Raw genomic sequence first — 223,182 nt, forward strand, 5'->3', positions numbered from 1 at the left:
AGCCGCCTTCGATCTGGAAGCGGTAGAGGGGGACGTGTTAAAGACCTGAACAACTTCTTACGGATCGGGGGCTTTAGATCATGGCGCTGTTGTTCAAGTCGAATTCGGATTCCGCGGCACGCTGGGAAAAGGAGCTGCGGGCCCATATCCCCGATCTCGACTTCAGGGTCTGGCCGGATTACGGCGATCCCGCCGATATCGACTTCGCGCTGGTCTGGGGCATGCCCGCCGGCGAGTTCCACAAATTCCCGAATCTGCGCTGCATCGCCTCGCTGGGCGCCGGTGTCGATCACATCTTCCGCGATCCCGACCTGCCGGAGGGAGTGGCGATCACCCGCCTGGTCGATCCCTGGATGGCGCAGGCGATGAGCGAGTATGTGCTGCTGCAGGTGCTGCGCTTCCACCGCCAGGGCGACATCTATGCCCGTCAGCAGGCAGAGAAGAAGTGGGACACGCTGCCCTTCCCGGATACCGCCAAGCGCCGCGTCGGCATTCTGGGTCTCGGCTCGCTGGGCGAGGATGCGGCGAAGAAGATCGCCGCGCTGGGCTTCCCGACCGCCGGCTGGAGCCGCACGCCGAAGCAGATTGCGGGTGTGGAATGCCATAGCGGCCAGGACGGGCTGGAGCCGTTCCTGAAGCGCACCGACATTCTGTGCTGCCTGCTGCCGCTGACGCCGCAGACCGAGAACATCATCGATGCGAAACTGCTGGCGACCCTGCCGGAAGGCGCCTTCATCGTGAATTCCGCGCGCGGCAAGCATGTGGTGGATGAGGACCTGATCGCCGCCCTCGATTCCGGCCATATCGCCGGGGCGGCGCTGGATGTGTTCCGCGAGGAGCCGCTGCCTTCCAGCCACCCCTACTGGACGCATCCGAAGGTGCTGGTCACGCCGCACGCGGCGGCGCTGACCAATCCGCGCACCGGCGCCAAGCAGGTTGCCGACAATATCCTGCGCACCCGCGCCGGCCAGCCGCCGGCCTATGTGGTGGACCGCAGCGCCGGCTACTGATCCTCTTCTTCCTCCCGCGCCGCCGCCGCCAGTGCGCTCTGCCGCGCCAGGCGGCGGATGCGGATCGCGGCATTCAGTTCCGCGCCAAGGATCAGCGTCGCCGCCGACAGATAGAAGAACAGCAGGGTGATGACGATTCCGCCCAGGCTGCCATAGACCACGGCGAAACGCCCGAAGCTGGACAGGTACCAGGAAAAGCCGAACAGCAGGGCGAACCACAAGAGCCCCGCCAGCAGCATGCCCGGCACCACATCGGCCAGACGCTGCGGCACGTTGGGCAGGAAGCGGTACAGCAGCGTCACGCCGGTCAGCACCAGCAGGATGGCGACAACACCCTGCACCGTGCCGACGGCGAACAGGCTGACATCACGCAGGTCGAGCCAGCTGGTCAGCGGCTCCCACAGCAGCGGCAGGAAGACCACGCCGCTCATGGTGAACAGGATGACCAGCGCCGCCGCGATCACGATAATCGCCCCCTGCAACCGCCGCAGCAGGAAGGAGCGCGGCGCCTCCACGTCATAGGCGCTGTTCAGCGCGTCACGCAGCGCCTCGACGCCCGACCCTGCCGTCCACAGCGTTGCCAGCATGGACAGCGTCAGGATGCCGCCCTTGTTGCCCCCCACCACCTCGGTGATCACCGGGCGCAGCGTATCGGCCACCTCGGATGGCAAATTGGCGAGGCTCAGCGAGACGAAATTTAGCGCCTCGGCATTGTTGCCCAGCGCACCGGCTACGGCGGTCAGGAAGATCAGGAAGGGAAACAGGGCGAACAGGCTGCTGAAGGAGATGGCGCTCGCGCGGACCATGCCATCATGCTGCAGGAAGCGGCGCGCGGTATCGATCGGCAGGGCGGAGATAGACTGAAGGCGCCGGAACAGGGGACGGTCGCGCCAGGTTTTGGGCTGGGCGGACTGCTCTTTCACGCGCTAATGCGGCAGGCTCGCCGCTGCCTGGCCCAGGCCGGCCGCGGTGACGGGCGGCTCCATGCCGCCGCTGGCGGCCTGCTGGGCCGCCTCCATCACCTGCCCGGCGAAGTCCGACAGGAAGACCGAGCCCTTCACCGTGCGCTGCACCAGCACGCTGCGCCGGTCGGTCTCGTCGGGCCGCCGCTTCAGCAGGCCAAGCTCGCCCAGCCGGTCCAGCGCGCGCGTCACCGCCGGCTTGGAGATGTTCAGGGTCTGGGCAAGGCCGCGCACCGTGTGCGGCGGCGGCGTCAGATAGACGGTCAGCAGGATGGCCATCTGGCGCGACGACAGGTCAGGCGCGTCCGCCCGCACGCTCTCCAGGAGAGCGCGGCGCCAGAGGTCGAGAGCCTGTGTCTGCGTGATCGTCATGTCGGCGCGGAGACCGTCCTATCGTTACGATAACGTACCGAAGGATAGCCTCTCTTGGCCGAACCGCAAAATGAAATCTTGGCGATATACCCTATGCCGCGCCGTACCTGCCGGCCAGATAGGCGAAAACTGCCCGGATCGTCTGCGCTTCGCCGCCTTCAGGCCGGCCCGGCCTGTCGGACGGGTTCCAGGCATAGACGTCGAAATGCACCCAGGGGGTCGTGTCGGATACGAAATGCTGAAGGAACAGCGCCGCCGTGATCGAGCCGGCGAAACCGCCGCTGCCGGTCGAGGACAGGTCGGCGATCTTGTTCTTCAGCATGCGCTTGTAGGGCTGGTACAGCGGCAGGCGCCAGAACGGATCGGCCTCCTCCTCCGACGCTTCCAGCAATCCCTTCGCCGTCGCCTCGTCATTGCAATAGAAGGCCGGCAGGTCCGGTCCCAGCGCCACCCGGGCGGCGCCGGTCAGGGTGGCGAAGTCGATCAGCAGTTCGGGCTTCTCCGAATCCGCCTCGGCCAGCGCGTCGGCCAGGATCAGACGGCCTTCCGCATCGGTGTTGCCAACCTCGACGCTGAGACCGTTGCGCATCCGGATTATATCCATCGGATGAAAGGCGTTACCGGAGACCGCGTTCTCCACCGCCGGGATCAGCACGCGTAGCCGCACCTTCAGTCCGGCCGCCATGATCATGCGTGCCAGCCCCAGCGCCTGCGCCGCACCGCCCATATCCTTCTTCATCATCAGCATGCCGCTGGACGGCTTCAGGTCGAGCCCGCCGGTATCGAAGCAGACGCCCTTGCCGACCAGCGTGATCTTCGGGTCGCCCTTGGCGCCCCAGCTGAAATCGATCAGCCTTGGCTCCTGCGCGGCGGCCCGCCCCACGGTGTGGATGGCCGGGTAATTATGCTTCAGCAGGGCCTCGCCAACCGTCACCTTCGCCTTGGCCTTGAAGCTGCCGGCGAGAGCAAGCGCCGCCTCGGCCAGCTGCTCCGGCCCCAGATCGCCGGCCGGCGTGTTCACCAGATCGCGCACTTCCGATATGGCGGCGGCCGCGCTCTCGACCCGCTTGCGGTCGGCCCCCGCCGGCCAGACCAGCTCCGGCACCGCGCGGTCATTCTTGCGGTAGCGCGCAAAACGATAGCAGCCGAGCGCCCAGCCGAGCGCCAGGCGGGTCGCCTCGTCCGGCGCCAAGTCGGCCTCCAGCCGGTAGCGCCCGGCGGGTAGGCTGGAGGGCAGCCCCGCCAGTGACCAGACCGTCCAGGGCGCCTCGACGGCGATCACGACTTGCGCCGCGCGGCCTTCTTGCCCATTTATGGCGTGCCCATCAATGGGGGGGAGGAAACCGACCTCGCCGGCTTCGCCCTTGAAGCCGGTTGCCGCCAGCCAGTCCTGCCACCCGGCGGGCTGCTTCTTGAGCCACGCCTTGTAGTCCTTGGTGAAGACCGGCAGCAGGATGCGGGTATCGGCATTGGCACGGTTGGCAAAACAGCTCGGCACGTCGGTTCTCCCGGCTTGAGAAAAATCGGCCGCAAGGATGGCGCGAACCGCGCCGCCTGCAAAGCGTTAAGGATGCGGCGGCGCCATGCCCGGCGCAGGGCCGTGCGGGATGAAGATTGCCTTGGCCGCCATATGACGGCACGGTTAGTGGAAAAGCCTGGCCGCAAGGCCGGGGAGCGAGAGGGGAGCAGAGGAATGAGCAACAGCACGGAGCTTGGCGGCGATATCACGCTCGTCATCGGCAACAAGAATTATTCCTCCTGGTCGCTGCGCGCCTGGCTGGCGCTGAAAATGACCGGTGAGGATTTCACCGAGGAGCTGATTCCCCTCGACCAGGCGAACAGCAAGGAACAGATCCTGCGCCATTCGCCCTCCGGCCAGGTGCCGGTGCTGAAGCGCGGCGATCTCGCCATCTGGGACAGCCTGGCGATCTGCGAATATCTGGCGGAAACCTATCCTGACGCGAAGCTGTGGCCGACCGATCCGGCGGCCCGCGCGGTGGCGCGCGCTGTCTCGACGGAAATGCATTCCGGCTTTGCGGCGCTGCGCCGGAACATGCCGATGGATGCGCGCGAAACCATGCCGGACCGCGGCATGGCGCCGGGCGTGCGGGAGGATATCAACCGCATCAGCGCAATCTGGCGCGATTGCCGCCGTCGTTTCGGAAGCGATACCGGCTTTCTTTTCAGCCATTTCACGATTGCCGATGCGATGTACGCGCCGGTCGTGCTGCGTTTCAATACCTACCGGCCGGAAATCGGCGAGGATGCCCAGGCCTATTGCCAGACCATTCTGGACATGCCGGAGATGCAGGCCTGGATCGCAGCCGCGAAGAAAGAACCCTGGATGATCGAGCAGGAAGTCGCCTGACGGGGACTGAGGCCGCTCGGTTTGATGGAACGATTTGCTGACGGTGCATCACATCCATCCGTCACCCCCGGTCTTGTACCGGGGGTCCATGGTTCAGCCTTCTCAGGCCGGGCCATTGCAAGCCGAAGCCTGGATTCCCGCAACAAGTGCGGGAATGACGGACGGGGAAATCCGAAAGGCTGCACTCAAACCGAAATAGTGCCGAATTTCACGATCAGAGTGCGCTGAACAGGAGATATCTTCGGCCGCTTACTGGGTGCGGGGGGCGGCTTCCGCATCCGCCGGCAGGCGGCCCGCCTCGCGGTAGAAGCGCTCCGCACCCGGATGCAAAGGCACCGGCACGCCCTCCAGCGCGCTTTCAAGCCGGATGAGTTTCCCGGCCGCATGGCCGCGATCCAGCGTGGCCCGCGAATTCTCGTGCCACAGCGCGCGGGTGATCTGATAGACGAGGTCCGCCTCGACCTCCGCCGAGACCAGCCACAGCGCGGCAACGGTCAGCGTCTCCGTGGCCGGCAGCCCCTCATAGGCCTCCGCCGGGATCGTGCCGGCCTTGAAGAACGGGTAGTCCTTCAGCACCTTCTCCACCGCCGGGCCGGCCAGCGGCACGAGGCGCACCGGAATCCGGCCCGCCAGCTCGGCAATCGCCGCGGCAGGGGCCCCGGCAATCAGGAACAGCGCATCGATCTCGCCCTCGACCAGCCGGTCAACCGAGGCACCCGGCTGCAGATAGACCGGTTTCACGCTCTTTTCGGTCAGCCCATGCGCCTTCAGCAGGATCAGGCTGTCCACCAGCGTGCCCGAGCCTTTCTCGCCCAGCGAGACGCGCTTGCCGCGCAGATCCTTGATCGTTTCGATACCGGAATCGGCGCGCACCACCAGATGCACCGTCTCGTGATACAGGCTGGCGATGGCGCGCAGCTTGTCGCCGCCCTTCTCGCCCTTGAAGATGCCGGTGCCGTTCAGCGCGGCATAGGCGATATCGGCCTGGCTGAGGCCGGATTCGACCTCGCCCCTGGCGATCTGCCGGACATTCTCCACCGAGCCGCCGGTCGTCTTGGCCAGCGCGATCAGGCCGGGCACGCCACAGCTGCCGCCCCGGTCGCAGGGCCGCGCGCCGGGTGGGCTGCTGATCACATTGGCGATCGAGGTCCCGATCGGGAAATAGGAGCCGCCGGTCGAGCCAGTGGCGATGCGGAAGAACTTGGCCTCCTGCGCCCGCACGGAATCGCCGGCACCGAACAGGAAGGCGCTGACCGCCAGTGTCACCAGACCGACGGCGAGCAGGCCGAGCAGTCCGAACCCGGTCAGCCGGAACACACGCGTCGAGACCCACCCGCGCGCGCTGCGGGGGCTGGCAATCGTCCGGTCGGTCTCTGGCATGCGGTCCATAACGGGGGTTCTCCGTATCCTCGCCCCGGTGAAATGCCTCAACTGGCACAGCACGGGCTATGCCATTACACTTCCACTCCTTGACGAGGATATGGCGGGCTTCGATAAAAAAGGCTTAACAGAGAGACCAATTGTCAGGAATGCTGACAAAAGCCAGCCCGCTATCCGCGACAAAACGCCGCATCTTCTCTAAGCCTGTGTAATCGCTCGTTCGACGCGCGGGTAATAGAGCGCCATCGTCACCCCCCGCGCCACCTGGAAGCCCATGAAGGCGACCCACAGGCCGGTATTGCCCCAGAGCGGGATCAGCGCCTCCCCCAGCGCCACACACAGCGCCAGACAGGCGATCATCGCATTGCGCACTTCCACGGTGCGCGTGGCGCCCAGGAAGATACCGTCGAAGGTATAGCCCCAGACCGACAGCAGCGGCGCCGCAATGGCCCAGGGCAGCAGGGCATAGGCGGCCAGCCGGACCGCCTCGATACCGGTCAGCACACGCACCAGCGCCGGCCCCACGGCCAGCCAGGCCAGCGCGAACAGCACGGCGAAGATCAGCGCCCACAGGAAACAGGTGCGCACCGCGCGGCGCACCTCCGCCCGGTCGCGGCTGCCGACGGCGCGACCGACCAGCACTTCGGCGGCATGGGCGAAGGCATCCAGCGCATAGGCCATGATCGACTGGAACTGCAGCATGATGGCGTTGGCGGCGAGCGTGATGTCGCCCATCGACGCGCCCTTGGCGGTGAAATAGCCGAAGGCGGTCAGCAGGCACAGCGTGCGGATGAAAATATCACGGTTCACCTTCACCATCTGCCTGAGCCGCACGGCATCGAGGATGAGGGCGCGGCGGAAACTGCCGCCCATTTCCGCCAGCAGCCGGCGCATGACGAGAAGGCCGAGCGCCAGCCCGGCATATTCGGCAATCACGCTGGCCGCCGCGACGCCCTCCACGCCCCAGCCGAAGCCCAGCACGAACAGCAGGTCGAGCACCAGGTTCACGAGGTTCATCGCGACCTGCATGAGCAGCGTCACCCGCGCCTTCTGCAGCGCCAGGAACCAGCCGATCAGCGCGAATTTGGCCAGCGCCGCCGGCGCCGACCAGATGCGGATCTCGAAATAGGCGGCGGCCTCGGCGCTGACATCGGCGCTGGCGTCGATCGCCCACAGGGCCAGCGACAGGATCGGCACCTGCAGGGCGATGGCCGCCAGCCCCAGCGATCCTGCCAGCAGAAGCGCGCGCGCCAGGGTGGAACGCACCTCGTCGGTATCGCCGGCCCCGGCTGCCTGCGCCGCCAGGCCGGTCGTGCCCATGCGCAGGAAGCCGAAGCTCCAGAACAGATAGTTGAACACCAGCGCGCCGACCGCGACCGCACCGATATAGTGCGGCGAGGACAGATGCCCGACCACCGCCGTATCGACCACGCCGATCAGCGGCACGGTGATGTTGGACAGGATGATCGGCCCGGCCAGCGCCCAGACGCGGCGGTTCATGTCGGTCGGGGCACCCGCGGGTTCTGGGTCTGGCTGGCGCATGCTGGCTGGGTCGCTGGCTGGCATCGGAAAGGGCCGTGATCCTACGCCGGGGGAGACCGGTCCGCCTAGCGCCGACATCAGCATCGCCCCGGTACGACTGCGCTACAGGCTTGCAATCTCCAGCGGACAGGCGGATGCTCCCGCCGCTTCGGGATCACTGCCGGGTCTGGACTCTTGTCCCCTGCTCTCAATCTGCGTCCCATCCTGTTCGTGCTGGGCTGGCTGCTGACGGTTCTGGGCGCCGCCATGCTGATTCCCGTTATCGTCGATCTGGCGGACGGCAACAGGGACTGGACCAGCTTCCTCGCCTCCGCCGTCATCACCGGCTTCGTCGGGGTCAGCCTCGTGCTGACCACGCGCGGCATGCCGCTGGTGCTACGTCGGCAGCAGGCCTTCCTGCTGACCACACTGGCCTGGGTGACCAGCGCCTTCTTCTCGGCGCTGCCCTTCATGCTGTCGGACTACCGCCTGGACCTGGCCGACGCGCTGTTCGAGACGGTATCCGGCCTGACCACCACCGGCTCCACGGTGATGACCGGGCTGGACGAGGCACCGCCGGGCCTGTTGCTTTGGCGCTCCCTGCTGCAATGGATGGGCGGCATCGGGATCATCGGCATGAGCATGGTGATCTTCCCGTTCCTGCGCATCGGCGGCATGCAGCTGTTCAAAACCGAATCCTCCGATACCTCCTCGGAGAAGATCCTGCCCTCGGTCGGACGTCTTGGCATCGCCATCGGCCTGGTCTATCTGGGCCTGACGGTCCTGTGCCTGCTGGCCTACTGGGCCGCCGGGATGAGCGGCTTCGATGCGGTGAACCACGCCATGACGACGCTGTCCACCGGCGGCTATTCCACCCATGACAGCTCCTTCGGTTATTTCGAGGAAGTGTCGATCCACTGGATCGCCGTGATCTTCATGGCCGCCGGCGCGCTGCCCTTCGCGCTCTATATCGGCGCCATCATGGGCAAGCCGACGCTGCTGCTGCGCGACCGGCAGGTCCGTGCCTTTCTGCTGTTCCTGGTGTTGGTCTGCCTGTCCATCGCGCTGTGGCTGACAGCGACCCAGGACATACCCTTCGACGAGGCGCTGACCCTGGCCAGCTTCAACGTCACCTCGGTCGTCACCACCACCGGCTTCGCGTCCGACGATTATTCGCTGTGGGGCGGCTATGTCGTGGTGTTCATGTTCCTGCTGATGACCGTGGGCGGCTGCACCGGCTCCACCACCGGCGGCATCAAGATGTTCCGCCTCGACATTGCGGTGAAGCTGTTCGGCAGCTATGTGCGCAGCCTGATCCTGCCGCACAGCGTGAATGTGCCGTTCTATCGCGGCACGCCGATCACCGACGATCTGGCGCGCGCCGTGCTGCTGTACATCTTCATGTTCGCGGCCAGCTGCGTGGCCCTGTCGGTGGCGCTGACCTTGTTCGGGCTGGATGCGCTGACCGCCTCCACCGCCGCCATCCAGGCCATCGGCAATGTCGGCCCCGGCCTCGGCCCGGTGGTCGGCCCGGCGGGCAATTTCGCCACCATCCCGGATGGCGCGAAATGGCTGCTGTCCTTCGGCATGCTGCTGGGGCGGCTGGAGTTCTTCACCGTGCTGGTGCTGTTCAGCCGGCGTTTCTGGGTCGCCTGACGGCAACCGACCGCCCGCCTTCTTCGTTTCACTCATTCCCGCGCCCATTGCGCCCGCGACCGCGAGGCCGCACCATGATTGCTGTACAACCCGGAAGGACGCACGCCTCATGACCTTCGACGTCACGAGCATCTTCATCCTGCTGACCGTGGTGATGGCGCTGTTCATCTGGGGCCGCTGGCGCTTCGATATCGTCGCCTTCGCGGCGCTGATGGTGGCGACGGTGCTGGGGCTGGTACCGGCGGACGAGGCCTTCATGGGCTTCGGCCATCCGGCCACCGTGACCGTGGCTGCCGTGCTGATCATTAGCCGTGCTCTGTCCAATTCCGGCGTGGTGGACATGCTGACCAATGCGATCCAGCCGGCGACGCGCACCAACGTCACCCATATCTCCGCCTTCTCCGGGCTGGCGGCGCTGCTGTCGGCAATGATGAACAATGTCGGCGCGCTGGCCCTGATGATGCCGGCGGCCATCCAGTCGGCCCTAAACGCCAAGCGATCCCCGGCGACGATCCTGATGCCACTCTCCTTCGCCTCGATCCTGGGCGGGCTGGTGACGCTGATCGGCACGCCGCCCAACATCATCATCGCCACCTACAGAGCTGACAGCGGCGACGGTCCCTTCACCATGTTCGACTTCACGCCGGTGGGCGGGCTGGTGGCATTGGCCGGCATTGCCTTTGTCGCCACAATCGGCTGGCGGCTGATCCCGAAGGAAAGGCGGTCCGCAGCCAGTTCGATGGACCTGTTTGACATTGAAAATTACGTTGCCGAAATGAATGTCGGCGAGAAGTCGAAAGTGGTTGGCCGCAGCTTCCAGGAGCTGGAAAAGGATATCGAGGAGATCGACGCCATCCTGATCGGGCTGGCGCGCGGCAACCGGTTCGTGCTGGCCGCCCGGCGCGACGAGGTGCTGCATGCCGGCGACGTGCTGCTGGTCGAGGCCGCGCCCGACGCCATCGGCAAGGTCGCTGACGCCCTGAAGCTGACCCTGCCGGGCACGCCGGAAGATGAAGAGGAAAAGGAAGAGGTTGAGGGCGAGAAGGCACCACGCGAAGATCGGCTGCGCCGCCAGGACATGACGCTGGTGGAGGCGGTTGTGGCGCAGGATTCACCGCTGATCGGCCAGACCCCCGCCTCCATGCGCATGCGCCGCCGGTTCAGCGTCAATCTGCTGGCGGTCTCCCGGCAGGGCCGACCCTATCGCGGGCGGCTGCGCTCCTTCCGGTTCCAGGTCGGCGACGTGCTGCTGCTGCAGGGCGAAAGCGACCGGCTGCCCGACATTGTGCAGCAGCTGGGCGGTCTGCCGCTGGCGCCACGCAAGCTGCAAGGCGGCAGCCGGCGGCTGGCGCTGCTGACGGTCGGCCTGTTCGCCGGTGCCGTTGCTGCCGCCGCTGTCGGGCTGATCGGCTTGCCCGTCGCCTTCGGCATTGCAGCGCTGGCTATGGTGGCCTTCGGCGCGGTCCGGCCGCGGGAGATCTATGAGAGCGTGGACTGGCCGATCATCGTGCTGCTGGGCGCGATGATCCCCATCGGCACCGCGATGGAAACAAGCGGCGCGGCGGAATTGCTGGCGGAATGGCTGATCCATGCCACTTTCGGCGCGCCCGCGGTGGTGACCCTGACGCTGTTGATGGTGCTGACCATGTGCCTCAGCGACATCATGAACAATGCCGCGACCGCGCTGGTGATGGCGCCGATCAGCGTCAGCGTCGCGCAGGCGCTGGACGTCAATCCCGACCCGTTCCTGATGGCGGTGGCGATTGCCGCTTCCTGCGCCTTCCTGACTCCCATCGGCCATCAGAACAACGCGCTGATCCTGGGCCCCGGCGGATACAAGTTCAGCGATTACTGGCGCATGGGCCTGCCGCTGGAAGTGCTGATCCTTATCGTGTCGATTCCGGCGCTGCTGTTCTTCTGGCCGCTGTGAGGGGGAAGTTCTCTTTCGCCCTGAGAAACCCGCTTCAGCAGGCGTCAGCAAAGGACAAAGAAAAACCCTCTCCCCTTGCGGGAGAGGGTGCGAGCGTCAGCGAGCGGGTGAGGGGGCGGCTCCGCCCATGCAATCACCCCTCACCCAGCATCGCCTAATCTCGCCGCTGGCTCGATAAGGCGGATGCATCCCTCTCCCGCAAGGGGAGAGGGTTCTATGCTCAGATGTGGATGGGTCGGCCGTGGACCGCCAGCGCCGCTTCCTTCACCGCCTCGTTTAGCGTCGGGTGGCCGTGGCAGGTCATGGCGATGTCCTCGGCGGAAGCGCCGAAGGCCATGGCGGTGGCGACCTCATGGATCAGCGTGCCGGCCTCGGCGCCCAGTATGTGGCAGCCCAGCACCCGGTCGGTCTTCGCGTCGGCCAGGATCTTCACCAGACCGTCGGTCATGTTCATGGCGCGCGCGCGGCCATTGGCCGTGAAGGGGAACTTGCCGACCTTGTAGTCGATTTTGGCCGCCTTCAGCTCCTCCTCGGTCTTGCCGATGGAGGCGACTTCCGGCCAGGTATAGACGATGCCCGGTACGAGGTCGTAATCCACATGGGCGGCCTCGCCGGCCATGATCTCGACGGCGGCGATGCCGTCCTCCTCCGCCTTGTGCGCCAGCATCGGCCCCGGAATCGCATCGCCGATGGCGTAGATGCCGTTCACGCTGGTCTGGTAATCCTCATCGACCTGGATGAAGCCGCGCTTGTCCATCGCCACGCCGAGCTTGTCGAGGCCGAGGCCCTGGGTGTAGGGGCGGCGGCCGATGGCGACCAGGACCACATCGGCCTTCAGTTCCTCGGCCTTGCCGCCGGCAGCGGGCTCGACCGTCAGGGTGACGCCGGTCTTCGCCTTCTTGGCGCCGGTAACCTTGCTGCCCAGCATGAACTTGAAGCCCTGCTTGGTCAGCACGCGCTGGAACTGCTTGCCGATATCGCCATCCATGGTGGGGACGATGCGGTCGAGGAATTCGACAACGGTCACCTCGGCACCGAGACGGCGCCAGACCGAGCCCATCTCCAGCCCGATCACGCCGCCGCCGATGACCACCAGGTGCTTCGGCACGCTGGTGAGGTCCAGCGCCCCGGTGGAGGTGACGATCTGCTTTTCGTCGATCTCCACACCCGGCAGCGGGGTCGATTCCGAACCGGTGGCGATCAGGATCTTGCCGGCCTTCAGCGTGCGGGTCTTGCCGTCGTCCGCCGTCACCAGCACCTCGCCGGCCTTCGGGATGGAACCGGTACCGACGACCTGCTCGATCTTGTTCTTCTTGAACAGGAAGGCGACGCCATTGACGTTGGAGGCAACGACACCGTCCTTGTGCGCCATCATCTGCGTCATGTTCAGCTTCGGCTTGCCGACATCGACGCCGAAGGCAGCAAGCCCGTCTACCGCCTCGTGATACTTCTCCGAGGCGGCCAGCAGGGCCTTGGACGGGATACAGCCGATATTCAGGCAGGTGCCGCCCAGCGTGGCGCGCTTCTCCACGCAGGCGACCTTCATGCCGAGCTGTGCGGCGCGGATTGCCGCCACATAGCCGCCGGGGCCGCTGCCGATCACCACAAGGTCGAAGCTGTCAGCCATGATGGTTCCTTAAGAGTTCCGTAAGCCGATTACATGTCCAGCAGCAGGCGCTGCGGGTCTTCCACGGCATCCTTCAGGCGCACCAGGAAGGTGACCGCCTCGCGGCCGTCGATGATGCGGTGGTCATAGCTGAGCGCCACATACATCATCGGCCGGATCTCGACCTTGTCGCCGATCGCCATCGGGCGCTTCTGGATCTTGTGCATGCCCAGGATGCCAGACTGCGGCGGGTTCAGGATCGGCGTGGACATCAGCGAGCCATAGACGCCGCCATTGGAGATGGTGAAGGTGCCGCCCGACATGTCCTCCAGCGACAGCTTGCCGTCGCGGGCCTTCACGCCCAGCTCGTTGATCGCCTTCTCGACACCGGCGAAGGACAGGTGATCCGCCCCGCGCAGCACCGGCACCACCAGACCCTGCGGCGTGCCGACGGCAACGCCGATGTCGTAGTAGTTCTTGTAGATGATGTCGTCGCCGTCGATCTCGGCATTCACCGCCGGCAGCTCCTTCAGCGCGGCGATGGCGGCCTTCACGAAGAAGGACATGAAGCCCAGCTTCACGCCGTGCTTCTTCTCGAACTCGTCCTTGAACTGGTTGCGCAGCGCCATGACGTTCGTCATGTCGATCTCGTTGAAGGTGGTCAGCATCGCCGCCGTGTTCTGCGCCTCCTTCAGGCGCTGGGCGATACGCTGGCGCAGGCGCGTCATGCGCACCCGCTCCTCATCCTCACGGTCGGTGCGCGGGGCCTTCGGGGCCGCCGGGGCAGCGCCGCTGGCAGCCGGGGCGCCATAGGTCACCTTGGCGGTGCCGGCCTCGATGGCCTTCTGCACATCTTCCTTCACCAGGCGGCCATCTTTGCCGGAGGCTTGAATCTTGCGCGGATCGAGATTGTGCTCGTCGATCAGCTTCTTCACCGCAGGCGACAGCACCTTGTCGTAGGTGGCAGACGCCGGAGCGGCAGCAGCCGGGGCCGGGGCAGGTGCCGGCTTCGGCGCGGCGGGAGCCGCCGCAGGCGCGGGAGCTGCCTTGGCCTCTTCCTTCTTCGGCTCTTCCTTGGCAGCCGGCTTGCCGGCGGCAGGAGCGGCGGTCGCCTTCTCGTCGATGGTGCCGAGCAGGGCGCCGACCTCGACATTGGCGCCTTCTTTCACGGCGATTTCGGCCAGCACGCCGGCGGCGGAGGCGTTCACCTCCAGCGTCACCTTGTCGGTCTCAAGCTCGACCAGCGGCTCGTCCATGGCGACGGCGTCGCCCACCTTCTTCATCCATTTGGCGACAGTCGCCTCGGTGACCGATTCGCCCAGCGTCGGAACCTTGATTTCGGTGGCCATGCCTTCTCCGCTTCGTTGGCCGGCCCCTCCATGTGGGAGAGGGCCGGTTTGCCTGTCCTGCGGCGCCTATCTGACGCCGATACCCGTTGCGCCGGTCAGAGCTTGCCCGTCAGGGCCTCTTCCACCAGCTTCGCCTGCTCCATATTGTGCCGCTTCAGCAGACCGGTCGCGGTCGCCGCCGCCGCCGGCCGGCCGACATAGACCGGGCGCTTGTGCTTGGCACCGATCTCGGTCAGCACCGCCTCGATCTTGCGGTCCACGAAGGTCCAGGAACCCATGTTCTCCGGCTCTTCCTGGCACCAGACCACCTCGGCCTTCGGGAAGCGCTTCAGCTCCGCCGCCAGCGCCTTGTGCGGGAACGGATAGAGCTGCTCAAGGCGCAGGAAGAACACGTCCTTGATGCCGCGCTTCGCCCGCTCCTCATACAGGTCGTAATAGACCTTGCCGGAGCACAGCACGACGCGCTTCACATCCTTGTCGTCGCACAATACCTCGTTGTCGTAGAGCACCCGGTGGAAGGTTGTGCCCTCAGCCATGTCGGCCAGGGTGGAGACCGCCAGCTTGTGCCGCAGCAGCGACTTCGGCGTCATGATGATCAGCGGCTTGCGGAACTTCCGGTGCAGCTGACGGCGCAGGGCGTGGAAGTAGTTCGCCGGGGTGGTGATGTTCACCACCTGCATGTTGTCTTCCGCGCACTGCTGGAGATAGCGCTCCAGCCGGGCCGAGGAATGTTCCGGCCCCTGGCCCTCATAGCCGTGCGGCAACAGCATGACCAGACCCGACATGCGCAGCCACTTGTTCTCGCCGGAGCTGATGAACTGGTCGATGACGACCTGCGCGCCGTTGGCGAAATCGCCGAACTGCGCTTCCCACAGCACCAGGGCCCGCGGCTCCGACAGGGTGTAGCCGTACTCGAAGCCCAGCACCGACATTTCGGCCAGCGGGCTGTCGATCACCTCGAACTGCGCCTGGTTTTCCGACAGGTTCGCCAGCGGGATGTAGCGCTCCTCGGTCTTCTGGTCGATGACCACGGCATGGCGCTGCGAGAAGGTGCCACGGCCGCTGTCCTGGCCGGACAGGCGCACCGGATAGCCCTCAGTCAGCAGCGTGCCGAAGGCCAGAGCCTCGCCGGTCGCCCAGTCGAGATTCTCGCCAGCTTCCAGGCGCTTCTTGCGGTCTTCCATCTGGCGGACCAGCTTGCGGTTCGCCTCGACGCCCTCAGGAATCTCGCACAGCTTCAGGCCGATCTCGCGCAGCTTTTCCAGCGGCACCGCCGTCTCGCCACGCCGGTCATCGCCCGATGCCGTCTCCATGCCGGCCCACGCGCCTTCCAGCCAGTCCGCCTTGTTCGGCTTGTAGCTGTTGGCCGCCTGGAATTCCTCCTCCAGATGGGCCATGAAGTCCTTCTCGACCTGATCGGCCTCGTCCTGCGTCAGCAGCTTTTCCTCGACCAGGCGCTGGGCATAGAGCTTGCGCACCGAGGTGTGCTGGCCGATGGCGTCGTACATCAGCGGCTGGGTGTAGGCCGGCTCGTCGCCTTCGTTATGGCCGAAGCGGCGGTAGCAGAACATGTCGATGACCACGTCGCTGCCGAATTCCTGGCGGAACTCGGTGGCGATGCGGGCGACATGGACGACCGATTCCGGGTCGTCGCCATTCACATGGAAGATCGGCGCCTCGACCATCTTCGCCACATCGCTCGGATAGGGCGAGGAGCGCGAATAGGCCGGGCTGGTGGTGAAGCCGATCTGGTTGTTGATGATCAGGTGAAGGGTGCCGCCGGTGCGGTAGCCCTTCAGCTCCGACATGCCGAAACATTCGGCCACGATGCCCTGGCCGGCGAAGGCGGCATCGCCGTGGATCAGCAGGCCCAGCACCTTGCGGCGCTCGGTGTCCTTCAGCTGCGTCTGCTTGGCGCGCACCTTGCCCAGCACCACCGCATCGACGACTTCCAGATGCGAGGGGTTGGCGGTCAGCGACAGATGCACCGACTTGCCGTCGAACTCGCGGTCGGTCGAGGTGCCGAGATGGTACTTCACGTCGCCCGAGCCCTGCACATCCGACGGGTTCGCCGGGTTGCCCTGGAACTCCGAGAAGACCGCGCGGAACGGCTTGCCCATGAAATTGGTCAGCACGTTCAGGCGGCCGCGATGGGCCATTCCGACGACGATCTCCTGCACGCCGAGCTGACCGCCGCGCTTGACGATCTGCTCCAGCGCCGGAATCGCCGCCTCGCCGCCATCCAGGCCGAAGCGCTTGGTGCCGGTGTACTTCACATGCAGGAAGCGCTCGAAGGATTCGGCCGCGGTCAGCCGCTCCAGGATCGCCTTCTTGCCGTTCTCGGTGAATTCGGTGTGGTTGCGGATGCCCTCGATGCGCTCCTGCAGCCAGGCCTTCTTCGCCGGGTCGGAAATATGGGTGTATTCGACGCCGATATTGCCGCAATAGGTGTCGCGCAGGATCGACATGATCTCGCGCAGCGACGCCTTTTCCCGGCCCAGCACATTGGCCAGGAAGATCGGCCGGTCCATGTCGGCCTCGGTGAAGCCGAAATGCGCGGGGTCGAGCTCCGGATGCGGGAAGCGCGTGCCGGCAAGGCCCAGCGGGTCGAGATTGGACACCAGATGGCCGCGCGCCCGGTAGGCGCGGATGATCATCAGCGCCCGGATCGAATCCATGGCCGCGGCCTTGACCTCCGCCTCGGACATTGCCGGGGCGGCGCCATTCGCCTTCCCCTTGACCGGCTTTGCCGCTTCGGGGTCTGGCACGCCGATAATGCGGGTGCGGTCCTTTGACCAGCTCGGCTGTTCGACCGCGACGCCATTGGCCTCGGTCAGTTCGCCGAACACGGCCTGCCAGCTGGCATCCACCGAGCCGGGATTGTCCAGGTACCGGGCGTACAGCTCGGCGATGAATGGCGCGTTCGCGCCGGAGAAAACGGAATCGATATCGATGCTATTTGCCATGGCGCCTTGTGGCGCGGCGCGTCCGCCGCGCTCCCTTGTCAATTGACGACGCTAGCCCTTCATCAGGGACAGCATGCTGCTGCCGAGGCTGGCCGGGGAATCCGCGACCGTGATGCCGGCCGAACGCATGGCCTCCATCTTGTCCCCGGCACCGCCCTTGCCGCCGGCGATGATCGCGCCGGCATGCCCCATGCGCCGGCCCGGCGGGGCCGTGACGCCGGCGATGAAGCCGACCACCGGCTTCTTCACCTTGCTCTGCTTCAGGAATTCGGCTGCCTCTTCCTCGGCGGAACCGCCGATTTCGCCGATCATGATGATGCCCTGGGTATCGGGATCGCCCAGGAACATGTCGAGGCAGTCGATGAAATTGGTGCCGTTCACCGGATCGCCGCCGATGCCGATGCAGGTGGACTGGCCGAGGCCGGCCGCCGTGGTCTGCGCGACGGCCTCATAGGTCAGCGTGCCCGACCGGCTGACGATGCCGATCTTGCCCGGCCGGTGGATATGGCCCGGCATGATGCCGATCTTGCACTGGTCCGGCGTGATGACACCCGGGCAGTTCGGTCCGACCAGGCGGGTCTTCGAGCCGGCCAGCGCGCGCTTCACCGCCACCATGTCGATTACCGGGATACCTTCGGTGATGCACACGACCAGCGGGATTTCCGCGTCCACCGCTTCCAGGATGGCGTCCGCCGCGAAGGGCGGCGGGACGTAGATCACCGAGGCATCGGCGCCGGTCTTGGCGACCGCGTCGGCGACGGTGTCGAACACCGGCAGGTCGAGATGGGTGGTGCCGCCCTTACCGGGGGTCACGCCGCCGACCATCTTGGTGCCGTAGGCAATCGCCTGCTCGGAATGGAAGGTGCCCTGCGCGCCGGTGAAGCCCTGGCAGATGACCTTGGTGTTGCGATCGACCAGAACAGCCATTACTGGGCCTCCTTCACGGCCTTGACGACCTTTTCGGCCGCGTCGGCCAGGTTATCGGCGGAAATGATCGGCAGCCCGGATTCGGACAGGATCTTCTTGCCAAGCTCGACATTGGTGCCTTCCAGGCGCACCACAAGAGGCACATGCAGGCTGACCTCGCGGGCCGCCGCCACCACGCCTTCCGCGATCACGTCGCAGCGCATGATGCCGCCGAAGATGTTCACCAGGATGCCTTCGACATTCGGGTCGGACAGGATGATCTTGAAGGCGGTGGTCACACGCTCCTTGGTGGCGCCGCCGCCGACATCCAGGAAGTTGGCCGGCTCGCCGCCATAGAGCTTGATAATGTCCATGGTCGCCATGGCAAGGCCGGCGCCGTTCACCATGCAGCCGATATTGCCGTCCAGCTTCACATAGTTGAGGCCATGCTTGGTGGCCTCCAGCTCCATCGGATTCTCTTCGTCCTCGTCGCGCAGCTCCTCGATGTCCGCATGGCGGAACAGCGCGTTGTCGTCGAAGTTAACCTTGGCGTCGAGCGCGATCACCGCGCCGTCGCCGGTGACGACCAGCGGGTTAATCTCGACGATCGAGCAATCCAGCTCGGTAAAGGCCTTGTACATGGCCAGCATGAACTTCACCGCCGCGTTCACCTGCTTGCCCTCAAGCCCGAGGCCGAAGGCGATCTGGCGGGCGTGGAAGGCCTGCATGCCGGTGGCCGGGTCGATGGCGACCTTCAGGATCTTCTCCGGATGCTCGGCCGCAACCTCCTCGATCTCCATGCCGCCCTCGGTCGAGGCCATCACTGTGATGCGGCTGGTGGCGCGGTCGATCAGCATGCCGAGATACAGCTCACGCTTGATGTCGCAGCCTTCCTCGACATAGACCCGCGTCACTTCCTTGCCTTCGGCGCCGGTCTGCTTGGTGACCAGCACCTTGCCGATCATCGCCTGGGCATTCGACTTGACGTCATCGACCGACTTCACGACGCGCACGCCGCCCTTGCCGTTCGGATCGTCCTTGAAGCGCCCGGCGCCGCGGCCGCCCGCATGGATCTGCGATTTCACGACATAGACGGGGCCGCCAAGGCCCTTGGCCACCTCGGCCGCCTGCTGGGCGGTATAGGCAACGCCGCCCTTGGGCACGGCGACGCCGTATTTCGCCATGAGCTGCTTGGCCTGGTATTCGTGGATATTCATGCGGTCAGCCTTCCCGGCAATTGCATCGATGTGGGGGGAAGCGGATGCGCCATCGACCGGCGGTGCAACGCAGGCCCCACTCCTGCGCCTCTCCGCCGGCCCTCCGGTACTCTAACACCCAATGGCCCGGGTTCAACCGGGCCAAGGGCGCTCCTTCATGGTCAGCCCGCCGAGGCGTCCATGTTCTTCACCACCTCGACCAGCGCCTTCACGGCGCCGACCGAATGGTCGAACATCTTCTTCTCGTCGGCATTCAGTTCGATCTCGACAATGCGCTCGACACCCTTCGCGCCGATCACCACCGGCACGCCGACATAAAGACCGTCGAGGCCGTAGGCGCCCTTCACATAGGCGGCGCAGGGCAGCACGCGCTTCTTGTCGCGCAGGTAGCTCTCGGCCATCTGGATCGCCGAGGAGGCCGGCGCGTAGAAGGCCGAACCGGTCTTCAGCAGACCGACGATCTCGGCGCCGCCATCACGGGTGCGCTGCACGATCTGGTCGATCTTCTCCTGCGTGGACCAGCCCATCTTGATCAGGTCCGGCACCGGGATGCCGGCGACGGCGGAGTAGCGCACCAGCGGCACCATCGTGTCGCCATGGCCGCCCAGCACGAAGGCGTTCACATCCTCGACCGAGACCTTGAATTCCTCGGCCAGGAAATAGCGGAAGCGCGCCGAGTCCAGCACGCCGGCCATGCCGACGACCTTCTCGTGCGGCAGGCCGCAGGCCTCGCGCAGCACGCCGACCATCACGTCCAGCGGGTTGGTGATGCAGATCACGAAGGCATCGGGGCAGTGCGCCTTGATGCCGGCGCCGACCGAGCGCATGACCTTGGTGTTGATACCGACCAGGTCGTCGCGGCTCATGCCCGGCTTGCGCGGCACGCCGGCGGTGACGATGACGACATCGGCACCCTTCAGATCGGCATAGTCGTTGGTGCCGGAAACCGCCGCGTCGAAATCCTCGACCGGGGAGGCCTGCGCGATGTCCAGCGCCTTGCCCTGCGGCATGCCCTCGGCAATGTCGAACAGGACGATGTCGCCCAGCTCCTTCAGGCCTGCCAGAAGGGCGAGGGTGCCGCCGATATTGCCGGCGCCGACGAGTGCGATCTTGTTCCGTGCCATGAATCCGCTCCGCTTGCGATGGTAAGGGCCGTCTATTGACAAAACCTTACGGCCTGCGCCGCGTCAGACTCTGTTACCGGCTGCCCGGTGGCCGGCCGCCAAAGGCCGGTCATCGCGCGTGCCGCCATGGCCTGCCGCGCCGCGAAAAAGTGTCGGGTTACTAGCGCGATTTCGAGGAGGGGGCAAGGGAAAGCGGTCGCTGAAACAATCCCTTCTCCAGAATCGCTCATTGTGCTGCCGCCACGGCTTCGGGCTCGGACGATTCCGCCGCCCGGCCCAGATGCGGGGCAGCGATGTAATCGGCCGACTGCATCTCCATCAGGCGGCTGACCGTGCGCTGAAACTCGAAGGCGCCATCGCCCTCCCGGTACAGCGTCTCCGGCGCCGATTCGGCGGAGCAGACGAAGTTCGCCTTGCGCTCGTACAGCGCATCAACCAGGTGGATGAAGCGCCGCGCCTCGTTGCGGTTCTCCTTGCCGAGGCGCGGTATGCCCTCGACGATCACCGTATGGTAGCGGTCGGCAATGGCGAGATAATCGGAAGCGCCCAGCGCCTTGCGGCACAGATCGTCGAAGGTGAACCAGGCAACGCCGCGCGCCGCCTTCGGCACCGGCACGAGGCGGCCCAGCACGCTGACATTGTCCGGCGCGCCGGACGCGCCATCAGTCAGCTCGCGGAAGATATTCTCCAGCGCTGCGGCCGCCTTCTCGTCCAGCGGCGCGTGATAGACCGGCATGCCGCGCAGCCGGTCGAGCCGGTAATCGGTGTCGCCGCTGACCGACAGCACGTCCAGCTTCTGCTTTACGAGGTCGATGAAGGGCAGGAAGCGCTCGCGCTGCAGCCCGCCCTTATAAAGATCGTCCGGCGCCTTGTTGGAGGTGGCGACCACGACGACGCCCAGCGCGAACAGCGCCTCGAACAGCCGGCCCAGGATCATCGCATCGGCGATGTCGTTCACGTCGAACTCGTCGAAGCAGAGCAGCCAGGCCTCGGCGGCGATCTCCTTCGCGGTCGGCGGGATCGGGTCGCCGCCTTCCTTCTTCGCCTGCTGGCGCAGCCGGTGCAGGCGGCCATGTACCTCGGCCATGAATTCGTGGAAATGCACGCGGCGCTTCTTCTCGACCGGCGCGCCGGCGAAGAACAAATCCATCACCATGGATTTGCCGCGCCCGACCGGGCCGTAGAAATAAATGCCCTGCGGCGGCGGCGTGACATCCTTGTGCCGACGCCCGAAGCCGAAGCGCGCGAACCAGCCTTCCTCGCCACCGCCATTCGGGCGGTGGTTCTTCAAGGCATTATGCAGGCTCTGCAGCTTCTCGACCGCCAGCTCCTGATGCTGGTCGGGCTTCAGCGCGCCCTCGGCCTTCTGCTGCCGGTAGAGATGAAGCGGTCCGTCGGACATGCCCTGCCATGTGGGTCTGGATGATCGGTCCGCCAAGGATTTAACCGACAGCGGTTAACAAAGAAAGAATCTCTAGCGCATCCATTCGTCGGGATAGACGCCCCAGGTCTCGATCGGCTGCACCCAGCCGGTGAGGCCCGCCGCCTTGACCCGGCACCAGGCGGGGCGACATTCCTGCAGCTCGCCGATCACGCCGGGTTCCACCTTTGCCACCAGCGGCGCGCTTTCCGTCGGCTCGCGCCGCAAACTGGCGAGCGGCGCGGTGAAGACGATGGTGCGCTTGCCCGACAAAAGGCTCTGATGCACCCAGCCCTCGGTGCCCTCGACATCGCGGATGCGCCGCCAGGTATCGAATTCGGCGACGATCTCCACCGGCATGTCCTTGCGCAGGAACACCCAGTCGATGGGGTAGCGCACGCCGGGGCCGGTGCGGATGTTCACCTCGCCGGAGCGCAGCGAGACGAAGCGCGGGATCGGCAGGCCGGAAGGGCTCTGCTGTGCCTGGACCAGCGCCGGCAGCAGCGCCACCAGCATCGCAAGGCAGGCCAGCGCAGGCAGGAGGATTCGGCGGGGCAATGTGGCTGATGTCATCGATTCGGTGGCGGATGCGTATCGGAAAGCTGGACCCTAGCAGACGGCGTATTATAACGGTGCAGCTTTCACCCGGTACAGGTCAAGCGGGCGGGATGCGCGCCTGCGCTACATCATGCTAGGGTCTGTCGCAAGGGCAGGGCTGGAAACAGGGTCAAGAGGAAGGCCCAAGAGGAAGGCAGGGACGGGACAATGCCGAACAGCGCCAAGAAACCGACCATCGTGGTCACCCGCAAGCTGCCGGACGCGGTCGAGACCCGCATGATGGAGCTGTTCGACGCGCGCCTGAACCTCGACGACCGGCCGATGACCCCGGCGGAGCTGATTGAGGCGGTGAAGGTGGCCGATGTGCTGGTGCCGACCGTTACCGACCGCGTGGATGCCCGCATCCTGGCGCAGGCCGGCCCGCAGCTGCGGCTCATCGCCTCCTTCGGTACCGGCGTCGATCACATCGACCTGGCGACCGCGCGGCAGAAGGGCATCACCGTCACCAACACGCCGGGCGTGCTGACCGAAGACACCGCCGATATGACGATGGCGCTGGTGCTTGCCGTGTCGCGCCGGCTGACCGAGGGCGAGCGGCTTGTGCGCTCCGGCACCTGGGAAGGCTGGGGTCCGACGCTGATGCTGGGCCACCGCATCGGCGGCAAGCGGCTGGGCATCATCGGCATGGGACGGATCGGCCAGGCGGTGGCGAAGCGCGCGCGGGGCTTCGGCCTGTCGATCCACTACCACAACCGGCGGCGCGTCCATCCCGACATCGAGGCAGAGCTGGAGGCCACATACTGGGAGAGCCTGGACCAGATGCTGGCTCGCATGGATGTGATCTCGATCAACTGCCCGCACACGCCGGCGACCTATCACCTGCTCTCCGCCCGGCGGCTGAAACTGCTGCGCCCGACCAGCATCGTGGTGAACACCTCGCGCGGCGAGGTGATCGACGAGAATGCACTGGCACGCGCACTGGCCGGGCGCGAGATCGCCGGCGCCGGCCTAGATGTCTTCGAGCACGAGCCGGCAATCAACCCGAAGCTGTTGGAACTCGACAATGTGGTGCTGATGCCGCATATGGGCTCGGCCACCATCGAGGGCCGCATCGATATGGGCGAGAAGGTCATCATCAACATCAAGACCTTCATCGACGGCCACACCCCGCCCGACCGCGTGCTGGAGCAGATGTTCTAAACATCCGCGCAAGAAGCGGGTGGCGGCAGCCCTTCCAATCCCGTTCATTGCCCCTTCCGGCAACGACCAAGGAACACCGCGATGCGTCCGACCGTGCCCGCCCCGCTGATGGGGCCAACGGAATGGCTGCTGCTGATCGTCCTGTCGGTGCTGTGGGGCGGCTCCTTCCTGTTCGCCAAGATCGCCGTCACCCATGTGCCGCCGCTGGTCGTGGTCTGGCTGCGCGTCTGCATTGCCGCCGCCATCCTGCTGGCGCTGCTGCCGGCCTTCGGCGTCCGGCTGCCGCGCGACGGGCGATTCTGGCGCGAGGTCGCGGTGATGGGGATGCTGAACAATGTCGCCCCCTTCGCGCTGATCTTCTGGGGCCAGCAGGAGATCGGCGCCAGCCTGGCCGGCATCCTGAACGCGACGACGCCCTTCTTCACCGTACTGCTGGCGCATCTGCTGACGCGGGACGAGCGCATCACCGGGGCGAAGCTGGCCGGGCTGCTGATAGGGCTTGCCGGTGTGGTGGCGATGATCGGGCCGGACGCGCTGGCCAGCCTCGGCGGGGCGGGGCTAGGCACGACGCTGGCGCAGCTTGCCATTGTCGGGGCCGCCTTCTCCTATGGCTGCGCCAATATCTTCGGCCGGCGCTTCCGCGATCGCCCGCCGATGGCGCTGGCCTGCGGGCAGCTTTCCATGTCGGCGCTGATCCTCACGCCAATTATCCTGACATTCCAGGCGCCCTGGAGCCTGCCGGTGCCGCCGGCCGAGGCCATCGCCGCCATCGTAGCACTGGCGGTTGCAAGCACGGCGCTCGCCTATGTGATCTTCTTCCGCATCCTGGCGAAGGCAGGCGCAACCAATGTCGCGCTGGTTACCTTCCTGGTGCCGGCGAGCGCCATCCTGCTGGGCGCGCTGGTACTGGGCGAACGGCTGGCGCCGATGCAGATGCTGGGCCTTGCCGGCATCCTGTGCGGGCTGGCCGCCATCGACGGGCGGCTGTGGCGCCGGATAACCCTCAGGCGACCTGCCGGATCTCCGTGATGCTGGGGGCTGTCCCGCAGAGCGGGCAGTCCGGGTCCTTGGGAATCTTCACCGTCTGGAACCGGCTGGACAGCGCGTCATAGAGCATCAGCCGGCCGGCGAGACTGTCGCCGAGGCCAAGGATTTCCTTCAGGATTTCGGTTGCCTGCAGCGTGCCGATGACACCGGCCACCGCCCCCAGGATACCCGCCTGGGAACAGCGCGGGATCAGGTCGGCCGGCGGCTTTTCCGGGAACAGGCAGCGATAGCAGGGGCAGCCCGCCTCATGCGCCTTGAACACGGAAATCTGCCCCTCAAAGCGCAGCAGCGCCCCGGACACGAGCGTCTTGCGCGCGAAATAACAGGCATCGTTCAGCAAATAGCGGCAGTCGAAATTGTCTGACCCGTCGGCGACGATGTCGTAGCCGGCGACCAGCGCCGCCACATTGTCCTGCGTCAGCTTCTCGCGGTGGGCGATGATGTCGATGCCTGGATTGAGCGCCCGCACCGTGTCGATGGCGCTATCCACCTTCAGCCGGCCCAGATCGGCGGTGCCGTGGATGATCTGGCGCTGCAGGTTCGACAGCTCGACCTCGTCATAATCGACAACGCCCAGCGTGCCGACACCGGCGGCGGCCAGATACATCAGCAGCGGCGCGCCGAGGCCGCCGGCGCCGATGACCAGCACCCGCGCCCCCAGCAGCTTCTCCTGCCCCTCCTCCCCGACCTCGTCGAGGATGAGATGGCGGGCATAGCGATGGAATTGCTCGTCGTTCAGTTCCATGGGCCACTCCCCCAGGGTAATGGGGTCAGCGGGACGGTCAGGCCTCTTCCGGCGCCTGCTCCCGGCCGGGCTGCGGTATCGCCGTCACGTTGAAGCCGGAATCCACATACAGCACCTCGCCGGTCACACCCGCCGACAGGTCGCTCAGCAGATAGAGGCCGGCGCCGCCGATCTCGTCCAGCGTGACGTTGCGGCGCAGCGGCGAATGGGTCTGGGTGAAGCGGTACACATAGCGGGCATCGCTGATCGCCGAGCCCGCCAGCGTGCGCATCGGCCCGGCGGAGATCGCGTTCACCCGGATGTTGTTCTCGCCCAGATCGACGGCGAGATAGCGCACGCTCGCCTCCAGCGCCGCCTTGGCCACGCCCATGACATTGTAGTTCGGCGTCACCCGCTCCGCGCCCAGATAGGACAGCGTCACCAGACTGCCGCCCTCGCTCATCAGCGGGGCTGCGCGCTTGGCGATGTTGGTGAAGGAGAAGCAGGAGATATCCAGCGTGCGGCGGAAATTGTTGCGCGTGGTATCGAGATAGCGCCCCTTCAGCTCCGTCTTGTCGGAATAGGCGATGGCGTGGACCACGAAATCCAGCCGGTCCCAGCGTTTCGACAGCCCGTCGAAGGCGGAATCGATGCTGGCTTCCGACACCACGTCACAGGACAGGGTGATGTCGGAGCCGACGGATTCCGCCAGCGGACCGACCCGCCGGGCGAAGGAGTCCGACTGGTAGGTGAAGGCTAGTTCCGCGCCATGCGCGGCCAGCGCCCTGGCAATGCCCCAGGCGATCGAATGATCGTTGGCGACGCCCATGATCAGCCCGCGCTTGCCGGCCATCAGCAGCTGCGGCGCGGCACCGTCCGCTGCCGGAGCGGCGGAATCGGTCAGCGGTTTGTCGATGCTTGCCATGTATGTCAGCCGTTATAGCGCCGAAGGGCCAGGACAGCATTGGTGCCGCCGAAGCCGAAACTGTTGGAAAGGGCGAGGTCGATCTGCTTGTCCATGGCCGTGCGGGCGATGGGCAGGTCGGCGAACGCCTCGTCGATGGTCTCGATATTGGCGGACGCGGCGATGAACCCGTCACGCATCATCAGCAGCGTGTAGATCGCCTCATGCACGCCGGCCGCCCCCAGGGAATGGCCGGTCAGCGACTTTGTGGAGGCGATGACGGGCATATCCTCGGCGAACACCTGGCGCAGCGCATCGGTCTCGCGCTGGTCGCCCACCGGCGTCGCGGTGCCGTGGGTGTTCACGTAATCGACTTTCCCCTCGACTCCGTGCAGCGCCATCTGCATGCAGCGCACCGCACCCTCGCCCGAGGGCTGCACCATGTCATGGCCGTCGGAGGTGGCGCCATAGCCGACCACCTCGGCATAGATCTTGGCGCCGCGCGCCTTCGCATGCTCCAACTCTTCCAACACCAGCACGCCGCCGCCGCCGGAGATCACGAAGCCGTCGCGCCCGGCATCGTAGGGCCGGGACGCCTTTTCCGGCGTATCATTGTACTTGGAGGACATGGCGCCCATGGCGTCGAACAGCACCGACATGGTCCAGTGCAGCTCCTCGCCGCCGCCGGCGAAGACGATGTCCTGCTTGCCGAGCTGGATCAGTTCCGCCGCATTGCCGATGCAATGCGCCGAGGTCGAGCAGGCGGAGCTGATCGAATAGTTCACGCCCTTGATCTGGTAGAAGGTGGACAGGCAGGCGGAGTTGGTGCTCGACATGCAGCGCGGCACCTGGTACGGGCCGACCCGCTTCGGCCCCTTCTCGCGCGCCGTGTCGAAGGCCAGCATCATGTTGCTGGTGGACGGCCCGCCCGAGCCCATGATCAGGCCGGTGCGCGGATTGACGACGTCCTTCTCCTCCAGCCCGGAATCGGCGATGGCCTGTTCCATGGCGAGGTAGTTGTACGCCGCACCCGGCCCCATGAAGCGGAGCAGCTTGCGGTCAATCGTCTCTTCCAGGTCGATCTTCAGGGAACCGTGCACCTGGCAGCGGAACCCCATTTCCTTGTAGTCCTCGGCCGGGACGATCCCCGATGTGCCGGCGCGCAGCGCGCTGGAGACCTCATCGGCGCTGTTGCCGATGGAGGAGATGACGCCGAGACCGGTAACGACAACACGACGCATGGCTCAGCTCCCTGCCGCCATTGCCGCCGCCGGGGCGGTTTCCGGCTGGAACAGCCCGACACGGATGTCCTTCGCCTCGTAGATCGTCTCGCCGTCGCAGATCACCCGGCCATCGGCGATGCCCAGCACCAGCTTGCGGCGAATGACGCGCTTGATGTCCAGCGCATAGACCACCTTCTTCGCAGTCGGCAGCACCTGGCCCATGAACTTCACCTCGCCCACGGCCAGCGCGCGCCCGGCGCCTGGCGAGCCGCCCCAGCCCAGGAAGAAGCCCAGCAGCTGCCACAGCGCATCCATGCCGAGGCAGCCCGGCATCACCGGGTCATTCTCGAAATGGCATTTGAAGAACCAGAGGTCCGGATTGATGTCGAATTCAGCGGTCACGATGCCCTTGCCGTGCTCGCCGCCTTCCTCGCGGATTTCCGTGATTCGGTCGAACATCAGCATGGGCGGCAGCGGCAGCTGCGCGTTACCGGGTCCGAACAGATCGCCATGCGCACAGGCCAGCAGATCCTGATAATCGTATGTTTGCTTACGGTCGGCCATGTTGGCTGAGGCTTCTTTCCTGTTTGCTTGCGGCCATATCTGGCAATGCACGCCGTAACGCGCCCGCCAGCCCTCCATGGCCAGCGATTCTAGCCGAACAGCGCGTTCCAGCGAAACCACAAATGGCAGGCCCGGCGGCACGACGCAACCCCCGCCGGTTTATTGAAACGGCGTCGAAGTGTAACAGAACCGAAAGCCGGGCCTTGCGCAGCGGCATGGACATCTTTTAGAACGACTATATATAAATATATCAGATTACCCGCAGGCACGGCGCCGCAGGCAGGCAAAGAAGCATGGACAGACTCCGTACCCACACCCACAACATCGAGCGGCTGAAGGCGGCCGGGCTGCGCCCGACCCGTCAGCGCCTGGCGCTGGCACAGCTGCTGTTCGGCACTGGCGACCGCCATGTGACCGCCGAACAGCTGCATGGCGAGGCGCTGGAAGCCAGGGTGCCGGTCTCGCTGGCCACGGTTTACAACACGCTGCACCAGTTCACCGAATCCGGGCTGCTGCGCGAAGTGGTGGTGGAGGCCAGCCGATCCTATTTCGACACCAACACCGGCAGGCACCATCATTTCTTCGTCACCGACAGCGGCGACCTGATGGACATCCCGGCCGGCGATATCGCGCTGGGCGAGCTGCCGCTGCCGCCCGAGGGTACGGAGATCGACAGCGTCGAGGTTATCATCCGCGTACGGCGCGAACCGCGGGCGGCCGGCTGAAGGGGACGGCCCGCTGAGGGTTGCAATTAGCGGTATTTAATTACCCCGCGCGGTGGTGGTGACGGGGCCGTGTGAGAATGAGTTTCATTCAAAATATTATTTTGTAACAAGCGGTTAAAATTCCGTTTGGAACAATTCAAATCTATTGACTTGCCTCCGGCTTCGCTCCATATCCACTCACGTTGAAGTGATCGACAGCCCGGCGCCGAACCCCAGCCATCGATCCGCAATCGGACATCACGGCATCGGCTCCGGCTTCATACATGCGAGAGCAGGAAGGAGAGAGTCATGGCCAATCTGAAGGGTTCCAAGACCTTCGACAATCTGAAGGAAGCGTTCGCCGGCGAGAGCCAGGCGAACCGCCGCTACCTCTATTTCGCCCAGAAGGCCGACGTCGAGGGCTATAACGACGTTGCCGCCGTGTTCCGCTCGACCGCCGAGGGCGAGACCGGCCACGCGCACGGCCATCTGGAGTTCATGGAAAGCGTCGGCGACCCGGCCACCGGCGAGCCGATCGGCGCCACCGACCTGAACCTGAAGGCCGCCATCGCCGGCGAGACGCACGAGTACACCGACATGTACCCGGGCATGGCGCGCACCGCCCGCGAGGAAGGCTTCGACGAGATCGCCGACTGGTTCGAGACCCTGGCGAAGGCCGAGAAGAGCCACGCCGGCCGCTTCCAGAAGGCCCTCGACAGCCTGAACAGCTAAGCTGTCCGGATGAGGCTCCCCGCCAGGCAACCGGCGGGGAGCTTCGCCTTTTCCAAATTATTCTTTCAAGGCATTCCTTAAATCATTGCCGCGCCGGAACGATCCAGGCGCGCCTTAGGGGAGAAGCAGCATGAAGGAAGGCAGTCTCGAGGCGCCGACCCGCCACCCGCTGGCCTGGACCGACCCGGATTTCTATGATGAGGCGAAGCTCGACGAGGAGCTGCGCCGGGTATTCGACATCTGCCATGGCTGCCGCCGCTGCTTCAATCTGTGCGACAGCTTCCCCCGCCTGTTCGACCTGATCGACGAATCGGAATCGGGCGAGCTGGATTCCGTCAGCTCGGCGGACTTCAAGCCGGTCGTGGACGCCTGCACGCTGTGTGACATGTGCTTCCTGACCAAGTGTCCCTATGTGCCGCCGCACGAGTTCAACCTGGACTTCCCGCACCTGATGCTGCGCTACCGCGCCGTCGAGCGGAAGAAGCAGGGCACGCCCTTCGTCGAGAAGCAGGTCACCGAGACCGACCGCAATGGCAAGCTGGCCGCTCCCGTCGCCGGCATCGCCAACTGGGCGACCGATCTGAAGAACGGCACGACCCGAGGCCTGATGGAGAAGGCCGGCGGCATCGACAAGCGCGCCGCGCTGCCGAAGTTCCATTCCAAGACCTTCACCCGCGCCGCCAAGAGCGACGTGCCGGAGGTCAATACGGCCGCCCCGGCCTACGGCCGCAAGGCGGCGCTCTACGCCACCTGCTTCGTGAACTACAACAATCCCGACACCGGCATGGCCGCGCGCCGGGTGCTGGCGAAGAACGGTGTCGAGACCGAGGTGGTCTACCCGTCCTGCTGCGGCATGCCGCAGCTGGAACAGGGCGACATCGAATCGGTGGCGAAGAAGGCGCGATCCGTCGCCCAGGAAATGAAGCCCTGGATCGACAAGGGCTACGACATCGTGGCGCTGACGCCGTCCTGCGCACTGATGCTGAAATTCGAATGGCCGCTGATCGTGCCGGATGATGAGGATGTGAAGCGGCTGTCAGCGGCGACGAAGGATATCAGCGAGTACGTCGTCGATATCGCCAAGAAGGAAGGGCTGGCTGAGGGCATCCAGGCGCTGGATGGCGGTGTCACCGTCCATATCGCCTGCCATGCCCGCGCCCAGAATATCGGCCAGAAGGCAGCCGAGATGCTGCGCCTGATCCCGGACACCAAGGTCTCGGTGATCGAGCGCTGCTCCGGCCATGGCGGCTCCTGGGGTATCTTCAAGGAGAATTTCGACATCGCCCTGAAGGTCGGAAAGCCGGTTGCCCGGCAGGCGCTGAAGGAGGCGAACAAATATGTCGTCTCCGAATGCCCGCTGGCCGGCCTGCACATTCTGCAGGGGATGGAGGAGATCGAGAAGGACGCCGCCATTCCCAGCCAGTCCGAACACCCCATCGAGCTGGTCGCCAAGGCCTACGGGCTGTGAGCGGCGACCGCTCATAACGACGCAAACGGAGGTCCCATGATGCCTGCTACGGCAAAGCAGATCACGCACGCGGATATCCTGCCGCTGCCTGACTACATGAAGATCCGCAAGGAGCGCCGCAGCGCCGTCGTGGCGCTGAAGAAGAACCGGCGCCTGGCGGTCGGCCCGCACGCTACCTTCTATTTCGAGAATTTCGAGACTATGCTGAGCCAGGTTCAGGAGATGCTCTACATCGAGAAGGGCGGCGATGAGCAGGTCGAGGACGAGCTGAGCGCCTACAACCCGCTGATCCCGCAGGGGCGCGAGCTGGTCGCCACGGTGATGTTCGAGATCGATGACGAGGTGCGCCGTCGCCGTGTGCTGGCCACCCTCGGTGGCATCGAACACCAGATGTTCATCAAGGTCGGTGGCGAGACCGTGAAGGGTGTCGCCGAGGACGATCTCGACCGCACCACGGCGGACGGCAAGGCATCCTCCGTGCAGTTCGTGCATTTCCCCTTCACCGAGGCGCAGATCGCGGCCTTCCGCAAGCCGGGCGCCGAGGTGGTGCTGGGCTTCAGCCACGAGAATTACCCGCACATGACGGTGATGCCCGAAGCGGTGCGCGAGGCGCTGGCGAAGGATTTCGACTGAGCCTTCCGCATTACTGGAAATAATACAGGCCCCCGCGCGCTGCACAGCCGCGGGGGTTTCTGTTTGTCCTTGCCATTCGCCCACCGCATGCTCAAATACGTGACGAATTCGTATATTCTATAATTTCACTGATTTGAGGTGTGTTATGTCAGGGCAGCAGGCAGACTTTCGCGGCAAGATCTATGACAGCATCCTGGACACCATCGGCGCGACGCCGCTGGTCCGGGTGAACCGGCTGGCCGAGGCGCATGGCGTGCAGGCCGAGATCATCGGCAAGCTGGAATTCTTCAACCCGCTGGCCTCGGTGAAGGACCGCATCGGCTTCGCCATGATCGATGCCGCCGAGAAGGCGGGCGCGCTGAAGCCGGGCGCGGTCATTGTCGAGCCGACCTCCGGCAATACCGGCATCGCGCTGGCCTTCGTGGCGGCCGCCAAGGGCTACCGGCTGATCCTGACCATGCCGGAGAGCATGTCGGTCGAGCGCCGCAAGATGCTGAAGTTGCTGGGCGCCGAGCTTGAGCTGACCCCCGCCGACAAGGGCATGAAGGGCGCCATCGCCAAGGCGGAGGAGATTGTCGCCGCCACGCCGGGTGCCTTCATGCCGCAACAGTTCAAGAATGCCGCCAACCCGGCGATCCATCGTGTCACCACAGCGGAGGAAATCTGGACCGATACCGCCGGCACGGCGGATGTGCTGATCAGCGGTGTGGGCACCGGCGGCACGCTGACCGGCGTGTCCGAGGTGCTGAAGCAGCGTAAGCCCGGCTTCCTGACCGTTGCGGTGGAGCCGGAGGACAGCCCGGTGCTGTCCGGCGGCCAGCCGGGCCCGCACAAGATTCAGGGCATTGGTGCGGGCTTCGTGCCGGACATCCTGCAGACCGGCCTGATCGACGAGATCGTCCGCATCGGCAACGAGACGGCGATGAAGACGGCGCGCGAGGCGGCCCGGCTGGAAGGGCTGCCGGTCGGCATCTCCTCGGGTGCCGCTCTGGCCGCCGCCATTGAGGTCGGCAAGCGGCCGGAGATGGCGGGCAAGCGCATCGTCGCCATCATCCCGTCTTTCGCCGAGCGCTACCTCTCGACCGCCCTGTTCGACGGGCTGTAAGGGCTACAGCGCCAGCAGCTTGTCCGGGCAGTCGGTGACCAGGATATCCATGCCGTCCGCCAGCAGGCGGGCGGCATCCGCCGGCTCGTTGACCGTATAGGCCAGCGCCTTCATGCCGACGGCATGGACCGCGTCGATCCGTTCCTTCGTGTAGCGGCGGAAATTGCCGTTCACACTGACCGACTTCAGCCGCGCCGCATCCTCCAGCCAGCCTTCCTTGAAATCGTCCGTCAGATAGCCGCGCGACAGGTCCGACGCCTCGGCCAGTGCCACTTCCAGCGCCGCCGGCTTGAAGCTGGAGAACTGGAAGGGGGCATCACTCTTCCAGTTCTCCTGTACGATCTTTACCGTGGCGGCGGCGGTCTCGCGTTCGCGGCCGGGGCAGGGCTTGATCTCGACATTCACGCCCATGCCGAGCTCGGCGATCAGTTCCAGCGCTTCGGCCAGGGTCGGGATGCGCTCGCCCGCGAAATCCGGGCCGAACCAGCCGCCGGCATCCAGCGCGCGCAGCGCGGCGAAGCTCTGCTCCGCCACTGGCCCCTCGCCATTGTTGGTTCGCCCCAGCACATTGTCGTGGTGGCAGATGACAATGCCGTCGGCGCTCAGCTTGGCATCCAGCTCCACCATTTTGGCACCGGCCTCGGCGGCCTTGCGGAAGCCGGCCAGCGTGTTCTCCGGCGCCAGCGCGGCGGCCCCGCGATGGCCGACAATCCTCGGAAATTCCATATCTAAACTCTCCACACGAAAGAGGCGGCACCCGAAGGTGCCGCCCCAATGCCGTTCAGACAAGCGCCGGTTTTACTCGGCCGCATCGTCCTTCTTCGACAGGTCCTCGCCGGTCTCCTGATCGATCTTCTTCATCGACAGCTTGACCTTGCCGCGGTCATCGAAGCCCAGCACCTTCACCTTCACGGTGGCGCCGACATCGACCACATCCGTCACCTTGCCGACCCGGCCCTCGGCCAGCTCGGAGATGTGGACGAGGCCATCCTTCGGGCCCAGGAAGTTCACGAAGGCGCCGAAATCCATGACCTTCACGACCTTGCCGGTGTAGATCACGCCGACCTCCGGCTCCGCCACGATCTCGCGGATCCAGTTGATCGCCTTCTGGCTCGACTCGTCGCTGACGGCGGCAACCTTCACCACACCATCATCGTCGATGTCGATCTTGGCGCCGGTCACTTCGCAGATCTCGCGGATCACCTTGCCGCCCGGGCCGATGATGTCGCGGATCTTGTCCTTCGGGATGTTGATGGTGGTGATGCGCGGCGCATTCTCGGACACGCCTTCGCGCGCACCGGTCAGTGCCTTCGCCATCTCGCCCAGGATGTGCAGCCGGCCACCCTTCGCCTGATCCAGGGCGATCTTCATGATCTCCTTGGTGATCGAGGTGATCTTGATGTCCATCTGCAGCGAGGTCACACCCTGCTCGGTGCCGGCCACCTTGAAGTCCATGTCACCGAGGTGATCCTCGTCGCCCAGGATGTCCGACAGGACGGCGAAACGGTCGCCTTCCTTGATCAGGCCCATGGCGATACCAGCCACCGGGCGCTTCAGCGGCACGCCCGCATCCATCATCGACAGCGAGCTGCCACACACCGTCGCCATCGAGGAGGAACCGTTGGATTCGGTGATCTCCGAGACGATGCGGATGGTGTAGGGGAAGTCTTCCTTCGCCGGCAGCAGCGGGCGCAGGGCGCGCCAGGCCAGCTTGCCATGACCGATCTCACGGCGGCCCGGCGACCCCATGCGGCCAGCCTCACCGACCGAATAGGGCGGGAAGTTGTAGTGCAGCATGAAGTTTTCGCGGTATTCGCCTTCCAGCGCGTCGATGATCTGCTCGTCCTGGCCGGTGCCCAGCGTCGTCACGACGATGGCCTGGGTCTCGCCACGGGTAAACAGCGCCGAGCCGTGGGTGCGCGGCAGCACGCCCACTTCCGACACGATCGGACGGACGGTCTTGGTGTCGCGGCCATCGATGCGCAGGCCGGTGTCGAGGATGGCGCCGCGCACAACGTCGGCCTCCAGCTCCTTCAGCACCGAGCCGAGCTTGTCCAGCGGCAGGCCTTCCTCGCCCGCCAGCACGGCCTTCACCTCGTCCTTCACCGCGCCGACCTTGGCGTAGCGCTCGGCCTTCTGGGTCTCCTTGTAAGCCTCGACCAGCTTGGCGCGGCCCAGCTCGGCCACGCGGGCCTGCAGCTTGTCCAGCCCCTCGGCCGGCGGGGTAAGGTCCCACGGCTCCTTCGCGGCCTGCTCGGCCAGCTCGATGATCGCATCGATCACCGCCTGCATGGCGTCATGGCCGAAGGTGACAGCGCCCAGCATGATCTCCTCGGACAGCTCATGGGCTTCCGATTCGACCATCAGCACGCCTTCCTGCGTGCCGGCCAGCACCAGATCCAGCTGCGAGGTCGAAACCTCTTCCTGCAGCGGGTTCAGGATGTATTCGCCATCCTTGTAGCCGACGCGCGCGGCACCGATCGGGCCCATGAAGGGCATGCCCGACAGGGTCAGCGCAGCAGACGCGCCAACCATCGCGACGATGTCCGGATCATTTTCCAGATCGTGGCTGAGGACGGTGCAGACGACCTGCGTCTCGTTGCGGTAGGAGGGGTGGAACAGCGGGCGGATCGGGCGGTCGATCAGGCGGGAGGTCAGCACCTCCTTCTCGGTCGGCCGGCCTTCGCGCTTGAAGAAGCCGCCGGGGATCTTGCCCGCGGCGAAGGTCTTCTCCTGGTAATTCACGGTGAGCGGGAAGAAGTCCTGCCCTTCCTTGGGGGCCTTGGCGCCAACAGCGGTGCACAGCACCGTGGTCTCGCCATAGGTGGCCATCACGGCGCCATGCGCCTGACGCGCGATCTTGCCGGTCTCCAGGACCAGCGTACGGCCGCCCCACTCGATTTCTTTACGGTAAACGGTAAACATACGGATATATCCTCGTCGTGCGGAACCCGCGCGTCCGGTCAGAAGAGCTGATGATCTATGGGAGGCGGTGGGGCCGGCTCGTCCTCGCCGACCCTTGTCGGCGGCGATGCCCAGCTTATCGACGACCCATATGGTCGGGTTCCAGTTCTTGCTTTCTCTTCTTTGCGCGCCCGTTCTATGTCACGGAACGCATGCAAGGTCAATCGAAAGCGGCGTTCAGCCCCCGGCTGCGACCCCCCAACGAAAAACGCCGCCGGTTTCCCGGCGGCGTTTCCGTACATCCGAAGATGCGGCGATCAGCGGCGCAGGCCGAGGCGACCGATCAGCCCCTCGTAGCGCGACTGGTCCTTGCGCTTCAGATAGTCCAGCAGACGACGGCGCTGACCGACCAGAACCAGAAGGCCACGACGCGAATGGTGGTCCTTCTTGTGGTCGTTCAGATGGTCGGTCAGGTTGCGGATGCGCTCGCTCATGATCGCGACCTGCACTTCCGGCGAACCGGTGTCGCCCTCGCCCTGGGCGTATTCCTTGATGAGCTCCTGCTTGCGCTCGGCGGTAATCGACATCGTCAACTCCTCATAGTCAGAGGTTGAATACGCGCACCGGGTGAAGCCTGCCCTCGGCGAACCGTGTCAGCGCGACCGGCTTTCCTTCAGCCATGGCGCAGACGATGTCCGCCTTGTCCAGATCGCCGAGCCTGCCGATATCGGCCGCCCGGAACATCGGGATGGCCTGACCGGACCTTAGCTGGCTCGCTTCACTGCCGTTCAGGGCCAGGGCCGGGATGTCGTCCAGCGCGGTCTCGATCGGCAACAGGTGCGATTGAAGGCCGGGACCATGCGCGGATTCCTCCAGCGAATCAAGCGAAATCGCGTGGTCCAGCGTGAAGGGGCCGCTGCGCGTGCGGCGCAGCGCCGTGACATGGCCGACCGTGCCCAGCGCCAGCGCCAGATCGCGGGCGAGGCTGCGCACATAGGTACCCTTGCCGCAATCCACCTCGAATTCCGCATGATCGGTATCGATGATGCGCGAGAGAGCCAGCCGCGTGATCGTGACGATGCGGGATTTCATCTCGACCGCCACATTGGCGCGCGCCAGATCATAGGCGCGCTCACCCTCGATCTTGATCGCGGAGTAGCGCGGCGGCACCTGCTCGACCTCGCCCAGGAAGCCCGGCAGCGCCGCGATGATATCGGCCTCAGCAGGGCGCATAGGGCTGGTATCGCACACGTCCCCCTCGCCATCGTCGGTGGTGCGCGCCTCGCCCCAGCGCACGGTGAAGCGGTAGGCCTTGCGGCCATCCATCACGAAGGGAACGGTCTTGGTGGCTTCGCCCAGCGCAATCGGCAGGACGCCGGTCGCCAGCGGATCGAGTGTGCCGGCATGGCCGGCCTTGGCGGCGTCGAACAGGCGGCGAACGATGGAAACGGCACGGGTCGAATTCAGCCCTATCGGCTTGTCGAGAACGACCCAGCCATCGACCTTTTCGCCACGGCGCTTACGCGCCATCGCCGCTATCCTCGTCCTCGTCGCTATCGCGTCTTTGATTGTCGAGGTCGCGCCGCACATCGGGGCGCAGCAGTACCGTGTCGATGCGCGCCGAGGATTCGAAGGCCGAATCATAGACGAAGCGGATCGCCGGCACATGGCGCAGCGTGATCTCGCGGGCGATCTGGCCGCGCAGATAGGCGGCCGAGCGGTTCAGCGCGGCCAGCACCTCCGGCGCGTGCGGCGCGTCGCTGGTCAGTTCGCCCAGCGGCATCACATAGGCGGTGGCATTGCGCAGATCCGGGCTGATGCGCACCTCGGTCACGGTGATCGAGACGCCCTCCAGGGCCGGATCGCGCAGATGTCCGCGCAGCAGGACGCTGGACAGCACATGACGCAGTTCCTCGCCAACGCGCAACTGGCGCTGGCTGGGACCGGCAAGGCTCCCGCCGCTATGAGGCTTTCGCTTCACCATGACGATTTCGGACCGCGCGCGCATGCGGGACCGGCCAGAGGCCGGCCCGGCCTAAAGGGCGCGGGCCACCTCCTCAACCTCGAAACACTCGATGACGTCGCCGTTGCGGATGTCGTCGTAATTCTCGAAGGCCATGCCGCATTCGTAGCCGTTGTTGACTTCGCGGACCTCGTCCTTGAAGCGGCGCAGCGTCTTCAGCGTGCCCTCGTGGATCACCACATTGTCGCGCAGCAGGCGGACCTTGGCGCCACGCTTCACCATGCCCTCGGTGACCATACAGCCGGCGACCTTGCCGACCTTGGTGATGTTGAAGACCTCGCGGATCTCGGCATTGCCGATATGGGTCTCGCGCACGACCGGCGAGAGCATGCCGCTGAGCAGCGCCTTCACGTCATCCACGACATTGTAGATGATCGAGTAATAGCGCATCTCGACACCGTCCCGGCGGGCCAGGTCACGGGCCTGCGGGTTGGCACGGACGTTGAAGCCGATCATCAGGGCGTTCGACGCCTTGGCCAGCGTCACGTCGCTTTCGTTGAAGGCACCGACACCAGCCTGCAGCACACGCACCGCGACCTCGTCATTCTCCAGCTTTTCCAGGCTGGCGCGGATGGCCTCGGTCGAGCCCTGCACGTCGGACTTGATGATGACCGACAGCTCCTTCTTCGCACCCTCGGCCAGCTGGGTGAACATCTGTTCCAGCGTGCCGCGGCCGGAGGTGGCGGCGGTCTGCTGGCGCAGCTTCGCCTGACGGTATTCGGCAATGTCGCGAGCCTGATTCTCGTTATCCACGACGATGAACTCGTCGCCGGCCTGCGGCGTGCCGTTCAGGCCCAGAACCTCGACCGGCGCGGACGGGCCGGCCTCTTCGATCTGGTTGCCCTTGTCGTCGAGCAGGGCGCGCACGCGGCCCCACTCGGCGCCGGCCACGAACACGTCGCCAACCTTCAGCGTGCCGCGCTGGATCAGCACGGTTGCCACGGAACCCCGGCCACGCTCGACCTTGGCTTCGACGATAGCGCCCTCGGCCTGACGGTCCGCATTGGCCTTCAGGTCCAGGATTTCCGCCTGCAGGAGGATAGCCTCCTCCAGCTTGTCCAGGTTGGTGCCTTCCTTGGCAGACACATTCACGCACAGCACGTCGCCGCCCAGATCCTCGACCACCAGCTCGTGCTGCAGCAGTTCCTGGTGCACGCGCTGCGGGTTGGCGCCCGGCTTGTCGATCTTGTTCACCGCCACGATGATCGGCACCTTCGCCGCCTTCGCATGGGTGATGGCCTCGACCGTCTGCGCCATGATGCCGTCATCGGCTGCGACCACCAGCACGACCAGGTCGGTCACGTTGGCGCCACGGGCACGCATCGAGGTGAAGGCCTCATGGCCCGGCGTATCCAGGAAGGTGATTTTCTGGCCCGAAGGCAGGTTCACCTGATAGGCGCCGATATGCTGGGTGATGCCGCCAGCCTCGCGGGCCGCGACGTCAGTCTTGCGCAGCGCGTCCAGCAGCGAGGTCTTGCCGTGATCGACATGGCCCATGATGGTGACGACCGGCGGACGCGGCTGCGTCGCTTCCGGCGCATCAGCCTCGCGGCGAATGCTGAACTCGACGTCGGACTCGGCGACACGGCGCATATTATGGCCGAACTCGCTGACCACCAGCTCCGCCGTATCGGCGTCGATCGGCTGGTTGATCGTGGCCATGACGCCCATGCGCATCAGCGCCTTGATGACGTCGGTGCCACGCTCGGCCATACGGTTGGCGAGTTCCTGCACGGTGATGGTCTCGGGGATGACGACGTCTCGCACGACCTTGTGGCGCTCCTGGTTGGCGCCCATCTGGCGCTGCTTCTCGCGTTCGCGCTGACGCCGGACCGAGGCCAGCGACCGCTGCCGCTCGCTGTCGTTCAGCGCATCGTTGATCGACAGCTTGCCGCTGCGGCGACGCTGTTCGCCGCGGCGCGGGGCAGGCGCCGGACGGCGGGCATCCGCCTTGCCGGCCCCACCGCCTGCGCGGCGGCGGCGGCCTTCCTCATCATCCTCGGCGGGCACCGCCTCGACGATCTTGGCAGCGGCACGCGCACCGGCCCGTTCAGCCGTGCGGTCCTCGTCCGCCACGGCGGGGCGGGCGGCTTCCTCTGCGGCCTTACGCGCCTCTTCCTCGGCCTTCAGACGCGCATCTTCCTCGGCACGCTTCTTCGCCTCGGCTTCGGCGATCTGGCGCAGCTCCTCCATCTCGGCCGTGCGGCGGTCGACGATGACGGGTTCGGGCTCGGCCTCAGGCTCAGGCTCCGCGGCATGCGCTGCCTGCTCGGCCTCGACGTCAGGCCGTTCGTCCTCGCTGCGCTTGGCACCGGCGAGCGCGCGGATGCGGGCAGCGCGCTCCTTCTCGGTCAGCTGGCGCGGCGCGGCAGCCGCCGGCTTGGCGGCAGCCGGGGCCTCAGGCTCGCTCGGTGCCGGCGTCGGTGCGGCAGCGGGCGCCTCGGCGGGAGCCGCCTCGGGCGTTGCCGTCTCTTCGGCCTCGTCGGAACGGCCGATGGCGCGCTTGCGCTTCACCTCGACGGTGACCGTCTTGCTGCGGCCATGGGAGAAGCTCTGCCGGACCTGGCCCGCCTCGACGGTCTTGGTCAGCGACATGCGGCCGCGGCCGGAAAGGCTCAGCACCTTCTTGCCTTCCTGCTCGGTCTCCTTGGTCATATCCGTATCGGTCCGTTCTTTATCGCTCATGTTCCATTCCTGCCCGCCGATTGAGCCGTACCAGGGGCCGTCCCCATGGTCGTGCCCGGCGAAGGCTTAGCCAGTTCGAACCGCCGCAGCCCCACCAGCCGCGCCGATTCCGTCAAAATACGCTCCGCGAGGCCGCCGCGCGCGATGGCGATATGCACCGCCCGGTCGCGCCCGAAAGCCTCGCCCATTTCATCGGCCCGCAGAACCTCCAAAACCGGAAGCCTGCCAGCCAGGGCGCGCAGCTTGCCGCGCCCCTCATCCGCGCCGTCCATGGCGGCCAGCAACACGCAAGCCGTGCCGTTCTGCAGCCAGCTGCGTACCTTCTCGTAGCCGCCGACCGCCTTGCCGGCGCGCCGCGCCAGCCCGACCTGCCGGACCAGCCGCTGCGCCAGCAGCGCCTCCACCCGGTCTGCCAGACCTTCGGGGACGCGCACTGTCGCGCGGGCGGCACGAGAGAACAACCCCTTCGCCACCGCCCTGTCAAGCGCGGCCCTGTCGGCGCTGATCCACAGGCCCCGGCCCGGAAGCCGTTCCTCCAGATCGGGGACCAGCATGTTGTCCGGCCCGACGACGAAGCGGATCAGCCGCGGCTTCGGAAGGACCTCACCGGTGGCGATGCAGCGCCGGCTGGTTGCCTTGCGCTCCTCGCGTTCCGACTCGGAGTCCTCCGGCAGTCCGGCGGGCAGCTGTTCGGCGGGCGCGGTCAGTCCTTGGCCCCCGCGTCTTCATCCTCGAACCAGTGCGCGCGCGCCGCCATGATGATGGCGTTGGCCTCTTCCTCGCCCATGGCGAGGGAGCCCAGATGCTCGCGCAGCTCGTCGCCGGCCAGATCGCCCAGATCGTCCAGCGTCTTCACGCCGGCCTCGCCAAGCTTCACCAGCATCGCCGGGGTCAGGCTTTCCAGCGCCGCCAGCTCGTCGGTGACGCCCAGTTCCTTGCGGCGCGCCTCGAACTGCTCGTTCTGCTGCTCCAGATAGGTCTGGGCGCGGGCCTGCAGCTCGGCTGCGACATCCTCGTCGAAGCCCTCGATCTCGGCGATCTCCTCGATCGGCACCAGCGCAACTTCTTCAATGGAGGAGAAGCCTTCGCCAACCAGCAGATGGGCGATCACGTCATCGACATCCAGCGCCTCCATGAACAGCGCGGAGCGGGTCTTCACCTCATCCTGACGGCGCTCGGATTCCTCGCTCTCGGTCAGGATGTCGATATCCCAGCCGGTCAGCATCGAGGCCAGGCGCACATTCTGGCCGCGGCGACCGATGGCGAGGCTGAGCTGGTCGTCCGGCACGATCACCTCGATGCGATGCAGATCCTCGTCCAGCACCACCTTGGCGACTTCGGCCGGGGCCAGCGCATTCACCACGAAGGTGGCGGGGTCCGGCGACCAGGGGATGATGTCGATCTTCTCGCCCTGCAGTTCCTGCACCACCGCCTGGACGCGGCTGCCGCGCATGCCGACGCAGGCGCCGACCGGGTCGATGGAACTGTCCTTGCTGATCACGCCGATCTTGGCGCGGCTGCCCGGATCGCGGGCGACCGCCTTGATCTCGATGATGCCGTCATAGATTTCCGGCACTTCCTGGCTGAACAGCTTGGCCATGAACTGCGGATGGCTGCGCGACATGAAGATCTGCGGGCCGCGCGGCTCCTCGCGGACATCGTAGATATAGGCGCGCACGCGGTCGCCCTGCCGGAAGCTTTCGCGCGGCAGCAGTTCGTCGCGGCGCAGCACCGCCTCGGCGCGGCCCAAATCGATGGTCACATTGCCGAACTCGACGCGCTTCACCAGGCCGTTCACGACCTCGCCGACGCGGTCCTTATATTCCTCGTACTGGCGCTTGCGCTCAGCCTCGCGCACCTTCTGCACGATGACCTGCTTGGCGGTCTGCGCGGCGATGCGGCCGAAATCGATCGGCGGCAGCTCATCGACGATGAACTGGCCGACCTCGACAGCCGGCTGGATCGCGCGCGCTGCGTCGAGCGTCAGCTGCGTCGCCTCGTTCTCCACCTCCTCGACCACCTCGCGGTGGCGGGTGAGGGCGATCTCGCCGCTCTTCCGGTCGATATGGGCGCGGATATCGTGCTCATGCCCGTATTTCGAGCGACCCGCCTTCTGGATCGCCATTTCCATCGCGAGAATCACTTCCTCGCGGTCGATATTCTTCTCCCGGGCGACGATGTCGGCCACCTGGAGAAGTTCGGTACGGGGCAGAATTGCAGCGGTTTCCATCTTTTCAGCGTCTCACCTGGCTGTCACGCGGTCAGTCATGCGACCTTCGAGCCGTCCTGCGCCGCCTGGGTGGCGGCGATCAGCTCGTCGGTCAAAATCAGTTTCGCCCTGGCGATATCGGCAACGGCGATATGCAGTTCGCCAGCATCGGTATCCATCACCACGGCACCATCGGAATCCAGTCCCAGAAGCTTGCCGCGGAATCGCTTGCGGCCCTCGACCGGCACCTTCGCATCCAGCTTCGCCTCGAAGCCGGCATAGCGCTCGAAGTCGCGCGCCCGGACCAGCGGCCGGTCGATGCCCGGCGAGCTGACCTCCAGCGTATAGGCGGCCTTGATCGGGTCCTCGACATCGAGAAGCGCCGAAACCGAGCGGCTGATGTCGGCGCAATCCTCGACCGTCATCGGCGCCTCGTCCAGCCGGTCCGCCATGATCTGCAGCACGGCCCGGCTGCCCCCCATGAGCTGGACCCGCACCAGATCGTAGCCCATCGCCTGCAGCGAAGGCTCCAGCATCTCGGCAATGCGGTCGGTCAGCTCCATAAACCCTGTATCCGTCGATATAACGGCGGCACGGCCAACTGGGGTTCAGGAAATAAAAAAGTGGGCCAGCGCCCACTTCCAACCAACTCAGCCATGCAACCTGATTAACGTGAGCGGTGATATATACCGATTCGCTTCAACACTCAAGATTTATCCGACAGCCGGCCCGCGCGGGCGGCGCCGGAAGCGCAGATAGACCGGCCGGCGGCCCTGGGCCAGCGCCTTGCCCTCATAACGGGTCTGCACCCAGTCGGCCGGCGGGTCGCGCCAGTCAGCCGGGCCGCGGGCCAGCCATTCGAAATCGGGATGTTCGGTGACATGCGCCAGCATCCAGCGCGCCACGCCCATATCGTCGCTGGCGATGCGCAGCTCCGCCCCGTCCTTCAGCAAGCGCGACAGCAGGGCCACCGTTTCCGGCTGGATGAAGCGGCGGAAATGGTGGCGCTTCTTCGGCCAGGGATCGGGGAACAGCAGGAAGAACCGGTCAACCGACGCCTCCGGCAGCCGTTCCAGCACCGGCCTTGCATCGTCGGCATGCACGCGGACATTGCCGAGCCGGCCTTCCTCCAGATAGCGCAGCAGGCTGGCCACGCCGTTCACGAAGGGCTCGAACCCGATGAAGACTGTTCCGGGATGGGCCTTGGCCTGGGCCGCCAGATGCTCGCCGCCGCCGAAGCCGACCTCGATCCACAGCGCCTCCACCGGCGCGCCGAACAGCGCTGCGGGATCAAGTACGTCTGTATCGTCCGCCGGCAGGGAAAGCGCATAGTTCGGCAGCGCCTCATCGAAGAGCTGCTCGCGCCAGGGGCGCAAACGCCGGCCTCGCCGCCGCCCGTAGAATTTACGGGCGCGACCGTCCTCTTCGGAACTCATGTCGGGGAAACCTGTCAGAAAGCGCGCTTCAGCGCATCCGCCAGATCGGTCCGCTCCCACGAGAAGCCACCATCCGCCTCCGGCGCCCGGCCGAAATGGCCATAAGCGGCAGAACGGGCATAGATCGGGCGGTTCAGCTTCAGATGCTCGCGGATGCCGCGCGGGCTGAGATTCACCATCTCCTGCAGCACGGCGGACAGCTTGTCCTCATCCACCTGGCCGGTGCCGTGGGTCTCGACATAGACCGACAGCGGCTTGGAGATGCCGATGGCGTAGGACACCTGGATGGTGCACTTCTCGGCCAGGCCGGCGGCCACGACATTCTTCGCCAGATAGCGGCAGGCATAGGCGGCCGAGCGGTCAACCTTCGTCGGATCCTTGCCGGAGAAGGCGCCGCCACCATGCGGTGCTGCACCGCCATAGGTATCGACGATGATCTTGCGACCGGTGAGGCCGGCATCGCCGTCCGGGCCGCCGATGACGAAACGGCCGGTCGGGTTTACGTAGAACTCGTCCTCCGGGCACATCCAGCCCTCGGGCAGCACCTTCAGCACATGCGGGCGCACCAGCTCGCGCACTTCCTTCTGGTCGAGATGCCCGGCATGCTGCGTCGAGACAACGACCGAGGTGGCGCGCACCGGACGGCCATTCTCATACTGTAGCGTCACCTGGCTCTTGGCGTCCGGGCCGAACGGGCTGTTGGCCTCGGCATGGCGCGCATCGGCCATCGACTTCAGGATGGCGTGGGAGAAATGGATCGGCGCCGGCATCAGCACGTCGGTCTCGCGGCAGGCATAGCCGAACATGATGCCCTGGTCGCCGGCACCTTCGTCCTTGTTACCCGCGGCGTCCACGCCCATGGCGATGTCGGCCGACTGCTCGTGCACATAGCAGTCGATATTCACGGTCTTCCAGCTGAAGCCGTCCTGCTCGTAGCCAATGGCGCGCACCGCCTCGCGGGCGGCTTCGACCATGGCGTCATGGGTGACGGGGCCGCGCACTTCGCCGGCGAGGACCAAGCGGTTGGTGGTGGCAAGCGTTTCCACCGCGACGCGGGACTGCGGGTCGCCGGCCATGAACAGATCGACGATGCTGTCGGACACGCGGTCGCAGACCTTGTCCGGATGCCCTTCGGAAACCGATTCGCTGGTGAAAAGATAGTTCTTACGCGCCACCGTTGCCCCCGCTTGTGAACCTTTAACGCCTGAATCCTGGTCGCCCCGGTACCTGCCGAGGCCACCGTCTTCCGCTTGCGCCCACCGTGGTCACACCGGCGCGCATCCTGCCAAGCAAGGCCGTGCGGAAGCTGGAAAGCGGCAACTAGTTGCAATCTTTCCTGGCAGGGTCAAGGAAAATTAGCGTGTGGAAAATCGCGGCAGTGCGGATGAAACGCGCGGCACTTCAGCTCTTTTCGCCATCGCTGCTGGCCAGCGCCTTGGCCAGCTCGAACAGCCGCTTGCGCACCGCCGGATTGCCGACCTTGTAGTATGCGCGCACCAGTTCCAGCGTTTCACGCTTGGCCATCGGGTCGGCCTCGTAGCTCGGGCCGGCGCTTTCGGCCAGTGCCGCCGCCCGCGCGCCCTGACCGGAGTCGGTCGCCATGTCATCAAAGAAGAAGGAAACCGGCACATCCAGCACGCGGCTCAGATCGTAGAGCCTGCTGGCGCCAATGCGGTTGGCGCCACGTTCGTATTTCTGCACCTGCTGAAAGGTGAGGCCGAGCGCCTCGCCGAGCTTTTCCTGGCTCAGGCCCAGCAGAGTCCGCCGCAGGCGCACCCTGCCGCCAACATGAACATCCACCGGATTCGGTTTCCCGGTCCTGCCCGCGCCCCCGGCCTTACGCCCCCGTCCTGTCAGTGCCATTTTGTTTGATCTTTTTTTGCTGCCGCAAAGGATATGTATGACTAATTAACCATACGTAAGTATGCCGTCAACCAGGAGATGGCTGTTTCATGAACCATATCATCTAGTCGAACGTCTTCCGAAGCCTAATGTTGCGGCCCACCCGCAACCGCACCGCCAACAGGCCGGCCAGCAGCAGGACAAGGCCGGCGAGCGGCGCATCGCCCCAGCGCGCATAGGGCGTGGGCGGCAGGGCGGTCGGCAGGGCGACATCGAGGAAGCCCGTCTCCTCCAGCCCCAGCCGGGCGGTGACCCGCCCATAGGAATCGACCACGCCGGAGATGCCGGTATTGGCGACGCGCACCAGCGGCAGCCCCTCCTCGATGGCGCGCAGCCGGGCAATCTGGAAATGCTGGAACGGCCCGGTGCTGAAGCCGTACCAGCCATCGTTTGTCACATTCAGCAGCCAGCCTGGCCGATCGTCCGGATCGGCGACGGCGCCGGGGAAGATCGCCTCATAGCAGATCAGCGGGCTGACCGGCGGCAGGCCCGGCACCTGGATGCTGCGCGGCCCCGGACCACGCTGGAAATCCAGGCTGGTGGCAACCGCCGGCAGGAAGCCGAAGATATCGCGCATCGGTACATATTCGCCGAACGGCACCAGATGCGCCTTGTCATAGGTCGCCTGGATCAGGCCGCCGGGACCGACGGCGTGCAGGCTGTTCCAGTAGCGCGGTAGCTCTCCTGCAGGACGCTCGACGCGGACCGCGCCGGTCAGCACGGCGCCGCCATCCGGCGCCACCCGGCCGACCACCGCACGCGCCTGGATATCCTCGCTCAGCAGATAGGGTACCGCCGTCTCCGGCCACAGCACATGCGTCGGGCGAGGCCCGGGCGCCGGCCGCGCCGACAGCTCCAGATGGCGGATCAGATGCTCGCGCGGATTGAGCCCGGCCCATTTCTCATATTGCGGGATGGTGGCCTGCACCAGACGCAGCACCACCCCCTCGACCCGCATCGCCGGATCGTCCGCCGCCGGCGCACCGGCCAGCCGGACAGCGCCGCCGCCCCAGACCAGCACCAGCAGCGCCACCGCTGCCGCCATTGCACCGCGCGACCGCGCCGCCGGCAGGCAGGCTGCTAGCACAGTGACGAAGCTGAGGCCGTAGATTCCCGTCAGCGCCGCCAGTTGCAGCATGGCGCCAGAGGGCGCCCAGGCATAGCCGAGCAGGTTCCACGGGAAGCCGGTCAGGATATGGCCGCGCAGATATTCCGCGATCAGCCAGAAAAGCGCGAAGCCCAGTACCAGCGCCAGGCCGCGCAACCGCAGCAGATGCACCGCCAGCACCACAAGGGCGGTGAAGAAGGCCAGCAGCGCCGGCAACCCGACGGCGGCCAGCGGCATCAGCCACCAGAAGCGCGCCGTATCGACGGTGAGTGCATTGGCGATCCAGTACAGCCCGGCGACGAAGAAGCCAAGCCCAAAGCACCAGCCTAGCGCGAAGGCCTGCCGCCTTGTCGCGCAGCCCTCGATCTGCCAGAGCAGCACGGGAAAGGCGACCCAGAGCAGCGGCAAGATATGGAAGGGCGGCAGGGCCAGCGCGGCACCAGCCCCCAGCAGCACCGCCAGCCCGTAGCGCCGCCAGCCGGTGAGCGCGGCACTGCGGGCTGCGAGCCGGTCCAGAAAGGCCGGCAGGCCGGACAGGTTCATTTGCCGCTGGCGTCGGCCGGCATGGCCTGCGGCGTCTGCGGCAGATTGCGGATGCGTAGCCGCTTGATGCGGCGCGGATCGACGTCGGTTACCTCGAACTCGATGCCGCTGTCATGGCGCAGCACCTCGCCGCGCGCCGGCACCCGGCCGGCCAGCATAAAGACAAGGCCGCCCAGCGTGTCGGTCTCCTCACGCTCCTCCTCGTCCAGCACCTCGCCGACGATCTCCTCGAACTCCTCCACCGTGGCGCGCGCATCGGCCAGCAGCCAGCGCGTGCCATCGGCGTCGCGGTGTTCGATCAGCTTCGGCGCCTCGATGACATCATGCTCGTCATCGATCTCGCCGACGATCTGTTCCACCAGATCCTCGATGGTGATGAGCCCGTCGATGCCGCCGAACTCGTCCACCACCAGCGCCAGATGGATGCGCGCCGCGCGCATCTGCAGTAGCAGGTCAAGGGCACGCATGGAGGGCGAGACGAACAGTACCTTGCGGAGCAGGTTCTTCAGCGTGACCGGCTTCTGCGCGCCCCAGTACTGCAGCACGTCCTTGATGTGGACCATGCCGACAACATCGTCGAGCGTCTCGCGATAGACCGGCATGCGCGAATGCGCGGCCTTGGTCATCTCCTTCACCAGATCGGCGAGGCTGATATCCTCCGGCACGGCGACGATGTCGGCGCGCGGCACCATCACATCGACGGCCGTGATCTCCCGGAGTCCCAGGATATTGGCGATCAGCTGCTGTTCGTCGGGCCCGATGGCGTGCTGTTCGCCGCCATTGCCCTCAATCAGCCCCTCGATGGTGTCGCGCATGCCGCTATCGGCAGGGCGCCGGCGTTTCAGCCGCAACAGGCCGCCAAGGCGGCTCCATATCGAAGGGTCTTCGGATGCCCCGTCCACACGGGGCTGGGTACTGGATGCCTCACTCATCGCAGCGCGGCGCTATGCCTCCTTCAAGAACCCGGCTCCCGCCTCCAGGGCGGGACCAGGCAAATAGGGGTCGGCGATGCCGAACCCGCTCAGGATACGGACCTCAAGGGCTTCCATCTCGGCAGCCTCCTCCTCGGTCTCGTGATCATACCCTAAAACATGCAGTGTCCCATGCACGATCAGATGCGACAGGTGATCGGCCAGGCTCTTGCCCTGCTCCGATGCCTCGCGCGCGACCGTTTCATAGGCCAGCGCCAGGTCGCCCAGCGATACCGGTTCGCCCGGGAAGGCGTCTTCCGGATCACCGGTGAAGGACAGCACATTGGTCGGCTTGTCCTTGCCGCGATACTGCAGGTTCAGCGCCTGCAACTCGGCATCGCCGGTCAACCGCACCGCCAGCTCGGCCGGCCCGTTGGGCACTTCGGCCGAAGCCAGCGCCGCCTGGGCGGCCCGCACCACCAACTCCTCCAGCCCGGGAACAGCGGCCTGCCAGGCCGGATCGGCGATATCCACCGCGATCTCGACTGCCGTGGTTGCGCTCATGCCGAAGTCTCCGGCTTACCGCCATTTGCCCCGTTGTTTGAGAGCAGCGGGCGCTCGCGCTTGTCATAGGCCTGAACGATACGGGTGACCAGCGGATGGCGCACCACATCCTTATGGGTGAACTGCACGAAGCCAATGCCCGGCACACCCTCCAGCGTTTCCAGCGCGTCGCGCAGGCCGGACTTGGCGCCCATCGGCAGGTCGGTCTGCGTCAGGTCGCCGGTCACCGCCATGCGCGAATTCTCACCCAGCCGGGTCAGGAACATCTTCATCTGCGTCGGCGTGGTGTTCTGCGCCTCGTCCAGAATGACGAAGGCGTTCGACAAGGTACGCCCGCGCATGAAGGCCAGCGGCGCCACCTCGATCTCGCCGCTGCCGACACGGCGCTCCACCTGATCGCCCGGCATCATGTCGTAGAGCGCGTCATACAGCGGGCGGAGATAGGGATCGACCTTCTCCTTCATATCGCCGGGCAGGAAGCCCAGCCGCTCGCCGGCCTCGACCGCCGGGCGCGACAGGATGATGCGATCGACGCGGCGCTGCTTCAGCATCCACACGCCCATCGCCACCGCCAGATAGGTCTTGCCGGTACCGGCAGGCCCGAGGCCGAAAACCATCTCGTTGCGCTGCAACGCCTCCAGATAGGTCGCCTGGGTGGGCGAGCGCGGGGCGATGGCGCGCTTCCAGGTCGGCAGCGCCTCCGCCGCATCGGCGAAATCCATCACGCCATCGGCATCCGGCTCGTCCTGATCGCGCAGCGCGAAATTGGCGGCGGCGTCGATATCGGCGAATTCCGGCACGGTGGCGCGCTTGCCGGCGCGGCCGATGCGGGTTGCCAGCCCCTCGATGGCGCGCTTGGCGGCATTCGCATTGCCAATCACGCCGTCGATGGACACCAGATCGCCGCGCCAGGTGATGGCGACATCCAGCTTCTGTTCGAGGCGCACCAGATTGCGGTCATGGTCGCCGAACAGGGTGGCGAGCAGGCTCGCATCGTCGAATTTAAGATGGATCGGCGGCTGGATCAGGTCAGGTGTGCTCAAAAGCTCTCCTCGTCAGGATGCCAGCGCGGCGGGCGAGGCCGTCTCGACCGTCCCCGCCAGCGAGTTCTGATAGCCGGCGCTGATCGCCACCGGCACGATGCTGCCAATCAGCCGGGGTGTGCCCTCGATCACCACCGACTGCAGATAGGGGCTCTTGCCGATCAGCTGGCCCGGCAGCTTGCCGGTCTTCTCCACCAGCACCGGCAGGGTGCGCCCCGCCATGGAGCGGTTGAAGGCAAGCTGCTGTTCGGCCAGCAGCGCCTGCAGCGCGGCCAGCCGCTCGGTCTTCGCCGCCTCGTCAATCTGCAACTCCAGCAGGGCCGCCGGCGTGCCGGGGCGGGCGCTGTACTTGAAGGAGAAGGCCTGGGCGTAGCCGACCTCCCGCACCAGCTGCATCGTCGCCTCGAAATCGGCATCGCGCTCGCCGGGGAAACCGACGATGAAGTCGGAGGACAGCGCCAGGTCGGGCCGCGCCGCGCGCAGCTTCTCGACGATGCGCAGATAGGCCTCCGCCTTGTGCTTGCGGTTCATCGCCTCAAGGATGCGGTCGGAGCCCGACTGCACCGGCAGGTGCAGATAGGGCATGAGCTGCGGCACCTCGCCATGCGCGGCGATCAGATCGTCATCCATGTCGCGCGGGTGCGAGGTGGTGTAGCGGATGCGTTCCAGCCCGTCGATCTCCGCCAGCGCCCGGATCAGCCGGCCGAGGCCCCAGTCGCGCCCATCCGGCCCCTCGCCGTGATAGGCGTTCACATTCTGGCCGAGCAGGGTGATTTCCAGCGCGCCGGCACGGACCAGACGGCGCGCCTCCTCCAGGATCTGTCCGGCCGGGCGGGAGAATTCGGCGCCGCGCGTATAGGGCACGACGCAGAAGGTACAGAACTTGTCGCAGCCCTCCTGCACCGTCAGGAAGGCGGAATGGCCCTGCAGGGCCTGTTCCTCGGGCAAATGGTCGAACTTGCTCTCGACCGGGAAATCCGTGTCCAGCACGCCGCTTCCCGCCTCGCGGGTGGCGCGCGCCACCATCTCCGGCAGCCGATGATAGGCCTGCGGCCCGAACACCATATCGACATAGGGCGCGCGCGACATGATCTCCGCCCCTTCCGCCTGGGCGACGCAGCCGGCGACGGCCAGCACCATGCGCCCGCCCTCGGCGGCCTTCTGTTCCTTCAGCTGGCGCAGGCGACCCAGCTCATGGAAGGTCTTTTCCGAGGCCTTCTCGCGGATATGGCAGGTGTTGATGATGACCATGTCGGCGCCGTCCGGCGCCTCCGCCGGGGCATAGCCCAGCGGCGCCAGGACATCCGCCATGCGGGCGGAATCATAGACGTTCATCTGGCAGCCATAGGTGCGGATGAAAAGCTTCTTCGCCAACGCTCTGTCCCAACTCCTGCGCTCCCTGCCGGCCTACCGACAGGGCTTTATCTTCGAAGGCCCTTATCTAGGCGTCCACGCCCCGGAAAACCAGTACAAAACCAGTGCGAATCCTCAAGCCGCTTCCGTCGCTTCTGCCGGCGCTGCTCCCGGAAGCGGCAGGGCCGGCATCTCGCGCCCGGCATTGGCCGCCGCCACGCCCAGCAGCACCTGCTGCCCGCAATAGGTGGCCATCGCCTTGCGGTCAGGGAAATCGTCCAGCGTCACCGGCGGGTGAAACCGCACGCTGACCGTGACGATGCCCAGGCCCAGCACCCGCCAGAGATGCCCGGCCAGCGCCATGTCGCCATACCAGGCGAAGAACGGCCGGAACGCCCGGCCAATGGGAATGCCGTTCAGCCGCGTATAGGCGATGGAAACCGGCTGCACCTGCACCCTCTCGCCCCCGATGCGGGTCTCGGCGGCGGCGAACAGCGCGCTCTTGAAGGGCAGCACGCGGTTGCCGTCATTGCTGGTGCCTTCCGGGAACAGCACCAGATTGCCGCCCTTGTTCAGCCGTTCGGTGATGCTGTCTCGCTGACGGCCGGCATGATTGCCCCGCCGCACCACGAAGACGGTGCGCTGCAGCTGCGCCAGCCAGCCGAAGAACGGCCAGGTCTTCACCTCCGACTTGGCGACGAAACTGCCGGGAATCAGCGACCCCAGCACGGTGATGTCGAGATAGGAGGCGTGGTTGCAGACATAGAGCACCGGCGGACGCGTCAGCCGCTCGCCCTCCACCTCCAGCCGGAAGCCCATGATCGCCAGGCATTTGCGGTGATAGAAGACCGGCAGGGTGCGCGCGAGATCGAGGCGCAACGCCACCGCCAGCGCCTGCACCGGCATCAGCGGCAGGGTGAATGCCAGATAGGCCAGCAGCCGCACGAAGGAAAGCAGGGGATTGCCCATCACCGCACCTTCCGTCGCCTATTCACCCCACGCATCCTGCGTCGAGCGGGCATAATGGCGGTAATAGCTTTCCGTCACCTGACCGGTCTTTACGATGACGCACACATCGGTGGTGTTGAATTGCGGGTCGATCACCGCCCCGTCACCGACGAAACCGCCGAGCCGGAGATAGCCCTTGATGAGCGGCGGCAGCCCGGCCAGCACGCGCTTGGCATCATAGCCATCGGGCGGCAGGCGGTTCATGTCGGTGAACCGCTCCGGCAGGGCGCGCGGCCGCAGCTCCTCCGGGGCCAGATGATTGTGATAGAGGTAGGACAGCGCCGGGGCCAGCTGATCCACATCATTGCCGGGCAGGCTGGCGCAGCCGAACATCAGCTCGATGCCGTGATGGAAGACATAGGCGGCGATACCCTTCCACAGCAGCTGCATGGTCGGGCGGTTGCGGTAGCGGGCGTCTGTGCAGGAGCGGCCCAGCTCCAGGATCGGCCCGTCGAAGGCGACAATCCTGGCGATATCGTATTCGTCCGCCGTGTAGAAGCCGCCATGCTTTGCCGCCGCCTCGCGCCGGATCAGCCGGTAGGTGCCGACCACCGATTCCGGCCCCTCGCCCAGCGCATGGTCGATGACCATCAGATGATCGGCGACATCGTCGAAACTGTCGAAGTCGCGCCGTGCCGCCGCCATCTCCGGCGACGGCTTCGCGTTCATCTCGTCATAGAACACCCGGTAGCGCAGCGCCTGCGCCGCCTCGACATCCGCCACGCTACGGGCAAGCCGGACCTCCAGCGTGCCCGAGCGCAGATCACCAAGATCGGCCGGTCCATCGCCACCGGCGCTGGCGATGCGGGTTGGCCGGCCGCGCGAAAAGGCGGCACCCCCGGCCGGTTGGTCCGCGTCGGGAGAGTCCGCGGCCGCCGCAACGGATTGGGGCGGGTGCGCTGGGTGCGACATGAAAAGCCGTTCCTGTAATTATGCCAGCCGTCTTAACTGCTTGCCTAAGACGTCTTACTTCATCGGGCGCCGGCGCGTGGAATTCAACGGCACGCCATAGAGTTCCAGCCGATGGCCCACCAGCCGATAGCCAAGCTTCTCGGCAATCAGCTCCTGCAGCTTCTCGATTTCCTCATTCTGGAATTCGATCACTTTCCGGGTCTCGATATCGATCAGATGATCGTGATGTTCTTCCGGTGCTTCTTCATAGCGCGCGCGGCCATCGCCGAAATCGTGCCGTTCCAGGATATTCGCTTCTTCAAGCAACCGGACGGTCCGATAGACGGTGGCGATGGAGATACGCGGATCAATCGCCGTGGCGCGCTGATACACCAGCTCGACATCGGGGTGATCGGTCGAATTGGACAGCACCTGGGCGATGACCCGGCGCTGCTCGGTCATCTTCAGGCCCTTTTCCAGGCACAGGCGCTCAAGGCGAGACGGTTCCATCGGTGCGATTGCCTCCAATTTTATCTGTCCCGACTATAACCAAAACGACGCCGCAAACCAAAGCGGTTCGCGACGTCGCCTGACAGATTGAGGCCGCTCCTCTCCAGACAGGGTCGCCAGCCTTGTGGCGGGCGGCCGGAAAGCGGGCCGGAGTGGCCTTATTCCGCCGCGTCCCGGCGGGCACGCGTGCCAAGGCCAATGGCCCGGGCCAACTTGCTGCGCTGCTTGGCATAGTTCGGCGCCACCATCGGGTAGCTGGCCGGCAGGCCCCACTTCTCGCGATATTCCTCGGGCGTCATGTCGTAGGCCGTCTTCAGGTGCCGCTTCAGCATCTTCAGCTTCTTGCCGTCCTCCAGGCAGATGATGAAGTCCGGAGTCACCGACTTCTTCACCGGAACGGCCGGCTGCAGCTTTTCCTGCGGCGCCGGAGCAGCTTCGCCCAGATTGCCGAGCTTGCCGTGCACCTGCTCGATCAGCTGCGGCACGTCATGCATCGCAATAGTGTTATTCGAGACGTAGGCAGAGACGATTTCGACCGTAAGGCGAAGCATTTCGTCCCTTTCGACAACGTCCGTCATTTGAATCGACATAAAAACAACTCCGAATTAAAGACCGCCCTAAAACTAGAGTGTGTCCTGTTGGAATTCAATACTTACGTCTTCGACACGATGAAATTTTCTACAATATTCATGGCAAAAATATGGAGTCGCCCATAACGAGACGCTAACCGACAAGCGAGCAGTGCATGTTCAGCGCGTCGGTTTGGCTTCCATCTATTTCCTTGTAATATTTCGGGCGGCGGCCAATGACGGAAAAGCCGGCGGTCTCATATAATCTTTGTGCGGCGTGATTCTTTTCCGAAACCTCCAGGTACATAATGGTGGCGCCGCGCGCCGCCGCCTTGTCCATGCAGGAGCGCAACAGATAGCGGCCGAGGCCGCGCCGGCAATAATCCGGTACGACGCCCAGAGTCAGCAGTTCGGCCTCCCCGGCCACCAGCTGGCACATGGCGAAGCCGACCGGGATGCGGCCAGTGCGCGCATTCACCTTCAGCAGAACCGAAAAGCCGCCCGGCACGGCGAACATTCGGGCGACAAAATCCCGGCCCCAGGGCTGGTCGAAGCACAGCGCCTGCAGCCGGGCCAGCAGGTCGATATCGAACGGCCCGGCGAGAACCGCGCTGGCCCGGATATCCCTCGCCTCTTCAGCCATCGGCCCGCCCATCCGTCGATCCGTCCTTCGCTGCGTAAATCAGGAGACGCGCAGAACGGGCGCGCGCGGCAGGCTGACATCCGGCGCCCGCAGATAGAGGGCGGTGACCGGACCATCGGGCCGGGGACGTGCCGCCGCCAGCCGCGCGACAATCACCGGATCGGGCGATTCGCTGTCTGCCGCCAGCTCGGCATCGCGGCCCGCCTTCAGAAGGAGGTCCAGCGCGGCCGGCGCAGCATCGCCCGCCAGCAGCAGCGGTCCGGCCGGCAGCACGGCATCCAGCACCGCCGGATCGGCCGAAGCCGGTTCCGACAGCGGCTTCGCATCCGCATCGAAGGCCTGCATGAAAACATCGCCGCGCCGCGAATCGATCAGCGCCACGACGGTCCGCCCCCGGCGCGCTGCCGGATCGGTGCCGGCAGCCAGCGCCTCAAGCGTGGTGATTCCAGTAAGGGGAAGACCGGTTGCCAGCGCGAGGCCGCGCGCCGCTGCCAGCCCGATGCGCAGGCCGGTGAAGGAGCCGGGACCGACGGTCACGGCCAGCCGGTCGAGATCGGCAAACGCAAGGCCGGCCCCCTGCAGCGCTGCGCGCGCCATCGGCAGCAGCGCCTCCGCCTGGCCGCGCGCCATCGCCTGACGCTGCACCGCGCGGACCGCGCCATCGGCCAGCACCGCGACCGAACAGGCGGAAAGCGCGCTATCAAGAGCCAGAATATTCACCGGTATCCCTTCGATCCGTCCGCCCGGCCACTCTCCCGCGCCACGCCGGAGCATGCTAGAACGCCTTTTCAGATGGAGATACACGGCCTCGGCACAAGAGGCAAACCGCGACAGGAAGGCAGGATGCTGGTCGAAATCACCGAGGCTGGGCATGGCGTGGTGCTGGCGCTGGCCTATGCCACAGCCGACAATATCACGGGCCGGCCGATCTATGGCCGTGCCGGCTGTTATCTGCATACCGAGGCGGAGGCGAAGCTGCGCCGCGCTGTGGCGCTGGCAGCGCCCCTCGGCTACCGCCTCAAGATTCTCGACGCCTTCCGGCCGCTGGAGGCGCAATGGGCGCTGTGGCACGCCCTGCCCGACCCGGATTTCGTCTCCGACCCGCGCTCCGGCGCAAGGCCGCACTGCCGGGGCGCTGCCATCGACCTGACGCTGATCGATGGCAGCGGTGCCGAACTCGATATGGGGACGGGCTTCGATGCGGCAACGCCACTATCCTGGCATGGCAGCCTCGGCGTTTCCGTTGAGGCGCAGCGCAACCGCCATCTGCTGCTGGGCATCATGTCGGCCGCCGGCTGGGATTTCTACGAGAAGGAGTGGTGGCATTATCAGCTGTTCCAGCCGCGCCGCCTGCCGATCCTGAGCGACAGCGTCCTGCGGCCCGGCCTGATGAAGCAGCCCTGACCAGTGCGCTGATTCGCAAGCGCCAGAACGTTCTTCATGGTATGATTAATCTTGGAAGCAGATGAAAAACTTGGTCTTTATGACCCGGACTTCGACCCAGTATCCGATGAGGACTGCAGCTTGACATGGCGCGGATGATCCCAGCTTTTCTTGCCAGGACTTCTCTGTGCGGTGCCGTCCTGGCGCTGTTCGCCGCAACGACACCCTTCGCAACGGCCCAGGACCGTCAGGCCGGCATCGAGGGCGCCTCGGCGGTCGTGCTGATGTACCACCGGTTCGGCGAGGAGGATCTGCCCTCGACCAGCATCCGCATCGACCAGTTCGAGGCGCATCTGGCGGAGCTTAAGAGCGGCGGCTACCAGGTGCTGCCCCTGTCGCGCATCGTCGCTGCCCTGCGCGACCGCAAACCACTGCCCGACCGCGCCGTCGCCATCACCATCGACGACGCCTACCGCTCGGTCTATCTGGAGGCCTGGCCGCGGCTGCGCGCCGCCGGCCTTCCCTTCACCCTGTTCGTCTCGACCGACGTGATCCAGCGCGGCGGCGACTATATGAGCTGGGATGAAATCCGCGAACTGGCGCGCGGCGGCGTCGAGATCGGCAACCAGACCGCCAGCCATCCGCACCTGCCGACCCTGCCGCTCGACAAGGCGCGGGACGATATCCGCGCGGCCAATGCGCGCATTGAGGAGGAGACCGGCAAGAAGCCGGCCTTCCTGGCCTATCCTTACGGGGAATATTCGACCGCGATCCGCGATATCGTGGCGGCGGAAGGTTTCCAGGCGGCCTTTGGTCAGCATTCCGGCGTGGCGCACAGCCAGATGGACCGTTATCAGCTGCCGCGCTTCCCGCTGAACGAGAATTATGGCGGGCTGGACCGCTTCCGCCTGGTCGCCAATGCGCTGCCGCTGCCGGTGAGTGACCTGACGCCGAACGACCCGGTGCTGACCGGCCGGAATCCGCCGGCTATCGGTTTCACCGTCCTGCCGGGAATCGGCGACACGGCGCAGCTCGACTGCTTCGCCTCCCGTCAGGGCCGCACCCATATGGAAAGGCTGCCGGCGGGCCGGATCGAGATCCGGCTGGCGGAACCGCTGCCGGCGGGCCGGTCGCGCATCAACTGCACCATGCTGGGCCCGGAGGCCCGCTGGCGCTGGTTCGGCCTGCAGTTCTACGTGCCGGAAAACTGAGGCTCAGAGCATCAGCTTTCGCCGCGCCGCACCGGGGTCTCTTCCGCCATCGCCACGACCATGCCGCTGGCGAGGCTGGCCTGCTGCAGCTCCTCCAGACGGTTGGCCCGGATGATGATGCGCAGCGTGCGCACGTAATCGGCACCGCGCTCGGAATAGCGCAGCAGGTGGCCGGCCAGCGCCTCGGCATCCAGCGGCGTGCCGGCTGCCCGCATCCTGGCCCGCGCCGCGCGGAAATCGCGATAGGCCGGATGGGTGTTGAGGTTCAGGCTGTAAGCCGCCGCCGCGTCGATGACGCGGTCGAAGCTGCGCACCACATGGGCGGCATCCGCCCCGGCATTGGCCGGCTTCAGCCCCGCTGAATCACTCCAGGCATACTGGCCATACAGCGCATTGCCCTCTCGCGCGAAGCGGGAAGTGCCCCAGCCGCTCTCCTCGATGGATTGCGCCAGCGCCAGCGCCACCGGAATCTCGTCCACGCGCAGCAGCAGTGCCGCCAGGTTGGGCAGGGCGCCATCCTCCGCCTCGACACCATAGGCGGCGGCGAGGCTGTCCAGCCAGCGCCGCTCCATCGGGCCTGGCACGGCACCCGCCTTCAGCCGCGCATCCAGCGCCAGCAGGCGGCTGCGATCCTCGGCGATTTCCTCATTCACCCGCAGGATCAGCGGCAGGACCGTCTTGATGAACAGCGTCTTGCGTTCCTCAACCTCGCGCAGCTTGCGCAGATCAACCGGCACCTGCGCCAGGAAGAGCCGCGGCACGGCGCTTTCGCCGGCGCGCACGGCTGCCAGATCGTAGCCGGCCAGCTCGAACAGCTGGCGCGCTTCATGGCTGCGGCGGACGCTGGTCACGGTCCCCGGCAGCGGCGCGGTGCTGGCGCCGGTGAACAGCCGTACCCGCGGCAGGGCGGCGGCCTGCCGGACCCGGACAGCGGCTGTAATCGCATCCGCACGCGGGGCCTGAAGGGCGGTGGCGGTCGCCGCCGGGCCGGCCTGCCGGTCTCCCGATACGGGATAATAGGGCAGGGTGGGTCCGGCGAGGATCGCCGTCGCCTGCAACAGGACCACGGCGGTGGCCAGCAGGCCGAGGGAAGAAGTCGCGAAATCGGGCTTCCGCATCCTCGTGTCGCTCCGTCTTGTTAAAACAAACCCCTTCCGCCCGCGCCTTTCGGCACGGCCATCGAACGCGGGAACGGTGGGGAAAACCGGGGCGGGGCGGCCGCTACATCGCGGCACGCACCTCCGCCACCTCAGGGATATAGTGCTTCAGCAGATTCTCGATGCCCATCTTCAGGGTCGCGGTCGAGCTGGGACAGCCGGCGCAGGCACCCTGCATGTGGAGATAGACGACGCCATCTTCGAAACCCTTGAAGACGATGTCGCCGCCATCCTGGGCAACCGCCGGGCGGACGCGGGTATCGAGCAGTTCCTTGATGGTCTGCACGATCTCGCTATCCTCGCCGGCCGGGGCCGCATCGGCCGAGTCATCGGCCAGCAGCAGCGGATCGCCCGCCGTGAAATGCTCCATGATCGCCCCCAGAACGGCCGGCTTCAGCACGTACCATTCCTTGTCGTCGCGCTTGGCGACGCTCACGAAGTCGGCCCCGAAGAACACGCCGGTCACGCCATCGACGGCGAACAGCCGCTTGGCGAGGGGCGAGCGCTTGGCCGCTTCGGCATCGGCGAAATCCGCCGTGCCTTCTTCCATCACGCTGCGCCCGGGCAGGAACTTCAGGGTTGCCGGGTTCGGCGTCGATTCGGTCTGGATGAACATGGCTATCACTCCACGCGAGATGCGTTTTGCTTTGCTGGCAGGATCAATTCAGGACCTATATGGTCTGATTTCTCCCGCCGATCAAGCGCACGCACCTCATGGCAGGTAATCAGGTAACGGCGGATTGCGGCGCGAAAACGGCAAAATCAGGGAATCTTACCGCAGGAAACCGACAATATCGTGCACCTGATCGACGATCGGCGCGGCGATGGCATTGGCCTTTTCCCCGCCCTCGCGCAGGACCTGATCGACATAGCCGGGGTCCTTGGTCAGGCGCTGCATCTCCAGCCCGATGGGCCCCAGCACCGACACCGCAAGCTCGGCGAGGCGCGGCTTGAACTCGGCGAAGCCCTTGCCGGCAAACTCCGCAACCACCTCGGCGGCGGAGCGGTCGGACAGCGCGGCATAGATGCCGATCAGGTTGGCGGCTTCCGGCCGGTCTTCCAGCTCCGCCTCCGTCTCCGGCAACGGCAGCGGGTCGGTCTTGGCGCGCTTCAGCTTCTGCGCGATCTCGTCCGGCCCGTCGGTCAGGTTGATGCGGCTCTGGTCGGAGGCATCCGACTTGCTCATCTTCTTGGTGCCGTCGCGCAGGCTCATCACGCGCGCGGCGGTCTTGAAGATTTGCGGCTCCGGCAGCGGGAAGAAATCGACGCCGAACTGGCTGTTGAAGGCCTGCGCGATATCACGCGCCAGCTCCAGATGCTGCTTCTGGTCATCGCCGACCGGCACATGCGTCGCCTTGTAGGCCAGGATGTCGGCGGCCATCAGGTTCGGATAGACATACAGCCCGACCGTGGCGTTGTCGCGATTCTTGCCGGCCTTGTCCTTGAACTGGGTCATCCGGTTCAGCCAGCCGATGCGGGCGATGCAGTTCAGCACCCAGGCAAGCTCGGCATGGGCCGGCACGCGGCTCTGGTTGAACAGAATGTTCTTCTTCGGATCGACGCCGGCAGCAATCATGCCGGCCGCCACCTCGCGGATGCTGGAGCGCAGCACCGCCGGGTCCTGCGGGATGGTGATGGCGTGCAGATCGACAACGCAGAAGATGCAGTCGAAATCGTGCTGCAGCTTCACCCAGTTGCGGATCGCGCCCAGATAATTGCCGAGATGCAGGTTTCCGGTCGGCTGGATGCCGGAAAAGATCAGATTATTGGACATGCGCGAGAACCCTGATGGGGAAAGCTGTGGATAAGAGCCGGGGACTATTCCCGCATCGCGCGGCCAGGGTCAAGTGCGGCATGCTTTCAGGACTTTCGGCGCAGCATGCCCTTCAGCTCGCCCCAGCGGGCCGCGCCGGTGATCTGGCAGGCGATGCCATAGAGCAGGGCGCCTGACGCAACGAGGCCGGCCAGCAGGGCCGCGCGCAGTACAGGCTCGACGCCCCGGCTCATCGCCCAGACCTCCAGCCCGGCGACCAGCAGCCCCGCCATCAGAAGGCTGGCAAGCAGGATGCGCCAGGCCCGGCCGCGCAGCCTTGCATCCGGCGCGAAGCCGCCGCGCCGCGCCAGGATCGTCCCCAGCAGGGCAACGTTCAGCCAGGATGAGAAGGCGGTCGCCAGCGCCAGCCCGACATGGGCGATGAATTGCATCAGCACCACACCGACAAGGATATTGGCCAGCATCGCGGCGACCGCGACCTTCACCGGCGTGGCCGTATCCTCGCGGGCATAGAAGCCCGGCGCCAGCACCTTCACCGCGACATAGGCCGGCAGTCCCAGCGCATAGGCCGCCAGCGCCAGCCCGGTGGCCTGCGCATCCGCCGCCGTGAAGGCGCCGCGCTGGAACAGCACCTCGACAATCGGGCCAGCCAGCACCACCAGCCCCGCCGTCGCCGGCAATGTGAGCAGCAATGCCACCTCCAGCGCGCGGTTCTGGCTGACCAGCGCCGCCGCATCCTCGCCGGCCTTCACCTGGCGCGACAGCAGCGGCAGCAGCGCCGTGCCAATGGCGATGCCGACCACGCCCAGCGGCAGCTGGTTCACCCGGTCGGCGTAATAGAGGTAGGAGATCGCGCCCGTCGGCAGCAGCGAGGCCAGCAGCACATCGACCAGCAAATTGATCTGCATGACGCCCGCCCCGACAGCGGCCGGCAGCATCAGGCGGAACAGCTTGCGGAGGTCGGGCGTGAGGCGCGGCCGCACGAGGCGCATCGGCAGCCCGTTGCGCCGCGCCGCCGCCAGCAGGAAGAAGAATTGCCCGAAACCCGCGATCAGCACGCCCCAGGCCAGCGCATGGCCCGGCGTCTCGGCATAGGGCACCAGCGCGAACAGCGACAGGATCAGGCAGATGTTCAGCAGGATGGGCGCCGCCGCCATCGCCGCGAACCGGTCGGTCGCGTTCAGCAGCCCGCCGATCAGCGCCACGAAGGAGATCAGCGGCAGATAGGGGAAGGTGATGCGCGACAGCTCCACCGCGAGGTCGAACTTGGCCGGATCGGCGGCGAAGCCGGGGGCGATGGCATGCATCGCCCAGGGCATGATGACCTCCATCACGGCGAGGAAGCCCAGCATGATGACGGCCATCACCGCCAGCGTGCGCTGCGCGAAATCCAACGCCGCTTCCCGGCCCTGTGTCGTGAGCAGGCCGGAGACCATCGGCACGAAGGCGATGGTGAAGGCGCCCTCGCCGGACAGCCGGCGGAAGAAGTTGGGGAACTTGAAGGCGACGAAGAAGGCGTCCGCCACCGGCCCCGCGCCCACCAGCGCGGCGATAAGGATATCGCGGGCAAAGCCGGTCAACCGGCTTGCCAGCGTGTAGCCGCCGACCGTGGCGATGTGGCGCAGCATCGACATGGCGAAAGGCTCTAGCCGATTTGGAGGAGTCTGGCGATCCCGATTTCTCGGGCGGCGCTATTCCGCCGCCTGGACCGTGGCGGATTTGCGGCGCTTCTCGCCGGCCTGTGCGGAGGCTGAGACCGAACCCGGCTCGGCCAGGGCAGTCAGCAGCTTCTCGCGGATCGCCGCCAGCTTGCTGGCATGCTCGACCTTCAGCCCGAACACATCCTTCACATAGAACACGTCGATGGCGGTCTCGCCATAGGTCGAGATCTTCGCCGAGGAGACCTGCAGGGAGAGCTGGTTCAGGGCCCGTGCGATGTCCGACAGCAGGCCCGGCCGGTCGCGGCCGTTCAGCTCGATCACCGTGTGCGTCGCGCTGGCCTTGTTGTCGATCAGCACGCGCGGCGGCACCTTGAACACACGGGTCCGGCTGGGCAGCGCGCCCGCCGCCTTCTCGCGCAGTGCCTGGCGCGTCTTCAACTCACCCGACATTGCCTTGTGGATCGCGGCCGACAGTCGCGCCAGCTTGGTCGGCTGGTCGAACGGACCGTCGGTCGCATCCTGTACCCAGAAGGTATCCAGCGCCATGCCGTCGGTCATGGTGAAGATGCGGGCATCGACGATGCTGGCGCCGGCCACCGCCATGGCGCCGGCCAGCCGGCTGAACAGGCCCGGATGGTCGGGCGTGCAGATGGTGACTTCGGTGACGCCGCGATGGGTATCGATGCGCGTGTCGATCAGCAGCGGTTGCTCGACGGTGGCTGCCTCGCGCATCAGCAGGGCGTGGCGCACCAGCGTCTCGGTATCGTGGCTGAGCCAGTAGGAGATCTGCCCCTTGGCGAGATGCGCCTTCACCTGTGCCTCCGGCCAGTCCGGCAATGCAGCGCGCAAGGCCGCCTTGGCCTGCTCGGCACGGCCGATATTCTGCTGGCCGCTGGCCAGCGCATCCTCGGACACCTCGCCGGACAGCACCTCGTCGGCACGGTAATAGAGGTTGCGCAGCAGGCCGGCCTTCCAGTTGTTCCAGATCGCCGGATTGGTCGCGCGCACATCGGCCACGGTCAGCACCAGCAGCAGGCGCAGCCGTTCCGGCGATTTGATGATCCCGCAGAAGTCCTGGATCGTCTTCGGATCGCCGATATCGCGCTTGAAGGCAAAGGCGGTGAACCAGAGGTGATTGCGCACCAGCCAGGCGACCGTCTCGGTTTCCTCGTCGCTGAGGCCGAGTCTCGGGCCGAGGCGATGCGCCACCTTCTCGCCCAGCAGCGAATGGTTGCCGCCGCGTCCCTTGGCGATGTCGTGCAGGAACATGCCGAGATAGAGCGCCCGGCGCGACAGCACCTTGTGGACGATCTCGCTGGCCACCGGCGCGACCTGGGCCAGCTGGCCGGATTCGATCTGGTGCAGGATGCCCATGGCCCGGATCGTGTGCTCGTCGGTCGTATAGACGTGATACATGTCGAACTGCATCTGCGCCACGACCCGGCCGAAATCCGGGATGAACCGGCCCAGCACGCCGGCCTCGTTCATCAGCCGCAGGATGCGCTCCGGGCCTTTGGGTGAGGTCAGGATGTCGAGGAAAAGACGGTTCGCCTCGGTATCGTTGCGCAGCGCCGCATCGACCCGCTTCAGATTCTGCGTGATCAGCAGCAGCGCATCCGGGTGAACGTCCAGATCGTGCTGCTGCGCGGTGTGGAACAGCCGGATGAAATTCACCGGATCGGTCTCGAACAGGTCGGCGCGCGGCACCGAGAGGCGCTCGCCATCCAGCACGAACCCGTCATAGGTGCGCTTGCGGAACGGCAGGGACGGCAGGCGCAGCCGGGGGCGGCGCTGGATCTTCGCTTCGATGGCGGCGCAGACGATGCGCGTCAGGTTGCCGACATCCTTGGCCACCACGAAATAGTGCTTCATGAAGCGCTCGACGGCGATGGTGCCGGCATGGTCGGTATAGCCTAGGCGGCGCGCCATTTCGGTCTGCACATCGAAGGTCAGCCGTTCCTCGGGCCGCCCGGTCAGATAGTGCAGGTGGCAGCGCAGCGTCCACAGGAAGTCCTGCGCCTTGGCGAACTTCCGGCGCTCGGCGGCGGTCAGCACCCCGGCTTCCACCAGCCCATCCACCGTTTCCGTATGATAGACGTACTTGCCGATCCAGTAGAGCGTGTGCAGGTCGCGCAACCCGCCCTTGCCTTCCTTGATGTTCGGCTCCAGCACATAGCGCGAGCCACCGACCTTTTCGTGCCGGGTCGTACGCTCGGCCAGCTTCGCCTCGACAAATTCCAGCACCGTGCTGTCGGCAAGCTCATCCCAGAAGCGCTGCTGCAGATCCTCATGCAGCGCCTCGTTGCCCCAGATGATGCGCGATTCCAGCAGCGCGGTGCGGATCGTCACATCCTCGCGGGCCTGGCGCAGGCATTCATCCACCGACCGTGTGGCGTGGCCGACCTTCAGCCCCATGTCCCACAGCATGTAGAGCATGTATTCGACGATCTGCTCACCGCGCGGCGTCTGCTTGTAGGGCAGCAGGAACAGCAGATCGACATCGGACTGCGGCGCCAGCTCGCCGCGCCCGTAGCCGCCGACCGAGACCACGGCCAGCTGCTCACCAACTGTCGGATTGGCCGAGGGATAGGCCGTGCCGGCGGCAAAATCGGCCAGCACCCGCACCAGCTCATCCGTCAGATAGGCAAGGCTGCGGACCGTCTTCTCACCAATGCGCTCGCCCGGCTTATGGCCAAGGAAGCGGCGCTCGACCTCATCCCGGCCGCTCGCCAGCGCGTCACGCAGGCGCGACAGCACGCCGTTGCGCAGCTCCTGCGGCTTCAGATCGTCGCGGGCCGCCAGCGCGGCCAGGTCGCGGCGCAGCTTCACCGGGTCGATGATCTGGCCGCGGTCGGCAATGCCGCCGCCGGACCGGCCGGTGGCCGCCTTGCCCTGGTTCTTGTCCGGCGCGGCCTTGCCAAGCGGCGCCTTGCTGAGAATGGAAGACAGCATCCTGTTGCTTTCAGCCGTTTCGGGAAGCCCGTTCCCTCGCTATAAGATAGCGCTAAAGCTAAGCGATTTAAGGCCCCCGCACCACGCCTATCCGGGATGACCCCCGGCCAAACCCTCAGGCCCATCCTTCAGGAAAGCGCCGCATCGTGAGCGACTATCCCCACAACAGCAGCGATATCGTCATCGTCGGCGGCGGCGTCATCGGCAGCGCCATCGCCTATTTCCTGACAAGCGACCCGGTGTTTTCCGGGCGCGTCACGGTGATCGAGCGCGACCCGACCTATGCCCGCGCTTCCACGCCGCTGTCAGCCGGCGGCATCCGCCAGCAATTCTCCACGCCGGAGAACATTGCCATCGGCCAGTTCGGGGCGGCTTTCCTGAAACAGGTGCCGGAGCTGCTGGAGGTCGAGGGCGACCGGCCCGACATCCATTTCGTCGAGGGCGGCTATTTGTTCCTGGCGAGCGAGACCGGCCGCCCGATCCTGGAGAGGAACCACGCCACGCAACGTGCCGAGGGCGTTAAAGGCACGGTGCTGCTGGAACCGGCGGAGCTGGCACGGCGCTTCCCCTGGCTCAGCCTGGAGGGCATCGCACTCGGCTGCCTTGGAGTGCGCGACGAGGGCTGGTTCGATCCCTTCACCCTGCTGCAGGCCTTCAAGCGAAAGGCGCGCTCGCTGGGGGCGGTCTATCTGAAGGACGAGGTGACCGGCATCGAGCGCGACGCCGGGCGGATTACCGCCGTCACCCTGCGCGAGGGCGGTCGTCTCGCCTGCGGAACGATGGTGAATGCCGCCGGCGCCCAGGCGGGCCGGGTGGCGGCGCTGGCCGGCATCGCCCTGCCTGTCGTGCCCAAGAAGCGCTTCGTCTATGTGTTCGACTGCCGTACGCCCATCGAGCCGCTGGCGCCGCTGACCATCGACCCGTCCGGGGTCTATTTCCGGCCGGAGGGCAAGGGCTTCATCGGCGGCGTCTCTCCGCCCGAGGACCGCGACCCCGATTCCGACGATCTGGAGGTCGAATACGATCTGTTCGAGGAGACGGTCTGGCCGTCGCTTGCCGAACGGGTACCCGCCTTCGAGGCGATCAAGCTGACCGGCGCCTGGGCCGGGCATTACGACTACAACATCGTCGATCAGAACGGCATCGTCGGACGCCATCCGGAGATCGCCAACCTGGTTTTCGCCAACGGCTTCTCCGGCCACGGGCTGCAGCAAAGCCCGGCGGTCGGCCGCGCCGTTGCCGAGCTGATCCTGCAGGGCGGCTACCGCAGCATCGACCTGACCCGGTTCGGCTATGAGCGCTTCGCCCGCAACGAGCCGATTCTGGAACTAAACGTCGTCTGAGGCACTGATCCGCCGCTAGTTGATGAGCGGCTGGAAACTCTGCGGCGCCGGATCGATGACACGGCGCTGGCCATTATTGATCTCATAGATCGCAAGGCCGCGCTCGTTCAGCCCGTCGGGCTTGAGCCGGAAGATGCCGTTCACCCCGGCGAAGCCTTCCGGCGACGTCAGTGTTTCCAGGCTGAAATCCGGCTGGTCGCGGTCGCGCGACAGCAGCGCCATCAGCGCGGTGGCGTCATAGGCCAGCCCGGCCACCAGCGGCGGGCGGCTGCCGAAGGCCTGCTGATAGCGCTCCTCGAAGCTGGTCCGCACATCGGAGGCCGGGGCCGCATACCAGCCGCCGGCCAGCGTCGGCTCGCCGGCAATCGACGGGTCTTCCCACAGGGTGGTGCCCAGCATCCGCACCTTACGGTGATCGACATCGAAATAGGCCAGCATCGGCGCCAGGCTGCGCAGCCGCTGGCCGGCATCCGGCAGCAGCACCGCCTGATAGGGCAGTTCTTCCACCGTTTCCATGCGCTCCAGCCGCGCCAGCGCACGCTTCGAGGCCTCGTCGTCGCGCCCGGCGAGCCTGGCCTTCTCTCCCGCCAGCGCGCGCTTGCGCTGGTCGTAATCGGCGAACTGCCGGGCAATCGCGGTGAAATCGCCGGTGCCGGGATTGTACAGGGTGGCGCGCACGATCGCCGCGCCGGCGCCCTGCGTGGTGTCCTGTAGCGCGCGCGTGACCGTCCGGCCATAGGGCGTGTCAGGGGCCAGCGCGGCAAAGCGCGTGATGCCCTGCGCCGTGGCGTAGCGCACCACCCGTGCCACCTGGTCGCGCGGCAGGAAACCCAGTACGAAGATGCCGCGGTCAGCGACCGCCTCGTCATTCGAGAAGCTGAGGACCGGCACGCCGGCCTGATGCGCATGCGGGGCGACCGCCGTCGTCGCCGCGGCGAACAGCGGCCCCAGAATGACTTCCGCGCCATCGGCCAGCGCCTGCTGCGCCACCGTGCCGGCCTCCATCGGATCGCCGCCCGTATCATAGGGGCGCAGCTGGAAATCGGCATCGGCCACATCGAAGAGGGCCAGCTGCGCCGCGTTCAGCAGTGACTGGCCGATGCGCGCCTCCGGGCCGCTCAGCGGCAGAAGGATGGCGACCTTGATCTTGTCGCCGGGCGCGCGGACCGGCGGCGGGATCAGCGACGGCGCGGCCGGAACGGTGGACAATGGCCCCTGGGTGGCGGTCTGCGGTACCGCCGGCGCAGAGGGGGCGGGCGTGGCAACGACCGGTCCGCTTTCAGTGCTGCCGCCTCCGCCCCGCGACCCGCCACAGCCGGCCAGCAGCGGCAGGGCCAGCGCGCAGACGAGAAGAATCGCCCGGCTGGTGACATGCTTTTGCGGCACGCCGCGACGCTTTAGCGTAGAAAGGCCAAACACCTGTTTCTCCAAGCTGCCATCGGTAAACCCATGTCGCGCTCCCAGACCGACCGTAAAATCACATCGGCCGCGTCGCTGACGCCGGCACTCTACATCGTCGCCACGCCGATCGGAAACCTGGGCGATCTTACCATGCGTGCCCGCGACATTCTCGCCTCCGCCGATCTGGTGGCCTGCGAGGATACCAGGGTCACCGGCAAGCTGCTGTCCGCCTTCGGCCTGAAGCGTCCGCTTATCGCCTATAACGACCACAACGCCGATAAGGTTCGCCCGACCCTGCTGGACGCGGTGCGGCAGGGCAAGGCGGTGGCGCTGGTCAGCGATGCCGGCACGCCGCTTATCTCCGACCCCGGCTACAAGCTGGTGCGCGACGCGGCGGAAGCCGGGCTGGCTGTCACTGCGGCCCCCGGCCCCTCAGCGCTGCTGGCGGCGCTGGTGCTGGCCGGGCTGCCGACCGACCGTTTCCTGTTCGCCGGCTTCCTGCCGCCGAAATCCGGCGCCCGGCGCACCGCGCTGGGCGAACTGGCCAGCGTGCCGGCAACGCTGGTGTTTTACGAATCCGGGCCGCGCCTCGCCGCCAGCCTCGCCGACATGGCTGCCGTGCTGGGCGACCGCCCCGGTGCTGTCGCCCGCGAACTGACCAAGCTGTTCGAGGAGGTGCGGCGCGACCCGCTCTCCGCGCTGGCCGCGCATTACGCCGAGGCCGGCCCGCCCAAGGGCGAGATCGTCATCGTGGTCGGCGCCCCGGCGGAGCAGGAAGCCAGCGCCGATACGCTGGATGCGGCCCTGCGCCGCGCCCTTGCCGGCAACAGCACGCGCGATGCCGCCGCCCTGGTGGCCGGCGAGACTGGCCTGCCGCGCAAACAGGTCTATGCTCGCGCCCTCGAACTCGCCCAGGAGAGAGACGGGGAAAGTACCGGGGAGAAAGGATGAAGCCCCGCAGCCGGCAGGATCGCCAGCAGGCACGGCGCAGGGGTATCGCGGCGGAGACGCTCTGCCTCTGGCTGCTGCGGCTGAAGGGCTACCGCATCCTGGCGCGCGACCTGCGGACCCCGGTCGGCGAGATCGACATCGTCGCCCGGCGCGGCAATACGCTGGTCGCCGTCGAGGTGAAGCGGCGCGGAACGCTGGAGGACGCCGCCGACGCCATCGGCCGGGACCAGCGCCGGCGCATCCTGCGCGCGCTCGGCTGGTTCGCCCAGCGCCAGGCGGACGGGGAGCGGCTGGCGCTGCGTTTCGACGCCATGCTGCTGGATGGCGGGCTGCTGCCCCGCCACATAAGCGATGCCTGGCGGGACGACGGATAGCCGCCATAATCTTACCGGCTGCAAGACGGCCCTTTTTCTGCGACATTTCAGAAGCACAGTGCCGCCCATCATCGTCCCACGCGCCGATTCGGGAACCACAGACTCCATGATCCGCTCTCGTTTCCTGCTGCTTTCCCTGCTTTTCGCCCTTTCTGTCCCGGTCCTCTCCGCCTGCACGCCGCTTGGCGTTGCCGTGGGGGCGGGTGCCACCGCCGGCGTTGCCGCGCAGCAGGAGGGCGGGCTGAACACCGCCGCCAACGACACCGGCATCCGCGCACAGATCAACCGGCTGTGGTTCGAGAAGGACATCGAGATGATGCGCCGTGTCGGCCTGTCGGTCTCCAACGGTCGCGTGCTGCTGACCGGCATTGTGCCGAAGGCGGAGGACAGGGTGGAGGCGGTGCGGCTGGTCTGGCAGGTCCAGGGCGTGCGCGAGGTGATCAACGAAATCCGTGTCGATGGCGAGGAAGGCTCGCGTGGCGGCAGCTATGCCACCGATGTGTGGATCAGCACGCAGCTGCGCAGCAAGCTGCTGTTCGACAGCCAGATCAACGCCATCAACTACAGTGTCGAGACCATCCACAGCATCGTCTATCTGATGGGCGTGGCGGTTAGCCGCGAGGAGCTGGAGCGTGTGATCAACCACGCCCGCAACATCAGCGGCGTGAACAGGGTCGTGAACCATGTGCTGCTGAAGGGTGATCCGCAGATACGCACGCCGTCCAGCGCACCGGAAAGCGGCCCCGTGCCGGCCACGGCCCCCGCGCAGTCCGAACCCGCGCCGCGCATCGAGCCGGCGCCTTCCACGCAATCGGCGCCGATCCAGCGCGTGCCGCTGCAATAGACGATGGCGGACGGCACGGAAGCGCACGCCCTCCTTGCCGGCCTCGCCGGGGCTGGCACAGCGCCTCTGGACCTTGCCGGTGCCGCCCTGGCGCTGGCCAGCTTCGACCGACCCGGCGTCGGCTTTGGCTGGTACCGCCAGCATCTGGGCGAACTGGCGGACGCGCTCCACGGGACCGCCGCCAGCCGGAACAGCGATATCGCCGGCTGCGCCGGGACGCTGAGCGCGGTGATGGCCGAGCGCTTCGGCTATCGCGGCGACGATCTCACCTATGACGACATGCAGAATGCCAATCTGATGCGCGTGATCGAGCGCCGGCGCGGCCTGCCAGTTGCACTCGGTATCCTCTATATCCATGCCGCGCGCAGCCAGGGCTGGCGGGCCGAGGGGCTGAACTTCCCCGGCCATTTCCTGATCCGCCTGCAGGCCGCCGGCGGCCGCGCCATTCTCGATCCATTTAATGGCGGGCGGATGCTGGAAGCGGTCGATCTGCGCCAGCTGCTGACCGCCATCGCCGGACAGGATGCCGGACTGCTGCCCGATTATTATGAACCGGTAACCGACAAGGACATTCTGTTACGCCTGCAAAACAATATTCTGCTGCGGGCGGTCCGGCAGGGTGCGTTCGAGCGTGCGCTGTCGGTCATCGACCGCATGCTGCTGTTCGCGCCGGACCATGTGCCGCTGTGGCGCGAGGCAGCCCTGGTCAACGCCCGGCTGGAACGGATGGGGGCGGCCATCGAGGCGCTGGAGCGCTTTGTCGAACTGGCCCCCTCCAGTGAGGAGCGGCATGAGGCGGCGGCCCTGCTGCAGGCCTGGCGGGGGCGTCTCAACTAGCGTTTGGGCGGCCGGACAAGCACCGCTATAGTGCCGGCAAAACCATTCCTCTTTGGGAGTTATGCCGGCCATGAGCCTTGCCGTCGCCATCCAGATGGACCCGATCGAGCCGATCAACATCGACGCCGACAGCACCTTCGTGCTGGCGCTGGAGGCCCAGCGCCGGGGCCACGCGCTGTTCCACTACACGCCACAGGATCTGTCGCTGAAGGGCAACCGCGCCATCGCCCGCGCAAGGCCGCTGACTGTGCGGCGCGAGAAGGGCAACCACGCCACGCTGGGCAGCGCGGAGAGCATCGACCTCGCCACCGTCGATGTGGTGCTGCTGCGCCAGGACCCGCCCTTCGACATGAGCTACATCACCACCACCCACATTCTGGAGCATGTGCATCCGCAGACGCTGGTGGTGAACGACCCCGTGCATGTGCGCAACGCGCCGGAAAAGCTGTTCGTCACCCATTTCGCCGAGCTGATGCCGCCGACGCTGATCACCACCGACCGCCGGGAAATCCTGGCCTTCCGGGCGGAGCACAAGGACATCATCGTGAAGCCGCTGTTCGGCAATGGCGGGGCCGGCGTGTTTCACCTGAAACCGGATGACGAGAATCTCTCGGCGCTGCTGGAAACCTTCACCCAGCTCTACCGCGAGCCGGTCATCGTGCAGCGCTACCTGCCGGAAATCCGCCAGGGCGACAAGCGCATCATCCTGATCGACGGCGAGCCGGCCGGCGCCATCAACCGCATCCCCGCCGAGGGCGAGGCGCGCGCCAACATGCATGCCGGCGGCCAGGCGGTGAAGAGCGAGTTGACCAGCCGCGAGCGCGACATCTGCGCCGCCATCGGCCCGGCCCTGCGCGAGCGCGGGCTGCTGTTCGTCGGCATCGATGTGATCGGCGACTATCTGACCGAGATCAACGTCACCTCGCCGACCGGCCTGCAGGAGATCGGTCGCTATGACAGCGTCAGCCTGGAGGCGAAGATCTGGGACGCCATCGAGGGCAAGCTGACCGGCCGCACCGGGGTTGCTTCGGCTTAAGGAACATTCTTCTTCGTCATGGTCGGGCTTGACCCGACCATCAATTGACCGAGTGATTGGCACGGTCCGATGGACCCTCGGGTCAAGCCCGAGGGTGACGAAAGAGGAAGACTGCAAACTTTCTTCTGGCCCGAACTCTGTCCACCCCATACCATCGCAGGTAGCAGCGGGGAGGGCGGATGGTCGCGCGGGTCAACACGGTCGCGTTCCAGGGCATCGAGGTGCTGCCGGTCGATGTCCAGGTGCAGATGGCGGCCGGCCTGCCCGCCTTCACCATCGTCGGACTGCCGGACAAGGCGGTCGGCGAAAGCCGGGAGCGGGTACGCGCCGCCCTGGGCGCCATGGGGCTGGCGCTGCCGCCCAAACGCATCACCGTGAACCTCGCCCCCGCCGATCTGCTGAAGGAAGGCAGCCATTTCGATCTGCCGATTGCCGTCGGGCTGCTGGTCGCCATGGGCGTGCTGCCGGGCGAGGAGATATCCGGCTATACCGTGCTGGGCGAACTGGGGCTGGACGGCTCCATAGCATCCGTGGCTGGAGTGCTGCCCGCCGCCATCGGCGCCAGTGCGGAGGATCGCGGGCTGATCTGCCCGGCGGCCTGCGGCGGCGAGGCGGCCTGGGCCGGGCGCATCGAGATCCTGGCCGCCCCCACGCTCCTGTCGCTCATCAACCATTTCAAGGGCACGCAGGTTCTGACCCCGCCCGAGGCCAGGCTGGCCGCGGAGGAGGAACGCTATCCCGATCTGCGCGACATCAAGGGGCAGGAGACGGCGAAGCGCGCGCTGGAGGTGGCGGCGGCCGGCGGCCACAATCTATTGATGATCGGCCCGCCCGGCTCCGGCAAGTCGATGCTGGCGCAGCGCCTGCCGGGCCTGCTGCCGCCGCTCGACCCGGCGGAGGCGCTGGAGGTCAGCATGATCCATTCCATCGCCGGCCATCTGGAGGGCGGGCGGATGCGCCGGCGGCGGCCCTTCCGCGACCCGCATCATTCCGCCTCGCTGCCCGCCCTGGTCGGCGGCGGCATAAGAGCGAAGCCGGGAGAGATCAGCCTCGCCCACAACGGAGTTTTGTTTTTAGACGAACTCCCCGAATTCGCGCGGGGCACTCTGGAATCCCTGCGCCAGCCGCTCGAATCCGGCCGTGCCGTGGTCGCGCGGGCCAATGCGCATGTGACCTATCCGGCACGGGTGCAGCTGGTGGCGGCGATGAATCCCTGCCGCTGCGGCCATCTGGACGATCCGTCACTGACCTGCGGTCGCGCGCCGCGCTGTGCGCTGGACTATCAGTCGAAGATTTCCGGCCCGCTGTTCGACCGTATCGACCTGCATGTGGAGGTGCCGGCGGTCAGCCCTGCCGATCTGGCCCTGCCCAGCCCGCGCGAGGGATCGGCGGAGGTGGCAGTGCGCATTGCGGCGGCGCGGGCGATCCAGCGCACACGCTATGACGGCACTGAAATCAGGGTGAACGCGCAGGCCGACGGCACGCTGCTGGAGGAGGTCGCAACCCCCGATGCCGCCGGCAAGGCGCTGCTGACCGAGGCGGCGGAGCGGATGAAGCTGTCAGCGCGCGGCTATCACCGGGTGCTGCGCGTGGCCCGCACGCTGGCCGATCTCGCCGGTGTGGAGCAGGTGGGGCGTATCCAGATCGCGGAGGCGCTCAGCTACCGCCGCATCGCGCCCGGACGGTAAAAAGGGGACGGTAGAGTTTCAGCCCAGCAGTGCCGGCAGCAGGGCGTTCAGCCGCTGGCGGCCCTCAGCCGTGGCGCGCAGGCCGGCGGCATCGGCGATCAGGAACCCGCCCGCGACCAGCCGGTCCAGCCGCACGGAATCGAGGGCGGCGCGCATCTCCCGGCCGGTCTCGCGGATGAAGCGGTCCGCCGGCACGCCTTCCACCGTGCGCAGCCCCATCATCAGCATCTCGGTCAGCCGTTCCTCAGGGGCGACGGGCAGCTCGGCCTGGGTCGCATGGCCGTCGCGCTCCACCCGTTCCAGCCAGATCTGCGGCGCGCGGTGCTGGCGCGTCGCGATCTTGCCCTCCTGCAACGTCAACCTTCCATGCGCGCCGGGGCCGATGCCGGCATAATCGGCATAGCGCCAATAGGCGAGGTTGTGCCGCGATTCCTCGCCCGGCCTTGCATGGTTGGAAATCTCGTAGGAAGGCAGGCCGGCCGCGTCCAGCACCGCCTGCGTTGCCTCATAGAGGGCGGCACCGGTATCCTCGTCCGGGATTTGGAACTCGCCGCGCGCATGACGCAGATGGAAGGGCGTGCCCTCCTCGATGGTCAGCTGATAGGCCGAGATATGGCCGACCGCATGGGACAGCGCCTGACGCAGCTCCGCCTCCCAGCCCGCGACCGTCTGGCCGGGCCGGGCATAGATCAGATCGAAACTGAAACGATCGAACAGGCTGGCGGCGATATCGACCGCCGCCAGCGCCTCGCGCGCCGAATGCTCGCGGCCGAGGAATTTCAGGTCGGCATCGTTTAGCGCCTGCACACCGAGCGAGACGCGGTTCACCCCGGCGCTACGGAAGCCCGCCAGCAGCGCCGCCTCCACCGAGGTCGGGTTGGCCTCCAGCGTGATCTCCACGCCAGCATCCAGGCGCCAGCGCCGGCCGATATGCTCGATGACAGAAGCCGCCGTCGCCGGCTCCATCAGCGAAGGGGTGCCGCCGCCGAAGAAGACCGAGGTGACGGTCCGGCCCGGGGTGCGGTCGGCATAATGGTCGATCTCACGCAGCAAGGCGGCCCGCCAGCGCGCATGGTCGATGCTCGCCGAGACGTGAGAATTGAAGTCGCAATAGGGGCATTTCGACCGGCAGAACGGCCAGTGGACATAGACCGCCAGAGTGTCCGGCGCCGTCATGTCTCAGTCCTTGAAGCAGGCCTCGACCAGCTGCCGGAACGCCGCCGCCCGGTGGCTGGTCGCGTGCTTCTCGTCCGGGTCGATCTCGCCATAGGTCAAGGCTTCCCCTGCCGGGCGGAACATCGGATCGTAGCCGAAGCCCTTGTCCCCGCGTGGCGGCCAGACCAGATCGCCCGCGACCGTGCCCTCGAAAATCTCCACATGCCCATCCGGCCAGGCCAGCGCCAGCGCGCAGACGAAGCGGGCCGACCGGTCCGTCTTGCCGGCGAGCGCCTCCTCGACCTTTTGCATGGCGTGGCCGAAATCCTTCGACGGGCCGGCCCAGCGCGCCGAATAGATGCCGGGATCGCCATTCAGCGCGGTGACCGCAAGGCCGGAATCGTCGGCCAGCGCCGGCAGGCCGGAGGCTTCCGCCGAATGCCTTGCCTTCAGCTCCGCATTGGCGCGGAAGGTCATGCCGGTCTCCTCCGGCTCGGAGATGCCAAGGTCGCCGGCGGAGACCACCTCGACCGAGAAGGGGCGCAGCAGATCGCCGATCTCCCGCACCTTGCCGGGATTGTGGCTCGCGATGACCAGCTTTTTCTCTGCAAACCGGCGCGCCATGACGCTAAAGCCCCAGCGCCTTGCGCTGCAGGATCGCCAGCTCGCCGATGCCCTTGTTGGCGAGGCCCAGCAGCTCGCCCAGCTGCGCCTGGCTGAACGGCGCGCCCTCGGCGGTGCCCTGCACCTCCACGATGCCGCCGGTGCCGGTCAGCACGAAATTGGCATCGGCATCGCAGTCGGAATCCTCGGCATAGTCGAGGTCCAGCACCGGCTGGCCCTTGTAGATACCGCAGGAGATCGCCCCCACCGAATCGGTGAAGGGCAGCGCCTTGACCATGCCCAGCTTCAGCAGATGCTGGCAGGCCTGATGCAACGCCACATAGGCGCCGGTAATCGCCGCCGTGCGGGTGCCGCCATCGGCCTGCAGCACGTCGCAATCCACCTTGATGGTGATCTCGCCCAGCTTTTCCAGATCGACGATGGCGCGCAGCGAGCGGCCGATCAGCCGCTGGATTTCCTGGGTGCGGCCACTCTGCTTGCCCTTCGCCGCCTCGCGGTCGGTGCGGGTGTGGGTGGAACGCGGCAACATGCCGTATTCCGCCGTCACCCAGCCCTTGCCGGAATTGCGCAGGAAGGGCGGCACCCGGTCCTCGATGGATGCGGCGCACAGCACATGCGTGTCGCCGAACCGGGCAAGGCAGGAGCCTTCGGCGTACTTGCTGGCGCCCGGTTCCAGGGTAACGGCGCGCATCTGGTCCGGCGCGCGGCCCGAAGGTCGCATGGTATCCTCCATGGGGATGGCTGGTTCGCATTTCGGCGCGCAAGCTAGCCCCCTGCGCGCGCTGCGTCGAGGACACATTGACGCTGTGCCAGGGCGTACCTAGATTCGGAAGGCTTCGAACAACCCGAAAGCAAATGGATTTGTACGGAATTTCAACGCCTTCACCGATGTCAGCCGTCACCAAGCTGAATGAGAGGTCGCGGGAGATATTCCGCCTTATCGTCGATGCCTATATGGAAACCGGCGAACCGGTCGGCTCGCGCACCCTGTCGCGCCGGCTCGATCTGGCGCTGTCGCCGGCGACGATCCGCAATGTGATGTCCGACCTGGAAGAGGCCGGGCTACTGTTCGCGCCCCACACCTCGGCAGGCCGGCTGCCGACCGAGGCCGGCCTGCGCATGTTCGTGAACGGGCTGCTGGAGGTTGGCCGGCTGACCGAGAATGAGCGCACCGCCATCGAGGCGAAATGCGCCGCCCTCGGCCGCTCCTATGGCGATGTGCTGGAACAGGCGACCACCACCCTGTCGGGCCTGGCGAACTGCGCAGGCCTCGTCATGGCGCCGAAGCAGGATGACCGGCTGAAGCATATGGAGTTCGTCAGCCTGGGGCCGAACCGGGCGCTGGTCGTCATGGTGTCCGACAATGGCATGGTCGAGAACCGCGTGATCGAGCTGCCCGCCGGCCTGCCGCCCTCGGCACTGATGGAGGCTGGCAATTACGTGAATGCCCGTCTGAACGGCCGCACCATCGAGGAGGCCAAGCTGTTCATCCAGCACGAGCTGGAACAGCACCGCGCCCAGCTGGATGCGCTGTCGCAGAAGGTGGTGGAGGCCGGGCTGGCGACCTGGACCGGCGGCGACGATGCCGGCTATCTGATCGTGCGCGGCCAGGCCCGCCTGCTGGAGGATGTGACCGCGCTGGAGGATCTGGAGCGTATCCGCACCCTGTTCCAGACGCTGGAAACCAAAGAGAGCCTGATGCGCCTCCTGGAAGCCACCAACAAGGGCGAGGGGGTGCAGATTTTCATCGGGTCCGAGAACGAGCTGTTCGGCCTGGCCGGCTGCTCGATGATCGTCGCCCCCTATGCCAACAGCCGCGAGCAGGTGCTGGGCGCCATCGGCGTCATCGGCCCGACCCGCATGAACTATGCCCGCATCATCCCGATGGTCGATTACACGGCCAAGATCATCGGCCGCATGATAGGGTAAATGAACCCGACGACAGACCGAAGAACCGGAAGCTAGCAGCAAGCCATGACCCAGAATACCAAGCCGCAGAACGATGCCTCAGACACCCAGGAACCGGAGGTGACCGCCCCCGAGACCGCTTCTGGCACCGAGTCGCCGGAGACGCTGGACGAGGTCGGCGTCGGCGAGGAAGCGGAGTCGATGGACATCGACGACGCCACCCGCGCGCTGGCCCAGGAGCTGGCGGATACCCGCGACAAGCTGCTGCGTGCCGTCGCCGAGACCGAGAATGTGCGCAAGCGTGCAGAGCGCGACCGCGAGCAGGACCGCAAGTTCGGCATCGCCAATTTCGCCGGGGACGTGGCCGGCGTGGCCGACGATCTGCGCCGCGCCCTTTCTTCCGTGCCGGCCGAGGCCGCGCACGAGCCTGCCGTGAAGGCACTGATGGAAGGCGTGGAGATGACCGAGCGCACCCTGCTGGCGGCGCTGGAGAAACACGGCGTGCGCCGGGTGGCGCCGGAGCCGGGCGATCCCTTCGACTACAACTACCATCAGGCGATGTTCGAGGTGGAGAACAGCGGCCACCCGGCCGGCACCGTCGTGCAGTTGCTGCAGCCGGGCTATGTCATCCATGATCGGCTGCTGAAGGCCGCCATGGTCGGCGTCGCCAAGGGCGAGGCGAAGGCAGCCGGGCGCGTCGATACCTCGGCCTGAGCCTAATTTCCCATCGGCGACAGACTCTCCGCCGCCGGGTCATGCGCCCGGTGACTGCGACGCGCCTTGTCGTGATCGGCCACCGCATAGCAATAGGCACAGCCATGCGGGCAGGTGTCATAGGCGCCGATATCCCGCGATTCGGCGCACAGGCAGCCCGGCCGGTTACCCTTCGTGCGGGCGGTGATATCCCGCCCCGCGACATCCGACAGGCGCGCGGCATCAATGCAGGCGGCGGGCGACACTCCCGCCGTCAGCCGGTCGGGCTGAGCACACAGGGTCAGGCGCATGCCAGCGCCCTGGGCAATCTCCGCCAGATCGGCCAGCAAGGCGGCGGACTGGTCCGGGTCCGGCACCTGCCAGGCAAGACCGGTGCGCTGGGTCATGCGGTCCAGATTGCGCGCCGTCTTGCGGTAGGGCGAGAGGATAGAGACCACCGCCTCGTCCACCGTGCCGGCCAGCGCTGTGGCCATCCGGCAGAAATTGGCACGGTGCCAGTCGGCATCCATTCCACCCGCAAACAGGATGGGGTCATAGCGCCAGACCACCGAACGCCTGCCATAGGTTGCCGCCAGCGTGCGCATCTGCGCGATGGCGCCCTCGGCAGGCAGCGTGGCGCGTTCCAGCGCGCGGCCATAGCCGGTGGCGGTGTACTGTACGATGAAGGGCATGCCGCACGCCTGTACCTCTTCCAGCGCTGGCAGGAAGGGGCCGGCATTGCGCGTCCAGAACACGAAGCCGTCCACCGCCTCCGCCGTCAGCGCCACCCGGTAGGGCTTTCCGCCATAGGGGCTGGCGACCAGGCAATAGCCGGCACGCAGGCGCATCCGGAACCAGTCGCCATGGAAGGCCGGGATGTCGGTTCGGTAGCTCGCAGAGACGATCATGTGCCTTTTTGCCGTTTTTCGTGCCCGAATTGGCGGATTTTCACCGTTGCAGCACCAAGTTTCGCTGCCTATATACCCTTGCAGTTCCGTCAGGTCAGCTTAACCCCATCCCAATAGGGGGCTCCGACCGGTGCCTTGACGGGCCGAGTGAGCCCTGCTGAAGAAAGGAAATAGAGCATGTCCAAAGTTATCGGCATTGACCTTGGTACGACCAATTCCTGCGTCGCCGTGATGGAAGGCGGCAATGCCCGCGTCATCGAGAACGCGGAAGGTATGCGCACCACGCCGTCGATGGTCGCCTTCACCGAGAGCGGCGAGCGCCTTGTCGGCCTGCCGGCGAAGCGCCAGGCCGTGACCAATCCGGAAAACACCCTGTTCGCGATCAAGCGCCTTGTCGGCCGCCGGATCGACGACCCGATGGTGGAGAAGGACAAGGGCCTCGTCCCCTACAAGATCGTGAAGGCGGACAATGGCGATGCCTGGGTCGAGAGCCGTGACAAGAAGTACAGCCCCAGCGAGGTCAGCGCCTTCATCCTGCAGAAGATGAAGGAAACCGCGGAGAACCATCTGGGCGAAAAGGTCACCCAGGCGGTCATCACCGTGCCGGCCTACTTCAACGACGCCCAGCGCCAGGCCACCAAGGACGCCGGCAAGATCGCCGGGCTGGAAGTGCTGCGCATCATCAACGAGCCGACCGCTGCCGCGCTGGCCTATGGTCTGGAGAAGAAGGGCAGCGGCATCGTCGCGGTCTATGACCTTGGCGGCGGCACCTTCGACGTGTCGATCCTGGAGATCGGCGACGGCGTGTTCGAGGTGAAGTCCACCAACGGCGACACCTTCCTGGGTGGCGAGGATTTCGACAGCCGGGTCATCCAGTACCTGGCCGACGAGTTCAAGAAGGAATCCGGCATCGACCTGCGCGGCGACAAGATGGCGCTGCAGCGCCTGAAGGAAGCCGCCGAGAAGGCGAAGATCGAGCTGTCCAGCACGACCGAGACCGAGATCAACCTGCCCTTCATCACCGCCGACCAGTCGGGCCCGAAGCATCTGACCATGAAGCTGTCGCGCGCCAAGCTGGAAGCGCTGGTCGATGATCTGGTGAAGCGCACCATCGAGCCCTGCAAGGCGGCGCTGAAGGATGCTGGCATCTCCGCTGGCGAGGTGGACGAGGTCATCATGGTCGGCGGCATGACCCGCATGCCGAAGATCCTGGAGACGGTGAAGAACTTCTTCGGGCGTGAGCCGCATCGCGGCGTGAACCCGGACGAGGTGGTGGCCGTGGGTGCCGCCATCCAGGGTGCCGTGCTGAAGGGCGAGGTGAAGGACGTCCTGCTGCTCGACGTGACCCCGCTGTCGCTGGGCATCGAGACGCTTGGCGGCGTGTTCACCCGCCTGATCGACCGCAACACCACGATCCCGACGAAGAAGAGCCAGGTCTTCTCGACCGCCGAGGACAACCAGACTGCGGTGACCATCCGCGTGTTCCAGGGCGAGCGCGAGATGGCAGCGGACAACAAGATGCTGGGCCAGTTCGACCTGGTCGGCATTCCGACCGCGCCGCGCGGCATTCCGCAGATCGAGGTCACCTTCGACATCGACGCCAACGGCATCGTGAATGTCTCGGCCAAGGACAAGGCGACCAACAAGGAGCAGGCCATCCGTATCCAGGCCTCGGGTGGTCTGTCCGACGCCGATATCGAGCAGATGGTGAAGGATGCCGAGGCGAACGCCGCCGAGGACAAGAAGCGGCGCGAAGCCGTGGAAGCCCGCAACCATGCCGAGTCGCTGGTGCACACGACCGAGAAGAACCTGGCCGAGCATGGCAGCCATATCGGCGCCGAGGAGAAGTCGGCGATCGAGGCCGACATCGCCGCGCTGAAGGAAGTCATGGGTGGCGACGACGCCGTGGTCATCAAGGAGAAGACCGAGAAGCTGGCGCAGTCCGCCATGAAGCTGGGTGAGGCCATGTACAAGGCCCAGCAGGATGGCGGCGCTGGCGATGGCGGTGCGTCCGGCGGCGATGCCGCTGGTGGCGACACCGCGGCCAAGGGCGATGACAAGGTCGTCGATGCCGACTTCGAGGAAGTGGACGACGAGGACCGCAAGAAGTCGGCCTGAAACCGATGACCGCGAACGGCACATTCCGTTACGCTATCGAAATGCCCATGTCCTCCGGGGTCAGCACCCCGGGGGACATGGCGTCTTCTCATCGCCAGTCCAGGGGCCGCTGAATCATGGCGAAGCGGGACTATTACGAGACGCTCGGCGCCGATAAGGGCGCCGACAAGGAAGCGCTGAAGCGGGCCTATCGCAAGCTCGCCATGCAGTATCATCCGGACCGCAACCCGGACGATCCGGAAGCCGAGGCCAAGTTCAAGGAAGTGAACGAGGCCTATGATGTTCTGAAGGATGACGAGAAGCGAGCTGCCTATGACCGCTTTGGCCATGCCGCCTTCGAGAATGGCGGCGGTCCGCGCGGCAACGGCCGCGCCGGCGGCTTCGATTTCGGCGGCGGCTTCGCCGACATCTTCGACGAGATGTTCGGCGAGTTCATGGGCGGCCAGCGTGGGCGCGGCGGCCAGCGCGGCCGCGGCGCCGACCTCAGGCTCAATCTGGAGATCACCCTGGAGGACGCCTTCGCCGGCGCCACCAAGGACCTCCGCATCCCGACCTCCGTGGCCTGCGATACCTGCCATGGCAGCGGGGCGGAGGCCGATTCCCAGCCGGTTACCTGCAGCACCTGCGGTGGCGCCGGAAAGGTGCGCGCGCAGCAGGGCTTCTTCACCATTGAGCGCAGCTGCCCGACCTGCGGCGGGGCTGGCAAGGTGATTGAGAAGCCGTGCCGTTCCTGCGGCGGCAGTGGCCGCCAGCAGCGCGAGAAGGCGCTGTCCGTTTCCATCCCCGCCGGTGTCGAGGAAGGCACGCGCATCCGCCTGTCCGGCGAGGGTGAGGCCGGGCTGCGCGGGGCCGCCAGCGGCGATCTCTATATCTTCCTGACTATCGCGCCGCACCGCTTCTTCCAGCGCGACGGGGCGGACATCCATTGCCGTGTGCCGATCCCGATGACGAGGGCGACGCTGGGCGGCTCCATCGAGGTACCGACACTGGAAGGCAAGCGGGTGAAGGTTAGCGTGCCCGAGGGCACCCAGAACGGCCATCAGTTCCGCCTGCGCGGCAAGGGCATGACCGTGCTGAACAGCAATCTGCGCGGCGATCTGTATATTGAAGTTACCGTCGAGACCCCGGTGAACCTGACCAAGCAGCAGAAGGAGCTGCTGAAGCAGTTCGAGGAGACCGGCAACCGCGACAAGACCAGCCCGGAATCGGCCGGCTTCTTCGCCAAGGTGAAGGAGCTGTGGGAGGACCTGCGGGACTAGACACTTCCGCCGCAGCGGAGAGGTATCGCTGGGGAGTAGCGCTGCTGCTCCCCGGCTTTTTTATCAGCCTAGAGCGGCCTTCCGAAGCCTCTGTTTCAGCTTCCGTCGACACCACAGCGGCCTCAGCCGTAGTGCAGGTTAATCTATTGATTCCAATAGAAGTAATACCGAGAAGCGAGGCCCTTTCCGGGCGCTTTCAACCTGCCTAGCGCGCCTTGCGGTCACGCTCGATGGCGTTCACGATGGCGCGGCCCTCGCCCTGCAGGAAGTCGATCGCGGCGCGCGCCATCACCTGCCCGAAGCGGCCAACGAAACGCTGCCCTTCGGTCGGCGGACTACCGCGATAGGTCTGGAAATGCGCCAGCACACCGCGCAACTCCGCCAGCCTTTCATCCACCAGCCGGTCCAGTGTGTCGCGATCCAGCATGTCGGCGAAGAACATGGCGGCCAGGAACTCGGAGCGCGTCTGCTCCTGCCCCTTCGCCCGAATCAGGCTGGAATGCAGGGATTCCCGCCCTTTTTCGGTCAGCCGGTAGGTGCGCTTGTCGAGTGCCGATACCCGGTCACCATCCAGGCTCTCGACCTCGCCGGCAGCCAGCAATTTCGCCAGTGCCGGGTACAATGCGCCGTAGCTCATGCCCTGATAGGGGCCGAAACTGTCTTTCAGCCGCTTTCTGATCTCGTAACCGGTGGCATCGCCAAGGCTGAGCACGCCGAGACAGAGGCAACGAATATCGATCATACCGGAATCCTGCGTTTCTGGTCAGCATATCGGAAAGATTTTATTATATATTTCAATTAACATCTTCCGATTTCACTGGATAGCCCGAAATGACGGAGTGCCGCTCCGTCAAGCGCCGGCAGGCACCGCGATGCCGCTACAAGCCGGAAGTGCCGCTTGGTAATCCACCGGAAAACCGGCTATAACCGGCGCTGGGCAAGGCGCTACCGGGCAGGAGGATGCGAAATGGCCACCATGAAGATCGGAATAGTCGGTGCGGGCGGCGTCATGGGCCGCATGCTGATCCAGGCCGTGGCGCGCTCGGACAAGACCCAGCTTGCGGGCGCCACCGACCGTCCCGACACGCCGCAGATCGGCAAGGATGCCGGTCTGGTCGCGGGTATCGAAGCGCTGCAGGTGCCGATTACCGAGGATGCCGAGGCGCTGTTCGCTGCAGCCGAAACGATCATCGATTTCACCGCGCCGGCCGCCAGCCTGGCGCATGCCGAGCTGGCTGCCCGCCATGGCACCGCACTGGTGATCGGCACCACCGGCCTGTCGGAGGCGGACCGCGCCGTTCTGGAGATTCACGCCGCGAAGATCCCGCTGGTTTTCGCCCCGAATATGAGCATTGGCGTGAATCTGATGTTCGCGCTGACGCGCCAGATCGCCGCTGTCCTGGATAATAGTTACGATATCGAAATTGTTGAAATGCATCATCGCCGCAAGGTGGATGCCCCGTCCGGCACGGCACTGGGACTGGGCGAGGCGGCGGCGACCGGGCGGGGCGTCGGGCTTGCCGAGGTGCAGCAGCGCGCCCGCGACGGCCATACCGGCCCGCGCAAGCCTGGCGATATCGGCTTCGCCGTGCTGCGGGGCGGCGATGTGGTCGGCGACCATACGGTGGTGTTCGCCGCCGAGGGGGAGCGGATCGAGCTGACCCACAAGGCCAGCAACCGTACGATCTATGCCGATGGTGCGCTGCGCGCTGCCCTCTGGACGAAGGGCCGCGCCCCCGGCCTCTACGGCATGGATGACGTGCTGGGGCTTAACTCGTAGGAAGGTCCGGCGCGCGGCTGCGCGCCAGCGCCTCTCGTAGCGCCTCGGCGAGTTCCGTCTTTTCCGGCTGGCTCAGGAAGCTGGCGATCTCCAGCCGCCTTCCATGGCTCGCCAGCACCAGCGGCACCGGATATTCGCTGGCCGCCTCATGTAGCACTTTCAACCAGTAGGGCTGGAAGCTCCAGCGCCGGACATGGCCCGCCGGGCTGAAGCGCTGCACCGCCAGTTCCGTCTCGTCCAGCCGGACAGTCTCCCGGGCCAGTGCCGCGCGGTAATTCATTCTGAAGGCGAAATAGAGCAGCGCGACATCGAGCCCCAGAAAGCCGAAAACCGGCCAGGCGCCCACGATCAGGAACATGATCCCCATGGTCAGCGACACGCCGCCGACCATCCCCATCAGCAGGTAGAAGCCGGCAGGCGGCAGGCTGCGATGCGGCGTCAGCGTCACATCGAGATAGGGACGGCGCGGCGCGGCGGCCTCAAGAGTTTCCGCGATCTCCATGGCATCAAATTAGGATTGCGCAGCCATTGCGTAAAGCCTGCCCGTTAAGGTCCCACAGCAGCCCGCTTGCCCGCGGCCGGCCGGGCAGCTAGAAAATCCTCCATGGCACGCATGACCAAGGCTGACATCGAAGGGTTTTTTACCCGGCTCCAGAACGCCAACCCGGAGCCGGTGGGCGAGCTGAACTATGTGAACCCCTATACGCTGCTGGTGGCTGTCGCGCTGTCGGCGCAGGCGACCGACGTGTCAGTGAACAAAGCGACCGAGAAGCTGTTCCCCATCGCCGATACGCCGGAGAAGATGCTGGCGCTGGGCGAGGACGGGCTGAAGCAGCACATCAAGACCATCGGCCTGTTCAATTCTAAGGCGAAGAACGTCATCGAGATGAGCCGCCTGCTGATCGAGCGGCATGGCGGCGAGGTGCCGGCCGACCGCCTGGCGCTGGAGGCGTTGCCCGGCGTTGGCCGCAAGACAGCGAATGTGGTGCTGAACATCGCCTTCGGCCAGCCGACCATCGCCGTGGACACGCATCTGTTCCGGGTCTCAAACCGCACCGGCCTTGCCCCCGGCAAGACGCCGCTGGCGGTAGAGCTGGCACTGGAAAAGCGTATTCCCAAGCCCTACCTGCGGCATGCGCATCACTGGCTGATCCTGCACGGGCGCTATATCTGCAAGGCGCGCAAGCCGGATTGCTGGCGCTGTATCGTCTCGGAATTCTGCAAGTTCAAGGAAAAGACGCCGGACCCGGCGCTGCGCTAGTGCCTTCTCAGCTGCCGCGCAGCGAGGCGGGCAGCACAGCCAGACCGTTCAGGCAGGAGCCGACATTCAGCGCCGACAGGCTGCGCGGATCGCGTGTCTCCACATGCACGACACGGTATTCGCCATGCTCGGGATACAGGAAGATGTCGAGGATGCAACGGCGGTCGGTATATTGCCAGACCTGTGCCGGCGCTTCCCGCCGCAGATAGCGCGGCTGGCCAAGCAGGCCGCCCAGCTGCTGCGCCGTCATGCCGACGAGGTCGGGCGCGGGGGCGGCTGCCTGCGGCGCCAGGGACATATTGTCCGGCCGGGGCGGTTCCGGCAGCAACCCGGCCAGACCGCCCGACAGCCCCGCCGCAAGGCCAGGCTTCACGGAGCTGGCAGAGGCATCGGCGCCCTTCGATCCCGCAGCCTGTAACGGCGCGGCAGCAAGCGATGGACCGGAAGGCGCATCGGTCGCACAAGCGGACAGCAGCAGCGAAACGACCAGGGCCGAGAGCATCGCCGGCGCTGACAGAAGAGCCGGCTGCAGGCCGCTGCAACGGCCCGTCCGCCTGTCCTGCCCGATATGCCTGCCCGTCATCTCCATGCCGTCCCTGCCAGAATCCCGCACGTCTTTACTCATGGGCCTTATTTCATGGGCCCCGCCACCAGCCCGCTTTACGGCGTGGCAGTCGGCCGGTCTTCCGCCTTGGCCGCGGCTTTGGCATCTGCCTTGGCCGGTGTGGCGGACTGCAGATCACCATTGATCTCGCCGCCGGCCTCAACCTCCAGCTGGCCATAGCGCACCGTGCCCTGAATGCGCCCGCCATTGCGGACGGTCAGCCGGCCCCGCACCGTGAGAACGCCATCGAAGCTGCCGCTGATATCGGCCTCCTCGATCTCCGCCTCGCCCTTGAACACGCCCGACGGCGTGATCTCGATGGCCTGGCAGTTCTTCAGCTTCGCATCCACGCGGCCTTCCACCACCAGCACCTCACAGGCGGTGATGTCACCGCTCAGCACAATCTCCCGGCCGACGGTCAAACGGCGGCTGTCCGATACGTTGCTGCGCACGGCGCCCTCGCCACGGCGCCCGGCACCCGGAATATCCAGGCTGCGGCGCGGCAATTCCGGTACGAAACCCGGCGAACTCGGCTTGATCGTTGACATGGTGCTCCCCCGTTTTCCCTCGGCACCCGCCGGCTCCCCCGCTTTTTCGGGCTGGCCCGAAACCGCATTCTGCGTGGCGATTACTTCAGGAGATACTTTTTTGCGCCCAAACATGTAAATAAACTATTAATCGTTTCCGTGCGGCTGCAGCAAGCCGAACATTATGGCTTCGAAATTATGCCGGATTTGCTTGGCGCCGCAAGCCCTCGAATAGATGAATCATCGCTGCGGTTGCGAAAACAGGTGCCGCCAGATTCACCAGGGGAATCGTCATGAGGAAGGCGAACAGCGCCCCGAAGGTCACGATCCGGCCACCGTACCGCTTCCGCAACGCGGCAGCCTCCGCCGGGTCCAGCCGCCGCAAAGCGGCCATCTCGAAATACTCGCGGCCGATCAGATAGCCGTTCAGTAAATAAAAAAGCAAAAAATTCACGGCGGGAAAAAGCAGATAGACCGGCAGGGCCAGAAGATTGAGCAAAAGCGACAGGGCAAGGAACCGCGCCGCCATGCCCACTGCTTCGCCGATGCCTTGCTCCCGCGCCGCCGGCAGGCCCGGATAGTGGCGGCCCTCCACGGCGACTGCGACGCGTTCCAGGAAAATTCCGGTTACCGCCGTCGCCACCACGGGGAACAGCAGCCAGGTCAGCCCCAGTACCGCCAGCCCGCCCAGCACATCGACCAGCAGGCGGAAGGGATATTCGAAGGGCGACGCGGTTTCCGGCGACAGGCCGAGATCCGTGAGGCTGACGCCAGACAGCAGCCAGCCGATTCCCCAGAACAGCAGGGCGAACACCAGCGCGGCCGCGCCGATACCCAGCCAGACCACGCCGCGCAACCGCGGATCGGAGAATTGCCTGAGGGCTTTCACAAGTGCATCGATCATCGGGTGGCTTTCGAAACGGGAAGAATGGGCTAGAGATCGGAAATACAAGGCGTAACGGCAAGCGCCGCTTGTTGCCGGCAGCGCGGCGGTTATACTGCCACGCCATCGATCGTGATTCCGCAAGCTTGGCACTGCGCCGGGAAGATATAGTGATGACAGACACACGCTTCGACGTTCTCGGCATCGGCAATGCCATCGTGGATGTGCTCAGCCGCACCGACGATGCCTTCCTGGAGGCGCATGGGCTCGACAAGGGCGCGATGCGGCTGATCGATGCGGAACAGGCGGAGCGTCTTTACGGCCAGATGGGGCCGGGCATGGAAATGTCCGGCGGGTCGGCGGCCAACACGCTGCACGGCATCGCCTCGCTGGGCGGGCGCGCGGCCTTCATCGGCAAGGTGCGCAACGACACGCTGGGGAACATCTTCCGCCACGACATTAAGGCGGCCGGCGTCAGCTTCGAAACCGCCGCCGCCAGCGACGGCCCGCCGACGGCGCGCTGCCTGATCCTGGTGACACCGGACGCGCAGCGCACCATGAACACTTTCCTTGGCGCCTGCGTCGAGCTGACGCCTGATGATGTGGATACCGATCTCGTCGCCGCCTCCGCCTATACCTATCTCGAAGGCTATCTGTGGGACCCGCCGCAGGCCAAGGCCGCCTTCCTGAAGGCGGCGAATGCGGCACATGCCGCTGGCCGCAAGGTGGCGCTGTCACTGTCCGACGCCTTCTGCGTGGAACGCCATCGCCGCGAATTCCGCGCGCTGGTGGAAAAGCATGTCGATGTGCTGTTCGCCAACGAGGTTGAGATCAAGGCGCTGTTCGAGGTCGCCAGCTTCGACGATGCGATGCAGGCGATCCGCGGCAAGGTCGAGGTAGCCGCGCTCACCCGCAGCGAGAAGGGGGCGGTCATCGTCACCGCCAATGAGGTGCATGTGCTGGACGCCGAGCCGGTCGAGGCGGTGGTGGACACCACCGGCGCTGGCGACCTCTATGCCAGCGGCTTTCTTTACGGGCTGACGCGCGGCATGCCGGTCGCGGTCTGCGGGTCGCTGGGGGCGCTGGCCGCCGCCGAGGTGATCTCGCATTTCGGCGCCCGGCCGGAACGCTCCCTGGCAGAGCTGGTGGCGGACAAGGTGCATGGGTGAGCGCAAACGCCCGTTTCGTCCATAGCCTGAAGGGCTGGCTGGCCGAGTCCAGAATCTATCTGGAACGGCCAGTCCTCACCCAGTTCTTCCTGGGCTTCGCCAGCGGCCTGCCGCTGCTGCTGACGCTGTCCACCCTGACGGTCTGGCTGGCCGAGGCCGGCGTGTCGAAGACCGCCATCGGGCTGTTCGCCCTGGTCGGCGCGCCCTATACCTTCAAGTTCGTCTGGGCGCCGCTGATTGACCGGCTGCCGATCCCGGGGCTGACCCGGCTGTTCGGCCGGCGGCGCGGCTGGATGCTGGCCTGTCAGGCCGGCCTTGTGCTGGCGATCCTCGGCCTCGGCGCCAGCGACCCCGCCGTGGATGCCGGCCAGACCGCGATCTTCGCGCTGCTGGTCGCCTTCTTCTCTGCCAGCCAGGATATTGTGATCGACGCCTTCCGCGTGGAAAGCCTGGAGGCCCGCCAGCAAGGTGCGGGTGCCGGCATCCTGGTGTTCGGCTACCGCATGGGCATGCTGGTGGCTGGTGCCGGGTCGCTCTATCTCGCGGCCTTCCATGGCTGGTTCGCGACCTACGCCATCATGGCGGTCCTCGCCCTGACCGGCAGCCTTGCCATCCTGCTGAGTCCGGAACCGGCGGATGGCCAGCTGGCAGCAGACGGCAAGCCGGGCCTCGGCGCCTGGCTGCATGGCGCGGTCGTCGCCCCCTTCGCCGATTTCATGCGCAGGCCGGTCTGGCTCGGCATCCTGCTGTTCATCGTGCTCTACAAGTTCGGCGATGCGCTGGCCGGGGTGATGGCCAACCCGTTCTATATCGAGATGGGCTTCTCCAAGATCGAGATCGCCAACATCTCCAAACTGTTCGGCCTGGTGGCGACGCTGGCCGGCGGGCTGATCGGCGGCATCATGGTGGCCAGGCTCGGCTTGCTGAAAAGCCTGCTGGTCTGCGGCGTGCTGCAGATGGCCTCCAACCTGATGTTCGCGGTACAGGCGATGGCCGGCTATGACCTGGCGCTGCTGACCGTGACCATCGGGCTGGAGAATCTGACCGGCGGCATGGGCACGGCAGCCTTCGTCGCCTACCTCTCCAGCCTGTGCAACGTCGCCTATACGGCGACGCAATATGCGCTGCTGAGTTCACTGATGGCCTTTGCGCGCACGCTGCTCGCCTCCTCGGGCGGCTGGCTGGCCGATCACATGGACTGGGTCGCCTTCTTCCTGCTGTCGGCGGCGGCCGCGCTGCCCGGCCTGCTGATGCTGCTCTGGCTTATGCGCGCCCTGCCGGCCAGCACCCGCGCCGGCCCGGTGCGGCAGGACAGCGCGGCGGACTGAATTTTCGGCGGAATCCCCAGACGGCACTTGCTGCGCCGCAACAAATGCGTAGGATGCGCGCAAACTCCGGCCCCTGAGGCCTGAAGTCTATTCAGCCAGCGAGACCAATATGGACATCAGCAAGATTGCGATCGGCAAGAACCCGCCCTACGACGTGAACGTCATTGTCGAGATTCCGCTGGGCGGCGCACCCGTGAAGTACGAGGTGGACAAGGAGTCGGGCGCGATGTTCGTCGACCGTTTCCTGCACACCGCCATGTATTACCCGGCCAATTACGGCTTCGTACCGCACACCTTGTCCGAGGATGGCGATCCGGTCGATGTGCTGGTGCTGGGCAATGTGCCGGTGGTGCCGGGCTCCGTCATGCGCTCGCGTCCGGTCGGCGTCATGATGATGGAAGACGAGAAGGGGCCGGACGAGAAGATTCTGGCCGTCCCCGTGGACGACCTGCATCCCTATTACAACAACATCGCCAGCTACAAGGATGTGCGCGAGGTGCTGCTGCACCAGATCGAGCACTTCTTCACCCACTACAAGGATCTGGAGCCGAACAAGTGGGTGCGGGTGAATGGCTGGGGCGAGGCCGAACAGGCCCGCGACATGATCACCGCTGCCATCGAGCGCGCCAAGACCGCGAAGTAATCAGAAGGATCAGCGTCAGCCGGGCAGGCTGACGCTGCCATCCGCCGCGATGGGGAAGCCAGGATTCCAGGCGATTTCCCACAGATGGCCGTCAGGATCGGCGGCATAGCCGGAATAGCCGCCCCAGGAGGCCTCGGCCGCCGGCTTCACCAGCGCCGCCCCCGCCGCGACCATTTCCGCCAGCACCCGGTCCACCTCTTCCCGGCTGCGGCTGTTATAGGCCAGCGCGATGCCGCGAAAGCCGGTGCCCTCGGCGGATACGCCCGCATCCGTCGCTAGGTCGATTCGGCCGAACAGGCTGAAGATCATGCCGCCGGCCTGAAAGAAGGCAACTTCGCCATCGCCGATGCCCGATACCGTCCAGCCCAGCGCCTCATAGAAGGCCCGGCTGCGGGCGATATCGGCCACGCCCAGCGTGATCAGGCTGAGCCGCTGTTCCATCGCCGCTATGCCGTCACCTTGTTGATCATGCGGCCAAGCGAGGCGCCACCGAACACATGGATATGGAGGTGCGGCACCTCCTGATGGCCATGCTGGCCGATGTTAGAGAGGATACGGTAGCCATCCGCTGCGCAGCCCAGATCGCGCGCCACCTTGCCGACCATGCGCGTCAGCGCCGCGATTTCCGCGTCCGATGCCTTTTCCGAGAAATCGTCGAAGGAGACATAGGCTCCCTTCGGAATCACCAGCGCGTGCACCGGCGCTTGCGGGTTGATGTCGTGGAAGGCGAGCGTGTGCTCGTCCTCGGCGATCTTCTTGCAGGGAATCTCGCCGCGCAGGATGCGGGCGAAGATATTGTTCGGATCATAGGCCATCGTGCTTCCCCCTTATTCCGCCTTGCGCGACTTCTTCTCGTCGATGCCGGAGCGCCCCATGCGTGCCTCCAGCGCCTGCCAGACCTCGTCCGGCTGGATGCCCAGCGCCACCCAGGCGACCAGCAGATGATAGAGCACATCGGCGCTTTCGGAGACCAGCTTGTCGCGGTCACCCTGCAGCACTTCCAGCGCCGCCTCGACGCCTTCCTCGCCCAGCTTCTTGGCGATCTTCTTGCGGTCGCCCAGCAGCTTCGCCGTATAGCTGACGGCAGGGTCTGCGTCCTTGCGCGATTCCAGGATACGGAACAGATCGTCCAGCGTGCTCTGGCTCATGCCGCCTGCCTTTCCGGGGTCAGCCTGACGGGAATACCGGCGGCCTCCATCGCCGCCTTCACCTCGGATATCCGGTATTCGCCGAAATGGAAGATCGAGGCGGCCAGCACCGCCGAGGCATGGCCCTCGGTCACGCCCTCGATCAGATGTTTCAGATTGCCGACCCCGCCGGAGGCGATGACCGGGATGGTGACGGCATCCGCGATGGCACGGGTCAACGACAGGTCGAAGCCCTGCTTGGTGCCGTCGCGGTCCATCGAGGTCAGCAGGATTTCGCCGGCGCCATACTCCATCATGCGCCGCGCCCAGCCGACCGCCTCGATGCCCGTCGCATTGCGGCCGCCATGGGTGAACACCTCGAAGCCATCGCCCGCGCGCTTGGCGTCCACCGCGACGGTGATGCACTGGCTGCCGAACTTCTCCGCCGCCTGGCGCACGAAATCCGGGTCCTTCACCGCCGCCGTGTTGATCGACACCTTGTCGGCACCGGCCAGCAGCAGCCGGCGGATATCGTCCAGCGTGCGCACGCCGCCGCCGACGGTCAGTGGCATGAAGCACTGCTCGGCGGTGCGGGACACCACGTCGAGGATGATGCCGCGATTGTCGGACGAGGCGGTGATGTCGAGGAAGCACAGCTCGTCGGCCCCCTCGCGGTCATAGAGCCGGGCCTGCTCTACCGGATCGCCGGCATCGCGCAGATCGACGAAGTTCACGCCCTTCACGACGCGCCCGTCCTTCACGTCGAGGCACGGGATGATGCGGGTTTTCAGCATGTCAGGCGGCCTCCTTCCCATCGAGAACGGCAATCGCCTGCGCCAGGTCAATACGCCCGTCATAGAGCGCGCGACCGCTGATCACGCCTTCGATACCGGAGTCGGCGACCGCCATCAGCCCGCGCAGATCGTCCAACGAGGCGACCCCGCCCGAGGCGATGACCGGAATCGAAATGGCGCGGGCGAGATCGGCAGTCGCCTGCACATTCACGCCGGTCAAGGCACCGTCACGGTCGATATCGGTATAGATGATGGCGGCAACGCCGGCATCCTCGAAGCGGCGCGCAAGGTCCAGCGCGCTGACATCCGACGTCTCGGCCCAGCCTTCCACCGCCACCATGCCGCCGCGGGCGTCGATGCCGACCGCAATCTTGCCCGGATGCGCCTTGCAGGCCGCGATGACCAGCTGCGGGTCACGCAGCGCCGCCGTGCCCAGGATGACGCGGGAGATTCCGGCCTCCAGCCAGCGCTCGATGCCGGCATGGTCACGGATGCCGCCGCCAAGCTGCACCGGCACGGTGACGGCGCCGAGGATGGAGCGCACCGCCGCCTCGTTCACCGCCTTGCCGGCGAAGGCGCCATCGAGATCGACCACATGCAGCCAGCGGCAGCCGGCGGCCTGGAACTTCGCGGCCTGCGCGCCTGGGTTGTCGCTGAACACGGTGGCCTTGTCCATCTCGCCATGCAGCAGGCGGACGCACTGGCCGCCCTTCAGATCGATGGCGGGGTAGAGGATCATGACAGCGGTATCTCCTGCTTCGGCGCTTCTGTCTCGCTGAGATTCTTGTAATAGAAGTGGCCGGCGACGATGTCGCCCTCCACCCGGGCATAATAGGGATGCGTGCCCCAGCGCACATAGCCCAGCGATTCGTATAGCTTGATCGCCGCCGACTGGCTGTCGCGCACATCCAGGTTGATGCTGCGGAAGCCCCAGGCCCGCGCCGCCTGCTCGGCGGCCACGACAATGGCCCGCGCCAGCCCGTGGCCACGCGCCCAGGGGGCCACGAAATGCCCGGTCAGCTGCAGGGCGAAGGCCTGCGCCTCATTGTTGCGGGCCGGGCGCAGGGTCTGCGCCGCCGCCGCGATGGTGCCGTCCAGCCGGCCGACGAACAGGTGCCGTTCGGGCACCAGCAGCACGCCGCGCCAATAGGCCTCCAGCACATGGCGGGCTGGCGGGGTGACCCAGCCGAAGCCGCCGCCATCCAGGATGGCGCCCTCGGTGGCGTCGCACAGATCCTCAAGGTCGTTGCCCGAGAATTCCTCCAGCCGCTCGGCCGATACCCTGACCGCGATTTCCGTCATGGCGTCCAGCCCAGGAAATTGGCGATCAGCCGCAAACCCGCCTCCTGGCTCTTTTCCGGGTGGAACTGGGTGCCGACCAGATTGTCCCGGCCGACGATGGCCGTGACCGGCCCGCCATAATCGACAGTCGCCAGGATCTGCGCGGGATCGGACGCAGCCAGATGGTAGGAATGCACGAAATAGGCATGGTCGCCGGAGCTGATGCCGGCCAGCACCGGGTGGTCGGTATTCGCCAGCTGCAGTTCGTTCCAACCCATATGCGGCACCTTCAGCGTCTTGTCCGACGGTGTCAGCGCCACCACGTCGCCGGGAATCCAGCCCAGCCCCTGGCTGGTCTCGAATTCCAGGCCACGATCCGCCATCAGCTGCATGCCGACACAGATGCCGAGGAACGGCTTGCCGCCGCTTATCACCTGTTCCTCCAGCGCCTCGATCATGCCCGGCACCGCCGCCAGCCCGCGCTTGCAGTCGGCGAAGGCACCGACGCCGGGCAGCACGATGTGGCTGGCGCCGGCCAGCGCCGCCGCCTCGGCGGTCACGATCACCTCGGCCTCGATGCCATTGTCGCGTGCCGAACGCTCGAAGGCCTTGGCGGCCGAACGGAGGTTTCCGGAGCCGTAATCGATGATGACGGCCCGCTTCTTCCCTGTCATCGCTGCCTCCTAGAGTGTGCCGCCGAGGACACCCTTGGTCGAGGGCACGGCATCGGCCTTGCGCGGATCGATCTCGATGGCCTGGCGCAGGCTGCGGGCCAGCGCCTTGTAGCAGCTCTCGACGATATGGTGGTTGTTCTCGCCGTACAGATTCTCGACGTGCAGCGTCACACCGCCGGCCTGCGCGAAGGCCTGGAACCATTCCTTGAACAGCTCGGTATCCATCTCGCCCAGCTTCGGCCGGGTGAAATTCACCTTCCAGATCAGGTAGGGCCGGTTCGAGCAGTCCAGAGCCACGCGGGTCAGCGTCTCATCCATCGGAATGAGCGCCGAGCCATAGCGGGTGATGCCCTTGCGCTCGCCCAGCGCCTTGGTGAAGGCCTCGCCGATGGCGATCCCGCTATCCTCGGTGGTGTGGTGATAGTCGATGTGTAGATCGCCTTCCGCGCGCACCTTCAGGTCGATCAGCGAATGCCGCGACAGCTGCTCCAGCATATGGTCGAGGAAGCCGATCCCGGTATGCACGTCATACACGCCGGTTCCGTCGAGATTCAGCTCGACAGAGATACGGGTTTCCTTGGTGTTGCGCACGACGCTGCCCACGCGCATCGGCACTCTCCTCGCTGGAATGGATAGGACGGGGCTTATGTAGCAGTTGCGGGCCTCCGGGCCAAGGGCGGCGGGCATCTTGACCGCACAGTCGCGGCAACCAACATGCTCTGCTAGTTTCGGCGGGTCTCCCAGGACGCCCGCCCACCCGCAACGAAAGCAAGCCTCCATGTCGGAAAACAACCAGGCCGTCTGGCACGGCACCACGATCCTTTCCGTTCGCAAGGGCGGCCGTGTGGTCGTTGCCGGCGACGGCCAGGTCAGCCTCGGCCAGACCGTCATCAAGTCGAATGCCCGCAAGGTGCGCCCGCTGGCTGGCGGCGCCGTGCTGGCCGGCTTCGCCGGCGCCACGGCCGACGCCTTTACCCTGTTCGAGCGGCTGGAAGCCAAGTTGGAACAGTACCCGACCCAGCTGACCCGCGCCTGCGTGGAGCTGGCGAAGGACTGGCGCACCGACCGCTATCTGCGCCGGCTGGAGGCGATGATGGCGGTGGCCGACCAGAATGTGTCGCTGATCCTGTCGGGAACCGGCGACGTGCTGGAGCCGGAGGATGGCATCATCGCCATCGGGTCCGGCGGCATGTACGCGCTTGCTGCCGCCCGCGCGCTGATCGACCGCGAGGATATGGACGCCGAGATGGTGGCCCGCCGCGCCATGGGCATCGCCGCCGATATCTGCGTCTATACCAACACCAACCTGACGGTCGAAAGCCTGTGACGGGACAGGTGAGGAGTCTCGCCGCCGCCGGCCTGGCGCTTGTGCTGGCCAGCGGTCCCGCGCTCGCCTTCGACCTGCAGGGCCATCGCGGCGCCCGCGGGCTGATGCCGGAAAACTCCCTGCCCGGTTTCGCGAAGGCGCTGAGCCTGGGCGTGACTACGCTGGAGCTTGACCTGGCGATGACCACCGACGGGCAGCTCGTCATCACCCACGACCCGAAGCTGAATGGCGATCTGGTGCAGGGGCCGGACGGCGCCTATGTCGGCGAGGACGGGCCGCTGGTCCGTGAGCTGACGCTGGATCAGGTGAAGGCCTATGATGTCGGCACGCTGCGTCCCGGCAGTGCCTATGCGGGCAATTTCCGGGACCAGCAGCCGGTGCCCGGCACATCCATGCCGACGCTGGCCGAGGTGGTCGCGCTGACCGAGCGGGCCGGTGCCGGCGCCATGCGCTTCAACATCGAGGTGAAGGTGAACCCGACACGGCCGGAGCTGACCGCCAGCCGCGAGGACTTCACCCGCGCGGCGGTGGCGGAGATCGTGCGGCTGGGCATTGTCGAACGCACCACCCTGCAATCCTTCGACTGGGCGGTGCCGATGCAGGCGCAGCAGCTGGAGCCGGCGCTGAAGACCGCCTATCTGACCATCGCGCGCGGCCGCAACGACAATGTCCAGCGCGGCCGGCCCGGCGCCTCACTCTGGATGGGCGGGCTGGATATCGACGATTTCGCCGGCTCCGCGCCGAAAGCCGTGAAGGCCGCCGGCGGGGCGATCTGGTCGCCCTTCTTCCGCGATGTGACCGATGAGGATATCGGGCAAGCGCATGCGCTCGGCCTTCAGGTCATCCCCTGGACGGTGAACGACCCGCAGGACATGGCCAACCTGATCGCGCGCGGCGTGGACGGCATCATCACCGATTACCCCGACCGGCTGCGCACCGTGCTGGCGGAAAAGGGCCTGCCGCTGCCCGCCGCCTATCCGGTCCAGCCCTAGTTTCAGCCCGAAAAGGGCCCATCTAACGCATTCCGATCCGACAGAGACAGAACCCGTCATGACCGCTTTCAGCCCCCGCGAGATCGTCTCCGAACTCGACCGCTACATCGTCGGCCAGAAGGACGCCAAGCGCGCCGTCGCCATCGCGCTGCGCAACCGCTGGCGCCGCCAGCAGCTGCCCGAGCATCTGCGCGAGGAGGTGCTGCCGAAGAACATCCTGATGATCGGCCCGACCGGTGTCGGCAAGACCGAGATCGCCCGCCGCCTCGCCAAGCTGGCGCAGGCTCCGTTCATGAAGGTCGAGGCGACCAAATTCACCGAGGTCGGCTATGTCGGCCGCGATGTCGAGCAGATCATCCGCGACCTGGTGGAGATCGCCCTGACCCAGACCCGCGAGCGGCTGCGCCAGGAAGTACAGGCCAAGGCGGAGCTTGCCGCCGAGGAGCGCGTGATCACCGCGCTGGTCGGCGAGGGCGCGGCGGCCGATACCCGCCACCGCTTCCGCAAGATGCTGCGCGAGGGCCAGCTCGACAGCCGCGAGATCGAGGTGGAGGTGGCCGACAATGCCGGTGCGTCCATGCCGACCATGGATATTCCCGGCATGCCCGGCGCACAGATGGGCATGATCAACCTGAACGACATCTTCGGAAAGGCGTTCGGCCAGCGCACCCGCAAGAAGAAGCTGAGTGTCGCCGACAGCTACGCCGTGCTGACCGAGGAGGAGGCCGACAAGCTGCTGGACGAGGAAGCGGTGACCCGCGAGGCGATCCAGTCGGTGGAGCAGAACGGTATCGTCTTCCTGGACGAGATCGACAAGATCTGCGCGCGCTCCGAACGGTCCGGCGCCGATGTCAGCCGTGAGGGCGTGCAGCGCGATTTGCTGCCGCTGATTGAGGGCACGACGGTCGCCACCAAGCGCGGGCCGGTGAAGACCGACCATATCTTGTTCATCGCGTCCGGCGCCTTCCATCTGGCGAAGCCCTCCGACCTGCTGCCGGAGTTGCAGGGCCGCCTGCCGATCCGCGTCGAGTTGCAGGCGCTGACCCGCGACGATTTCAAGCGCATCCTGACCGAGCCGGAGGCCAGCCTGATCAAGCAGTATGTGGCGCTGCTGGCGACCGAGCAGGTGACGTTGGATTTCCGGGAGGATGCCATCGACGCGCTGGCCACCCTGTCGGCGGAGGTGAATGCCTCGGTCGAGAATATCGGCGCGCGCCGACTGCACACCGTCATGGAGCGGCTGCTGGAGGAGGTAAGCTTCACCGCCACCGACAAGCCGGGCGAGACGATCACCGTGGATGCCGCCTTCGTGCAGAAGCATGTCGGCGACCTCGCCAAGAACGCCGACCTCAGCAAGTTTATTCTGTAGAGGACGGCGGCGTTTTCTCGCCACCCTCGGGCTAGATCCCGCAAAGACAGCGCCTTTGCTGCAACCCACTCCGTCCGTCACTGTAGCGCGCCACCTGGTTTGCGGAATCGCGCCACCTGGTTTGAACACTCCTCCCCGCTCCTTTGAAGCGGTTTTAAACACCCTTCAGCCTGCCTGCAATCAGCCCCATTGACTCTGGCCGGGCGGCAGCGGAGAACAATGAGAACAAACCAGCAACAAATATACCGCCATGCCGGCCATCGAAATCATCGAGCTGTTGAGCGAGGTCGCTACCTATGACGGACGGCTCACGGCTGTCTGCAGCTGCGGCCACCAAGGCGATATCGATGTGCCGGCGATCCTGCGGAAGCCCCGCGTGCCTGTCTCGGAGATCAAGCGGCTGGGCGGCTGGATCAGGTGCAAGCGCTGCGGCGGCCGTCACCCGACGCTGCGCCTCACCCTGCCCGATGGTCAGCAGCGGGACTATTACCGTGCCTTCGGCGCCGCTCACTAGCCGCCGGTGATGATCAGCTCGCCAACGCGCTTCGAGTGACCGCCCCCCGGCAATGAGTACGTCGTTTCGACCTCCTCCATGGCGAAGCCCGCGAAGATACGGCGCACTTCCGGGTGATCGTTGATGGAGAGCAGGAACTTGCCCTCGCGCCTCCGCAGGCTGTCTGCCATCTGCTCGAATTGGCTGCGGTCGAACAGCGGCCCGTAATCGCCCTCGCTGCCGTAGTAGGGCGGGTCGAGATAGAACAGCGTGCCCGGCCGGTCGTACCGCTCCAGGAAGGCCTGCCAGGGCAGCGCTTCGATGACCACGCCGGACAGGCGCGCATGCACGTCCTCGAGCATCGGCACCAGCTTGGTGATATCGAACCGGCCAGCAGCACCCGGCGCTACGCCGAAAGTCCGGCCAGCGACCTTGCCGCCGAACGCGGCGCGCTGCAGATACAGGAAGCGCGCGCTGCGCTCCAGGTCCGTCAGCGTGTCCGGATCGGTCGCCAGCAACCGCTCGAAATCCGCCCGCGTGGTCAGTTGCCAGCGGATCATGTCCAGGAAGGCCTGGTAATGGCGCTGCAGTACCCGGAAGAAGGTGCTGACATCCCGGCTGTAGTCGTTGATCACCTCGGCCTTCGGCTGTCGGGTGCGCCGCAGGAAGATGCCGCCCATGCCGACGAACACCTCGGCATAGGTCTCGCAGGGGATGGCATCGATCATCGCGACCAGGCGCTTCGCCAGGTTGCGCTTGCCGCCGATATAGGGGGCCACCGGCCGCACCGGGCGGACGGGCTGATAGTTGATGGACTCCACGATATGCCCTCAATAGGCTTGTCCCGCCAGTGATCGCTGGTGTGGCGGGCCGACCGATCAGCGGCCGGGATCGATAGGGCGAGTTGACGCTCGCGGTGAGGGCGTTGGCGCGCCCGAGCCCCCGCCGGCCGGAAAGCAGCAGACGGAGAAATGCTATGGCAAGAGGAGACTTCCTAGAAAAGAAAAAATCATTACAGGAAGCAAATAGAACAATACAATCAACATTAGAAAAATATGTAACCGCGACATCAATTGGTGGATTGGTTTTATCGGCGCAGCTAATTTTTCTTTTTGACGAAAATTCCTCAGATTTTTTGAAAATACTATCCTCTATCACGGTTACATTATTTTCTCTATCAACTATATCTTCTGTTGTTTCTGTTATTATTACAAAAAAACTTAATGATGTGTACTTGCGTCTTATGAAAAATGACGACGAACTTGATTTTTCAATAAGGTATTCTGTAGAAATTCTTTCTAATGATAGAATATTGTATTTAGAAAAAATGCACGAATTTCTATCATCAATATCAATAATTTTCTGCTCTATCGGATTTGTCATAGGAATTATCTGTTTAATAATTAAGATTTGGTCTTAGGATTTTCCGACGGTGATACTTTTAATTTATAGGGCTATTCATTCTTTAAAATTCCGGTTCGGCCGGCAGCTCCTCGCCGGCCAGGGCGGCGGTGTAGGCCGCCCGCGCCCAGGCGACGCAGGCCGCAACCTCGGCCGGCGTCTCCGCCAGCGTCGCCAGCCTCTTCCCACGTAGCCTCACGCGCTCGATGAGCGCGCCCAGGTTGGTCCAGGCGTCCGACACCATCATGACCACCGCCGCAGCCTCGGCGACGGTGGCGACCAGCTGGCCAGCGTTCGGATGGCCGGCCGGGTAAGCGTCAGCACCGACGCTGGCCTGCAGAAGCGGATAGTCGTTGTCGTCGGGGTCGCCATCGGCCAGATAGGCGCGTGCCTGGTCTTCCTTGCGGAGGTAGGTCATCTCCTGGCCGGGCACCATCGTCAGCACCGAGGCGCGCGCCGCGCCAGCCACGATGTCGATGGTCTCGTGAGCACGCAGCTTGGCCTCCTCCAGCGTAGCTGCAGGTGGCGTGACCAGCGCCTGGTTGTTGTGCCTGAAAGCCATATGCCCTCCTTATGCCGGCGGCGTCAGGGCCACGTCGGCCTGCACGCCCCATTTGTGGATAGTGACGATCTCGCCCTCGGCCGTGGCGGCGCGAATGCGAACGTCGGTGCCGGTCTGGCCGGTCACGTCGGCGGTACCGAAGACCAGCAGCCGGCCGCCGGCAGCGGCATAGGTCTGGTAGGCCGCGACCTCTTCCCAGGAGGCACCATCGTCGATGGAGCCATAGAGCATCAGGTCCGTGCCCAACGTGATCAGGGCCGGCACCTCGATCTCCGCGCCGATGACCAGCGACGTCGGATCGCTGGCGGCCGTCAGGGGGACCGAGACCAGGTCGCGGGCGCCAGAAACCATACGCCCGAAAACAGCGGCGGCTGCAGTGTTCTGGCCGCCGCCGGAGTTATCCTGAGCAGTCACCCCGTATCCTGGACCTGCGGTGCCGGGCGTTACATCCGCGCCGCTGTAGATGACTGAAATTCCCATAGTTGTGGTGTTGTCGAATCGCTCTGACGCGCCGCTCCAGGTGAAATTACCCGTCGCGATTGCCATCGCCGCGATCACGCAGCCAGCAGGGACATCAACGGATAGCGCATTGGTGTCGCTGCCAACGCTGGCCGCATCCACGTCTGCTACCTGGAGCGGCCCATAGACTGCCCATACGCCGACGGCACAGCCAGCCTGTATATTCGAGCATGTGACGACCACATCGCCACTCGCGCCCTCGGGGACCAGCACATGCCAAATGCTTACGCCTTCATTTTCGGCGCCTGTCCAAGTCTCAACCGCCAAGGCCGCAGATTCGCCGGCGATGGTCACAGCCGTTGGTTTGCTGCCATTTGTGTTCCGGCTTGCCACACCAACGACGATTGTTCTGTCAGGCGCGGCCGTACCGAGAGGCTGGGCTGCAAAAGTGTAGGTAAATAGCGCGCTAGAGGATGTAGCAGCTGTCTGATAGCTGATGGACAGCTGGTCCACTACAGACTTCCAGCTGGCCGTGCCTGGGTTATATACCGCGAAAGTGGTTTCCTCGGCGTCAATGCCAGAATCATCCTCGAAAGCGTCAACCACCATGTTCGCATATCCGGTCAGGGCCGCGCCCTGCAGCTCGGCGACAGTCCAGGCCAGGGCCATGATGTTGCCGATCAGATCGGTGAGCGGCGGCACGGTCAGCAGCAGTTTCTCATTCCCGCCAGGCGCGCTGATTTCCTTCGTCAGTCCACCGCCGACCTCTATCTTGTCGAACAGACCGCCGGCAATCGTATCGGTGGCGCTCACGCGCGCTCCGCCGACGGCCGCCTGCGCTTCGTTGCGGAAGATTTGCGTCTCGTCGCGGAAGCCCTCCGCCTCTCCAGCAAAGCCTGACGCCGCCGCAGCAGCACCAGGTGCCGCGAGGATCGCAGCCATATTGGCCGCTGCCGCCAGCACGGCCGCGATGTCCTCAGCGACGATGACGATATCGTCGCCGGCAGCGACCACCGCATTGATCTGCGCCTGCAGCGCCAGCACCTCGTCAGCCAGCTCGCCCTGGGTGCCGGCGAAAGCACCGACAACACCCAGCGCCTCGGCCAGCGCCGGCAGGTTGTCGACATGGCCGTTGGCGCCGAAGCCGCCCGGATTTGCCTCGGTACGGGCGTTCTTGTTCCAGTAGCCTGTCGTCAGCTTCGTGATGGCATCTTCTACGGTGATGGCCATGGCTTACCCCTGCATCTCTTCCAGGTTGATGGTGATCGACCATTCGTCCTTCACGCTGGTCTGGCGCGGCGCGCTGACCACGGACAGCCAGGCCGGGAACACTTCGCGGAACTCATGGACGTTGTCGTTCGGGTCCGGCACGAAAATCGCCGGGTGGATGTCCTCGCGCAGCGCGTAGTCATAGAGCCGCGCGGCCTCGCCCTTGCTCAGGTGCTGGAAGGTCACGCGCTGGGTGCGCGCGCCGGTGCGGCGGCTCAGTATCTGCCGGCCGCCAGCGGTGCGGTCGCGCAGCGTGTTGCTGCGGATGCCCATCTCCCGGCTGCGGCTGTAGGTCCAGCGCGGCGACAGCGGGTTGCCGGCGAACAGATATCCCAGGTCGAAATCCACCGCGTTCGTGGTGACGTCGAACTCCAGCTCGATGCTGGTCGGCGCGATCAGCTCCGGCCAGCGGATGCGCAGGTGCCGGGCATAGCCGGCTATGTCCTGCTCGCGCGGCTTGCCGGTGAACCAGTTGCTCTGCTCCCAGGGCAGGTCGCTGGTGTCATAGATGCGCCCGAAGATGTCCGTCCAGTCGATCTGCGCGATCTGCGCCTCGCCCTCATAGGCGGTGGCACGGTACCGGCCGTCCAGCCCGCCCGTGTGGCCGCACACCACCAGATCGGTGCAGTACCGGGCGCTCTCCCAGGTCATCGTGATCTTGGTATCGGCCAGCGTCAGGCCTGCCGCGCGCGCCGGGGCGCTCTCGATGCGCGGATCGAGCATGTCGCCCTCGGTATCGTTCCAGTTGCCGCCGGTCAGCTCGGCATCGAGCGCGAGGTTCTCCAGTAGCAGATATCCCAGCAGCGCCATCGTCACCCCCACACCCGCAGCGTGATCTGATGGCCTGCCGGCCGGCCCGGTGCCGCCCCCATCACGATCATCAGGCGGTCGATGCCGTCAGGCGGGTAGATCAGCTGCACATGCGCCTTACCGAGGCCGGGCGTAGCGACCAGGTCCAGCCACTCCTCGTCCATTTCCAGCGTGACCAGATACTCCTCCCAGGGCGTCTCATCAGGCCGCACCGACATCACGTCGAACAGCAGATCGGCGACCAGCTGCATGTCGGCCGGATCGCGCAGCGCGGTGTCCACCACCACCTCTCGGACGTTCGGCCACCAGCGGTCCCGCAGGGCCGTATCCTCTGCCACGGCCTCGCGCCATTCCTCGCGCAGCCGGGCCTCGTCCTCGGTGTCCCACAGCGATTCGGCCAGCGACTGCCGCGTGTGCGTGCGGTAGTAACGCTCGCCGCGCACCGTCACTTTCCAGCAGGGGATGCTGACCTGCCGGTCGCCAGGCGTGATGGAGATCACATCCACCGGCCTGATAATGCGGTCGGCCGTGCCGGAAGGCAGGCGCAGCTTGCCGATCTGCCAGGTGCCCAGCGGGTCCGGCAGCACCCAGCCGGGAAGCCCGGCCGCGAACAGCTGCACGGCCTGCCGCACGGCCATGCGATCCGGGATGTACAGGCCGGCCTTGGCGGTTTCCGTGGCGGTCAGCGCTGTGAAGCTGGTACCGATGCTGGCCTCTGGATTGCGCCGCAGGATCAGCGCGCGGATCTGCGGCGGCACCGTGTCCAGGTAACCGGCGGCAGGCACCAGGTCGACCGCGCCCTTCACACCCACGGTCACATCGCCGCCGAAATCCTGGTTGACCTTCACCAGCCCCCGGCCGAGATCGGTGACCAGGTGCCCGGCATCCGGCTCGGCGTCGTCGAAGTCCACGCCCGATTCGTCGCCATCCTCGATCAGATTGGCATCAGCGCCCCGGTCATAGAGGCCGGACAGCTCCTCGATCTCGCCGTCATGCACCTGGCCGACCTGGGCAGGGCCATTCACCCAGACCAGCGGGATGTTCGCGGTGACCAGGTCGCCCAGCGCCAGCGGCTTCACCCGGTTGCGCAGATCATCCGGCCCACCTTCATAGCCGTCAGGGCCGACATTCGTGCCGGCGAAGGTCGTCTCCTGGATGTCCCGCTCCAGATCGAGCCTGGCATCGTAAACCGGCACCACCAGCCGGCTGGGCTGGCTGGCGCTGATCGCCCAGGTCGGCGTCTCCGCCCGCCCGGCGAGGAACGGCCGGAAGGCGGCGAAGCTGCGCTGTGCAGGTTCACCCCACCAGACGCGCACGGTCCTGAAGGCCCAGCCGCGATACTGGTTCAGCGCGCCGTCCGCGTTCGACAGGGTCAGCCGGCCGACACCCAGATTGCCGGCCAGGCGGCTGGCATCAGCGAAGATGTCCAGCGACATCGAGGGCGCTTCCAGCAGCCGGTTGTCATAGCGCTGGTTCGGCCGGTCAGGATCGGTCGACGGGAAGGGCCGCACCGGTATGTCGCTGAAGTACAGCGTCACCTCCTGGTCGGCCGGGCCGAGCAGGTCCAGCTCGACCAGATAGGCCATGATCCTGCGCTGGCTCATGCTACCCGCCTTTTTTCAAGCTTCTGGGCCAGGTCGGCGATCTGCGCGCCCTGCGCGGCAATCGCCTGCTTCATGCCGGCCATCTCATCCGCCAGTGCAGCCGTGGCGGCAGCCTGGGCGTCTCCGGCCGCCATCACCGCGTCCGTGGTCTGGCCGATGGCGCCGACCAGCGGCGACAGGTCGGAACCACCATTGCCGGTGCCCGGCAGGGTGCCGGTGCGGTTCATCTGCTCCAGCGCATCGAAGCCGATCCGCCGCGCGCTGGCGCTGCGGATGACGAACTCGTCCGGCATGGTCATAACCGGTACACTGTCCACGCCGGCAATGCCGCCGGTGATGCGGCCGCCAGAAGCATAGCCGGCCAGGTTCTTGAACGGGTTATCGGTGGCGGACCAGTTGTCGATATCCAGCATCCCGCCGACCGTGGCCCGGTCCTCGGGCGCCAGCTCTGCCAGGATCGCGCTCAGGGCCGCGTCACGCTGCTCCTTGCTGATGCCATCGCCACCGGCCTTGCCAACGCGGTACTGGTCGATCACCGCCTCGACGTTGCGAGCGGCGGCGTCAAGTCCGCTGGTCGGATAGACATAGCCGCTGCCGCCGGCATTGGACGGCACGCCTTTCTGCGGTGTGGCCAGCGCATCGAGCGCGGCCTTGATCCCGTCCAGGATGCCGATGGCCTGCTCGAAGCTGGTGACCAGCAGCCGCTCCGTATCCAGCTGCTCGCGCAGCAGGGCGATCTGGCTGTCCAGCCGGCCGAGCTGCTGCTCGGCGGTGGTCAGGTGGCGCTGGGCAACCGACTTGGTTTCTTCCAGCACGTCCTGGCCACGTTGGAAGTCGGCATTATAGGCCTGCGCATCCCCGAAATAGGCCCGGCTCGCTTCCAGGAACGCCCGCACAATCTCCGGCAGCTGCTCGGCCGCGTCCTGGTCACCCAGCCGCGCGCGTCGCGCCATCTCCTCGAACTGCCGCTCCGCCTCCTGATAGCGGGCCTGCGGTGACAGAGGCGACAGGTCACTGTCCAGCAGCAGCGACAGCTGCGTGCGGTTCATGCTGTCGATGATCCGCCGGAAATCATCCGCCTTGCGGGCCAGATCATCGCGGAAGGCCGTCACCGCCGAGATCTGATCGAGGTACAGCGTGCGGGTCGCCTCGGTCAGGACGGACACATTCTCCGCGACCTCGCCGGTGATCGCCTGCAGCCGGATGGCGTACAGCTCCTGAATGGCGGCCAGCGCCTCGCTGCTGGCGCCGACGCGGCCGTTGGCCTGGCCAATAGCCTCGGCGTTGCGGATCTGTGCGGCCCGCCACTTGTCCAGCTCGGCAACCTGCGCGGCGGCCGGATCGGTCAGCTGCAGGATTTGGTCGCGCAGCCCATCCACAAAGCCGCTCTCCAGCTCCGCCAGCGCATCCGCCTGCGCCTCTGTCACCTTGTCCAGTGCCAGGCCGTAGCGCTCGGCGAACTCAGTCAGCGTCTCGAACTGGCTGTTGATCGCGTCGATGGCGGCTTGCGCCTCCGGCACGGTTTCCGCGACCTGGCCCAGCTCCTCATAGACACGGGCCAGCTGCAGGTCGTTCACCGCGCTTTCAATGTCGCTGAAATCGACCTGGTCCAGGACCGTTTGCATCACGGCCGACAGCCCTTCGACCTGGTCGGTGATCGCCTTCACGATAGCGCCCAGCAGCGCCTCGGCACTGTCGAAGGTGCCGCTGGCAATCGCCTCCGGCCGGGCGCTGGCCGGTTGGCCGGCAAGGTCCGCGCCACCGGTGTCGTACAGCCAGAAGCGGTTGCCGTCGCGCTGGCCCGTCGCGGCGTCCAGGTAGAAGCGCGACATATCGGTCAGGCTGCTGCCCAGCAGCGTCAGCACCGCCGGCACAGCGGTCTCGACGGCCGTCTGCATGGCATCGCGGTTCTGCCGGCTGGCGTCGTCAGCGCCATCCTCGGTCTTCAGGAAGTCGCTGCCCAGCAAGCCCTGGAAGCTGGCCGTCTTGTCGCTCGGCTTGCTGTTGCCCAGCAGGCCGCCGAGCGCGGTGCCCAGGAAGCTGCCCAGCACCGCGCCCACCGGCCCGGCGGCCGAGCCAAGGATCGTGCCCAGCAAGGCGCTGCCGGCCGCACCACCGCCAATGCTGCCCACGACACCGCCGATAGTCCCGCCGATACCGCCACCAAGCCCCAGCGCATTGGCGCCAAGGCTGCCCAGGATGCCCCAGGGCGAAGCGGCAAAGCCGTCACCCAGGGCGCTGCCCAGCCCTGTCATCTGAGCGAAGCCGCCACCTACGCCGTCATCGACCAGTGTCGACAGCCCAAGGAAGCGGCCGACACTGCCGGTCGCGAAGCTGTTGTACAGGCCGGCACCACCGCCTGGCAGCTGCCCCAACCCGAATCCGCTACCGCCGCCCAGATTGTTGGTAACGCCATTGATCGCCTGCTGGCCGACACCCATGAAGCTGCCGAGCTGCTGCACCATCGGCACGATGATCGGTCGCGCGATCGCCAGCGTCGCCATCTCGCCCAGCGTGCGGGCGAAGATGTCCTTGATCGAATCGCCCAGCTCGTCGAAGCGAAGCCGGCCATTGCGGAAGATCGAGGTGAAGGCATCGCTGAAGCTGCGCTGGATGCTTTCGGCCGCTGTCTCGAAGGCCTTGGCGAGCGGGTTGGCCTGCGCCTGAATGCGCTCAAGCTGCTTGACCTGGCCCTCATCCATGATGGCGTCGCGCAGCCGGTCATAGGCGGCATTGATGGCCGCATACTGCTCCGGCTGGGCGGCCAGCAGCGCCTGCGTCCGCTCGATCTCCAGCCGCTCAAGCTCGCGCGCCGTGGTCAGCTCGATGATCTTCTGCCGCGACTGCTCCGTGCCCTCCAGCTCCAGCCGGCGCAGCTGGTTCGACAGCTCCATATCCTCGGCTTGCCGGCGCACGGAAGTGCTGGCCGCGTCCTGCTCGCGCGACCACAGCTCGACCTCCCGGCCGATAGCCTCGATCAGATCGAGATACTGCTCATAGGTGATGGCGCCGGCCGCCAGCCCTTGCTCCAGCAGCCGCGCCTGCTTGTCCACCTCGCGCCATTTGGCGGCAACGGGGTCCAGCTGGTCGCGCAGCGTCTGCAGCTGCTTGCCCTGTTCGGCGGTCAGCTGGGCGGTGCGCGCGGCGCTGCCGCCAAGCCCATCCAGCGCGCCGGCCGTGTCTTCTGCGGCCGGTGGGGCGGCACGGAACTGCTCGATCACTTCCCGCACGCTGTCGGCGATCCGCCGCAGCCGCTCCGAAACGGTGGTGGTCAGCCCTTCATTGACGGCAGAATCGATCCCCTCCGCAACATTCCCGCCATTGGCGCCGATGCTGTTCAGCTCGCCCATCAGGGCGTTCATCTCGGCGAGATAGCCATCCCGGATTGAGGAACGCCGGTCGAGGACGTTCGGCGCTTCCCTTTCTTCCAGCCCGAACAGCCGGCGCGACTGGTTCTGCAGCCAGGTGATCGAATCGGCGACGCGTTGGTCGAACCAGTCCAGCATCGACTGCACGGCACCGAGGCCTGCAACGGCGATGACGCCAATCTTGCCGAACAGGATGGCCGCCAGGATGCCCCAGCTTGGGTCCACGCCCAGAGACGTGGCCAGGGACGCCCAGCCGCTCCACAACCCCATAACCAGATCGCCAGCGGCGCCCACTACGGGCTCCAGCACCTCGACACTGGTCGCGCCGACCAGCAGCAGGCTTTCCAGCCCTTCGGCCAGGCCGAAACTTAGCTGCGTCCCGAAGTCCCGGATAGCCTTGCCGCTTTCAGCTATCTGATCGTTCAGATCTCCGATGGCCGCTGAGATCGCCGGGACGAATGCGCCGCCCCCGACCAGCCGCACAAATTTCGCGTATTCGTCTGCAAGATTACTGATGCGGCCTGTCAGCCGAGCCATCTGAAGTTCGCTCGCACCAGCGAAGTTGACCTGGCCAAGCCGGATCAGGAACGTCTCGATCTCCGCGGCCGACTTGCCTATCTCGGTGGTGATACCCTTGAAAGTTAACCGCACGCGGTCGCCGTCCTGGCTGGCGCGGATGCCGAACTCCTTCAGCCGCTCGAACTCGCCGGTGACGGCGTCGGCGACAGCCTCCACCCACTGCATGATGTCGCGGCCCATCCCGGCGGAGATGTCACTATAGCTGAGTAGTGCCTCCTCACTGGCCTTAAGCCCCAAATTGTTCAGCCGGATGAAGGCCTCGGTGATTTGGTCAAGGCTGAACGGCGTCCGCGCCGCAAACTTCTCCAGTTCCGCGAAGGCATTGCGCGCGCCGGTGACGGAGCCGGTGGTGGTCTCCAGCTGCGCGGAGAGACGCTCGGCAGTCAGATTGACGTTGAAGAACTCCCGCGCCGCGAGACCCAGGCCAAGCGCGGCGAAGGCAGTGCGCAGGTTGAACAGCCGGCCGCGCAGCGTATCGGTACTGCGGCCTACACGGTCCAGCGCCTGGCCTGTACCGCCGGCCTCCTGGCTGACCTGTCGCGCCTCCTGCCGCAGCTTGCCCATCTCGGCCTGCGTCATGCGCAGCTCGCCCTTCAGCCCATCGGCTGTGGCGGTCAGCAGCACATTTAAACGCAGGGCCATGTGAACGTCCGTTTAATGCCGGTTCAGAACTTCAAGGGCGCCGGTCTCCAGCGCTCGGACCTGGTCGAACAGGTCTTTCGTATGGCGGATGTCCCGCTCCTGCCGGATGGCCCGAACAGCTGGCCAGTCCAGCCCCTGCCAGACAAGCAGCAGGCCGCCCGGATGGGCGACGTAGTGGACTCGCCAGGCGCGGTCGCAGGAGAGGAAGAGAACAAGGGCGTCCCAGCAGTCGCCCGGAATCGGAAACCCTTCCTCTTCCGCGTCTGCCGGAACGCCCGCCGGCGCCAGGTCCAGTACCGCAGGATCGATGCCCCAGAAGGCCAGATCGTCCAGCAGCTCCTGGTCTGGCGACGGCGCCTGGCCGGCATCGCCCCGCGCCCAAAGCCGGCCGGCCTCGATCAGTTTCCCAGGCGACGGTTCCGGCGGCTTTCCGGCTGCAGGCTGCCGACATAGGCATCGAACAGCGCTGTCACCGCGAACTGGTTGTCCAGGATCAGCGTCAGGTTCTCGTCGTTGAACGGGACTTCCTTGCCGTCCGCATCCTTGATGTCGCGCCAGCCCAGGATCGCCTCGCGCAGGGTCTCGCGCGCCAGGCCGGCCAGTTCGTCCTCGGTGGACGAACGCGCCTTGCGGCGAAGCTCTTCCGCCTCGGAGATCGAGAGGGCGCGGAAGGTGGCGTAGAAGCTCTCCTTCAGCCGCCGGGACGCCTTCTCCGGGTCCGGCATGTCGACGGTGATCCGCAGCTCGTACTTCAGCTCTTCGCGCAGGGTGAACATGGAAGTTTCTCCTTACTTCACGATGATGGCGATCTCGTCGTCGCCGGTGTTGGGCAGCATGCGGAAGGGCTGCGATACCTCGGTAATGCCCTGCTGCTGGCTATAGGTCGGCCGGCCCAGCTCCACCTTCGCGCCCGAGATTTCGACGATGTTCCCGGCCGTGGTGCCATGGACGCAGGACAGCGCCACCAGGGTCCGCGCTTCGGCCAGGGCGAACGGGTTGAAGGTAGCCAGCGCCGGCATCTCATAGACCACCGTGCCGGTGACAGCGCGGTCGGGCGTGACGATCTCCTCCTGGTTGACCAGGAACCGGCCCGCCTGCTGGTTGTTCACGTTGATGCGCAGGGAGCGCATCACCAGGTCAACGCCGTTCAGCTGGAAGGTCGGGGTGTCGGCATTGGTCACCGGACGCGGCGTCTTGAAGCCGGTCAGGGTCACCGCCGGCAGCGCCGTATCGGTCACCGTCTGGAACAGGCCCAGAAACTGGAAGTTGAACAGCGGCAGCTCGCCGACCGCGAGGTTGATGTCGAAGCTGCCCCGGCTGCCCAGCAGGGCGTGCTTCACGCCGTCCAGCTGGAAATACTGCGTCGCCGACTCCTCGTCGGTGGACACCGGGTCGTACTGCACGTCGGTAGCCTCGGTCACCGTCTCGGCGAAGCCGCAGGCGCGCATCAGGGCGGCCCAGGCCGGTGCGGTACCGGCCGCGCCGCTGCCGGCGATCTCCACGCCGTAGTTCAGGCCGACATGGGTGTTGACCAGGATTTCCGGCCGCGCGCCCTTGTACGGCTGGTCGACCGCACGCTCGACGCTGCTGCCTTCCATCGGCCGGATTTCGGCATTGACCGACAGGATCGCGTCGGTGGCGCCGGCCGGCTCCGCATCGACGCCATAGGTATCCTCGACCTTGGCCAGGATCGCCTTCAGCCGCCACTTCTTGCCCGCCATGGTGCCTTACTCCTTCGCAGTGTTGGTTTCGGCGCGTGCCGGCTCCGCGCGCTCCGCCTTGATGGCGGCAGCAGCCTTCGGTGCTTCGGCCGGCGCCGGCAGCGTGGCGCGGCGCAGCGGTGCGCCATCGGCCGCGCGGGCCATGTTGCCGCCCTTGTGATCCTGGGTGCCGCCGAGGCGCTTCGGCGTGGCATCCTTCTTCTTGCGTGAGTAGCTTCCGCCCTGGCGCATATCAGGCCTCCTGTCGGGTTTCGGTTCGCAGATACCAGGCCGACTGGAAGTCGAGCTGGTAGAAGACTCCGGCGGCATTGACCGCGACCAGACGGCCGCGCCGGTATTGCAGCGGATCGTTGCTCTCGCCCGGCTTCCAGTTGTGCAGGGCATCGAAGACGCTGTGCTTCAGAGGCACGATGCCGCGTGACCAGCTCTTGCCGCCCCTGGCATCGCCGGACACCTTGTCGATGACCAGCACGGCGACGGTCTCGGTCACCTGCTGCGACATCAGGCCGGTGGCATAGGCGTCTCCGCCCGCGTCATCGCCCAGCGGCAGCACGAAGGCGGCCGGAAGGCGCGCCGGCATGATCTTCTTGCCCAGCAGCTCGCTCAGCTCGGCAGCACCCTCGACAGACCGCAGATCGGTGACCTCGGCACGCAGGCGGGTGGTGACGCTATCGACCAGGTCCGCGCCGCTCATTGCGCGGCCTCGCCGACATGATCGGTCAGGATCGCGCCGATCTCCGCCTCATCAGCCTCGTCGATGCCCAGAAAGGGTCGCGCCGGAATCGTGACTTCCTTCGCGGTCACCCAGGCAGCGCCGATACGAAAGGTCAGCGCCTGCGCCGACACCGGCTTGATCGTCTTGCCGTCCTGGTGGACGCCGGCATAGGCGACATCGGTCCCGACCTCGACCGAGGCGGGCGCGGCGATATAGGTGATCGACTGCCGCAGCCTGGCGCTTTCCGTCAGTGTCTGGCCGCCCTCGGCCAGCGCGCGGACGCTCTTCGGCCAGGGTGACCCATCCGGTCCTTCCTCGATCTCGAAGCGGCGCACAGTGCTGGTCACTAGGCTGGCGCCGATATCGCGCATGGCCGGGGTCATATCCTCGCCAGCGGCGATCATCGCGGCGACAGTGTCGCTAACACCGATATCCAGCAGGCGGATGTCGATCTGCGCGCTCATCACCAGCGATCCCCGCGCCCGGTGCCGCCCCGGCCCAGCCCACCATCCTCGTAGTCGGCCAGCATGCTGTCCGTGACCTGCCGCCCACCGGTGGAGACCAGCACCTTGCCGGCGCCGGCCGGCGCGGACTGGCCCGGCAGGCCGGGCAGCGTGATCTTGCCGGTGGCGATATCGGTCAGCTTCGCGATGGCCGCCTTGTAGTCGGCCGCCACCTTGTCCGGCGCGGTCTCGACATGCAGCTGGTAGAAGACGATGGCCGCCGCGATCTGCGTCAGCAGCTCAGGCACCACGGGCAGCGGCAGCGCATGGCGAACGCCGACATAGCCATTAACCGCCGCTTCCGCGTCGGCGATGGCGCGGTCCAGCGCCTCCTGGTCGATCTGGTCGCCGTCCTGGCGCTGGTTGGTCAGATCGACCAGCCGCTCTTCCGTATAGCGCTCGATCAGCTGCTGTTGCGTGATGTAGGCCGCCATAGTCCTTCAGGGTCCTTCAGGCTCAGCTTTCGGACTTCTTGCCGCCGCGCTTCGGCTTGTCGGCCGCGCCGGCAGCTTCCTTCTCAGCTGCGGCCTTGTCGGCGGCCTCCTTCTCGGCAGCGGCGCGAGCAGCGGCTTCCTTCTCCTCTGCCTCCTTGGCGGCAGCCTGGTCAGCAGCCTCCTTCTCAGCAGCAGGCCGCTCGGCGGCCTCCTTCTCGGCAGCGGCGCGCTCGGCGGCTTCCTTCTCCGCCGCCGCCTTTTCCGCAGCTGCTTTCTCGGCGGCAGACTGGTCGGCGGCCTTCTTGCCGTCCTTGCCCTCATATCCAGGCGACGGATCGTCCTTCGTCAGCTCGATGGCGCGGGCGCCCACCAGCGCCGCCCCGTCGCGCTCCGACAGATCGATGACGCCAGGGGCGATGACCGTGCCGGCGGGGATGATCTCCCCGCCGTGCTTCAAGGGCGTGTTGATGCGGATGTTCATGGCGCCGGCCTCAGTTGGGGTTCTGGATCAGGTAGCCCGCCGCCATGCCGGTCAGCACCGGGGCGCGCTCCATGGTCACGCCGTAGATCCAGCTCTTCGAGCGCTGGTCCCAATAGGCCTGCTCGACCGCCGGATGACCGCGCATCCGGTAGGTGTAGCCATAGCTCGGCTGCTCCATCCCGGCGGGGCTGGCGGGCACATAGGCCACAACGGCGTTGTTACCCCAGATGTCACTGAAGGCGCCTGCATCGTCGGCGCTGATGGCGCGGCCGACCACGACGCGCTCCACGTCCCACAGCTTCGCGAGCATGTCGGCCGTGACCGAGTCGGAGCTGGTGTACTTGAAGCGCTCCAGAACGTTCGCATTGTTGCGGGCCGCATTGAAGGCGACCGCCGACAGCAGAACCGTGTTGGCGATCATGCCGGTGGAGGCGCGCACCGCCTCCTTGGCAGTGTCGATGTCGGCGCTCGGCGTGCCGGTCTCCGCAGACCACTTGTCGCCGGACGTCAGCGCGACCTTGTGGTCATTGTCGTAGTTGGCGGCATTCAGGGCGATGGCTGCGCGGTCAACCTCCAGCGCCTGCATCACGATCCGCATCCCGAAATTCACCGCCCGCGTGCCGAGATCGATGCCGGGCATGACCGACGCATCGCGCTGATGCTCGCGCGGCACCGGCACCTCAATCGCATCCTGCACCAGGGAATAGGGCGCGCCCTGATAGCCGAAGCTGACACGCGGCGTGTCCGCGCCTGGCGCACGGCGCAGGCTGTATTGCTGGAACGCCTCCTTGCCGAAGGTCAGCACCTTGCCGCCGGAGATATCGACATCCACGAAGGGGAACAGGATGCCGCCGACGAAGTCGGGGCTGACATAACCGTGGGCAACGGTGGAGAGGACCGGATCGACGACGCGGACCTGGCCGGTATTCATGTTGGCAGTGCTCATGGTCGCGCCTCCTTAGCGCAGCTTGACTTCGATGAACTCGCCCGCGCCGCTGGCCGCCTGCAGGGCGTCCGCAAACACGAACTCCGGCAGGTCGCCGCCGGTCAGGATCGCGCCGTTCGCGGCGGAGCTGGTGACCTGCGTGGCGCCGGCGCCGATGGCGATCTCGCCGCTGACCGGAATGGCGCGGCCGGAGCTGTCCACGATCAGCGAATCGCCGACCGCGATCTCGTCGCCGGTCTCGATGACGGTCGTGCCGGCCGTATCGGCGGCAAAGGCCTCACCGGTGGCCGCCGCATAGCGGGACACGCCGATGATCTTCTGGCCCTGGACCGTGGCCTGCGCGCCGTCGTAGCCGACGCCACGATGAACCGCGACCGCACCATCGGCGGTCAGGGTCAGGGACTGAAGCGGGAAAGACTGCTTGCTCATGTCAGCTCCTTAGGCAGCCCGCTCGACCTTGCGGGCGGCGGTGAGGTAATCGGTTTCGGGATGGGCCTCCATGAAGGCCAGCGCCTTGTTGTGGACGGCGAGCCGCGCCGGATCGACGGGAACGCCAGCCGGACCGGAGAAGCCAGCCGCCGAGGCGCCCGGCTCTTCGCCATTCGCGCGCTCGCCGAAATCGACCGACTTCGGCAGGGCGGCCAGCAGCTTGCGGAACGCCGCCTGGGCGGTGCCCTCGAACCTGGCATCGCCCTCGCCGAAGCTGACCGCCTGGTCGCCGTCCAGCTGCTCCATCAGGTCAAGCGTCAGGCCGGCCAGCCCCTGCGGCAGCTGCGCAGATGCCACCAGGCCGTCGACGAAGCTCTTGTTGCCCTCGCGGCGGCTGGTCTTCAGCGCCTCGGCCGTTGCCTTCTCGCGCTCGGCGAACGCCGCCTCCTTTTCCGCCAGGGCGGCTTCCCGCGCGGCGATATCCTTGTCGCTCATACTCTTGGTCTCCCGAGTGGTGGGGGTGGTGGGGTCGGCGAAAGCCGGCGACGTGCCGGGGCTGTCGATGCGGCCGGCCTGCTCGTTCAGCTCGTCGAGCCGCCAGGACGGCAGGACTTCGTCGGCGCGTTCCGCGCCCTTGTCCTCGATCAGCATGTCGCGCACGCCGCGCAGCAGGGCGGCAATGTTGCGCAGCGACCAGGCGGCGGCCCGGTCGCCGTCACCCAGATCGACGGGCGGCTCAATGTCGCCCAGCTCGATGGTGACGGCCTGGTCGGCCTCGCCCAGCTCGATGGGCCGCAGACCCTTCACGGCTGGCGGCTGCGCACCCAGGAAGCCGACATGGCGCAGGTAGTAGCTGCCCGGCTTCGGGTTGTTCGCCGCATCGGGCGTGTAGAAGCTGGCGCTGATCTTCTTGAACTTGCCGGCCTTGACCATCTCGGCCAGCTCGACCGACACCTGGCGCGGCTCGGCGTACAGGCCGGCCTTGTCCGCCTTCAGCTCGCCGACCCAGCCATAGGCCGGAGCATCATGCTTCGGATGACCAATGACCAGCGGGGCTTCATGCACCGCCGGGTCATAGGCGGCGGCGATGCCGGCAATGACCGCTTCGCCAAAGGCGATGGTCGCGCCGCTCATGGCGGTGTGGGTGCCGGCCTGGAAGATGTGGATGCGCTTCAACGCCGCCTCGCTCTGCTCGAACAGGGCCGCGTAATGCCGGCCCGCTGCATCTGTGAAGCTGCAGAATGAAGGGCGAGGATGCGCAAAACAGGGGTGACAGCCTGTCACCCCTCGGGATGGTCGTGTGATCGGGATTGCATCGGCCGGAAAGCCGGACCTGGTCCGGTGGCGGATGTGGGCACAGCATGCCGCGATGCTAGCGCGCTGTCACCCCCCCTGTCGGATGGGCAGCGCGAAGCATGCGCTAATCGCTCAGAGCGCGTTCAAATTGCCGTTTAAAAGAATCGCACGCCCGAAGGGGCGTTGATCGGCCAGCGCCCGTCAGCGGGCTTCCTGTGCGGCGGAATGGCCAAGTCCAAAAGATACTGCTATATTGCCTTCAGCTGGTCGGAGCTGGGCCGTGACCCTGCAGCTGCGACGAGCGGCGCGGTCCGGCACGGAGGGCCGCAGTCTCATTCCCCCGTCATTCCCGAAAGACGTCACTCCCGATAGATCAACAGCCCCTTGCGGATGTTGCCGAGCGCGCGCGCCGAACCGCGAAAGAAAGTCATCGCCTGCCACAGGCCGCCTTCGGCATCGGCGACGAGGGCGACGGCGCGGTCCTTGTCCAGCGCCACCATCCGAACATAGCGGCGGCGCAGCCCAACCCTGCCAGATGCCGTGGACCTGGCGAAGCCGACCCAGATTTCCTGGGGCGCGGTCAGCAGCTCCGGGATCAGCGGCCAATAGGTTTCACGGCCGTCCCAGCGCTTACTGTCGGCGACAATATGATCGGCAACGGCCTGGGTGACGGCGACAGCAGCGCCGGACGGATCGGCGAATATCCGCTCGTCACCGCCGATGGACCGACGCAGAAGCGTCCTCAGAGCGACCTCGTCGCCCTGGCGCACACGCGGGGCAAGCTGCGCGCGCGGCGCGGTGGCAGACAGCGGGTCGAGACTGTAGGAGGGCGCGCCCGGCGCCACCAGCTCATCCCAGCCGCCATGGCGTTCCATGGCCACCGATTGCGCACCGCGCCCCCAGGCCGCCTGGCCGGGATTGTAGGCGAAGCCGGGATCGACGCCTTTTGGAACCGTGACGGTGACCTGGCCGTCAGGCGTGTTGATCTGCCGCGCCTCTTCCTCGATCTCCGGCGCGGTGCCGACCTCATAGCCATAGCGCTCCAGGTCGCGGGCGTTCAGGCTCTGCACCGTGCAGCGGCAATTCCAGCCGTTCGGCGGGTACATGCGCTCCCAGAAAGGGTCATCCGCCGGCAGCACCAGCCCGTGCAGTGCCATATGCTCCGGCCGGGTGCGGCTGTCCTTCACCGCCAGGTAACGCAGATAGGGGCGGGTGCGCTTGTTCTCCTGGACCTGTTTCCAGCGGCCGGCGGCATAGGCCATCCGCATGTTGGTCTGGAAGATGACGCGGCTGCGCCAGCCCCGGCTGCCATTGTAGCTCCAGCCATGGGCGGCAACGATCCGGTCGAAATCCTCCCGGAACTGCTGAAGGGTCCGCCCTTCGGCAGTGGCGCGGGTGACCGCCTGGTGGAAGTCAGCGAGCAGCGCATCGGTCTGCGCGCCGGCAACGACGAAGCCCCGCGCATGCTGCCCTTCCCACAGATCGGTCCAGGCGCGCGTCGGCAGGCGCACCTTGCCGCGCAGATAGTCGATGGCCTCGGTGAAGTGGACCGGCGCGGCCGGGGCCGCCGGCAAGCCCTCGCCGATGGTCATCAGTTGCCGTCCAGGATATCGGCCCGGCCGGACAGCTCGGCCGCCGTCAGCGCCTCGCCCATCAGCCGGGCGAACTCGGCCGACGGCAGGGACGGGTACAGCGCCAGCAGCTTTTCGCTGAACTCGGCCAGGCTGGCGGATTCGTCCAGGGCGGCCCGGATGATGTCGACCTGGCGCGCCTGCATCCCGGCCGAGGCATCGTCCAGCTGGTCCGCCAGCTCGTCGGCCGCGTCGCGCTCCTCTTCTGCGAAGGCGGCGGGATCTGCAACGGCCTCGGGTGCGGGCACCGCGCCCGGCTTCGGCGCTACTGGCGCGGCCTTCTTCTGCCACTCGCCGCCATAAGTCTCGTGGATGTAATCCAGCGACGGCTCGAAGCCCATCTCGCAGATCGTCTTGTCGCGCGTGGCGCGCACCGACAGATCCTCGTCGTCGGCGGAATGGCGCCAGAGGCTGGGCGGCGTGGCGCTGGGCAGGTTGATCTCGACAATCCAGCGGACCAGCTGATCGTTCAGCGCCCCGCACAGCAGATCGGCATCGGCGTCCGTCAGCTCGGCGCGCACCTCATTGTGCGTCTCGCTGGCCGCCCGGCTGCCTGTGTCGCCGATATTGGTGGACAGCGTTTCGCCCAGGACGGCTTCCGAGATCTGTTCGTCGCACCAGCGCGCCAGCTGCTCATAGGTGTTGACCGTGCCGGAGCGCTGGGCTTCCAGGAAACGGATCTCCATCCCTTCCGGTATGACGACGCCGGTGTCCTGGGCAAGAGCGCGCAGCGCCTCCAACAGCTTCAGCTGCTCTTCGTCGGTGGCGCCGGCCGGATAGGTGCCGACGCTGGTCGGCGCACCGAACTTGTCCGCGAAGGTCAGCCAATAGCCCACACCCTTGCGCTTGAAGAACACCGGCCAGAACAGCGCATTGCCAAGGCCGAGGCCATAAGGGTCTTCAGTCTCCTCCTCGCCGTCGCGGGTCACCACGAACTTGCGCGGCGGCAGCTCCTCGCCCTGCAGCATGTTCGACCAGGTCAGCAGGCGCAGATCGCCGGCAGGGCCGAAGACGAAACGGCTGGCGTTCTTCGGCTTCACCGCCTGCGGCAGCACCCAGGTCCGCCCCTCAATGGTGACCGGCGCCCAGATCACCTCCGCCACGGCATAGCCGTCGCGGATCGCCTGCAGCAGCCCCTTGCACGTCTTGTCGAACGGGAAGCGCAGCAGCGCGGCGCGCACCAGCTCGGCCGCCGCCTCATCCTCCGGCCTGTCACTGGCCGGCTCCACCGTCCATTCGCGGGCGATGACGGCCAGGATGCGCTTGCGCATCACCGCCTTCACATGCGGGTCGCGCATCAGGTCGCGATAGATCGCCAGCCCGCGGCCGCGCCCCCGGCTGACCAGCACGTCGTCGCGCGGCTGCATTACATAGCCGTTAAGGGGGGCTGTCACATCGTTGTAAACGGTGGCGATCTCGCGCCGGTCCGGCGGCATGACGACCACCTTACCGGCCTGTTTCTGCCTGGGCTGTCGCGCCATCACCATCCTCCGCCAAAGTAGTCGCCGATGCCGCTGGAGCTGCGCGCCTGGCCAAGCGCCTTGAACTCGATGGGTCCGCCTTCCTGCAGGCTGGCATGCCAGGCCAGCATGCCGGCGACGGCCGAGTCGCCATGGCGGTCGCCCTGCTTGGTGTTGTCCGGGATGCGCGGCACGCCCCGGATGACCTCAATGGCGCGCAGATCGTCGCGCACCAGCTCGTCGGCCGGCAGATCGAGCTGATCATCATCCAGTGCCGCCTTGAACTTCGGCATGGCCTCTCCGTAGATGCGCTCGGTCAGCATGACCTGGCTGATCCGCGCCGTGCCGTAGCGCTGCATCGCGACCTCGGCCAGGTACTGGCCGTTGCCGCGCGCATCGAGCGCGCCATGCACGAAGCGCGGCAGGCGGTCGACCAGGTAGAAAAGGATCTGTTCCTGTTGCCGGAACGGCACGTTGCGCAACTCGACAAGGGCCGGCGTATGGCGCTGCAGGTTAGGCATCAGCAGCAGTGGCCAGATCACGGTAAGGTCGCCAGAGCGGCCGAAGTCCTGCCCGAAATAGCTGCGGCGGTCCTGCGGCAGCGCCTGCAGCAGAGGCCGCAGCTCGCGCTCGCACCAGGCGAGGCAATCGGCATGGCGCACATGGTCGGACAGATGCACATAGCTGTCATCGCAGGACCAGCGCAGCACCGGGATATCCGGCTTTGCGCGCGCCTCGATCAGTGTCAGCGGGATATACTTGCCGCCGCTGTTGCGCGGGATGCAGAACAGCTCCTCGTCGGCGCCATCGCCGTAGAAGTCGATGATGCCCTGCCGCCACTTGGCTTCGGCCTCCGGCGACCAGTCAGTGCCGGAGATCATGCAGATGCGGCGGTACAGCCCGTCCTCCAGCGCCTGGTCGAAGGTCACCGTGATCAGCTCGTAAGGCTTCTTCTTTGTTCGCGCCTCGGTGACCAGCTGGTTGTAGTAATTGTCCACGCCGTTATGGGTGGAAATCACCAGCACCTTGCCGCCCCAGATCAGCAGCGCCAGGGCGGCCTTCATGACCTCTTCGAGATCGTCGTGGAAGGCCGCCTCGTCGATGATGACATAGCCCTGACGGCCGCGCAGGTTACGCGGCCGGCTGGACAGGGCGACGATCTCGAAGCCGCTGGCGAAGGTGATCCTGAAGGCCAAGATGCGGTTGTCCGGGCTGTCGTCGAACACGACCTCCTCGGCCACGCTGCAGGCCTTGTCGAACAGCCGCGCCCATTGCGCGCAAGTGTCGATGAACTCCCGCGTCATCTCCTTTTCATAGGCGATGTAATAGACATCCATGCCACCGGCAGACTTCTGGCTGGCAGCGGTCAGCACCGCGTCGGCGGCGATGGCCCAGGTGAAGCCGATCCGGCGGCTCTTCTCGCAGATGACAACCTGCGAGATCGCGGTGGTCGCCAGCAGGTTCTGCTGGTAGTCGAGCAGCAGCTTGGTGTCGGGACCGAACTTCTCTCCCAGGATCGACGGCCCGGCCTTGTCCAGGACCGCGATCATTTCTTCGCCATGCCGAGGAACTCGGCCTTCAGGTCGGCCTTGCCCTTGTCGGACAGGCCATGCTTTGCCGCCACGCTCTCGGCGAGGTCTGCCGCCTGCCGGGCGAACTCTGCGCGCAGCTTGCGCATGCGCTCGTCACTGATGGTGGCCGCCGTCTCCAGATTGGTGATGGCGCGGCTCAGCAGTTGCGCCTCCTTGGGATCAAGCTCCGGCATGTTGCCATCGTCGCCCATGGCGATCCGCTGGATGATGGTGTGCATCATCTCGATGTTCAGGCGCGCAAGCTTGCTGTCGGCGTCCTGTTCGTCCAGGCCGCGCACCAGCGCCTCGGCCATGGCGCGGCTGGCCCGCAGCTGTTCGCCGATCTTGTCGATCTTCTGGACGTGGCGGCCCATGGCCGAGCGCGAGACCTCGACGTCCAGCTTGTTCAGGTGATCGAGGATTTCGTCGATGGTGGCGCCGGCCTGCCGCAAAGCGCCGACCTTGTCACGGATCGGCGCTGGCAGACGGTCGATGCTGGAAGGGCGCGCCATGCTCAATCCCCCGGCCGGGGCCGTTTCACGCCAGGTACTGTGGCCAGCCCCTTCGCCACATCGACGCCGCGCGAGGTCAGCTTGGCGATATGAACCCTGTCCAGGACAACCTCGACATTCAGAAGCCCGACTTCATCCAGCCAGGCGAAGTCAGCGCGCACCTGGTCGCGCGACACGGCATGGCCCAGCCGCGACAGGGCGTCCTGCACGACACTGTCGTTCAGGTGATAGCCCTGCTGGCTTTCCAGCAGGCGAAGGATCGCCAGCCGGCGATCTTCTTCCAGCAGCTTGGCAAGGCTCATTTGCGCGCTCCCTCAAGCTCGTTCTCGGTCAGCAGCTCAACCCGGCGCGACAATGTCTCAATCGATTTGCTCAGGTGCTTGCTGGCTTCAGCCAGCGCAGCCGTGTTCTCCCGCAGGTCGGCCACGTCACGAACGGAGGGCAGGTTGTTAAGCCGCTCCGCGATCACCCTCTGTTCGGATTGCAGCATCTGGATAGCCTCCGCGCTTTTCCCATGCGCCGTCGCCAGCTCTTCGACGCTCTTCTTGCTGGCGAACACGCGGCTGAAGCGCCACATGAGCCAGCCGAAGCCGACATTGGCGGCGGCAAGAATGAGCGGCCAGTTCTCGCGAATCTGATCAAGGATGGTCATTTGGCCGCGCGCTCCCTCAGCTCCTGGCAGTCGATGCAGGTGACCGCCCAGGGCGCGGCCTTCAGGCGCGCGGGCGGGATATCGTCGCCGCAGTCAGCACAGATCGAGGCCGCGCTGGCACATGGCAGGGCGCGAACAGACGCCAGCGCAGCATCGCGCTGCGCTTCTTCCAGTGCCTGCGCCTGGTCGCCGATGTCAGCCATCCGCGTCCTCGCCGCCCTCGTCTGCGCCACCCGCGCCGTGCAGCCTGGCGCGCAGCTCGGCCGTGATCGCATTGATCTCCGCCCATTCGGCATCGGTGGGGTTGCGGCCTTCGGCGACCATCTGCTCGATGGCGGCCTTGGCGCGCAGGGCGGCCGGGATGCCGGCGCTGATCGCATTGGCGATCTGGATGCCGAGCAGCAGCAGCTGCGCGGCGTTCATGTCGGGCCTCCCAGCGCGGTAAGCTTGGTCCTCTGCAGATAGGCGGACAGCTCGTCGATAGCCGCTCGGGCCAAGGCGATGGCTGCCCCCTTGGTCGCGGAGCCGCCGTGCCGCGCCTCGTACTGCGCGCGGGCCAGCGCGCTCCAGGCCAGCCGCTCCAGGCGGATGATGTTCGCCGTGACATCGGGAACGGCCAGATCGGATTCGACATAGGTTACGGCGGCCAGCAGAGCGGCGTTGTAGTCCGCCTGCAGAGCGTACACCGTCTGCTCGGCCGTGATCTGATGCGAGGCCTGTGCCTTGTCCGCCTGCACCAGGCTAATCGTGCCGCAGGCCGATGGCCCGGCAAAGGCAAGTCCGCCGACTAGCAGAAAGGCAGCCAGCAGCTTCGTTGCCGAGCCACCGCCGCGTGCAGCGGTCTCGGGGTCGAGCGGCAGCTTGCCGGCGATCTCCTCGGCGAACTGCTGCTTCAGCGTATCGTCAACGCGACGCACCACGTCAGCGACGCTAGGCGGCACGGCGTAGAACACCAGCGCCATCACGCCGCCGGACAAGGCGGCCGCCGTCTCGGCCGGCAGCTCGACGCCGGCAGCGGCAGCGATCAGGATCAGCAGCCAGGTCACGACGCCGGCAACGCCGGCAGCGAGGAACTTGCGGTCGGGAATCCAGGTCTTTTTCAGCGCGGACATGATGCCCTCCTTCACAGCTTCGGCTGGATAAGCCGGCGATAGGCTTCGATGAACTTGGCCGGCTCTCCGGCCCCGAGAGACGTGTTGAAAACCTGCTTCCACATCCCCGCCATGCCTTCGATGTCGTCGGCTGCGGGCAGCTTCAGCGGGCTGCGCCAATAGACCAGGCGCGCGATGGCCGTGGCGTAGGCCAGGTTGCTGGCCAGCTGCTGCGCCTCGACAGGATGGGCCGCCGCCAGCTCCATCACCCTGGAGCGCAGTGGCAACCGGTACCGCAGAAAGCTGTTGTGAATGTCTTCGGCAGTGGCCGGTTCAATCTGGTAGATGCCCTGCGCCGGCCCTGTCGGCACCTGGGCCAGATAGTGCAGCTCGCTCTCGACGGCGGCAGTGCCCAGCAGCAGCCGGACGGCCGCCTCGGACGCGAAGCCCGGCAGGCCGTCGCCGACATAGGCCAGCGTCGGCCGGATGATTTGGTTTGCCAGCTGCCGGACGTCCATTTGCCTGCTCGCCTCGTTGCGGGTTGAGCGAGGTCCGGGCAGGACGTGTGCTTGACGCATACGCTGGAGATGCCCGGCCTCGCTCAGCCGTCACGATGCGCGCGGCGGAACATCAAAACAGGGGTGACAGACTGTCACCGGTTGCCGGATGGGAGGTCAGGAAACAGAGGCAGCGGGCGCGGCTCTTCGCGGTCGGATGCGCGATACCGGCGCACCGTGCGGATGGTGATGCCCTCCGCGCGGGCGATCTCCGAGGCGCTGGCCGGGGCACTGGCGACACGCTCCCGGAAGGCCCGCCGCTGCTGGCGCAACGAGCTGTAGGGGCCGATGGGCACGTCCATCTCGTCGTCAGGATACTTGGCGCATAGATACAGGGCCAGAGGCTCGCCGCCAACCTTTCGCACGAAGGCCGGTGTCGGCGACTTCGGAATCGACAGCCTGGTGCCGCCCAGCTCACGCGCAAAGCCCAGCGCCACGCCGACGCTGAGCTGGCGCGCGATCTCAGCCAGGACCGGCGGCAGGCTGGCGATGGTGGCCGCGTCGTCAGCCATCGGCATCCTTCCGGCCGGCCTGCGCTTTGGCCAGCGCCTTGCGGATGAAGCGGCCATAGACCGCGATCACCGAATCCCAGTCCTTCGTGGAATAGAACTGCGGTGCGGCCGGCGCGGCGCGCATGCGGTAGGCCATGTCCCACCAGCCGATATGGGGCTGGGCGATGGCGTCGAGATCCAGCAGCCGGCGCCATTGCGCCTCGACGACAGCCTGCCGGTCGCTGATCGGCGGTTGGCTGGACCAGGACACACCACCGCCGCCCTTGCCTGCGGGCCGGGCAAGCCAGCCCTTCAGCGCCTCGATAACGCCAGCGGCCTTGTCGGCTGGCAACCATTCCAGCGCGTCCACCTTGGCCTGGCGCTTCACGAAGGCCGCCAGTGCCTCTTCCGACGAATCGGCGATGCAGCCCAGGTGCCAGAGCGCAAGCCAGAGTGCGCGGATTTTCTGCGCCTGATCGCTATCCGCCAGCTTGCGGGTACGCCCCTTGAAGGCGCGCTTCGGCGGTGTCTTGCGGGCGCCCTGGCGGTGCAGCTCGTCGATGACCTTGCCCAGCTGCGGCCCGGTCATGGTGCGCAGGCTGTCCTTACCCGTCACGCGCACCAGGAGGGCGCGCCAGGCGGTGTCATCGGCCAGACCGGCAATCTGCTTTCTGCTGGCGTGGATTGCCCCAAAGGTCTTCGGATTGATCTTGCTGGCGGCGGTCATCGCACATTCTCCAGATAGTCGATGGCGCTCCAGACCGCGCGGCCGAAAGCCCGGATCGCCTCTTTGGATTGCGGCGCCCCCAGGACGTCGTCGCGGGCGCGGGAAATCCGCGCTGTGATGTCATCGGGCAGGCGGCCCCGGCAGCTCGTGCAAAACATCAGGCCTGGCATTGTCCGCCGGGCGCAGGCGACGCACTCGCCTTCCGGGATCATGCGGGGCTTTTCTGGCCGGCCGGCTCGCTGGTCATATCGGCCAGCCACATAGCCGCGCGCCAAGATTTCCGGCGGCACGGTCATCGGGCAGGCTCCTGGTCCATGAGGGTCGAAAGGCGGAAGCCGTGATAGACCTCACCGGCTACAAGGTGTCCGGGCAGGCCTGCGGCTTCGCAGGCGGCAAGGGCTGCACGCAGCTGCTCCAGCGGGTCACCGGTGGGCCGTTTAATATTCTCGCCCTCGAATGAGGCGGCCTCGGCCGCCGCAAGCGCAGCCTCTGCGGCCGCTACGGTGCGGTTGAGCATGTCGCGATAGCGCGGCTTGCGCTGCTGGCGGGCCAGCAGGCCGGTGACCTTGATCAGCTCCTGCACGATCTTCCGCTCGGCCGGGGTCATTTGATCCACGCCCCCCGCTTTGGTGGCAGGAAGGTGACGATGATCTCCAGCTGAATGGAAAAGATCGCCAGCAGCCGGCGCTTCCTCAGGCGCAGCTCGTAGATCTGGCACAAAGATTTACGGCCATCGGCAACCCACTTGGCCTTGCCCTGCCAGATCAGCGCCTCCATGTCCCGCAGCTCGCGCTCGCTCAGGGCCAGCCCATAACGCTGCCAGGCGCGGTGCTTCGCATGCGCGCGGCAGTTGGCCCGGTGCTGGGCGGCGTCATAGTCGGCAGGGCGAGGCGCGAGCATCATGGCCGTGCCCTCAGTGCCGCGTCTCGGTCGGCGCCGGCGCACTGTCGGCCAGCCTGGCCTTCACGATTTTCACGAACTCTTCAGCGTAGGCCTCGGCGAATTCGATCTGTTGCGCCGGGGTGTAGGCGTGCTTCAGCATCGCGTCGAGGACGCCCCACATCTTGCCCATGACATGCGCTGTCGCGGCGCCTGCTGGCTCGTTCCTCTTGTCAGGATCGAGGCGGTAAGCGGAGATTTCCTCCCCCACAAGGGCGACGACGCGGCAGACGAAGCAATCACACTCAGCCATTGGCCACCGCCTTGTCGGCTTCGGCCGGCGGCAGAAGATGGCGCTCGCGATGCCTGGTGCGGGTCTCCTCCCGTGCCGCCTCGAAGGCAGCCATGCGCGCCTCGTAGGCCATCACTTCGGCCATGGAGCGGTGGCTACGGAAGGGATATTTCTCATCCGCGCGCATGGTCAGGCGCCCTGTTCGTCGAGATCCACGACACGGTCGACGAAGGCGCACGGCATGCGCAGCACGGCATACGGTGCCCCCCCGCGTCGCTTCGAGGATCTGCGCATGGCACCGCCCGCGCTTCACCGTCTCGCCGCTGTACCAGCTCGGCATGCTGCCGATGGTCGTGTAGAGCGTGCCGTTGCCCCGGTAGCGCTTAACGGCATGGCCGGCGCCGTCGGTGACCTCCAGCTTCAGCCGCCCCTCGTCGGCCCCGGTGCCCCAGGCCAGCGCCAGCCTGACGCCATCCTTGATGCCCAGCTTGCCGGCGATGGCTTCGCCGAAATGCATCTGCGCATACTTCTTGCGGGCGCCCAGGCCTGACTGGCGGGTGCTGATCACGATGGCGTCGGCAGGCACCCTGGCGGACGCTGCGGGGCGCGGATCGATGGCTTCAAACGGCATTTCAGTCTCCTTCGGTCGGGGGTGAAACAGCCTTCACGGCCTGGTCCGCCGCGAAGCGATAGGCGCGGCGGCGGACGAAGAACTCGTTGCTGCGATCAGGGTCGCTATAGGACCGGCGGTCTTTGGCGGCGGCCTCATAGGCGCGCCACGTCTCCCAGACAGCGTCCTTCAGCGGCTTCGGCACGCGGCGCCAGTGAGGCAAACACATCAGCTTGCCGGGCTTCTGGATGCCCTCGCAGCCGGGCACCGGGCATAGCTTGCCGACGGCGGTCATTCCGCACCCGCCTTGGTCACCAGCGCGGCTTCCCTGGCGGCGGCGAGTTCGGGCTGCAGAGCTTCCATACGGAGCTTCGCCTCCGCTTCATCCAGGAGGCGCACCGAGGCGTTGTTGTCGTGGAAATGCCGCAGCATCGACGCGGCTGACGTCCAGTAATAGGCGCGGTAGCTGTATGTCTGGCTGGCGAACTCTTTGTATATCTTGCTTCGCTTGCCGACGGCGCGCACCAGGTCGGAAAGCGCCTTCGCACTATGCAGGCGCCTGGTGGCAAGGCGATAGAAGCGCCTGCCTTCCTCTGCCTCACTCGACGACAGAAGCCAGCTATGCATGCAGCACCCGTTCACATAGACGCGGATGCCAAGCTTCAGCTTGCCGATCCGCATCAGGCATGCGGTCACCAGGTAGCCGTCGCAATCGAACCAGACCGTGTTGTACTGGTCGGCCAGCTGCTTTTTGACCGAAGCGATCTGGTCTTTTGTCAGGTGGGCGTAGGCCAGCTCGTTCATGCCGCACCTGCTTTGGCGTCTTCCGCGCGCAGCCGGCGCAGGGCATCGCCCTGCACGACCTCCTCGACGCGGAGGCACAGCCGGTCCCAGGCGGTCATCGGCGCGCGCAGCAGATAGCGGTGCCGGTCGGACAGGCCGATCTCGATCTCGACGGCCTCGTACACATAGCCCGTCGCCTGGAAGCCGACGGTGGCGGCGGCAGGATCGGCCGAGGCCAGCAACACCGGCGCGCGGCGGATGATGGGGGTGCGGACCAGCTGGATCATCAGCCGGCCCTCCTGATGAGATCGCAGGCCGACACCGGCACTCTTGCGACTTTGTGCTTAGGCGCGGAGGTGGTGCGGTAGGTATCGTAAGGGTCGACATAGCCCACCGTCAGCATATCGAGCTTCGGATGCAGGTGGCGGACCACGCCTTCATATGTCCTGCCGTCTATGGTCACCTCGACCTCGTCGAACCTCTCGACGGCGTATTCCTTGTCGTAGCGAAGCTCGATCATGCCGCACCTGCCTTGGCGTTGCCCTGCAAGGCCGCCTCGCCAGCAGCAGTGATGTTGCCGTCGCGGTCCAGATATCTGCGGCGATGGAGGGCAACGAATGTCCCGCTCAATCCTCCGGCCGTTGAACGCCCGCCAGGGAAGCCGTGCGTTGCACTGCGGCCGGCCTTGATGTTTTCGAGCACTTTCCGCATTGCAGGGGATAGCCGCGGTGTCTTGGCCATCAGGCACCCGCCTCGGCCTTGGCGGCCGCGATGGCGGCATCGATCACCGCAAGGTCGCGCTCGATCCCCTCGATGCTGGGCCGGTCCTCGTCGGACAGGGTCTCGCGGAGAGGCTCAAGCGTATTAGGATTGAGGTCGCAGACGGCTTCCAGCGTGCACTGCAGGTCATTGGCGACATAGGTCCGCGCCAGCTCCAGCGCGGTCAGCAGGGCCGCTTCTGTCTCGGACAGGGCGCGGGTCATTCCTCACCCGCCCCGGCGTCGCCGCCATCGTCGTCGCCGTCAGCGGCCGGGGCCATGCCCAGCGCCTGCATGTACAGATCGAGCAGCGTCTCCTGCTCCTGCCGGTCCTCGCGGTCCAGCTTCCGCAGCTTCAGCACCTGGCGCAGGATCTTGGTATCGAAGCCAACGCCCTTGGCTTCGGCGAAAATCTCGCGGATATCGGCGGCCAGCGCTGCCTTCTCCTCCTCCAGCCGCTCGATGCGCTCGACGAACGACCGCAGCCGCTCGCCGGAAATCCCGCCGACATCAGCCATCACGCAGCCTCCCCGGCCGGGGCCGTCTCACCGGTCTCCGCAGCGCTCTTCAGCAGCGCATCGACCAGCTTCTCGACCTCGCCATCGGTCGGCTTGATCACAACCTGGTCGCCGGCCTCGATCACCGTGACGCCGATCTTCTTCAGCTCGGCGACGGTCAGGCCGGCGATGGCCCCCTTCACCGGCTCCTCGGTGGTCTTGATCAGCAGGTCCGCCTGTTCCGGCAGCTGCTTGCGGATCAGCTTGATCACCTGGGCCGCGTCCGGGATCTCGATCTTACCCTTGCCCTTGGCGAGGCCGATCTTGATGCCGTGCATAACGACGGTGCGCGGCCGGACGAACAGGTGCTTGTTGTCCTCGACCAGCAGCTGGATCGCCGAGCGTTCGGCCTCGGCCTCCGCCACCAGCTTCTTGATGATGGGCATCCTGCGGCGGCGGGCCTTGGCGATGTCCGCGTCCAGGTCGCCCACCACTTCGGCCAGCTTGGCCCTGGTCTTGGCGAGGCGCGCGGCGCGGGCTTCGATGTCGCTCAACTGCATGTTCAGGCTCCTTCAAAGGCGGTTGGAAGGCCGGTCAATCGGGCCGGCGATGTCGGATACGGCGCCGGAGAGCGCCAGGCGCTCGGCATGGGGCAGCGGGGCCAGCCGGTGGCGGCGCAGCAGCCGGTCAAGCAGGCCATCAAGAAACAGGGGCAGCAGACGCATGGACGGTCTCCTTCAGTTGGAGTTCGAGACGGTAGAGACGGTCGCGGACATCCGGGTCCGTCCGGCGCAGGCGCTCGATCTGCAGGACGCCATGACGGACGGTCGTGTGGTCGCGGCCGCCGAAGGCCGCGCCGAGATAGGGGTAGCTCCGGCCGGTCAGCTTACGGGCCAGCCAGTAAGCCTCTTGCCGCACCCGTGCGAGCGGCTGCTCTCGGCTTTCGCGCAGCAGCTCCGCGATACGGATACCGGCCTGTCTCGCGACCAGGCGCTGCACGTCGAAGATGCGGATGCGCGACGGGTCCATGGCGGTCATGACGCACCGCCGCGCAACTGGTCGCTCATGGCGATCACAGCGATGGCCAGCTGCTGCAGCTGGGCGTTCACCGGCTGGCGGGTATCAAGGCCGCCGGCAACGCGATGGGCGGTCAGTATCGCGGACGCCACGTCCACCGGTGGTGACGCCTGTGCGACTCCATCCGGCCGGATGGTGACCAGAACCGGAACGGAGGCCTGCCCCTCGCTGGCACCCTCCGGCTGGCAATAGGTCAGCAGCCGGGCGTTCTCCAGCAGCCGGTAGCTGACGACGCGGCCCCAGCTCTTGCTGCCGAGCTGCACGCGCATACCGAGCGGGCTGGTGTCCATCTGGACGGCTCCAGGGCTGTGTGCGGCGGCGCTCATGCTGCGTCTCCGCCGTCCGTGGCCATGGGCCAGGTCGGATAGTGGATGACCGCAGACCGGCCGGGGAAGTCGATGACGATCAACTCGCCAGTACCGTCTTCGGCCGGGCGGCCGGGCAGACCCTTCAGCGCCAGGTCGGCGGCAGCGCCCCATATGACCTGGGCGAGGAAGGACACGCCGCTGGGGGTAAGCCTCTGCCAATCGCCGCGACGGACACGCCCCTCAAGGCCTCCGGCCATGCGCCGCAGATCACCGGCGGCACTTGGCGACACGCCGTCCACCTGGCCGGCCACGTCCTGCAGGATGGCCGCGATCTGCTCCTCCTGCTGGCGCACGGGCGCACCGCCGTCATGCAGCATCTGGTCGATGCCCCAGGCCAGCGCGATCAGCCGGCCGGTCGGATAACTCTGTGTGTGATCAACTGGCATCGTTCTCCTCCTCGATGCGGCTGTGGGGACAACGCGGCCGGCCAATGCCCCGGCAGGCCCGCCACAAGGCAGGGCGGCCGGGCTGGGTGGCCCGCAATGGCTGGCGTTGTTCGGTGATGCAGCGGGCGCGGCTGATCTCGCCCAGGATTGGGCATTCGACGACCAGGCCGGCGAAGGCGCCCAGCACGGCCTGTTCGACCGCGCGCAGATCGCCCTTGTACTTTCCGGCCAGCACCTGGCTGACCGCGCTGGCGCTGTAACCAAGCGCCTGCGCGACCTTCGACTGGCTGGTGCGGTCGGCCTCGCGGGCCAGCGTCTCGATCCAGGCCGGGATGCTTTCGCCCCAGGCGGCACGGGCGCGGTCGATGGCAGCGGCGTTCATGCGTCACCGCCATTCTGCAGCGCGATCTCCTCGCTGGTGTTCGGGTCGTAGATCGTGCCGTAGCGCGCGCTCCAGCTCGGCGCCTGCGGCCCGGTATCGCGGACCAGCAGATAACGGGCGGGCGTCGGCCGCCGCAGTACGTGGACATAGCCGGCTTGGGCGAGGATCGAGAGATAGGCCTGCACCGCCGTCTCCGGCCGCTTCTCGGCCTTGGCAGCCAGCTCGACAATGTCTGCCAGCGTGCCCTTGCGGATTTTGCGCAGCACCCACCAGGTGCGGCCGCGCAGGCCACTTGCCGATGTCAGGCGGCGGCCCTGCGGCACACCTTTGCGCGGCCCGCTGCTGACCTCTGCGTCGCCCTGCCGCGCGGCATCCGTGGCGCGGTAGCAGGCGCGGCGTGGTGTGGTGGCCAAGCCGTTGCGGGTCAGCACGTCCAGCGAGTGCTTGACCTGCTTTGACGACAGGCCGGTGCTGGAGACGATCTGCGATGGCGTCACGCAATCGCCGGTCGCGATGATCTCCCGCAGCACCAGTTCCGCTGTCCGCGCCATTATGCGGCCCTCCGACGGAACACCGGGGCGTCATGGCAGAGCGGCAGGGCCGCCAGATCGGCGGCCGTCATCGGCCGGCCAAGCCTGCGCCCGGCGCGCTCGACCACAGCCAACGCCTTGATGACCTCGCGAATGCGGCCGTCAGCGGCCTTATGGATGGCTGCGACGGCATCCTCGGCAAGGTCGATGTCGATCAGCTCGTTGGCGCAGAGCCGCACGTCGTCGAGCGTCGCCGGCTGGAACTCGATCACGCTGCTGATCCGCGACCAGAGCTGCGGCTGCAGCTTCAGCTTGCCGGCGACATACTCCCGGCCCAGCAGGATCAGCGGCACCTCGACCATGTCGGTCAGGTCGCGCAGCGTCTCCAGCACCGTGATGTCGCGCAGCGTATGCTCGATCTCGTCCACCACGATGGGGCGCGGTTCCTTCGCCAGGATCGTCAGTGCCTGGCCGAAGAGCCTTTCCGTGGTGTTGCCGGGCTGGGTGCCGCCCAGCTCCGCCACCAGGTCACGCATCATCCAGTGCGGGGTGGTTGCGGCTTTTGTGCGCAGGAAGACCGCGTTCTCGGATGCGCCATACCACTGGCCTGTCTTGCTCTTGCCGTGCCCGGCATCGCCGGTCACCAGCATCAGGCAGGCTTCCGGCGCACCCCGATGCTCGACCGCATCGACACCGCCCAGGAACCGCCTGACATTGCTCGTCTGTACAAATCGCGCGCGCATTTCTCCTCCTTTGCTCGCGTCAAGCCGTTTGTTTCGTGATCTCCCCACCGGTCGTGGGCATCTGCTCGGCCAGGGTTTCCACCAGCTGGCGGAAGCTCCGGCGGGCGAGCATTTCGGTAAGCGCCTGGCGCTGCTTCGGTGTGCCGCGCGCCTCGTCCTCAAGCATCCAGAGCGCCCAGGCCAAATCCTCGGTCTGCGCCAGTGAGAGGCCGGTAGGCACATAGCGGCGGTGGCCGGCATAGGCCGGCTCGGATGCAGTCGATTGAACGGGGTTTGAAGCGGGTGTAATGGCCGGCGCGCTGTCGCTGCTGGAAGTGCTGCCGGCACGGCTTTCGATATCGTGGAAGCGCTTGGCCGCAGCCTCTTCCATGTCCGGCGTGAGATCGCGGATAACGATGGGGTCTGCCGGCGCCTGGCGCTCTGGCCCGGCGGCATTGGCGGCGGCTTCCAGCGCCGGTGTCGTGTAGGCGATGGGACCGGCGGGTGCGGTGCCCAGGAGTGCTGCCGCCATGTGGTGCGGCTGGAACTGCTTGCCGGCGCGAAGCAGCTCTGCCCGGCGTTCCTTTACCCAGGCCTTCTGCGCGGTCTTCGCCTGCACGGCGATCTGGCGGCGGTCGAGACCCAGCCGATCCGGGTCGATTGCCACGCAGACAAACTCCCAGGGCTCGGCGCGATAGACGTAGATGCGCCCCATATCCTCGGGGTCCAGTCGGATATCGAAGCGCTCGCCGGTGCCGACCCAGGGGATCAGGGCATCCGACCAGAACCAGGTGCCTTCGACCTTGATGCCCTTCTTGGTGACGGCGCGCTGGCCATCACCGGCCGGCGCAGGGGCCAGCAGCAGGTCAAGCGCGCGCTCATTGCCGATGCGTGGCAGGTCGCCCGTGTAGTGGGCCAGCTTCTCGGCAGGGCTTCGGCCTTCCAGCCCGCCATGCGGCCGGTGTTCGTACTGTGTGCCGGCCCAATAGTCGCAAACCTCCTGCAGCTCTTCGCCAGTCATGGAGACCTGCAGCAGCTTCTCCGGCGATTCGCCGAGGCGCTGCGCGAAGCTCCGGCGGCCCTCGATCTTCTTCCGGTCGGCGACCGAGTGGCCGACGAAGCCGGGCAGCATCGGCATCAGGTCGTGCTGCAGGAAGCCGATATGCCGCTCGACGAAGGCCTTACGCTCCGGGCTGAACGGTGGCGCGGCGTCGTGCCTGATCTGCAGCAGGGCCAGCGCGCGGCGCATGATGGCGCTGGTGAAGTCGCTGCCCTGGTCAGTGCGGATCGTCTCCGGCACGCCCCAGGCCAGGATGGCGCGGCGTATCAGCAGCAGTGCCGCTTCGGTGCGCGGCGTCCGGCTGATATAGACCAGCAGCCGGCGGGTATAGACGTCGATGGCGACATAGATCGACCAGCGCCCATCGACGCAGATCATGTCGGCCGGGCTGGCGTCGATCTCCCACAGTTGATTCGGGCGGACGATGCCCTCCGACGCGCTGCCGACCGCGACCATATGGTGATTCTTCCAGCCGTCCGGGTCGCTGACAGCGGCCAGCGCCTGGCTGTTCTGCTGCCGCCAGGCCGCTATCTCCCGCTGGATTTGCCGCAGCGAGGGCAAGGGCCGCTCTTCCGGCTGGCCGTCGATCTCGATCTGGATGGTCTCGCCGAAGCGCTGGCGCAGCTGGTCGCGCACCGTGCCGGCGGAAAGCATTGGCTGCTGCGCCAGGATGCCGCCCAGCGCGGCCTTGACCTCACTGGCCAGGCCGAGTGTGCTGCGCCCTGCCTGCCCTTTGTAGCGGCCGGCCAGCTGGTTGATGTTCCCTTCCTCGCGCCGGGCAATCCAGCGCCGCAGGGAGGCGAAGCTGATCGTGCGCTCGGTGTCGCGCACCCAGCCTTCAACGGCGATTTCAGTGGCGTTGTACAGTCCGACGAACTTGTGCTGGGCCTGCACCAGACCAAGCCCGCAGGGCGGCCAGAAGGCATCCCAGGCGGCGAGGATTGCCAGCTTGGCATCCAGCCGCAGCTGGCCCTTGCCGGTCAGATAGCGCGGGTCCGGGCGGGCTGCTTTCGCGGGCGCCGGGGCCGGCAGGGCGGGCGCCTGCTTTGCAGCTTCTGCAGCGGCGCGTGCAGCCAGCACCTCTCGCGCTGGCTGAGGCAGGCTGGAGACGTGATACTCAATTCCACCGCCAGATGCCTTGCGCTCTCGGCTCCGCCAGTTTTCACGCTTAGCGCGCGAGGCGATATTCTGTCTTGTGCCCGGCAAACCCGGCAGCGCCAGGCGCGCCAGCTCGGCGGCTGTGAACCATTCCGCCTTCATCGGCCGGCCTCCCGGCGCAACCGACGTGACAGGTCCGCCAGCTCCTCCGCGCGCTCCGCCGCCATTGTCGCCTCGACGATCTTCAGGTAGCGGCGGTCTACCACCGCCCATCCGAACTGGTCGGCCAGCAGGCTCAGCAGCCGCCGGTCGCCCGTCGCGTGGACCAGGGCCAGATAGCGCGGCACGTTGATCTTGTGGGTTTCGCGGGCCTCGCTCGCATAGGCGTCGAGCATGTTCTTGCTGATCGGCTGACCGAGAAAGCGGCCCATTTCGTCGGCGATCTCTTCACGGCTCTTTTCCGATTCCGCCATGACCAGGCTGATGCCCTTCGCGATAGCCGCGTCCAGCGTGGCCGCTCGCACGTCGTCGAAGGTGAACCGCTGCTCCAGGGCCGGCGGCTCCCAGGCGAACAGGTCCAGCGTGCGGGCGTCCTTCGCCTTCATGCCACCGCCCCCGAAAAAAGGCGGCCGGACGCCGAAGCTACGGACGAAGCGCCCGGCCAGTCAGGGAGGAGAACGGATCGCGGAATTGCGGGCCGGACAGTTGTCGAAGGGGCATCAAAGACAACCGCCCGGCCTTGCCCTACACTCGGAGCTTCCACACAGCCGAGGAGGGATTCGATGGACCTTATGCCTGTTTTGGAAGCGATGAGGGCTGAAATGGACGGTGCTGCCGCGCGGACCTTGGCGCACAAGCTGCTGATCAATCGGCTTATCGCAATGGTCGTTCTGGATACGAACGATCCGATCTCGACTATAGAAGCCCTGGAACAGGATATGGCCGCAGATTTACAAGCGCTCATCCTGGGTGAAGACGACGCCACCGCCATGATGCTTCGGTCAAAGGCGCGAGACGAAATCATCGCCGCCTGCCGTGTAGTTCACGCCGGGATTTCAGAACACTTGCGGCAAGGCCCGAAGCGTCCGCCTTCAACGTGAAGCGAGCTGGCAACTGGCCTAGTGGCCGCTCCTCTCGATAGGTCTCCACCCCAGCCGCCCGCAGGCACGCCCTGGCGATGGAAACCAGCAGCCGCTGGCGGAGGCGCATGGCGCTGTTCATGCCGCCTCTCCTGTTTTGACATTGTCGGGGTTGGCCCGCGTGTTACGCTCCGGGGATCGTGTCCGGTGCAGTCGCCGGCCGGTGGTGTCGAAGCGCTCGGGGAACAGCTCCTGCGCGGTCAGGCCAATCGCCTCGGCGATGATTTCCTCAAGGTGCGAGGAGGGCATCAGCAGGGCATTACTGATGGCCTGGCGGGACACGCCGGAATCGCGGGCGAGCGAGCCGAAGCTCAGGCCCCGGATGCGAAGCTGATAGACGACCCAGGCCCGCCGGATGGCGGGTTCTTTCGGGATGTCAACGGTTGATGATGTGATGGACATGACATGAAGATAATCACAAACGTACGAAATGAGAACCGGAAAACGTACGTTCATGCTGATTTTTTGAACATCAGCACGCGAAGAGCATTTAATATATTGTTTTTAATAGATTTAATCCGTTCTTCGTACACCTGCAATCAGGATGCACCTAGCCATGCACCCTGATCAAAACAGCATGAACGTACGATCTGATGATGGCTTCACCGCACGGATGGACGAGCTGGTCCGCAAATCCGGCAGTATTTCCCGGCTAGCAGACGCAGCTGGATTATCGGAGGGGGTTATCCGTAAGTATTTGCGCGGGGCCTCAGACCCTTCTCGCGAACGGCTTGTCGCCCTTGCTCGCGCAGTTGATGTAAGCCTAAAGTGGCTTGCAACTGGGGAGGGCCAAATGCTTGAAAGCCAAACTGCGCAGAAGCAGATGATCACGGCGACAGCCGAGCTGGATGGCTACGTCCAGGTTCCGCGCTACGAAGTGCGGGCATCCGCCGGGGCGGGCGCGCTCGTTCATTCCGAGCAGATCGTTGATTACATTGCGTTTCGTGAGGATTGGGTACGCCGCACGCTGCGGCGAAGCCCGCGCGATATCTGCGTGATCGAAGCCCAGGGCGATTCGATGGAGCCGACGATCAGCAACGGCGATCTGCTGATCGTGGACATGTCGATTGGCACGATCCGCGACGCCGCGATCTATGTGATCAGCTGGCGCGGCGTGCTCCTGGTGAAGCGCATTTCGCCGAAGCTGACCGGCGAGCTGCTGATCTTCTCCGACAACCCGCGCTATTCAGGGGACACGCTGACCGCCGACCAGGCCGCCGAGCTGCACGTCATCGGCCATGTCATCTGGCACGGCGGGCTTTTCTAGGGAGGTTGCGATGGAAGGGTCCGGTCATCCCGATTCCGTGCTGCACGGCGAGAAGAACCGAAAGCGACGTGAGCGGGAAAACAGCCCTTGGTATCAGAAGGGTAAGAAAGGCTTCTGGCCGCTCATCATCGTACTGGCAGTGGTTGGACTTTATGCTGGGAACAGCAGGGATAATAAGCTTCCGCGCGTCGATCCCGCGAAGGTCGATCCTGCCAGGGAAGAAGCCCGCCTGGAACAGGTGCGCCGCGACCTGGCGGCGAAGGAGCAGTACGCAGCGGACACAGCGGCTCTGGAAGCCGCGAAGCCGGACATCCTAAAGGCCGTCATGGGCATGCAGCTCGTGAAGGATGCCGCCTGGGCGCAGAGCGGCTTTCTCTACGTCGGCGTCATCGACAACGGCAAATCCCGCGACATGCTAGCCTGGCAGGCCTGCAACAATGTCCTGAACCACTACCAGGGCAGCAGGGAGGTGACGGTGGTTGTGGTCGACATCGCCAAGATGCTGGCCCGGGGCAGCTTCGACGAGATCGGCAGGGCTTACTGCAAGTGATCAAATCAGGCGTCGCGACACTTTCAGTTTCATGTCGCGCGCCAATTTTTTGAGGGTGACCTAAACACCCGTTCAAACCCGCAGGAAACCGCGGCCCGTCCCACATTATGCCGGGTTGTCCCGCCTTATCCCGGATTACTCAAACCATCTGTCGGGTTACAGTCACCCCCGGTCTTGTACCGGGGGTCCATGTCTCCGCTCGCTGGATAGCGGTCGAGAAAGCTGAACCCTGGATTCCCGGGACAAGCCCGGGAATGACGGTTTGGAGTAGGGCGGCCTACGCCCCCGCCAGACCTTTCAGCCGGTAGAGCGCGTCAAGCGCTTGGCGCGGCGTCAGCTCGTCTGGATTGATGTCGGCCAGCGCCGCCTCGGCGGGTGAGGGGCCGGTCGGCTGTGCCGGCGCCGCAACCGGGCGCTGCACCATGGCGGCGAAGAGCGGCAGATCCTCGGAAATGCGGGCCGAGGTCGCGCCTGTCTCGCCTTCCTCCAGCTTCTTCAGCACGGATTCGGCGCGCGCCACCACCGGGGCCGGCAGCCCGGCCAGCTTGGCGACATGGATGCCGTAGGAGCGGTCGGCAGCGCCTGCCGCGACCTCGTGCAGGAAGACGATCTCGTCCTGCCATTCCTTCACCCGCATGGTGTGGCAGGCGAGGTTTTCCAGCTTCTCGGCCAGCTGCGTCAGCTCGTGATAATGGGTGGCGAACAGCGTGCGGCAGCGGTTCACCGCATGCAGATGCTCGACCGTTGCCCAGGCGATGGAGAGCCCGTCATAGGTCGCCGTGCCGCGGCCGATCTCGTCCAGAATGACCAGCGAGCGCGGACCGGCCTGGTTCAGGATCGCCGCCGTCTCCACCATCTCCACCATGAAGGTGGAGCGCCCGCGCGCCAGATCGTCCGCCGCACCGACGCGGCTGAACAGCCGGTCCACCACGCCGATCCGCGCGCTTCCTGCCGGCACAAAGCCGCCGATCTGCGCCAGAATGGCGATCAGCGCGTTCTGCCGCAGGAAGGTCGATTTGCCGGCCATGTTCGGGCCGGTCAGCAGCCACAGCCGCTTTCCGCCCTCCAGCACGCAATCATTGCCGACGAAACGCTCGCCCGCCGCCTGCAGGGCTGCCTCCACCACCGGATGGCGGCCACCGGCGATGGCGAATTCCGTGCCCTCGGTCGTTTCCGGGCGGACATAGCGGTTGTCCGTCGCCAGCTCGGCCAGCGCCGAGGCAACATCCAGCCGGGCGATGGCATTGGCAGCCAGCGCGATGGCATCGGCATGGGCCGTCACCTCGCCGACCAGATCGCGGAACAGCGCCAGCTCCACTGCCAGCGCCTTGTCGGCGGCGCTGGAGAGTTTCTGTTCCAGCTCGCCCAGCTCCACCGTGGTGAAGCGCACCGCGCTGGCCATGGTCTGGCGGTGGATGAAATCCTCATGCGCCAGCAGCTTGTCGCCGTGACTGGTCGAGACCTCGATGAAATAGCCCAGCACGTTGTTGTGCTTGATCTTCAGGCTGGAAACGCCGGTTTCCTGCTGGTAGCGCGCCTGCAGCCCGGCGATCAGCCGCCGGCTTTCGTCGCGCAGCATGCGCAGCTGGTCCAGTTCCGGCGCATAGCCTGGCGCAATGAAGCCGCCATCGCGGGTCAGCACCGGCAGGTCCGGCGCCAGAGCGCGGCCGAGCCGGTCCACCAGCGCGCCATGCCGGCCAAGATCGTCGAGCGCCTGGGAAATCCCCTTCGGCAGCGGCGCCAGCGAGGGCGCGCCGGCCAGATCGCGTAGCACCGCACTTTCCGCCAGCGCGTCGCGGATCGCCGCCAGGTCGCGCGGGCCGCCGCGATCCAGCGTCAGCCGGGTCAGCGCGCGCTCCACATCCGGGCAGCGCCTCAGCGTCTCGCGCAGCTTCCCGCGCAAGCCCTCCTGATCGAAGAAGAACTGCACCCGGTCCAGCCGGTCCTCGATGGCCGGCACGTCGGTCAGCGGTGCCGACAGCCAGGCCGCCAGCAGCCGCGCGCCGGCCCCCGTCACCGTACGGTCGATGACGGAGAGCAGGCTGCCCTTGCGCTCCCCCGTCTGGGTGCGGGTCAGCTCCAGCGAGCGGCGTGTGGCGGCATCGATCTCCATGACCGCGCCGGCCTGCAGGCGGCGCGGGGCGGAGAGGCGGGGCAGCTTACCCTTCTGCGTCAGCTCGACATAGTCCACCAGCGCGCCGGCAGCGGCCAGTTCCGCCCGCTCGAAGCTGCCGAAACTGTCCAGCGCCTGCACCTCGTACAGCGCCATCAGCCGCTTCTCGCCGGCCACGCTGTCGAAGCGGGAACCGGGCTGCGGCGTCATCACCTGCTTCCAGTCGGCGAAGGCCTCGAACAGCGCCTCGCGCTGCAGCAGCCGGTCGGGCAGCAGCAATTCCTGCGGATCGAGCCGGGCGAGCACAGCGGCCACCGACTTCTCCTCCAGCGGCTGCACCTGGAACTCGCCGGTGGACATATCGACCCAGGCGATGCCCAGCTTGCCCTGCGCATCGGCCAGGCAGACCAGATGGTTGTGCCGGCGCGCATCCAGCAGCGTGTCCTCGGTCACCGTGCCCGGCGTGACGATGCGCACCACTTCGCGCCGCACCAGCGACTTGCCGCCACGCTTCTTCGCTTCCGCCGGGTCCTCCACCTGCTCGCAGATCGCTACCTTGTAGCCCTGCCGGACAAGGCGGGAGAGATAGGCGTCATAGGCATGCACCGGCACGCCGCACATCGGCACGTCCTGGCCGGCCTGCTGACCGCGCTTGGTCAGCGTGATGTCCAGCGCGGCGGCGGCGGTGACCGCATCGTCCAGGAACAGCTCGTAGAAATCGCCCATGCGATAGAACAGCAGGCAGTCCGGGTGTGCCCGCTTGGTCTCGATGTAATGCGCCAGCATCGGCGTCGTGGCGGCCGGCTCCTGGGGAGTTTCCGGAGAAATATCTGTCTGGGCGTTCAAGGCGGCATCGCACGGGTTTCGGTGACGGTGGCCGACCATAGCATTTCGCGTCCGCTGCCCGGAAGGCCGCAAGCCCCTCCCCATGCGCCTCCCCAGGCCGCTCTGGTGAAAGAGCCACTGGTAATGCCACTTTCGCCCAAGTAGCTTAAAAGGCGAAAAAGAAAGGCGCCCCGACCGGCGCCGGAGGAAACCCAAGGATTCCGTCAATGGACAGCACCGAGAATACGAACAAGCGCATCACCGACGAGGAGGCGCTGGCCTTCCATTCAGCCGGCAGGCCAGGCAAGATCTCGATTGCCCCGACCAAGCCGCTGACCACCCAGCGCGACCTGTCGCTGGCCTATTCGCCCGGCGTCGCCGTGCCCTGCCTGCATATCGAGAAAGACCCGCGCCTAGCCTATGAATACACCTCCAAGGGCAACCTTGTGGCGGTGATCTCGAACGGGACGGCGGTACTGGGGCTGGGCGATATCGGCGCGCTGGCCTCCAAGCCGGTGATGGAAGGCAAGGCGGTACTGTTCAAGCGCTTCGCCGACGTCGATTCCATCGACCTTGAGGTTGATACCAAGGATGTCGAGGAATTCATCAACGCGGTCCGCTTCCTGTCGCCCAGCTTCGGCGGCATCAATCTGGAGGATATCCGCGCGCCGGAATGCTTCATCATCGAGCAGCGCCTGCGCGAGGAGATGGACATCCCCGTCTTCCATGACGACCAGCACGGCACAGCCATCATCGCGGCGGCCGGCATCATCAATGCGCTGCACCTGACCGGCCGCGACATCAAGAAGAGCCGCATGGTCATCAACGGCGCCGGCGCGGCGGGCATCGCCTGCGCCGAGCTGGTGAAGGCCATGGGCATGCCGCATGACAATGTCATCCTTTGCGACACCAAGGGGGTCATCTACAAGGGCCGCAGCGCCGGCATGAACCAGTGGAAATCGGCCCATGCGGCGGAGACCAAGGCACGCACCCTGACCGAGGCGCTGGAAGGCTCCGACGTGTTCTTCGGCCTGTCGGCCAAGGGCGCCGTCACTCAGGACATGGTGAAGAAGATGGCGGACAAGCCGATCATCTTCGCCATGGCCAACCCGGACCCGGAGATCACGCCAGAGGAGGTGAGGGAAGTGCGGCCTGACGCCATCGTCGCCACCGGTCGGTCGGACTATCCGAACCAGGTGAACAACGTGCTGGGCTTCCCCTACATCTTCCGCGGCGCGCTGGACGTGCAGGCGAGCGAGATCAACGACCAGATGAAGATTGCCGCCGCCGAGGCCATTGCTGCATTGGCCCGCGAGGACGTGCCGGACGAGGTGGACCAGGCCTATTCCGGCCGCCGGCTGCGCTATGGGCCGGAATACATCATCCCGGCGCCGTTCGATCCGCGCCTGATCGTCGCCGTCTCCTCGGCGGTCGCCCGTGCCGCGATGGATACCGGCGTCGCGCGCAAGCCGATCGAGGACATGCGCGCCTACCGCAACGAGCTGTCCGCCCGTCTCGACCCGACGGCGGCAAGCCTGCAGCGCATCTTCGACAGGGTGGCGGCGAATCCGAAGCGCGTGGTCTTCGCCGAGGGCGAGGAGGAGCAGACGATCCGCGCCGCCGTGCTGTTCAAGAATGCCGGCTATGGCACGCCGGTGCTGGTCGGCCGTGAGGACCGGGTGCGCGCCACCATGGCGCAGATCGGCCTCAGCGATCCGGGCGGCATCGAGGTGCACAATGCGCGGCTGTCCACCAACAACAAGAAATATACCGAGTTCCTCTACAAGCGCACGCAGCGCAAGGGCGCGCTGTACCGCGACTGCCAGCGGCTGGTGAACCAGGACCGCAACGTCTTCGCCGCCTGCATGGTAGCCAGCGGCGATGCCGATGCGATGGTGACCGGCCTGACGCGCAGCCTTGCCGTGTGCCTAGACGACATCACCAGGGTGATCGACCCGCAGCAGGGCAAGCGCCTGTTCGCGCTGGCCATGGTGATTGCGGCCAACCGCACCGTGTTCATCGCCGACACCTCGGTGCATGAGCTGCCGAGCGCTGAGGAGCTGGCCGATATCGCCGTGCAGACCGCCGCCAAGGCCCGCGCCCTGGGCCACGAGCCGAGGGTGGCGCTGCTGTCCTTCTCCAATTTCGGCAATCCGAACCGGGAGAAGGCACAGCGTATCCGCGAGGCGGTGGAGATCCTCGACCGGCGCAATGTCGATTTCGAGTATGACGGCGAAATGTCCGCCGATGTGGCACTGAACCCGGAGCTGCACAAGCTCTACCCGTTCTGCCGCCTGACCGGGGCCGCCAACATCCTGATCATGCCGGCCCTGCATTCGGCCAACATCTCCTACAAGCTGATGCAGGAGCTGTCGGGCGCCTCGGTCATCGGTCCACTGCTGATCGGGCTGGAGAAGCCGGCGCAAATCGTACAGATGGGCGCCACCGTTTCCGACATCGTGAACGCGGCGGCCCTGGCGGCGCACGACGCCGTACGCTGACCTTACTCCAGCCAGGCTGAATCAACTCAAAAAGGGCAAGGGGTTGTGAGACCTCTTGCCCTTTTCTGTTTTTCCGACTTAGGCTGCACGCATAAAAACTAATGACTAATGATCGTACGGCCAGATTCAACTGCGCCTCGAAAAAGGGAAAGGGAGGAAACCAAAATGAAAAGACTCGTATTGTCTCTTGCCGCCGCCGCCATAGTTGGCGCCGCTGGTCTCGGTGCTGCCCAGGCTGCCGAGAAGCTGAAATTCGCCCATGTCTATGAGACCACCGAGCCCTATCACAAGCGGGCGCTGGAAGCGGCCGAGGAAATCAAGAAGCAGACCAATGGCCGCTACGAGATCGAGGTCTTCCCGGCCTCGTCGCTCGGCAAGGAATCCGACATCAATGAGGGCCTCGGCCTCGGCACGGTGGACATCATCTATACCGGCGCCCTGTTCGCCGGTCGCTTCTATGGGCCAATCGCGATTTCCGGAGCCCCCTTCATGTTCCGCGATCTCGATCACTGGAAGTCCTACGCCGCCAGCGACCTGTTCGGTGAGCTGTCCGCGGGCTATCGCAAGAAGACCGGCCATCAGGTGCTGGCACTGACCTATTACGGCCAGCGCCATGTCACCTCGAACAAGCCGATCCTGAAGCCCGAGGACATGAAGAATCTGAAGATCCGCGTGCCGGACGCGCCGCTCTACCGGATGTTCCCGGAAGCGGTCGGCGCCAACCCGACGCCAATTGCCTTCGCCGAGGTCTATCTCGCCCTGCAGCAGGGCGTGGCCGACGCGCAGGAGAACCCGCTGCCGACCATCCAGGCCAAGAAGTTCTATGAGGTGCAGAAGCACATCAACCTGACCGGCCATATCACCGACGCCCTGCTGACCATCGTCAGCGGCATGCGCTGGGACGGCATGAAGCCGGAGGATCAGAAGATCTTCGCCAGCGTGCTGAAGGAGGCTGCCGCCAAGGCGACCGCCGATATCGTCGAGTCGGAGCAGAAGCTGGCCGACTGGTTCGTGAAGGAAGGCGTCACCGTGAACAAGGTGGATCGCGGCCCGTTCCGCGAGGCCGTGGTGAAGCTGCATAACGGCCCGTCCGCGACCTGGGACAAGGCGACCTACGACAAGCTGCAGGCGCTGAAGTAAGCGACCCGCGACGCCGGTCCGCCCCACCCAGACACGGAAGCCTTGCAATGAGCGACGATTCCGCGAAAACCCAGCTGTTTCCCGAGGACGAACCCGATTCGGCGGTCGATCTTTCCGACTTCCGGCCGGAAGATATCCTCAACCTGCTGGTGTTCTGGGCGCTGGCCGGCGTCGTGTTCCTGCAGTTCTTCACGCGTTACGCGCTGAACAATTCCATCGGCTGGACCGAGGAAATCGCCCGCTATCTGCTGATTGGCGTCGGTTTCCTCGGCTCCATCATCGCGACGCGCAAGAACACCCATATCGCGGTGCAGTTCTTCTACCGCTACCTGTCGGTCAATGTCGGACGGGGGCTGTCCACGCTGGTCGATCTCGGCAACATCGCCTTCTATGCCGCCGCCACCTGGATTTGCATCAAGCTGGCGATGCGCACGCGGCAGTACATGGCCGTGGTCGATCTGCCGAAATCCATCGTCTACTGGGTCGTGGTGGCCGGTTTCGCCGGCATGACGATCTATTCCGTCCTCGTCGCGCTGAAGCACTGGCGCCAGGGCTATAGCGACCTGACCCGGCCGACCGGCGACATCAAGACGACGGACTGACGCCCGCTTCTCCTTATTTTCCCCTCAGTCGGAGGCTGCGACCGTGCTGCTGACCCTGCTGTTCGTGATGTTGTTCGGCATGCTCGTGATGGGCGTTCCTGTCGCCATCGCCCTGTCCGCCTCCTCGCTGATCTATATCCTGCTGGCGGGGACCGTGCCGGACGTGGTGGTGCTGCACCGGATGGTGAATGGCGTGGACAGTTTCCCGCTGCTGGCCATTCCGTTCTTCATCCTGGCCGGCAATCTGATGAATTCCGCCGGCATCACCAACCGGATCTTCGACTTCGCCAAGGCCTGTGTTGGCTGGGCGCGCGGCGGCCTTGGCCATGTGAATATCGGCGCCAGCGTGATCTTCGCCGGCATGTCCGGTGCGGCAGTGGCCGATGCCGGCGGCCTTGGCACCATCGAGATCAAGGCGATGCGCGATGCCGGCTATGATGATGAATTCGCGGTCGGCGTCACCGCAGCCTCCTCCACCATCGGGCCGATCATCCCGCCCTCGCTGCCCATCGTGATCTATGGCGTGATGGCGAATGCCTCTATTGGTCAGCTGTTCGCCGCCGGCTTCATCCCCGGCCTGATGATGGCCGGGGCGCTGGCGGTCATGGTGTTCTGGTACTCGCACAAGCGCGGCTATCCGCGCGATTCGGCGTTCTCCGCACGGCGCCTGGTGATGAGCTTCTTCTATGCCATCCCCTCGCTGATGACGCCGGTCATCATCATCGGCGGCATCCTGTTCGGTCTGTTCACCCCGACCGAAGCCGCCATCGCCGCCGTGTTCTATGCGCTGCTGCTGGGGGTGCTGGTCTATCGCACGCTGGGCTGGCGGCGCATCGTGCGGGTCACCATGGACACGGTCGAGACCACGGCGATCATCCTGCTGATCGTTGCCGGCGCTTCCATCTTCTCCTGGATCCTGACCAGCACGCGGGCGACCGAGCATTTCGCCGATATCGTCCTGCATGTCACCGAAAATCCGATCCTGATCCTGCTGCTGATCAACCTGATCCTGATCGTCGTCGGCTGCTTCATGGAGACCATCGCCGCCATCACCATCCTGGTGCCGGTGCTGCTGCCGGTGGTGGAGAAGCTGGGCATCGACCCGGTGCATTTCGGCGTCGTCATGGTGCTGAACCTGATGATCGGCTTGCTGACGCCGCCGGTCGGCATGGTGCTCTATGTGCTGTCGCGGGTATCTGGCGTATCCTTCGAGCGATGCGTGGCCGCGACGGCGCCGTTCCTGATCCCGCTTGTAACGGTGCTGCTGCTGATCACCTTCATACCGCAGCTCTCATTGTGGCTGCCGACCCTGATCTATCGCTAATCCCCCTGCGCTGGGGGCGCCCTGTAGGAGGGGCATGAGCCAATGTCCGGAACCGAGAGCCTCAGCATCCGCCTGCATCCGGCGGACAATGTCGTGGTTGCCCGCCTGGCGCTGATGCCGGGCACCGCCCTGCCGGCGGAGAAACTGACGGTCAACGGCTCCATCCCCGCCGGCCACAAGGTGGCCACAGCGCCGATCCGGGCCGGCGAGCCGATCCGCAAATACGACCAGATCATCGGCTTCGCGACCGACGACATCGCGATCGGCGATCACGTCCATGTGCAGAATGTCGAGATGCGCGATTTCGAGCGCGACTATGCCTTTTCCAGTGCCGCGAAGCCAACCGCCTATGTACCGGAGGCGGAGCGCGCGACCTTCCAGGGCTTCCTGCGCCCGACCGGAATGGCCGGCACCCGCAACTATATCGGCATCCTGACCTCGGTGAACTGCTCGGCCACGGTGGCGAAATACATCGCCGCCGCGATCACGCCGGACATTCTGGCGCAGTACCCGAATGTCGATGGGGTGGTGGCGCTGGTGCATTCCACCGGCTGCGGCATGGCAGATTCGGGGGAGGGCTACGCCAATCTGCAGCGCACCTTGTGGGGCCATGCCCGGCACCCGAACTTCGCCGGCATACTGATGGTCGGCCTCGGCTGCGAGGTCAATCAGATCGACTTCCTGCTGGAGGCCTACGGGCTGGAGCGCGGCCCGCGCTTCCAGACCATGACGATCCAGGACATTGGCGGCACCCGCAAGACCGTGGACCGCGGCGTCGAGATCGTGAAATCCATGCTGCCGGCCGCGAACGAGGCGCGCCGCACCAGCGTGCCGGCCAGCCACCTGACGCTGGCGCTGCAATGCGGCGGTTCCGACGCCTATTCCGGCATTACCGCCAACCCGGCGCTGGGCGCGGCCGCTGACCTGCTGGTCCGGCATGGCGGCACGGCGATCCTCTCTGAAACGCCGGAAATCTATGGCGCCGAGCATCTGCTGACCCGGCGCGCCATCGACCGCAAGACCGGCGAGAAGCTGATCGAGCGCATCCGCTGGTGGGAGGAATACACCAGCCGCAATGGCGGGGAGATGAATAACAACCCCTCGCCCGGCAACAAGGCCGGCGGCCTGACCACCATCCTGGAAAAGTCGCTGGGTGCCGCTGCCAAGGGCGGCACGACAAACCTGACCGGCGTGTTCAAATATGCCGAACCGATCAACACCAAGGGCTTCGTGTTCATGGATTCGCCGGGCTATGACCCCTGTTCGGTGACCGGGCAGGTGGCCAGCGGCGCCAACATCGTGTGCTTCACCACCGGGCGCGGCTCGGTGTTCGGCAACAAGCCCTCGCCCTCGCTGAAGCTTGCCACCAACTCCGCCATGTACCGCAAGCTGGAGGAGGATATGGATGTGAATTGCGGCGCCGTGCTGGATGAGGGCATCTCGATCCAGGATATGGGCCAGCGCATCTTCGACCTCATCCTGCGCGTGGCCTCTGGCGAGAAATCCAAGAGCGAGGCCCAGGGTTTCGGCGATGCGGAATTCATCCCCTGGCAGGTTGGCGCCGTAATGTAACGATATGGCGGTTGACCGGCGGCATCCCTGCCGGCCTATGCTGTAGGTTCCGTTAAGCCTTCCGCCAGCCCGAGGCCCCCATGCCCGCAACCCGACTGTCGCGCTCCGCGATCGTCAAGACCAGCCTGCTGCTGTCCCTGCCTGTCGGGCTGGTGCTGCTGGTGCTGGTCGCCGGCGGCCAGCTGAATGGCTGGCCCGCCCTGCTGGGCTGGGCGATTTCTCCCGGCATCTTCGCGTTGCTGGTGCAGCGTCATTTTCAGCGCATTGCCCGGCTGGAAGCGGCGGTTGAGGGCGGTTCGGCGGAGATCGAGCCGAACAGCCCGCTCGCCCCGTTGGCCGGCCGCATCGAATCGCTGCATCGCGTGCAGGCGGAAAATCTGGGCGCCCTGCGGCAGCGCCTCCATGCCGCCCATGTCGCGCTGGAATCGCTGCCCGACCCGCTGCTGCTAATCGATGCCGAGGCAACCATCGTGGCCACCAACCGGGCCGCCCGCGAGATCTTCGGCGAGGCGCTGGCGGGCAGGGCGGTCGCCAGCAATCTGCGCCATCCGGAGGTGCTGAAGGCGGTGGAGACGGCCCTTGAACAGGGGCAGGGCCGCACTGTCGAGATGACCATGCTGGTGCCCATCGAGCGCAGTTTCGCCGTCAGTGTCGAACCGTTGCGCGAACCGGGGCCGGATGACAGCCGGGCGCTGATCCTGATGCACGAGCTGACGGCGATGAAGCGCACGGAGCAGATGCGCGCCGATTTCGTTGCCAATGCGAGCCATGAGCTGCGCACGCCGCTCTCCACGCTGGTCGGCTTCATCGAGACGCTGCGCGGCCCGGCCAAGGACGATCCGGAAGCGCATGAGCGGTTCCTGGAAATCATGCATGAGCAGAGCCTGCGCATGTCGCGGCTGGTGAACGACTTGCTGTCGCTTTCGCGGATCGAGCTGAACGAGCATACGCCGCCGCGCGGGCTGGCCGACCTGTCGCGCATTCTTTCCAGCGTGAAGGCGACGCTGGACATGCAGGCGGCGACCAAGGACATGGACATCCAGCTCGATATCGAGGACGGGCTGCCGCCGGTCACCGGCGACGAGGACGAGCTGGCGCAGGTGGCGCAGAACCTGATCGACAATGCGACCAAATATGGCCGGCCCGGCACACCGATCCGGGTAACGGCCCGGCGCGCCGACAGCGTGCCGGCAGCCTTCCCCAAGGCACCGCATGGCGCGGTCCTGATCCGTGTTCAGGACCAGGGCGAGGGCATCCCGCGCGAGCATATTCCGCGCCTGACCGAACGGTTCTACCGGGTCGACAAGGCGCGCAGCCGCGATCTTGGCGGCACCGGTCTTGGCCTTGCCATCGTGAAGCACATCGTCAGCCGCCACCGGGGGGCGCTTTCCGTCGACAGCCAGGTCGGCAAGGGCAGCGCCTTCACCGTCTATCTGCCGGTCGCCGCATCCGCGGGCTGAACGGCCGCCGCGAAAACCCCCGATTCGATGTCGATGTAATAAAAGCGTCATCGAAACGTAGTATTTATGCCGTGCAAGCCCGTTATTGATAGCGCAGGCGCACGGTCCGCCATCGATCATGCCCTTGGAAAGGAAGCCTCATGCCCACCCATACCGTGAAATCCTTCGACGAGGAATTGAAGCGGCTGATGAATCTCATCTCGCAGATGGGCGGGCTGGTGGAGACGCAGGTGCAGGACTGCATCCAGTCCCTGGCGAAGCGCGACAGCACCATCGCCGAGCGGGTGATCCAGGGCGATCTGAAGATCGACAGCCTGGAGCATGATGTCAACGATCTGACGGTTCGCATGCTGGCACTGCGCCAGCCGCTGGCCGAGGATCTGCGCCGCGTTGTTGGCGCGCTGAAGATTTCCGCCGATCTGGAACGCATTGGCGACTACGCCGCGAACATCTCCAAGCGGTCAGTGGCCCTGAACCAGGTACCGCCGGCACGGCCCGCGACCGGTATACCGCGCATGGGCCGGATGGTGCAGCAGATCCTGAAGGAAGTGCTGGACGCCTATGTCGAACAGGATGCCGAAAAGGCCCTGCTGGTCTGGCGCCGGGACGAGGAGGTGGACGAGATGTACACCAGCCTGTTCCGCGAGCTGCTGACCTACATGATGGAAGACCCGCGCAACATCACGCCCTGCACGCATCTTCTGTTCATGGCGAAGAATATCGAGCGCATCGGCGACCATGCCACCAATATCGCCGAGACGCTGTACTACCAGGTAACCGGCCGGCCGCTGACCGCCGAGCGGCCGAAGGGCGACACCAGCGCGTTCACCGTCGTCGAGCCGGAGAACTGACCTACGGTTTGAAACATTTCCACTGGCCTTTTTCCCTTGAGGCCTGCCGAGATTGGACCACACGATGAAGCCGCTGATCCTGATTGTCGAAGACGAAGCCGCGATCGTCACGCTGCTCAGCTACAATTTGGAGCGCGAGGGCTTCCAGGTCCTCGAAGCGCGCGACGGCGAGGAAGGGCTGCTGCTGGCCACCGAGCGCCGGCCCGACCTGATCCTGCTGGACTGGATGCTGCCGCTGTTGTCCGGCATCGAGGTCTGCCGCCGGCTGCGCCGCACCCCGCAGACCCGCAGCATCCCGATCATCATGCTGACGGCCCGCGGCGAGGAAGGCGACCGGGTACGAGGCCTGAATGCCGGCGCCGACGATTACGTCACCAAGCCCTTCAGCCCCAGCGAACTGCTGGCCCGCGTCCGCGCCGTCATGCGCCGCGCCCGGCCTGCCGCCGATGCCGAGACGCTACGCTGCGGCGACATCGTCATGGACATTGCCGCCCACAAGGTGAAGCGCGGCGACCGCGATGTGCATCTTGGGCCGACCGAATTCCGCCTGCTGCGCCATTTCCTGGAGCATCAGGGCCGTGTCTTCTCCCGCGAACAACTGCTGGATTCGGTCTGGGGGGCGGATGTCTATGTCGAGCCGCGCACCGTGGATGTGCATATCCGCCGGCTGCGCAAGGCGCTGAACGAGGATGCCGAGGGCGACCCGATCCGCACCGTCCGGTCGGCCGGCTATGCGCTGGATGCCGTCGCGCCGCAATTCGCTTGACACTCCATCAGTGCGTCGACTCTATATAAGAAATTAATGTAAAATATTATTTTATTCCCGTTTATCGCCCTGTCATTCCGGCTTTTTCGGCGAGTCTTCGAGCTGGCTCAAGAGCGCCGCGAGCCTCTCCTCGTCCAGGATCCCGATCTTCCGCGCCAGCTGGTGCGCCAGCCTGGTGGCGCTTGGCGACAGGCCGGCCGTGTCGATGGTGACGCGCGGATGGGATATCTCCGCCAGCCGATTCAGCGCTTCCGCATCGTCCCAGATGAGCCCAAAATAACCGCAGATCTGATGGATCAGCCCGTCGGTGGGCCGGCCGCGATGGCCATGCTCCAGCGCCGAGAGATAGGCCGAGGAGACCTGCAGCGCAGCCGCCATCTCCTTCAGTGTAACGCCACGCGCGGCACGCAGCGCCCGCAGCCTTTCCCCGAATGGCGTCATGCCTCCTCCCGCACCCGACGCAGCAGCACATAGAGCGCACCGCCGCCGCCATCCTTTGGCTGGGCATGGACGAAGGCCAGCACCTTCTCGCGGTTGCCGCCCTCATTCAGCCAGCGCGGCACCTCGCGCTTCAGCACGCCAGCCTCATAGCGGCCGAATTCGTCACGCCGCGTCCCCTTGCCGGTGATCACCAGCACGCAGCGCAGGCCGCGCGCCTGCGACCGGGCGATGAATCCGTTCAGTGCCACATGGGCGGCATCCTGCGTCATCCCATGCAGATCGATGCGCGCCTCAATGGCGACCTGGCCGCGTTTCAGGCGCATCTGGCTGCGCTTGTCGAGCCCTGGCGCGCTATCATGCTTCAGGGCCGGCAGGATGACCGGCGCCTTGACCGGCTGTGCGACCGGCTGAGGAAGTGGCTCGTCCTTTGGCACCCGGCCGCGCTTGCGGCTGGCCGGCGCCATGCCTTCGGCCTCGGGGGGGGCGGGAACCGGTTCCGGCGGCAGCTCATCCAGCCTGCCCAACCGCAGGCGCTTATCCTGCGGCAGCGGCTTGGCATCCTTCACGACCTGGCGGAAAAGCTCAGCCTCGTCCTTGCTGGCGCGCCGCCGGGCCATGCCTAGCCGTCGATCAGGACAATGTGCAGCCGGCGCGGTCCGTGGGCGCCCATCAGGATCTTCTGCTCGATATCGCCGGTGCGCGACGGGCCGGTGATGAAATTCACCGTGCGCGGCATGGAATCCTTCGCCTGCGCATCGCGCAGCCGCGCCCAGCCATCCTCGTAGGAACCAACGATCTGGCTCTTCTTCAGCACCACGATATGGGTCTCGGGCAGCAGGTTCAGTGTGGTCGGGCTGTGCGGGCCGGAGGTCAGCATCAGCGTGCCGGTCTCGGCAATGCCGGCAAAGGCCGGGGTCACGCTGGCCGTATCCGGCTCCTCCGCCTTGCCGGTTTTGATAGTCAGGGTCGGGCGCTTGTCCCAGGGAAGGCCGGACAGCCAGGCATCCGGCGCCACGCGCAATTCGGCCGGCAGATTATGCTGCGCCAGATAGTCGGCGATGGCGTCAGGGACCTCTGCGGCATCCGCGACCTGGCTGATGGTGGCCTGCACGCCTTCAGCCATCTCGACGAACAGGGTGACCTGCTGGTCGTGCGGCAGCTGCGCCCGCTGCGGGATCAGGTTCGGCCTGTGCTCCGCGATCCGCTGTTCCAGCTGCGCCGCCGGCTCGCCGTCCAGCGCACTGCGGCCAAGCGACCGGCGGATGCCGGCCAGGATCTGATCGCGCGGGGACATGTCGGGCATCAGGCGGCCCCCTTCTTTTCGCGGTAAAGCTCCTGGAAGGTGCGACCCTGCGGGGCGGGCATGTCGCGCACCGAAGTCCAGCCCCCGGCCAGCGGCAGCGACCGGAACCGCCCCTTATCCCGGCCGAACCGGCCAAGCAGCTTCATGGCAATGCCGGTCAGGCGCTGATAGAGCGCCGGCCGCTTGGCGAAGAACGCCCAGAGGGCGAGGCCCGAGCGGTAGGGGGCCGGCGACAGCTTGCGTTCATATTCCCGCTTGCGCCAATGCCGCATCATCTTCGGCAGCGGAATACGCATCGGGCATACACTCTCGCAGCGTCCGCAGAAGGTGGAGGCGTTCGGCAGGTGCCCGGCCTCCTCGACACCGACCAGGGTCGGGGTCAGCACCGCGCCCATCGGCCCGGGATAGACCCAGCCATAGGCATGGCCGCCAACCACGCTGTACACCGGGCAGTGATTCATGCAGGCCGAGCAGCGGATACAGCGCAGCATCTCCTGGAATTCGGTGCCCAGCATCGCGCTGCGGCCATTATCCAGCAGCACGACATGGAACTGCTCCGGCCCATCCAGATCCTCCGGCCGCCGCGGCCCGGTGGAGAAGGTGGTATAGACCGACATTTCCTGCCCGGTGGCCGAGCGGGCCAGCAGGCGCATGATCGTGGCCGCATCCTCCAGCGTCGGCACAGTCTTTTCCAGGCTGGCCAGCACGATATGGATCCGGGGGAGGGTCTGGGTCAGATCGCCATTGCCCTCATTGGTCACGATGACGGTCGAGCCGGTCTCGGCGATCAGGAAGTTGGCCCCGGTAATACCGACATCGGCCTTGATGAACCTGTTCCGTAGTTTCGCGCGTGCCTCGTCGAGCAGCTGGCGCGGCTCCGACAGCGGCCGGTCGGCTGGCAGGTCGGTGTGGATCTTGCGGAAGCTTTCCTCGACATCCGACTGGTTCAGATGCACCGCCGGCGCGATGATATGGCTGGGCGGTTCCTTGCGGATCTGGATGATATATTCGCCCAGATCGGTCTCGATCGGCTCGATCCCGCTTTCTTCCAGGAAATCGTTCAGCGCGATTTCCTCGGCGATCATCGACTTACCCTTGGTGACGGTCTTCGCCTCCACCGAGCGGCAGATTTCCAGGATTTTCTCGCGTGCTTCCTGCGGCGTGCGCGCCCAGTGGACATGCCCGCCATTCTCGGTCACCCGGCGCTCAAAGCGCTCCAGGTAATAATCGAGATGGGCCAGCGTGTGGTTCTTGATATCGCGGCCCTGGTCGCGCAGCGCCTCGAACTCCGGCAGCTTGTCGATGGCCGCACGGCGCTTGTCCTGGAAGCCGGCGCGCATGTTGCCGAGCGCGCGCTGCAGTCGCTCGTCATGCAGCGCGGTGTGAGCGTTTTCCTTGAAGGAATGGCTGGTAGGCTGCATGGCGTCAGCTCCCGCGTCCGGGTTCGCCGATGGCCGGCTGATCGGTCATACCGGCCAGCACCTCGGCAACATGGCGGACCTGCACTTTCTCGCCGCGCCGCTTCAGCTTGCCAGCCATGTTCAGCAGGCAGCCGAGATCGCCGGCCAGCAGGGTCTCGGCGCCGGTCTTCACGATGTCGTCGGCCTTGTCGGAGACCATGCGGTCGGAAATGTCAGGGTACTTGATGCAGAAGGTGCCGCCGAACCCGCAGCAGGTTTCCGCACCCGGCAGCTCCTTCAGCTTCAGCCCCTCGACTGAGCCGAGCAGGCTGCGCGGCTGCTGCTTCACGCCCAGCTCGCGCAGGCCGGAACAGCTGTCGTGATAGGTCACCGTACCGTCGAAATGCGCCTCGACGCCCTTCATCCCCATCACATCGACCAGGAAAGAGACCAGCTCATAGGTGCGGTGGCCGACATGATGGGCGCGTGGCCCCCATTCGGCATCCTCCTTGAACAATTCGGCATAATGCTCGCGCAGCATCCCGGCACAGGAGCCGGAAGGGGCGACCACGTAATCGAATCCCTCAAAGGCGCGGATGGTGTTGCGCGCGATGTCCTTCGTGTCGGCGAAATCGCCCGAATTATAGGCCGGCTGGCCGCAGCAGGTCTGCGCCTCCGGCACCTCCACCGTGCAGCCTGCCTGCTCAAGCAGCCGGATCGCGGCAAAACCGACGGACGGGCGGAACAGATCGACGAGACAGGTGACGAACAGCCCGACCCGGGGCTTCTTCTGCGGCGCTTCCTCAACCATTGCGGGCTCTTCCTGCCGTGGCATTTCTTGCTTCGCCGCTAAGATGACGGTTGCCGGGTTGCTTGACAAGCCGGACCGGTATTACCAGTCAGGAAGCCGGCGCCAGACCCTTGGGCAGCAACAGATAATACTGGCCGCTGGACTTCATCCGTCCGGCCCGGTCGGCGGCGGCGTCGCCATGCCCCCAGAACAGGTCGCCGCGCACCGGGCCGCGGATCGCCCCGCCGACATCTTGTGCCACGACCAGCCGACGCAACCGCTCGGCACCAGCATCCGGATGCTGGGCGTCCAGCCAGACCGGCGTGCCCAGCGGCACGAAGCGGCGGTCCACCGCCAGGCTGCGCAACGGCGTCAGAGCGGCCCCCTGTGCACCCAGCGGCCCGTCGCCGGGCAGTTCGCGGAAGAAGACGTAGGACGGGTTGGTGTTCATCAGCGCCGCCGCCTCGCCCGGATTGGCCGCCAGCCAGGCGCGGATCGACTGCATGGAGACATTTTCGCGGGTCAGCGCGCCACGGGCAATCAGCTCCCGCCCGATGGCGACATAGGGGTGGCCGTTCTGCCCGGCATAGCCCAGGCGCATCACCCTTCCATCCTCCAGCGTCACCCGGCCGGAGCCCTGAATCTGCAGGAAGAAGGCATCGACCGGGTCGTCCACCCAGACGATCTCCAGCTTGCGGGGATCAAGGGCACCCTCGACGATGGCCTTGCGGTCCTCATAGGGTTTTAGATTGCCGCCCACCACACGGCCGGCGATGCGCTGGCCCTTCAGCTCGTCGCGGAACTGGCCGAGATCGACCATGACAAGATCGTCCGGCCGGCGATGCAGCGGCACCGGATAGCGCGCCGAGCGCTGCAAGGCGCCACGCAGCTCCGCCTCGTAATAGCCGGTGAACAGCCCCTCCGGCGCGCCGTTGTTGCCGGCGCGATAGGGGCGGAAGTTCGATTCAAAGAAGGTACGGACGGCGGTCGCGTCACCCGCCGGCACAGCACGTGCCGTCTCGCAGACCGGCAGCCAGTCGCCGATGGTACCGAAGCGCTCGTCCGGTCCGAAATTGCGGGCAGGCGGCTGCGGCTTCAGCCGATCGCAGGATTTCAGCAGGGCCGGCATGACCTCGGCGAGGGAATCTGCCTGCCATCCCGGCAGATCGGCATAGCCGACCGGTTTCAGGGTCAGCTGATCCGGCTTTTCCGTTACCGGTGCGCAGGCTGCCACGACCAGCAGGAACAGGCCTGCCGTCAGGGCAAGAAAATGATCCGGGAGCCGGTTGAGGCCTGAGCGGGCAACCATGAACCGTCAGCTGGGCGTGCGGGTCGCGGACAGAAGCCAGTTCGGATCGTCCGACCGCGTGTCGCGCCGGAAGGTCCAGATATCCACGACGCTCTCGATCCCGTCGGGGTCACCGTCGATCACCTCGCCTTCCGCATTGCGGGTCAGATTGACCTGCTCGCTGACGAATTCGACGGTCACTTCGGCGACCGATCCCTTCATCTGCGCCTCCGTGATATCGGCGGCATTCAGCGACAGAAGGCGGGTCTCCAGCGTCTCCTTGCGGGCCTCACGGGCATCGATGGCGCCAACGAAACGGTCATAGACATCGTTGGCGAGCAGCGGGCGCAGCGTGTCCTTGTCGCCATTGGCGAAGGCCTGGACGATCATCTCGAAGGCGGCACGCGCGCCGTTGGCGAACTGCTTTTCCTCGAAGCTGCCATCGGCCAGCTTGATCTGGGTCAGGCCTGCCGCGACCGAACCGGGAGGGGCGTTCTCCAGCTCGGCGGCCAGCTTCGCGCGCTGCGGCAAGGCCACGACATTGTCCGCATCACTCTCGGCTTCCGGCTTCGGGCTGAACGGATCAGGCCGGTCGCGCTCGTTACCGGTACGGCGGCCAAGCACGCTGCGCAGGCGCAGAATGAGGAAAGCCGCCACCATGGCGAAAAAAATGATGTCCAGAAATGGTAGTCCGTCGCCCATCTAGTTACATCGGGCCGGACCAAACTGGACCGTCACCCGCCCTTTGCGCTAAGTAAAATCACGTCTGTCAGCCATGACAGCATGATGCGTGCTGTTTCAATAGACGAATCAATCCCTAAATAGGGGCGAACAGATGAAAGAGCAAGCATGCCCCTCCTGATACTCGCCCTGCTGATCGGTATCCCGCTGGTCGAAATCGCCCTGTTTATCGAGATTGGCGAGGAGATCGGCGTCTGGCCCACCATCGGCCTTTGCATTGCCACCGCGCTGGCCGGCAGCCTGATGCTGCGTGTCCAGGGCCTGTCGACGCTGACGCGGGCCCGCACCGCCATGGCACGCGACGAGATGCCGGTGCGCGAAATGCTGGACGGTATCGGTCTCGCCATTGCCGGCGCGATGCTGCTGACCCCCGGTTTTGCCACAGACACCGTCGGGCTGCTGTTGTTCATACCGGCCATCCGGCGCGGCATCGGCCGCTGGCTATGGCGTAGCCTTGTGAAGAGCGGCCGCTTTCATGTGGTCGGCACGCCGTTCCCCGGTGGCCCGCGCCGGGGTGGACCGATCATCGATGGCGACTATCGCGACATCACCGAGACCGAAGGCGGCCAGCCGGGCAATCCCGACTCACCCTGGCGCCAGCTGCCCGACGCCAACGCGCCCGACACCCCCTCCGACAAGACGGATAAACAGCCATGATTCTGGTCCGCCACGGCCAGTCCGAATTCAATGTGCATTTCGCCAAGACCCGGGTCGATCCCGGCATTGTCGATCCGGCCCTGACCGAAGAGGGGCGACGGCAGGCACAGGCCGCCGCCGAGATACTACGCGAGCATGAGATCGAACGGCTGCTGGCCAGCCCCTTCACCCGCACCTTGCAGACCGCGGAGATCATCGCCGATACGCTGAAGCTGCCGGTCGAGATCGAACCGCTGGTGCATGAGCATGCCGCCTTCGTCTGTGACATCGGCACCTCGGCGCGCGACCTGGCGAAACGCTGGCCGGACTGGCGCTTCGACCACCTGCCGGATCGCTGGTGGCCGGAGGCGGAGGAGGAAGAGCAGCTGCACGCGCGCTGCCAGCGTTTCTGGGGCCTGATCGAACCGCACGAGGCAAGGCCGCGTACGCTGGTCGTCACTCATTGGGGCTTCATCCGGGCACTGACCGGCCTGCGTGTCGGCAACGGCCATCTGGTGCGCTTTACGGCACCGGGCGCGGCTGAACTGCTGCACCCACGCGAGATGGCCTGAACCACCCATTTTCCTGCGGCCCAACGGTTTCTTCGGGCCGCGCTTGTTCCGCCGGCTGATCCGTGATAGCGAGCCGGCCAGTTACCGAACCGAGAGGCGATAGCGATATGACCGACACGACGGCGAGCAACGGGCAGGATCAGGCGACACAGGCAGGCGGGCTGCCGCTGGTCGTGCATGCGCAGTACATCAAGGATTTCTCCTTCGAGAACCCCAACGCGCCTATGAGCCTGCAGCCGACCGGCAAGCAGCCCGATGTCGAGGTTGGTGTCGATGTGCAGGCGCGCCGGATGCGAGAGGACGATCCCGTCTTCGAGGTCCTGCTGACGATCCGCGCCCAGACCAAGAACGAGGAGCAGCAGCTGTTCCTGCTGGAGCTGACCTATGGCGGCGTGTTCAGCCTGCGCGGCGCGCCGGAGGAGCATCTGCACCCGATGGTGATGATCGAGTGCCCGCGCCTGCTGTTCCCCTATGCCCGCGCCATCGTTTCCGAAACCACGCGTGACGGCGGCTACCCGCCGCCGATGCTGCAGCCCATCGATTTCGTGGAGCTGTACCGACGTCGCCTGGCCCAGCAGGGCGATTCGCTAGCCAACAGCGAGGCCGAAGGCACCGCCTGAGGCGCCGGCGCTAGAAGAGCCCTGATTTCAGCCCTCTTTCAGCCAGATCGGGTTCTTCAGCTTCTCCAGCATGCGTGCATGCGCCTCCAACTCCGCCGGGCTGGGGGCATGCGCGCGCACCGGGCGCTTCTGCTCGGCACCGGGCGGCACGACCAGGACTGTGTCGGCCACCTGCTTTTCCTCGCCCGTCCCGGCCAGCAGAAGGCCCGGCTCCCGGCCGCCGATGAGTTCCAGATAGACCGCGGCCAGCAGGTCGGCATCGACCAGCGCGCCATGCAGGTCGCGATGGCTGTTATCGATGCCAAAACGCCGGCATAGCGCATCGAGGCTGCTCTGTGCGCCCGGGAATTTCCGGCGGGCGATGGCCAGCGTATCGACCGCGCGGTCCTTCGGCAGGGCGGGATGGCCGAGTTGCGTCAGTTCCGCATTCAGGAACCGCATATCGAACTCGGCATTGTGGATCACCAGCCGGGCATCGCCGATAAAATCCAGGAAGTCCTGTGCGATTGCGGAAAATACCGGATAGCCGGCAAGGAAGTCGGCAGACAGGCCGTGAACCTTGAACGCCTCTTCCGGCATGTCCCGTTCGGGATTGATATATTGCTGATAGGTACGGCCCGTCGGCAGGAAATTATCCAGCTCGACACAGGCGATTTCGACGATGCGATGGCCCGCCTTGGGGTCAAGGCCCGTGGTCTCCGTGTCGAGCGCGATCTCACGCATGCTGTCTCCGTCGGCGGCGGTAAAGGTCCGGGTTCTCCCGGATGAGTCTGACGATGCGTTTCAGCTGCCGCAAGCTTCTATCGTGGCCGAGGCCGGTGGTGACGACGAAATCCGCGCGCCGGCGCTTCTCGGCATCCGGCGTTTGCTGCCGCAGGATCTGCGCGAACTTTTCCGGCGTCATGCCCGGACGGGCGAGGACACGCCGCGCTTGCAGCAAGGCGGGGGCGGAAACCACGACAACCGCATCCATCCGGGCGGCGCCCCCGGTCTCGTACAGCAGAGGGATATCCAGAACCACGAGCGGCTGGCGGCGGCGGCGCATCCGCTTCAGAAAGGTGCGCTCCGCTTCGCGGACCATCGGATGCAGGACGGCTTCCAGCTGGCGCAAGGCGGCCGGATCGGCGAACACGATCCCGCCGAGGGTGCGCCGATTGACGGCCCCATTCTCGACCGCCCGGGGAAAAAGCCGCTGGATCGCCGGAACCGCCTTGCCGCCGGCTCCCAACAAGCGATGCACGGTGGCATCGGCATCGTGAACGGGTACTCCGAGCCGGCGCAATGACCGGGCGGCACTGGTCTTGCCCATGCCAATCGAGCCGGTGAGGCCGAGGATGATCATCAGCGTTTCAGGAGGCCGTGCTGGCGCAGGAAATCCAGCAAAGGCAGCAGGGGCAGACCCAGGATGGTAAAATAATCGCCCTCGATACGGCTGAACAGCTGTGCACCAAGTCCTTCTAGCTGATAGGCGCCAACCGAACTCTGCACGGCATCGCCGGCCGCATCGAGATAGGCTTCGATGAATTCCTCGCTCAGGGGCCGCATCGTCAGGCGCGCGGTCGACAGCTCATGCCAGATGCGCTGCCCGTCCCGGGCGACGACGATGCCGCTGGACAGCGTGTGGGCGCGGCCCCGCAAGGCCTGCAGATGGGCGCGGGCATGATCGCGGTCGCCGGGCTTTTCGAACCAGACATTGTTGCAATCGAGCATCTGGTCGCAGCCGATGACCAGCGCACCGGGGCGCTTGCGGGACACCCGCAGGGCCTTCGCCTCAGCCAGGGCGACAGCGGTATCGCCGGCGCTGGCACCCTCGGCCTGCAGGGCAATACGGATTTCCGCCTCATCGACCGGCGCCGTCTCGACGATGAAATCCAGCCCGGCGCCGCGCAGAAGCTGCGCGCGGATGGTGCTGCCGGAGGCCAGGATCAGTGTGGTGTCGCTGGCGGCGTCCCCTGCCAGGAGGGTCGTCCCGCTCTTAGTCCCGGTCGATGTCACTGTCTTTACGGTCCTGATAAATCTGCAGAATTTCGGTCGCGGTTTCTTCGATGGAGCGCCGGGTCACATCGATGACCGGCCAGCCCTGGCGTTCGAACAGGCGGCGGGCTTCCGTGACCTCGCGGCGAACTTCGTCGAGATTGATATAATCGCTCTCGGAGCCCTGATTGAGCATCAGCAGCCGGTTGCGCCTGATCTGCACCAACCGGTTCGGATCATTGGTCAGCCCGACGATCAGCGGGTGCGTGGCCGTGGTCAGCTCGCGCGGCAGGCTGATGCCCGGCACCAGCGGCACGTTGGCGACCTTGAAGCCGCGATTGGCGATATAGAGACAGGTCGGCGTCTTGGAGGTGCGGGACACACCGACAAGCACGATATCGGCATGGTCGATATCGTGCAGATGCTGCCCATCATCATGCATCAGGGTGAACTGCATCGCCTCGATGCGGCTGAAATAGGCCGCATCCATTTCATGCTGCCGGCCGGGGCGGCCACGTGCCTTTTTCCCCAGATAATGATGCAGCGCGCCCAGAACTGGATCGAGGACCGAGATCACCGGCACCTTCAAGGCGCGGCCAGCCGCTTCCAGCTTGCTGTAGAGATGCGGGTCCACCAGTGTCACGAGGACCGGGCCGGGATGCGCTTCGATGCCGGCAATGACCTTGTCCACATGGGCCGCCGTGCGGACCAGGAACCAGGTGTGCTCGATGGCCTTGACCCCCTCGAACTGGACAAGGCAAGCGCGGGCCACCTGATGGATTGTCTCGCCCGTAGAGTCCGAGACGAGATGCAGATGGACCGGCCCCTCAGTGGCCATCATGCCGCGAGCCCCGGATCAGCCTGTGAATAATCGTGAATCCGGGGGATAAAGGCCGACTTATCCCCCCCGCGGCCAGGACGATCCCGGTACCGGGTTTTCCCCACGGTCATTTGTCCTGCCCGGGACAAATATCCGGGGGAATGCGGGAAAAAGGTCCTATCCAAGCGAGATTCCAATTTCATCCCCATGATTCAGCTTTTCAGCGAAGCCCGGTCGAATGGCCAGCATGGCTTGGAGAATGCCGCTTACAGCCGATGAAATCCACAGTGGCGCCGACGGCATAAGGCAATGTGACCAAGCCTGTGGAGAAAGCCGGCGATCCGAATAATCCCCGATCCTCGCCCCCATACACTACCGCTACCACTATATTTTAGAGTCTAGTTTAGGTAAGGGAATACAGGCCTTAGCGCTATCGGCCCCGCCTTCAGGAGACGAAAATGGCTGCCAAACCCGCAAAACGGATGCTACGTGCCCTGAGCGGAGAGCGGCTTGATAAGCCCCCCTTCTGGCTCATGCGTCAGGCCGGGCGTTACCTGCCGGAATATCGGGAAGTGCGCAGTCAGGCGGGCGGCTTCCTCGATCTCTGCTATTCGCCAAAGCTTGCCTGCGAGGTGACGCTGCAACCCATCCGCCGCTATGGCATGGATGCCGCCATCCTGTTCTCCGACATCCTCGTCGTTCCCCACGGGCTGGCGCAGCAGGTTGCTTTCAAGGAAGGCGAAGGCCCTGTTCTCGACCCCATCCGCAACGCCAGTGAGCTTAAGCGCCTGTCCTTAGATGGTTTTCACGAACGCGTGGCCCCGGTCTATGAGACAGTTTCCCGCCTCGCCGAGGCCCTGCCCAAGGAAACCACGCTGATTGGCTTCGCCGGATCGCCCTGGACGGTCGCGACCTATATGGCCGAAGGCGGCGGCAGCAAGGAATTCGTTGCCGTAAAACGCTGGGCCTATGGCGATCCAGAAGGTTTCGCACAGCTCATCGATCTGCTGGTCGAGGCCACCATCGCCTATCTGAAGCGCCAGGCCGAGGCCGGTGCCGAGGTGCTTCAGCTGTTCGACAGCTGGGCTGGCGTGCTGCCGGAGCCGGCCTTCCGGCGCTGGTGCATCGAGCCGACCCGAAAGATTATTGCCGCGCTGAAGGGGAGTCATCCCGATATCCCGATCATCGGTTTTCCACGCGGGGCAGGCACGCTGTGCCATGATTATGCGATGGAGACCGGTGTGGATGCGGTCTCGCTGGATACGTCCATGGAGATCAGCTGGGCGGCCAGGACGCTGCAGCCGAAACTGCCGGTGCAGGGCAATCTCGACCCGATCCTGCTGGTTGCCGGCGGCGAAGCCCTCGACCGCGAGGCGGACCGTATCCTCGAGGGATTTTCGGGCGGCGCGCACATCTTCAATCTCGGCCATGGCGTGACTCAGACGACACCGCCGGAGAATGTCGAGCGGCTGGCGCGGCGTTTGCGCGCAGATGGCTAGGATCGGGCTGGAAAGTGCGGACAGGAGTACCACTTCTTCGCCATGACAAAGACAGCCATTATCCTCTTCAATCTTGGCGGCCCGGACCGGCCGGAATCGGTTGAGCCCTTCCTGTTCAACCTGTTCAACGATCCGGCGATCATTTCCCTGCCGAATCCATTCCGGTTTCTGGTTGCCAAGCTGATCTCGCGCAAGCGCGCGCCGATTGCCCGCGAGATATACGATCATCTGGGCGGCGGTTCGCCGCTGCTGCCCAATACGCAGGCCCAGGCCAGTGCCCTCGATGCTGCTCTTTCGGACATCGGCGAAGTGAAGAGCTTCATCGCCATGCGCTACTGGCATCCGATGACGGCCGAGACGGTCCAGGCGGTGAAGGCTTTCGCGCCGGACCGCATCGTCCTGCTGCCGCTTTATCCGCAATATTCGACGACCACGACAGCGTCTTCATTACGTTTATGGAATAAAGAAGCGGAGAAGGCAGGTCTTTCTGTCCCGACGCATGTTATCGGCTGTTATGCAAGGTCTTCCGGCTATATCCGCTCCGTCGCCGAACTGGTGCGCAAGGCCTATGACGGCATGAATGGGCCCAGGCGGGTGCTGTTTTCTGCCCATGGCCTGCCAAAGAAGGTCGTGGACAAGGGCGATCCCTATCAGTGGCAGGTAGAACGCAGCGCCGAGGAGGTCGTGAAGGCGCTGAATATCCCGGATCTGGACTGGATCGTCTGTTATCAGAGCCGTGTCGGCCCGCTGGAATGGATCGGTCCCTCAACCGATGCGGAGATCCAGAGGGCAGGCAATGACGGTGTTGGCGTTATCGTTTGTCCTATTGCTTTTGTTTCAGAACACTCTGAAACTCTTGTAGAAATCGAAATGGAATATCGGGAGCTGGCAGAGGAATCGGGCGTGCCGGCCTTCGCCAGGGTGCCGACGCCTGGTGACCATCCGTTGTTCATCGACGCGCTGGCCAAGCTGGTGCGCGAGGCGGTTCTCCGGCCGGTGGGGGTGGATTGCGGTGAGGGAACGCGAATCTGCCCGGCGCAGTTTGGAAAATGCGCCTGTCGGCAGGTTGCCTGAGGATCGGTCAGTACAGGATTTCGTGAGTCGAGAGGGTTAGGGATGGGCGATCTCTATTCTTGGATCAAGGCGCTGCATGTGATCAGCGTGATCGCCTGGATGGCGGGCATGTTCTACCTGCCGCGGCTTTATATCTATCATGTGGCGGCACCGGTCGGCTCACCGCAGTCCGAGACCTTCAAGGTAATGGAACGCCGGCTGCTGCGGGCGATCATCAATCCGGCGATGTTTGCCACCTTCATCTTCGGCATCTGGATGCTGGTCCTGCTCGGCCCCTCCGTCTGGTCAGAGGGCTGGTGGCATGTGAAGCTGACGATGGTCATCCTGATGGGCGCCTATCACATGTTCCTCTCGCGCTGGCGGCGTGACTTCGAAGCCGACCGCAATCAGCGCTCGGCGAAATTCTATCGATTTGCCAATGAAGTACCGACGGTGCTGATGATCGTGATCGTCATCATGGTTATTGTGAAACCCTTCTGATCCGGGGCAAAACGAAAGAAACGTCAGAGGCGTGGTGCGATGGCGGATTGACTTGCTGCTTAGGACGCACTATTTGTCTGAAAAATATGGCGTTCGCTCGCCATCAATATCATTCCCAAAAAAAACCGCCCGCTTCCACCGGCTTTCATGCCGATCGTCCTTCCACAAGGACCGTTCGTTGGAACGCGCTTCTGGTTTCCCCACCACCTGAAAATTAAGAAACATCCATGCATTTGCAGGAACTCAAATCCAAATCGCCTTCCGAGCTGCTGGCCTTTGCCGAGGAACTGGAGGTGGAGAACGCCAGCACCCTGCGCAAGCAGGATATGATGTTCGCCATTCTGAAAAGACTGGCGGAAAAGGACATTCCGATCTTCGGGGAAGGTGTGCTGGAGACCCTGCAGGACGGGTTTGGATTCCTGCGCTCGCCGGAATCGAACTATCTGCCGGGCCCGGATGACATTTATGTCTCGCCCAGCCAGGTGCGCCGTTTCGGCCTGCGGACCGGCGATACGGTGTCAGGTCAGATTCGGGCGCCGAAGGATGGCGAACGTTATTTCGCGCTGCTGAAGGTCAACGAGATCAATTTCGAGCCCCCGGAGGCTGTGCGTCATCGCATCAATTTCGACAATCTGACGCCGCTCTATCCGGACGAGAAGCTGAAGTTCGAGATCGACGATCCGACGGCCAAGGACCCGACGACGCGCGTCATCGATTTGATTTCGCCGATGGGCAAGGGGCAGCGCGCGTTGGTGGTGGCGCCGCCGCGCACCGGTAAGACGGTGATGCTGCAGAACATCGCCCATGCGATTGCCGCCAATCATCCGGAAGTCTATCTGATCGTCCTGCTGATCGACGAGCGGCCGGAAGAAGTGACGGACATGGACCGCTCGGTTAAGGGCGAGGTCATCAGCTCGACCTTCGACGAACCGGCCAGCCGCCATGTCCAGGTCACCGAGATGGTGCTGGAAAAGGCCAAGCGCCTTGTCGAGCACAAGCGCGACGTTGTCATCCTGCTGGATTCGATAACCCGCCTGGCTCGTGCCTACAACACCGTCGTGCCGTCCTCCGGCAAGGTGTTGACCGGCGGTGTCGATGCCAATGCGCTGCAGCGCCCGAAGCGCTTCTTCGGTGCTGCGCGTAACATCGAGGAAGGCGGCTCGCTGACCATCATCGCCACCGCGCTGGTCGATACCGGGAGCCGCATGGACGAAGTGATCTTCGAAGAGTTCAAGGGTACGGGCAATTCAGAACTGATCCTGGATCGCAAGCTGGCTGACAAGCGCAGCTTCCCGGCCATCGACATCACCAAGTCTGGCACCCGTAAGGAAGAGCTGCTGGTCGATAAGGGCACGCTGTCCAAGATGTGGGTGCTGCGCCGCGTGCTGATGCCCATGGGCACCGTCGATGCGATGGAGTTCTTGCTCGACAAGCTGAAATACTCCAAGACCAACTCGGACTTCTTCGATTCGATGAACACCTGATCGGGCATCGGTAGGGCCGGGTATGAAAAAAGGGCGGGAGAATTCTCCCGCCCTTTCTGTATCGGCTGTTTCACGTGAAACAGAGTCGTACCAGGCTAGGGGCCCGGTTACGGCAGGAAGACCGTCGAGCCAGTGGTCTTGCGGGCTTCCAGGTCCTGATGCGCCTTCACGACATCCTTCATCGGGTAGGTCTGGTTGATGTCGATCTTCACCTTGCCGGATTTCACGATGTCGAACAGTTCCGCCGACATGGCCAGCAGATCTTCCCGCTTGGCGGTATAGGTCATCATTGTCGGCCGGGTAAGGAACAGCGATCCCTTCGCGGAGAGCACGCCCAGCTCAAGCGGCGGCACATTGCCCGAGGACTGGCCGAAGGCCACCATCAGGCCCAGCGGGGACAGGCAGTCCAGCGACTTCATGAAAGTGTCCTTGCCGACACCGTCATAGACCACCGGCACGCCCTTGCCACCGGTGATCTCCTTCACCCGTTCGACAAAATCCTCCTGCTTGTACAGGATGGTGTGGTGACAGCCATGAGCTTTTGCCAGCTCGGCTTTCTTCTCGTCGCCGACCGTACCGATGACGGTGGCCCCCAGTGCAGCGGCCCACTGGCAGAGGATGAGGCCGACACCGCCGGCGGCGGCATGCATCAGGATCGTGTCGCCTTGCTTCACCTTGTAGGTGCGGCGAATGAGATACTGGGTGGTCAGGCCCTTCAGCATCATGGCTGCGGCCTGCTGATCGCTGATGCCCTCGGGGATCTTGACCAGACGGTCAGCGGCGATGATGCGGGCTTCGGAATAGCTGCCGGGAGGGCCGGCGGCATAGGCAACGCGGTCGCCTTCCACCAGATCCTTCACGTCAGGCCCGACAGCCTCGACGATGCCGGCACCTTCCATGCCAATGCCTGAGGGCAGAGGCAGGGCGTAGAGGCCACTGCGGTGATAGGTGTCGATATAGTTGAGGCCGACCGCGGTGTGGCGGACACGGGCCTGGCCGGGGCCGGGAGCAGGCAGGTCAACTTCCTGCCATTGCATCGCTTCCGGACCACCGGGCTGTTGAATACGGATCGCTTGGACCATGGGTTATTTCCTCAGGACAGGTTGTTTTTCAGGAAGGCAGCTGTGCGCTGATGCGCCAGCGTGGCAGCTTCCTTGTTGTAATGCTCGCCACCGATGCGGGCGAAGGCGTGATCGACCCCCGGATAGGCATGGGCCTCGACCTGAGGATGATCCTTCAGGCCGGCCAGGATCTTCTCCTGCGCCTCTTTCGGCACGAACTTGTCGAGGGCAGCAATGTGCATCAGCAGGGGGTTCTTGATCTTTGCGGATTCGCCCAGCAGATCCTGAATGCCGACGCCGTAATAGCTGACATTGCAGTCGGCATCGGAGCGGGTGGCCATCAGATAGGCCATCTTGCCGCCGAGGCAGAAGCCCATCGTACCGACCTTGCCGTTGCTGCCATCGATGCTGCGGGCGGCCTTGATGGTCTCCACCAGATCGGAGACGCCTTTCTCGACATCGAAGCCGTTGAACAGCTCGAAGGCGCGTGCCCATTCGGCTTCGCTCTGGTCGGTTATCTGGATGCCGGGTTCCTGGCGCCAGAACAGGTCCGGGCAGATTGTGATGAAGCCATCGCTGGCAAGGTCATTGCAGATATCCCGCATCACCTCATTGACGCCGAAAATCTCCTGGATCACCACGATGACCGGGGCAGGGGTCGCCTTGGGCTTGGCGACATAGGCCATGAAAGAGCCGCCATCGGCGGCCTTGATATTTATCTCGGGCATTTGTTCCTCCGAGTGTGCACAGATGGGGAGATCATGGCGGCTTGAGGCAAAGATTCAAGCCGCTCCTACAATCCAGCCAGAAGCGGGAGCGTTGGCGCTTCATGATCCAGCAGTCGGGCCTTGGTTTTCTTGCCATCGCCGCCGCTGAAACCCACCAGAGTGCCGTCCTTGCCGATCACCCGGTGGCAAGGAACGATCAGCGGAATGGGATTGGCACCACAGGCAGTGCCGACGGCGCGGGGATTGGAGCCAATGCGCTGCGCGATATCGCCATAGGTCAGTGTCTCGCCATAGGGGATGGTCAGCATTTCCTGCCAGACGGCAAGATTGTGATCCGATCCACGCAGGTTGAGCGGGAGATCGAATTGCTTCAGCTCTCGTGCGAAATAGCTGAATATCTGTTTGGCTGCTTCCTGCAGGACAGGATTGTCGCTGTTATCCGGGCCGCTTTGCGCGAATCGCACCGCACAGATTGCGCCATCCTGCGCCGTCAGGGTCAGGGGACCAACGGGACTGTTCAGGGTGAGGCGGGCGAGAGGCGCGTTCATGCATCGCTCCGGGCGGCCAGCAGGGCCTCGCTGAGCGCCTTTGGCTCCCGCAGGGGCAGGGAACAGCGCTGGCCGACGCACAGGTACGCAGCGCTCTGCAAAGTGCCTTCCAGCGCAGTGCTGGCCGGGTGGTTCGAGGGCAGGGCGCCCTTCTGCCCCAGCTGGTGCAGGATCAGGCCCGGCGCGGAGACGTCGGCGATGGCGCGCAGCAAGCCAACATAGGTCGGCGTTGTCGGATCGCCCGTGAGAGTAATCTGCAGCGGCCGTTGGGCGATGTCGCAGCCATTGAGGAAGGTCGCCAGCGGGAAGAAATTGCGTCCGATCTCGCCGGCAAAGCGCGGAATCAGGAGATCGGCCTTGCCGCGGTAGCTGTCGTCACCGGTCAAGTGATAAAGCGTTGTCAACACCTGCAGCATGGTCCCGTTTCCGGCCGGGACAGCATTGTCCTGAGCATTTTTGGCGCGCAGCACGACATCATTTGTGTCGTCGGCGGTAGTGAAATAGCCGCCGCCCTCATGATCCCAATAGTGCCGGTCCAGCACATCCACCCAGGCGATGGCCTGGCCAAGGAAACGCTGATGACGGGTGATCTGGAACAGCGCCAGCGCGGCGGAGGCCATGTTGGCATAATCCTCCAGCGTTGCCGGGTGGCGTAGGATATCGCCACGCCGGCTGTGCCGCAGCCTTCCATCGAGGGTCATCTTCTCGACAACATAATCGAAGGCCCGGATGGCTGCGCGGAGCCAGTCAGCATGGGCAAAGGCAAAGCTGGCTTGAGCGAGGGCGCGGATCATCAGCCCGTTCCAGTCGGCCAGCACCTTGTCGTCCCAGCCGGGCCTTTCCCGCTGCTCACGATGTTCGAAAAGAAGCTGCCGGACCTGTGCGAGCTGGCTCTCCGCCGCACCATTCCCGAGATCGGGCCGGCGGTTTCGATGCAGGATGGTCACACCTTCCCAGTTGCCCTCCGGCGTCACGTCATAGGCGCGCTTGAAGCTCTCCAGGGCCTCGCCCGGCAGGTGAGCAAGCAACTGGTCAATCTCAGCCTCGCGCCAGACATAAAATTTGCCTTCCTCGCCTTCGCTGTCGGCATCCAGCGAACTGGCGAAACCACCTTCATCGGTGATCATCTCGCGGAGAACCCACCCGATCGTTTCCTCCAGGCGCTGGCGGAACAATGGCCGGCCGGTTTCCAGCGCCGCATGGGTCAGCATCTCGATCAGCTGGGCATTGTCGTACAGCATCTTCTCGAAATGCGGCGCCAGCCACTGCGCATCGGTCGAATAGCGGGCAAAACCGCCGCCCAGATGATCGTAGATGCCGCCCTGGCACATGCGTTCGAGCGTCAGCAGCACATAATCGCGAGAGTCCTGATTGCCGCTGCGCAGCCAGTGCCGCCACAGCAGCATCAGCATGCCAGGCTGGGGAAATTTCGGCGCGCCGCCGATGCCGCCATGGATCGGATCGATCTCCCGGTGCAGTCGCTCGGCGATACGGTCCAGCAGGGCCGGTTCGATATTCTCACCCGCCGCTGGCTCGGCCAGTTGCCGCAGCGCCTGGCGCAGGGCGCTGGCATTGCGCGACACCTTGTCGGAACCCTCGGCATGAGCATCCGCGATGGCCTGCAGCACCGCCTTGAAGCCAGGCCGACCGTAGCGGGCTTCCTTTGGAAAATAGGTGCCGCCCCAGAACGGATCGCCATCAGGCGTCAGGAACATGGTCAGCGGCCAGCCGCCCTGTTCGCCCAGAATGGCAAGGGCGGACTGGTAGATGTGATCGATGTCGGGGCGTTCCTCACGGTCCACCTTCACATTGACGAACAGCCGGTTCATCAGCGCAGCTGTCTCGTCATCCTCGAAGCTCTCATGGGCCATGACGTGGCACCAGTGACAGGCGGCATAGCCGACGGACAACAGGATCGGCTTGCCCTCGGCTCGGGCGCGGTCCAGCGCCTCGCGGCCCCAGGACATCCAGTGAACGGGATTATCCTTGTGCTGCAGGAGATAGGGGCTGGCTTCTTGTGCCAGGAGGTTGCCGCTCATCTGTGCCTTTCCCGCCTGCTGTGCCCGGTATAGGGTTGATTTCGGCTTGGCTGTGCCAGTCTTAATGGTTGGCAATCCTGCGCTTGACTTCAAGTCTGCGGACGGTCTGGACGTCGATCAGGATCGTCAGGGCCGGAAAATCGTTACGCAAGCGGTATATGAGGTGTCCATGAAGATCACGGTCAATATCGATTGCACGCCGGAAGAGGCCCGACGCTTCTTCGGATTGCCCGATGTCCAGCCGATGCAGGAGGCCGTGATGGCCGAATTGCAGGAAAGGCTGCTTGGTGGCATCAAGCAGATGGATCCGGACACCATGCTGAAGAACTGGTTCCAGGGAGTGCCCAGTGGTATGGCCTCGATGGAAGCGCTTCAGAAGATGTTCTGGAGCCAGTTCGGCGACGCCGGAAACAAGGGAGAAAAGACAGAGTGACCGATATCTCGACCGGAATTGCCGATATGAATCAAGAGGACTTCGAGCAGTACTACCGAAGCCATGTGTTTTGCTGTACGAACCGCCGGCCTGATGGACACAAGCGCGGTTCCTGTGCCGAACGGGGCGCGGAGCCGCTTCGCGCCTACATGAAGGCCCGTGCGAAGGAGCTGGCGCTTCCCGGTGTCCGCATCAATATGGCTGGTTGTCTCGACCGCTGTGAGCTTGGCCCTGTGCTGGTCATTTACCCGGAAGGCGTCTGGTACACCTATCAGAGCCAGGCCGATATCGATGAAATTCTGACCGTGCATTTGCGTGACGGCGGCCGGGTCGAGCGGCTGCTGCTGCGCCCCGAGGACGGGCCGGACAAAGCCGGCTGACACTCTCCGTTTCAGGCAGCGGGATGACATCTCCAGGGACCATCTTTGCGCTTGCGACGCCTCAGGGCCGCTCCGGCGTTGCTGTCGTGCGGCTGTCGGGCCCATCTGCCGGTGCGGTTTTGCAGAAGATAACGGACGGACGCTTGCCGCCGGGCCGGAAGGTCGTGCTCCGGTCCGTGCGGGACCCGGAGACAGGACAGGTACTGGATTCGGCGCTGATTCTCTGGTTTCCCGCACCTGCCAGCTTCACCGGCGAGGATGTGGCGGAGCTGCATCTGCATGGCGGCCGTGCGGTTATCGCCGCCGTGATGCAGGTCCTGTCGCGCCAGCCTGGCTTGCGTTTGGCCGAACCTGGCGAATTCACGCGCCGCGCCTTTCTGGCGGGCAAGATGGACCTGACCTCGGTCGAAGGGCTGGCTGATCTGATCGATGCGGAGACCGAAGCGCAGCGGCGCCAGGCTCTGCGCCAGATGGGCGGGGCCCTGTCGGCGCTCTATGAGGGCTGGCGCGCCCGGCTGTTGCGGGTTCTGGCGCATGCGGAGGCGATCATCGATTTTCCGGATGAGGATCTGCCGGAAGAAACCAATGCACATCTACGGGCCGAGGTGACGGCACTGCTGGAAGAAATCGATGCGCACCTTGCGGATTCAAGGCGTGGAGAGAGGCTGCGCGAAGGTATCCGTGTGGCGATCATCGGGCCGGCCAATGCCGGGAAATCGAGTCTGCTGAACTGGCTGGCCGGGCGTGATGCGGCCATTGTTTCTGCCACCGCGGGAACCACGCGCGATGTCATCGAGGTTCATCTGGACCTAGGCGGCTATCCGGTTTTGTTGGCCGACACGGCTGGCTTGCGGGAGACCGCGGATGCGCTAGAAGAAGAGGGAATACGGCGTGCTCGACGTTGGGCACGGGAAGCGGACTACCGTATTTTGCTGCTCGATGGTGCAGTGTACGATGAACGGCAGACTGCGGAATTCACGAGCCAAGAAAACCCATCTCTTGTGGTTGTAAACAAGTCAGACCTCATGATGTCGTGGCCTACCAGCGCTACTGTGGTAGGTGAGGCCCTGTCTGTTTCGGTGAAGTCAGGGCAGGGGATGGCCGGTTTTCTGGCGCGGCTAGAGCAGGAGGTAGCGCGCCTGGCGGCTCCCGGAGAGGCACCGGCGCTGACGCGGATTCGCCACCGTATGGCCCTGGAGTCTGCGCGGGAATCGCTGATGCGCTTTCTTCAGGCACCGTCGCCTGATCTGGCAGCCGAGGATTTGCGGTTGGCTGTGCGGGAGATCGGGCGGATTACCGGCCGCGTGGATGTCGAGGATCTGTTGGACGTCATCTTCCGAGATTTCTGCCTCGGGAAATGACGGGGTGATAGTTGCTGGCATGTTTCACGTGAAACACCGCTTTATGATCGGCGCCTGACTCGCTAAAGTCCGGCCATGCAAAGCTTTGATGTGATCATTGTTGGCGGCGGGCATGCCGGATGCGAAGCGGCGGTGGCTTCGGCGCGCCTTGGCGCACGCACGCTGCTGCTGACCCATCGGCGCGACACAATCGGTGCGATGTCTTGCAATCCGGCCATCGGCGGATTGGGCAAGGGCCATCTGGTACGGGAGATCGATGCGCTGGATGGCGTGATGGCCCGCGCCATTGACCGCGCCGGCATCCAGTTCCGGCTGTTGAACCGCAGCAAGGGTGCCGCGGTACGCGGGCCTCGTGCCCAGGCTGATCGCCGCCTCTACAAGGAGGCAATGCAGAGTTTGCTGGCGGAACAGCCGGGCCTGTCGATTCAGGAAGGGGCGGTCGAGGATTTGCGCCTTGGTGCCGACGGGAAGGTAGCAGGTGTTATCCTGGCCAGCGGCGACGAAATCGCGGCTGCTGCTGTGGTGGTCACGACGGGCACTTTCCTGCGCGGGATCATTCATCGCGGCGAGGAGCAAATTCCGGCGGGCCGCGTTGGCGAAGCGCCGGCTGTCGGCCTGGCGCGGACGCTGGAACGCGCCGGCTTTGCCATGGGGCGGCTGAAGACGGGCACGCCGCCTCGGCTGGACGGCAAGAGCATCGATTGGAAAGCACTTGAAGTTCAGCCAGGCGATGAGCCACCGGTGCCATTTTCCTTTCTCACCGACAGGATCACCACGCCACAGATCGTCTGCCATATCACGGAGACGCGGCCGGAAACCCATGAGATCATCCGCGCCAATCTTCATCGCTCAGCCGTTTATTCCGGACAGATCGAAGGAACCGGGCCGCGCTATTGTCCGTCCATCGAGGACAAGGTTGTGCGCTTCGCAGAGAAGGAGCGGCATCAGATCTTTCTGGAGCCGGAAGGGCTGGACGACGACACGGTTTATCCCAACGGCATCTCCACCTCTCTGCCGGTTGAGGTGCAGGAGGCGCTGATCGCGACAATGCCGGGTCTTGCGCGGGCGCGTATCCTGCAGCCGGGCTATGCCATCGAATATGATTTCATTGACCCGCGAGAATTGACACCAAGCCTGGAGACGCGGCGTCTGCCTGGCTTGTTTCTCGCCGGCCAGATCAATGGCACCACCGGGTATGAAGAGGCGGCGGGGCAGGGGCTGGTCGCCGGTATTAATGCGGCCTTGCTTGCGGGCGGCGCATCGGAGCCCTTCATGCTGGATCGCGCCGAGGCCTATATCGGCGTGATGATCGACGACCTGGTGACGCGCGGCGCGGACGAACCCTATCGGATGTTTACCTCCCGCGCCGAGTATCGCCTGCTGTTGCGCGCCGACAATGCCGACCAGCGGTTGACCGAAAAGGGGATGGCGCTCGGTGTCGTTGGGGGCGAACGGGCACGAGCCTTCTCGGAGAAGAAAGCTGCTTTGTCTGAAGCGCGGACTCTGCTGGAGGGTCTGCGGGCAACGCCGACGACGCTGGCCCGGCAGGGCATTGCGATTAATCAGGACGGCGTGATCCGTTCGGCGGCAGAACTTCTCTCCCATCCTGAGATCAGCCTGTCACGCCTGGCGGAGATTTGGCCGGAGCTTTCGTCAATTCCAATGCCGATTGCCGAACAGCTTGAAATTGACGGGACCTATGCGGGCTATCTGAAGCGGCAGCAGGCCGATGTCGATGCCTATCGCCGCGATGAATCCCTGCTGCTGCCCGACGGGCTCGATTATGGGTCGGTTGGTGGGCTGTCGACGGAAATCCGCGACAAGCTGAATCGCTCACGCCCAGCCACCCTGGGTGCTGCAGCCCGTATCCCCGGCGTGACCCCAGCGGCATTGACAGCTCTGTTGCGCCATGTGCGGAACCGCTCTTCGGCCGCGAAAGACGAGGTTGATCTTGCCGGGTGAGGCGTCATTGGCGCCTTTGACGCCGGGAGACGTCCAGATGGCCACGAATGTTTCACGTGAAACACTGGAGCGTCTGGAGGCCTATGTGGCGTTGCTGGCCAAATGGCAAAAAGCAGTCAACCTGGTCGGTCCTCGTACGCTAAAAGATGTTTGGCGTCGCCATATTCTCGATTCCCTTCAGCTAATGCCGTATAGTCCCAAAGAAACCGCTTCTGCGCTCGACTTTGGAAGTGGCGCCGGCCTGCCGGGACTGGTCCTGGCAATCGCGGGGGTTAGGGGGATGGTTCTGGTCGAATCGGATGCACGCAAGGCGGCCTTTCTTCGGGAGGCGGCGCGGGTGACCGAGACGGAGCTGGAGGTCTTTCATGGCCGGATCGAGATGCTTCCGGCCAGGAAGGCCGATCTGATCACCGCCCGGGCACTGACAAATGTGGCCGGACTCCTTGGCTATACTTGGCCATACCTGAAGCCGGAGGGCCGGTGCCTTTTCCTCAAGGGCAAGGGTGTCGATGAGGAGCTAAAAGAGGCGGAATCGCTTTGGGAAATGCGGGTCACCAAATATCCCAGCCGCACGGCGCCGGACGGGGTGATCCTTCAACTGGAGGGCATACGTCATGTTGGAGATGCTTGACGAGTCTGAGGCGCCGGCCGCCATGGTGCGGCAAGGGCCGCGTATCATTTCCGTGGTGAATCAGAAGGGCGGCGTCGGCAAGACGACGACCACCATCAATCTGGGGACGGCACTTGCCGCGTGCGGGAAATCGGTATTGCTGATCGATCTCGATCCGCAGGGCAATGCATCAACCGGCCTCGGTATCCCAAGGACGGCCCGCGAACAGGATATCTACGCCGTGATCTGCGACGGGCTGGATATTGGGGCTGCCGTGGCGCCGACGGTCATTCCGGGCATGTCGATCGTGCCATCCTCGGTCAATCTCTCCGGGGCCGAGATCGAACTGGTGAATTTCGAGCGCCGCGAATACCGCATGCAGGATGCGCTGGCGGGCCTTGCCGATTCCTACGATTATGTCCTGGTCGATTGCCCGCCGTCGCTTGGCTTGCTGACGCTGAACGCGCTCGTCGCCTCGGATGCGGTGCTGGTCCCGCTGCAGTGTGAGTTCTATGCGCTGGAAGGGCTGAGCCACCTGCTGAACACCATCAAACGGGTGAAGAAGAACCTGAACCCGCGGCTGGAAATTCAGGGCGTGGTGCTGACTATGTTCGACCGCCGCAACAACCTGTCGGAAGCCGTGGCGGCAGATGTGCGCGGCCATCTCGGTGACAAGGTGTACAGCACCGTGATCCCGCGCAATGTGCGGATTTCCGAAGCGCCATCTCATGGCAAGCCGGTCATTGTCTACGACATGCGCTGCCCCGGCGCGCAGGCCTATATCCACCTGGCCAGTGAAGTGATGAAACGGGAACGGAGCCTGGCCGCCTGATGGCACGCGAAAAGAGACAGAATCTGGGGCGCGGCCTCGATGCCCTGCTGGGCGAGGACAGCGAGGATTACGCCGAACTCGACAAGCTGCGCCAGGGCAAGACAGCGCCGATTGAGTATCTGGAGCCCGGCCCATTCCAGCCGCGCCGGCTGTTCGCCGCCGAGGATATGGAATCGCTGATCGATTCGATCCGCGACAAGGGCGTGCTACAGCCCATTCTTGTGCGCCGGCATCCGGCAGACCCCACGCGCTACCAGATCATTGCCGGCGAGCGCCGCTGGCGTGCGGCCCAGGCGGCGCAATTGCATGAAGTGCCTGTCGTCATCCGCGAGTTCGACGACCGGGCGGCGCTGGAAGTCGCGCTGGTCGAGAATATCCAGCGCCAGGATCTGACCCCCATCGAAGAGGCTGAGGGCTACCGCCGCCTGATGGAGGAGTTCGGTCATACCCAGGAGGCGCTGGCCCAGGTCATCGGCAAGAGCCGCAGCCATATCGCCAATATGCTGCGCCTTCTGGCTCTGCCGGATTACGTGCGCGATGCCGTGGAAGAGGGCAAGATCAGCGCCGGTCATGCCCGCGCGCTGCTGGTCGTACCGAACAGCGAGAGCCTGCTCGGACAGGTCATCGCCAAGGGGCTCAGCGTCCGCGACACGGAAAAGCTGGTTCAGCGCGCCAAGGCGCCCGAATCGGGCAATGATGACGGTGCGGCATCGGCCGGCACCGGGAAACGCCGGCGTTCGTCCGGACGGGAAAAAGACACCGATACGCTGGCTCTCGAACGCGACCTTTCCGCGCTGCTCGGGCTGACCGTTAGCATCGATTTCAAGCCGGGGCAAGGCGGCGTGCTGTCCATCGAATACCGCACGCTGGAGCAGCTCGACGATGTGCTGTCGCGGCTCAGCCGGGGCGGGCGTCAGCCCCTGGACGGAGAAGAGGAAACGCACGAAAGCTTCTCTGAAGATACAGCGATGGCAGACTTCGACCCGGAAGACCCGCTGATTCCAGACGCGGATGACGGGCTGGAAGAGCCGAAAGACTGAGCCTGTCCGGCCCTAGGGCCGGGCGCTGCCGGCGCGCGACCGGTTCCGCGCGGACAGGGCGATCCCAAGCAGAGTCTGCCCAGTAATGGCGTCCGCGGGCAGACCGGTGGTCTTGCACTGCATTTCCGCTTCCACCAGCCGGTTCATTGCCTCGGCCAGCCGGTTAGCCGGCCAGCCGCGCAGCTGGCGGCCCAGCCGGTCGGAGACTTTCCAAAGCGCCCCCCGAAAGCCGGCAGCCTTGAAGGCGGCGTCGATGGACTGGCCGCCTGCCACCAGATTTCCGGCCAGATGCAGGACGCGCAGATGCTGCTGCGCGGCCCGCAGCACCGGCTGGAAATTCATCCCTTCGGCACGGGCGCGGGTGAGGGCGCGATCCAGCGACTCCGGATCGCCCTCGGCCATGGCGAAGACGATATCGTCGAGCCGGAGTGCTGCATTGTCGCCGATGGCCTGGCGCGCCTCGTCCAGGGAGATGGTGCCGCCTTCGCCGACATAGAGGATCAGTTTGTCCAGCTCCATCCGGGTCAGCATACGGTCGGCGCCCAGGTGATCGGCCAGGAAGGCGATGACGTCGTCGCTGCAGCGGATATTGGCCTGCTGCAGATGGCTGCGGACAAGCCCGCGCAGATCGCGTTCTTCGTCAGCGTAGCAAGCGATGATGGCAGCGTTGCGCGCACCTTCGAAAAGTTTCCGCAATTTGGAGCCGGCGGCCAGTGATCCCGCTTCGGCGACGACAAGGAAATCGCCCTGTATCGTCTCCAGCATATTCTGGAAAATCTCGGTATTGCCGTCACCGGCATCGCGTACGCGGATCAGCCGCCGACCGCCGGTCAGGGAGAGCGCGGCCGCCTCGTCGGCCAGGCGGGCCGGATCGTCGCGCAGCTGTGCGCCCGTGAGATCGGCCAGACGAAACGGATCATCGAAGCCGGGCAGCACGGTATGGCCGAGCCTGTCGGCAAATTCCTTTATCTTTCCGGTATCTGGCCCGAAAAGCAGCACCGCTCGTATGGCCGGGTCGGGTGCTTTGAGAAAACCCTCGATCTGGCGGTCGCTGATCTTCATCCGCCGTTCCGCCCCTAGTTCGCGGACTTCGCCTGGCGGTCGAAATAAATGCCGAGGCGGACCCGCATATCGTCACTGATCGCCTCGACAGCGCGGTTTCTCGCATCATCTTCCGCGACCAGATTGGCGAATTGCGAGCGCACGAGGTTGTAGCTGGCCGTAAACCGACTCTGCCCGCTGTAGAGCACGGCATTGGTCGCCGCATCCTGCAGCGTGTAATTCGCGATCAGCTGAAGGTTCGCCAGCGTCGCCGAGGCATCGTCACGAATCGCCAGGTCAGTTCGGATCTCGTTGAGCCGCGTAGCGAGCCGATACTTTGTAGTGGCGGCACCGCCACGCGGATTCAGCCGCACCCGCAGCTGGTTTTGCAGCTCCTGCCCGACGCGGTCCGGAATCGGCACGATCTCGATGGCCGCCATATGCTGAACCGCGGAGGCACTGTGCGCCCGTTCGCCATAGAGCGGACGGAACCCGCACGCGGTCAGCAGCAGCGCCGCAGCGAGCAGGGACAGCGCGGCTATGCCGTTGGTTCTACGCGACAACATTGACGATACGGTTGGGCACGACGATCACCTTGCGCGGGGGCTTCCCTTCAAGCTGCTGCAGGACGGCCGGAAGCGCAAGGGCGGCGGTCTCCGCCGCTTGCTTGTCTACATCGCGCGGCAGCTCGATGGTGCCGCGCAGCTTGCCATTCACCTGAACGGCGATGGTCACGCTGTCATCGACCAGCATTGCCGGATCGGCCTCGGGCCAGGCGGTCTCCGCCAGCAGCGTGCTGTGGCCCAGCAGGCCCCAGAGTTCCTCCGCCAGATGTGGCGTCATCGGGCCGATCAGCTGCACCAGCACTTCCAGCCCGCGCCGCTTCATCCAGCGGCTGCCTTCATCCTGCCCGTCCAGATCTTCCAGCTGATTGCTGAATTCGCGGATGCGCGCGACGGCCTTGTTGAAGTGGAACTTGTCGAGATCGTCGGAAACGCCGGCGATGGTCTTGTGCATCGCCTTTTCGGCAGCTGCCGCCTTGCCCTCAACCGCTGCCGACCGGGCGGTACCAGCGGGTGCCAGCGCCACCAGCCCATCCTCGATCAGCCGGTGCAGGCGATTCAGATAGCGCCAGGCGCCATCGATGCCGGCATCCGTCCAGTCGAGGTCGCGTTCCGGCGGGCTGTCGGACAGCATGAAGAGCCGGGCGGTGTCGGCGCCATAGCTGTCGATAATATGAACCGGATCGACGACATTCTTGCGCGACTTGCTCATCTTTTCGGAGCGACCGACGGTAACCGGACGACCGCCTTCGACCGTCACGACGCTCCCGTCGGCTGCCTTCATGACCTGCGAGGGGAACAGCCACTTGCCATTCTCGTCCTTGTAGGTCTCGTGGCAGACCATGCCCTGGGTCAGCAGGCCGGCGAAGGGCTCTTCCACGTCGGTATAGCCGCACTTTTTCAGCGCCCGCATGAAGAAGCGCGAATAGAGCAGGTGCAGCACGGCATGTTCGATGCCGCCGATATACTGGTCGACCGAAAGCCAGTAGCCTGCCTTGTCGCGGTCAAAGGCCTTTTCCCCGCGAGCATCGGCGAAGCGAGCGAAATACCAGGAGGATTCGAAGAAGGTGTCGAAGGTGTCGGTCTCGCGGTGCGCGGGCTTGCCGCAGGACGGGCAATCGACATGCTTCCAGGTCGGATGGCGATCCAGCGGATTGCCGGGCGCATCGAAGGTGACATCCTCCGGCAGGGTCACCGGCAGCTGGTCTTCCGGCACCGGCACGATGCCGCAATCGGCGCAATGGATGAAGGGGATCGGGCAACCCCAGTAGCGCTGGCGCGATACGCCCCAGTCGCGCAGGCGATAGCTGACCGTGGCCTGGCCGGCGCCGCTCTGTTCCAGCGTCTCCGCGATGCGCTTCTTCGCCTCCTCGACCGGCAGCCCGTCCAGGAAGCGGGAGTTGAATAGCACGCCCTCGCCGGGAAAGGCAGTATTGCCAATCTCTACGGTTTCCGCATCGGCCGGACGCACGACGGGGATGACCGGCAGGTCATACTTCCGGGCGAAATCCAGGTCGCGCTGATCATGCGCGGGACAGCCGAAGATCGCGCCGGTGCCATATTCCATCAGCACGAAATTGGCGACATAGATCGGCACCTGCCAGGACGGGTCGAGCGGGTGGACTGCCTTCAGCCCAGTGTCGAAACCCTTCTTTTCCGCCGTTTCGATGGCCGCCTCGCTGGTGCCGATGCGGCTGCACTCGGCGATGAAGTCGGCCAGCGCGGCATTCTTCGCAGCCAGCTCGCCGGCCAGCGGATGATTGGGCGAAATCGCGCAGAAGGAGGCGCCGAACAGCGTATCCGGGCGGGTGGTGAAGACTTCCAGCTTCTCGTCCCGCCCCGCAATCGGGAAAAAGACGCGCGCACCTTCCGACCGGCCGATCCAGTTGTGCTGCATCAGCCGCACGCGGTCCGGCCAGCGCTCCAGGGTCCGGATCGCCTGCAGCAAATCCTCGGCATAGTCGGTGATCTTCAGGAACCACTGCGACAGCCGCTTCTTCTCGACCGGCGCGCCGGAGCGCCAGCCCTTGCCGTCGATCACCTGTTCGTTGGCCAGAACGGTATTCTCGACGGGGTCCCAATTGACCCAGCTTTCCTTGCGATAGGCGAGACCCGCCTTGTGGAAGTCGAGAAACATCTTCTGCTCATGCCGGTAATAATCCGGATGGCAGGTCGCGATCTCGCGCTCCCAGTCATAGGACAGGCCCATGCCCTGCAGCTGGGTACGCATCGAGGCGATGTTCTCGTAGGTCCATTTGGCGGGATGGACCTTGTTTTCGATGGCGGCATTCTCCGCCGGCAGGCCGAAGGCGTCCCAGCCCATCGGGTGCAGCACATTAAAGCCGCGCGCCTTCTTGTAGCGCGCGACTACATCGCCCAGCGTGTAGTTGCGGACATGGCCCATATGGATGCGCCCCGACGGGTAGGGGAACATCTCCAGCACGTAATATTTCGGCCGGGAAGCGTCTTCCGTGACATTGAAGCAGCGCTTCTCCGTCCAGATACGCTGCCACTTCGCCTCGGTTTCCTTGAAATTATAGCGTGCCATCTCGCTCGGCCTGATAAGTCGCGGGTCCGCGTCGCGCGGTTTCGGCCGGGATTATTCGCCCAACAGCGGGGGCAAAGGCAAGCCGTTCGATGGTTTCTCGGCGGTCAGGCCCTCTAGCGCTGGGCGCTGGAAACCCGAAGCTGCCGCGCCCGGGTCAGGACAGTGTTCTCAAGCTCGGTGCCGACCGAGGGCTCCACGGCGGCATCCTGCCACTGGCCAGTGGCCGTGCGCTGCTGCCGGAAGATCGCGGCGCGGATGCCGTCCGCCCGCAAGGCGCGGTCCAGAATGAACAGGTTAACCTTGAAGCGCTCGGCAGGGTTTTCCGGCGCGGAATACCAGTCGGTGATGATGACGCCGCCGAACGGATCGGCCGAAGCGATCGGCATGAAGGACAGCGTATCCAGCGAGGCACGCCACAGATAGGCATTCACACCGATGCCGGTACCGCCGGCCGGCGCTTCCTCCTCGCTGCCAAACAGGCTGAGGCCGCCCGGCCCCAGAATGCTGCCATTGTCTTCCTTGCCATAGATGCTGGGGTTGGTATCGCCCGGACGCATCGTCGGATATTCGTATGCGGTCTCGCCGCAGCCGGTGAGAAGGGCGGCCAGCAGACCGGCGATAAGGAAGCTTTTGGTGTAACCTGGGGCGAAATCTGTGATGCGGGCCACGGTCGATCCAATCCTGTTCCTACAAATTGCCAGCAAGCGCTATTCTAATGCCACGAACCGGTCAAGAGTAAGGCAAAAACGACGGCGTCCTTTAGGCTATCTATAAGCTCTTCGGGTGTAAGCATCTGGATATGAAGGACATATGAAAGCGCCAAAATGTGTCATTGCTGCAACATGTGTGCACAATTATCACGCGCCAAAGCCGAGTTTGGTTGACTAACGCCCTTGCTTGGATAGCCTTCACCCAGTCCGAACGGGCTGGCACGGCTTTTGTCGTCAGAACCGGGGGGATAGCGGCTGTCGGGTAACCCGCCCGATGGTCATATGTGAGGCAAACCTTATTTTAGTAGGGGGCATACAATGAAGAAGGTTCTTCTCGGCACGACCGCTCTGGTCGCCGCGGGCCTGCTGGCTCAGCCGGCTCTGGCGTCCGATCCGATCAAGCTGCAGGTGAAGGGTTACTACCAGAACCTCGTCACCTTCTCGGACGTTGACGCGCCGGCCGGTTCCACCGCGAACTACAAGGACGCTCAGTTCCGTCACGAAGGCGAAGTGCACTTCAAGGGCGAGACCAAGCTGGACAACGGCCTGACCGTCGGCTTCGACGCCCAGCTGGAAATCGTCAACGTCGGCCTGTCGGGCGGTCAGCCGCGCGACATGGACGAGACCTACATGTATTTCTCGGGCGGCTTCGGTAAGCTGCAGCTCGGTGCCGAGAACGGCGCTGCCTACCTGCTGCACACCGGCATCCCGTCGGTTGGTCTGGGCTTCGACGACCGCAACTTCGGCCCGGTCGTCTCCAACACCGGCCACAACCGTCCGAACATCTCGGGCGACACCGCCAAGGGCACCTACTTCACCCCGAAGATGGGCGGCTTCCAGGCTGGTATCAGCTACAGCCCGAACGTTGACCACCAGGCCCTGAGCGGCAATGGCTTCGGTGTGATGACCGTCGCCACCGGTGACGTCGAGGACGTGATCGGCGTCGGCGCCAACTACACCGCCAAGTTCGGTGAAGCCATGGTCGACCTGTCGGCTGCCTATGAGTCCGGCGATGTCGTCGGTGCCGGTGGCAACGATCCGGAGATCTGGGCCCTGGGCCTGAACGTCGGCTTCGGCGGCTTCACCGTCGGCGCTTCGTACGGCGACAGCGAGAACTACACCAGCGGCGGCGGCGTCGTTGCCGGCCTCGACTCCACTGTCTGGGCTCTGGGTGTGGCTTACAAGACCGGCCCGTGGGGCGTGTCTGCCAACTACCAGACCAGCGACAACGAGATCGGTGGCGCGACCAGCAGCGGCTCGGGTGACGAGTACGAGCTGGCTGCCAGCTACCAGCTCGGCGCTGGCGTCCAGCTGCGCGGCGGTCTGCTCCATGCCGACATGGACCTGAACAGCCAGGCTGACACCACCACCCTGTTCATCGGCACCTTCCTGACCTTCTAAGGTCTGGTCGGTCCGAAAGGATCTGGGGGAAGGGCGCGGCTTCGGCCGCGCCCTTTTCTTTTTGCCCACTTTTCTTTCGTGTCTCTTCGGGCAAGGATGCGCGCATGGGACGTCTGATCTGGCTCGCCTCCTATCCTAAATCCGGCAATACCTGGATGCGGGCTTTCCTGCACAATCTCTTCCGCAATCCGCCAAAGCCCGCCGGCATCAACGAACTGGACCAGTTCTGCCTCAGCGAATCCAAGCCGCACTGGTATCTGCCCTATACGGGCGGCCAGCCGACTGAAAGCCTGTCCCTGGCGGAGATCATGGCGATCCGGCCGCGCGCCCAGCAGGATATGACGCGCGCCTTTCCCGATTCGGTCTTCGTGAAGACCCATAACTTCCTCGGCGAGTCGCACGGCCATCCGCTGGTGAATCAGGGGGTGACGGCGGGGGCGATCTATATCGTGCGCAACCCGCTCGACGTGACCCTGTCGGCGGCGGACCATTTCGGCCTGACCATCGACCAGGCGGTGGATTTCATGGCGACGGAAGGGGCGGCGACTCTGAACAGCGCCAGCAATGTGCCGGAAGTCCTCAGTTCCTGGTCATCACATGTGAAAAGCTGGACACAGAACCCGCATCCGGCGCTGCTGGTGCTGCGCTATGAGGATATGCTGGAACGCCCGAAGGAGGCGTTCAGCAGGGTCGTTTCCTTTCTGCGGCTGCCGCCCAGCCCGCAACGGCTGGACAAGGCACTGCGCTTCTCCTCCTTCAAGGAGCTGAGCAAGCAGGAAAAGAAGGGCGGCTTCCGGGAGCGCAGCCAGAATTCGCAGAGCTTCTTCCGGGTCGGGCAGCGCGACCAGTGGCGCGAGCTGCTGACAGAGGATCAGATCGCGCGCATCGTCACGCTCCACCGGGAGCAGATGCAGCGTTTCGGCTATATTCCGGAAGAGTTGCAGGCCGACTAATTATCGGTCCACATGCGCATGGCGTTCTGGTGGATGCGCCCGAACCGCTCCAGATAGGGGCTGCCGGGCATCTCTGCTGCCAGGTCGCGGCGCAGCCTGTCCATCTCATAGGCCATTTCGCGCTGCAGCGGGTCGCGGATGAAGGATTGCGCCCAGCCGATAGCGGCCAGCCGTGTGCCCTTGCGCACCGGCTCCACCCGGTGCAGCACCAGCGACGGATAGATCACGACGGTGCCTGCCGGCTCCTTGCAGAAATGCTCGCCATAGGGTGTGACCATGACCAGCTCGCCGCCCTCATAGCTCGCCGGATCGCTGAGGAACAGCGTGAAGGATACGTCGGAGCGCACGGCCTTGTCCTGCGACGGGCCAATCAGCGCCGCGTCGATATGCTCGCCATAATGCATGCCGACATCGTAGCGGTTGAAGACGATGTGCAGCTTGCGCGGCAGGGCGTACATAGTAAAGCCGTCGGCGCCGAGCAGGGCGTTGGTGATGGTCTGCAGCAGTTGCGGCAGCTGCTGCGAGGACTGGTCGCTCTGCAGATTCTGCTTCAGCCCCTTCTTGCCGGTGACGGTGCCATCCTGGAACTGTGTGCGGTTCAGCTCCATGCGCAGCTTGGCCAGCTGCTCGCGGGACAGGATGTCGGGAATCTTCAGCAGCATGGTCGCCCTTTCTCCGCTTGCAGGGGCGGGGAAGACCGGTTTTCTTCCCCGCCGCTTCTTGGCATGCTGGCGAAAGCTAACGCCGTTTTGCCCCACAACTCAACATCCCGCATCTTTGGAGCGCCCATGTCCGCCGCCGACCCTGAAGCCAATCTCGAAAAGGCGATATCCGGCAATATCGACGCGATCCGCAAGCGCATTGCCAAGGCCGCTGTGGCGGCGCGGCGAGATCCGGCCGATATCCGCCTGATCGCAGTGTCCAAGGCGCAGCCGGCGGACCGCATTCAGGCGGCGCTGGGCGCGGGGCAGCGGCTGTTCGGCGAGAACCGGGTGCAGGAAGCGCAGGCGCGCTGGCCTGACTTGCGTGCGGCCTATCCCGATCTTGACATCCACCTGATCGGCCCGTTGCAGACCAACAAAGTGAAAGAGGCGGTGGCGCTGTTCGATGCTATCCAGACATTGGATCGCCCGAAGCTGGCGCAGGCGCTGGCGGCGGAGATGCAGAAGACCGGCCGGTACCTGCCCTGCTATGTGCAGGTGAATACCGGGGAGGAGGAACAGAAGGCCGGTGTCCTGCCGGAGCAGGCGGATGGTTTCATCTCGGAGTGCCGGGCGCTGGGTCTCGAAATCGTCGGCCTGATGTGCATCCCGCCGGCCGAGGAAGAGCCGGGGGTGCATTTCGCGCTGCTGCGGGAGATTGCCCGGCGCAACGGGATCGAACGGCTGTCGATGGGGATGAGCGCCGATTACGAGATCGCCATTCCCTTCGGCGCGACGGAGGTGCGTGTCGGCACCGCGATCTTCGGTGACCGTGGGGACTGGAAGCAGCTGGTCGGCCGTTAGATCAGTTCTACCCGCAGGAGGGTCTGGGGTCCGCACCGGGCCAGGAGCCGGCGTAGATCAGGTTCCGACAGCGCGACGCAGCCTTCGGTGGGCGCGTAATCGGGGCGGGCGATATGCAGGAAGATGGCACTGCCCTTGCCCGGCACCACGGGATCGTCGTTATAGCCCAGCTCGACGACCAGATCGTAGAGCCCGTCCTCGCGCCACATGGTTTCATGGCTGGCGGGGTAAGGCAGGCGCACCGGACGGTTATAGGCGGGGTCGGCGGGGTCGTCGCACCAGCCATCCAGCCGGTCGATGGCGAGGCTCGGCAGGCCGGTCAGCGGTGCACCGCCTCTGTCGGCGCGGTAGTGCAGCTTTCGCAGAGGCCAGTCGCCAAGCGGCGTTCCGCCATCACCTTCCTGCTTGTCCGGGACCGGGCCGCCCTTGCCAAGGGTGCATTTCAGGCTCAACCCTTCGGCCTCCAGCCGGCCCTGCCGGGCGCCGGGTGAGGCGAGCACGCGAATTAGGGTAAGCAAGCCAGACATTTAGCGATCATGCCGGATGGGTCGACGGCGGTCCAGACCTGCTTATTGCGGGGCCTCGCCGCGCTGCCGCGCGCGCATCAGCGCCTCGTACTTCTGCAGCGCATCCTGCATCATCGACGGTACGCCGCCCTTCTGTGTGACAGGGACATTGGCGTTGGCAGAGGCTGCCGCCGCTTCCTCCCGCTCCGGCTTGGCCGCATTCGCCTGTGGCGGCACCTGGAAGCGGGCGATCACCCGGGCGCCTTCGCCTTCCTTCTGGCGGTTACTGGCGGCAATCAGCGCATCCAGCCCATTCGCCTGGGCGCTGTTCAGGGCCACTCTCTCCGGCTGGACAGCTTTGTCAGGTGTTGTCGCTTGCATCGTGACCGGCTCTGGTGCCGGTGCCTTGGGCTGCGCCGCCGGTTCGGCTGCGGCCATGCGTTGCGCGTCGGCTGGGGCGCCGAAGCTGACCTGGGCCAGCATTTCCTCGCCAGCGCCACGGCCATTCTCCGCCGCGAAAATGGCATTCGCACCGGCTGCCAGCAGCCCAAGCGGGCCGCCCAGCAGGCCGGCGCCAGCCATCTGCATTTCCGGGCGGATCGTATCGCCGGTCAGCTGCCGGTAGATGCTGGAGACGACGGGGATGTGCTGCAGCGGGTTGATGAGGTCCAGGAAATCAAAGAAGGACAGGGACTCCGACTCGCCGGCATCCGGGCCTTCGCCGACCTCGGCATTGTTGAAAGAAGACGGGGCGACGCGCTCAACCGGCTCGGGGGCAGGGGCTGGGATGGTCAGGCGCATCGCCCCGCTGGACGCTCCCTGAGTGGTCGCACCCCGCTGGGAGGGGGGCAGGGATGGCGGCTGGGAGGCCATGATCTGTGAGGCAGTAACGGACATCGGTTTCCTCTTTTCATCCAGCTTTGCTTACGCAAGCGGGATGCCAGAAGAAAATCCCTGTAAACTCAATGTTCTAAAGAAAGCGGCCGTGACGACACCTAGCCAGGCCGGCAGGATTCGCCGGCCTGTGTGGCGCGGGGGCGGCAGAATCTGCCCGGCATGCTCAGAACATATGGCCGGAGCGTTTCGCCTTGGTCTTCAGATAGGCCTCGTTGTGGCTGTTCGACGGGAAGGCATGGGCAACGCGCTCCGCCACCTCGATGCCGTGCCGGGACAAGCCCTCGACCTTTTCGGGATTGTTGGTCATCAGCCGCACCCGGGTTGCTCCCAGCTGATGCAGCATCTCCGCCGCCGGCGCGAAGGCGCGCTCATCGGCATCGAAGCCCAGATGCTCGTTGGCATCGACCGTGTCGAGGCCGAGATCCTGCAGCTGATAGGCCCGCAACTTGTTCACTAGGCCGATATCGCGGCCTTCCTGCGCCAGATAGAGCAGGATGCCGGTGCCCTGTTCCGCGATCGCACGAATGGCGCCCCGCAGCTGATCGCCGCAATCGCAGCGCAGGCTGCCCAGCAGATCGCCAGTGAAGCATTGCGAATGCAGCCGGATCAGCACAGGCCGGCCGGCGGCAATCTCCGCTTCCGGTTGGCCAATCAGGATGGCGATATGTTCGACACCGCCGTCCGGCGGCCGGAAGGCAACCAGCCGCGCATCCTCGATATCGGCCAGCGGCACCCGTGCCTCGGCGGCCAGTGTCAGCCGTGCGGCAGCCAGCGCCGGATAGGCGGCAATCTCCTCTGCCTCGATCAGCACCAGGTCCGCGTCCCTTGCGGCAGCGGCAACGCCCTCCGAGTCGGTATGGGCCAGCCGCGCCAGCAGGGCGGCGGGGATGAGGCGCGCCTGTTTCACAAGCGCCAGCGCCGAGGCGGCGAGCCCATCCTCCGGCTCCGGCAGGATTGCCACCGCTTTCGACAGGGCAGGCGCCGGGCCGGCGGTCGGGTCGGCGAGCCGGCGCACGAAATCCGGGTCTGCCTTGGCCGGAAGCGCCAGCGATTCGACACTGCTGATGGGCTGCCCCGGTTTCAGGGCTGCCGCACGGCGGGCGGTCAGCACCAGCGTGGGCCGGGACCCGGCGGCGCGGGTCAGGCCCGGCAGGCTGGACGGCGTCACCATTTCGGCGGCCATCAGGATGCCGGCGCTTTCCCGCTCCCGGTTGCGGACCAGCACCTGGCCGCCGCGCCGCAGTTCCGCAATGGCGCGCTCGACGCGTTTGACCGTGGCGGCGCGCAAGGCTGCCGGAGAGGCGGAATCGCTTTTGGCGGGCGGGGCGGCGGAAGACATGGACAGGCGCCTTGCGGATCGGGACACTGCAACTCTAGAACTCTGGCCAATCTAGGCACTGTGCCGGCCCATGAAAAGGCCGGCGGCCATATTGCCCGATAGGGGGCAGGGAGAGGGGCTCTTGCGGTACCGCGATTACGACCAGGCCGGGCTGGACGCCCAGTACAACAACCGGGCGCTGGTGCCGGAGCATCCGGCATTCATCGAGGCCTGGGAAAAGCGCAGTGCCGAGGCGCGTCGGCATCTCTCCGTCGATCTCGACCTCGCCTATGGTGACGATCCGCGGCAGCGGCTGGATTTCTTTCCGGCTCCGCAACGGGACGCGCCGGTACTGGCCTTCATCCATGGCGGCTACTGGCAGGCGCTGGACAAGGCGCATTTCAGCCATATCGCCCCGCTCTTCGTTGCCGCCGGCATCGCGGTCGCGGTGCTGGGCTATCGGCTGGCGCCGGCGCAGCGGATGACGGAAATCGCGGCGGATATCTGCGCGGCACTCGCCTGGCTGTATCGTGAATTGCCGGCGCTCGGCGGTGACCGGTCGCGGATTCATCTGGCCGGCCATTCGGCGGGCGGGCATCTGGTATCGTTGGCGGCAACGACCGACTGGCCCAGCATTGCCCCGGAGCTGCCGCCGGGTCTGGTGCGCGGCGTCTGTTCGATCAGCGGGCTCTACGATCTGGAGCCGATCCGCCTTAGCTATCTGAACGCGGCGCTGGCGCTGGACGAACCGGAAGCTGCGGCACTCAGCCCAATGGCGACTCTCCCGGCCAAACCCAGCGGGCCGCAGCTGCTGGCCGTAGGCGGGCTGGAAAGCGCGGAATATCACCGCCAGCAGGCGGATTATGCTGCCCGGCTGCGCGCGGCGAGGCATCCGGTGCAGGCAATCGTTCTGGAAGGCCGCCATCATTTCAGCGCGGTCGATGCGCTGGCCGAACCGGATTCGCCCCTGTTCGAAGGGGTATTGCGGCAGATCCTGGCGCCGCGATTCTGACAATTTTCTGTGATCAACCGGCTTCGGCTTACCCGGTTCCGATGTTCTGCGATATGGTTACGTCACTGATGCAAAGCCGTGGAGAGGCGATGAGCAACGGCAAGAAGATTCTCCTGGTCGAGGACGAGGAATTGCTGCGCCAGTCCCTGGCCGAGCAACTCCAGCTCCACGAGGAGTTCACCACGGTGGAGGCGGCCGACGGGGCCGAGGCCCTGACCAAGGCGAAGGCCGAGCAGTTCGACCTCGTCCTGCTCGATGTCGGCCTGCCGGACATGGATGGGCGGGAAGTCTGCCGGCTGTTGCGACGCGGCGGGCTGAAATCGCCGATCATCATGCTGACCGGCGCGGTATCGGATGCCGACACGATCCTCGGCCTCGATTCCGGCGCCAATGACTATGTAACCAAGCCGTTCCGGCTGAATGTGCTGCTGGCCCGCATTCGCGCGCAGCTGCGCCAGCATGAGCAGAGCGACGATGCGCTGTTCACCATCGGACCCTACAGCTTCACGCCCAGCCTGAAGCTGCTGGTCGATGGCGCGAAGAACCGCAAGATCCGCCTGACCGAGAAGGAAACGGCGATCCTGAAATATCTCTACCGCACCGGCAACCGCACGGTCAGCCGTGATGTGCTGCTGAACGAGGTTTGGGGTTATAACGCTGGCGTAACGACCCATACGCTGGAAACCCATGTCTATCGGCTGCGGCAGAAAATCGAGACCGATCCGGCCAATGCCGCGATCCTGGTGACGGAGCCGGGCGGCTATCGCCTGGTGCCCTGACCCTTGGCCGGGGCGGTGGCGGGCGCCGGCCTGACCGTCCGATTCTGGGGCGTGCGCGGCAGCATCGCCTGTGCCGATCCGGCAATGATGCGCTATGGCGGCAATACATCCTGCGTGGAGGTCCGCTGCGGCGACCGGCTCATCATCCTTGATGCCGGTACCGGGCTGAAGCCGCTGGGCGAGGCGCTGACCGCCACGGGGGCGGCCTCCTGCAGGCCGGTCGAGGCCGATCTGCTGCTGAGCCATACCCACCATGACCATGTCACCGGCCTGCCCTTCTTCCGTCCGGCCTTTGACCCTGGAAACCGCCTTCGCCTGTGGGCGGGCCACCTCTATCCGACGCGGCGGCTGCGTGAGGTGCTGGCCGGGCTGATGGCGCCGCCTTTGTTCCCGGTGCCGCTGGATATCTTCCGTGCCATCATCGCCTATGAGGATTTCCGCGCTGGCGAGGACGTGCCGCTGGGCGATGGGATTTCGGTGCGGACCGCGCCGCTGAACCATCCGAACGGCGCGACCGGCTACCGCATTGCCTATGGCGGCCGCTCGGTCTGCTACGTGACCGACACCGAACACCGGGAGGGCCAGCGCGACCCCGCGATTCTGGGGCTGGTGGCGGGTGCCGATCTGATGATCTATGACAGCACCTATACCGACGCGGAATATCCCCGTTATCGCGGCTGGGGCCATTCCACCTGGGAGGAAGGGGTGCGTCTGGCGGAGGCCGCGGGGGTCGGGCGGCTGGCGATCTTTCACCACGACCCGAATCACGATGATGACTTCATGGACGGCATCGCGGTGGCGGCGGAACAGGCGCGGCCGGGCACCATCGTGGCACGGGAAGGGCTGGAACTGGCGTTGTAACGCCGGCTTCACGACCTCCTGAAGCCGCGTGAGGAGCTGGCGGTGCCATGCTACGACGGCCGGCATCTGGAGAGGTGAGGGGGCATGCGCAACCAGAAGGCTGACCTTATCACCCCGCTGCGGGGCTGGCTGACAGGCCTGCCGCACCTTCTGCCGGGCCTTCCAGCAGCTGGACCCAAGAGGCTTTTGCTGCCGGCGCGGCTGCGCGAGGCCATCGCGCGGCAGCAGGAAAACAGCGAGATCCTGATCGGCTGGATCCAGCTGGGCGTCGTGATCACCTTTGCCGTGCTCTATACGCTGGCGCCCAAGACCTTCCACCCCGATGTGATGTTCGAGCCGGTGCCACTGGTGCTGGCCGCCTATGCAGTATTCACCCTGTTGCGGCTGGTGCTGGCGCACCGTAGGGCACTACCGGAATGGCTGCTCTACGTCTCCATCGTCGCCGACATGGCACTGCTGATGGTGGCAATCTGGAGCTTTCACCTGCAGTACCAGCAGCCGCCTTCCTTCTATCTGAAGGCGCCGACCCTGCTCTATGTGTTCATCTTCATCGCCCTTCGGGCGTTGCGCTTCGAGGCGCGCTTCGTGCTGCTGGCAGGCGCGACGGCGGCGCTGGGCTGGCTTGGCCTGGTCGGTTACGCCACCCTGTCCCGGCCGGACGACACCATGATCACCCGGAACTATGTCGAATATCTCACCTCCAACAGCGTGCTGCTGGGCGCGGAGTTCGACAAGATCATCTCCATCATCATGGTCACTGTGATTCTGGGGCTTGCCATCCTGCGGGCGCGGGGATTGCTGGTCCGTGCCGTGGTGGAGGGGCAGGCGGCGCGCGATCTGTCGCGCTTTTTCGCGCCGGAAGTGGCCGCGAAGATCACACGCACCGACCGCCAGATCCGCGCCGGCGAGGGGGAAGTGCGCCAGGCCGCCATCCTTACGCTGGATCTCCGTGGTTTCACCGCTTTGTCGATGGCGCTGCCGGCGCCGCAGGTGCTGGCCTTGCTGGCGGGGTATCAGGCGCGGGTCGTACCGGTAATCCAGGCGCATGGCGGCTCCATCGACAAGTTCCTGGGCGACGGCATCATGGCGACTTTCGGGGCGGCGCTGCCCACTGGCCGCCATGCCGCCGACGCTCTGCGGGCCGTGGCTGCGATTGCCGAGACGGTCGATGCCTGGAATGCCGAGCGCGCGGCGGCGGGTCAGTCGCCGATTCGTGTTGGCGCGGCGGTCAGCGCCGGGCCGGTGCTGTTCGGCGCGGTCGGCGACGAGACGCGGCTGGAATATACGGTGATCGGCGAGGCGGTGAATCTGGCCGCGAAGCTGGAGAAGCACACCAAGGCGGAAGGGGTGCGGGCGCTTTCCACCCGGATGGCGCTGGAACTGGCCGAACAGCAGGGCTATCGCGCAGCGCAGCCACACCGACCGTTGGCCGGCTGCACCGTCGAGGGTGTCAGCGGTCCGCTCGATCTCGTTGTGCTGGTGGAATAGCCCGCCAGGGCCGCTCAGAAGCTGGCTGGGGCGCCAGGATTCGAACCTGGGATCACGAGACCAAAACCCGTTGCCTTACCGCTTGGCCACGCCCCATCGCCGCCTGCCCTGACCGGGCGGCGCGCAAGATAGGCGCAAATCCGGCGCCGCGCAACCTGTGGCGAGTCGCGGCGGCTTAACAGAACCGGCATTCTTTGTTATGGGTTGGTAGTGCCGCTTGTCGCGGCGCCCTCCAGTCGGGAGATCGGCTTGGCACAGGCAAAGCCCAAAGCGAAGACCGCCGAGAAGAAGGCCACATCCAGGCGCAACATGCCCTGGAGCATCAAGGGCGTTTCGCCGGAAGCGCGCGAGGCGGCCCGCAAGGCTGTCGAATCCGGCGACATGACGATGGGCGAATGGCTGAGCGAGGCGATCCGGGCCGTGGCGGCCGAGGAGCGCGGCGTCGCTTCGGCACCGGAACCGGCTGCCGCACAGACTGAGGTCACCGAGGACAGGCTGGAGCCGCTGGCCGAGCGCATCGCCGCCGCCGAGCGCCGCACTGCGCTTATGGTAGCGCCGCTGCATGAATTGCTGGAAACCATCGCGCGGCGGCTGGAGGGGCTGGAAAACCGCCTGCCTTCTGCCCCGGCACCGACCAGCGCTCCGCAGCCTGAGAGTCCCCCCGCCGCTGATATGGCTGACACAGGTAACACCGAGCCTACGCCGCCCGAGGGTCGGCCCTGACTGCCATCGCCGGGCGGGTTGGTATTCCGCTGTTTTTTCGGACATACTGACATACGTACGGTTCCTATTCGGGGGCAGGCATGGCGCAGATATCGCCCTGGAGTGTGAAGGGGGTTTCCCCCGAAGACCGCGAGGCGGCAAAGCGGGCCGCGCGCCAGGCCGGGCTGCCGGTGGGTGCCTGGCTCAGCCAGGCCATCCGCCATGCCGGCCAGGAGCCGACCAACAGACCGGTCGGCGGTCCTGCGAGCGGAACGCCCACGCCCGATCCTGATCAGGCGGCGGAGATCATCGCATTGCACGGCGACGTCGCAATCCTGACCGCCCGGCTGGATGCGTTGAGCGATACCGTGGCCCGGCTGAAGGGCGATCTGGCGGCACTGGCCGACGAAAGCAGCGCGCAGGCAGCCGCACGGAACAGCGCGCCCGGCACGGAACCAGGAGAGATACCGCTGGATGTCCAGGCCGCGCAGGCGGCGCTGGAGCGGGCGGTTCTGCGCCTGTCCGACCGGCTGCGGGTGCTGGAGGAAGAAACCGAGCAGGTGCGGAGCCGAAAGTCAGCGGGGCTCCTGAGGCGGCTTTTCGGCGGTCGCTGACAGCATCGGTACTACCAGACTTAACAGGCAGCCCCTTCACGGTATAGGATGGTAGGGTCAGGACTACCAAGCGCCGACATGCCGGCCCGGAAAAGGCTATAGGATGCGAAAGGCTGGTTCCAAAGCCACGCCCTGGAGTGTGAAGGGCATTGATGACGCGACGCGGGACGTCGCGCGCGAAGCCGCGCAGGAAGCCGGCCTGACCCTTGGCGCCTGGATCGACCGGGCTATCCTGCGCCATGCCGGCATCACCCCGATTCCCGCCAATGACGCGTCTGGCGGCGGTGCCGGCACCGAAGCGGATGCAGACCAGCTGGAGACGGAGGTCGCTGCCGCCGAAGGGCGGATCGAAGGGCAGCTCCGCCCGGTCGGGCTGGCGGTAGCGCGTATCGCGCAGCGCATGGTGCAGCTGGAGCGCGGCCTGAAATCCCTGCCGCCCGACTGGCCGTCCACCCTTACGGTCGCCCCGCCGGCAAGTGATTCCGTCACCGGCGAAGTTCCTACAGGTGAGGACCATGTTCCCGGCGGCATGGCTGAGGATGAGCCGGAAGACGAAATCGTCTTTCCGGCAACGGCAGACGAAGCGAAACCCGATCCGGCTGAGGAAGATTGGGATGCGCGCTGGAACCAGTTCAAGACGGAGCTGGCCGCCGAAACCACGGACGACGCACCATCGGCTGCAGACCCGACAGAGGAAAAGAAACCCGCGCCGACCCCGGCACCAACAGCTTCAGCACTGCCTCAGAGGCCCGTGCGCCGCCATATCCCGGGAAAGTTGATCGTCGGTGGCCTCGTCCTGGTCATTGGCGTGGGCAGCGGCATCGCCCTGATGAGCCAGAGCGAGCGGCTTGGCGTGAAGCCGGCCTTGCAACGCACGGCGGATGCGGTCATTGGGCTTGGCGAGGATATTCAGGCGGCGTTGCGGAATGGCACGCGCTGGGTTGAGGATCGGGCGTGGCAGCTGCGGGGTGGCCGCGAGGAAACCGACAGCAGCAGCGCGGCGCCGGCATCCCCGGAAGGGCCGACAGCATCCGCGCCGGCTGCGCTCGAAGCCGCTCCACCCGCTATGCCGCAACCTCCGATTCAGGGAATACCGCAGGAAGCGGCTAAGCCAAGCCCTTCATCTGCCGGCAGCCCCTCACCCGCAACGCCCGCTCCGAAGGCCCCCCTGCCCGTACCGCCGAAGGCGGCGCCGGAACCCACAGCGTCTGGCGATACCAGTGCGGCTGCGGGCCCATCAATTGCCGCCCTGCCGGACAGAAGCACCAAACCTGTTGAGACGAAACCAGCCGCCAGCGCGCCGAAGGCTGCTGCGCCGGGCTTCGCCGGCCTTGTGGAGCAGCGCGCGCGGCAGGGCGATCCGGAGGCACAGCACGATCTGGCGGTGCTCTATGCGACCGGCGATGGCCGTCCGCAGGACATGCGCGAGGCTGCCTACTGGTTCCGTGAGGCGGCGATTCAGGGCGTGCCTGGGGCGCAGTACAATCTCGGTGTGCTCTACGAAAAGGGCACCGGCGTTCAGCAGGATGATGTCCGCGCCCTGCTCTGGTACCACAGCGCGGCCGAGCGCAATCACCCGCGGGCGCAATATAATCTGGGGCTGTTCTATGCGCAGGGGCGCGGCATACCGGTGAATTATGCCGAAGCCCGCAAATGGTTGCGCCGCGCCAGCGATCAGGGGATGACGCCGGCGCTGTTCGAGCTGGGACAGATGGAAGAACGCGGGCTGGGCGACGCACCGGACCGGAGCAAGGCCCGCGCGCTCTATGCCCAGGCGGCCGCGCTGGGCGATCAGGCGGCGGCGGAACGGCTTGTCGCCATGCCGCTCGACAACAGCCCGCCACCGGCCGCCAGCGCCGGTAGTGCCAGCAAGGGCGAGGCTGTTGCGGCGACGTCATCGCCGCTCTCGCCGGAGGCCGAGCGCGAGACGATCCGCGCGATCCAGCACATCCTGATCCGCCTTGGTTATGAAATCGGCGCCGCCGACGGGCTGCTGGGCGACCGCACGCGCGAGGGCATCCGCGATTATCAGCGGCGTCACGACCTGCCGGTGAATGGCACGCCTTCGGCGCTGCTGCTGCAGCATATGTTGCAGGTCATGAGCAAGGACCCTGCCGCCGGTGCCCCTCCGGCAAGTCCGACAGCCGCAAGGTCGAGCGTTCGCTAAGTCGGCGTCCGCTAGGCCGGGCGCAGCCTTGTCGCGCAGACCCACCAACCGGGTTCCGCCGCCCGCAGGATGTCGGCGCCGGCCTTTGCCGATTCTACGTCGCGCATAAGGGCAAAGCAGGTAGGACCGCTGCCCGACAGCCGTGCCAGCAAACAGCCTGGCAAGGCCTGAAGCCGGTCCAGCACCCTCCCGATCTGCGGCACGAGGGTGCGGGCTGCCTCCGTCAGATCGTTGCGTTGGGCGCGGAGAACATCCAGCAGCGCGGCTGGGTCCTCGGGGAGTATGACCGGTGCCGCCGCGCCAAAATCACCGGTCCGGGCGCGGAAGACATCGGGGGTGGAGAGCGGCACACCGGGATTGACCAGCAGGACAGGTAGTGCCGGCAGTGCGAGCAGCGGATCCAGCTGTTCGCCCATACCCTTCAGCCGGGAAGGCCGGCCCAGCAGACAGGCCGGTACGTCAGCCCCCAATCTCAACCCCAGCTCGGCCAGCCGGTCGGCTGGCATTTCCAGTCCCCACAGGCGGATGAGGGCGCGCAGCGTCGCGGCGGCGTCCGCCGATCCGCCGCCAATGCCGGCGGCGACCGGCAGGTTCTTCTCCAGCGTCAGGGCAACATCCGGCCTCCGGTCAGCTTCCTCGCCAAGCAGTCGGGCGGCGCGCAACACCAGATTATCGGCTTCGCCTCTCAGGGCTCCGGCAAACGGACCCGTAACCGAAAGGCGCAGGGAATCGGCGGGCTCCGCGATAATCCGGTCGCCGGTTTCGGTGAAAGCGACCAGGCTGTCCAGCAGATGGTAGCCATCCGGGCGGCGGCCCGTGACATGCAGGAACAGGTTCAGCTTGGCGGGGGCATCCGCCGAAACGGCGGCGGCGGTCATCCGTCGCGTTTCGCGGGGTCGGAAAGCCCGTCCTTCAGCTTCTTCTCGACCGATTCGATCAGGCTCTTGTCCTCGGGCTTCAGCGTAAGCACGCGCTGCCACTGGAACTGGGCCTCAAGCTTCCGGCCGACCTGCCAATAGGCATCGCCCAGATGATCGTTGATGACTGGATCGTTCGGCTGCAGCTCGATGGCGCGTTCCAGCTGGCGCACCGCATCCTCGAAACGTCCTTTGCGGTAGAGGATCCAGCCCAGGCTGTCGACGATGTAGCCATCCGTCGGCCGCTGCGCGACGGCGCGCTCGATCATCTCATGTGCCTCGTCCAGCCTTATGCCCTGATCGGTCCAGGAATAGGCCAGGTAGTTCAACACCAGCGGCTGTTCCGGCTGCAATTCCAGCGCCTTCTGGAAATCCTGCTCGGCCTTGTCCCACTGCTTGGCACGTTCATGGGCGATGCCCCGGACATAGTAGAGCGTCCAGTTTGCCCCTTCCGGACCATCGATACGCGCCATTGCCGCATCGTAGGCCTCCGCCGCCTCTATATATTTCTCCGCGCCCCGCAGCAGGTCGCCAACCCGGACCAGCGCCTCGTGCCGGTCCTTGTTCTGGTCCGACAGGCTGCGGAAATGCGCGATGGCCTCGTCGCGTCGTTTCATCGCGTTCAGCGATTCGCCGATCGCCATGGCGGCATTCCAGCTATAGGGCGAGTCTTGCGGCACTTTCCGGAAGGCGGCGATGGCCTCGTCCCAGCGGCGCTGGTCCTGCAGCAGATCGCCGATCAGCAGAGCTTTGCTGGGATGGCCGGGGTCGAGATGGAGCGCCAGCCGGGCATGGATGAGCGCGGCCTCAGTGGCGCGGTCGTTGCGCAGGCCCGTGGCAATGTCGTACAGCGCCTCGGCGAGGCCGTGCAGCACATCGGACGCCACCGGCTTCGGCGCCTGTCCCTGGTTCAGCCGGTCGATCCAGCGGTCGATGATCCGCCCGTCCGCCTGGTCGCCGCGCGCCGATGCGTACAGCGCGCGCGCCTTGTCCGCCTGGCCCTGGCTCTCATAGATCCAGCCCAGCGCCATGACCAGCCGCAGCGGCGGTGTCTCCAGGCTGTTCATCAGGGTTTCCAGGGTCGCGGCCGCTTCCTGCGGCTGACCGGCCACCATCTGCAGCAGGCCGCGATGGAAGTTGGCCAGCAGCGACAGCCCGTCTTCCTGCCGGATATCGCCAAGCAGCTTCAGCGCGGCCTCGCTATCGCCCTTGCCCTGCAGCATCCAGGCCAGCAGCAGCGGCCGGGTCAGCTGCATCAGCCCACGCGGTGGCTGGGCCTGCAGCTGCGCGACAGCGCCCTGGAAATCGCCGCTCCGGGCCATCTCCAGGGAAAGATAGAGGGCGGCAACCGGATCGCCGGGCGCCAGGTCGGCCACCCGCCGGGCCAGAGAATCCAGCGAATCGAGCCGGCCCTCGGCGATCTGCAGCACCAGCACGCGGCGCAGCAGCGTCGGATTGTCGGGATCGGCGGCCAGCGCCTGGATCATGTAGTCGGCGGCGGCGGCAAGGTCCGCCTCGCGATAGGCGTGCTGTCCCGCCAGATAGCTGCCATAGGCTGCGGACATGCTGTCGCCGGTTCGTGCGAGGGCCGGGTTCCCCAGAACGGTACCGCCGAGGAGCAGGGCGCAGGCCAGACGCGCAAGACGAGCGGGCAGCAGCAGGCGTGTCATGATCTGTTCTCCACCCATCAGCAGGACCATCGGCCGGGCGGGAGTACCGCGCCGGCACGGCGTCCTGGGCAGGCTTCTACATGTTGGGATAATTGGGGCCGCCGCCACCTTCCGGAACGACCCAGTTGATATTCTGCGACGGGTCCTTGATGTCGCAGGTCTTGCAGTGCACGCAGTTCTGCGCGTTGATCTGCAGCCTGGGGTTCGATCCGTCGTCGTCGCGCACGATTTCGTACACACCGGCCGGGCAGTAGCGCTGCTCCGGCGCGTCGTACAGCGCCAGATTCACCTCGATGGGCACGCTCTTGTCGCGCAGCGTCAGATGGGCCGGCTGATTCTCCTCGTGATTGGTATTCGAGATGAACACCGAGGACAGCTTGTCGAAGGTGATCTTGCCGTCGGGCTTGGGATAGTCGATCGGCGTGCACTCGGACGCTTTCTTCAGCTGCGGATGGTCGGCATGGTTGCGTAAGGTCCACGGCGCCTTGCCACGAAACAGGTAAGTATCGAGCGCCGAATAGGCAAGGCCCGACCACATGCCGTAATGGAAGGCGGGCCTGATGTTGCGCACACCATACAGCTCGCCCCAGACCCAGCTTGCCTTCAGGGCTTCCGGATAGGCGGTAAGCTCGATTCCGTTGCCCGCGCCTTCCTGGGTGAGAGCCTCGAAGGCGGCTTCGGCAGCCAGCATGCCGGACTTCATCGCGGTGTGCGTGCCCTTGATCTTCGGCACGTTCAGGAAGCCGGCCGTGCAGCCGATCAGCGCGCCACCCGGGAAGGTCAGCTTCGGGATCGACTGGAAGCCGCCTTCGTTCAGCGCCCGCGCACCGTAGGAGATGCGCCGCGCGCCTTCGAAGAAAGGCTTTACGGCGGGGTGCAGCTTGAAGCGCTGGAATTCGTCGAACGGGCTGAGATAGGGGTTCTGGTAGTCCAGTCCGATCACGAAGCCGACCGCCATCTGGTTGCCTTCCAGATGGTACAGGAAGGAGCCGCCATAGGTGTTGGTATCCATCGGCCAGCCGATGGAATGCCAGACCAGCCCCGGCTTGTGCTTTTCAGGGTCGATCTCCCACAGTTCCTTGATGCCGATGCCGAAGGTCTGCGGGTCGCAGTCCTTGCGCAGCTCGAACTTCTGGAACAGGCCCTTGCTGAGCGAACCGCGGCAGCCCTCGGCGAACAGGGTGATCTTCGCATGCAGCTCGACGCCCGGCGTATAGTTTGCGGTCTGCTCGCCATCCTTGCCGATGCCCATGTCGCCGGTGGCGACACCGCGCACCGCGCCATTCTCGTCATACAGCACCTCGGCCGCGGCGAAGCCGGGATAGATCTCCACCCCCAGCGCCTCGGCCTGCTCGCCCAGCCAGCGGCAGACATTGCCCAGGCTGACGATGTAATTGCCGTGATTGTTCATCTGCGGCGGGGTCGGCAGCTTGAAGGCCTTGGATTCCGTCAGGAACATGAAGCGGTCGTCAGCCGCAGGCGTGTTCAGCGGCGCGCCCTTCTCCTTCCAGTCGGGAATCAGCTCGTTGAGCGCGCGCGGCTCCAGCACCGCACCGGACAGGATGTGCGCCCCGACCTCGGACCCCTTCTCGACGATGCAGACGCTGACATCCTTGCCGGTTTCGGCGCAGATCTGCTTCAGCCGTATCGCCGCGCTCAGGCCCGACGGGCCGGCGCCGACGATGACGACGTCATATTCCATGCTTTCGCGTTCCATTTACCCTGTCCTGCTGCGCTAGATCATGTCGTGGCGGACCGGAAATGCGGCTGGCGGTCGAACTTTCGCCCTCACGGCCCGCCGCTTCCTATATAGTTCGTCAAATCTGAGACCGCCTATCCCTTAGCGCAACGCGATGGCGATTGCCATGCCTGAACCGCAATTCTCCAACCCGATCCGGCTGTTGCAATGGTACGCCGAGGCCGGAATCGACGAGGCAATCGAGGATCAGCCGATTGACCGCTATGCGGTTGCGGCGCGTCAACAGTCTGCCGCTGCCATGCCCGCACCGATGGCTGCGCGGACGCCGCCGATACCGCCCTCCCCCTCGCGACCGATTGCCGCGCCGGCTGCAGCGTCAGGTGCCGCTTTTACGGGTGCCGACGATGCGCGGCGCCAGGCCGCCGCTGCCGGGTCGCTGGAGGCGCTGCGTGATGCCCTTGCCGCGTTCGAGGGGTGTGCCCTGAAGCAGACGGCAATGAATCTGGTCTTTGCCGATGGCAATCCGTCAGCACCCGTCATGTTCATCGGCGAGGCGCCGGGCCGCGACGAGGACCGCAAGGGCCTGCCTTTCGTCGGCCGCTCCGGCCAGCTGCTGGACCGCATGCTGGCGACCATCGGGCTGGACCGACATGCGGAAAGCGCCGACAAAGCCGCTTATATCGCCAATATCCTGCCCTGGCGCCCGCCTGGCGACCGCACGCCGACCGCCGCCGAGATCGCCGCCTGCCTGCCCTTCATTGAGCGCCACATCGCCCTGGTGAAGCCGCGCTATGTCGTCCTGCTGGGCGGCACGGCGGCAAAATCCCTGCTGAACCGCAGCGAGGGCATCATGCGACTGCGTGGGCGCTGGTATGAGCATCCCGTCGAGGGGCTGGATCAGCCGGTGTCGTGCCTCGCCACCTATCATCCGGCCTTCCTTCTGCGCAGCCCGAAGGAGAAGCGAAGCGCCTGGCGCGATTTTCTTGAGCTAAAGTCGAAATTAGGAACTTCTGTATAACTTATTGAGTTCACACCCGAAGCCAAATTTCCAGAAAGTCGACGTTGAATAACTGCAACACGCTGACACGATTCAACGTCTTGCCAGAGCGCTCCTCTTCTGTTTTACCTAACGCTATGAATGCGCGTGATACTAGAAAAATCATAGCGATTTCAAAGGCATCAATGCTCGCGGCAGTTTTTGCGGTTGGGCTGTCGATGCCGGCGAAGGCCCTGGATGGGCTGCCGATCGAAACCGCGCTGCTGTCGCCCGGCACTCTCGAGAAAGCTCTCGAGGGTCAAGCCTCCGGTTTGCCTGCCGTGCTGCGTCCTTCGGATGCCCTGCTCTACAAGCGTATCTTCTCGCTGCAGACGCTCGGGCGGTGGGAAGCCGCCGACCGGGAAATCGCCAAGCTGGGTGACCGCTCACTGATGGGGCATGTGCTCTATCAGCGCTATATGCATCCGACGGCCTACCGCTCTTCCTATGAGGAGCTGCGAAGCTGGCTGGAGAAGTATGCCGACCATCCGGAAGCCAGCCGGGTCCATAGCCTGGCCCTGAAGCGCAAGCCGGCCGGTGCCAAGGCGCCGCCGGGCCCGGTGCAGGGCTATCTGTACGGTAATGGCACCGAAGGCTCCGGCATGCCGGAGCGGATCAGCATCCGCAACCGGGCTGGCAAGCTGGTTCGGGATGCCGGCGCCGATCAGGTTCTGCGCCAGATCACGGCGCTGTCGCGCGACGGGTCGCCGAGCGCGGCGCTGAAGCTTCTCGAAGGGCGGCTGAAGGGCCAGATCGATACCCTGCCGCTCGCCCTTGCCCGGGGCGAGATCGCCGCCGGCTACTATCTCGCCAATCGGGACGACCTGGCGCTGGAACAGGCCGCTCTGGCGGTGCGCCAGTCCGGCGACAGCGACAAGATGGCGGCCTGGGTCGCAGGCCTCGCCGCTTGGCGGCTTGGCAAGTTCGATACCGCCGGCCGCTATTTCGAGCTGGTGGCGCTGGATGATGATGTGTCCGGCTGGACTGCCGCTGCCGGTGCCTATTGGGCGTCGCGCGTGCATCTGAAGTTGCGCCGCCCGGCTGAGGCCACCCGCTGGCTGGCCCGCGCGGCAACCTTCCCGGCGAGCTTCTATGGCCTGCTGGCGCGCCGCGCGCTGGGTGTCGAGACGCCGGCGAACTGGAGCGAGCCGGCGCTTGGCGAAGCCGATTTCCGCTATCTCATGGAACAGCCAGGCGGCAAGCGCAGCCTGGCGCTGATCCAGCTGGAGATGGTCGAGTTGGCGGAGATGGAGCTGCGCAAGCTCTACCCGCGGATCGAGCCGGAGCGTGCTACGGCCGTGCTGGCCGTCGCCAACCGCGCCAATATGGCCGGTCTGGCGCTGCGACTGGCCAGCCGGCTGCAGGTCGCGACCGGCGAGCGCTACAAGGTGGGCCTGTTCCCGATGCCGCAATGGGAACCGCCTGGCGGCTTCATCGTCGACAAGGCGCTGCTGTTCAGCATCATCCGTCAGGAATCCGCCTTCGATGTCCGTGCCCAGAGCGGCAGTGGCGCCCGCGGCCTGATGCAGCTGATGCCCAGCACCGCGCGGCTGATGGCGACGGACGAGGAATATGCGGGCGACCGCTCCGAATTGTTTGATCCCGATCTGAACCTGACGCTGGGCCAGCGCTATCTGCAGCACCTGATCGGGCTGGAGCAGCTGGAAGGGAACCTGTTCTGGGTGGTTGCCTCCTACAATGCCGGCCCGGGCAATCTCGGGCGCTGGCTGAAGCAGGTCGATTACCGCGATGATCCGCTGCTGTTCATCGAATCGATCCCGTCGCGCGAGACGCGCAATTTCGTGGAGCGGGTGGTGGCGAATTTCTGGACCTACCGGATGCGCATGGGCCAGCCCTCGCCGTCGCTGGATCAGGTCGCAGCCGGCCAGTGGCCGAAATATGAATCGCTGGACGAGCAGGCCCGCGCTGCCGTTGCGCAGACCATTTCGGTGGGGCGCTAGTACCGGATCATGGTTGCCGATCATGGCGATTGACGAGCGTATTCCCTTCGTTGCGATCAACATCGCCGTTTTGACGGTGTCCGATACGCGTGGACTGGCGGAGGATCGCTCCGGCGACACGCTGGTTCAGCGAATCGAGGCCGCAGGCCACAAGGTGGCTGCCCGCGATATCGTGAAAGACGAGATCGCCGACATCGTCGCCCAGCTGAAGCGCTGGATTGACGATCCGGCAGTGGATTGCGTGATTTCCACCGGCGGGACCGGCGTGACCGGGCGCGATGTGACGCCGGAGGCCTTCGCCCAAGTCTTCGAAAAGGAAATACCCGGCTTCGGCGAGCTGTTCCGCTGGCAGAGCTACCAGAAGATCGGCAGCTCCACGATCCAGTCCCGTGCGGTCGCGGGGGTGGCCAGGGGGACCTACCTGTTTGCCCTGCCCGGTTCTACCGGGGCGGTGAAGGATGCCTGGGACGGAATCCTGCAGCAGCAGCTCGACATCCGGCACCAGCCCTGCAATTTCGTGGAGCTGATGCCGCGCCTGCGCGAGCATGAAGGCTGGGGCCGCAAATCCTGAGCTAGCGGTTTTTTCTCTGTCTTTCCTGCCAGCGTGCAAAGTCTGCGCCGGTATCGATGTCCTCCAGCTCAGCAGCCAGCCCGACGGAAAGCCCGCTCATGGCCTGTCTTGTATCGGCCAGCGCGTGCGGGCCGGACCAGCGGACCCTTGTGAGATCAAGGCGCTGGGGTTGCGCGTCCCGCCTCAGGCCGATCAGCCAGTAGCCGCCATCGCCTGCCGGGCCCAGAACGGCCTCGTGCCGTTGCAGCAGGCGAAAGCCATCGTCGATATGGCAGGTGCGGATTTCCGGAATGTCGCTGCCGATCAGCAATGTCGGGCCCATCGGCATCCTGTCGAAGACGCGCAGCATGCGTGTCCCCAGATCGCCCTGCCCTTGCGGTAATACCCGCCAACCAAGCGGCCAGCGGTGGCAGCGCACGGCGGCATCCGGCGTGACGGCAAGCCAGCAGCGCCAGCGCGGGTCCCGACCCAGCCGGCGCAACAGGCCGGACAGCTGGGCGCGGTAGAAGCGCCAGGCTGCGACGCGGCCGATATCGCGTGCCAGCCGGCTCTTCACCCGGCCGATTCGGGGTTGTTTGGCGAAGACAATCAGGTTTCGCCGCGCCCTCACCGGTAGAACCTCGCGATCCGCTCGGGCGAGACACCGAGGAAGTAGGCGCCGAGGCAAATCCAGTTGCGGACTACCCGTCGCATCGTGCCGTTGCGGCGGTAGCGCTCTGCCGAAGTGAGCGCAGTTACATCGGGCAGCTGTTGCAGATTGCGGCGGCCGATCCGGCAGACAAGCGCCACATCCTCCATCAGTAGCAGCGCCGGGTACTCCCCCATTGTGCGATAGTAGTCCCTGTGGATCAGCAACGCCTGGTCGCCATAGGGCAGGCCGAACAGCCGGCTGCGCAGATTGGCCGCTGCCGCGATCAGCCGGTGGCCCGGCTGGTCATCGTCGAAGCCGAGGCGGCAATAGGCAGCGCGATAGCGGCTCGCCGGGTCGCTGATGAAACGGGAAATGGCACCCGGCCAGTCGCCGGCGAGAATCGTATCGGCGTGCAGAAACAGCAGCCATTCGCCATTCGCCGCCTGCCCGCCTGCGCGAAGCTGAGTGCCCCGCCCTCGTTCTGCATCGACCTGCCGTGCCCCGGCCTGCCGGGCCAATGCCACCGTACCGTCACCGGATCCGCCATCGACGACAAGAATCTCGTGTGGCAATTCCGCCCGTTCACCCAGCCGCAGGGCTGCAAGGCAGGAGGGCAGAGTGTCCGCTGCGTTCAGCGTCGGGATCACGATGGACAGGATCGGCTTTTCGGTCACGTTCGGGCGAGCGCTCGTTGCGGGAGATTGCTTGTGCCTCGTTCCTACCATAGACCGGAGGGGGAGGCTGTTAACGATGTGGTGAGGGAAGCGATGGGGCGTCTGGTCGATCTGCCAGCACTGCATCGGGCGCTGATGCGCCTGCCGGGCTATGAGGATGTGCCCTTGTCCGCTCTGGCTCCCCTGCCCGAGAAGGGGCTGGCTCATGATCATGTGCGGATCGGCGGGAAGGGCGTGCTGCTGCGGGTGCCAAGGCAGAGCCAGTTCGGTTTCTCCGCGCGGGACAATCTGGCCTACCAGAAAGCCTGCTTCGAACGGTGCCAGCCCAGCGGTCATACCCCGGCACTGCTGGGCATTCTGGAGCCGTCACGGGATCTCCCGATGGGGGCTCTTCTGGTGGAGCGCATCGATGGCGTAGTGCTGTCCCTGCCGGACGATATGGCCGGTATTGTCGCCTGCCTTGCCGCTATTCACACCCTGCCCGTGCCGCCGACGGGGGAGCGCGCGCCGCTGCAGGAACACCGGGAGGCCGTGGCCGGTACGCTCGCCATCGTCAGGCGGCAAGCGCTTGGGCTGGAAGTGGCAGGCCTCGACTCGGAGGCGCGGGTGCAGATCGAGGCGGAACTGGCCTGGGCGCGCGATTTCGCGGCCGAGGCGGCCTCCCGGCCGCAGCCGCTGGCACTGGTGCTGAGTGACACCCACCCCGGCAATTACCTTCGCGAAGCATCGGGCCGGGTGGTCTGCGTCGATCTGGAAAAAGTGGTCTATGGCGCGCCGGCCATAGACCTCGCCCATGCCAGCCTGCACACCTCCACCACCTGGGATGTGGAAGCCGCCGCCAGCCTGCCGCGTGGCGCGATCGAATCCTTCTACGCCGCCTATCTCAAGTTGCTGCCGCCAGCGATGCGTGAGGCGCTGATGCCCTGGCTGCTGCCGTTGCGGCGGCTGACCTGGCTGCGCTCCGTCACCTGGTGCGTGCATTACCGGGTTGAATCGGCGAAGGCACGGCAGCGCGAGAAGCATCTGGCGGCAGCGACCGAGGACTGGTCCAGCGAGGATGTCGATGCTGCGCTCACCGCCCATGTCGAGGGTCGGGTGGTGGATTATCTCGACCCCGCCACCATCGCCGCGATCCGCGCCGAATGGCTTGGCCCGGACCGGCTTTCCTTCTAGGATTCCCGTATGGGAGAGATCATCAATCTGCGGCAGGCCCGCAAGGAGCGCGACCGGCGTGAGAAGGAACGGAAGGCGGCGGAGAACCGCGCAGCCTTTGGCCGCACAAAGGCAGAGAAGCGCGGCACCGAAGCCGGGAAGAAGCTGGAAGACAGCAAGCTGGATGGCCACAAGCGCGATCCTGGGGAAGACTGATCTCGATTCTTGTTCTTGATTTGTTCCGTTTTCACGATCATGCTTTCAGGCATGGTCGAGGAAGCCCCCATTCTGCCCCGGAAGGGCCGTGGCGCCATCCGCAACGAGAGTGGCCGCTACGAGAAATTCACCCGTATCGCCGTCTCTGACGGCTGGGACCGCGTACCTGAGGATGAGTTCCCCGACGAAAACCGGCCGCGCACGGAAATCCGCACCGACAGCAGCCGCAGCATCGTCAGCCATAATCAATCGCCGGATATCCCCTTCAGCAGCTCGATCAACCCCTATAAGGGCTGCGAACATGGCTGCATCTACTGCTTCGCGCGGCCGACCCATGCCTATCTGGGCCTGTCGCCGGGGCTGGATTTCGAGACCAAGATCTTCGCCAAGCCGGATGCAGCATCGCTGCTCGACAAGACGTTCCGGGGCCGGAATTACAAACCCACCGTCATCGCCATGGGGGCGAATACCGACCCCTATCAGCCGGCGGAGCGGTCCTTGCGGATCACCCGCGCCGTGCTGGAGGTGCTGGAACGGTTCGGCCATCCGGTCGGCATCGTCACCAAATCGGCGCTGGTGACGCGCGACATCGATATTCTGGCGCGGCTGGCGAAACGCCGGCTGGTCGCCGTCAGCCTGTCGGTCACCACGCTGGACCGTGACCTCGCCCGGGTGATGGAGCCGCGCGCCTCTACCCCGCCGCTGCGGCTGGAGGCGATCCGCAAGCTGAGCGAGGCCGGCATCCCGACCGGGGTGATGGCGGCGCCGATGATCCCGGCGCTGAATGATTACGAGCTGGAGGCGATCCTGCAGGCGGCGGCGGAGGCCGGCGCAAAATCCGCCGGCTATGTGCTGCTGCGCCTGCCATTGGAGATCAAGGATCTGTTCGCCGACTGGCTGGAGACACACCGGCCCGACCGCGCCAGGCATGTGCTGTCGCTGGTGCGCGACACGCGCGGCGGGGCTCTCTATACGGCGGAATTCGGCAAGCGCATGCGCGGCGACGGCCCCTATGCCCAGCTGATTGCCCAGCGTTTCCGCACCGCCGTAGCCCGGCTGGAGCTGAACCGCGACCGTTGGGCGCTGGACCTCAGCCAGTTCAAGGTGCCGCCACCCGAAACCGGGCAACTCAGCCTGTTCTGATCGTCCGGGTGTTTGCCGTGGCCGCTGCTTTCGCTATGCTGGGCAGATCGTAACGTAGGCGGAACCAATGCCCGATCTGATGCTCGAACAGGCGCATGGCGGCCTTGTCGCCGGCATTGACGAGGCCGGGCGCGGTCCCTGGGCCGGGCCGGTGGTGGCCGCGGCGGTGATCTTCGATACTACGCGCTTGCCGGTGGCGCTGCTGTCCCTGATCGACGATTCCAAGAAGCTGAAGAAGGAACGGCGCGAGGCGCTGCTGCCGATGATCCGTGCCTGTGCCTGGATCGGTGTCGGGGCGGCCAGTGCCGCCGAGATCGACCGGCTGAACATCCTGCAGGCCACATATCTTGCCATGCGGCGCGCGATCGGGCGGTTGCCGTTCCTGCCCGACCTTGCGCTGGTCGATGGCAACAGGCTGCCGCCCCTGCCCTGCCCGGCGCGCGCGCTGGTCGGCGGCGACGGGCTGTCGCTCTCCATCGCGGCGGCCTCCATCGTCGCCAAGGTGACGCGCGACCGGGCGATGGCGCGGCTAGATGCGCGCTATGGCCCCTATGGCTGGGCCAGCAATGCCGGCTATGGCACGGCGGCGCACCAGGCGGCGCTGCGCGACCTCGGCCCGACCCGGCACCACCGGCATTCCTTCCGCCCGATTCAGGCGCTTCTGCAGCAGCCCGAAGGAATCGGTTGAGGAGTCGTTTGTAGACTCCTGACTCTGAACCCTTTTTTGCTTGACGGCGAGTCGGGCCCGACTCACATTGGCCGGATGGTGCCTGACAAGACCCTCCCGCTCGACCAGATTTTGCTGGGCGACTGTATCGAGACGATGAACCGCCTGCCCGCGCGGTCGGTCGATCTCGTCTTTGCCGATCCGCCCTACAATCTGCAGCTGGGCGGCGACCTGCTGCGCCCGAACAACAGTCGGGTCGATGGGGTGGATGATGAGTGGGACCGGTTCGAGGATTTCTCGGCCTATGACGAGTTCACGCGCGGCTGGCTGAAGGCGGCGCGCCGCATCCTGAAGGATGATGGCGCGCTCTGGGTCATCGGCAGCTATCACAACATCTTCCGGGTTGGCGCCATCCTGCAGGATCTGGGCTTCTGGATCATGAACGATGTGATCTGGCGCAAGACCAACCCGATGCCGAATTTCCGTGGCCGGCGCTTCACCAACGCGCATGAGACGCTGATCTGGTGCACCAAGGGCAAGGATCAGAAGAGCTACAGCTTCAATTACGACGCGCTGAAGAGCCTGAATGATGACCAGCAGATGCGCAGCGACTGGCTGCTGCCGCTCTGCACCGGGCCGGAGCGGCTGAAGGATGCGGAGGGCCGCAAGATCCATCCGACGCAGAAGCCGGAAGCCCTGCTCTACCGTGTCCTGATGGCGACCACTCAGCCGGGCGGTGTGGTGCTGGACCCGTTCTTCGGCAGCGGCACCACCGGCGCCGTCGCCCGCGCGCTGGGCCGGCACTATATCGGGCTGGAGCGCGACCCCGCTTATGCCGCCGCCGCCGAGGCACGGATCGCCAAGGTTGCCCCGATGCGGGAGCCGGATATCGTCGCCATCCGCTCCAAGCGCAGCGAGCCGCGCGTGCCGTTTGGCGCCATCGTGGAGCGCGGCATGCTGCGGCCGGGCGAAGTCCTGTTTGATGAGCGCAAGCGCTGGTCGGCGAAGATCCGCGCCGACGGCACGCTGATCGCCCCCAGCCGCGATGGCGGTATCCAGGGATCGATCCATTCCGTAGGGGCCGCGGTCCAGGGCGCGCCGGCCTGCAATGGCTGGACCTTCTGGCATTGCACGCGCGATGGCATGGCGCTGCCCATCGACATCTTCCGCCAGCAGGTCCGCGCCGAGCTGGCCGCCGGCTAGGCTAGTCCCGCCGCGCCGGCGGTTCCTTCAGCGGCAGCAGGATCAGCAGCCCCACGACAAAGAAGGCCAGGATGGTCGCCATGCCGGCGCGCTGGCTGTCGAAGGCGAAGGTCGCCCAGCCCAGCAGCATCGGCCCTGCCCAGGCGGTCGCCTTGCCGGACAGGGCGAACAGGCCGAACATCTCCGCCTCCTTCCCCACCGGCGCCAGCCGGGCCATCAGGCTGCGCCCGGCAGCCTGCGCCGGTCCAACGAACAGGCCCAGCGTCAGCGCCAGAATCCAGAACCACAGCACGCTCTCGACCAGCAGCACGGCAAAGCCGAAGCCGATCAGGAAGACCAGGGTGATCAGGATGGTACGCTTCGGGCCGATCCAGTCATCCACCCAGGCGAAGAGGAAAGCCCCCAGCCCGGCGGTCACATTCATGGCGATGCCGAACTGGATGATCTCGGCGAAGCTCATGCCGAAAGTGCCGGCGGCATAGATGCCGCCAAAGGCGAACAGGGTCACCAGCCCGTCGGTGTAGAACATGCGCGCCAGCAGGAAACGCACGACCGTGCCGTACTGGCGGATATCGCGCAGTAGCCGGCGCAGCTCTGCCAGCCCCTCGCGCGCCGTCTGCGCCATCGGCACGCTGGTGCGCGGCCGGTCCGGCGTCCACAGGAAGAACGGCACCATGAAGACGAGGTACCATAAGGCGACCAGCAGCGCGGTGGCGCGCACCGGCTCGGCTAGCTCCGGGTCGAGGCCGAAGGGCGGCGGATCGGCCTGCACCAGCGCAAACAGCGCCACGACGAGGCACAGCAGCCCGCCACCATAGCCGGCAGCCCAGCCCCAGCCGGAAAGCCTTCCGGTGCGTCCGTTGCCGGCAAGGTCCGGCAGCATCGCATTGTAGAATATGCCGGCATATTCGTAGCCCAGCGCCGCGAGGGCGACCAGCAGCAGGGCGCGCGGGATATGGTCGCTGGTGGGCTCCACGAACCACAGCGCGGCGCTGGCCGCGATGCAGACCAGGCTGAACCAGAAAATCCAGGGCTTGCGGGCGCCGGCGCGATCGGCGATGGCGCCCAGCACCGGCCCGGTCAGGGCGACGGCCAGCCCAGCCAGTCCGGTCGCCTGCCCCCACAGGAAAGTGCCCTGTTCCGGCGTCTCGGCGACGGCGCGGGTGAAATAGGCGGCGAAGACGAAGGTAGTGATGACCGTCGGGTAGCTGTTGTTCGCCCAGTCGAACAGGCACCAGGAGAAGACCGCCCGGCGGTCCGGTCGCCGGACGGGGGATGCGGTTTCGCTCATCCCCGGCGCGTCAGGCGGGTAGCAGCGCGCGCAGCTGCGCGTTCGCCACTGTCAGCATGGCGAGATCGACGCCGCCCGGCGTGTTGCGGAAGTCGGCCAGCAGCTGGGCGGCCTTGTCCGCCGCTGCACGGTTTTCGGAGACCCAGCTTTCGATCTTGTCCTCTCCTTTGCCCTTAGCGGCTTTCCCGGTGGTGGCCAGCACGCTCTGGGTCAGCAGGGCCTGGTGGCTGTAGAGATCGCCGACAGCGCTGTCCACGGCGATCTTCTGCCAGTGATTGTCCAGCGTCAGCCCGTCGGCGGCATTGCGCAGCCAGTCGAGGCCAAAGCGGGTGCCGACGGCGAAATAGATGCGCGCGACATCGACAATGTCGGTCTTGCCGCCCGCCATTTCGGCGATCTTCACGATATCCGGGGCGCTCAGCAGATAGTCGATGGCGACGATCTCGGAGGCCAGCGACGCCGAGACGCCGTGCTTTTGCAATTCGGCCTTACGCAGTTTCAGACTGCCCATATCGGCTTCCGGTATCACCGTGTCGAGCGCTTTGCACAGCGTGGCGATTCCCGGTCCGAAACGGCTGATCTCGGCGGAGATGTCGAGCGGCCGGGTGGCGTTCGCCAGGAACCACAATGTGGCCCGCTCGACCAGCCTTCCATATTCCAGCAGCATCCCGACCTGCACATCCGCCGGGGCCTTGCCGTCCAGCGCCTCGATCTCGGCCCAGCGGTCGCGCAGGCTGAACGCCTCGCGGCTGATCGTATAGGCCCGCGCGATATCGACGGCGGACTGGCCGGTCTTCTCGCGGATCGAATCGACGAAGGCGCTGCCGACCCGGTTCACCATGGAATTGGTGGTGACGGTGGTGACGATCTCCCGGCGCAGCCTGTGCCCGGCGATATAGTCCCTGAAAGGCACGCGCAGCCGCTCCGGGAAATAGCGCTGCAGATCCTCGACCAGCAGCGGATCGTCTGGCAGGTCGGAAGCCAGAAGGTCGTTGTACAGCGCGATCTTGGAGTAGGAGAGCAGGATCGCCAGCTCCGGCCGGGTCAGCCCGGCATTAGCGGAAGCGCGGTCGGCGATGGTGTCGTCGTCGGGCAGGAATTCGATGGCCCGGTCCAGCTTGCCGGCGCGCTCCAGATGCCGCATCAGCCTGGCATGCAAATCCAGCAACTCGCCGCCGCGTGCCTCCTCCATGCTGATGGCCTGGGTCTGAAGATAATTGTGCCGCAGCACATGCTCGCCCACATCGTCGGTCATCTGCTCCAGCAGCTTGTTGCGCTGCTTTTCGGTCATGTCGCCGGCCTGCACAACGCCGCCCAGCAGCACCTTGATATTGACCTCATGGTCGGAGCAATCGACACCGGCTGAATTGTCGATGAAGTCGGTGTTCAGCCGCCCGCCGGACAGGGCATATTCGATGCGCCCGCGCTGCGTCATGCCGAGATTGGCGCCCTCGCCCACCACCCGGGCGCGGATAGCGTGTCCGTTGATGCGGATCGCGTCATTGGCCCGGTCGCCGGCATCGGCATGGCTTTCGCTGCGCGCCTTCACATAGCTGCCGATGCCGCCGAACCACAGCAGATCGATCTCGGCCTTCAGGATCGCCGTCATCAGCGCGGTGGGGGTCAGCGTCTCCTCCGCGATGCCCAGCGCCTTGCGCGCCTCGGGCGACAGCTTCAGCGACTTCGCCTTGCGGTCGAACACCGCTCCGCCCTTCGACAGAACCTTGGTGTCGTAGTCCGCCCAGCTGGAGCGCGGCAGGTCGAACAGCCGCTTGCGCTCGGCAAAGCTGGTGGCCGGGTCGGGGTCCGGGTCGATGAAGATGTGCAGATGGTTGAAGGCGGCGATCAGCCTTATATGCCGGGACAGCAGCATGCCGTTGCCGAACACGTCCCCCGACATGTCGCCGACGCCGGCCACGGTGAAATTCTCGCTCTGAATATCGTGGCCCAGCTCGCGGAAATGCCGTTTCACCCCTTCCCAGGCGCCGCGCGCGGTGATGCCCATCTTCTTGTGGTCATAGCCGGCGGAACCACCCGAGGCGAAGGCATCGCCCAGCCAGAAGCCATAGTCGATGGAGACCGAATTAGCGATGTCGGAGAAGGTGGCCGTGCCCTTGTCGGCGGCGACGACGAGGTAGGGATCGTCCTCGTCATGCCGGACCACATCCGGCGGCGGCACGATGTCAGCGCCCGACACATTGTCGGTAATGTCCAGCATGCCGCACATGAACAGCTTGTAGCAGACGATGACCTCTTCCATCAGCGCCTCGCGGCCGCCCTCGGCGGGCGGACGCTTCACCACGAAGCCGCCCTTGGAGCCGACCGGCACGATGACGGCGTTCTTCACCATCTGCGCCTTCATCAGCCCCAGCACCTCGGTGCGGAAATCCTCCTTGCGGTCGGACCAGCGGATACCGCCGCGCGCCACCTTGCCACCGCGCAGATGCACCGCCTCGACACGCGGCGAATAGACCCAGATCTCGACCATCGGCCGGGGCAGCGGCAGCTCGTCGATGCGCTGGCTGTTCAGCTTGAAGGAGATATAGGGCTTGGGGCGCCCGTCCGGGCCTTTCTGGAAGGCGTTGGTGCGCAGGGTCGCCTGCACCAGATTCACGAAACGCCGCAGGATGCGGTCCTCGTCCAGGCTGGAAACCGCGTCCAGCGCATGTTCGATCTCGACCAGGATACCGCCCTCGCGGACATCGGCGTCCTTGCGGTTTGTCGGATCGAACCGGGCGGTGAACAGCGCTACCACCAGCCGCGCGATGTCGGCGTATTTCGCCAGCGTCTGCTCGATATAGTCCTGGCTGAAGGTAAAGCCGGTCTGGCGCAGATATTTCGCATAGGCGCGGATGATCGCCGCCTCGCGCGCGCTCAAGCCCCCGCGCAGCACCAACCGGTTGAAGGCATCATCCTCGGTCTCGCCGTCCCAGACAGCGGCGAAGGCATCCTGGAACTTCTGCTTGGCGCGGGCCAGGTCGATGGGCCCTGCATCGGCAGCATGCAGGCTGAAATCATGCACCCAGACGGAGGCGCCGAGGCCGGCCGGCTCGACCTCGAACGGCACCTCGCTGATGGCCCGCAGCCCCATATTCTCCAGCATCGGCAGGATGTCGGACAGCGGCACCGGCTGGCCCATCCGGTAGACCTTGAAATGCACCTCATGTTCCGCCGCCCCGATGGGCCGGTAGAGATTCATGACGAGCGGGCGGTTGGCGCTGAGCGCCTCGATCCGGTCGATGTCGAGCAGCGCGGACTGGGCGTTGAAATATTCCGTGTAGCTGACCGGGAAGGCGCGCCCGTAGGTCTTGAACAGCGCCATGCCGCGCTCTTCGCCCTTCGCCTCGATCAGCGCCTCGGACAGCCGGTCGGTCCAGGAGCGCCCGGCCTCGACGATGCGCGCCTCCAGCTCCTTCACATCATAGGGCGGGATCTCGCCGCGGGTCGTTTTGATAATGTAATGAACCCGCGCCAGCACGGAATCGGAAAGCTGTGTGTAGAAGGCGGCGAGCGTGCCGTTGAAGCTTTTCTCCAGCAGCGCCTGGATCTTCAGCCTGAGGTCGGTGTTGAAATTGTCGCGCGGCACATAGACCAGGCAGGAGATGTGGCGCTCGAACGCGTCACGCCGGACGAACAGCGCGGTGCGCTGGCGTTCCTGCAGATGCAGGATGCCCAGCGCCATCTCGAACAGCTCGTCATCGTTGATCTGGAACAGCTCGTCGCGCGGGAAGGTCTCCAGGATATTGACCATCGCCTTGCCGTCATGGCTGGCTGGCGGGAAGCCGGCGCGCGTCAGGATGCGGGCGACCTTCAGGCGCAGCAGCGGAATGCTGGTCGGCGACTGGTTATAGGCGACCGAGGTGAACAGGCCGACGAAGCGCCGCTCCCCGATCACCGTGCCGGCATCGTCGAACCGCTTCACGGCGATGGAATCCATGTGCACGGGGCGGTGCACGGTGGCCAGCCGGTTGGTCTTCACCACATCCAGGATGGTGGGGGTCAGCAGATAGTCGCGCACATCGTCGGGCAGCTGGCCCAGTTCGCGCATGCCATCGAACACCTGCACCTCGGGATCGCGCAGAATGCCGAGGCCGGTGCCCGGCACGACCTCGCGCTTGGCCTGTTTGCCGCGACCGGTATAGGCATATTCGCGGTAGCCGAGGAAGGTGAAGTGATCCGCCTCCATCCAGCGCAGGAAGGCGCAGGCTTCGGCCAGCTCATCCGCGGCCAGATTGGCCGGCGGCGCCTTCTCGATGCTTTCGACTTCTCCCAGTACGGCGGCGCGCATCTTGCGCCAGTCCTCGACCGCGGCGCGGACGTCCGACAGCACCTGGCCAAGGCGTTCCTGAATATGTTCCAGGGCCGCGAGGTCCGACTGCTCGGAGGCCTCGATGTGCATGATCGATTCCAGCTGCCCGTCTTTTGCCTCGGCCTCCGGCGGCAACAGCTCGATCAGCTTGCCCGTCTGGTCGCGGCGCACGCGGGCAATCGGATGGATGACGAGATGCACGGTCATGCCATGCCGGGCCAGTTCCGCCGTAACCGAATCGACGAGGAACGGCATATCGTCATTCACGATCTCGATGGCGCTGTGCAGCGAATGCCAGCCATGGGCCTCGAAGGTGGGTGAAAAGGCGCGGACTTTCGGCGTGTTGGCGGGGCGCTGCGCGACGAAGCTCCAGGTCGAGAGGGCGGCGCCCAGCAAATCCTCGGTCTCGCGTTCCAGAATGTCGTCGGGGGGGACATGCCCATAGAACAGGCGGATGAACGGCTCCAGCGCCCGGCAATGATCCGGCGTCAGGCGTTGCCGGGCCAGATCGATTACGGCGTCGATCGCCTCCTGCTTGCGGGTTTCGAGCTTGCCGAGCATGACCTTCTCCCCTTTAGCCCCTGGATCACAGAGATGGGCCAGTGCGGTTTCTGGCCCTGCGCAATCCTTAGCCAGAAGCTAGCGCAATCCGTGGGCACAAAGAAGGGGCAGGGTAGAAAACGGAAACGGCCGGCGCTTCGCAGCGCCGGCCATTCCCTCCGCATGTAGGGGGATGCGGATCAGAAAGTGAGGAAAGTCCCGAAATAAACGGCAAAGGCCTTGTCGTCGGCGCCGCTTGCCGGGGCGGGGTCGAAATCGCCCAGGATCACGCCGCTGGCGAGCTTGATGCCATCATTGACGGTGTAGGAGGCGGCAATGTCGAACAGCTTCGCCTCGGCGTTGCTGCCCTCATTCTCGCCGTTGAAGTAGGTCAGGCCGAAGCCCCAGGGGCCGGTTTCGTAGATGACGCCCAGATCCCAGGCCTTGCTGTCATTGTCGCCGGACAGGCCATTGTTGAACTTGGCGTAGGAGCCGCCGACGGTGAAGCCGGCAAAGCCGACATTGGCGCCGAAGGAATAGCCCTTGAAGTCGTCGAAAGTGCCAGCACCATCGTTTCCGCCCAAGCTGGCGAACTCGTAGCCCGCCGACAGGCCAAGCTCCACCGCGCCAATTTCGCGGGTGTAGGCGGCCGCAACACTGACCCAGTCCTCCTGCTCGCCGATCCCGCCCTTGGGCAGAACGCCGAAGCCCTGGGAGTTGCCGTCGGTGTTGGTGGTGTCCGGCACATAGGAGAAGCCGAGCTGGAAGCCGCTGAACTGCGGCGTGAAGTAGGTGATCTTGTTGGCGTCGTTGGTCTGCACCAGATAGGTCGAGGTCGGCGCGCCGTTATTCTCGTAGGGTGCGAAGTCAGGCGTATTGATGCCGATGCCGACATAGGGCGCCTGATAATGCATCAGATAGGCAGCCGTCTCCTTGGAGCCGAGCTGCACCTTGCCGAAGCCACCCTCGAAATACATGAAGACTTCGTCGGTCGGACCGTTGGTCGAACCGGTATTCACGATTTCCAGATTGGCCAGGAAGCCGACGGTCAGGCCGTTATCCAGCTTGGTCTCGCCATTGAACTGGACCTCGCCCTCGTGACGGAAGGCGACCTTCTTGAAGTCGGTCCCGCTGCCATCCTGGTCGGAATAGGTCACCACGTTATTGTAATAGCCGTTCACCGACAGCTTGATCGGATCGGATGCCAGGGCCGGCTGAGCCACTGCCCCCATCGTCACCCCCACCGCGACCAGCGCGGTGCTGCCCAATAGCATTTGCTTCATTTGCTATTCCCCTTGCTTCGTTACCCCTGTTCCCTGACCCGCAGGCCCGGTCTGTCGGGCAGGCCATCGGGTTTGACGCGTTGTGCGTCGTCTTATTTTAGCAATATACAGGCCAGTTCTTGTTTTCGACAAGTCGCCGGGAAAACAAGGGGTTTCGATTACAGAAATAGGCCGGCGGCTATTTGCGGTGCGGCGAAAAGTGCAAGAAATCAGCAAGTGGCGAAAAAACAGGCAATTGGATTTAGCGTGGTGGTGCCGGGTTTGACAGGGCCGTTTGTGGGGCAGGGCGAAACCGGGCATGAAAAAAGGCCGCTGGATCAGCGGCCTTTTCGTAGCGCTTTCGCGCCTGAACTGGAGCGGGCGATGAGATTCGAACTCACGACCCCAACCTTGGCAAGGTTGTGCTCTACCCCTGAGCTACGCCCGCATTGGGTACGCCCAAGCCGTCAGGCCGTGGCGAGGCCGCGATAATACCCATTGCGATTTCCTTTGCAAGCGGTGAATCGCGGAAAAATTTCAAACCCTCTCCGAGGCCGGTTTTGCCGGTCTTTCCGGTTGAGTTTCCGCCGTGTCAGTCGGTAGGCTGCCGGCCATGACCGAGCGATCTCAAGATGATAGGGCCCAGGATGACCGGCCCCAAAATGAGCAGCCCCTGCCGACGACCGCGGACGCGCTGCTGGCGCGGCTGCAGGCGATGGGTGTCACCTATGTCGAACACCGGCATCCGCCGCTCTTCACGGTGGAGGATTCCAAACAGCTGCGCGGCGAGCTGCCGGGCGGGCATTGCAAGAACCTGTTCCTGAAGGACAGGAAGGGCCAGTACTGGCTTGTCGTGGCGCTGGAGGACCGGCCGATCGACCTGAAGACGCTGGACAAGAAGATTGGCGCCGCGCGGCTGTCCTTCGGCAGCGCCGACCGGCTGTGGGAGGTGCTGGGCGTGCGTCCCGGCGCGGTGACGCCCTTCTCGCTCATCAACGATACGGCGCGTCAGGTCAAGCTGGTGCTCGACAAGGGCATGCTGGCGCACGATCCGCTCAACTATCATCCGCTGGTGAATGACCGGACCATCGCCGTCAGCCCGGAAGGGCTGCTGGCCTTCCTGCGCCAGACCGGCCACGATCCGATGATCCTGGATCTCCAGGAATAGCCGCCATGACCGGAGTGCGGGCCAGTCGCGCTGGGCTGTTGCGCGGACTTGTATCCGGCGGATATTGCCGCCACATTTGCTGCACTCTGGAATCCGGCGGTTTGAAGCTCCCGAGGGGGTGTCTGTCCGCCACCACCACGGCAACACGAAATAAACGGTGAATACCGATGGATTTTCTGATCGGCGGCGGCGCCAAGCCCGCATCCGGCGGCACGAACAGCCCCTACATCAAGGATGCCACGACGGCGAGCTTCATGGCCGATGTCGTCGAGGCCTCGCAGCAGCAGCCGGTGATCGTCGATTTCTGGGCGCCGTGGTGCGGCCCCTGCCGTCAGCTTGGCCCGGCGCTGGAGAAGGCGGTGGCGGAGGCCAAGGGCGCGGTGCGCATGGTTAAGATTAATGTGGACGAGAATCAGGAGGTTGCTGCGCAGCTGCGCGTGCAGTCGATCCCGACCGTCTATGCCTTCTTCCAGGGCCGTCCGGTCGATGCGTTTCAGGGCGCGCTGCCGGAAAGCCAGGTGAAGGAGTTCGTGAAGCGCCTTGCCGCTGTCGCCGGCGGGGCTGGCGGCGATGAGGCCGAGGCGGTGCAGGCGGCGCTCGATCAGGCGGCCGAGCTGCTGGCCACCGGCGATTTCCAGAACGCAGCAGCACTCTATTCGCGCATCCTGCAGCATGACCCCGAAAGCCTGGCGGCGATTGCCGGCCTGCTGCGCGCTCTGATCGGCGCCGGCCAGATCGAGGAGGCAAAAGCGCTGCTGGCCGATCTGCCGGACGAAGTGACAAAGAGCGCCGAAGTGGAAAGCGCACGGCAGGCGCTGGAGCTGGCCGAGGAAGCGGCTGCCGCCGCGGGCGAACTGGCCCAGCTGCAGGCGCTGCTGGAACGCAATCCGGCCGACCATGACAGCCGCTTCAAGCTGGCAATGGCGCACTATGCCACCGGCGACAAGGAGGCCGCCGCCGGGGCGCTGCTGGAGATCATCCGCCGTAACCGTTCCTGGAATGAGGACGCCGCGCGCACCCAGCTGCTGAAGTTTTTCGAGGCCTGGGGGCCGAAAGATGAGGTCACGCTCTCGTCGCGACGGGCCTTGTCCTCCATATTGTTTTCATGAGTGCATCAGTATTCGACCCGAGCTTCGACCAACTGCCGCAGACCCTGTCGGTTTTCCCGCTGCCGGGCGTGCTGCTGCTGCCGCGCGGTCGCCTGCCGCTGAACATCTTCGAGCCACGCTATCTGGCGATGACCCGCGACGCGCTGGCGGGTGACCGGCTGATCGGTATGGTCCAGCCCAAGCCCGGCGCCGAAGGACAGTATGGTGGCGATGCCGGGTCGGCGGAAATCTACCCTGTCGGCTGCGCCGGGCGCCTGACGGCCTTCGCCGAGACCGACGATGGCCGCTATCTCATCACCCTGACCGGCCTGTGCCGGTTCCATGTGACGCAGGAATTGCAGACCATTCAGGGCTATCGCCGCGTGCAGGTCGACTGGAACGGCTATGAAGGCGATCTTGAGGCATCGGATTGTTGCGGCCTGAAGCGCGAGAATTTCGAATCGGCGCTGGCGCATTATTTCCGCCTCTATGGCATCCAGGCCGACTGGGCGACCATCAAGGAGGCGCCGGACGAGCGGCTGATCACGTCGCTGGCGATGATCTGCCCCTTCGCACCGACCGAGAAGCAGGCGCTGCTGGAAGCGCCGACACTGGCGGACCGGGCGCGGGTCATGCAGACTCTGATCGAGATGGCCGTCGCCGAGCGCGGCAGCGGCGACACCGCCCGGCATTGAAGCCGGTACTGACAAAAGAGGGTGCAGGTGACGGAACAGGAAGCCGGCCAGGGCAAGGCCACAGGCCGAGACGGGGCCACAGGAAGCGTCGATCCGAAATTGCTGGAAATTCTGGTCTGCCCGCTGACCAAGGGACCGCTGCGCTATGACGCGGAACGGCAGGAACTGATCAGCGATCAGGCCCGGCTCGCCTATCCGATCCGCGATGGCATCCCGATCATGCTGGTCGATGAGGCACGGCAGCTCGATGACAGCGAGCTGAAGCGCCGATGAGCGAGGAATTCGACACGCCGCACTGGCCGGTCGAGGTCAAGCTGAAGAAGGCGGAGAAGCTGCTGGAAATCAGCTATGACAATGGCCGCACCTTTCGCCTGCCGGCGGAATATCTGCGCGTCGAGAGCCCCTCGGCCGAGGTCCAGGGCCATGGCGCGGGCCAGAAGAAGATCGTCCATGGCCGTGCCCATGTCGGCATCATGGGGGTCGAGCCGGTCGGCAATTACGCGATCCGTATCAAGTTCGACGATCTGCACGACAGCGGCATCTTTTCCTGGCGCTATCTGTACGAACTGGGCGACCGCCAGGAAGAACTCTGGGCGAAATACCTGTCAGAACTGGAGGAACGCGGCCTATCGCGCGAGCCGAAGCGCCGCGCCTGAGCGGCGTCAGCCGCCAATCGTCCCCATCGCGTGGCGCATGAACAGCCGCTTCAGCGGCGGCACCTGGTTGACCGCCGCGAGGCCCAGCCGGCGGGCCAGCCGGACCGGCGGGATATCGTTGGAGAACAGCCGGTTCAGCCCGTCCGTCGCGGCAACCAGCGTCATCGTATCGACCCGCCGCCGCCGGTCATAGTCGGCCAGCAGCGCCGCCGAGCCGAGATCGAGGCCCAGCCCGTGCGCCTCGGCCAGCAAATCGACGAGTGCTTCGACATCACGCAGGCCGAGATTGAGGCCCTGCCCGGCAATCGGATGGATGCCATGGGCGGAATCGCCGACGAGCGCCAGCCGGCGGTCGATCATGCGTTCCGCCAGCAGCAGCGACAGGGGGTAGGCCCAGCGCCGGCCCAGCAGCGTCAGCTGGCCGCAATAATCGCCAAAGCGCCGGTTCATCTCGGCGCTGAAGGCCTCGCCGCTCAGCCCCATCATGTGCGGCACCAGATCGTCACGCTCGGTCCAGACGATGGAGGCCCGGTGCCGATGGCCGGGAATGCCGGTCATCGGCAGCAACGCGAAGGGGCCGGCGGGCAGGAAGCGCTCATGCGCGATATTGCGGTGGGGGCGCTCCAGCGACACCGAACAGACGATGCCGGTCTGGCCATAGCTCCAGCGCGTGACCTTGATGCCGGCCTCCTCGCGCAGGCGGGAGCCCCGGCCATCGGCGGCAACCGCCAGGCGGGCCGTGACAATCCGCCCGTCCGTCAGCTCCGCGGTAACGCCGTCAGGCCCACGCTCCAGCCGCGCCACGCTGCACGGCGCCAGCAGGGTGAGGTCCGGCACCTCGGGCAGCCCGTCGAACAGGGCGCGGCGGGTGATGGTGTTCTCGACGATCCAGCCCATCGGCTCGTCGCCGACCTCGCGGTGGTCGTAATGCAGGAACAGGCGGGAGTCGCCTTCCGAGACGCGGATGTCGAGAATGGGACCGGCCTCAGGCTCGATGCGCGACCACAGCCCGATCCGATCCAGCAGCTGCTTGGAGCCCAGCGCGATGGCCGATCCACGCCCGTCATAGGCGGCATCGGTCTGGATTTCCGCAGGCTCGCGGTCCACCACCACGCTGCGGATGCCCTTCAGCGCCAGTGCGCGCCCCAGCGTCAACCCGACCAGGCCGCCGCCGACGATCAGTATGTCGGTATCGAGTCGCTGTGCGCCCATGTCCGATGCTCTTCCGATGCTCTCCGGTTCCTGCCCATCGACAGGATCGAAAAAGACTCTGGTCCGGGACCTTCATCCTGTCCAGTGGCGCGATGCCGCAGCGTGCGGCTAAATTTTGGTCACATCTGGCTGATATTGGCTAAAAAATAGGCATAAAATGAAGCTTTTCTGACGACCTTCTGAGCAAAGCGCCGCGAGTCGCCCGGATTCGCTGGCATCCGCCCGGACTCTCATAAACGGCATGCTTCTTGAGTTACCGCTCCCAGACCCGCGTCTGCGGGCTGTTGTTACACCGGAAGGAAGGGGAGCGGGCGACATGAAGCTGATTATGGCGATCATTAAGCCCTTCAAGCTCGACGAAGTGCGCGAAGCGCTGACCGAGCTGGGCATCCAGGGCCTCACAGTGAGTGAAGTGAAGGGCTTTGGCCGTCAGAAGGGGCAGACCGAAATCTACCGCGGCGCCGAATATGCCGTGAATTTCCTGCCGAAGGTGAAGATCGAGTTGGTGGTTTCCGACGATCTCGCCGAATCCGTCGTCGAATCGATCCAGAAGGCGGCCAATACCGGCCGGATCGGCGATGGCAAGATTTTCGTGCTGGACGTGGCGCGGGCGATCCGCATCCGCACCGGCGAAACCGACGCGGACGCGCTCTAGGGATTGCGAGGAGGCAATGATGATGGGGTTCAACAAGCTCGCTGCAAAGCTGAGCAAGGGGGCCGGGCTGGCGGCCCTGGTCGCCATTCCGGTGGCGCTGACGGCAACACCCGCCGCCGCCGAGGTTTCGGCGGAAACGGCATTCGTCTTCAACACGTTTTCGTTCCTGATCTGCGGCGCGCTGGTCATGTGGATGGCCGCCGGCTTCGCGATGCTGGAATCGGGGCTGGTGCGGTCCAAGAACACGGCCGCGATCTGCCTTAAGAACATCACGCTCTATGCCATCGCCGGCATCATGTACTACCTGATCGGCTACAGCCTGATGTACACCGATGTCAGTGGCTGGATCGGTTCCTTCTCGCTGTTCTACAATACCTCCGAGGCGGAACTGGCCCTGCTGGGTGCCGACGAGGCGACGGCTGAGCAGATCGCCGCCGTGGTCGACAATGGCTATTCGGTCATGTCCGACTGGTTCTTCCAGATGGTGTTCGTCGCCACCGCGGCCTCGATCGTCTCGGGCACGCTGGCGGAGCGCATCAAGTTCTGGCCGTTCATCATCTTCACCACCGTGCTGACCGGCATCCTGTACCCGATCCAGGGGTCCTGGACCTGGGGCGGCGGCTGGCTGAGCGAGATGGGCTTCAGCGACTTCGCCGGCTCCACCATCGTGCACTCGGTGGGTGGCTGGGCGGCCCTGACCGGCGCCATCATCCTCGGCGCACGCAAGGGCAAGTACACCGCCGACGGTCGGGTCAGCCCGTTGCCGGGCGCCAACCTGCCGCTGGCCACGCTGGGCACCTTCGTGCTCTGGCTGGGCTGGTTCGGCTTCAACGGCGGCTCGCAGCTGGCGCTGGGCTCGGCGCTGGATGCCTCGGCCATGGCCATAGTGTTCTCCAACACCAACCTCGCGGCCTGCGGCGGCGTGGTTGCGGCCTGCCTGCTGACGCAGATCCTGTACGGCAAGATCGACCTCACCATGGCGCTGAACGGTGCCATTGGTGGCCTGGTCTCGATCACCGCCGGCCCTGACCTGACGCATCACTTCCTGTCGATCATCATCGGCGCCATCGGCGGCATCCTCGTCGTCGTCACCGTGCCGCTGCTCGACAAGCTGAAGATCGACGACGTTGTCGGCGCGATCCCGGCCCACCTGGTGTGCGGCATCTGGGGCACGCTGGCGGTCGGCATCTTCGGTGGCGGCAGCCTGGTCACCCAGGTGATCGGCATCGTCGGCATCGGCGTGTTCATGGTCGTTACCAGCGCCATCCTCTGGCTGGTGCTGAAGGTCACCATGGGCATCCGGGTCAGCGAGGAAGAAGAGGCACTCGGCCTCGACAAGGCGGAGCTGGGCCTCGAAGCCTATCCGGAGTTCGGCCGGGGCTAAGGCCCGGTCAAGCCGAGAAGAAACTGGCCCGGACGGTTTGCCGTCCGGGCTTTTTCTTGGGTCGAGCCAGAAGCTAACATCAGGACTCAACGAACCGGCTTAGCCTTCTGTATTGTCTTTATCTTTTTCGCCGGTATAGTGCCCATGGAGGGATTGCCAGAACGGCGACCCCTTTTTGCCGTTTTATCAGGCAGTTTCAGTTTGGCACCGCATTACTGGGCACCGCGATGATCAATGACCGGTTGGACGCTCTCGCCG

The 223,182-nt window shown here is 65.5% G+C and carries 234 protein-coding genes, 2 tRNA genes and 1 pseudogene (2 of these 237 running past the window's edge); 87 read left to right on the plus strand and 150 right to left on the minus strand.

Going from position 1 to position 223,182, the window contains the following annotated elements; all coding sequences use genetic code 11:
- Positions 1-49 carry the 3' portion of an ABC transporter ATP-binding protein gene (locus P24_RS02140; RefSeq protein ID WP_156816136.1) on the plus strand. The gene continues 1,583 nt to the left of window position 1, outside the view, so 49 of the gene's 1,632 nt are visible here — the last part of the coding sequence; its start codon lies beyond the left edge, outside the window; it ends in the stop codon at positions 47-49.
- Positions 50-80: 31 nt separating this feature from the next.
- Complete coding sequence (locus tag P24_RS02145; protein ID WP_008943049.1) at positions 81-1,010, plus strand: 2-hydroxyacid dehydrogenase; 930 nt, start codon at positions 81-83, stop codon at positions 1,008-1,010.
- Here the strand turns inward: P24_RS02145 and P24_RS02150 are convergent.
- The 3 genes from P24_RS02150 to P24_RS02160 all read right to left on the minus strand — a co-directional run bounded on the left by P24_RS02150 (position 1,004) and on the right by P24_RS02160 (position 3,842).
- Entirely contained in the window at positions 1,004-1,933 is a 930-nt protein-coding gene (locus P24_RS02150) for a YihY/virulence factor BrkB family protein (protein WP_008943050.1), read from the minus strand. The two genes, P24_RS02145 and P24_RS02150, sit on opposite strands and share 7 nt — an antisense overlap.
- A gap of 3 nt (positions 1,934-1,936) precedes the next feature.
- Entirely contained in the window at positions 1,937-2,344 is a 408-nt protein-coding gene (locus P24_RS02155; RefSeq protein ID WP_008943051.1) for a MarR family transcriptional regulator, read from the minus strand.
- A 91-nt stretch (positions 2,345-2,435) separates the two neighbouring features.
- A complete protein-coding gene (locus P24_RS02160) occupies positions 2,436-3,842 on the minus strand; it encodes a leucyl aminopeptidase family protein (RefSeq protein WP_008943052.1) in 1,407 nt (468 codons plus the stop codon).
- A 195-nt stretch (positions 3,843-4,037) separates the two neighbouring features.
- On the opposite strand from P24_RS02160, the gene P24_RS02165 reads away from it, so the two are divergent.
- The gene (locus P24_RS02165; protein WP_008943053.1) at positions 4,038-4,712 is read left to right on the plus strand and encodes a glutathione S-transferase family protein; all 675 of its coding nucleotides are present in this window, start codon (positions 4,038-4,040) and stop codon (positions 4,710-4,712) included.
- A gap of 249 nt (positions 4,713-4,961) precedes the next feature.
- Here the strand turns inward: P24_RS02165 and P24_RS02170 are convergent, their stop codons facing one another.
- Both P24_RS02170 and P24_RS02175 read right to left on the minus strand, forming a co-directional pair.
- On the minus strand, positions 4,962-6,101 hold the full coding sequence (locus P24_RS02170) for a TAXI family TRAP transporter solute-binding subunit (RefSeq protein WP_008943054.1): 1,140 nt from the start codon (positions 6,099-6,101) through the stop codon (positions 4,962-4,964).
- Between the two features lie 189 nt (positions 6,102-6,290).
- Positions 6,291-7,592, minus strand: coding sequence for an MATE family efflux transporter (locus P24_RS02175; RefSeq protein ID WP_008943055.1), 1,302 nt, complete (start codon positions 7,590-7,592; stop codon positions 6,291-6,293).
- A 216-nt stretch (positions 7,593-7,808) separates the two neighbouring features.
- Between P24_RS02175 and P24_RS02180 the strand changes: the two genes are divergently transcribed.
- Both P24_RS02180 and P24_RS02185 read left to right on the plus strand, forming a co-directional pair.
- A complete protein-coding gene (locus P24_RS02180) occupies positions 7,809-9,269 on the plus strand; it encodes a TrkH family potassium uptake protein (RefSeq protein WP_008943056.1) in 1,461 nt (486 codons plus the stop codon).
- Positions 9,270-9,378: 109 nt separating this feature from the next.
- Complete coding sequence (locus P24_RS02185; RefSeq protein WP_008943057.1) at positions 9,379-11,199, plus strand: SLC13 family permease; 1,821 nt, start codon at positions 9,379-9,381, stop codon at positions 11,197-11,199.
- 220 nt (positions 11,200-11,419) lie between these two features.
- Here the strand turns inward: P24_RS02185 and lpdA are convergent, their stop codons facing one another.
- From lpdA to P24_RS02225, 8 genes are all read right to left on the minus strand, one after another.
- Positions 11,420-12,826, minus strand: a complete 1,407-nt coding sequence (lpdA, locus tag P24_RS02190; protein ID WP_008943058.1) for a dihydrolipoyl dehydrogenase — start codon at positions 12,824-12,826, stop codon at positions 11,420-11,422.
- A 29-nt stretch (positions 12,827-12,855) separates the two neighbouring features.
- Positions 12,856-14,154: a 2-oxoglutarate dehydrogenase complex dihydrolipoyllysine-residue succinyltransferase gene (gene odhB, locus P24_RS02195; protein ID WP_008943059.1), complete on the minus strand. Its 1,299-nt coding sequence runs from the start codon at positions 14,152-14,154 to the stop codon at positions 12,856-12,858.
- Between the two features lie 95 nt (positions 14,155-14,249).
- Positions 14,250-17,120 carry a 2-oxoglutarate dehydrogenase E1 component gene (locus P24_RS02200; RefSeq protein WP_008943060.1) on the minus strand — a complete coding sequence of 957 codons (2,871 nt, stop codon included), beginning with the start codon at positions 17,118-17,120 and terminating at the stop codon, positions 14,250-14,252.
- Positions 17,121-17,171: 51 nt separating this feature from the next.
- Positions 17,172-18,047, minus strand: a complete 876-nt coding sequence (gene sucD / locus P24_RS02205; RefSeq protein WP_008943061.1) for a succinate--CoA ligase subunit alpha — start codon at positions 18,045-18,047, stop codon at positions 17,172-17,174.
- Complete coding sequence (sucC, locus tag P24_RS02210; protein WP_008943062.1) at positions 18,047-19,243, minus strand: ADP-forming succinate--CoA ligase subunit beta; 1,197 nt, start codon at positions 19,241-19,243, stop codon at positions 18,047-18,049. Before sucC ends, sucD begins: the two co-directional genes overlap by 1 nt.
- Positions 19,244-19,404: 161 nt before the next feature.
- Positions 19,405-20,367, minus strand: coding sequence for a malate dehydrogenase (gene mdh, locus P24_RS02215; RefSeq protein ID WP_008943063.1), 963 nt, complete (start codon positions 20,365-20,367; stop codon positions 19,405-19,407).
- 226 nt (positions 20,368-20,593) lie between these two features.
- On the minus strand, positions 20,594-21,769 hold the full coding sequence (gene zapE / locus P24_RS02220) for a cell division protein ZapE (protein ID WP_008943064.1): 1,176 nt from the start codon (positions 21,767-21,769) through the stop codon (positions 20,594-20,596).
- 72 nt (positions 21,770-21,841) lie between these two features.
- Positions 21,842-22,345, minus strand: coding sequence for an SH3 domain-containing protein (locus P24_RS02225; RefSeq protein WP_237740151.1), 504 nt, complete (start codon positions 22,343-22,345; stop codon positions 21,842-21,844).
- A gap of 207 nt (positions 22,346-22,552) precedes the next feature.
- Here P24_RS02225 and P24_RS02230 point away from each other — a divergent pair, with 207 nt between their 5' ends.
- Together P24_RS02230 and P24_RS02235 are read left to right on the plus strand one after the other, a co-directional pair.
- Positions 22,553-23,545, plus strand: coding sequence for a 2-hydroxyacid dehydrogenase (locus P24_RS02230; RefSeq protein WP_008943066.1), 993 nt, complete (start codon positions 22,553-22,555; stop codon positions 23,543-23,545).
- Between the two features lie 81 nt (positions 23,546-23,626).
- Positions 23,627-24,574, plus strand: coding sequence for a DMT family transporter (locus tag P24_RS02235; RefSeq protein WP_008943067.1), 948 nt, complete (start codon positions 23,627-23,629; stop codon positions 24,572-24,574).
- Here the strand turns inward: P24_RS02235 and P24_RS02240 are convergent.
- Genes P24_RS02240 through fabA form a run of 4 tightly spaced genes read right to left on the minus strand, consistent with a single transcriptional unit; the run spans position 24,549 to position 28,007 of the window.
- Positions 24,549-25,337, minus strand: a complete 789-nt coding sequence (locus P24_RS02240) for a HesA/MoeB/ThiF family protein (protein ID WP_008943068.1) — start codon at positions 25,335-25,337, stop codon at positions 24,549-24,551. The two genes, P24_RS02235 and P24_RS02240, sit on opposite strands and share 26 nt — an antisense overlap.
- A gap of 37 nt (positions 25,338-25,374) precedes the next feature.
- Positions 25,375-26,241, minus strand: a complete 867-nt coding sequence (locus tag P24_RS02245; RefSeq protein WP_008943069.1) for an enoyl-ACP reductase FabI — start codon at positions 26,239-26,241, stop codon at positions 25,375-25,377.
- A gap of 5 nt (positions 26,242-26,246) precedes the next feature.
- On the minus strand, positions 26,247-27,461 hold the full coding sequence (gene fabB, locus P24_RS02250) for a beta-ketoacyl-ACP synthase I (protein ID WP_008943070.1): 1,215 nt from the start codon (positions 27,459-27,461) through the stop codon (positions 26,247-26,249).
- A 3-nt stretch (positions 27,462-27,464) separates the two neighbouring features.
- Complete coding sequence (gene fabA / locus P24_RS02255) at positions 27,465-28,007, minus strand: bifunctional 3-hydroxydecanoyl-ACP dehydratase/trans-2-decenoyl-ACP isomerase (RefSeq protein WP_008943071.1); 543 nt, start codon at positions 28,005-28,007, stop codon at positions 27,465-27,467.
- 293 nt (positions 28,008-28,300) lie between these two features.
- On the opposite strand from fabA, the gene irrA reads away from it, so the two are divergent.
- The 5 genes from irrA to cysK all read left to right on the plus strand — a co-directional run bounded on the left by irrA (position 28,301) and on the right by cysK (position 32,649).
- Positions 28,301-28,732: an iron response transcriptional regulator IrrA gene (gene irrA / locus P24_RS02260; protein ID WP_008943072.1), complete on the plus strand. Its 432-nt coding sequence runs from the start codon at positions 28,301-28,303 to the stop codon at positions 28,730-28,732.
- 288 nt (positions 28,733-29,020) lie between these two features.
- Complete coding sequence (locus tag P24_RS02265) at positions 29,021-29,443, plus strand: rubrerythrin family protein (RefSeq protein WP_008943073.1); 423 nt, start codon at positions 29,021-29,023, stop codon at positions 29,441-29,443.
- 130 nt (positions 29,444-29,573) lie between these two features.
- The gene (locus tag P24_RS02270) at positions 29,574-30,911 is read left to right on the plus strand and encodes a heterodisulfide reductase-related iron-sulfur binding cluster (RefSeq protein WP_008943074.1); all 1,338 of its coding nucleotides are present in this window, start codon (positions 29,574-29,576) and stop codon (positions 30,909-30,911) included.
- Between the two features lie 36 nt (positions 30,912-30,947).
- Complete coding sequence (locus P24_RS02275; RefSeq protein ID WP_008943075.1) at positions 30,948-31,544, plus strand: DUF3501 family protein; 597 nt, start codon at positions 30,948-30,950, stop codon at positions 31,542-31,544.
- Between the two features lie 145 nt (positions 31,545-31,689).
- Complete coding sequence (gene cysK, locus P24_RS02280) at positions 31,690-32,649, plus strand: cysteine synthase A (RefSeq protein ID WP_008943076.1); 960 nt, start codon at positions 31,690-31,692, stop codon at positions 32,647-32,649.
- Positions 32,650-32,652: 3 nt separating this feature from the next.
- Here cysK and P24_RS02285 read toward each other — a convergent pair whose 3' ends face one another.
- From P24_RS02285 to tsaB, 23 genes are all read right to left on the minus strand, one after another.
- Positions 32,653-33,375 carry a glycerophosphodiester phosphodiesterase family protein gene (locus P24_RS02285; protein ID WP_008943077.1) on the minus strand — a complete coding sequence of 241 codons (723 nt, stop codon included), beginning with the start codon at positions 33,373-33,375 and terminating at the stop codon, positions 32,653-32,655.
- A gap of 72 nt (positions 33,376-33,447) precedes the next feature.
- Positions 33,448-35,580, minus strand: a complete 2,133-nt coding sequence (pnp, locus tag P24_RS02290; RefSeq protein WP_456319829.1) for a polyribonucleotide nucleotidyltransferase — start codon at positions 35,578-35,580, stop codon at positions 33,448-33,450.
- A 290-nt stretch (positions 35,581-35,870) separates the two neighbouring features.
- The gene (gene rpsO, locus P24_RS02295; protein WP_008943079.1) at positions 35,871-36,140 is read right to left on the minus strand and encodes a 30S ribosomal protein S15; all 270 of its coding nucleotides are present in this window, start codon (positions 36,138-36,140) and stop codon (positions 35,871-35,873) included.
- Between the two features lie 16 nt (positions 36,141-36,156).
- A complete protein-coding gene (gene truB, locus P24_RS02300; protein WP_008943080.1) occupies positions 36,157-37,083 on the minus strand; it encodes a tRNA pseudouridine(55) synthase TruB in 927 nt (308 codons plus the stop codon).
- A complete protein-coding gene (gene rbfA, locus P24_RS02305) occupies positions 37,073-37,561 on the minus strand; it encodes a 30S ribosome-binding factor RbfA (protein ID WP_237740152.1) in 489 nt (162 codons plus the stop codon). Before rbfA ends, truB begins: the two co-directional genes overlap by 11 nt.
- Positions 37,562-37,588: 27 nt before the next feature.
- Entirely contained in the window at positions 37,589-40,261 is a 2,673-nt protein-coding gene (infB, locus tag P24_RS02310) for a translation initiation factor IF-2 (RefSeq protein WP_008943082.1), read from the minus strand.
- Positions 40,258-40,968, minus strand: coding sequence for an RNA-binding protein (locus P24_RS02315; protein ID WP_322095722.1), 711 nt, complete (start codon positions 40,966-40,968; stop codon positions 40,258-40,260). Before P24_RS02315 ends, infB begins: the two co-directional genes overlap by 4 nt.
- Positions 40,965-42,491 carry a transcription termination factor NusA gene (gene nusA / locus P24_RS02320; RefSeq protein WP_008943084.1) on the minus strand — a complete coding sequence of 509 codons (1,527 nt, stop codon included), beginning with the start codon at positions 42,489-42,491 and terminating at the stop codon, positions 40,965-40,967. Before nusA ends, P24_RS02315 begins: the two co-directional genes overlap by 4 nt.
- 35 nt (positions 42,492-42,526) lie before the next feature.
- On the minus strand, positions 42,527-43,033 hold the full coding sequence (gene rimP, locus P24_RS02325) for a ribosome maturation factor RimP (protein WP_008943085.1): 507 nt from the start codon (positions 43,031-43,033) through the stop codon (positions 42,527-42,529).
- A 150-nt stretch (positions 43,034-43,183) separates the two neighbouring features.
- On the minus strand, positions 43,184-43,906 hold the full coding sequence (gene trmB / locus P24_RS02330; RefSeq protein WP_040706269.1) for a tRNA (guanine(46)-N(7))-methyltransferase TrmB: 723 nt from the start codon (positions 43,904-43,906) through the stop codon (positions 43,184-43,186).
- A gap of 14 nt (positions 43,907-43,920) precedes the next feature.
- Entirely contained in the window at positions 43,921-45,081 is a 1,161-nt protein-coding gene (gene metK, locus P24_RS02335) for a methionine adenosyltransferase (protein ID WP_008943087.1), read from the minus strand.
- A gap of 226 nt (positions 45,082-45,307) precedes the next feature.
- The gene (locus P24_RS02340) at positions 45,308-45,769 is read right to left on the minus strand and encodes a helix-turn-helix domain-containing protein (protein ID WP_040706271.1); all 462 of its coding nucleotides are present in this window, start codon (positions 45,767-45,769) and stop codon (positions 45,308-45,310) included.
- 103 nt (positions 45,770-45,872) lie between these two features.
- Positions 45,873-47,459: an apolipoprotein N-acyltransferase gene (gene lnt, locus P24_RS02345; RefSeq protein WP_008943089.1), complete on the minus strand. Its 1,587-nt coding sequence runs from the start codon at positions 47,457-47,459 to the stop codon at positions 45,873-45,875.
- Positions 47,456-48,274, minus strand: a complete 819-nt coding sequence (locus tag P24_RS02350; RefSeq protein WP_237740153.1) for a hemolysin family protein — start codon at positions 48,272-48,274, stop codon at positions 47,456-47,458. Before P24_RS02350 ends, lnt begins: the two co-directional genes overlap by 4 nt.
- Positions 48,275-48,403: 129 nt before the next feature.
- Positions 48,404-48,934, minus strand: a complete 531-nt coding sequence (gene ybeY / locus P24_RS02355; protein ID WP_008943091.1) for an rRNA maturation RNase YbeY — start codon at positions 48,932-48,934, stop codon at positions 48,404-48,406.
- Entirely contained in the window at positions 48,931-49,977 is a 1,047-nt protein-coding gene (locus P24_RS02360; protein WP_008943092.1) for a PhoH family protein, read from the minus strand. The genes ybeY and P24_RS02360 overlap by 4 nt, the downstream gene beginning before the upstream one ends.
- Before the next feature lie 12 nt (positions 49,978-49,989).
- Positions 49,990-51,351: a tRNA (N6-isopentenyl adenosine(37)-C2)-methylthiotransferase MiaB gene (miaB, locus tag P24_RS02365; protein WP_008943093.1), complete on the minus strand. Its 1,362-nt coding sequence runs from the start codon at positions 51,349-51,351 to the stop codon at positions 49,990-49,992.
- Between the two features lie 114 nt (positions 51,352-51,465).
- Positions 51,466-52,299: a lysophospholipid acyltransferase family protein gene (locus P24_RS02370; RefSeq protein WP_008943094.1), complete on the minus strand. Its 834-nt coding sequence runs from the start codon at positions 52,297-52,299 to the stop codon at positions 51,466-51,468.
- Between the two features lie 18 nt (positions 52,300-52,317).
- Positions 52,318-53,250, minus strand: coding sequence for a GNAT family N-acetyltransferase (locus P24_RS02375; RefSeq protein ID WP_008943095.1), 933 nt, complete (start codon positions 53,248-53,250; stop codon positions 52,318-52,320).
- Between the two features lie 54 nt (positions 53,251-53,304).
- Positions 53,305-53,739: a Fur family transcriptional regulator gene (locus P24_RS02380; RefSeq protein WP_008943096.1), complete on the minus strand. Its 435-nt coding sequence runs from the start codon at positions 53,737-53,739 to the stop codon at positions 53,305-53,307.
- Positions 53,740-53,897: 158 nt separating this feature from the next.
- Positions 53,898-54,290: a MucR family transcriptional regulator gene (locus P24_RS02385; protein ID WP_008943097.1), complete on the minus strand. Its 393-nt coding sequence runs from the start codon at positions 54,288-54,290 to the stop codon at positions 53,898-53,900.
- A gap of 172 nt (positions 54,291-54,462) precedes the next feature.
- On the minus strand, positions 54,463-54,951 hold the full coding sequence (locus tag P24_RS02390; protein WP_183078001.1) for a GNAT family N-acetyltransferase: 489 nt from the start codon (positions 54,949-54,951) through the stop codon (positions 54,463-54,465).
- A 39-nt stretch (positions 54,952-54,990) separates the two neighbouring features.
- Entirely contained in the window at positions 54,991-55,725 is a 735-nt protein-coding gene (tsaB, locus tag P24_RS02395; protein WP_237740154.1) for a tRNA (adenosine(37)-N6)-threonylcarbamoyltransferase complex dimerization subunit type 1 TsaB, read from the minus strand.
- Between the two features lie 69 nt (positions 55,726-55,794).
- Here tsaB and ddpX point away from each other — a divergent pair, with 69 nt between their 5' ends.
- Both ddpX and P24_RS02405 read left to right on the plus strand, forming a co-directional pair.
- Complete coding sequence (gene ddpX, locus P24_RS02400; protein WP_008943100.1) at positions 55,795-56,355, plus strand: D-alanyl-D-alanine dipeptidase; 561 nt, start codon at positions 55,795-55,797, stop codon at positions 56,353-56,355.
- Between the two features lie 125 nt (positions 56,356-56,480).
- The gene (locus P24_RS02405) at positions 56,481-57,545 is read left to right on the plus strand and encodes a polysaccharide deacetylase family protein (protein ID WP_008943101.1); all 1,065 of its coding nucleotides are present in this window, start codon (positions 56,481-56,483) and stop codon (positions 57,543-57,545) included.
- An 11-nt stretch (positions 57,546-57,556) separates the two neighbouring features.
- Here P24_RS02405 and P24_RS02410 read toward each other — a convergent pair whose 3' ends face one another.
- From P24_RS02410 to P24_RS02430, 5 genes are all read right to left on the minus strand, one after another.
- Complete coding sequence (locus P24_RS02410) at positions 57,557-58,663, minus strand: glucosaminidase domain-containing protein (protein WP_008943102.1); 1,107 nt, start codon at positions 58,661-58,663, stop codon at positions 57,557-57,559.
- A 103-nt stretch (positions 58,664-58,766) separates the two neighbouring features.
- Positions 58,767-59,318: a NifU family protein gene (locus P24_RS02415; protein ID WP_008943103.1), complete on the minus strand. Its 552-nt coding sequence runs from the start codon at positions 59,316-59,318 to the stop codon at positions 58,767-58,769.
- Positions 59,319-59,474: 156 nt separating this feature from the next.
- Entirely contained in the window at positions 59,475-60,476 is a 1,002-nt protein-coding gene (trpS, locus tag P24_RS02420; protein WP_008943104.1) for a tryptophan--tRNA ligase, read from the minus strand.
- Between the two features lie 86 nt (positions 60,477-60,562).
- Complete coding sequence (murJ, locus tag P24_RS02425) at positions 60,563-62,110, minus strand: murein biosynthesis integral membrane protein MurJ (protein ID WP_008943105.1); 1,548 nt, start codon at positions 62,108-62,110, stop codon at positions 60,563-60,565.
- Positions 62,111-62,167: 57 nt separating this feature from the next.
- Complete coding sequence (locus tag P24_RS02430; RefSeq protein ID WP_008943106.1) at positions 62,168-65,089, minus strand: [protein-PII] uridylyltransferase; 2,922 nt, start codon at positions 65,087-65,089, stop codon at positions 62,168-62,170.
- A gap of 146 nt (positions 65,090-65,235) precedes the next feature.
- On the opposite strand from P24_RS02430, the gene P24_RS02435 reads away from it, so the two are divergent.
- Entirely contained in the window at positions 65,236-66,432 is a 1,197-nt protein-coding gene (locus P24_RS02435) for an NAD(P)/FAD-dependent oxidoreductase (RefSeq protein WP_008943107.1), read from the plus strand.
- A gap of 15 nt (positions 66,433-66,447) precedes the next feature.
- Here the strand turns inward: P24_RS02435 and P24_RS02440 are convergent, their stop codons facing one another.
- Positions 66,448-67,851 (minus strand): penicillin-binding protein activator, encoded by a 1,404-nt coding sequence (locus tag P24_RS02440; protein WP_156816139.1) that lies wholly within the window; start codon positions 67,849-67,851, stop codon positions 66,448-66,450.
- Between the two features lie 30 nt (positions 67,852-67,881).
- Here P24_RS02440 and rsmI point away from each other — a divergent pair, with 30 nt between their 5' ends.
- The 6 genes from rsmI to P24_RS02470 all read left to right on the plus strand — a co-directional run bounded on the left by rsmI (position 67,882) and on the right by P24_RS02470 (position 73,563).
- Positions 67,882-68,784, plus strand: a complete 903-nt coding sequence (gene rsmI / locus P24_RS02445; RefSeq protein ID WP_008943109.1) for a 16S rRNA (cytidine(1402)-2'-O)-methyltransferase — start codon at positions 67,882-67,884, stop codon at positions 68,782-68,784.
- Positions 68,781-69,158, plus strand: coding sequence for a YraN family protein (locus P24_RS02450; protein WP_008943110.1), 378 nt, complete (start codon positions 68,781-68,783; stop codon positions 69,156-69,158). The genes rsmI and P24_RS02450 overlap by 4 nt, the downstream gene beginning before the upstream one ends.
- A 106-nt stretch (positions 69,159-69,264) precedes the next feature.
- The gene (locus P24_RS02455; RefSeq protein ID WP_008943111.1) at positions 69,265-70,002 is read left to right on the plus strand and encodes a BON domain-containing protein; all 738 of its coding nucleotides are present in this window, start codon (positions 69,265-69,267) and stop codon (positions 70,000-70,002) included.
- Between the two features lie 3 nt (positions 70,003-70,005).
- Entirely contained in the window at positions 70,006-70,839 is an 834-nt protein-coding gene (locus P24_RS02460) for a SirB1 family protein (RefSeq protein ID WP_008943112.1), read from the plus strand.
- A gap of 70 nt (positions 70,840-70,909) precedes the next feature.
- Positions 70,910-71,875: a glutathione synthase gene (gene gshB / locus P24_RS02465; protein WP_040706358.1), complete on the plus strand. Its 966-nt coding sequence runs from the start codon at positions 70,910-70,912 to the stop codon at positions 71,873-71,875.
- Positions 71,876-72,054: 179 nt separating this feature from the next.
- Positions 72,055-73,563 carry a YifB family Mg chelatase-like AAA ATPase gene (locus tag P24_RS02470; protein WP_008943114.1) on the plus strand — a complete coding sequence of 503 codons (1,509 nt, stop codon included), beginning with the start codon at positions 72,055-72,057 and terminating at the stop codon, positions 73,561-73,563.
- Positions 73,564-73,581: 18 nt separating this feature from the next.
- On the opposite strand, the gene hemW is transcribed toward P24_RS02470, so the two are convergent.
- From hemW to rph, 3 genes are read right to left on the minus strand one after another with little or no spacing between them, the layout of a single operon-like run.
- Positions 73,582-74,739 carry a radical SAM family heme chaperone HemW gene (gene hemW / locus P24_RS02475; RefSeq protein ID WP_008943115.1) on the minus strand — a complete coding sequence of 386 codons (1,158 nt, stop codon included), beginning with the start codon at positions 74,737-74,739 and terminating at the stop codon, positions 73,582-73,584.
- Between the two features lie 3 nt (positions 74,740-74,742).
- Positions 74,743-75,342: an RdgB/HAM1 family non-canonical purine NTP pyrophosphatase gene (gene rdgB, locus P24_RS02480; RefSeq protein WP_008943116.1), complete on the minus strand. Its 600-nt coding sequence runs from the start codon at positions 75,340-75,342 to the stop codon at positions 74,743-74,745.
- A 4-nt stretch (positions 75,343-75,346) separates the two neighbouring features.
- A complete protein-coding gene (gene rph, locus P24_RS02485) occupies positions 75,347-76,063 on the minus strand; it encodes a ribonuclease PH (protein WP_008943117.1) in 717 nt (238 codons plus the stop codon).
- A 167-nt stretch (positions 76,064-76,230) separates the two neighbouring features.
- Here rph and hrcA point away from each other — a divergent pair, with 167 nt between their 5' ends.
- Both hrcA and grpE read left to right on the plus strand, forming a co-directional pair.
- Complete coding sequence (gene hrcA, locus P24_RS02490; protein ID WP_008943118.1) at positions 76,231-77,271, plus strand: heat-inducible transcriptional repressor HrcA; 1,041 nt, start codon at positions 76,231-76,233, stop codon at positions 77,269-77,271.
- A gap of 45 nt (positions 77,272-77,316) precedes the next feature.
- Positions 77,317-77,964, plus strand: coding sequence for a nucleotide exchange factor GrpE (gene grpE, locus P24_RS02495; protein WP_008943119.1), 648 nt, complete (start codon positions 77,317-77,319; stop codon positions 77,962-77,964).
- Positions 77,965-77,966: 2 nt separating this feature from the next.
- Here the strand turns inward: grpE and P24_RS02500 are convergent, their stop codons facing one another.
- Positions 77,967-78,851 (minus strand): DUF1848 domain-containing protein, encoded by an 885-nt coding sequence (locus P24_RS02500; protein WP_008943120.1) that lies wholly within the window; start codon positions 78,849-78,851, stop codon positions 77,967-77,969.
- Positions 78,852-79,028: 177 nt separating this feature from the next.
- Here P24_RS02500 and dnaK point away from each other — a divergent pair, with 177 nt between their 5' ends.
- The gene (dnaK, locus tag P24_RS02505; protein WP_008943121.1) at positions 79,029-80,969 is read left to right on the plus strand and encodes a molecular chaperone DnaK; all 1,941 of its coding nucleotides are present in this window, start codon (positions 79,029-79,031) and stop codon (positions 80,967-80,969) included.
- A 116-nt stretch (positions 80,970-81,085) separates the two neighbouring features.
- Positions 81,086-82,228: a molecular chaperone DnaJ gene (gene dnaJ, locus P24_RS02510; RefSeq protein WP_008943122.1), complete on the plus strand. Its 1,143-nt coding sequence runs from the start codon at positions 81,086-81,088 to the stop codon at positions 82,226-82,228.
- A 205-nt stretch (positions 82,229-82,433) separates the two neighbouring features.
- On the opposite strand, the gene P24_RS02515 is transcribed toward dnaJ, so the two are convergent.
- Positions 82,434-82,970 (minus strand): PadR family transcriptional regulator, encoded by a 537-nt coding sequence (locus tag P24_RS02515; protein ID WP_008943123.1) that lies wholly within the window; start codon positions 82,968-82,970, stop codon positions 82,434-82,436.
- Between the two features lie 234 nt (positions 82,971-83,204).
- Here P24_RS02515 and dapB point away from each other — a divergent pair, with 234 nt between their 5' ends.
- The gene (gene dapB, locus P24_RS02520; protein WP_040706360.1) at positions 83,205-84,008 is read left to right on the plus strand and encodes a 4-hydroxy-tetrahydrodipicolinate reductase; all 804 of its coding nucleotides are present in this window, start codon (positions 83,205-83,207) and stop codon (positions 84,006-84,008) included.
- Here the strand turns inward: dapB and P24_RS02525 are convergent.
- Entirely contained in the window at positions 83,998-84,510 is a 513-nt protein-coding gene (locus P24_RS02525) for a DUF2244 domain-containing protein (protein WP_008943125.1), read from the minus strand. The genes dapB and P24_RS02525 overlap by 11 nt on opposite strands.
- Before the next feature lie 111 nt (positions 84,511-84,621).
- Between P24_RS02525 and nth the strand changes: the two genes are divergently transcribed.
- A complete protein-coding gene (nth, locus tag P24_RS02530; protein ID WP_008943126.1) occupies positions 84,622-85,269 on the plus strand; it encodes an endonuclease III in 648 nt (215 codons plus the stop codon).
- Positions 85,270-85,276: 7 nt separating this feature from the next.
- Here the strand turns inward: nth and P24_RS02535 are convergent, their stop codons facing one another.
- From P24_RS02535 to P24_RS02545, 3 genes are all read right to left on the minus strand, one after another.
- Positions 85,277-85,894 carry a hypothetical protein gene (locus P24_RS02535; protein ID WP_156816140.1) on the minus strand — a complete coding sequence of 206 codons (618 nt, stop codon included), beginning with the start codon at positions 85,892-85,894 and terminating at the stop codon, positions 85,277-85,279.
- Between the two features lie 35 nt (positions 85,895-85,929).
- Positions 85,930-86,421, minus strand: a complete 492-nt coding sequence (locus P24_RS02540; RefSeq protein ID WP_008943128.1) for a bactofilin family protein — start codon at positions 86,419-86,421, stop codon at positions 85,930-85,932.
- A gap of 175 nt (positions 86,422-86,596) precedes the next feature.
- Complete coding sequence (locus P24_RS02545; RefSeq protein WP_237740155.1) at positions 86,597-87,427, minus strand: EI24 domain-containing protein; 831 nt, start codon at positions 87,425-87,427, stop codon at positions 86,597-86,599.
- Between the two features lie 29 nt (positions 87,428-87,456).
- Here P24_RS02545 and P24_RS02550 point away from each other — a divergent pair, with 29 nt between their 5' ends.
- The 3 genes from P24_RS02550 (at position 87,457) to ppa (ending at position 90,423) form a co-directional block, all read left to right on the plus strand.
- A complete protein-coding gene (locus tag P24_RS02550) occupies positions 87,457-88,452 on the plus strand; it encodes an adenosine kinase (RefSeq protein ID WP_008943130.1) in 996 nt (331 codons plus the stop codon).
- Positions 88,449-89,780, plus strand: a complete 1,332-nt coding sequence (locus tag P24_RS02555; RefSeq protein WP_008943131.1) for an AmpG family muropeptide MFS transporter — start codon at positions 88,449-88,451, stop codon at positions 89,778-89,780. The genes P24_RS02550 and P24_RS02555 overlap by 4 nt, the downstream gene beginning before the upstream one ends.
- 109 nt (positions 89,781-89,889) lie before the next feature.
- A complete protein-coding gene (ppa, locus tag P24_RS02560) occupies positions 89,890-90,423 on the plus strand; it encodes an inorganic diphosphatase (RefSeq protein ID WP_008943132.1) in 534 nt (177 codons plus the stop codon).
- Between the two features lie 15 nt (positions 90,424-90,438).
- Here the strand turns inward: ppa and P24_RS02565 are convergent, their stop codons facing one another.
- The 8 genes from P24_RS02565 to hisB are packed head-to-tail and all read right to left on the minus strand — an operon-like array spanning position 90,439 to position 94,908.
- Entirely contained in the window at positions 90,439-90,864 is a 426-nt protein-coding gene (locus P24_RS02565) for a VOC family protein (protein ID WP_008943133.1), read from the minus strand.
- Between the two features lie 5 nt (positions 90,865-90,869).
- Positions 90,870-91,238, minus strand: a complete 369-nt coding sequence (locus tag P24_RS02570; protein ID WP_008943134.1) for a histidine triad nucleotide-binding protein — start codon at positions 91,236-91,238, stop codon at positions 90,870-90,872.
- A 12-nt stretch (positions 91,239-91,250) separates the two neighbouring features.
- Entirely contained in the window at positions 91,251-91,571 is a 321-nt protein-coding gene (locus P24_RS02575) for a phosphoribosyl-ATP diphosphatase (RefSeq protein ID WP_008943135.1), read from the minus strand.
- On the minus strand, positions 91,568-92,344 hold the full coding sequence (gene hisF, locus P24_RS02580) for an imidazole glycerol phosphate synthase subunit HisF (RefSeq protein WP_008943136.1): 777 nt from the start codon (positions 92,342-92,344) through the stop codon (positions 91,568-91,570). The genes P24_RS02575 and hisF overlap by 4 nt, the downstream gene beginning before the upstream one ends.
- Position 92,345: 1 nt before the next feature.
- On the minus strand, positions 92,346-93,083 hold the full coding sequence (gene hisA / locus P24_RS02585; protein WP_008943137.1) for a 1-(5-phosphoribosyl)-5-[(5-phosphoribosylamino)methylideneamino]imidazole-4-carboxamide isomerase: 738 nt from the start codon (positions 93,081-93,083) through the stop codon (positions 92,346-92,348).
- Positions 93,080-93,646 (minus strand): GNAT family N-acetyltransferase, encoded by a 567-nt coding sequence (locus tag P24_RS02590; RefSeq protein WP_008943138.1) that lies wholly within the window; start codon positions 93,644-93,646, stop codon positions 93,080-93,082. Before P24_RS02590 ends, hisA begins: the two co-directional genes overlap by 4 nt.
- Positions 93,643-94,299 (minus strand): imidazole glycerol phosphate synthase subunit HisH, encoded by a 657-nt coding sequence (gene hisH, locus P24_RS02595; protein ID WP_008943139.1) that lies wholly within the window; start codon positions 94,297-94,299, stop codon positions 93,643-93,645. Before hisH ends, P24_RS02590 begins: the two co-directional genes overlap by 4 nt.
- A gap of 9 nt (positions 94,300-94,308) precedes the next feature.
- Positions 94,309-94,908: an imidazoleglycerol-phosphate dehydratase HisB gene (hisB, locus tag P24_RS02600; protein ID WP_008943140.1), complete on the minus strand. Its 600-nt coding sequence runs from the start codon at positions 94,906-94,908 to the stop codon at positions 94,309-94,311.
- A 169-nt stretch (positions 94,909-95,077) separates the two neighbouring features.
- On the opposite strand from hisB, the gene hslV reads away from it, so the two are divergent.
- From hslV to P24_RS02620, 4 genes are all read left to right on the plus strand, one after another.
- A complete protein-coding gene (gene hslV, locus P24_RS02605; protein WP_008943141.1) occupies positions 95,078-95,626 on the plus strand; it encodes an ATP-dependent protease subunit HslV in 549 nt (182 codons plus the stop codon).
- An 8-nt stretch (positions 95,627-95,634) separates the two neighbouring features.
- A complete protein-coding gene (locus P24_RS02610; RefSeq protein ID WP_008943142.1) occupies positions 95,635-96,618 on the plus strand; it encodes a glycerophosphodiester phosphodiesterase in 984 nt (327 codons plus the stop codon).
- 58 nt (positions 96,619-96,676) lie between these two features.
- Positions 96,677-97,987, plus strand: coding sequence for an ATP-dependent protease ATPase subunit HslU (gene hslU, locus P24_RS02615; RefSeq protein WP_008943143.1), 1,311 nt, complete (start codon positions 96,677-96,679; stop codon positions 97,985-97,987).
- 250 nt (positions 97,988-98,237) lie between these two features.
- Positions 98,238-98,501: a hypothetical protein gene (locus P24_RS02620; protein ID WP_008943144.1), complete on the plus strand. Its 264-nt coding sequence runs from the start codon at positions 98,238-98,240 to the stop codon at positions 98,499-98,501.
- Here the strand turns inward: P24_RS02620 and P24_RS02625 are convergent.
- A complete protein-coding gene (locus P24_RS02625; protein ID WP_008943145.1) occupies positions 98,498-99,301 on the minus strand; it encodes a DNA adenine methylase in 804 nt (267 codons plus the stop codon). The genes P24_RS02620 and P24_RS02625 overlap by 4 nt on opposite strands.
- Positions 99,302-99,456: 155 nt before the next feature.
- Between P24_RS02625 and P24_RS19970 the strand changes: the two genes are divergently transcribed.
- Positions 99,457-99,900 carry a hypothetical protein gene (locus tag P24_RS19970; RefSeq protein WP_156816141.1) on the plus strand — a complete coding sequence of 148 codons (444 nt, stop codon included), beginning with the start codon at positions 99,457-99,459 and terminating at the stop codon, positions 99,898-99,900.
- A 45-nt stretch (positions 99,901-99,945) separates the two neighbouring features.
- On the opposite strand, the gene P24_RS02630 is transcribed toward P24_RS19970, so the two are convergent.
- From P24_RS02630 to P24_RS02865, 49 genes are all read right to left on the minus strand, one after another.
- Entirely contained in the window at positions 99,946-100,443 is a 498-nt protein-coding gene (locus P24_RS02630) for a hypothetical protein (protein WP_008943146.1), read from the minus strand.
- A 9-nt stretch (positions 100,444-100,452) separates the two neighbouring features.
- Positions 100,453-102,132 (minus strand): hypothetical protein, encoded by a 1,680-nt coding sequence (locus tag P24_RS02635; protein ID WP_008943147.1) that lies wholly within the window; start codon positions 102,130-102,132, stop codon positions 100,453-100,455.
- A 3-nt stretch (positions 102,133-102,135) separates the two neighbouring features.
- A complete protein-coding gene (locus tag P24_RS02640; RefSeq protein ID WP_008943148.1) occupies positions 102,136-102,981 on the minus strand; it encodes a hypothetical protein in 846 nt (281 codons plus the stop codon).
- Between the two features lie 2 nt (positions 102,982-102,983).
- Complete coding sequence (locus tag P24_RS02645) at positions 102,984-104,585, minus strand: hypothetical protein (protein WP_008943149.1); 1,602 nt, start codon at positions 104,583-104,585, stop codon at positions 102,984-102,986.
- Entirely contained in the window at positions 104,582-109,174 is a 4,593-nt protein-coding gene (locus P24_RS02650) for a hypothetical protein (RefSeq protein ID WP_008943150.1), read from the minus strand. Before P24_RS02650 ends, P24_RS02645 begins: the two co-directional genes overlap by 4 nt.
- Before the next feature lie 398 nt (positions 109,175-109,572).
- A complete protein-coding gene (locus P24_RS20450; RefSeq protein WP_008943151.1) occupies positions 109,573-109,950 on the minus strand; it encodes a phage tail assembly chaperone in 378 nt (125 codons plus the stop codon).
- Between the two features lie 12 nt (positions 109,951-109,962).
- Positions 109,963-110,895 carry a phage tail tube protein gene (locus P24_RS02665; protein ID WP_008943152.1) on the minus strand — a complete coding sequence of 311 codons (933 nt, stop codon included), beginning with the start codon at positions 110,893-110,895 and terminating at the stop codon, positions 109,963-109,965.
- Positions 110,896-110,901: 6 nt separating this feature from the next.
- Positions 110,902-111,126 carry a hypothetical protein gene (locus P24_RS02670; RefSeq protein ID WP_008943153.1) on the minus strand — a complete coding sequence of 75 codons (225 nt, stop codon included), beginning with the start codon at positions 111,124-111,126 and terminating at the stop codon, positions 110,902-110,904.
- A 1-nt stretch (position 111,127) separates the two neighbouring features.
- A complete protein-coding gene (locus P24_RS02675; RefSeq protein ID WP_008943154.1) occupies positions 111,128-111,589 on the minus strand; it encodes a phage tail terminator protein in 462 nt (153 codons plus the stop codon).
- Positions 111,586-112,074 (minus strand): phage virion morphogenesis protein, encoded by a 489-nt coding sequence (locus P24_RS02680; RefSeq protein WP_008943155.1) that lies wholly within the window; start codon positions 112,072-112,074, stop codon positions 111,586-111,588. The genes P24_RS02675 and P24_RS02680 overlap by 4 nt, the downstream gene beginning before the upstream one ends.
- Positions 112,074-112,547 carry a gp436 family protein gene (locus P24_RS02685; protein WP_008943156.1) on the minus strand — a complete coding sequence of 158 codons (474 nt, stop codon included), beginning with the start codon at positions 112,545-112,547 and terminating at the stop codon, positions 112,074-112,076. Before P24_RS02685 ends, P24_RS02680 begins: the two co-directional genes overlap by 1 nt.
- A gap of 22 nt (positions 112,548-112,569) precedes the next feature.
- Positions 112,570-113,028 (minus strand): hypothetical protein, encoded by a 459-nt coding sequence (locus tag P24_RS20245; protein ID WP_008943157.1) that lies wholly within the window; start codon positions 113,026-113,028, stop codon positions 112,570-112,572.
- A 10-nt stretch (positions 113,029-113,038) separates the two neighbouring features.
- On the minus strand, positions 113,039-113,974 hold the full coding sequence (locus P24_RS02695; protein ID WP_008943158.1) for a major capsid protein: 936 nt from the start codon (positions 113,972-113,974) through the stop codon (positions 113,039-113,041).
- 12 nt (positions 113,975-113,986) lie between these two features.
- Positions 113,987-114,403: a capsid cement protein gene (locus P24_RS02700; protein WP_008943159.1), complete on the minus strand. Its 417-nt coding sequence runs from the start codon at positions 114,401-114,403 to the stop codon at positions 113,987-113,989.
- A gap of 9 nt (positions 114,404-114,412) precedes the next feature.
- Complete coding sequence (locus P24_RS02705; protein WP_008943160.1) at positions 114,413-115,579, minus strand: hypothetical protein; 1,167 nt, start codon at positions 115,577-115,579, stop codon at positions 114,413-114,415.
- A gap of 479 nt (positions 115,580-116,058) precedes the next feature.
- Complete coding sequence (locus P24_RS02710) at positions 116,059-117,291, minus strand: PBECR2 nuclease fold domain-containing protein (protein WP_008943161.1); 1,233 nt, start codon at positions 117,289-117,291, stop codon at positions 116,059-116,061.
- Complete coding sequence (locus P24_RS02715; RefSeq protein ID WP_008943162.1) at positions 117,291-118,811, minus strand: DUF935 domain-containing protein; 1,521 nt, start codon at positions 118,809-118,811, stop codon at positions 117,291-117,293. Before P24_RS02715 ends, P24_RS02710 begins: the two co-directional genes overlap by 1 nt.
- The gene (locus tag P24_RS02720; protein ID WP_008943163.1) at positions 118,811-120,340 is read right to left on the minus strand and encodes a terminase large subunit domain-containing protein; all 1,530 of its coding nucleotides are present in this window, start codon (positions 120,338-120,340) and stop codon (positions 118,811-118,813) included. The genes P24_RS02715 and P24_RS02720 overlap by 1 nt, the downstream gene beginning before the upstream one ends.
- Entirely contained in the window at positions 120,337-120,873 is a 537-nt protein-coding gene (locus tag P24_RS02725; protein WP_008943164.1) for a DUF3486 family protein, read from the minus strand. Before P24_RS02725 ends, P24_RS02720 begins: the two co-directional genes overlap by 4 nt.
- Before the next feature lie 2 nt (positions 120,874-120,875).
- Positions 120,876-121,175, minus strand: coding sequence for a VpaChn25_0724 family phage protein (locus P24_RS02730; protein ID WP_008943165.1), 300 nt, complete (start codon positions 121,173-121,175; stop codon positions 120,876-120,878).
- Complete coding sequence (locus tag P24_RS02735; protein WP_008943166.1) at positions 121,172-121,525, minus strand: DUF2730 family protein; 354 nt, start codon at positions 121,523-121,525, stop codon at positions 121,172-121,174. Before P24_RS02735 ends, P24_RS02730 begins: the two co-directional genes overlap by 4 nt.
- A complete protein-coding gene (locus tag P24_RS02740) occupies positions 121,522-121,728 on the minus strand; it encodes a TraR/DksA C4-type zinc finger protein (protein WP_008943167.1) in 207 nt (68 codons plus the stop codon). Before P24_RS02740 ends, P24_RS02735 begins: the two co-directional genes overlap by 4 nt.
- Positions 121,721-121,948, minus strand: a complete 228-nt coding sequence (locus tag P24_RS02745) for a hypothetical protein (RefSeq protein ID WP_008943168.1) — start codon at positions 121,946-121,948, stop codon at positions 121,721-121,723. Before P24_RS02745 ends, P24_RS02740 begins: the two co-directional genes overlap by 8 nt.
- Complete coding sequence (locus P24_RS02750; protein ID WP_008943169.1) at positions 121,945-122,637, minus strand: hypothetical protein; 693 nt, start codon at positions 122,635-122,637, stop codon at positions 121,945-121,947. The genes P24_RS02745 and P24_RS02750 overlap by 4 nt, the downstream gene beginning before the upstream one ends.
- Before the next feature lie 11 nt (positions 122,638-122,648).
- Complete coding sequence (locus tag P24_RS02755; RefSeq protein ID WP_008943170.1) at positions 122,649-123,134, minus strand: hypothetical protein; 486 nt, start codon at positions 123,132-123,134, stop codon at positions 122,649-122,651.
- A 134-nt stretch (positions 123,135-123,268) separates the two neighbouring features.
- Positions 123,269-123,685 (minus strand): hypothetical protein, encoded by a 417-nt coding sequence (locus P24_RS02760; protein ID WP_008943171.1) that lies wholly within the window; start codon positions 123,683-123,685, stop codon positions 123,269-123,271.
- Positions 123,678-124,391, minus strand: a complete 714-nt coding sequence (locus P24_RS02765; RefSeq protein WP_008943172.1) for a regulatory protein GemA — start codon at positions 124,389-124,391, stop codon at positions 123,678-123,680. Before P24_RS02765 ends, P24_RS02760 begins: the two co-directional genes overlap by 8 nt.
- Positions 124,388-124,687, minus strand: coding sequence for a hypothetical protein (locus P24_RS02770; protein ID WP_008943173.1), 300 nt, complete (start codon positions 124,685-124,687; stop codon positions 124,388-124,390). Before P24_RS02770 ends, P24_RS02765 begins: the two co-directional genes overlap by 4 nt.
- On the minus strand, positions 124,684-124,998 hold the full coding sequence (locus tag P24_RS02775) for a hypothetical protein (RefSeq protein WP_040706284.1): 315 nt from the start codon (positions 124,996-124,998) through the stop codon (positions 124,684-124,686). The genes P24_RS02770 and P24_RS02775 overlap by 4 nt, the downstream gene beginning before the upstream one ends.
- On the minus strand, positions 124,995-125,294 hold the full coding sequence (locus tag P24_RS02780) for a hypothetical protein (RefSeq protein ID WP_008943174.1): 300 nt from the start codon (positions 125,292-125,294) through the stop codon (positions 124,995-124,997). Before P24_RS02780 ends, P24_RS02775 begins: the two co-directional genes overlap by 4 nt.
- A gap of 10 nt (positions 125,295-125,304) precedes the next feature.
- Positions 125,305-125,583 (minus strand): hypothetical protein, encoded by a 279-nt coding sequence (locus P24_RS02785; protein WP_008943175.1) that lies wholly within the window; start codon positions 125,581-125,583, stop codon positions 125,305-125,307.
- Entirely contained in the window at positions 125,576-126,193 is a 618-nt protein-coding gene (locus tag P24_RS02790) for a hypothetical protein (RefSeq protein ID WP_008943176.1), read from the minus strand. Before P24_RS02790 ends, P24_RS02785 begins: the two co-directional genes overlap by 8 nt.
- 1 nt (position 126,194) lies before the next feature.
- Positions 126,195-126,467, minus strand: coding sequence for a hypothetical protein (locus P24_RS02795; RefSeq protein ID WP_008943177.1), 273 nt, complete (start codon positions 126,465-126,467; stop codon positions 126,195-126,197).
- The gene (locus P24_RS19040) at positions 126,464-126,976 is read right to left on the minus strand and encodes a hypothetical protein (protein WP_008943178.1); all 513 of its coding nucleotides are present in this window, start codon (positions 126,974-126,976) and stop codon (positions 126,464-126,466) included. The genes P24_RS02795 and P24_RS19040 overlap by 4 nt, the downstream gene beginning before the upstream one ends.
- Entirely contained in the window at positions 126,973-127,242 is a 270-nt protein-coding gene (locus P24_RS02805) for a hypothetical protein (RefSeq protein WP_008943179.1), read from the minus strand. Before P24_RS02805 ends, P24_RS19040 begins: the two co-directional genes overlap by 4 nt.
- Positions 127,242-127,475, minus strand: coding sequence for a hypothetical protein (locus P24_RS02810; protein ID WP_008943180.1), 234 nt, complete (start codon positions 127,473-127,475; stop codon positions 127,242-127,244). The genes P24_RS02805 and P24_RS02810 overlap by 1 nt, the downstream gene beginning before the upstream one ends.
- Positions 127,472-127,696 (minus strand): hypothetical protein, encoded by a 225-nt coding sequence (locus P24_RS19975; protein ID WP_156816142.1) that lies wholly within the window; start codon positions 127,694-127,696, stop codon positions 127,472-127,474. Before P24_RS19975 ends, P24_RS02810 begins: the two co-directional genes overlap by 4 nt.
- Positions 127,696-127,938, minus strand: a complete 243-nt coding sequence (locus tag P24_RS02815) for a hypothetical protein (RefSeq protein WP_008943181.1) — start codon at positions 127,936-127,938, stop codon at positions 127,696-127,698. Before P24_RS02815 ends, P24_RS19975 begins: the two co-directional genes overlap by 1 nt.
- Positions 127,935-128,231: a DUF2312 domain-containing protein gene (locus P24_RS02820; RefSeq protein WP_008943182.1), complete on the minus strand. Its 297-nt coding sequence runs from the start codon at positions 128,229-128,231 to the stop codon at positions 127,935-127,937. Before P24_RS02820 ends, P24_RS02815 begins: the two co-directional genes overlap by 4 nt.
- Positions 128,231-128,770, minus strand: a complete 540-nt coding sequence (locus P24_RS02825; protein WP_008943183.1) for a host-nuclease inhibitor Gam family protein — start codon at positions 128,768-128,770, stop codon at positions 128,231-128,233. The genes P24_RS02820 and P24_RS02825 overlap by 1 nt, the downstream gene beginning before the upstream one ends.
- A 12-nt stretch (positions 128,771-128,782) precedes the next feature.
- A complete protein-coding gene (locus P24_RS19980; RefSeq protein WP_156816143.1) occupies positions 128,783-128,935 on the minus strand; it encodes a hypothetical protein in 153 nt (50 codons plus the stop codon).
- Positions 128,910-129,248, minus strand: coding sequence for a helix-turn-helix domain-containing protein (locus P24_RS02830; RefSeq protein WP_008943184.1), 339 nt, complete (start codon positions 129,246-129,248; stop codon positions 128,910-128,912). The genes P24_RS19980 and P24_RS02830 overlap by 26 nt, the downstream gene beginning before the upstream one ends.
- Positions 129,245-129,613, minus strand: coding sequence for a hypothetical protein (locus P24_RS02835; protein ID WP_156816144.1), 369 nt, complete (start codon positions 129,611-129,613; stop codon positions 129,245-129,247). The genes P24_RS02830 and P24_RS02835 overlap by 4 nt, the downstream gene beginning before the upstream one ends.
- On the minus strand, positions 129,610-130,041 hold the full coding sequence (locus tag P24_RS02840) for a hypothetical protein (RefSeq protein ID WP_008943186.1): 432 nt from the start codon (positions 130,039-130,041) through the stop codon (positions 129,610-129,612). The genes P24_RS02835 and P24_RS02840 overlap by 4 nt, the downstream gene beginning before the upstream one ends.
- Positions 130,031-130,423 (minus strand): hypothetical protein, encoded by a 393-nt coding sequence (locus P24_RS02845; protein ID WP_008943187.1) that lies wholly within the window; start codon positions 130,421-130,423, stop codon positions 130,031-130,033. The genes P24_RS02840 and P24_RS02845 overlap by 11 nt, the downstream gene beginning before the upstream one ends.
- Entirely contained in the window at positions 130,420-130,974 is a 555-nt protein-coding gene (locus tag P24_RS19045) for a hypothetical protein (RefSeq protein WP_008943188.1), read from the minus strand. Before P24_RS19045 ends, P24_RS02845 begins: the two co-directional genes overlap by 4 nt.
- On the minus strand, positions 130,974-131,696 hold the full coding sequence (locus P24_RS20250) for an AAA family ATPase (protein WP_008943189.1): 723 nt from the start codon (positions 131,694-131,696) through the stop codon (positions 130,974-130,976). The genes P24_RS19045 and P24_RS20250 overlap by 1 nt, the downstream gene beginning before the upstream one ends.
- A gap of 19 nt (positions 131,697-131,715) precedes the next feature.
- The gene (locus P24_RS02860; protein WP_083859469.1) at positions 131,716-133,995 is read right to left on the minus strand and encodes a Mu transposase C-terminal domain-containing protein; all 2,280 of its coding nucleotides are present in this window, start codon (positions 133,993-133,995) and stop codon (positions 131,716-131,718) included.
- Entirely contained in the window at positions 133,992-134,438 is a 447-nt protein-coding gene (locus P24_RS02865) for a phage regulatory CII family protein (RefSeq protein WP_008943191.1), read from the minus strand. Before P24_RS02865 ends, P24_RS02860 begins: the two co-directional genes overlap by 4 nt.
- Before the next feature lie 177 nt (positions 134,439-134,615).
- Between P24_RS02865 and P24_RS02870 the strand changes: the two genes are divergently transcribed.
- Positions 134,616-134,933 (plus strand): hypothetical protein, encoded by a 318-nt coding sequence (locus tag P24_RS02870; protein ID WP_008943192.1) that lies wholly within the window; start codon positions 134,616-134,618, stop codon positions 134,931-134,933.
- A 117-nt stretch (positions 134,934-135,050) separates the two neighbouring features.
- On the opposite strand, the gene P24_RS02875 is transcribed toward P24_RS02870, so the two are convergent.
- Positions 135,051-135,428 carry a helix-turn-helix domain-containing protein gene (locus tag P24_RS02875; RefSeq protein WP_202802345.1) on the minus strand — a complete coding sequence of 126 codons (378 nt, stop codon included), beginning with the start codon at positions 135,426-135,428 and terminating at the stop codon, positions 135,051-135,053.
- A gap of 157 nt (positions 135,429-135,585) precedes the next feature.
- Between P24_RS02875 and P24_RS20685 the strand changes: the two are divergent.
- From P24_RS20685 to P24_RS02885, 3 genes and pseudogenes are all read left to right on the plus strand, one after another.
- Positions 135,586-135,735: pseudogene (locus tag P24_RS20685) on the plus strand (helix-turn-helix domain-containing protein); the annotation flags it as partial.
- 30 nt (positions 135,736-135,765) lie between these two features.
- Positions 135,766-136,239, plus strand: coding sequence for a S24 family peptidase (locus tag P24_RS02880; RefSeq protein WP_008943194.1), 474 nt, complete (start codon positions 135,766-135,768; stop codon positions 136,237-136,239).
- A gap of 10 nt (positions 136,240-136,249) precedes the next feature.
- The gene (locus P24_RS02885; protein ID WP_008943195.1) at positions 136,250-136,789 is read left to right on the plus strand and encodes a hypothetical protein; all 540 of its coding nucleotides are present in this window, start codon (positions 136,250-136,252) and stop codon (positions 136,787-136,789) included.
- A gap of 277 nt (positions 136,790-137,066) precedes the next feature.
- Here the strand turns inward: P24_RS02885 and mutS are convergent, their stop codons facing one another.
- Positions 137,067-139,688: a DNA mismatch repair protein MutS gene (mutS, locus tag P24_RS02890; RefSeq protein WP_008943196.1), complete on the minus strand. Its 2,622-nt coding sequence runs from the start codon at positions 139,686-139,688 to the stop codon at positions 137,067-137,069.
- A gap of 266 nt (positions 139,689-139,954) precedes the next feature.
- Here mutS and P24_RS02895 point away from each other — a divergent pair, with 266 nt between their 5' ends.
- From P24_RS02895 to phoB, 8 genes are all read left to right on the plus strand, one after another.
- On the plus strand, positions 139,955-142,228 hold the full coding sequence (locus tag P24_RS02895) for an NADP-dependent malic enzyme (protein ID WP_008943197.1): 2,274 nt from the start codon (positions 139,955-139,957) through the stop codon (positions 142,226-142,228).
- A 165-nt stretch (positions 142,229-142,393) separates the two neighbouring features.
- Positions 142,394-143,368, plus strand: a complete 975-nt coding sequence (locus P24_RS02900; RefSeq protein WP_040706289.1) for a sialic acid TRAP transporter substrate-binding protein SiaP — start codon at positions 142,394-142,396, stop codon at positions 143,366-143,368.
- 47 nt (positions 143,369-143,415) lie between these two features.
- Positions 143,416-143,970, plus strand: a complete 555-nt coding sequence (locus P24_RS02905) for a TRAP transporter small permease (protein WP_008943199.1) — start codon at positions 143,416-143,418, stop codon at positions 143,968-143,970.
- 43 nt (positions 143,971-144,013) lie between these two features.
- On the plus strand, positions 144,014-145,294 hold the full coding sequence (locus P24_RS02910; protein ID WP_008943200.1) for a TRAP transporter large permease: 1,281 nt from the start codon (positions 144,014-144,016) through the stop codon (positions 145,292-145,294).
- Between the two features lie 42 nt (positions 145,295-145,336).
- Complete coding sequence (locus P24_RS02915; protein WP_008943201.1) at positions 145,337-146,866, plus strand: UxaA family hydrolase; 1,530 nt, start codon at positions 145,337-145,339, stop codon at positions 146,864-146,866.
- Positions 146,867-146,946: 80 nt separating this feature from the next.
- Positions 146,947-148,326, plus strand: coding sequence for an ATP-binding protein (locus P24_RS02920; protein ID WP_008943202.1), 1,380 nt, complete (start codon positions 146,947-146,949; stop codon positions 148,324-148,326).
- 140 nt (positions 148,327-148,466) lie between these two features.
- Positions 148,467-149,177 (plus strand): phosphate signaling complex protein PhoU, encoded by a 711-nt coding sequence (gene phoU / locus P24_RS02925; protein WP_008943203.1) that lies wholly within the window; start codon positions 148,467-148,469, stop codon positions 149,175-149,177.
- Between the two features lie 64 nt (positions 149,178-149,241).
- Entirely contained in the window at positions 149,242-149,943 is a 702-nt protein-coding gene (gene phoB, locus P24_RS02930) for a phosphate regulon transcriptional regulator PhoB (protein WP_008943204.1), read from the plus strand.
- 72 nt (positions 149,944-150,015) lie between these two features.
- Here phoB and P24_RS02935 read toward each other — a convergent pair whose 3' ends face one another.
- The 7 genes from P24_RS02935 to P24_RS02965 form a co-directional block, all read right to left on the minus strand.
- Positions 150,016-150,384: a helix-turn-helix domain-containing protein gene (locus P24_RS02935; RefSeq protein ID WP_008943205.1), complete on the minus strand. Its 369-nt coding sequence runs from the start codon at positions 150,382-150,384 to the stop codon at positions 150,016-150,018.
- Positions 150,381-151,001, minus strand: coding sequence for a Smr/MutS family protein (locus tag P24_RS02940; protein WP_008943206.1), 621 nt, complete (start codon positions 150,999-151,001; stop codon positions 150,381-150,383). The genes P24_RS02935 and P24_RS02940 overlap by 4 nt, the downstream gene beginning before the upstream one ends.
- A 2-nt stretch (positions 151,002-151,003) precedes the next feature.
- Positions 151,004-151,687, minus strand: coding sequence for a LutC/YkgG family protein (locus P24_RS02945; protein ID WP_008943207.1), 684 nt, complete (start codon positions 151,685-151,687; stop codon positions 151,004-151,006).
- Positions 151,687-153,108, minus strand: coding sequence for a LutB/LldF family L-lactate oxidation iron-sulfur protein (locus tag P24_RS02950; RefSeq protein ID WP_008943208.1), 1,422 nt, complete (start codon positions 153,106-153,108; stop codon positions 151,687-151,689). The genes P24_RS02945 and P24_RS02950 overlap by 1 nt, the downstream gene beginning before the upstream one ends.
- 4 nt (positions 153,109-153,112) lie before the next feature.
- Complete coding sequence (locus P24_RS02955; protein ID WP_008943209.1) at positions 153,113-153,898, minus strand: (Fe-S)-binding protein; 786 nt, start codon at positions 153,896-153,898, stop codon at positions 153,113-153,115.
- Positions 153,899-153,986: 88 nt separating this feature from the next.
- Positions 153,987-155,186 carry a murein transglycosylase A gene (mltA, locus tag P24_RS02960; protein WP_008943210.1) on the minus strand — a complete coding sequence of 400 codons (1,200 nt, stop codon included), beginning with the start codon at positions 155,184-155,186 and terminating at the stop codon, positions 153,987-153,989.
- 6 nt (positions 155,187-155,192) lie between these two features.
- Complete coding sequence (locus tag P24_RS02965) at positions 155,193-155,867, minus strand: Tim44/TimA family putative adaptor protein (protein ID WP_008943211.1); 675 nt, start codon at positions 155,865-155,867, stop codon at positions 155,193-155,195.
- 147 nt (positions 155,868-156,014) lie between these two features.
- On the opposite strand from P24_RS02965, the gene P24_RS02970 reads away from it, so the two are divergent.
- From P24_RS02970 to secB, 3 genes are all read left to right on the plus strand, one after another.
- A complete protein-coding gene (locus P24_RS02970) occupies positions 156,015-156,563 on the plus strand; it encodes an FxsA family protein (RefSeq protein ID WP_008943212.1) in 549 nt (182 codons plus the stop codon).
- Positions 156,560-157,114, plus strand: coding sequence for a histidine phosphatase family protein (locus P24_RS02975; protein ID WP_008943213.1), 555 nt, complete (start codon positions 156,560-156,562; stop codon positions 157,112-157,114). Before P24_RS02970 ends, P24_RS02975 begins: the two co-directional genes overlap by 4 nt.
- A 107-nt stretch (positions 157,115-157,221) precedes the next feature.
- Positions 157,222-157,734 carry a protein-export chaperone SecB gene (gene secB / locus P24_RS02980; RefSeq protein ID WP_008943214.1) on the plus strand — a complete coding sequence of 171 codons (513 nt, stop codon included), beginning with the start codon at positions 157,222-157,224 and terminating at the stop codon, positions 157,732-157,734.
- A gap of 27 nt (positions 157,735-157,761) precedes the next feature.
- Here secB and dnaQ read toward each other — a convergent pair whose 3' ends face one another.
- Genes dnaQ through P24_RS03000 form a run of 4 tightly spaced genes read right to left on the minus strand, consistent with a single transcriptional unit; the run spans position 157,762 to position 160,549 of the window.
- A complete protein-coding gene (gene dnaQ, locus P24_RS02985; protein WP_008943215.1) occupies positions 157,762-158,457 on the minus strand; it encodes a DNA polymerase III subunit epsilon in 696 nt (231 codons plus the stop codon).
- On the minus strand, positions 158,450-159,076 hold the full coding sequence (gene coaE, locus P24_RS02990) for a dephospho-CoA kinase (protein WP_008943216.1): 627 nt from the start codon (positions 159,074-159,076) through the stop codon (positions 158,450-158,452). The genes dnaQ and coaE overlap by 8 nt, the downstream gene beginning before the upstream one ends.
- The gene (locus P24_RS02995) at positions 159,076-159,729 is read right to left on the minus strand and encodes a Maf family protein (RefSeq protein ID WP_008943217.1); all 654 of its coding nucleotides are present in this window, start codon (positions 159,727-159,729) and stop codon (positions 159,076-159,078) included. The genes coaE and P24_RS02995 overlap by 1 nt, the downstream gene beginning before the upstream one ends.
- Positions 159,710-160,549 carry a pyruvate, water dikinase regulatory protein gene (locus tag P24_RS03000; RefSeq protein ID WP_008943218.1) on the minus strand — a complete coding sequence of 280 codons (840 nt, stop codon included), beginning with the start codon at positions 160,547-160,549 and terminating at the stop codon, positions 159,710-159,712. The genes P24_RS02995 and P24_RS03000 overlap by 20 nt, the downstream gene beginning before the upstream one ends.
- A gap of 437 nt (positions 160,550-160,986) precedes the next feature.
- On the opposite strand from P24_RS03000, the gene hemE reads away from it, so the two are divergent.
- The 4 genes from hemE (at position 160,987) to rho (ending at position 165,065) form a co-directional block, all read left to right on the plus strand.
- Positions 160,987-162,027, plus strand: coding sequence for a uroporphyrinogen decarboxylase (gene hemE / locus P24_RS03005; RefSeq protein ID WP_040706292.1), 1,041 nt, complete (start codon positions 160,987-160,989; stop codon positions 162,025-162,027).
- A 42-nt stretch (positions 162,028-162,069) separates the two neighbouring features.
- Positions 162,070-163,101: a ferrochelatase gene (gene hemH / locus P24_RS03010; RefSeq protein WP_008943220.1), complete on the plus strand. Its 1,032-nt coding sequence runs from the start codon at positions 162,070-162,072 to the stop codon at positions 163,099-163,101.
- Between the two features lie 42 nt (positions 163,102-163,143).
- The gene (gene hemJ, locus P24_RS03015; RefSeq protein ID WP_008943221.1) at positions 163,144-163,581 is read left to right on the plus strand and encodes a protoporphyrinogen oxidase HemJ; all 438 of its coding nucleotides are present in this window, start codon (positions 163,144-163,146) and stop codon (positions 163,579-163,581) included.
- A 227-nt stretch (positions 163,582-163,808) separates the two neighbouring features.
- Positions 163,809-165,065, plus strand: a complete 1,257-nt coding sequence (rho, locus tag P24_RS03020; protein WP_008943222.1) for a transcription termination factor Rho — start codon at positions 163,809-163,811, stop codon at positions 165,063-165,065.
- 107 nt (positions 165,066-165,172) lie between these two features.
- Here rho and P24_RS03025 read toward each other — a convergent pair whose 3' ends face one another.
- The 4 genes from P24_RS03025 to P24_RS03040 all read right to left on the minus strand — a co-directional run bounded on the left by P24_RS03025 (position 165,173) and on the right by P24_RS03040 (position 169,441).
- Complete coding sequence (locus tag P24_RS03025) at positions 165,173-166,147, minus strand: quinone oxidoreductase family protein (RefSeq protein WP_008943223.1); 975 nt, start codon at positions 166,145-166,147, stop codon at positions 165,173-165,175.
- Positions 166,148-166,158: 11 nt separating this feature from the next.
- Positions 166,159-166,854 (minus strand): dienelactone hydrolase family protein, encoded by a 696-nt coding sequence (locus P24_RS03030; protein ID WP_008943224.1) that lies wholly within the window; start codon positions 166,852-166,854, stop codon positions 166,159-166,161.
- Positions 166,855-166,919: 65 nt separating this feature from the next.
- Positions 166,920-167,402, minus strand: coding sequence for a methylated-DNA--[protein]-cysteine S-methyltransferase (locus P24_RS03035; RefSeq protein ID WP_008943225.1), 483 nt, complete (start codon positions 167,400-167,402; stop codon positions 166,920-166,922).
- On the minus strand, positions 167,399-169,441 hold the full coding sequence (locus tag P24_RS03040; protein ID WP_008943226.1) for a thioredoxin domain-containing protein: 2,043 nt from the start codon (positions 169,439-169,441) through the stop codon (positions 167,399-167,401). The genes P24_RS03035 and P24_RS03040 overlap by 4 nt, the downstream gene beginning before the upstream one ends.
- A gap of 169 nt (positions 169,442-169,610) precedes the next feature.
- Between P24_RS03040 and P24_RS03045 the strand changes: the two genes are divergently transcribed.
- The 7 genes from P24_RS03045 to P24_RS03075 all read left to right on the plus strand — a co-directional run bounded on the left by P24_RS03045 (position 169,611) and on the right by P24_RS03075 (position 176,059).
- Positions 169,611-169,874 (plus strand): DUF6489 family protein, encoded by a 264-nt coding sequence (locus P24_RS03045; protein ID WP_040706404.1) that lies wholly within the window; start codon positions 169,611-169,613, stop codon positions 169,872-169,874.
- Positions 169,875-169,900: 26 nt separating this feature from the next.
- A complete protein-coding gene (locus P24_RS03050) occupies positions 169,901-170,254 on the plus strand; it encodes a (2Fe-2S) ferredoxin domain-containing protein (protein ID WP_040706405.1) in 354 nt (117 codons plus the stop codon).
- A gap of 23 nt (positions 170,255-170,277) precedes the next feature.
- Positions 170,278-171,615 (plus strand): tRNA uridine-5-carboxymethylaminomethyl(34) synthesis GTPase MnmE, encoded by a 1,338-nt coding sequence (gene mnmE / locus P24_RS03055; RefSeq protein ID WP_008943229.1) that lies wholly within the window; start codon positions 170,278-170,280, stop codon positions 171,613-171,615.
- Positions 171,616-171,690: 75 nt separating this feature from the next.
- Positions 171,691-173,577 (plus strand): tRNA uridine-5-carboxymethylaminomethyl(34) synthesis enzyme MnmG, encoded by a 1,887-nt coding sequence (mnmG, locus tag P24_RS03060; protein WP_008943230.1) that lies wholly within the window; start codon positions 171,691-171,693, stop codon positions 173,575-173,577.
- Positions 173,578-173,593: 16 nt separating this feature from the next.
- Positions 173,594-174,208 (plus strand): 16S rRNA (guanine(527)-N(7))-methyltransferase RsmG, encoded by a 615-nt coding sequence (gene rsmG / locus P24_RS03065; RefSeq protein ID WP_408962314.1) that lies wholly within the window; start codon positions 173,594-173,596, stop codon positions 174,206-174,208.
- Positions 174,192-175,019 (plus strand): ParA family protein, encoded by an 828-nt coding sequence (locus P24_RS03070; RefSeq protein WP_008943232.1) that lies wholly within the window; start codon positions 174,192-174,194, stop codon positions 175,017-175,019. Before rsmG ends, P24_RS03070 begins: the two co-directional genes overlap by 17 nt.
- A complete protein-coding gene (locus P24_RS03075) occupies positions 175,019-176,059 on the plus strand; it encodes a ParB/RepB/Spo0J family partition protein (protein ID WP_008943233.1) in 1,041 nt (346 codons plus the stop codon). The genes P24_RS03070 and P24_RS03075 overlap by 1 nt, the downstream gene beginning before the upstream one ends.
- Positions 176,060-176,071: 12 nt before the next feature.
- On the opposite strand, the gene holA is transcribed toward P24_RS03075, so the two are convergent.
- The 4 genes from holA to P24_RS03095 form a co-directional block, all read right to left on the minus strand.
- The gene (gene holA / locus P24_RS03080) at positions 176,072-177,121 is read right to left on the minus strand and encodes a DNA polymerase III subunit delta (RefSeq protein WP_008943234.1); all 1,050 of its coding nucleotides are present in this window, start codon (positions 177,119-177,121) and stop codon (positions 176,072-176,074) included.
- 14 nt (positions 177,122-177,135) lie between these two features.
- Positions 177,136-177,666 carry an LPS assembly lipoprotein LptE gene (lptE, locus tag P24_RS03085; RefSeq protein WP_008943235.1) on the minus strand — a complete coding sequence of 177 codons (531 nt, stop codon included), beginning with the start codon at positions 177,664-177,666 and terminating at the stop codon, positions 177,136-177,138.
- The gene (leuS, locus tag P24_RS03090; protein WP_008943236.1) at positions 177,653-180,211 is read right to left on the minus strand and encodes a leucine--tRNA ligase; all 2,559 of its coding nucleotides are present in this window, start codon (positions 180,209-180,211) and stop codon (positions 177,653-177,655) included. Before leuS ends, lptE begins: the two co-directional genes overlap by 14 nt.
- A 113-nt stretch (positions 180,212-180,324) precedes the next feature.
- A complete protein-coding gene (locus tag P24_RS03095) occupies positions 180,325-180,879 on the minus strand; it encodes a DUF3576 domain-containing protein (RefSeq protein ID WP_008943237.1) in 555 nt (184 codons plus the stop codon).
- A gap of 360 nt (positions 180,880-181,239) precedes the next feature.
- Between P24_RS03095 and P24_RS03100 the strand changes: the two genes are divergently transcribed.
- Positions 181,240-182,322 carry a porin gene (locus tag P24_RS03100; RefSeq protein WP_008943238.1) on the plus strand — a complete coding sequence of 361 codons (1,083 nt, stop codon included), beginning with the start codon at positions 181,240-181,242 and terminating at the stop codon, positions 182,320-182,322.
- 104 nt (positions 182,323-182,426) lie between these two features.
- Entirely contained in the window at positions 182,427-183,275 is an 849-nt protein-coding gene (locus P24_RS03105; RefSeq protein ID WP_008943239.1) for a sulfotransferase domain-containing protein, read from the plus strand.
- On the opposite strand, the gene P24_RS03110 is transcribed toward P24_RS03105, so the two are convergent.
- The gene (locus P24_RS03110; protein WP_008943240.1) at positions 183,272-183,937 is read right to left on the minus strand and encodes a Fe2+-dependent dioxygenase; all 666 of its coding nucleotides are present in this window, start codon (positions 183,935-183,937) and stop codon (positions 183,272-183,274) included. The genes P24_RS03105 and P24_RS03110 overlap by 4 nt on opposite strands.
- Positions 183,938-184,063: 126 nt before the next feature.
- Here P24_RS03110 and P24_RS03115 point away from each other — a divergent pair, with 126 nt between their 5' ends.
- Positions 184,064-184,780 carry a YggS family pyridoxal phosphate-dependent enzyme gene (locus tag P24_RS03115; protein WP_008943241.1) on the plus strand — a complete coding sequence of 239 codons (717 nt, stop codon included), beginning with the start codon at positions 184,064-184,066 and terminating at the stop codon, positions 184,778-184,780.
- Here the strand turns inward: P24_RS03115 and P24_RS03120 are convergent.
- The 3 genes from P24_RS03120 to ribA form a co-directional block, all read right to left on the minus strand.
- Positions 184,777-185,307 (minus strand): L,D-transpeptidase family protein, encoded by a 531-nt coding sequence (locus P24_RS03120; RefSeq protein WP_051013064.1) that lies wholly within the window; start codon positions 185,305-185,307, stop codon positions 184,777-184,779. The two genes, P24_RS03115 and P24_RS03120, sit on opposite strands and share 4 nt — an antisense overlap.
- Before the next feature lie 42 nt (positions 185,308-185,349).
- Positions 185,350-186,087, minus strand: a complete 738-nt coding sequence (locus P24_RS03125) for a hypothetical protein (RefSeq protein ID WP_008943243.1) — start codon at positions 186,085-186,087, stop codon at positions 185,350-185,352.
- Positions 186,088-186,346: 259 nt separating this feature from the next.
- Positions 186,347-187,522, minus strand: a complete 1,176-nt coding sequence (gene ribA / locus P24_RS03130; RefSeq protein ID WP_008943244.1) for a GTP cyclohydrolase II — start codon at positions 187,520-187,522, stop codon at positions 186,347-186,349.
- Between the two features lie 121 nt (positions 187,523-187,643).
- On the opposite strand from ribA, the gene P24_RS03135 reads away from it, so the two are divergent.
- From P24_RS03135 to P24_RS03150, 4 genes are all read left to right on the plus strand, one after another.
- A complete protein-coding gene (locus P24_RS03135; protein WP_008943245.1) occupies positions 187,644-188,513 on the plus strand; it encodes an alpha/beta hydrolase in 870 nt (289 codons plus the stop codon).
- An 89-nt stretch (positions 188,514-188,602) separates the two neighbouring features.
- On the plus strand, positions 188,603-189,292 hold the full coding sequence (locus tag P24_RS03140; protein ID WP_008943246.1) for a response regulator transcription factor: 690 nt from the start codon (positions 188,603-188,605) through the stop codon (positions 189,290-189,292).
- 3 nt (positions 189,293-189,295) lie between these two features.
- Positions 189,296-190,153, plus strand: a complete 858-nt coding sequence (locus P24_RS03145) for an MBL fold metallo-hydrolase (RefSeq protein WP_008943247.1) — start codon at positions 189,296-189,298, stop codon at positions 190,151-190,153.
- 84 nt (positions 190,154-190,237) lie between these two features.
- Positions 190,238-191,641, plus strand: coding sequence for an adenylate/guanylate cyclase domain-containing protein (locus tag P24_RS03150; RefSeq protein ID WP_008943248.1), 1,404 nt, complete (start codon positions 190,238-190,240; stop codon positions 191,639-191,641).
- Between the two features lie 22 nt (positions 191,642-191,663).
- Here P24_RS03150 and P24_RS03155 read toward each other — a convergent pair.
- A tRNA-Gln gene (locus tag P24_RS03155) sits at positions 191,664-191,737 on the minus strand.
- A 153-nt stretch (positions 191,738-191,890) separates the two neighbouring features.
- Between P24_RS03155 and P24_RS03160 the strand changes: the two genes are divergently transcribed.
- From P24_RS03160 to P24_RS19050, 3 genes are all read left to right on the plus strand, one after another.
- Positions 191,891-192,364 (plus strand): hypothetical protein, encoded by a 474-nt coding sequence (locus P24_RS03160; protein WP_008943249.1) that lies wholly within the window; start codon positions 191,891-191,893, stop codon positions 192,362-192,364.
- Positions 192,365-192,444: 80 nt separating this feature from the next.
- Positions 192,445-192,957, plus strand: coding sequence for a hypothetical protein (locus P24_RS03165; RefSeq protein WP_008943250.1), 513 nt, complete (start codon positions 192,445-192,447; stop codon positions 192,955-192,957).
- Positions 192,958-193,060: 103 nt separating this feature from the next.
- Complete coding sequence (locus P24_RS19050) at positions 193,061-195,124, plus strand: SEL1-like repeat protein (protein WP_083859483.1); 2,064 nt, start codon at positions 193,061-193,063, stop codon at positions 195,122-195,124.
- A gap of 11 nt (positions 195,125-195,135) precedes the next feature.
- On the opposite strand, the gene P24_RS03180 is transcribed toward P24_RS19050, so the two are convergent.
- From P24_RS03180 to P24_RS03190, 3 genes are all read right to left on the minus strand, one after another.
- Positions 195,136-196,002: a 4-(cytidine 5'-diphospho)-2-C-methyl-D-erythritol kinase gene (locus P24_RS03180; RefSeq protein ID WP_008943252.1), complete on the minus strand. Its 867-nt coding sequence runs from the start codon at positions 196,000-196,002 to the stop codon at positions 195,136-195,138.
- A complete protein-coding gene (locus P24_RS03185; RefSeq protein ID WP_040706419.1) occupies positions 195,999-197,711 on the minus strand; it encodes a tetratricopeptide repeat protein in 1,713 nt (570 codons plus the stop codon). Before P24_RS03185 ends, P24_RS03180 begins: the two co-directional genes overlap by 4 nt.
- A gap of 76 nt (positions 197,712-197,787) precedes the next feature.
- Positions 197,788-199,428: an electron transfer flavoprotein-ubiquinone oxidoreductase gene (locus P24_RS03190; RefSeq protein WP_008943254.1), complete on the minus strand. Its 1,641-nt coding sequence runs from the start codon at positions 199,426-199,428 to the stop codon at positions 197,788-197,790.
- 148 nt (positions 199,429-199,576) lie between these two features.
- On the opposite strand from P24_RS03190, the gene P24_RS03195 reads away from it, so the two are divergent.
- Complete coding sequence (locus tag P24_RS03195) at positions 199,577-200,428, plus strand: uracil-DNA glycosylase (RefSeq protein ID WP_202802346.1); 852 nt, start codon at positions 199,577-199,579, stop codon at positions 200,426-200,428.
- Positions 200,429-200,438: 10 nt separating this feature from the next.
- Here the strand turns inward: P24_RS03195 and P24_RS19985 are convergent, their stop codons facing one another.
- Positions 200,439-200,684 (minus strand): hypothetical protein, encoded by a 246-nt coding sequence (locus P24_RS19985; RefSeq protein ID WP_156816147.1) that lies wholly within the window; start codon positions 200,682-200,684, stop codon positions 200,439-200,441.
- Positions 200,685-200,727: 43 nt separating this feature from the next.
- Here P24_RS19985 and P24_RS03200 point away from each other — a divergent pair, with 43 nt between their 5' ends.
- Together P24_RS03200 and moaB are read left to right on the plus strand one after the other, a co-directional pair.
- Positions 200,728-202,407 (plus strand): lytic transglycosylase domain-containing protein, encoded by a 1,680-nt coding sequence (locus P24_RS03200; protein ID WP_156816148.1) that lies wholly within the window; start codon positions 200,728-200,730, stop codon positions 202,405-202,407.
- Between the two features lie 22 nt (positions 202,408-202,429).
- Positions 202,430-202,978: a molybdenum cofactor biosynthesis protein B gene (moaB, locus tag P24_RS03205; protein WP_008943257.1), complete on the plus strand. Its 549-nt coding sequence runs from the start codon at positions 202,430-202,432 to the stop codon at positions 202,976-202,978.
- 1 nt (position 202,979) lies between these two features.
- On the opposite strand, the gene P24_RS03210 is transcribed toward moaB, so the two are convergent.
- Positions 202,980-203,588, minus strand: a complete 609-nt coding sequence (locus P24_RS03210) for a TIGR04282 family arsenosugar biosynthesis glycosyltransferase (RefSeq protein ID WP_040706298.1) — start codon at positions 203,586-203,588, stop codon at positions 202,980-202,982.
- Positions 203,585-204,283, minus strand: a complete 699-nt coding sequence (locus P24_RS03215; RefSeq protein ID WP_008943259.1) for a TIGR04283 family arsenosugar biosynthesis glycosyltransferase — start codon at positions 204,281-204,283, stop codon at positions 203,585-203,587. Before P24_RS03215 ends, P24_RS03210 begins: the two co-directional genes overlap by 4 nt.
- A gap of 33 nt (positions 204,284-204,316) precedes the next feature.
- Between P24_RS03215 and P24_RS03220 the strand changes: the two genes are divergently transcribed.
- From P24_RS03220 to P24_RS03240, 5 genes are all read left to right on the plus strand, one after another.
- Positions 204,317-205,456 carry an aminoglycoside phosphotransferase family protein gene (locus tag P24_RS03220; protein WP_156816149.1) on the plus strand — a complete coding sequence of 380 codons (1,140 nt, stop codon included), beginning with the start codon at positions 204,317-204,319 and terminating at the stop codon, positions 205,454-205,456.
- A 9-nt stretch (positions 205,457-205,465) separates the two neighbouring features.
- On the plus strand, positions 205,466-205,651 hold the full coding sequence (locus P24_RS03225) for a DUF4169 family protein (RefSeq protein ID WP_008943261.1): 186 nt from the start codon (positions 205,466-205,468) through the stop codon (positions 205,649-205,651).
- A 51-nt stretch (positions 205,652-205,702) separates the two neighbouring features.
- Positions 205,703-206,794 (plus strand): PA0069 family radical SAM protein, encoded by a 1,092-nt coding sequence (locus tag P24_RS03230; RefSeq protein WP_008943262.1) that lies wholly within the window; start codon positions 205,703-205,705, stop codon positions 206,792-206,794.
- A gap of 67 nt (positions 206,795-206,861) precedes the next feature.
- Entirely contained in the window at positions 206,862-207,482 is a 621-nt protein-coding gene (locus tag P24_RS03235; protein WP_008943263.1) for a ribonuclease HII, read from the plus strand.
- A gap of 75 nt (positions 207,483-207,557) precedes the next feature.
- Positions 207,558-208,664 carry a site-specific DNA-methyltransferase gene (locus P24_RS03240; protein ID WP_008943264.1) on the plus strand — a complete coding sequence of 369 codons (1,107 nt, stop codon included), beginning with the start codon at positions 207,558-207,560 and terminating at the stop codon, positions 208,662-208,664.
- Position 208,665: 1 nt separating this feature from the next.
- Here P24_RS03240 and P24_RS03245 read toward each other — a convergent pair whose 3' ends face one another.
- The 4 genes from P24_RS03245 to P24_RS03260 all read right to left on the minus strand — a co-directional run bounded on the left by P24_RS03245 (position 208,666) and on the right by P24_RS03260 (position 216,514).
- Complete coding sequence (locus P24_RS03245) at positions 208,666-209,955, minus strand: MFS transporter (RefSeq protein WP_008943265.1); 1,290 nt, start codon at positions 209,953-209,955, stop codon at positions 208,666-208,668.
- 10 nt (positions 209,956-209,965) lie between these two features.
- Positions 209,966-214,825: an NAD-glutamate dehydrogenase gene (locus tag P24_RS03250; protein ID WP_008943266.1), complete on the minus strand. Its 4,860-nt coding sequence runs from the start codon at positions 214,823-214,825 to the stop codon at positions 209,966-209,968.
- Between the two features lie 179 nt (positions 214,826-215,004).
- Positions 215,005-216,087 carry a porin gene (locus tag P24_RS03255; protein WP_008943267.1) on the minus strand — a complete coding sequence of 361 codons (1,083 nt, stop codon included), beginning with the start codon at positions 216,085-216,087 and terminating at the stop codon, positions 215,005-215,007.
- 352 nt (positions 216,088-216,439) lie between these two features.
- Positions 216,440-216,514: transfer RNA gene (locus P24_RS03260), tRNA-Gly, on the minus strand.
- Positions 216,515-216,679: 165 nt separating this feature from the next.
- On the opposite strand from P24_RS03260, the gene P24_RS03265 reads away from it, so the two are divergent.
- From P24_RS03265 to P24_RS03285, 5 genes are all read left to right on the plus strand, one after another.
- Positions 216,680-217,234, plus strand: coding sequence for a prolyl-tRNA synthetase associated domain-containing protein (locus tag P24_RS03265; protein WP_008943268.1), 555 nt, complete (start codon positions 216,680-216,682; stop codon positions 217,232-217,234).
- Between the two features lie 167 nt (positions 217,235-217,401).
- Positions 217,402-218,343 (plus strand): thioredoxin, encoded by a 942-nt coding sequence (gene trxA, locus P24_RS03270; protein WP_008943269.1) that lies wholly within the window; start codon positions 217,402-217,404, stop codon positions 218,341-218,343.
- Positions 218,340-219,017, plus strand: coding sequence for an LON peptidase substrate-binding domain-containing protein (locus tag P24_RS03275; protein ID WP_008943270.1), 678 nt, complete (start codon positions 218,340-218,342; stop codon positions 219,015-219,017). Before trxA ends, P24_RS03275 begins: the two co-directional genes overlap by 4 nt.
- Positions 219,018-219,044: 27 nt before the next feature.
- Positions 219,045-219,290: a Trm112 family protein gene (locus tag P24_RS03280; protein WP_051013070.1), complete on the plus strand. Its 246-nt coding sequence runs from the start codon at positions 219,045-219,047 to the stop codon at positions 219,288-219,290.
- On the plus strand, positions 219,287-219,673 hold the full coding sequence (locus P24_RS03285; RefSeq protein WP_008943272.1) for a gamma-butyrobetaine hydroxylase-like domain-containing protein: 387 nt from the start codon (positions 219,287-219,289) through the stop codon (positions 219,671-219,673). Before P24_RS03280 ends, P24_RS03285 begins: the two co-directional genes overlap by 4 nt.
- A gap of 6 nt (positions 219,674-219,679) precedes the next feature.
- Here the strand turns inward: P24_RS03285 and P24_RS03290 are convergent, their stop codons facing one another.
- Positions 219,680-220,885 (minus strand): UbiH/UbiF/VisC/COQ6 family ubiquinone biosynthesis hydroxylase, encoded by a 1,206-nt coding sequence (locus P24_RS03290; protein ID WP_008943273.1) that lies wholly within the window; start codon positions 220,883-220,885, stop codon positions 219,680-219,682.
- Between the two features lie 316 nt (positions 220,886-221,201).
- Between P24_RS03290 and P24_RS03295 the strand changes: the two genes are divergently transcribed.
- From P24_RS03295 to P24_RS03305, 3 genes are all read left to right on the plus strand, one after another.
- Entirely contained in the window at positions 221,202-221,540 is a 339-nt protein-coding gene (locus tag P24_RS03295) for a P-II family nitrogen regulator (RefSeq protein ID WP_008943274.1), read from the plus strand.
- Positions 221,541-221,556: 16 nt separating this feature from the next.
- Positions 221,557-222,924 carry an ammonium transporter gene (gene amt, locus P24_RS03300; RefSeq protein ID WP_008943275.1) on the plus strand — a complete coding sequence of 456 codons (1,368 nt, stop codon included), beginning with the start codon at positions 221,557-221,559 and terminating at the stop codon, positions 222,922-222,924.
- Between the two features lie 227 nt (positions 222,925-223,151).
- Positions 223,152-223,182, plus strand: partial view of an aminotransferase class I/II-fold pyridoxal phosphate-dependent enzyme gene (locus tag P24_RS03305; protein WP_008943276.1) — the 5' end (the start) only. 1,175 nt of this gene lie beyond the right edge of the window; only the first 31 of its 1,206 coding nucleotides appear in the window; it begins with the start codon at positions 223,152-223,154; its stop codon lies off the right edge, out of view.

The organism is Oceanibaculum indicum P24, assembly GCF_000299935.1.
Taxonomy (GTDB): domain Bacteria; phylum Pseudomonadota; class Alphaproteobacteria; order Oceanibaculales; family Oceanibaculaceae; genus Oceanibaculum; species Oceanibaculum indicum.

Coding starts and splice junctions, on each gene's coding strand:
- P24_RS02145 (WP_008943049.1), top strand. CDS start 81: ATGGCGCTGTTGTTCAAGTCGAATTCGGATTCCGCGGCACGCTGGGAA.
- P24_RS02155 (WP_008943051.1), bottom strand. CDS start 2,344: ATGACGATCACGCAGACACAGGCTCTCGACCTCTGGCGCCGCGCTCTC.
- P24_RS02165 (WP_008943053.1), top strand. CDS start 4,038: ATGAGCAACAGCACGGAGCTTGGCGGCGATATCACGCTCGTCATCGGC.
- P24_RS02170 (WP_008943054.1), bottom strand. CDS start 6,101: ATGGACCGCATGCCAGAGACCGACCGGACGATTGCCAGCCCCCGCAGC.
- P24_RS02175 (WP_008943055.1), bottom strand. CDS start 7,592: ATGAACCGCCGCGTCTGGGCGCTGGCCGGGCCGATCATCCTGTCCAAC.
- P24_RS02185 (WP_008943057.1), top strand. CDS start 9,379: ATGACCTTCGACGTCACGAGCATCTTCATCCTGCTGACCGTGGTGATG.
- lpdA (WP_008943058.1), bottom strand. CDS start 12,826: ATGGCTGACAGCTTCGACCTTGTGGTGATCGGCAGCGGCCCCGGCGGC.
- odhB (WP_008943059.1), bottom strand. CDS start 14,154: ATGGCCACCGAAATCAAGGTTCCGACGCTGGGCGAATCGGTCACCGAG.
- P24_RS02200 (WP_008943060.1), bottom strand. CDS start 17,120: ATGGCAAATAGCATCGATATCGATTCCGTTTTCTCCGGCGCGAACGCG.
- sucD (WP_008943061.1), bottom strand. CDS start 18,047: ATGGCTGTTCTGGTCGATCGCAACACCAAGGTCATCTGCCAGGGCTTC.
- sucC (WP_008943062.1), bottom strand. CDS start 19,243: ATGAATATCCACGAATACCAGGCCAAGCAGCTCATGGCGAAATACGGC.
- mdh (WP_008943063.1), bottom strand. CDS start 20,367: ATGGCACGGAACAAGATCGCACTCGTCGGCGCCGGCAATATCGGCGGC.
- zapE (WP_008943064.1), bottom strand. CDS start 21,769: ATGTCCGACGGACCGCTTCATCTCTACCGGCAGCAGAAGGCCGAGGGC.
- P24_RS02230 (WP_008943066.1), top strand. CDS start 22,553: ATGCCGAACAGCGCCAAGAAACCGACCATCGTGGTCACCCGCAAGCTG.
- P24_RS02235 (WP_008943067.1), top strand. CDS start 23,627: ATGCGTCCGACCGTGCCCGCCCCGCTGATGGGGCCAACGGAATGGCTG.
- P24_RS02240 (WP_008943068.1), bottom strand. CDS start 25,337: ATGGAACTGAACGACGAGCAATTCCATCGCTATGCCCGCCATCTCATC.
- P24_RS02245 (WP_008943069.1), bottom strand. CDS start 26,241: ATGGCAAGCATCGACAAACCGCTGACCGATTCCGCCGCTCCGGCAGCG.
- fabB (WP_008943070.1), bottom strand. CDS start 27,461: ATGCGTCGTGTTGTCGTTACCGGTCTCGGCGTCATCTCCTCCATCGGC.
- fabA (WP_008943071.1), bottom strand. CDS start 28,007: ATGGCCGACCGTAAGCAAACATACGATTATCAGGATCTGCTGGCCTGT.
- irrA (WP_008943072.1), top strand. CDS start 28,301: ATGGACAGACTCCGTACCCACACCCACAACATCGAGCGGCTGAAGGCG.
- P24_RS02265 (WP_008943073.1), top strand. CDS start 29,021: ATGGCCAATCTGAAGGGTTCCAAGACCTTCGACAATCTGAAGGAAGCG.
- P24_RS02270 (WP_008943074.1), top strand. CDS start 29,574: ATGAAGGAAGGCAGTCTCGAGGCGCCGACCCGCCACCCGCTGGCCTGG.
- P24_RS02275 (WP_008943075.1), top strand. CDS start 30,948: ATGATGCCTGCTACGGCAAAGCAGATCACGCACGCGGATATCCTGCCG.
- cysK (WP_008943076.1), top strand. CDS start 31,690: ATGTCAGGGCAGCAGGCAGACTTTCGCGGCAAGATCTATGACAGCATC.
- P24_RS02285 (WP_008943077.1), bottom strand. CDS start 33,375: ATGGAATTTCCGAGGATTGTCGGCCATCGCGGGGCCGCCGCGCTGGCG.
- rpsO (WP_008943079.1), bottom strand. CDS start 36,140: ATGTCGATTACCGCCGAGCGCAAGCAGGAGCTCATCAAGGAATACGCC.
- truB (WP_008943080.1), bottom strand. CDS start 37,083: ATGGCGCGTAAGCGCCGTGGCGAAAAGGTCGATGGCTGGGTCGTTCTC.
- rbfA (WP_237740152.1), bottom strand. CDS start 37,561: ATGCGCGCGCGGTCCGAAATCGTCATGGTGAAGCGAAAGCCTCATAGC.
- infB (WP_008943082.1), bottom strand. CDS start 40,261: ATGAGCGATAAAGAACGGACCGATACGGATATGACCAAGGAGACCGAG.
- nusA (WP_008943084.1), bottom strand. CDS start 42,491: ATGGAAACCGCTGCAATTCTGCCCCGTACCGAACTTCTCCAGGTGGCC.
- rimP (WP_008943085.1), bottom strand. CDS start 43,033: ATGGAGCTGACCGACCGCATTGCCGAGATGCTGGAGCCTTCGCTGCAG.
- trmB (WP_040706269.1), bottom strand. CDS start 43,906: ATGAGTTCCGAAGAGGACGGTCGCGCCCGTAAATTCTACGGGCGGCGG.
- P24_RS02340 (WP_040706271.1), bottom strand. CDS start 45,769: ATGGCACTGACAGGACGGGGGCGTAAGGCCGGGGGCGCGGGCAGGACC.
- lnt (WP_008943089.1), bottom strand. CDS start 47,459: ATGAACCTGTCCGGCCTGCCGGCCTTTCTGGACCGGCTCGCAGCCCGC.
- P24_RS02350 (WP_237740153.1), bottom strand. CDS start 48,274: ATGCGCGACACCATCGAGGGGCTGATTGAGGGCAATGGCGGCGAACAG.
- ybeY (WP_008943091.1), bottom strand. CDS start 48,934: ATGAGCGCAACCACGGCAGTCGAGATCGCGGTGGATATCGCCGATCCG.
- P24_RS02370 (WP_008943094.1), bottom strand. CDS start 52,299: ATGGGCAATCCCCTGCTTTCCTTCGTGCGGCTGCTGGCCTATCTGGCA.
- P24_RS02375 (WP_008943095.1), bottom strand. CDS start 53,250: ATGTCGCACCCAGCGCACCCGCCCCAATCCGTTGCGGCGGCCGCGGAC.
- P24_RS02380 (WP_008943096.1), bottom strand. CDS start 53,739: ATGGAACCGTCTCGCCTTGAGCGCCTGTGCCTGGAAAAGGGCCTGAAG.
- P24_RS02385 (WP_008943097.1), bottom strand. CDS start 54,290: ATGCTTCGCCTTACGGTCGAAATCGTCTCTGCCTACGTCTCGAATAAC.
- P24_RS02390 (WP_183078001.1), bottom strand. CDS start 54,951: ATGGCTGAAGAGGCGAGGGATATCCGGGCCAGCGCGGTTCTCGCCGGG.
- tsaB (WP_237740154.1), bottom strand. CDS start 55,725: ATGCTCCGGCGTGGCGCGGGAGAGTGGCCGGGCGGACGGATCGAAGGG.
- ddpX (WP_008943100.1), top strand. CDS start 55,795: ATGCTGGTCGAAATCACCGAGGCTGGGCATGGCGTGGTGCTGGCGCTG.
- P24_RS02405 (WP_008943101.1), top strand. CDS start 56,481: ATGGCGCGGATGATCCCAGCTTTTCTTGCCAGGACTTCTCTGTGCGGT.
- P24_RS02410 (WP_008943102.1), bottom strand. CDS start 58,663: ATGCGGAAGCCCGATTTCGCGACTTCTTCCCTCGGCCTGCTGGCCACC.
- P24_RS02415 (WP_008943103.1), bottom strand. CDS start 59,318: ATGTTCATCCAGACCGAATCGACGCCGAACCCGGCAACCCTGAAGTTC.
- trpS (WP_008943104.1), bottom strand. CDS start 60,476: ATGTCCAATAATCTGATCTTTTCCGGCATCCAGCCGACCGGAAACCTG.
- murJ (WP_008943105.1), bottom strand. CDS start 62,110: ATGTCGATGCTGCGCCACATCGCCACGGTCGGCGGCTACACGCTGGCA.
- P24_RS02430 (WP_008943106.1), bottom strand. CDS start 65,089: ATGCTGTCTTCCATTCTCAGCAAGGCGCCGCTTGGCAAGGCCGCGCCG.
- rsmI (WP_008943109.1), top strand. CDS start 67,882: ATGTCGCGCTCCCAGACCGACCGTAAAATCACATCGGCCGCGTCGCTG.
- P24_RS02450 (WP_008943110.1), top strand. CDS start 68,781: ATGAAGCCCCGCAGCCGGCAGGATCGCCAGCAGGCACGGCGCAGGGGT.
- P24_RS02455 (WP_008943111.1), top strand. CDS start 69,265: ATGATCCGCTCTCGTTTCCTGCTGCTTTCCCTGCTTTTCGCCCTTTCT.
- P24_RS02460 (WP_008943112.1), top strand. CDS start 70,006: ATGGCGGACGGCACGGAAGCGCACGCCCTCCTTGCCGGCCTCGCCGGG.
- gshB (WP_040706358.1), top strand. CDS start 70,910: ATGAGCCTTGCCGTCGCCATCCAGATGGACCCGATCGAGCCGATCAAC.
- P24_RS02470 (WP_008943114.1), top strand. CDS start 72,055: ATGGTCGCGCGGGTCAACACGGTCGCGTTCCAGGGCATCGAGGTGCTG.
- hemW (WP_008943115.1), bottom strand. CDS start 74,739: ATGACGGCGCCGGACACTCTGGCGGTCTATGTCCACTGGCCGTTCTGC.
- rdgB (WP_008943116.1), bottom strand. CDS start 75,342: ATGGCGCGCCGGTTTGCAGAGAAAAAGCTGGTCATCGCGAGCCACAAT.
- rph (WP_008943117.1), bottom strand. CDS start 76,063: ATGCGACCTTCGGGCCGCGCGCCGGACCAGATGCGCGCCGTTACCCTG.
- hrcA (WP_008943118.1), top strand. CDS start 76,231: ATGTCAGCCGTCACCAAGCTGAATGAGAGGTCGCGGGAGATATTCCGC.
- grpE (WP_008943119.1), top strand. CDS start 77,317: ATGACCCAGAATACCAAGCCGCAGAACGATGCCTCAGACACCCAGGAA.
- P24_RS02500 (WP_008943120.1), bottom strand. CDS start 78,851: ATGATCGTCTCTGCGAGCTACCGAACCGACATCCCGGCCTTCCATGGC.
- dnaK (WP_008943121.1), top strand. CDS start 79,029: ATGTCCAAAGTTATCGGCATTGACCTTGGTACGACCAATTCCTGCGTC.
- dnaJ (WP_008943122.1), top strand. CDS start 81,086: ATGGCGAAGCGGGACTATTACGAGACGCTCGGCGCCGATAAGGGCGCC.
- P24_RS02515 (WP_008943123.1), bottom strand. CDS start 82,970: ATGATCGATATTCGTTGCCTCTGTCTCGGCGTGCTCAGCCTTGGCGAT.
- dapB (WP_040706360.1), top strand. CDS start 83,205: ATGAAGATCGGAATAGTCGGTGCGGGCGGCGTCATGGGCCGCATGCTG.
- P24_RS02525 (WP_008943125.1), bottom strand. CDS start 84,510: ATGGAGATCGCGGAAACTCTTGAGGCCGCCGCGCCGCGCCGTCCCTAT.
- nth (WP_008943126.1), top strand. CDS start 84,622: ATGACCAAGGCTGACATCGAAGGGTTTTTTACCCGGCTCCAGAACGCC.
- P24_RS02535 (WP_156816140.1), bottom strand. CDS start 85,894: ATGAGTAAAGACGTGCGGGATTCTGGCAGGGACGGCATGGAGATGACG.
- P24_RS02540 (WP_008943128.1), bottom strand. CDS start 86,421: ATGTCAACGATCAAGCCGAGTTCGCCGGGTTTCGTACCGGAATTGCCG.
- P24_RS02550 (WP_008943130.1), top strand. CDS start 87,457: ATGACAGACACACGCTTCGACGTTCTCGGCATCGGCAATGCCATCGTG.
- ppa (WP_008943132.1), top strand. CDS start 89,890: ATGGACATCAGCAAGATTGCGATCGGCAAGAACCCGCCCTACGACGTG.
- P24_RS02565 (WP_008943133.1), bottom strand. CDS start 90,864: ATGGAACAGCGGCTCAGCCTGATCACGCTGGGCGTGGCCGATATCGCC.
- P24_RS02570 (WP_008943134.1), bottom strand. CDS start 91,238: ATGGCCTATGATCCGAACAATATCTTCGCCCGCATCCTGCGCGGCGAG.
- P24_RS02575 (WP_008943135.1), bottom strand. CDS start 91,571: ATGAGCCAGAGCACGCTGGACGATCTGTTCCGTATCCTGGAATCGCGC.
- hisF (WP_008943136.1), bottom strand. CDS start 92,344: ATGCTGAAAACCCGCATCATCCCGTGCCTCGACGTGAAGGACGGGCGC.
- hisA (WP_008943137.1), bottom strand. CDS start 93,083: ATGATCCTCTACCCCGCCATCGATCTGAAGGGCGGCCAGTGCGTCCGC.
- P24_RS02590 (WP_008943138.1), bottom strand. CDS start 93,646: ATGACGGAAATCGCGGTCAGGGTATCGGCCGAGCGGCTGGAGGAATTC.
- hisH (WP_008943139.1), bottom strand. CDS start 94,299: ATGACAGGGAAGAAGCGGGCCGTCATCATCGATTACGGCTCCGGAAAC.
- hisB (WP_008943140.1), bottom strand. CDS start 94,908: ATGCGCGTGGGCAGCGTCGTGCGCAACACCAAGGAAACCCGTATCTCT.
- hslV (WP_008943141.1), top strand. CDS start 95,078: ATGTCGGAAAACAACCAGGCCGTCTGGCACGGCACCACGATCCTTTCC.
- hslU (WP_008943143.1), top strand. CDS start 96,677: ATGACCGCTTTCAGCCCCCGCGAGATCGTCTCCGAACTCGACCGCTAC.
- P24_RS02620 (WP_008943144.1), top strand. CDS start 98,238: ATGCCGGCCATCGAAATCATCGAGCTGTTGAGCGAGGTCGCTACCTAT.
- P24_RS19970 (WP_156816141.1), top strand. CDS start 99,457: ATGGCAAGAGGAGACTTCCTAGAAAAGAAAAAATCATTACAGGAAGCA.
- P24_RS02630 (WP_008943146.1), bottom strand. CDS start 100,443: ATGGCTTTCAGGCACAACAACCAGGCGCTGGTCACGCCACCTGCAGCT.
- P24_RS02635 (WP_008943147.1), bottom strand. CDS start 102,132: ATGGCCATCACCGTAGAAGATGCCATCACGAAGCTGACGACAGGCTAC.
- P24_RS02640 (WP_008943148.1), bottom strand. CDS start 102,981: ATGGCGCTGCTGGGATATCTGCTACTGGAGAACCTCGCGCTCGATGCC.
- P24_RS02645 (WP_008943149.1), bottom strand. CDS start 104,585: ATGAGCCAGCGCAGGATCATGGCCTATCTGGTCGAGCTGGACCTGCTC.
- P24_RS02650 (WP_008943150.1), bottom strand. CDS start 109,174: ATGGCCCTGCGTTTAAATGTGCTGCTGACCGCCACAGCCGATGGGCTG.
- P24_RS20450 (WP_008943151.1), bottom strand. CDS start 109,950: ATGTTCACCCTGCGCGAAGAGCTGAAGTACGAGCTGCGGATCACCGTC.
- P24_RS02665 (WP_008943152.1), bottom strand. CDS start 110,895: ATGGCGGGCAAGAAGTGGCGGCTGAAGGCGATCCTGGCCAAGGTCGAG.
- P24_RS02670 (WP_008943153.1), bottom strand. CDS start 111,126: ATGCGCCAGGGCGGAAGCTACTCACGCAAGAAGAAGGATGCCACGCCG.
- P24_RS02675 (WP_008943154.1), bottom strand. CDS start 111,589: ATGAGCGGCGCGGACCTGGTCGATAGCGTCACCACCCGCCTGCGTGCC.
- P24_RS02680 (WP_008943155.1), bottom strand. CDS start 112,074: ATGAGCGCGCAGATCGACATCCGCCTGCTGGATATCGGTGTTAGCGAC.
- P24_RS02685 (WP_008943156.1), bottom strand. CDS start 112,547: ATGGCGGCCTACATCACGCAACAGCAGCTGATCGAGCGCTATACGGAA.
- P24_RS20245 (WP_008943157.1), bottom strand. CDS start 113,028: ATGAACATCCGCATCAACACGCCCTTGAAGCACGGCGGGGAGATCATC.
- P24_RS02695 (WP_008943158.1), bottom strand. CDS start 113,974: ATGAGCACTGCCAACATGAATACCGGCCAGGTCCGCGTCGTCGATCCG.
- P24_RS02700 (WP_008943159.1), bottom strand. CDS start 114,403: ATGAGCAAGCAGTCTTTCCCGCTTCAGTCCCTGACCCTGACCGCCGAT.
- P24_RS02710 (WP_008943161.1), bottom strand. CDS start 117,291: ATGACCATCGGCGAGGGCTTGCCGGCGGCCCCGGCCGCGCCGGTCCAC.
- P24_RS02715 (WP_008943162.1), bottom strand. CDS start 118,811: ATGGCGCGACAGCCCAGGCAGAAACAGGCCGGTAAGGTGGTCGTCATG.
- P24_RS02720 (WP_008943163.1), bottom strand. CDS start 120,340: ATGATCGCGGTCCTGGACAAGGCCGGGCCGTCGATCCTGGGAGAGAAG.
- P24_RS02725 (WP_008943164.1), bottom strand. CDS start 120,873: ATGGCGCGCCCTTCCAGCATCGACCGTCTGCCAGCGCCGATCCGTGAC.
- P24_RS02730 (WP_008943165.1), bottom strand. CDS start 121,175: ATGAGCCTTGCCAAGCTGCTGGAAGAAGATCGCCGGCTGGCGATCCTT.
- P24_RS02735 (WP_008943166.1), bottom strand. CDS start 121,525: ATGACCATCCTTGATCAGATTCGCGAGAACTGGCCGCTCATTCTTGCC.
- P24_RS02740 (WP_008943167.1), bottom strand. CDS start 121,728: ATGGCTGACATCGGCGACCAGGCGCAGGCACTGGAAGAAGCGCAGCGC.
- P24_RS02745 (WP_008943168.1), bottom strand. CDS start 121,948: ATGAACGCCGCGCAGCTGCTGCTGCTCGGCATCCAGATCGCCAATGCG.
- P24_RS02750 (WP_008943169.1), bottom strand. CDS start 122,637: ATGTCCGCGCTGAAAAAGACCTGGATTCCCGACCGCAAGTTCCTCGCT.
- P24_RS02755 (WP_008943170.1), bottom strand. CDS start 123,134: ATGGACGTCCGGCAGCTGGCAAACCAAATCATCCGGCCGACGCTGGCC.
- P24_RS02760 (WP_008943171.1), bottom strand. CDS start 123,685: ATGGCTGACGACGCGGCCACCATCGCCAGCCTGCCGCCGGTCCTGGCT.
- P24_RS02765 (WP_008943172.1), bottom strand. CDS start 124,391: ATGACCGCCGCCAGCAAGATCAATCCGAAGACCTTTGGGGCAATCCAC.
- P24_RS02770 (WP_008943173.1), bottom strand. CDS start 124,687: ATGACCGTGCCGCCGGAAATCTTGGCGCGCGGCTATGTGGCTGGCCGA.
- P24_RS02775 (WP_040706284.1), bottom strand. CDS start 124,998: ATGACCCCGGCCGAGCGGAAGATCGTGCAGGAGCTGATCAAGGTCACC.
- P24_RS02780 (WP_008943174.1), bottom strand. CDS start 125,294: ATGATGCTCGCGCCTCGCCCTGCCGACTATGACGCCGCCCAGCACCGG.
- P24_RS02785 (WP_008943175.1), bottom strand. CDS start 125,583: ATGGCTGAGTGTGATTGCTTCGTCTGCCGCGTCGTCGCCCTTGTGGGG.
- P24_RS02790 (WP_008943176.1), bottom strand. CDS start 126,193: ATGCCGTTTGAAGCCATCGATCCGCGCCCCGCAGCGTCCGCCAGGGTG.
- P24_RS02795 (WP_008943177.1), bottom strand. CDS start 126,467: ATGACCGCCGTCGGCAAGCTATGCCCGGTGCCCGGCTGCGAGGGCATC.
- P24_RS19040 (WP_008943178.1), bottom strand. CDS start 126,976: ATGAACGAGCTGGCCTACGCCCACCTGACAAAAGACCAGATCGCTTCG.
- P24_RS02805 (WP_008943179.1), bottom strand. CDS start 127,242: ATGATCCAGCTGGTCCGCACCCCCATCATCCGCCGCGCGCCGGTGTTG.
- P24_RS02810 (WP_008943180.1), bottom strand. CDS start 127,475: ATGATCGAGCTTCGCTACGACAAGGAATACGCCGTCGAGAGGTTCGAC.
- P24_RS19975 (WP_156816142.1), bottom strand. CDS start 127,696: ATGGCCAAGACACCGCGGCTATCCCCTGCAATGCGGAAAGTGCTCGAA.
- P24_RS02815 (WP_008943181.1), bottom strand. CDS start 127,938: ATGACCCGCGCCCTGTCCGAGACAGAAGCGGCCCTGCTGACCGCGCTG.
- P24_RS02820 (WP_008943182.1), bottom strand. CDS start 128,231: ATGGCTGATGTCGGCGGGATTTCCGGCGAGCGGCTGCGGTCGTTCGTC.
- P24_RS02825 (WP_008943183.1), bottom strand. CDS start 128,770: ATGCAGTTGAGCGACATCGAAGCCCGCGCCGCGCGCCTCGCCAAGACC.
- P24_RS19980 (WP_156816143.1), bottom strand. CDS start 128,935: ATGCGTCTGCTGCCCCTGTTTCTTGATGGCCTGCTTGACCGGCTGCTG.
- P24_RS02830 (WP_008943184.1), bottom strand. CDS start 129,248: ATGACCGCCATGGACCCGTCGCGCATCCGCATCTTCGACGTGCAGCGC.
- P24_RS02835 (WP_156816144.1), bottom strand. CDS start 129,613: ATGAGCGCCGCCGCACACAGCCCTGGAGCCGTCCAGATGGACACCAGC.
- P24_RS02840 (WP_008943186.1), bottom strand. CDS start 130,041: ATGCCAGTTGATCACACACAGAGTTATCCGACCGGCCGGCTGATCGCG.
- P24_RS02845 (WP_008943187.1), bottom strand. CDS start 130,423: ATGAACGCCGCTGCCATCGACCGCGCCCGTGCCGCCTGGGGCGAAAGC.
- P24_RS19045 (WP_008943188.1), bottom strand. CDS start 130,974: ATGGCGCGGACAGCGGAACTGGTGCTGCGGGAGATCATCGCGACCGGC.
- P24_RS20250 (WP_008943189.1), bottom strand. CDS start 131,696: ATGCGCGCGCGATTTGTACAGACGAGCAATGTCAGGCGGTTCCTGGGC.
- P24_RS02860 (WP_083859469.1), bottom strand. CDS start 133,995: ATGAAGGCGGAATGGTTCACAGCCGCCGAGCTGGCGCGCCTGGCGCTG.
- P24_RS02865 (WP_008943191.1), bottom strand. CDS start 134,438: ATGAAGGCGAAGGACGCCCGCACGCTGGACCTGTTCGCCTGGGAGCCG.
- P24_RS02870 (WP_008943192.1), top strand. CDS start 134,616: ATGGACCTTATGCCTGTTTTGGAAGCGATGAGGGCTGAAATGGACGGT.
- P24_RS02875 (WP_202802345.1), bottom strand. CDS start 135,428: ATGAACGTACGTTTTCCGGTTCTCATTTCGTACGTTTGTGATTATCTT.
- P24_RS02880 (WP_008943194.1), top strand. CDS start 135,766: ATGCTTGAAAGCCAAACTGCGCAGAAGCAGATGATCACGGCGACAGCC.
- P24_RS02885 (WP_008943195.1), top strand. CDS start 136,250: ATGGAAGGGTCCGGTCATCCCGATTCCGTGCTGCACGGCGAGAAGAAC.
- mutS (WP_008943196.1), bottom strand. CDS start 139,688: ATGCTGGCGCATTACATCGAGACCAAGCGGGCACACCCGGACTGCCTG.
- P24_RS02895 (WP_008943197.1), top strand. CDS start 139,955: ATGGACAGCACCGAGAATACGAACAAGCGCATCACCGACGAGGAGGCG.
- P24_RS02900 (WP_040706289.1), top strand. CDS start 142,394: ATGAAAAGACTCGTATTGTCTCTTGCCGCCGCCGCCATAGTTGGCGCC.
- P24_RS02905 (WP_008943199.1), top strand. CDS start 143,416: ATGAGCGACGATTCCGCGAAAACCCAGCTGTTTCCCGAGGACGAACCC.
- P24_RS02915 (WP_008943201.1), top strand. CDS start 145,337: ATGTCCGGAACCGAGAGCCTCAGCATCCGCCTGCATCCGGCGGACAAT.
- P24_RS02920 (WP_008943202.1), top strand. CDS start 146,947: ATGCCCGCAACCCGACTGTCGCGCTCCGCGATCGTCAAGACCAGCCTG.
- phoU (WP_008943203.1), top strand. CDS start 148,467: ATGCCCACCCATACCGTGAAATCCTTCGACGAGGAATTGAAGCGGCTG.
- phoB (WP_008943204.1), top strand. CDS start 149,242: ATGAAGCCGCTGATCCTGATTGTCGAAGACGAAGCCGCGATCGTCACG.
- P24_RS02935 (WP_008943205.1), bottom strand. CDS start 150,384: ATGACGCCATTCGGGGAAAGGCTGCGGGCGCTGCGTGCCGCGCGTGGC.
- P24_RS02940 (WP_008943206.1), bottom strand. CDS start 151,001: ATGGCCCGGCGGCGCGCCAGCAAGGACGAGGCTGAGCTTTTCCGCCAG.
- P24_RS02945 (WP_008943207.1), bottom strand. CDS start 151,687: ATGCCCGACATGTCCCCGCGCGATCAGATCCTGGCCGGCATCCGCCGG.
- P24_RS02950 (WP_008943208.1), bottom strand. CDS start 153,108: ATGCAGCCTACCAGCCATTCCTTCAAGGAAAACGCTCACACCGCGCTG.
- P24_RS02955 (WP_008943209.1), bottom strand. CDS start 153,898: ATGGTTGAGGAAGCGCCGCAGAAGAAGCCCCGGGTCGGGCTGTTCGTC.
- mltA (WP_008943210.1), bottom strand. CDS start 155,186: ATGGTTGCCCGCTCAGGCCTCAACCGGCTCCCGGATCATTTTCTTGCC.
- P24_RS02965 (WP_008943211.1), bottom strand. CDS start 155,867: ATGGGCGACGGACTACCATTTCTGGACATCATTTTTTTCGCCATGGTG.
- P24_RS02970 (WP_008943212.1), top strand. CDS start 156,015: ATGCCCCTCCTGATACTCGCCCTGCTGATCGGTATCCCGCTGGTCGAA.
- P24_RS02975 (WP_008943213.1), top strand. CDS start 156,560: ATGATTCTGGTCCGCCACGGCCAGTCCGAATTCAATGTGCATTTCGCC.
- secB (WP_008943214.1), top strand. CDS start 157,222: ATGACCGACACGACGGCGAGCAACGGGCAGGATCAGGCGACACAGGCA.
- dnaQ (WP_008943215.1), bottom strand. CDS start 158,457: ATGCGTGAGATCGCGCTCGACACGGAGACCACGGGCCTTGACCCCAAG.
- coaE (WP_008943216.1), bottom strand. CDS start 159,076: ATGATCATCCTCGGCCTCACCGGCTCGATTGGCATGGGCAAGACCAGT.
- P24_RS03000 (WP_008943218.1), bottom strand. CDS start 160,549: ATGATGGCCACTGAGGGGCCGGTCCATCTGCATCTCGTCTCGGACTCT.
- hemE (WP_040706292.1), top strand. CDS start 160,987: ATGGCTGCCAAACCCGCAAAACGGATGCTACGTGCCCTGAGCGGAGAG.
- hemH (WP_008943220.1), top strand. CDS start 162,070: ATGACAAAGACAGCCATTATCCTCTTCAATCTTGGCGGCCCGGACCGG.
- hemJ (WP_008943221.1), top strand. CDS start 163,144: ATGGGCGATCTCTATTCTTGGATCAAGGCGCTGCATGTGATCAGCGTG.
- rho (WP_008943222.1), top strand. CDS start 163,809: ATGCATTTGCAGGAACTCAAATCCAAATCGCCTTCCGAGCTGCTGGCC.
- P24_RS03025 (WP_008943223.1), bottom strand. CDS start 166,147: ATGGTCCAAGCGATCCGTATTCAACAGCCCGGTGGTCCGGAAGCGATG.
- P24_RS03030 (WP_008943224.1), bottom strand. CDS start 166,854: ATGCCCGAGATAAATATCAAGGCCGCCGATGGCGGCTCTTTCATGGCC.
- P24_RS03035 (WP_008943225.1), bottom strand. CDS start 167,402: ATGAACGCGCCTCTCGCCCGCCTCACCCTGAACAGTCCCGTTGGTCCC.
- P24_RS03040 (WP_008943226.1), bottom strand. CDS start 169,441: ATGAGCGGCAACCTCCTGGCACAAGAAGCCAGCCCCTATCTCCTGCAG.
- P24_RS03045 (WP_040706404.1), top strand. CDS start 169,611: ATGAAGATCACGGTCAATATCGATTGCACGCCGGAAGAGGCCCGACGC.
- P24_RS03050 (WP_040706405.1), top strand. CDS start 169,901: ATGAATCAAGAGGACTTCGAGCAGTACTACCGAAGCCATGTGTTTTGC.
- mnmE (WP_008943229.1), top strand. CDS start 170,278: ATGACATCTCCAGGGACCATCTTTGCGCTTGCGACGCCTCAGGGCCGC.
- mnmG (WP_008943230.1), top strand. CDS start 171,691: ATGCAAAGCTTTGATGTGATCATTGTTGGCGGCGGGCATGCCGGATGC.
- P24_RS03070 (WP_008943232.1), top strand. CDS start 174,192: ATGTTGGAGATGCTTGACGAGTCTGAGGCGCCGGCCGCCATGGTGCGG.
- P24_RS03075 (WP_008943233.1), top strand. CDS start 175,019: ATGGCACGCGAAAAGAGACAGAATCTGGGGCGCGGCCTCGATGCCCTG.
- holA (WP_008943234.1), bottom strand. CDS start 177,121: ATGAAGATCAGCGACCGCCAGATCGAGGGTTTTCTCAAAGCACCCGAC.
- lptE (WP_008943235.1), bottom strand. CDS start 177,666: ATGTTGTCGCGTAGAACCAACGGCATAGCCGCGCTGTCCCTGCTCGCT.
- leuS (WP_008943236.1), bottom strand. CDS start 180,211: ATGGCACGCTATAATTTCAAGGAAACCGAGGCGAAGTGGCAGCGTATC.
- P24_RS03100 (WP_008943238.1), top strand. CDS start 181,240: ATGAAGAAGGTTCTTCTCGGCACGACCGCTCTGGTCGCCGCGGGCCTG.
- P24_RS03105 (WP_008943239.1), top strand. CDS start 182,427: ATGGGACGTCTGATCTGGCTCGCCTCCTATCCTAAATCCGGCAATACC.
- P24_RS03110 (WP_008943240.1), bottom strand. CDS start 183,937: ATGCTGCTGAAGATTCCCGACATCCTGTCCCGCGAGCAGCTGGCCAAG.
- P24_RS03115 (WP_008943241.1), top strand. CDS start 184,064: ATGTCCGCCGCCGACCCTGAAGCCAATCTCGAAAAGGCGATATCCGGC.
- P24_RS03120 (WP_051013064.1), bottom strand. CDS start 185,307: ATGTCTGGCTTGCTTACCCTAATTCGCGTGCTCGCCTCACCCGGCGCC.
- P24_RS03125 (WP_008943243.1), bottom strand. CDS start 186,087: ATGCGCCTGACCATCCCAGCCCCTGCCCCCGAGCCGGTTGAGCGCGTC.
- ribA (WP_008943244.1), bottom strand. CDS start 187,522: ATGTCTTCCGCCGCCCCGCCCGCCAAAAGCGATTCCGCCTCTCCGGCA.
- P24_RS03140 (WP_008943246.1), top strand. CDS start 188,603: ATGAGCAACGGCAAGAAGATTCTCCTGGTCGAGGACGAGGAATTGCTG.
- P24_RS03150 (WP_008943248.1), top strand. CDS start 190,238: ATGCGCAACCAGAAGGCTGACCTTATCACCCCGCTGCGGGGCTGGCTG.
- P24_RS03165 (WP_008943250.1), top strand. CDS start 192,445: ATGGCGCAGATATCGCCCTGGAGTGTGAAGGGGGTTTCCCCCGAAGAC.
- P24_RS19050 (WP_083859483.1), top strand. CDS start 193,061: ATGCGAAAGGCTGGTTCCAAAGCCACGCCCTGGAGTGTGAAGGGCATT.
- P24_RS03180 (WP_008943252.1), bottom strand. CDS start 196,002: ATGACCGCCGCCGCCGTTTCGGCGGATGCCCCCGCCAAGCTGAACCTG.
- P24_RS03185 (WP_040706419.1), bottom strand. CDS start 197,711: ATGACACGCCTGCTGCTGCCCGCTCGTCTTGCGCGTCTGGCCTGCGCC.
- P24_RS03190 (WP_008943254.1), bottom strand. CDS start 199,428: ATGGAACGCGAAAGCATGGAATATGACGTCGTCATCGTCGGCGCCGGC.
- P24_RS03195 (WP_202802346.1), top strand. CDS start 199,577: ATGCCTGAACCGCAATTCTCCAACCCGATCCGGCTGTTGCAATGGTAC.
- moaB (WP_008943257.1), top strand. CDS start 202,430: ATGGCGATTGACGAGCGTATTCCCTTCGTTGCGATCAACATCGCCGTT.
- P24_RS03225 (WP_008943261.1), top strand. CDS start 205,466: ATGGGAGAGATCATCAATCTGCGGCAGGCCCGCAAGGAGCGCGACCGG.
- P24_RS03230 (WP_008943262.1), top strand. CDS start 205,703: ATGGTCGAGGAAGCCCCCATTCTGCCCCGGAAGGGCCGTGGCGCCATC.
- P24_RS03235 (WP_008943263.1), top strand. CDS start 206,862: ATGCCCGATCTGATGCTCGAACAGGCGCATGGCGGCCTTGTCGCCGGC.
- P24_RS03240 (WP_008943264.1), top strand. CDS start 207,558: ATGGTGCCTGACAAGACCCTCCCGCTCGACCAGATTTTGCTGGGCGAC.
- P24_RS03245 (WP_008943265.1), bottom strand. CDS start 209,955: ATGAGCGAAACCGCATCCCCCGTCCGGCGACCGGACCGCCGGGCGGTC.
- P24_RS03250 (WP_008943266.1), bottom strand. CDS start 214,825: ATGCTCGGCAAGCTCGAAACCCGCAAGCAGGAGGCGATCGACGCCGTA.
- P24_RS03255 (WP_008943267.1), bottom strand. CDS start 216,087: ATGAAGCAAATGCTATTGGGCAGCACCGCGCTGGTCGCGGTGGGGGTG.
- P24_RS03265 (WP_008943268.1), top strand. CDS start 216,680: ATGACCGAGCGATCTCAAGATGATAGGGCCCAGGATGACCGGCCCCAA.
- trxA (WP_008943269.1), top strand. CDS start 217,402: ATGGATTTTCTGATCGGCGGCGGCGCCAAGCCCGCATCCGGCGGCACG.
- P24_RS03275 (WP_008943270.1), top strand. CDS start 218,340: ATGAGTGCATCAGTATTCGACCCGAGCTTCGACCAACTGCCGCAGACC.
- P24_RS03285 (WP_008943272.1), top strand. CDS start 219,287: ATGAGCGAGGAATTCGACACGCCGCACTGGCCGGTCGAGGTCAAGCTG.
- P24_RS03290 (WP_008943273.1), bottom strand. CDS start 220,885: ATGGGCGCACAGCGACTCGATACCGACATACTGATCGTCGGCGGCGGC.
- P24_RS03295 (WP_008943274.1), top strand. CDS start 221,202: ATGAAGCTGATTATGGCGATCATTAAGCCCTTCAAGCTCGACGAAGTG.
- amt (WP_008943275.1), top strand. CDS start 221,557: ATGATGATGGGGTTCAACAAGCTCGCTGCAAAGCTGAGCAAGGGGGCC.